This window comes from Rheinheimera sp. MM224, assembly GCF_947090785.1.
Classification (GTDB): Bacteria; Pseudomonadota; Gammaproteobacteria; order Enterobacterales; family Alteromonadaceae; genus Pararheinheimera.
Genome location: NZ_OX352320.1, coordinates 2655001 through 2885686 on the forward strand (window position 1 = coordinate 2655001; position 230686 = coordinate 2885686).

Below are 230686 nucleotides of genomic sequence, written 5' to 3' on the forward strand. Positions count from 1 at the left end.
ATCGTCGGTGGCCGAAACATTGTACTTACCGGAAAAAGACGCAGCATAACCGTTCGTGCTGTCATCAAGGGTTGCAGATTCAATAGAAAGCTGACGCGCCATCACAGCGAAAGCCAAAGAACCCCAGGACGCTGTATGGTTATATTTGACCACCACATCAGGAACCGAGTTATCGTCAGTGACAATACGGGCACCGCCCGCATTTGGTGTCACTGTCGTTTCAGGGTTCTCCAATGCGACTTGCCAACCACCATTGGTATAACGCACCTGAGCTTGGCGCACGAATATAGCACCGTCTGTGTTACCGATAAAATCAAGGCTATCAGGTAATGAAGCTACATCCATAAAAGTGGACCAGGTTTGACCCATCAGCCAGTTGTCATACGTCAAAAACGCATGGCGGATTTCTGGACTGTAACCATTGGTGACACGTTCATCACCATCAGGTGTTGCCATCATGTCAAACTCAATAGTCCCGTTTATCTTTTTGCCGTTGTCGAGTGCTGTCGCTGTCTTAAAGAAGAAGCGGGATTGACGGGCATGGGCATCAAAGGTCGCGGATTCGCCTTCACCACCAACAGGGGTAAGGCTTGGCACGTAAAAATCCCGACCAATACCTGTAGGGATCTGACCGTCTGAGGTATCAGTCCACATCGTATCCAGTTTTATATAACCACCGTAAGTCAATTCAGTATCACCAAAGGTGACTGCAGCCTGAGCCTGTCCGCATAGTCCTGCAACGGCTAAAGCCACTAAGCTGGCAAGAGGTTTTTTCGTCAGCATTGTTTTCTCCTGGTCCAAGTTAAAATGTTGTTATTGTCTGTACCACGACTCAACTTTGGTTCGCTTTTGGCAAAGCGACAATTAGCCTTTAGTCGCAGATTGTTTTTTATTCAGTGGTAACGCAGACGGCGATGGCTGGATTGGCTAGACTAAGGTCTAATGTTGTTAGCACCTTAAAAAAGGTAGAACAAACACAGCCATAACAGGTGGTAGTCGCTATTGGACTAAGCCATCGAGCCTACAAGACAGGGGAAAATTAAAAATGAGTCACGCCCAGCTTTATCCGGTACCAGAGCACACCAAAGCCAAAACTTTGGTGACCAACGAGCAGTATCTGGCGATGTATGAAGAGTCAGTGAAACAACCTGAACAGTTTTGGGCAGAGCATGGCAAGCGCATCAGCTGGTTTACACCTTTTACTAAGGTAAAAGATACCAGCTTTGATTTAGGTAATGTGCATGTGAACTGGTTTAGCGACGGCAGCTTAAACGCCAGTTATAACTGCCTGGATCGCCACTTACCAGCCAAAGCCAATCATGTGGCTTATTATTGGGAAGGTGATGAGCCTGGCGTACAGAAAGCTGTTACTTACCAGGAGCTCTACGACGAAGTTTGTCAGTTGGCCAATGCCATGCGCACTTTAGGAGTGGGCAAAGGCGATCGTGTGACTATCTACTTACCTATGATCCCAGCAGCTGTCGTTTCCTTGTTAGCCTGCGCCCGGATTGGTGCTATCCACTCAGTCGTATTTGCCGGCTTTTCACCAGATGCTTTAGGTAGTCGGATTCAGGATTGTGATTCCAAACTGGTGATCACTTCAGATCAGGCGGCACGTGGCAGTCGCCTCACTTATTTAAAAGACAACACCGATCAGGCATTAGCACATTTAGGTGATGCGAATCCGGCTAAGCATGTCATTGTGGTCAAACATGTGGGTGAGAGTATCGATTTCCACCAGGGGCGCGATCAGTGGTATCACGAGATTCTGGCGAAAGAGCCGAAACACTGTGAACCTGAAGTGATGAATGCTGAGGATCCCTTGTTTATCCTTTATACCTCGGGTTCAACCGGCAAACCTAAGGGTGTGTTGCATACCACTGGTGGCTATATGGTGTGGGCTTCGATGACACACCAGTATGTGTTTGACTATAAAGAAGGCGATGTTTACTGGTGTGCCGCTGACATTGGCTGGGTCACAGGCCACACTTATATAGTGTATGGCCCGTTGGCGAATGGCGCGACCAGTATTTTGTTTGAAGGCGTACCTACTTATCCAAACGTAAAACGTATTGCTCAGGTGGTTGATAAATACAAAGTGAATATTCTCTACACGGCTCCAACTGCTATCCGTGCATTAATGGCACATGGCACTGTGGCGGTCGATGGAGCTGATCTATCCTCGCTGACTTTGTTAGGCAGTGTAGGCGAACCAATTAACCCTGAAGCATGGAACTGGTATCACCAGAGTTATGGCAAAGGCAACTGCCCTATTGTGGATACCTGGTGGCAAACCGAAACAGGCGGTATTTTAATTACGCCTTTACCTGGTGCAACAGCTTTAAAACCCGGTTCGGCGACACGACCATTTTTTGGTGTAAAACCGGCTATCGTTACCAATGAAGGTGAACTGGTTGATGGCGTAGCCGAAGGTAACTTAGTGATCCTCGACAGTTGGCCAGGCCAAATGCGTTCTGTATTTGGTGATCATGAACGTTTTGAACAAACCTACTTCAGCACTTATAAAGGCATGTACTTTACCGGTGATGGCGCGAAACGTGATGAAGACGGTTATTACTGGCTGACAGGTCGTGTGGATGACGTACTGAATATTTCTGGCCACCGTTTAGGCACGGCTGAAATAGAAAGCTGTCTGGTAGCGCATGATGCGATTGCCGAAGCCGCGGTGGTGGGTTATCCGCACGATATTAAAGGTCAAGGCATCTATGTCTTTATTGCTCCTCGTGTGGGTGTAGAGCCAAGTGATGAGCTGACTAAAGCAGTGCGTGACTGGGTACGCCGTGAGATCTCCCCTATTGCTGCGCCGGATATTATTCAGTGGACACCCAGCTTACCTAAAACCCGTTCAGGTAAAATTATGCGTCGTATTCTGCGCAAAATTGCCGCCAATGAATACGATCAATTAGGAGATATTTCTACTCTGGCGGATCCGTCCGTTGTAGAGAACTTGATCCAAAACAGATTAAACCGCTAATCTGTTGACAATAAGTTGCTAATGTTTAATTAATAGCAACAACACTTTAGCTGAACCCAGCCTCTGTTTTTATAACAGAGGCTGGGTTAGGAGTTTATATGGCAAAGTTAATTGTCGCAGATGACCATCCACTGTTTCGAAACGCGCTGATCCATGCGATCAGTAATACCTTTGTCACCAAAGCAACTATAGAGACCGACAGCTTTGAGGCCACCTGTGAAGCCCTGCTGGAGCATCCTGATGCAGACTTATTGCTGCTGGATTTGCATATGCCTGGTAACTGTGGTTTTTTGGGGCTTATTCAATTGCGCAAGCAGTACCCAACACTTCCTATAGTAGTGATTTCTGCCAGTGATGATGTGGATGTGATTAAACGCGTTATGGCGTTTGGAGCATCCGCTTTTATTCCAAAATCAGCCCATCCGGCAGAAATTGGCAAAGCCTTAAGCGCAGTCATTGATGGAGAGCTTTGGGTACCGCCGGCCATCCGCAGCCAGGTAATGAATCAACATCAACACCAGCCGGATTTAGATCTCGCCAGCAAAGTGGCAGAATTGACTCCGCAGCAGTATAAAGTATTGTTCTATTTGACCGAAGGGTGGCTGAATAAACAAATCGCTTATGACTTACATATATCAGAAGCGACGGTAAAAGCTCATATCACGGCGATTTTCCGCAAATTGGGAGTGACCAACAGAACGCAGGTGGTGATCCAGGCTCAGCGTCTGCAACTGGAAGCTCCGGCTGACAAGACGCTGGTCGCACACTAATCAGAACAGCAGGCCTGATTACTCAGGCTTACTATTCTTATTTTGGGGCTGCTGGAACTCATCAATAAAGATTTGCCAGAACACTAAAAACAGCGCAGCCACCATAGGTCCTAACACAAAACCATTAATCCCCATCAGGGTAATGCCACCTAAAGTGGAAAACAGCACCAGATAATCCGGTAGTTTGGTATCACGCCCCACCAGTAGCGGCCGCAGTATATTGTCGGCCAAACCAATCACTAAAGCGCCATAAGCCACCAAAATAGTCGCAATCACCCAATCGCCAGTGGCATACCAATACAAGGACACTGGCAACCAGACTAATGCCGCGCCCACTGCAGGTAATAAGGATAAAAACGCCATCACTACGCCCCATAAAATTGGCGCAGGTAAGCCTAACAACCAGAAAATCAGACCACCTAAAGCCCCCTGCACTAATGCAACGACCAGATTACCTTTGACGGTTGCACGGGTGACTTCAGCAAATTTGGCAAAAAGTATACGTTCACGCTTATCGCCCAGAGGTAAAGCCTTGATCATTAACTCGACTAAACGCGGGCCTTCACGTAATAAGAAAAAAGTTAAATACAGCATCAGACATAAGCTCAGGATAAAGCCAAAGGTATTTTGTCCAATCGACAGAGCTTCTTTGGCTAATAAGCGACTGGCTTCAACAGCACCGGATGATAATTTTTCACGTAGTCCATCGGTTTGAATACCAAAACGGCCTAAAAACTCAGTGACAACAGGAAATGCTTGTCGTATTGCTTCGATAAAACCGTCCGGGTTAATTTCACCCTTTTCGATTTTGTCGTAAAAAGAAATCCCTTCCTGAATAAAGGCGGCACCAATGGCAAGCACGGGCAATATCACCATCAGTACACAGAGCAGCAAAGTTAATAAAGCCGCTCTATTGGGTTTATTACCAATACGGCGTTTAATTTTGATATGGACAGGATAAAAAATGACGGTGATGGCGCACGCCCAGAAAATAGAACCCCAAAAAGGTTCCAGTACAAAACCAAAAGCCAGGGTGACAATAATCAACATGGCTAAAAAAACCCGTTCTTCCAACTTGGCCAGCATTCAGCTCTCCTTTGCTAACAATTCACATATGTCAGGCATTTAACCACAGCAAAGCCGAAGCAGCCAGACTATGGGTTACAAACGCTGATTTTTTAAATGATTAATACCAGCTCGCAGCGCCGCAGGTTTAATGGGTTTAGCTAAGAACAACAAACCCGCCGCTTTGGCTTTCTGAGCTAAATCAGGTTCAGGGGCAGCAGAGACTAAAATGCCAGGCACATTACCCCAATACTGCTGTAACTGCTGATACAACTCTAATCCATTGAGCCCCTGCCCCAACTGATAATCCAGAATAAGCAGATCAGGTTTACTCATTGTTTCTGCTTGTTGCAGCAGTTGCTCCGCATACACATAACTTTTCACCTCACCCAATTGCCATTGTTCCAGTAATAGCCGAAGTGCGGCAAGATTAGAGTTATCATCATCGACACACAAAACCTGCCATTGCGGCAACGAAGAACTCTGACGTTCCAGCACTGCGCTTTGTTCCTCCACAGCTTGCTCTGCAGCCAAAGGCAAATACAAACTGAACACAGTACCTTTGCCCACAACAGAACGTACTTCAAGTTGGTGTCCGAGCAAACGAGCCATACGTTGTACGACTGCCAAACCTAATCCAACCCCTTGCTGACCACGGGCAGTGCTGTCCACCCGGTAAAAATCATCAAAAATACGCTTAAGCTCATGTTCCGCCACTCCAGGTCCTGTATCCCATACCTGCATTAGCAAGCGATCACCTCTCTTCCTACATGACACAAGCACCTGACCGGAAGGCGTGTATTTAATCGCATTGCTTAAAATATTCTGCACAATGCGCCGCAGATACGTGCCGTCAGTTTGCACTTGCCAATCACCAAAGTGAGTGCGCAGTCTGAGCTGTTTTTGCTCCGCCAACAGTCTGAACTCATCAGATAACGGCTGTAAAATAGCAGTGACAGATAACGCCTGAGTTTTCGGCTGCAAGCGGCCATCATCCAGACGGGCAATATCCAGCAAAGTGGCTATCAACTCTTCTGTGGCTTTGAGGGAATTATCCAATTGATGAATGATTTTTTGCTGATCAATAGCGGCATCGGCTCCCTGTAAAGCTGCAGTAAAAAGGCGGGCAGCATTCAGTGGCTGCAAAATATCGTGACTGGCAAGCGCTAAAAAGCGGGTTTTGGATACGTTGGCAGCTTCGGCCTCTGCCTTCGCCTGCAACAGTTGTAACTCGGTCGCACTGCGCCGTGCCACTTCTTCCACCAGCTCCTGATTCATTTCACTTATTCTGTGAGTCCGCTCCTGCACCCGCTGCTCCAGATGCTGTTTGGCTTCAGCAAGTTGCTGCACTGCGCGCACATGTTCTGTGATATCGGTAAAACTGGTAACAAAACCACCACCAGGAATAGGATTACCGCGCATTTCTATCACGGTGCCATCCGGCCTTACCCGTTGAAATACATGAGAGGTGCCGTTTTGCATATGAGTAATACGTTTGGCGACATGCTCTTCCGGAGCACCTTCGCCAAAAAGTCCACGCTCGGCATTAAAGCGCACAATATCAGCGACAGGGCGACCAATACGGATCATGCCATCAGGGTAATCAAACATTTGCAGGTACGCCTTGTTCCAGGCCACCAGTTTTAAATCACGGTCTACGACACTGACGCCCTGACTTAGGTGCTCCAGTGTCGAAAACAAAATTTTGCGGGAAAACTGGATAGCCTGAGTGGTATCGTCAAACAAGGTCACCACATCTTCCAACTCCAACTGCCGTCCTTCAGTTGCAGCGCTTACTACAGCCAAAGCAGAAGCTGCACCTATTACACCGGCAAGCTCGCGCTCAACAAAGGCAATAAGCTCCGGCCCTGCAATACTGTCCTGTAAGTCCAGATCGGGGAAACGGCGTTGAAACTCACTCATGGCTTCGTTACAGCGCTGTGCGCCAATAAAACGCTCCAACAACATGGTAATGTCAGTCCGACGCACCCGCCCCCGCCGCACAGGCGCTTCTTTATGTTCTAATGGCAAGGTGGGTTTAACAAAAGCTGCCGCTTGTAAGCGATCTTTTAAATTCACTTTGACCAACAGGGAAAACAGCAGATAACAGCTCAGATTCAGCCCCAAAGACCAGATCACACCATGGCTTAAGGTATCCAGTTCCACACCAAACAAAGAGGTAGGTTTGAGTGCTTCAATGCCAAATAAGCCTTGTTGCAACACTGTAGGCTCAAGCACACCTACAGCAGACAGCTGTGGCACCATCAGGCAGAAAAACCACAAGGTGAAGCCAACGGCAAGTCCTGCATAAACCCCAAAGGCGTTGCCGTGACGCCAATACAAGCCCCCCACTACAGCGGGAGCAAGCTGAATAGCCAAGGCAAAAGCCAAAAGACCTGTTTCTGCCAGTTCGTAGTTACGGGCAAATAATGCGTAATAGCCATAAGAGAGCAGCATGACCGTAATAATCATGGTGCGGCGTACCAGTAAAATCAGGCCACTGTAATCTTTGATGCGCTGACCATGACCGGGACGACGTAAAATAGCTGGCATCACCACGTCGTTACTGATCATGGTACTTAACGCCAGAGTCGAGATAATAATCATCGAGGTCGCTGCAGAAAAACCACCGATAAACACCAACACACTTAAGGTATGCCAACCGGATTTTTCCGGGATCAACAATACAAAACTATCCGCCAGATGCTCTTGCCCTGGAAATAAATGCATACCAGCCAAGGCGATAGGGATCACGACCAGCGTGACTAAAAATAAATAGCTGCTGTACCAGCGTTTGGCGTGACGTAAATGCCGGTGGTCCACGTTCTCAACAAAAGCCACATGAAACTGGCGGGGTAACAGAAAAATAGCACTCATCGCCAACACTGTTTTTACAGCAAAAGACAACCAGCTGTTATGGTCTGTGCTGTATTGCAAATGACTGGCATGCTCAACAAACTGACTGACGCCTATGTCTTCCGGTAACAGCAACCAATACGCCATCAAAGCCAGACAGAGCAGAGCAAATAACTTCACCACAGATTCAAAAGCTATAGCCACCATCACGCCGCGGTTTTGTTCCGTCAACTGAACTTTGCGGGTACCAAATAAAATGGCAAACACTGTCATTGCCATAGCGCTGAACCAGGCCGTGTCCTGCCACCAGGGCAAAGATTGGTCGGATAAATCATGCCCCAGCAGCACCTGATACGAACTGGCGACAGCTTTGAGCTGCAAAGCGATGTAAGGGATAACAACCACTAAACACAATAAAGCAGTGACTAAGGCGATATTTTTGCGTTTGCCATAGCGGGCACTGATAAAGTCGGTAATAGAAGCGACGTTTTGTTTTTTGGCGACATACAAAAGCTTAAACAAAAAGGGCTGTGCGAACAGAAACACCAGAATAGGGCCCAGATAAATCGGAATGTAATCCCAGCCCTGAGTGACTGCAGTGCCTACAGCCCCGTAGTAAGTCCAGGAGGTGCAATACACGGCCAAAGCCAGGCTATATAACAAACCACCATACTTTCGTAGTAGTTGATCACCGGCATGGCGTTCGCCCCAGTTGGCAATAAAAAACAGCAAACCTACATACAACAAGGCCAATAAGGCAACTATCCAGGCTGACAAAGCACACTCCCCTTTGATTTCTGTGCTTACTTTTGGCAGAAAGCGCCAGAAAGTCAATGCTATGACATTTAGGCTTCGACTAAAGTCGGGCTATCGCTTCCCGCACCTGCTGCTAGATTAAGCATGCAAGTCAACAGAATTTCTATAACAACCACAAAAAACAACAAGAGGAAGACAACGATGGCATTTCAAACAAATGAATTAGCCAAAGCCTACTGGCGGGAGAATATCTCGCTGATGCTCAAACTGCTGGCGGTCTGGTTTGCAGTATCCTTCGCAGCTGGGATTTTATTTGTAGACCAACTGAATATGGTGCAGTTTTTTGGCTTTAAGCTCGGATTCTGGTTCGCGCAGCAAGGCTCTATCTACACCTTCGTTCTGCTGATCTTTATTTACGTTATCAAGATGAATGCACTTGATCGTAAATACGACGTCCACGAAGATTAAGGGGTAGATGATGGATTTACAGACGTTAACCTACATTATTGTCGGTGCAACCTTTGCGTTGTACATCGGCATAGCCATTTGGGCCCGTGCTGGTTCAACACAAGAGTTCTACGTAGCTGGTGGCGGTGTATCGCCTTTAGCGAACGGTATGGCTACTGCTGCTGACTGGATGTCTGCCGCGTCATTTATTTCAATGGCCGGTTTAATTTCTTTTATGGGTTACGACGGTTCAGTTTATCTGATGGGCTGGACAGGCGGTTATGTGCTGCTGGCGTTATGTTTAGCCCCCTACCTGCGTAAGTTTGGTAAGTTTACTGTGCCAGACTTTATCGGGGATCGTTACTACTCCCAAACTGCACGTACCGTTGCGGTCATTTGCGCCATTTTAATCTCCTTCACTTATGTGGCAGGCCAGATGCGTGGTGTAGGTGTGGTGTTCTCTCGTTTCCTTGAAGTGGATATCACAACCGGCGTGATCATAGGTATGGCTGTGGTATTTTTCTACGCTGTATTAGGTGGTATGAAAGGTATTACCTACACTCAGGTGGCTCAATACTGCGTGTTGATTTTTGCTTATATGGTTCCGGCTGTCTTTATCTCTATCATGATCACTGGCCATGTGTTCCCGCAAACGGGTTTAGGCGCGACTTTGATGGATGGCTCAGGCATGCACTTGCTTGAACGACTGGACGGTCTCTCGGCTGAATTGGGTTTTGCAGCATACACAGAAGGAACTAAATCCACTGCTGACGTCTTTGCTATTACCGCCGCCTTAATGGTGGGTACAGCTGGCTTACCTCATGTTATTGTTCGTTTCTTCACTGTACCACGCGTAAAAGATGCCCGTATTTCAGCGGGTTGGGCTTTGATTTTTATCAGCATTTTGTACACAACTGCTCCAGCTATTGGTGCTTTTGCCCGCTACAACATGATTGACACCATCAATGGTCCGGACGCTCAGGGTACGTTAGTGGCAGAAGCTCCAACCTGGATTAAAAACTGGGAAAAAACCGGTTTGATTAAACACGAAGATAAAAACGGTGATGGTCGCATGTTCTACTCAGGTGATGAGCGCAACGAAATGACCATTGACCGTGACATCATGGTGTTAGCAAACCCGGAAATTGCTCAGTTACCAGATTGGGTCATTGCTTTGGTAGCAGCTGGAGGTATTGCCGCAGCTTTATCCACAGCAGCTGGCTTGTTGTTAGTGATCTCAACGTCGATTTCGCACGATTTACTTAAACGAAATCTGATGCCCAAAATTACTGATAAACAGGAATTGCTTGCTGCACGATTGGCAGCGGCAGTGGCCATCATAGTGGCGGGTTACTTAGGTATTAACCCACCAGGCTTTGTTGCGGAGGTGGTGGCTTTCGCCTTCGGCTTAGCAGCGGCGAGTTTCTTCCCTGCCATTATTCTTGGTATTTTCTACAAGAAAATGAATAAGGAAGGTGCTATCGCCGGTATGTTAGCTGGCGTGGTATTCACTGTGGGCTATATCCTGTACTTCAAGGGTATTTTTATCACCCCATTTGCTGAAAACAAACCTGAAAACTGGCTGTTTGGTATATCTCCTGAAGGCATTGGTGCTGTAGGTATGTTGGTCAACTTCGTAGTGGCCTACGCCGTCAGCAAATTCACTAAAGAAGTGCCGCAGGAAGTACAGGATATTGTTGAACAAATCCGCTTTCCTAAAGGCGCAGGTGAAGCTCAGTCTCACTAAGTTAGCGTAGAAAAAACAGACCTGACAAGGCGTGGCAACACGCCTTGTTTTTTGATAAAGCAGGAAGGTTGTATGCAGGTTCAGGAAGTTGTTTCTTTTTTGCAGCAAACGCCCCCTTTTGACGACTTAGCGCCTCACGTCCTTGAAACGTTGAGCAGGGATTTAACTGTGCTCTACCTTGCAGCAGGAGAAGAGCTACAACCTACACCCCAACTTCTGCTGATACGTTCAGGTTTATTTGCTTTACATACCGAACAGCAGCGCATCACCCATTTACAATGCGGTGATTTTTATGGCTATCAGTTACTGCTGACAGGCCTCGCCGACCCCGACAGTATTCGATGTGAAGAAGATGGGCTGGTGTATTTTTTACCTCAGCAAAGTTTTGATAAATTACGTCACCAGTACAAAAATTTTGATTTATTTTTCCAGCGCTTATTTAGTCGTCGCCTGCATCTGTATCAAAGCAGCCAACAACAAGCAACCTCGACTTTAAAAGTGGCTGATTTAGTCACCAGACGTACAGTCTCTATTGAATGCTCTAACACTGTGCAGCAAGCCGCCATGTTGATGACAGAGCAACGGGTTTCCTGCGTATTGATTGAAAAAGACGACAAACTAGTAGGCATTCTGACCGACCGCGACTTACGCAGCCGTGTGCTGGCAAAAAATTTGCCAGCATCCACTACAGTCTCACAGGTCATGACGAAAACACCTCAACGTATTGAAATCGATCGCTTTGCGTTTGAAGCCATTCAGCAGATGAGCCAACACAATATTCATCATTTACCCGTGGAAGAACAAGGCAAAGCGGTGGGAGTGCTCACCACCACAGATTTAATTCGTAGCCAGCAGGAACATCCGGTCTTTCTTATAAGCCACATTCATCGCCAGCATAAAGCCGAAGGTCTGGATGCCATCAGCCCACAAGTGCAGCAATTGGCGATACAACTGGCTGAGCAGCAAATCCCCTCTTATGAAGTGAGCAGCGTACTCACCAGCATTATGGATGCTTTAGCCCAAAGCTGGTTACAAATTGCAGAACAACAACTAGGCCCTGCCCCTTGTGTTTATAGCTGGTTGGTATTTGGATCTCAGGCCAGACGCGATATGTTACCCAGTGCCGATCAGGACAACGCCCTGTTGCTGGAAAAAGAGCCTGCTGGCGCAGTCGCAGATTACTTTTCAGCACTGTCAGATATTGTTTGTAAGGGGTTGGCATCCTCAGGCCAGGCGCTTTGTGACGGCCATATTATGGCGTCTAACCCAGAGCTGCGCTTAAGCCTGAAAGGCTGGTCGGGCCGTTTTGCTAAATGGCTGAATACTCCGGACCCGCAAGCGCTGTTAAACAGCAGTATCTTTTTCGATATGCGGCTTGTTCATGGCAGCAAAGGTTTGTTTAACGTGCTGCAGGAAGACGTGCTGGCACGCTGTAAAAATAACGAATTGTTTTTGTATCATCTGGCCAAAAACGCCACCGAGCGGCAACCTCCGCTTGGATTTTTTAAACACTTTTTGTTGGAGCAGGATGGTCGTCAGCGCAAAGGACTGGATTTAAAAAAGCGAGGTATTAGTCTCATCACAGATTTAGTCCGGGTCTATGCCTTATCTGCAGGTATCCATGCGGTCAATACCAGAGAGCGCCTGGCTATATTGCAGCAACAAGCCGTGCTGACTCAGCGCCAGCAACAGAACTTACAGGGTGCTTTTGATGTATTAGCAAACTTACGCTGGCAATTGCAGGCACAGGATATGAAACGGGGCCGGCATTTATCCAATTTACTGGACCCAACCCAACTGAGTTTGTTGCAACGCCATCAGTTAAAGGACGCTTTTGCTGTGATTAGCGACGAGCAACAAATTCTCAGACAACGTTTTTGCCGGGAACTTTAAATGTGGAACTGGCTGAAAAAACCAGTGTCAGTGCATCAGTTGGTGCTGGACTACGAAAAAGAACAGAGTGTTGATAAACAAAGTCTGGCTAGTAAAACCAATTATCTGGTGCTGGATTTTGAAACCACAGGATTGGATGCGAAAAAACATCATATTGTCAGCGCTGGTTGGGTAAAAATTTCTGACAGCAGAATTCATTTAAATTCGGCGCAGTACCTATTGGTAAAAAGCCCGGAGTCCGTGGGCCAAAGTGCTGTGATCCATGGTCTGCATAATAACGAAGTACAACAAGGGTTAGAGCTGGAGGATTTATTAAGCCTGTTGCTTAACGAGTTAAAAAGCTCTGTGCTGGTGTCGCATCATAGTGCACTTGAGCTTAACTTCTTAAAACAAAGCTGTCAGAACTGTTTTGGCCGATCTCCTGCGTTTAAAGCTGTCGACACTTTAAAACTTGAACTCTACAAAATGCAGCTCAAAGGTGGAGCCGTTGCGCAAAACTCATTGAGTTTGCCTGCGTGCCTGGCCCGTTACCAATTGCCTGAAGTGACCGCACATCATGCCTTATCCGATGCCTTTGCCTGTGCTCAGTTGTTGCTGGCACAACTAAAAACCAGAGGAGCTTCCTGTACTTTGGCTGAACTTTTTCAACAAAGCCGCTAATAAACCAGAAACTATGGCGCAAAGTTTTTTGCCTGAAGATGAAATTGAAAAAGCCAGTCTGAAGTGACTGGCTTGAAAGGTATTCTGGCTACAATGAATTCGTGGGTCAGAGCCAATTTGCTACGCAAATATGGATCTGACCCTGTGCCTTAAATTGCATTACCTGATAATACGCCAGGCTTAAAGCTATCGACACTGATAGAAGCAAAACGTAATTCGTTCATACGCGTCAGTTGCTTGGCTTCTTCTGCGTTAATCACATTCAGTTCCAGCGCTTTGGCAATCAACTGGTCCATAGGTATTTTACGTGGCAGAGTCGCTTGTTTTTGCGCAGCGTAAATCTTCTTCATCACAGGCTGAGCTTCATGCACTGCAATAAAAGCAGACTCCATTAAACCTGTTGGGTCTTCATCGCCTTCACCAATAAAACATAAGTGAGTTAAGCGGTCACGAATCACACCTGGTTTTAACAGCGCATCAGAAATGTCCTGAGTCACTGCATCGGCTGGCATTTTGTAGCCAATACCAAATGGGAATACCAGAGTTTTAAGCAAACGCGCGACCACAGCACTTGGGAAGTTCTGGAAGAAACCAGAAAATGCTTTACCAATTTCAAACAAGTTACGTTCGATGGAGTAACGTACGAAAGGTAAATCCGCCACCTGACGGCCATTGTCTTCATAAAACTTCAGCACGGCAGAAGCGATATACAAGTGGCTTAATACGTCGCCTAAACGGGCAGACAGCATTTCTTTACGTTTTAAATCGCCACCTAACATCAGCATAGAAAAGTCAGCGCTTAAGGCCAAAGCACGGCTCATGCGGCTTAACTGCTTGTAGTATTTTGCAGTCTCACCAGACACAGGGCTTGAATTAAAACGACCTAAAGTTAAACCCTGCCACAGTGCGCCAAAAGTATTGCCTAAAGCAAAACCTATGTGCTTCATCAGCAGGCTGTCGAATTGCTGTAAACCTTCTTCAGCATTTGGATTCGCCGCAGCTTCTAATTCCTGCAATACGTATGGGTGACAACGGGTTGCGCCTTGTCCAAAAATCATCAGGTTACGGGTTAAAATATTCGCGCCTTCTACCGTGATAGAAATAGGAATACCCATATAACCGTGCGCCAGATAGTTTTTAGGACCCACCTGAATAGCGCGACCTGAGTGAATATCAAAGGCGTCGTTTAACAAAGTACGGGACATTTCTGTCATATGGTACTTGGCAATAGCAGTCACTACAGAAGGGCTCAGGTTTAAGTCGATTGCACCGGCTGTCATGACACGCATAGCTTCTAAGCTGTAGGTATAAGCACCTATGCGGCCTAAGCTTTCCTGTACACCTTCAAACTTACCTATGGCCATACCAAACTGCTGACGCACATAAGAATAAGCGCCTGTCATCCGGGTAGCTAAATGGCCTGTGGCTGTTGCCAGAGCCGGCAGAGAAATACCACGGCCTGCTGATAAACACTCCACCAGCATACGCCAGCCACGACCTGCGTAGTCAGGACCACCGATAATCCAGTCAATAGGAATAAATACATCTTTACCGTAGGTGGTACCGTTCATAAAGGCCATATTCATTGGGAAATGACGATCGCCAATTTCAACACCTTCATGACTGGTTGGGATCAAGGCACAGGTGATACCCAGCTCAGTTTTTTCGCCTAATAAGTTTTCCGGGTCATACAGCTTAAAAGCCAGACCTAATACAGTAGCGACTGGGGCCAGCGTGATGTAACGCTTATCCCAGTTCAGGCGAATACCTAATACTTCCTGACCTTCAAACTGGCCTTTACAAATCACGCCCGTATCAGGAATACCACCGGCATCAGAGCCCGCTTCCGGGCCTGTTAAAGCAAAACATGGCACTTCTTTACCGGCGGCTAAACCTGGTAACCAGCGGTCTTTTTGTTCCTGTGTACCGTAGTGCATCAGAAGCTCGCCAGGGCCTAAAGAGTTAGGCACCATGACAGTCACAGCCGCAGTTAAGCTTCGCGTGGCAATGCGCGATACAATAGTCGAGTTGGCAATGGCAGAAAATTCACGGCCACCGTAGCTTTTTGGAATAATCATCGCAAAAAAGCCGTTGTCCTTGATGTATTGCCAGACTTCAGGTGGTAAATCGCGCTGTTCCTGCACAATTTTGTAGTCATCCAGCATCTTCAGCAGGGTGTCTACTTCATTGTCCATAAAAGCCTGTTCTTCGGCAGACAATTCAGCTTTTGGAATGGCATGCAGCTTTTTCCAATCTGGTTTGCCCTGAAACAAGTCACCATCCCACCAGACATCCCCTGCTTCCATAGCTTCACGCTCTGTATCTGACAGCGGGGGTAAAATTTTCTTAAAGATGCCAAACACAGGTTTGGTGATCAGGTTACGTCGAATGTCTGCTACACCGAGCACAACAATCAGCACAACCAACAGCAGGATCAGAATTGACATAATAAGGTCCTTGAGAGATTAGTGAGTTTGACTTGATAAAGTTAAAGGTGACGCAATGCCGGCGGCTAAATAAGGAATAAGCCTGTGGATCACGCCTTCTATTTCTACATTTTCGTTAAAATCTGCTGCCGCAATTTCTTGTAACGCCTGATTCGACGCCATGGTGAACACCACAGTGCCGAGTGAAAAATGCAGGCGCCAGAAGATTTCACTGGCTGGTAAATCAGGGCAAGCCTGCTGCACCAGCAATACAAACTTGTCCAGAGTGCGGCCATAATGATGGTTGAAGAACCAACGTAAATGCCCCTGCACATCGGTATAACCCCGCCCCAGTAACTGCAAAAACATCCGGGTGCCGTGATGCTGCACTTTATTCAGTTCCAGCAAAGGTTTAATAAAGACAGACAGCACTGCCGTTAAGTCGTTTTGTTTTTGACTAGCCAATAGCTGACTGAATTCCTGATCCAAACGCGGCATCAGCACCGACAAGTAACGCTGCAGTACCGACTGGATCAGCTCTTTTTTTGAACCAAAATGATAGTTCACCGCCGCCAGATTGACCTGAGCCATACTGGTGATTTGTCGCAATGAGGTATCAGCAAAACCAGTGGAAGCAAAAAGCTGCTCGGCTGCATCCAGAATTTTGTCCTGAGTTGTCGTTTTATTAACCATAGCCCTGACTAAATTAAAACACTTGTTTGAAATGTACGTTTGAAAAAAAACACTGTCAAGCAAGCAAGAGATAAAAAGGCTAATCTGGTCAGATGAGCGGCAAAATTCACATATAATTTACAATAAAAAGGCGAAATAGAGACAAACTTCGCCCGTTAAAGGTGCAAAACCCTGTAACTGGAAATTGCTTAAAAAAAGCGCTTGACATCAATAGCAGGATCAGACAATTTTGAGCCATACCAACACCACTCAATTTATAGGAGAGCAAAATGCAACGTTGTGCTGCAAACCCAAACAGCTACTACTGCTCTACCTATTACCTTTCCGAGTGGTTCAATAATTAGAACAACTTCTGCCTTAGCCAGAAGTGTGTTCTGTTTGTCCGTGTTTTACACCTACAACTAACACCACACTTATTTGCACGTTGACATCATCTTTCAGGCCTTGATCCGTCTGATTTTTGCTGCCGCTGCCTAATTTGCTGCGCTTCTCGCTTTGGCACGTCCTTTTTTATTCGAAAAAAACAGATTGCCATCAGGCAACACCAAAACCAGAGGAAGCACTATGTCACATCATAAAAAAATGAAGCTCAGTAAAGTAGGTATGGCCACACTGTTTGCCTTGTTTGGCACCCAGCAGGCTTATGCGCAACAACAGGCTGAAGCAACAGAGCAAAACGAAGCAACGATCGAAAAAATTGAAGTTACAGGTTCACGCCTTAAGGGTGTGGATATGGAAGGCGCTAACCCACTGCAGATCTTTAGCCGGGATGATTTAGCAAAAAAGGGCTACGACAGTGTCAGCGCTTTTTTACGTGATTTACCCCAGGCATCAAGTGCTGGTACTTTCACTGAAAATGGTGGCGTGGCAGGCAATGACGGCACACCAGCGGGCGCTGCTGGTGTCAGCTTACGAGGTTTAGGTTCAAGTTCTACCCTGGTTTTGGTTAATGGTCGCCGCGTTGCGGTAGATTCCTTTACCAACGGTTTTGACTCATTTGTGAACGTCAACGCCATTCCTATGTCTGCACTGGAACGGGTTGAAATTCTGACCGACGGTGCCTCTTCGGTTTACGGTTCAGACGCTATAGCTGGTGTAATCAACTTTATTTTGCGTAAAGACTATGAAGGCCATGAACTCACAGCCTCCTATGGTGATGACACGGCAAGCAGTGACTTTACCAAACACAACCTGACCTACACTGGAGGCTTTAGCACCGACAATAGCAATACCACAGTGGTCATCGACTACTTTGATAAAGATGCGCTCTTTAACACAGACCGTCCTATAGACGTTACTTTTACCTCCAGTACCCGCGTGACCATAGACGGCAGCGATTACGCCGAGCCTTGGTGTGGCACAGCAACCAGTAACAGTGGCACTCGCTGCCAGTACGACTATGTCAGCGAGCGTGCTATCCAACCAGACAGTAAAGCTGTAGGTGCAACACTTAATCACATCTACCGTTTAGGCAATGATCGTGAGTTTTTTGCCGAAGCTATGCTGCAACAAAACACAGGCTCAGCTTATGATTCAGCTGCGGCTTTTGATGTGCGTGTTGCTGGTGATGCCAGCTTTGTGCCGCAATGGGCCAGAGATGCAGATGCCGAAGATGGCGAAGTCAATCAAATCCGTATTCGTTCACGTTTTCCTGAGCGTCGTATTCAGGACTACGACAGCCAAAGTTATCGTTTGTTAGCTGGCTTACGCGGCGAGCTGGGGGATTGGTCATGGGAAACCGCTGCGACCTATGGCAAAACCGACAATGAAATTACCCATGTTTCAGGTTATATGGGCATTGATAAAGTAGCTGATGCTCTGGCAGATGGCAGCTTCAATCCATTTAACCTTGGCCGCGATAATCCAGACTCTGTGATTGCCGGTTTACGTGAAATAGCACCTCGTATTGGTGAGTCTGATGTGTACTCGGTAGATTTCAACTTCTCTGGTACCTTGTTTGAAGATATCAGCGCTGTATTTGGTGGTGAATTCCGGGGTGAAGAAATCTCCGACAGTCCGTCTGAAGTGGCAAAAAGTTATGGCATTTTTGGTTTAGGTGCCAGTGATGCAGCGGCGGACCGTACTCAATATGCACTGTACAACGAGTTTAATATCCCATTGACTGAGAAATTAGACGCCATAGCGGCTTTGCGTTACGACCACTACAGCGATTTTGGCGGTGATATCAATCCGAAATTGTCACTGCGTTATCGCGCAACTGAAGATCTTATTTTACGCACCTCATGGAGCACAGGTTTCCGCGCCCCTTCTCTGTCGCAATTAGGCGCTGGGACTTCATTAACGGCAAACTACATCGACTGTGGCGCTGATCAGCCATTTAATGCACTCTGTGGCGACTTTGGTGGCACAGCGGGCGAGCTGGAATTTGATCAGGAAACTTTGGGTAACAAAGGCCTGGATGCTGAAAGTTCAGAAGCCATCAATATTGGTGCCTCCTGGAATCTGACAGACGATTTACAATTCACCATCGATTACTGGAAATACACTCACGAAGACATTGTAGATGTCGATGCGAACACCACCTTACGCGCCTGTATCGCAGGCTCAGCACCGGTGGTCAGTGACGAAGCGGACTTAAATGGTGAGTTTGGTTGTGTGATTGATGGCGGCAACGATTTAGTTTTCCTGCGCACTGGCTTCTTTAATGTGGGTAGCCAGGAGACAGATGGTGTCGACTTTAAACTGAACTATAAACTGCTGACCCAAAACGCTGGTGAGTTTAAGTTTAACATTGCCGGTACCCGCACTTTATCTTATGAGCGTCAGGTCACAGCAGATAGCCCAGCTGAAGATTTGTTAGGAAAACTAAGTGGTGCGTCCGAAACAGCCCGTCCTGAATTTGTCGCAGATGCCGGCACTGAATGGCGTTTAGAAAATTGGAATGCGAGCTTAGGCGCACATTACATCAGCTCTTTAGGTGATGGTGACTTTAAATTTGATAACGACACTGTATCTTCATGGCTGACCTACAACGCCAGTCTGGGCTACGACATTACCGACGATCAAAGCCTGTTGCTGAGCATCCGTAACCTGACTGACAAGGAACCACCTTACGCCTCGTCTCCAACCAATGGTTACGCCAGCTCAGTACACGACTGGTTAGGCCGTCACTGGACTTTGCGTTACTCAATAAAGTTTTAAGTTTCCTTTCTCCTTTCACCTGGATGAAGTTGGGGCCTGCCTAATAGCATGGCCCCTTTTTTTAAGATTAAGTTCAGTTGTCGTTATTCACCACTATCACTGAGTTCAAATAAAAAACGAGACTAGGCTTTTTGGTAAGCTCTCCGTATAATGAGAATAATTCTTGTTAGAGTACTTATACAGTAGGTGAATTATGGCATTTCGTGTTGTTCTGGCGTTGATAGCATTACTGGCTTTTCCAGCTTTAGCTTCGGATAAATTGATCCAATACATTGAATATATTGGCGCTGATTACAGTGCAGCGGTGGTCGATGGCAAAATTGTAAGCTCCGCTGAATATGGCGAAATGCAGGAGTTTTCTTCTTTAATAGCGGAAGAAGTGACTACAGCACCACAAGAGTTACAGCAACAATCAGCTCAGTTAAAACAGCTGATTGCTGATAAAGCGGCAGAAAAAGACATTCAGGCCTTAACAGCGCTGATGCGCCAAAGCGTGATTGCTGCCATGCCTTCTATCCCTGTGCCTAAGCAAAGCCCGGATTTAAAACGCGGTGAAGCATTATTTGCCACCAACTGTGCAGCTTGTCATGGCGCAACAGCTATGGGCGATGGCCCAGCTGGCGCTCAGATGGACCCAGGCCCTACTAACTTCCATGAAGTAGAACGTTATCAGGCCCGCAGCGCTTATGGTTTATTTAATACTATTACCTTAGGTGTAGCGGATACAGGCATGGCTTCTTTTGCCCATTTAGATGAACAAAGCCGCTGGGATCTGGCGTTTTATGTCGGTCATATCGCAGGTAAAGGTCTGGAGACCAGCAAAGTGCCGGACGCCATGATCGAAAGCGGCGTAGTGAAAGATTTATTAACTGCTACACCAAAAGATTTGATCAAACTTTACCCTGACTTTGGTGCAGAGCTGATGAGTATGTTTCGAAGCAACCCGGAGCGTTTTTTCCAGGCCCAGAGTAAAGATCCGCTGATGATAGCTCAGCAAAAATTACAACTTTCTGCTGATTTGTATGCGCAAAATCCGCAAGCCGCTTATGATCAGGCTGTTTCTGCTTATCTTGATGGCTTTGAACTGGTAGAAAACCCATTAGGCACAGTCAATGTAGAACTGCGTGACCAAATCGAACATAGCATGATGGGCCTGCGTCAGTTACTGAAAGACCCAGCGCAAAAAGATGCTGTTGTTCCTCGTATCGCTGAAATTCAAAGCCTGTTAAAACAAGCTCAAACTGAACTGTCAGAAACCCAATTGAGTGGCACCAATGTGTTTTTAGCGGCGCTGCTGATTTTGTTACGTGAAGGTTTAGAAGCTTTACTTGTGGTGGCTGCTATTTATAGCGTGGCAGTAAAAACCGATAAACCCGCTTTGCGTCACACAGTACATATCGGCTGGATAGGTGCTTTGGCCTTAGGTGTTGTCACCTGGTTTGTTTCAAGTTTTGTGATTGATATCTCAGGCGCGTCCCGCGAGCTGACTGAAGGTTACACAGCACTGATTGCAGCCGCTATTTTGTTCTACATGGGTTTCTGGATGCACAGCAAAACCAGCGCTAAAGAATGGAGTAACTTTATCCAGAACAAAGTGCAAAACGCAGTATCAGGCGGCGCATATTTTGGTTTAGGTCTGGTGGTGTTTTTAGCGGTATACCGTGAAGCCTTTGAAACTATTCTGTTTTATCAGGCCTTGTGGTTACAGGGCGGTGAACAGGCACAGCAAAGTTTTGTTGCAGGTATAGCTGCAGCTCTGGTACTGCTGGCCATTTTAGGTGTGGCTGTATTTAAGTTTGCACTGAAATTACCACTGAAAACCTTCTTTGGCAGCACTGCTTTGCTTATGCTGGTTCTGGCCATCGTCATGGCAGGCAAAGGCATTGCTGCACTGCAGGAAGCTGGTACTTTATCGGTTAGTCAGTTGAACCTGCCAACCATCAGCTGGTTAGGTTTCTACCCTAATACTCAGGGTGTGATTCTACAGTCGGTTTTAGTGCTGATTGCTTTGGTTTATCTGGTTCGCAGCCGCAAAGGTTAAGTTGTGGGGTCAGAGTCTTGACTCTGACCCCTGCAGTTTCCAAAGCTTTAGGCAGTTTCGATCTGTGGGTCAGAGCCTAAGCTATGCCCCAACAATTGCCCCAGCAACTCGCAGTCTGTTTTTTGTTGCTCTGCATAATCAATACAAGCCTTTACCAGTTCATCTGTCGCTTTAGGTAAATACTTCACTACGGCTTGCTCAAAGCGGAATGAGCGTCTGTCGCCTCTGCTGTGGGATAAAGCCAAAGTACGGCCACAAGCCTCTGCATACTCTGCCAGCTCTTCACCTGGAGCTTTTTCAGCACAACATACATCTTCAGGATCAACATCCACGTTGGCGTGATGCAGTGAGCGCACCAGATAATGGGCACCATTCCAGTAATGTTCGTCCAATACCAGGTCCGGACGACGCTGCATTAATCGCTGACAGTCCACCGTTAAATGAGCGGCATTTAGACGGTTAATAGGGCTTAAATCCGGGAAAAAATACAAAGGTGCAGAATCCCTTTGTTGTTTGGCTTCAATCAGGTGACACAAAGCCAAATCTTCTTCTGAATGAATGTCTTTTGGACCTACTAACAAATAATAACGCTGCATATTTAAAGAGCCGGTTCCAGCGCCCTGGCGGGTGACGATATCCAAAATATCGTCACTGACATAAGGCCGGAAAGCAAACTCCACCTCCTTGTACAACTCTTCGCTTAAGCGACTGAATTTCACAGGGTCTTGTTTAAATGTCAGAGGACGCGCTGATAAATCAGCTACTTTGCCTAGCGTGCTTTTGCGTAAAAAGTCTTCGCCTTTGGCAGAGCGTTTAATGGCTTTTTTCAGCACAGGTTTTAATACATGGTTTTTCGGGAAATCATCCAGCACTGAATATCTAAGCTCTGGCTCTTCTAAAATAGCCTGACACTGAGCGGCATAAGCGCTTAAAAAACTGCGCACTGCAGTCACAGCATCTTTGGCTGTCACGACCTGTAACCCATCCAATGCGAGGCCTTCTTCATTAGCATAACGCTGTTGTTTTACACCCTGACAATAATCAGCTGCCAATAAAATACTGACCGCAAAACGGCTCCAGTCCCAAACCGCATGACCAACACAGGCATCGTCAAAGTCATTAGGTGCAAAAATCACTCTGTCACCGGACGAACCTTCTTCGGTAAAAAAGCCAAAGTTAGATAAATGACAATCCCCTATCACTGTCGTCAGCGGGATTTTTGTGGTGAGAAGTTCCGGCAACTTCAATACAGAGTGTTTGATATCAGCATAAAACAGCCCTGAACTCCCCCGTAAAAACCGGAATGGGTTCATCGCCATTTTCTGATGTTTAATAAGCAAAGGATCGATGCCTGGTGCTACTGCATCTGTACGTTTAAATTCCTGCTGTAACTGTTCACGACGTTGTTGCTCTGGCATAAGCTTTCCCTGAATGAATGCATTTCAAAGCATACTACGCCATAACAGCCTGCCGTCTGAAGCTGTTATGGTTTTATATTTGTAAGCAAAATTAAAGCTGCGCCATGCATTCCACTTCTACTTTGGCACCCAATGCCAGACCGCTGGCAGCAAAAGCGCTTCTTGCAGGTAAAGGCGCTTTAAAATACTGAATATACACTTTGTTAGCAGCAGGCCATTCTTTGATATCAGCTAGCATTAAAGTACATTTAAACACAGCATCAAAACCCAGCTTGTGCTCTTGTAATACAGATCCAATGTTCTGCATTGCTTGTTGCATCTGGCTTTCTATTGTCTGGCCATTGAGCGCCATAGTGCCTGGGAAATTGCCCAATTGACCTGACAAATACAACACACCGTTCACTACACGAGCGCTGCTGAAGGGTAAACGACTGTCATCACCACGATATACAAACTGACCATTTTTAATCACATGGCTGATTTGACGGCTATTGCTGATACTTTTTGTCGGATCAGCGGACAGGATCATCAGGTTAGCTTTTTTCCCTGCTTCTAAGCTGCCCACCTGATCTGCTATGCCAATAGCTTCTGCACCATGTAAAGTCGCGGCCTGAATAGCTTCCAGCGGAGTTAGCCCCGCTTGCTCAACCAGTAACTGCATTTCCTGGTGCACCATAGGGTAATCAAGCCCGGCTTTATCCGTTAAATAATCTGTGCCCGCTACAATTTTGATGCCTTGCTGATGCGCCAGTCGGGTTAACAACACACCATGCCGATAAATGGTGGCCGCATTCAGGTTACGTTGTTGTAACTGATGGAAAATAGTTAAGGTGGCATCCAGCATAGTGCCTTGTTGCTTCATTTGCGTCAGCAATGGCAGGTAATTAGCGCCGTCAAAGGAGGCTTTTTTCACTTCTTCGGACACAGGTAAATCTTTACGGCGCCAGTTTTCATAGGATGAAATGACAGTAGCGGCTAAATCAGGCGCATGCGAAATCACCTCAACTCCGGCTTGTACTGCATCTGCAGGTTTCGCAGGACCTACATAAGCATGAGCCCATACTCTTACGCCATGTTTTTTCGCTGCAGCGGAAAGCTTTGGCATTAAATCAGCTGGTACTTTGGCGTAAATTTTAATGCCGGTAGCACCAGTACCTATAGTACGAAGCATTAAGGCATCAAAGTCGGTCTGCGAATTCACCGAACGCATCCAGTCGGTATCGCCAGGGGTTTTGCCACGGGCAGAGGCCACAGTGCGTGGATCACTGAAAAATTCAGGCCCGCCAATAATCACCGAATAATAAATATCAGGCGACTGAATTAAATCCAGTTCGGCCTGACGTTTTAAACCCATCAACACCCGCACATCACCGCCCATATCCCGCACTGTGGTGACACCACCTCTTAACAAAGCACTAAGCCGTTGCTGTGTAACAGTGGCGTTGTCGCCTCCTTCAGGTTCAGTCGCATGATGCACATGAGCATCAATAAGCCCCGGCAGTACATACAGGCCTTTCATATCCAGCACTGTGCTGTCAGCCGGACGTTTTTGACTGCCCGTGTCATAGATGGCGCTAATGCGGTCACCATCAAGCGCAATAGTCTGACCCGCTTTAAGTTGTAAGTCTTTTACATCAACTAACGTGATATTTTCTAATAACACCGTCTGTGCTGATGCAGCACAGCTCAGGACAATAAAGAGTAGTGCGACAGGACGGGAGAGCTGAATTGCCATTTTTTCTCTTCTAAGTGACTGTTCTTATTTGGTTATCCTAGTTATACCTAAGCAACAGCAAAGCAACCAGCCAGATAGCGAGAGCCTGACGTTAAAAATCTGCATCTGAACGCATTTACTAACATTGCCACTATTACCTATACCGTAGTTCGCGACAGCTGGAAAAGGCCGAACAGCAGCACCGGCCTTTTTAAAGAAACAAGCTTACCTCTCCAGCACAATCCGATAACGGGCTTTGCCACTTTCCAAATGCGCTATAGCCTTGTTAATCTGGTCAAACTTAAACATTTCCACCACAGGCTGAATATTGTGTTGCACTGCAAAATCCAGCATCTTTTTGATAGTCGCCGGGCTGCCGACAGGAGAGCCTGAAACAGAACGTTGCGCCATAATTAAGCTGAATACGTTCAGATCCAAGGGTTCCAACGTAGCACCGACAAAATGCAACCGGCCTTTAGGTTTGAGGGTTGAAAGGTACAAATTCCAGTCTAATTTCACATTAACTGTCGTTAAAATAAAATCAAAACGCCCTGCAGCCGCAGCTATTTCGTCGGCATTTCTTGAATTAATACAATGATGAGCGCCTAACTCTTTCGCTTCAGCCGTTTTACTTTCGCTGGAGGTAAAAGCTGTGACTTCACAGCCAAAAGCACGTAAAAACTGCAGCGCTATATGACCCAAACCACCAATACCTATCACTGCCACTTTGTCAGTCGCTTTGACATCAAACTGCACCATAGGGTTAAACACAGTAATTCCACCACAAAATAAAGGCCCTGCGGTTTTTGCATCCATGCCTTCTGGCAATGCCACTACACTGGCCGCGTTAGCCCGCACTTTATCGGCGAAACCGCCGTGACGACCTACAATGGTACCTTCTGCTGTAGCGCATAAATTGTGATCGCCACTGCCACAACTGCTGCAGACCTGACAATAACCCGAATGCCAGCCAAGCCCGACCACCTGGCCTTTTTTCAGATGACTGACATCTGCACCTAGCGCGGCAATACGCCCCACTACTTCGTGACCTGCAACCAAAGGGTAAGCCGACATCCCCCAATCGTTATTAATCATGGATAAATCTGAGTGACACAGACCACAATAATCCACATCAATTTCCACATCCTGGCGGCCCAAGGGACCAGGCTCGAACTCGATCACCGACAAGGGTGAATGAGGTTTTAATGCTGCATAAGCTTTGATCATAAAATTATCTCCTGACTAATAAACGACCTATTGATGAACAACAGCTACGCCAAGAGTATTGGCGATGATCAACAAACTGGCAGGGAGATCCGCTATATTTTTCCGGCTTTTTAACAACTTTGCCTGGATCCGCGAACAGAGACAAAGATAAGCCCGTCTATTGAGTGTTTTTTATACAGCAAGGACTGTATCTTCCAGTCGATTCAGGTATAATCCGCGCACTTTTTTTCCGGCCCTTTTACTTTGCAGGATTTACATGACAGTCGAAACCTTTGACCCATCACAAACCACCACACTGGAAACTCCAGTGAAAAGCCTGACGGCTCAGGCGCAAGCCAATGGCTCTGGCGCAAAAATCGGGTTTGTAAGCTTAGGTTGTCCAAAAAACCTGGTGGACTCAGAGCGTATTCTGACGCAGTTAAAAACTGAAGGTTATCAAATAGTTCCAAGCTACGATGATGCGGCGTTAGTCATAGTAAACACCTGTGGTTTTATCGACAGCGCAGTGCAGGAATCCTTAGATACCATAGGCGAAGCTTTAGCTGAAAACGGCAAAGTCATAGTGACTGGCTGTTTAGGTGCGCGTGAAGACGAAATCCGCGAAGTGCATCCAAACGTGTTAGGCATCACTGGCCCACACTCTTATGAAAACGTGTTAAAGCAGGTGCATGAATTTGTGCCTAAGCCAAAATACGACCCTTTTATGCAATTAGTACCGGATCACGGCATTAAATTAACGCCTAAACATTACGCCTACTTAAAAATTTCTGAAGGCTGTAATCACCGCTGCACCTTCTGTATTATTCCTTCGATGCGTGGCGACTTAGTCAGCCGCCCTATTGGTGAAGTGCTGGATGAAGCGGCGCGTTTACAAAAAGCTGGCGTCAAAGAGCTGCTGATTATTTCTCAGGACACCAGCGCTTATGGTGTGGATGTAAAACACCGTACAGGCTTCTGGAATGGCCAGCCGGTGAAAACCTCAATGCAGTCTTTATGTGAAGCCTTAGCCGATTTAGGCATTTGGGTTCGCCTGCATTATGTTTATCCGTACCCTCATGTGGATGATGTGATCCCACTGATGGCACAAGGTAAGTTATTGCCATATCTGGATATTCCATTCCAGCATGCCAGCCCGCGTATTTTAAAACTGATGAAACGCCCTGGTCAGTCTGACCGTGTATTAGAGCGCATCAAAAAATGGCGTGACATCTGTCCTGAACTGACAATTCGTTCTACTTTTATTGTCGGTTTCCCTGGTGAAACAGAAGAAGAATTCCAGGAATTATTAAACTGGTTAGAAGAAGCTCAGTTAGACCGCGTTGGCTGCTTTAAATACAGCCCGGTCGAAGGCGCAAAAGCCAACGACTTGCCTGATCAAATTGCTGAAGAAATCAAAGAAGAGCGCTACCACCGTTTTATGGAAACTCAGCAGCGCATCAGCGCAGCACGTTTGCAGAGCAAAATTGGCCGTACGATCAAAGTCTTAATTGATGAAGTTGACGATGAAGGCGCCATTGGCCGCAGCTTCGCAGATGCTCCTGAAATTGACGGCGCAGTGTACTTAAACGGCGAAACCTCATTAAAACCGGGCGACCTGGTTGATGTGGTAGTGGAAGAAGCTGACGAATACGATTTATGGGGCAGCTTAGTCGAATAAGTGAGCTGAATAATAAGTGACAAGCTTTGCAAAAAAACGGCCGACAGGCCGTTTTTTTAATTTTCGTCAGGACAAATCTGAACCAAAGACTATACGATTACGCCCTTCGGCCTTTGCCTGATACAGGGCATCATCGGCATCTGCCAATAACTCTTTTAAATCTCTCAATGCACCAACACAACTGGCGCCGCCTACGCTGACGGTTAATTTCACAGGTCTGGCTTCAATTTCCCAGGCATGATGCGCAATACGTTCACATAAACGCTGGCCAATTAAACCGGCCTGCTCTGCACTGGTGTTTGGCATTAATACCGCAAACTCTTCACCGCCCAGCCGGCCTATTAAATCGGAAGTCCGTAACCCTACTTTGAGTAAATCAGCGACTTTTTTCAACGCCAGATCACCAATAGCATGACCCCATTTGTCGTTAATTTGTTTAAAGTGATCCAGGTCAATCATCAGCACAACTACACTGTGCTGCTGATGCCTGCTGTGCAATAAAGTCAGATTGGCTCTTTTTAAGAACTCACGACGGTTCAACAGCTGAGTTAAATCATCCAGTTCTGCCAAGCGCATCAATTGATTTTCAGTATGGGAAAACGACAGCAGTGGCAGCATAAAGCCTGTGCCAATGGTTAATAACACATGACCCAATAATACCCACTGCAAACTGGGCAAACTAAAAGCTCTGTAGTCTTCGCCTATTATCGGCAGAACTAACACCACCTGAAGCAGCATTAAAGCCGCATGCACAGCAAAAAATGTCTGTAATACAAAAACAGGAAATTTTGGTTTTAAACGGGCTTTTTTCAAAAGCACAATGGCATAAATAAAGATCACAGCAATGCTGAATGACGTTAATGCAGTAGAGGCATTGTTGACCTGGTGCAAGATACTCAAAGGCAAAACATACAGAGTTAATAACAACACAACCTGCTGCCTGGAACGCGCACTGAGCTGCCCTCGCAAAAATAGCACTAAACCAGTGACCACTAAAGCCGGAGAGACTAATAACAATAGATCCGCCAACAGGTAGGTGATCAGCGGCTGATCAATATAAGTTCTGGCACCTGCAGCGCCAGCCCCGGCCACAAAAACAAAACAGGCAATGGACCATAGCAGAAAACTTTTATCATGACGGCGCAGCAGATACACCATAGCGAGGTAGCAGCCAATCATCAGATTGACCACCAAGGTTAACAGCATCAGCGTGGGTAAATGCAGTTCAAATCCATGAAAATTAATGACTAAATACTCCGATATACCATGACTGCGGCAGTATAGCCCGTTGTGTTTCATATATACAAACAACTTGAACTGCCGTTTTATACCTTTTAACTCTGATTGCTCAATTGTATTTCTTCATCGATAGACAATAGTCTGGGCAGTGGCAGCACACCATCCAGCTCAATCAAACGTTCACTCAGCTGACTGACTCTTTGTGTCAGGCCAAAAATGATTTTGTCTTTGATAGCCGAGCGTACCCTGTCTGGCAATAGCTGAAAGCTATCGCTGTCTATTTTCATCAACACCATATCTGTTTCAGCTATCACTGTGGCGCTGCGTGGCTCGTTGCAAATAAAACCGACTTCACCGACAAACTGGCTAGGGACTAATTGTCCAATCTGATGATGCCGGTGATAAACCAGCGCCTGGCCAGATAAAATTATATAAAAAAACGGCTCGTATCCGCCCTCTTTAATCAATGCCTGGCCATGATTACATACCTCAAAAGCCTTTGGCATATGCAATATCAGCTCCCGGTCTGCAGGAGCCAAGTCTTTAAACAAAGGGATCCGGGCCAGAATTTCCATCAAGCGTAATTTGTTGCTATAACTCACGCATTACTCCTTCGGGTGATTACCTTCTTCAGCAACCAGATGCACTCCCTGATACCGCTTAGGCGCATCGCGGCTTTCCCGTTCAAGTTGACGCTGCAGCTCTTCCCTGCTTTGTTTAACTAATTGAATGTAGTTCTTTTCATCCTGCTGACGTATCAACTGCATTTTATCAATCAACTGGTAATTAGCGGCCCTGAAACGGTCAGCCAACTCTTTGGCTTCATACTGTCCCATACCCAGTTGAGTTAATACATCCCGGCCCTGACGTAATGATGCTTCAAATAATTCACGCTCTATATGCTGTACGCCCATCTGACGTAACTGATACAAGTGCGCCACATCTTTAGCCCGGGCCATCAGGGTTAAATGCGGGAAATGTTGTTTGGCGTTACTGACAATAGCGTTGATGGCCTGCACATCATCCACAGCAATCACCAGAATTTTAGCTTGCGCTGCACCAGCAGCCTCCAGCACATCCATCCGGCTGCCGTCACCGTAATAGACTTTAAAGCCGAATTTTGTCATGGTTTGAATGGTGTCAGAGTCATGATCTAATACCGTTGGTACTATGCCATTGGATAGCAGCAAGCGACCCAGGATCTGGCCGTAACGTCCAAAACCCGCAATAATCACCGGACTGTCAGTATTCTCTACGTCCGTGCTCTGCTCTGGCTGTTGTTTTTGCTGACGAGCCGACCAGGCATCCTGCAATTTCATCAACAAAGGCGATACGGCAATAGACAAAGCGATCAATAAGTTCAGCATAGCGCCTTCTGTTGCACTCAACAGTGCTCCGGCCGTCGCTAAAGCAGCCAATACAAAAGCAAACTCACTGCCCTGTCCAAGCAATACTGCGTAGCTGAAACGCTCAGGTGCTGCAATTTTTAAAGCACTGGCAACCCCATATAACAACAGTAGTTTTAAACCGGCAAAGAGTAGCAACAACAGGCTGATGAGCTGCCACTCTGTACTGAGTAGCTGCATATTAATACTGGCGCCTATGGTGATAAAAAATAGTCCTAAAAACAGCCCTTTAAAAGGTTCTAAGTCGGCCTCTAATTGATGACGAAACTCTGAGCTTGCCAATAATACGCCTGCAATAAAAGCCCCTAAACCTGCAGAAACACCAACCGCAGTCATCAGCTCCATCACACCTATCACCAACAATAAAGCCAGGCCTACAAACAACTCGCGGGAGCCGTGATGTGCCACCCAATGCAGTAAATAACCGATCAGATAACGGCCCGTTAAAACCACAGCCACTACAGCAGCCAGAGCTGGCAAGGCTTTAAACTCCGCCGTATCGGCCGAAGGAGCAATTAAACTGACACCAATCAATAACGGAATAGCGACCATATCCTGCAGCAATAAAGCGCCAAATACCGACTGGCCAGTATGAGTGCCCATTAAATTGCGATCCTTCATCAGCTGTATAGCCACAGCTGTGGATGAAAGCGCTAAAGCCAGGCCAATAAAGACCGATAAGGCATAAGACAGTCCCAATAAAAAAGTAGCGACGGCTATACCTAAAGCGCACACAAACACCTGCAAGGAGCCAAATAAAAATACTCTGTGGCGCATGGCCCAGAGCTTTTTCGCATCAAGTTCCAGCCCTATGCTAAATAACATCAGGACTACGCCCAGCTCAGCCAACAGCTTGATATCATCAGTATTGCTGGCAATAGCAAAACCCGCAGGCCCCAGGGCAATACCAGCCAATAAATAGCCCAGCACCACACCTAAACCAAAACGTTTAGCTAAAGGCACCACCAGCACCATAGCTGCCAGGTAAATCATCAGATAAGTTAATACATTAAGATGCATGACCGCTTCCTTGTTGTTCTGTAGCAACAGAAAGTTGCTCCAGCCCCTGACGAAACAGCTCAGCAGCCTGGGTGGCAATAATGCTATCGGTCAACTCAGGTAACATTAAAGGTTGCTGCCATTCCATACCGCAGGACAATGCCAATTGACGCAAAGGCGTAAACATCGTCTGCTGATAACAAGGGTCTAGTTCGTGATGACTAGCGACAGCATGAGTCACCAGCCAGAATTTTTTGCCCTTCAGTGACATCACAGATTGTGCCGAAGCATCTTTGCCATAAGCCCAGCCATACTGAAATACTTTATGCAGATACTGCACTAACAAAGCGGGCGGCAAGCCCCACTGCATAGGGTAATGCAAAATAATTGCGTTGCTGTGCATCAGCATCTTCTGCTCCAGCGCCACATCAATATAAAAATCTGGATACAGCTGATACAACTCACGAAGCTCCAGCCCAGGCCAATGCTGCACAGCATTGAGCATCAACTGTTCCAGCCGGGCATGGTGCGCATAAGGGTGAGCGTATAACAAACTAATCATAACGGGCTAATTATCCTTTAAAAGCAGTGACTACAGTGTTTATGAATGATGATGCGCTGGCAAGGGCGCAGTTAAAATAAAGCAGTCTTATCGCTTGTTTTGCTTTTTACTGCTTTTGACGCACTGGATAGAGTCTGCAAGCCGGTAGCCGTAGCATTGTTCAAGCTCAATGTGCGGATCAACGAGACACTTGCACACCTCTTTCTTCAGTCATATCTCGAACAAGCCTTGTGATTTGTCCAAATAAACTCCTTGCCTTTGTATAAATAATGCACTACAAAACAATCTTGCAGTGCAATATATACTTGTAGTACATAAATACTTGCTGTGCACATCGCATTTAAAAATAGGAGTACAGAGTGGAATCTTCAGAACAAAAATGGGATGTGCAGTTTCGCAAAGGCTCGCTGGAAATGGCGATTCTGGCGCTGTTACATCATGAACCACAGTATGGGCTGCAAATTCTGCACAAATTACATGAATTTGAAAGTCTGCAAATTACCGATGGCACCTTATACCCCTTACTTGACAGGCTAAAACGGGAAGGCGTGATTGATAGTTTTTGGCTGCAGGAAGGCGAAGACAGGCCGCGTAAATACTACAAATTGTCGGCTTTTGGCATAGACAAACTCAATGCCTTAAAAGCTCGCTGGCAACAATCCGTCGACGATATTTATGCCTTGTTTGAACAAAGTGGCTTGACGACAAAAACTCGCTGATCACAAAAACACACTGACAACACTGAAAGGAACACGCAATGGCACGAAGTGAATTAATACATAACTATCTGGCTGAACTTCAAATTTACCTGTCGCGAGTCAGTGAAGTGCAAGCACAGGAAGTGGTTCAGGAAATAGAAAGCCATATTTACGATACCCTGGCAATGCAACAAGGAGCAGAAGACTCCGCTGTAGAAGTTATTCTGGCTCGACTTGGCACAGCACGGGAACTGGCGGCTGGTTACATAGACCACATCACTATAGGCGTTGCACCGCCCAAAGGATTAAAACCACTGTCCCGAGTCAGAAAAGGCATCAGTAAAAGCCTTTATTATCTGATCTGCATCTTAGGCTACGGCAGTGGTGCCGCCCTGTTGCTGGTGGCACTACTTAAGTTGCTGCTGCCATCAAGTTTCGGAGTTTGGGTTGCAGAGCATGGCAATAGTCTGGTGATCGCTTTTAGCCAGCTTGAACCTCAGGCGAATGAAATACCCGCATTATGGCTTATCCCTGTGGCATCTCTCTGCGGTGCCGGCCTACTGTATCTGACCCGCCAAATCGCCCGCATCTTAAAAATGCATCTGTGAAACATCAACCACAAGGAGCTAGTGATGTCTCTTATTCTGACCAATTTAAAACATTTCGCAGTCACCTTTTTATTATTGCTGGTGACACTGGTCTGCTTTGGTTTATTTATAGGCGCTGATGCTCATTTGTTTGAAGACAAACTAGCCTATCAGCTTGATGGTGAAGTACATGTTTTTTATCAGGATAAGCAGACTGTTGCGCTCCGCATCAAAGGTGACAATGACAGTGGTTTTAGTGTTGAGCAGCAAGCTTTTTCTACGGTGGCTGACAACAGGATTGAGGTGCAGTTCCCAGAAGACAATAGCAGTTTTACTGTAGAGATTGCTGAAGATATCCAGACTCCAAATACCATTTATAACGACGGCGAGCCTATAGTTGCACTTTCGGATATCGAAAGTGGTTTTGCCACATTCCGTCAGTTTTTAGTCAGCCACGGCATTGCAGATAAGCAGCTAAACTGGACCTTTGGCAAAGGTCATCTGGTTTTAGTGGGTGATTTTGTCGATCGGGGCGCTTCTGCTACACAAGTGTTATGGGCTATCTATAAGCTAGAGCAATCCGCGAAGCAATCGGGCGGACAAGTGCATTTTGTGATAGGCAACCACGAAATCAAAAACCTGCAGGGTAATTTTCAATCAGCCAATGAAAAATACTTTTATATCGCAGGTATTCTTGGCAAACAGCAGTTTCAGTTATTTGATGATAATGCGCTTCTGGGCCGCTGGTTGGCAGCAAAAAACGTGCTGGAAATAATTAATGGTGTGGCTTTTGTGCATGGCGGGCTGCATCCTGATATCGCTAAGTATCAGTTATCGGTGGATGAAATCAATCAGATTGTACGCAAAGGCTACAGAACACTTTATTACACCCCCGTCACAGTCACTAAAGAATCGTTCCTGCAATCGAGCACCACAGGGCCGGCATGGTATAGGGGTTATTTTAAAGATGATTTATCACAGGCTGAGGTAGAACAAGGCTTAAAAGCCGTCCATGCCAACGCTGTTGTGGTGGGTCACACCTTACAAGGCGAAGTGAAAGCGCTGTACAACCATAAGGTGTTTGCCATCAATGTAAGGCACCCCAAAGATTATCTGACCAGTTTTCCACTGCGGGCCAGTGAAGGATTATTGATTAAAGACGGGCAATATTTCCGCTTGTCTGAAGATGGCAGCAGCGAAGCATTGTAAAAGATAAGTAGGATGCAATCGCCAAAGGCAATAATCAACGGTGCATAATTTTCGTTAAAAATGCCTAAACCAAGCCCATAAAAATTTCATAGTCATCCGGGCTTTTCATATAACCCGGTACTTTCTGACTGGAAATCCGCTGGCCGGTTAATGCGGTTTGCACCAGTAATTTGTTGTAAAAGCTGGCGTTTGAGTCAGCCAGATACTCAGCACTGTCGAACCAACGGGCCTGCAGAATTTCGCGGGGATCAGGTTTAGGTTCGGTTTCGTCCGCGGTTAAACGGCACACCATATACAAATTAGAAGCACCAAACTGGCCCTGATGATGATGGCGTAGCCCTAAAAAGCTATCAAAGTGCGCAGCAACACCGGTTTCTTCCAGCACTTCGCGAATGGCGGCGTCTACTAAGTGCTCCCTGGCATCGACCATACCCCCTGGTAACTTAAAATAACCAGGGCTGCGGCCTTCCAAAGGTTTTTCCTGTACCAGTAACACTTTTCCTGATGCGGATAACACCACAGCACCAACCCCAATGCTATGGGTTGCAGCAGATGGTAAATAGCTGTCGGCTTGCAGTTTTTTACTCAGCATTAATTTTTCAGCTGTGCAGTGATGAAAGGCAAAACCAAGTTCAACAGAGACAGAAATCAGCTCAGCACGGGAGGCAGGTAACTCCAGCCACACTAAAGAGTAATGATGGTGCCATGCCTCAACTGACGCAGCTAAACGTCCGGCAAACTCGGCTACCGTATCAGGTAGTTGTTCCGGGCCGATAAAACAGCCGTTGTATGGGTTTACTATCGCATCAAATAACTTCATTTGGGGAGACACTCTGCATATGCCCGGAAACAAGACGGGCGCCGATAAACGACGCCCCTACATTTAATCAGATAGACTTAGTGCGGGGACAAGCCCCGCCCCTACAGCGAACATGCGCGAACATTTTATCTGAACAATACTTTTTCTTTTTGGAACCAGCTGACACAAAAGGCCAGTAATGCGGTCGCTATCACCACTGTCGATCCAAAAATGGCCAGCAGCATACCCAGATCCATAGTACCTTTGATAAGCTCTTTAATTGCCAGCGCCACGTTAGCTACAGGCAACATGGCCATGGCCCAGGTCAGCTCTACACCTGGCATTAACGCCAGAATTAAAGGCATAAAAATAATCATGCTCAAAGGGCCAATGTAGTTTTGTGCTTCTTTAAAACTACGGGCATAAATAGAGAGTGACAGCAGCAAGGATGCAAAAATGGCGGACAATGGGATCAGCATCATCAGGATCAGTAACAGATCAGCCACACCTAAAGTGGACATGGTTTTAGCGACAATATCCACGCCCATTAAAGAGCCAATCACATAACCCCAACCACCAAAGCTGGTGACGGTAATCAGTGCAGAGGCTAATCCTGTGGTCAACACTGTCAGAAACTTACCTAACACAATAGAAGTTCTGCTGATCGGGCATATCAATAAGGTTTCTAAAGTGCCACGCTCTTTCTCACCGGCGCCAATATCAATAGCGGGGTAAGAACAGCCTGCTAAACATAAAGGGATCAGGATATAAGCAATTAAACCACCAATTTTTTCACCTAAATTTTCACGGCTTTCGGCGGTGTTTACTTTTTCCAGTTTCACTGGCTGCAATAATGCATCTACTTTTTCTGCGCTGACACCTAAGCTTTCAAGCTTAGCCAGTTGCAGTTTTTTGCTGTAATCCCGAAGCAACTGATTGAAGTATTTATCAATCATATCGAGCTGTGACGACATGTTGTAAATCACTGTCCATTGGCTTTGCGAAAGGTTGCCAGCATCAGCACTAAAGTCGTCGGCGATAATAATAGCCAAATCAAATTTATCATCACGAATAGCCTGCTTCAGTGCTTCAGGTTCGGTCAACTCAGACTCTACCTTTTTGAAATTCTTATGATAAAACAAAGCTTCTGTCAGCTCTGATGCTTTCTCTGCATTGATAATGACATAACGATGTTCTTCCGCTTCGGCTTTTTTGGCCACATTAGCCACCACCAATCCCATAATGCCAAACAGCACAGGGAAGACAATAATCGGCAGTAAAATGACAAAAAACATGGTTTTTTTATCACGGAGCAGTTCTGTCAGTTCCTTCAAATATACTTGCCACATTTAGTTGTACTCCTTGTTCTGTCCTGCCGGATTAATCACATTCATAAAGGACTGACGTAAATCACCATCCGCACTTAAGGCTTTAAAAGCATCAAAGCTGTCGGAAAACGCGCTAATGCCTTTGTCGATCACCACCACCCGATCACACAAAGAGGCCGCTTCATCCAAATGATGGGTAGAGAAAATAACAGGAGTACCCTGCTTCTTCAGCGAGCGGATAAAATCCAATACCGTTTGGGTGGTCATAATATCCAGACCAGTAGTAGGTTCATCTAAAATAACCACTTTAGGCGAATGCACCACAGCACGGGCTATAGCGGTTTTTTGCTTCATACCGCTGGACATGGCATCGGCTTTGCGGTTAGCAAAGTCGTGCATATTTAGCAAAGTGAATAACTCTTCAATACGCTGTTTTAAGGCTGTTTCGCTCATGCCGTGCAAACGGGCAAAATAAGCGATGTTTTCGTACGCAGTTAAACGGCCATATAAACCAGTGCTGCTGGATAAAAAACCGATTTTTTTCCGTGCCAGTACCGGCTGCTTTAGAACATCTACACCTTCAATCAGCACAGAACCTGAATCCGGCTGCAAAGCGGTAGATAAAATACGTAAGGTGGTGGTTTTACCTGCGCCATTGGGGCCTAATAAACCTAATACTTCGCCGGAGCCGCAATCAAAGCTGACATTGCGTACCGAATGGAAAGCTTCTTTGCTGTAACGCACATCTTGTTTTTCACTGTCCGACAACTTTTGACCACGACTAATGGCAAAAGATTTAGCCAGCGCTTCTATTTTTATCATGCCTTATTCCCTGCTGATGCTTCTGTTGCTTCGGATGAGTCAGGTTTATGTCGTTTTGGTCTGAAGTAGCTGGTATCGGCGTAAAAAGCCTCATCCTGCTCTTTGTACCAACCCGGAACCCCCAACAAAGGTAACGGACTAAGCTGTTGATTATCAAGTAGCAGTTCTGCTTGCACAAGTTGTTTTGCCAATAAATCATCAACAAAATTGTAACCTTTTATACCCTTGGGGAACTCGCTGTGTTCCGGCAATTCAATACACCATAATTTGCCGGTTAAGCCAATAAAGGGTCGGGTCGCCATTTCATAATTGGCATGACCAAAAATAATAGGGTTTAGCTCAGCCCAGAGTTTTTTGTGCTGATAAAAGGCTTGTGTCCATTGATGATCACGTAATAAATCCAGCATAAAACGCTGTGAAGGCCTTACGCAAAGCACCACCCCGCATTCGTCCAGTAAAGTAAGCTTATGCCGCACCTTAGTGCGATCTTTGCTGCCAAACTGCTGAATTTGCGCCATGTGTAACTGATTCATCAGCTGCTTACTTTTGGGGAATAAACACCAAATCAAAGCGCCAAATAAGTCATGCCAGTTGTTCAGACGCATCGGAATTTTCTGGCTTTGCGAAATAAAGTCTTCGTAATAACGACCATCATCGTCAAGCTTTGTGCTGTTTACAAAACTCCAGTCCTGCAATCTGGTGTGCTGATGCAACCATGCCGTCAACAGCTGTGGTGATGGGAAATCAGTCTGCTCTGCTAAAGGAAAAAAAGCGGCCAAAGCACTGAATATGCCGGGCTCAGAAAACAGCTCTGGTAACCATGCTGTCGGGGCTGTGAATCTGGAATTTACGCTATTTTTTTGCATGAATAAGAAAAAACCGTTGGTTGTAGTGAAAGCATACCTTGTCAATTACCTGTAAAAACCTCTTGCAATTTTCTTGTAAGCTGGCAAATTCAAGGGGTACGTTTAGACGTACATACTGCCAAAATTTTTTACCCGTCGTTCTTGACGCCGCAGCTTTGTTACCTGCGTTCGCTCGCCCCAATCACATAGGACAACTATGTTCATGGGGACTCGTTCGCTTGTCGCCGCTCTGCAACGCCAATTACTTAGGGTAAGAGCTTAAATAATTAATTAGAGGTTACTCATCATGTGTTCGATATTTGGGGTGCTTGACATCAAGACTGATGTTAAAGCCTTGCGCCAGCAGGCGCTACAGTTATCTAAATTATTACGTCATCGTGGACCAGACTGGTCAGGCGTATGGAACAACGACCATGCTATTTTAGTGCATGAACGTCTGGCTATCGTAGATACTGAAAATGGCGCCCAGCCCCTGATTAATCCAAATCGAAATCACATTCTGGCAGTGAATGGTGAGATTTATAATCACAAGAATTTAGAGAAAAACTTAACAGTGGACTATCAGTTCCAGACCAAATCGGACTGCGAAGTGATATTACCTTTGTACTTACAGCACGGCGTTGATTTTATCGATCAGCTGCAAGGTATGTTTGCCTTTATTCTGTACGACGCAGAGCAAAACCGTTACCTGATTGCCCGTGACCATATTGGCATTATTCCACTGTATTACGGTTACGACGAACATGGTCAGCTGTATGTGGCGTCTGAATTAAAAGCTCTGGTGCCTGTGTGTAAACAAATGCAGGAATTCCCGCCAGGCCATTACTTTGATAGCAAAGTGGGCAAACTGGTGCAGTATTATCAGCGTGACTGGCAAAGTTTTGATGCAGTCAAAGACAATCCGGCTGACTTAGGCGAATTACGCGCAGCACTTGAGCAAAGCGTAAAAAGCCATTTAATGTCAGACGTGCCTTATGGTGTGTTGTTATCCGGTGGTCTGGATTCGTCACTGATCTCCGCTATTACCCAGCAATTTGCCCGTAATCGCGTGGAAGATGACGGTCAGTCCGAAGCCTGGTGGCCTCGCCTGCACTCTTTTGCCGTAGGTTTACAAGGTTCACCTGATTTAGTAGCAGCGCGTAAAGTAGCGGACAGCATAGGCACAGTGCACCACGAAGTGTTGTTTACTGTGCAGGAAGGTTTAGATTCACTGCGTGACGTGATCTATTTCCTCGAAACCTATGATGTCACCACTATTCGTGCTTCAACCCCTATGTACTTAATGGCCCGTAAAATCAAAGCCATGGGTATTAAAATGGTGTTGTCAGGCGAAGGCTCAGATGAAATTTTTGGTGGTTATTTGTATTTCCACAAAGCGCCTAACGCCAAAGAATTCCATGAAGAAACTTTACGTAAGCTGGACAGGTTGCATATGTTTGACTGCAACCGCGCCAACAAAGCCATGTCGGCCTGGGGTATTGAAGCCCGCGTACCTTTCCTCGACAAGCACTTTATGGATGTCGCTATGCGCTTAAATCCTGAAGCGAAAATGTGTGGCAAAGGCAAAATGGAAAAACACATTTTGCGTCAGGCCTTTGATGGCTTGTTACCTCACGAAATTTTATGGCGCCAAAAAGAGCAGTTCTCAGACGGTGTAGGCTACAGCTGGATTGACAGTTTAAAAGCTCATGCTGAAAAAGAAGTGACGGATCAGCAAATGGCAACAGCGGCTTTCCGCTTCCCGGTCAACACTCCGGATAGCAAAGAAGCCTATTACTATAGGGTGATCTTTGAAGAGCATTTCCCACACACAGGCGCAATTTCCTGTGTACCAGGTGGTAAGTCGGTCGCTTGTTCTACTCCTGAAGCTTTGGCATGGGATGCGAAAATGGCACAAATGACAGACCCATCAGGGCGTGCTGTACGAGACGTCCACGAACAAGGTTATTAAAATACCCTGCGTTCTTGAAGCTGCAACTTTGTTGACCGCGTTCAGTCCATATTTGTTTTTCCAGGACGGGCGCGGATAAACAGTGCCCCTACACGTCGCCTCGTTGCAACATCAATGACTTTGGGTATTAACTTGAGTTCAAAACTGTAGGGGTGGGGCTTGTTCCCACCCGTCTTGTGATACCGCGATGTTACTCGAAAATACCACGGCACTGATGGAAGGGCCGGAACAAGCCACGGCCCTTCCACTTGAGTCCGTCTTAAGTTTAAGTACTGCTTTTCTATGGCTTTTCTTTTCATCCTCTGCTATTCCTCAATTGATTGTATTTTTTTTCGGCGAATAATGCGTTTTTATCGGGTTTCGCTAGCGAAATAGTCCGGTAGATCGTATGTTAGGCGCCATCTGAATATGCCCTGAATTATGGATCTAAGACTGTGATCAATTTATCCAAATCCCTGTTCACTTTGGTGGTACTTGCCAGCTTAAGTGGGGATCTGAATGCAGAAACGGCTCTGACAGGTCAATGGCTGACCGACTTAGAAAAACAAACTTTACTCGACCCACAAACCTCAGGTGTCACCTTCCGTAAAGGTGAGCTGGTGGTGGTGGGCGATCAAAGTGCGCATGAAACCAACAGGATGAAACTGTTCCGTATCGACCCGAATACAGCAGCAGCTATAACTCAGCCTATTCAAATTACTATTGCCGACAGCTTAAAAAACAGCTGCTTTTACAACTATTTAGCAGATAAGCCAGATTTGGAAGCTTTGACATGGGACAGATTGGACGACACCACTTTAATTACGGTGACCGAAGATGCGTCTGCTTATCAGCTAAGCAACGAGTGCGCTAAAAAGTTTAACCAGTCCAACTCTACAGCTTACCCGACTCTACTGTTAAAAATTCAGGTCGACAGTGCTTTAACCCGCGCTGAAATAGTGGCCGTGCGGCCCGTGCAATTTCCACTGGAAACCAAAGTAGGTAATTTCCCGAATGACGGCATTGAAGGTTTAGCTGTAGATGATCACCAGAACCTATATCTGGCGCTGGAGCAAGATATTGCCAATAAGCCTAAGCTATTTAAAACCCGTTTAACTCAGGATTTCTGGCTGCGCGATAACTTTGTCAAAGTGATAGACGCTAATCTGACCTTACCTGTACTGGATGACAACGATCACCCTATTAATGGCATTGAATTTTTACCCAGCCCTATTTTAGGCCACCCGGGTTATTTAGTGGCGGTGGCGCGTAATGATGACGAGTTATGGGTGTTCGATTTAACCAACCGTATTCCGCCTTATGTTCAAAAGCTGAGCTTTTATGTTAGTACAGACGACAGTGGCCTTTGCCCAGCCTATGACAAGTTGGTGCAAACAGCGCTGGAAGCCGTGACTATCAGCAACGGTACTGTGTATTTAATTAACGACCCTTGGAAGCAGCATTACGCTGATAATATTCAGTGTGGCACTCATACCGATAAATTTAAACGTATGTCACCGCTGCTGTTTAAAATGCCGGTTGACCCGCGTTGGTACACACCGTACCGGCCTAAAACTCAAACCGCCTTACCTTCGATCAGTGGTTTAGCGGCTTTGGATCAAAATCATTATCTGGCAGTGCAGGATAAAAAAATTCAGCGTCAGGGCGACCGCTTAACCTTAATTCAGGTCAATCAGGATCAGCAATTGACAGCCCAAAGCTTGTTTGTGACCAACTGGCCAGCCGGTCAGGCATCCAACGACTTAGAGGCCGTTTGCGCTTTACCTGGTCAGAATGGCGAGTTTTTAATGGCAGAAAGTGGTACCTGGCAAGGTTCTTTTGGCCGCCTGTTTCATATCAAAGTATTCCCAACCTATGCACAGGTACTGAATACTTTTGAGTTACCGGTCGAGCGCGACAGCAGCCCGGAGCAGGATGGCGATAACTTTGAAGGTTTGGCTTGTGTAAAAAAAGATGTGAACCGTTATCTGGTGATTTTAGGTGAACGTGGCACAGCCACAGCAGCCGGATTTTTACAATGGGGTGAACTGGACATGGCAGCAGCCAACATTCAGTGGAACGGCCAGAAAATTCAGGTGACAGGACCAACCGCACTTAAAAACCGCAATTACAACAGAGTGATAGCCGACTTACATCTGGAAGGCGATGTACTTTGGGCCAGCGCAGTGCTCGATAGCTCAGACAATGGCCCTTTCACCAGTGCAGTGTATCCGCTTGCGCTGGTGAACGTTGCGGCAAAACAACCCATCAGTTTAATGGCGGAGCGACCAGTGTTATGGCAAATCGATGGCTTTAAAGTAGAAGCTTTAGCCAGCCCAAGCCCATTGATCCCGGGTTCAGCCTTGATTATTGGCACAGACGATGAAAACTACCACGGCCAGTTCCGGCCCTTAGCGACTACAGAGCAAAGTCCATATGGCAACCCAAGCCCCAAACCAGCCACAACAAAATAACCCGCTGCACGGTTTTACCCTGCAGCAAATTCTGGAGTTACTGGTTGAACATCAAGGCGGCTTTGCTCCTTTAGCAAAGCAAATACCGCTAAAATGCTTCAGCTCCAACCCCAGCATCAAATCCAGCCTGACGTTTTTACGCAAAACGCCCTGGGCCAGAACGCAAGTGGAAGAGTTGTTTATCAAACTGAAGTTATACCAAAAAGGCTAGCCGCAAGGCTGGCTTTTTCGTTTCCGATGCTGATGCATTTATCTTTTACACACTTCACTGAGCAGGCTGAACCTGTAGCATTTTATATTTTCGAATAGAAAATTGTTGAAACCGCTACGTAGCGCCGTTAAGTTAAAAACTGTTATCAGAGCTAGATCTAACCTGATTATCAGCCTTATCTTCCGGATTTGGGCCGATAAATAGCTCAATGGAAAATACATGCATTTAGCAACCAGTGAATACATAGCAAAAAACCCTGTTGGTCAGTCCGTGCCTGTTGTGTTCAATCTTTACGCGCCGGAGCTTGATCCTTTGTCTGAACAGGGCGATTATCGCTGTAAAATTGAAATTCCGGCGATTTCATTCGAAAAGTATGCCTATGGTGTCGACTCGCTGCAGGCCTTATGTTTAGCGGTTGAAACCTTGAGGCTGACTATGAGTTCTTTGCAGTCCGATGGCTGGCGTTTTTATTTTCCACAGCATCAGGATCATCACTTTGATTTGCTGTCTGCATATTTTCCCAGATCAGACGTACAGCTATAATGCCTTACATATCAGTTGAGGCATAACAAAGGTCAAAACAAACTCCATCATTAAAGAGGACCAGCAGTTTGGAGATATACACCATAGAAATCACCCTTCCATTCAAAGCCAAAACGCCGTGGCGCCGCGTGATTGAAGTGGAAGACGACACGCCCTTTTTTGAATTGCACTATTTTATCCAGACCATGGTGAAGTTTGATAATGACCACTTGTACGAGTTTCATATTGCCAAAACTCCAGGCCGGAACACTCAGCGTATTGATGATGGCAAAATGCTGAACGAGGTATACCCGCTGGTCGGCAGTAAGGTGTTTTATCTATTTGATTTTGGTGATTGCTGGTTATTTCAATTTAAAAAATTACGCAAAAAAGCTGAAAAACAACCTCGGGTAAAATACCCAAGAGTGATTGAGTCTGAGGGCCGAAACCCAAGGCAGTACTAATTGACTAAATAACTAAATAAAAAAAGCCCGGCGAAGTTTATCCGCGCCGGGCTTTTTTTTATCCCTATTCGAATTACAAAGACTTCAGGAAAGTAAGCAGCGCTTCACGTTCGGCTGTAGGCAGGTTCACAAAGCGGTTTTTGATCACTTCAGCTTCGCCGCCGTGCCATAAAATAGCTTCGGTTAAGGTACGGGCGCGGCCATCATGTAAATACCCTGCCGGAACACCTCCAGCCACAAACTGGGTATAGCCTATGCCCCACAGCGCTGATGTTCTCCACATACTGCCGCTAGCCAGGCCTTCGGTGAAGTTATCAGCAAGGCCAGGCCCCATATCATGCAGCAATAGGTCGGTGTAAGGTTTAATGTTCTGATTACGCACTTCGTCAAACTCAGAGCGCTCGCTGGTTTTCACTTCACTGACGTGACACGCCACGCAGCGAATATCTTTAAAGACTTTTTCGCCAGCCGCTATTTTGGCAGGGTCAACATCCAGATAAGTCAAAGGTGACACCCCTTTAGGGAAACCACTGACCACGCTGCGCTGTGCGGGCACACCCAATAAATACAGGTATTGCGTCATAGCCGTGACAGCTTCATCTGGCAAACCAGGTTCTGCTGTGGCCGGATCGCAGTGTTGTGGGCCAGCCAGACAGTCCAGTTTAGGATAGACAGAAGAAGTCACCGCCATATCCAGCAGCGCAGCATTGGTCACCTGATGACGCAAGCTGACTTTGCCAGCTTTCCAGCCGTAGCGGCCTAACCGCACTTCTCCGGTTTGGGGATCATACGCATAGTTGGCAGTGCCCAACACACCGTCAGCATCTGGTGTGCTGCGGACTCTGGATAAAATAGTTTCATCAGAAATCGCTTCCAATAACCCCATACCAATCAATGGCTGCGCTTGACGTATAGAATGCACAGCAGGTTCTGGTCCCTCAAACGCAATAGTGGCTTTACGCAGCTCAACTTGTGTGCCGTCGGCAAGACTGACGTTACTGCTGACGAAATCAGAAACCCAGGCCGCGTTCCCCCAGTTTTGTATTGCTCCTGTTTCGATAGAGCGGGCATTCATTTGCAGTGCCTGACCATAAATCGGATGAGGCAGGTAATGGCCATTGGCGTCAGTACCTGTAGCTCCAACCCGCACAGCCATGGTATCCAGTTTCTGGTTACGCACAGTAGGTGCCACGCTGCGGCCATTATTGACATGACAGTTAAAACAGGATGACTGATTAAAACGCGGGCCTTGCAACTGACGGCCTGCGTCATTGCGATCATTGCCATCTTCGTTATGATCTCCTGACCATAAGTTGGTATGCAACCAACGGCGACCTTCCATAAAACGTTGCATATTCTGCATGCCTATCGTGTTATGCGGCTGCTGGAACATAAAGGTTGGGTTGTCGGCATAGTCAAAAGAAATAGAACCCAGCCCCCCTTGCAGCGTGCTTTCGGGCAAAGGTTCATTCATCAGACGCGGCTGCACACCGTACCAGGGCCTTAAGCCTTTGCCCATCACGTACGTCAGCTCGTTGGTATAATAACGGAAAGCCCCGTTGTCACCTATAGCATCCATGGCCTCACGGGTAGAGAAAAACGAGCCAGTAAACTCAATCACATCACCTTTTTTCAGCACACGGGAGTCCACATAACTACCATTAGGTGCCAAGACGCCATCAGCGTTGGCGGAAAGCGCTCTGTGCCCAGGATAACGGTCGAACACCACACTACAGCCGTCATTAGCGCCAATCACGCCGTTGTAACCGCTGTCAGGGCGTAATAAAACGCCATTGGCTGGTTTAGCCACTACAGGGCAGGCTGCACCTGGATCCTGATAAGTCGAGTCATCTAATAAATCCCCAGGGCTCATCCAGCCAAAACCTGTGACGCCTGGCTCATCAAAACGACGGACAAAAGAGTGCCCGCCGCCCTTTTGGGCTTGCTGATAATACTGATTCACTACAATACGGGGCTCAGTCACACCAGGGACATTGCTGTTATCAATAAACTCCACACCCCAGGTGCGGTTTTTAAAGTAGTTGGCGATAAAATTCAAATGTGCGCCAGGTCCCTTGTTTCTTGGTTTACCAGCGGCATCTACTGTGTCATTGACACCATAGCCAATTTCGTTCCAGTCTTCGCCCCGTTCACGGGCATGACGGGAGCGCCCCACCATCCCAAAACGGGTTACCAGTGTGCCATCAGCTAAGGTAAAGCGAACCATTTCAATTGGCTCAGCAGGTGCTGGTAATGGCGTACGTCCTGCTCCGCTTAAAGGGTAAGATAAAGCTGACGTGCTCAGTTCTGGCATCGAGTTTGAACTGTCAGGCGCTTTAAATTCGGCCTCAAACAAAGAATAACCATACTGAGTTTTACGGGTGATGCCCTGAATGCGCAGGTAGCGGGCGTTTATATCCAGATTAAAAAATTCCTCTGTCTTGCCTTGCGACGCGACTATATAGCGGAGCTGATACCAGTTCTGCGCATCATCTGATACGTAAACAGCATATTCATCAGCATGAGCATTTTCCCAATGCAGCGTCATCATCCCTATGGCCGTTTTCGCGCCAAAGTCAAACTGAAGCCAGGCATTGTCGGCATCGGTAATATCATCACCCCATGCACTTTCCCATCTACTGGTCAAGTCTCCGTCTATGGCTTTGGCTGCGGTATTATTTCCGTTCTCATCGCCGGAAGAACTGGCATTAGCGACTGAGATTGGCTGAGCAGCAGCTATTCTGAGAAAATTGTCCGGTATTCTTAAGGATGCAGGTGGCGGAGGTAACGAAGGAGCTCCCACTTTAGGCAGAGCAGCTGTTTTCACATCAGGCAGCCCCTCAAGCTCGGGCTCTGGCAACTCCTCTGTAGGCGGAGTCTCTTCAGGTGGAGGAGTCTCTTCAGGCGGTGGCACTTCTGTTGGCGGCGGAGTCTCCACAGGTGGTGTCACTACAGGAGGAGTCACTACGGGGGGGTACCTGAACCTGAGTCATCAGGCACTGTACTACTGTCACCGCCACCGCCGCATGCTGCAACGGATAATGCAAACAAAGGCACAATCAGCCAACGCTTTCGTTTTAACCTGTTTTCATCTGATTGAACAACAGAACAAGGACTCATACCAATAACTCCAAAATGACACAGTACAAAATTTCACCCCTTGAATAAGATAACAGAGTGAGGTCGCATTTAACCAAAGCGACTACAAGTCACCGGATCATGAGGCAATACCCGGTCTTTTTATGTAATTAATTGTACATTGCTCAACCTTGCGGCCTTTGCATCTTAACAGTTGAGTGAGGTTCAGGTGGTTTGGTCATACCACTGACAGGTAGCGGGACACGTTTTAAGCATCAAGTCTTCGAAAGACAGGAAGTACTGTAGTTTTTCCAGCATAAAAGGATGCCTTTACAGCATCCTTTTATTGTTTATAAAAAATAATCAGGCATTCATCACGCAGGCAAATCAAACCACAGGGCTCTGACAGGTTCAGATCCTGCTTTCGCTGTTAACTCTGTGAACTGAGTCAACTTGATACCATCCCCCGGATTTAACTGCTGACCAGCAATACTTAGCTCGCCGTTAATCAGATGCAGGTAGTATGCCCTGCCCGGCTTTACCGGCATCAGGTGCTGATCTGCCGCCACTAAAATCAGCTGCGACAAGCTGGCGTCCTGTCTGATGGTTAAGGTACCGTTGCGGCCATCTGGCGTAATCACTTCCGTCAAACCAGGCAATTGACCAAAGTCTTTTTGCTGATAACCTGGCGCGCCATTCAATTGATTTGGTTGGATCCAAATTTGTAAAAACTTCAGCCTCTCGCTAGTGCTGGCGTTGTATTCACTATGTGAAATACCTTTACCTGCGCTCATCAGCTGAAATTCGCCCGCTGGCAATATTTCTTCATTACCTGCTGAGTCTTTATGGGCGATTTTGCCTTCCAGTACATAGCTGATAATTTCCATATTTTTATGACTATGGGTAGGAAAACCAGCACCTGCTGATACTTCGTCGTCATTAATCACTCTAAGTTCTGAAAAACCCATCTGTTTTGGATTGTAGTAATCGCCAAAAGAGAAAGTATGTTGGCTTTTCAACCAACCAAAGTGAGCTCTGCCGCGTTCGGTCGAACGGATAATTTCAAACATTTTGTATTCCTTTTGTTCTTTAATATTCTTGAATAAACTCACTATAGAGACAAAAAGAGCAGGAGAAAAACGGATAAATCTGAAGGTTCAATTCAAAATTTATGAACATCAGTATTATCGATATTTAGCTATGGCGAAAAGTGATTTCTGTGGTTCAGACCGCAACAGCTTATTGATGCTATTCAACTAATTTTTACAATGCTAGAGTAGAACTTGTTAAATCCTATCATTGGAAGAAGGAAACCCCATGACCACCATTATTACCTTAGTGATTGCAGTCGTTATTTTGTTTTTTATCGTCAGTATCTACAATCAGCTGGTCAAGCTGAAAAATCGTTTCCAAAATGCGTTTGCTCAAATAGAAGTGCAGTTAAAACGCCGTTACGACTTAATACCTAATCTGGTGGAAACCGCCAAAGCTTATATGTCGCATGAGCGCGAAACATTGGAAGCCGTTATTGCAGCGCGTAACAGCGCTATGACTCAATTAACAGCCGCCGCTGCCCAGCCTGGTGATGCGGCGGCTATCAGCCAACTGGCCGGTGCTGAATCTGCGCTGCAAGGTGCCATGACTAAATTCAGTATGGTGATGGAAGCCTACCCTGATTTAAAAGCCAATCAGAACATGATGCAGCTGACGGAAGAGCTAACCAGCACTGAAAACAAAGTCGCCTTTGCACGTCAGGCTTTTAATGACGCAGTGACTGAATACAACAGCTACAAACAAAGTTTCCCTCCGGTGATTTTCGCGGGTTTCTTTGGTCATCAAAACGATGCCAAGCTGCTGGAATTTGCTGACAGCGCGGCTATCCAGGCTGCACCTAAAGTCAGTTTTTAAACTCTATGGCTACTAATTTTTTTACGGCTCAGGATCAGGCGCGCAGCAATACCAAATTGCTGGTTTTTCTGTTTGTTTTAGCCGTGATCACTCTGCTGGTGCTCACTAATCTGTTGGTGATGATCACCTTAGGTGTGATGGAGCCACAACAGTATCAGTTGTTATTAAGGCCGCAGGATCCGCTTTGGTTTGACGCCTTGCCATGGGAAATGATGGGTTGGGTCAGCTTGTTTGTATTTCTGATCATCGCTGCGGTGATCAGCATCAAACAGGCTGAATTAAGTCAGGGTGGCCAGGTGGTCGCCAAAGCGCTGGGAGGACGTCTGGTTGAATATCATCTCGCCGACGATAAACAGCGGCGTTTGCTGAATGTGGTCGAAGAAATGGCGATCGCAGCCGGAGTACCAGTACCGCCAGTTTATTTAACACCAGAATCTTCCATCAATGCGTTTGCCGCGGGTTATTCGCCGGCAGATGCAGTGATAGGTATCACTCAAGGTTGCCTGAACCTACTGGACCGGGATCAATTGCAAGGGGTCATAGCTCATGAGTTCAGTCATATTTTAAACGGTGATATGAGGCTGAATATTCGCCTGATAGCCTTGCTGCATGGCATAGAGTTTATTGGTCACGCCGGTTATTTTTTACTGCGCAGCAGTGGCCGCAGAAATGCAGTGATTGCCAGTAGTTCAAAATCTAAGGACAACGGCGGTGGCATTCTTGGTCTGGCGCTGGGGTTAATGGTCTTGGGTTATTTGGGGACTTTTTTTGGCAGCATCATTAAAGCAGCTGTCAGTCGCCAACGTGAATTTTTAGCCGACGCCAGCGCTGTGCAATTTACCCGTAATCCTGCAGGTATAGCAGGAGCGCTGAAAGCTATTGGAGGTGCGAGCTACGGCAGTAGGGTAAAAAACCCCAATGCTGATGAAATGAGTCACTTATTTTTTGGCGAAGCTATCAGTCGTTGGAGTAGTTTATTTGCCACACACCCGCCTTTACCTCTGCGGATCAAACGGCTGGACCCGGGTTGGAACGGGGTTTTTCCGACAGAAACACTATTAAAACAACAAAGCAGCGCTGAACCATCCGCTACGGCTAAAACAAGTCAACAAAAAACAGCTGCTGTACTGACCGCATTGCCGGCGTTTTTGCTGCACAGCAGCCGCCACGCCCCTTCTGCTCCCGCTTTGTGTTGTGCCTGCCTTATTCAGACTGAACATCTGGCCAAGCAATGGGCTATGGTCAAAGCTCTGGGCGACCATCAGCTGATGCAGAACGTTGATAAACTGTACGACGATGTCAGCCGTTTATCAGGCAAACAAAAACTGCAGTTACTACAAATTGCGGTACCGGGTTTAAAGCAGCTGTCAGAGGTGCAGTTTGTTGAATTTCAGCAGCTGTGTCAAAACCTGAGCCGTTGTGATGGCGAAGAGGATTTATTGGAGTGGGCCTTATTAAATTGGCTACAACACTGTGTAGGCAGTCAGTTTAATCCTTCGTTGTTGCATCGCCGGGATCAAAGTAGCAGTATTGATCAGGTGCAGCAGCCTGTACTGGCACTGCTGTCTTTGTGTGCACAACAAGCTACACATGAAGAATTACAGGAGCAATCCTGGAAAATTGGCTTAGAAGTGCTGGGGTTGCCCACTTCAACAGCTCGCCCCCTTGTCAGTTTTCAGCTGTTAAGCGAACAATTACCAGCCCTTATTCACAGTTCACCCAAAGTGAAACAGCAGCTATGGCAAATGCTGAAAATAGCGGTTCAAGCTGACGAACTGGTGAATGAACAGGAAGAGTTGTTATTGCATGCGCTGGTTTTGTTACTGGAACTCCCTGTCAGTCCAGAGGCGTGACGCTAACCAACCAGCTCACATAGCAACGAAACACAAAAGGCTGAACACTGCGCAGTCAGGAATTCTGACTGCGGATCAGCTGTTCAAAGTCTGCGGCTGGTAAAGGTTTGCTGCATAAATAACCCTGATAATAATCACAGCCTTGTAAAGATAAATAATCCAGCTGCGCCTGCTGCTCAACCCCTTCAGCCAAAGCCTTTAAGCCCAAAATATGCGCCATTGAAATAATAGCCGTGACTATGGCCTGGCTTTCGCTGTTATCTGCCACATCATCAACAAAGCTTTTATCTATTTTCAGCACATCCAGCTGATAACGCTGTAAATAAGCAAAAGACGAATAGCCTGTGCCAAAGTCATCAATGGCCAGATTTACCCCCATGTTGTGTAAATCAGACAATACCAGCTCAGCTTGTTGTTCCCGCGACATAATGGCACTTTCTGTCAGTTCCAGTTCCAGCAGCTCTGCCGGGAAACCTGTGTCTTTTAATATCTGCGCCGTTTGAGCACCAATATCACCATGACTGAACTGATGCGAAGACAAGTTCACAGCCAGTTTTAAATCAGGTAAAGCCGATTTACGCCACAAAGCGCCCTGACGGCAGGTTTCAGCCAGCACCCAGTCACCAATAGCGCCAATCAGCCCTGTGTCTTCAGCTATAGGAATAAAACGTCCCGGCGCTATCAAGCCCTCCACTGGATCGTTCCAACGCACCAGCGCTTCTGCGCCAACAATACGACCCGTTTTAATATCGATTTGTGGCTGGTAATACACTAAGAACTGGTTTTGCGCTAAAGCACCACGCAAGCGGGCCTCTAAATCAATACGCTGACGAGCATACAGAGTTAAATCATCCGAATAATAAGCAAAACGGCCACGGCCCTGCTCTTTGGCGCGGTACAAAGCGGCATCGGCATTACTCAGCAGCGTTTCGCCTTCAGTGCCATGATCAGGATAAATCGAAATACCAATACTGGCACCGATCCGAACCTCTGCATTGTTACTTAACAGCCAGGGTTGGCTCATATCATTGATCAGTTGAGTGGCAAAGCGGGCCGCGTCTTCACTTTGATGTAATTGCTCAAGCAAAATAATAAACTCATCACCGCCAAAACGCGCCACTGTATCAATATCTCTCAGGCGTTCTTTAAGCGAAGCGGCCACCAGTTTTAACAGCTCATCCCCGGCCGGATGACCAAAGCTATCGTTGATGTACTTAAAGCGGTCCAGATCCATCATCAGCACCGCAAACTGATGCTGATCCCGTTTTGCCAAATCCACTGCATTTTGTAAGCGAGAACTCATCAGTAAACGGTTGGGCAAATCGGTCAGTACATCATGGTGCGCCAGATATGCCAGTTCCTGTTCAGAGGCTTTTAACTGGGTAATATCTGCAAATACAGCCACATAGTGACTAATTTGTTGGCTGGCATCGAGAATGGTATTGATACTGAGCAGTTCTGGGTAAATTTCACCATTTTTGCGCCTGTTCCAGACTTCGCCTTGCCAATGCCCTTGCTCAGCCAGTTCCTGCCACATTTGAGTGTAAAAGGCCTGATCATGCCGCCCTGATGAAAACATAGCTGGCGTATTGCCTATAACTTCAGATTCTTCATAACCCAGCATATGCAATAACGACTGATTAACCTGAATAATACGGTTCGATGCATCCGTTACCATAATACCTTCACGGGTACTCTCAAATACTGCTGCAGCCTGCTGTAGTGAGGCTTCAAACTGCTGACGTTTCACTGCATTACCTAAAGCTGTTGCCAACATTTTTAGTGCATCCAGCTCCACCTGATTCCATTCACGACAGCTATGATGCTGCTCAACACCAAGTAAGCCCCACCAAACCCCATCAACCATCACTGGTATCAATGCGATAGCCTGGATGCGGAAACGTTTCAGCATAGGCTGCAACATACTGTCCATCTCATCAGCAAGACCGGCTACCATAGTGCCTTTAGCCAGATGCTGAATCGCCGGATACCAACGGGACACTTTATTATTTAATTCTTTAAAAGTGCGGATGTGTTCTTTTTGATCGCGTCGCCACTGGGTTAATAAAGACCCGGTGACCAGATCCTGCTGCATAGTGTTCTGATACAGATAAATAGCATCCACAGCTAAAGCACGGCTCACCGAAGGCATCATGCTGCGCAATAATTGCAGCCAGTCGCTGTGCTGTAAAAAACGCGCAGCCATATCCGCAAGGTTGGACATCACTAACGCACGTTGTTTCAACTCGCGGCGATATTCAACCTGAGCGCTGATATCATCTATGGTGACTAACACACCAGATAACTGCTCTTGTTCAAATAAAGGCTCTGTATTGAGTTTCAGCCAACGCTGAACCTCCCCTTGTTCAATGCCCATCACTACATCACGAATAGGCTGGGGCACTTCTGCACGCAGTACCTGATTACTTGGGTAAAGTTCGGCCGGATACTGTGAACCATCTTCATAAATGGTTTTCCAGTCTTCCACAGTGGGGACAAGACCACGCATCTCTTGCAGGCTGCGGTTGAGGATCTTCTCAGCAGCATGATTTGCGTCAACAATAGCGCCCGTTCTGTCATGTAGAATCAGGCCTTCGGACATGGTATTAAACAAGGTTTTCAGTTTATCGTTACTGGCTTCCTGCTCTAATCTGGCTTGTCTAAGTTCGGTAATATCGACCATGGCGCCAATGATTTGTTGCTTGCCATCTATCAAAGCAGGTAACAATCTCAGGTCGTCACGGATATAACGAATAATGCCTGACGCATCAAAAAACCGGTATTCGTGGCGGTAGTGTCCCTGTAATAGCGTCTGCTCTATCGCAGAACTCGCTAAAGCTTCATCCTCAGGGTGAACCCCGTTCTCCCACCAGTGTTCCAATAAAGATTGCTCAACACTGTACCCGAACAAACGTTCAATATTGCTGCTGACCCAACTGGTTCGGCAACTGGTGCCGTCCAGTTCAATACGATGTAGTACTGTTGAACTTGCCGATAAAATAGCGTCCAGTTGCTGTGAGTTTTGCAGCTGTTGTTGGTGACTGCGGTTTAAATCGGCATACAACTGACGCTTTTCTGTGACATCGTCAAAGGTTGCCAACAGCAGATCCGCCTGCCCTTCCTGACTAAATCGTTGCATCATTAATTTGATAGTTAACACTCGTCCTGAGCTATGACGCAGCTGGATATCAGACTCCACAGAGTTTTGTTCTTTAGAGACAAAGCTGGTGGCCATAAACTGTTCGGGACTTTGCGCCAGATCGCGCAACGACAGTGCAAGCAATTCCGACTCAGAGTACCCCAGCAAAGACTGCAGTTTTTTATTCACCCGGATAAAGGGTTGGTGTGTACGGGATAAAATAGCCATACCGGAAAAAGGCAACTCAAAAAAGGCCTGAACGGTTTTATCCTGCTCTGTTTGTTTGGCAGCTAAAGCAAGTTGGTGTGACTGAATAAGCTCTCGCCAGTAAAACAAAGCCCCCAGAACCAACATCATCAGTAAAGTGCCTGAGCTGACTGACAACCACAACAGCAAGGTATCCAAAGGCAGCAGCACTTCTGCCACATCGATTTTGCTGACCAGCATCCAATTGGTTTGTCGTATCGGCGTATAAGCACCCAATACTGGCTGTCCGCGATAATCCAGTGCTTCTGCTGTGGTAAATTGCCGCTGACGCAGAGCTTTAGCCGCAAGCAAAAGACCATCTATATCCGTATCGTAGAGCATGGCCTGCTGCGGGTGACGCAGCGGGTTTAAAAATACCACTTCCCGACTCTTACGCTGCACCAGCAAGACTTCGGCTGTAGGACTGGACACGGGCCAGTTCTGAATAGCAGGAAATAAATAGATACTGGTATCAACACTAAAAACCAACTGGTAAATTTTTTGGTCTATGGCGATTTGCAGATACCAGGTCAGTTGACAATATCTGTCTGTTCTTCCGTTGTCGCATTGTGTGGCAGGCTGCGACAGATGTTGGCCTCCAGCCAGGGCGTCAAACTTAAGCTGTGCCCCCAAGGCCAGATGTTGCTGGCCTTGGGAGTCGAATAGCAGGATTGAACTAAAGGAATGTTCAGCAATCATTGACGCCAGCCGGTTACGCACATCCGCCTGCTGAGTGATATCTCCAAGCTCGAGATACTGCTGTAATTTCTGCCGGAATGAACTGTCGCGGGATAAACCATTGATATCGTACTGCCGCTCAGCTAACCAGAGTTCCAGTTGCTGTTTTTTAATATCAGTGACAGTGCGCAAGTCAGCCATGGCTTCAGCTTTGAGCTGATTGCCGTGCACCCATTTGGTAATAAAAGCCATAGCAGGTATAGCCAGCAAAAAAGCCAGAATAAGCACAACCACCCGCAGCTGTTTGTAGCGCACCGTCACTTCGGAATCAAAAAACTGCTGTTTACGCCAGGTGGCAAGTAATAAGTAAATTAAACTTCCGCTGATACAAACAAAGGCAACACCTTTGGCTGTGCCTAATAAAGAGTTCGCTTCAGGATCAGGAACTGTTAAATGCAGCAAATGATCGGAGCCAAAAATCCATAACAACGCAAAACTGCAATACAGCAGTACGATACGACTTGCAGTCAAAGGGTAAGCTGGTTTAGCCATGTATATCCGTGCCAGTTTATTATTCTAATCATTTGAATTGAGTAACGTCTGTCTCTGCACTTTGGGTAAAGATTGGATGACCAAAAGTCTGGACTGATCGATTTGTCGTTTTATTTCCTGCTCTGGCACTGTGTTGTTCAGACGTACAGTATTCCAGTGCTTTTTGTTCATATGGTAACCAGGAATGATCGCAGGGAAAATATCACGCAATGCCAGCGCTTCGTCCGGATCACATTTTAAATTCAACCGGGCTTCTCCCTTGTCTGTGCCAAGGATAGCAAAGATTTTACCTTTTACTTTATAGACATAGAAATCAGGGCCAAAAGGAAAATCTTCTTCAGTCCCCATCAATTCAAGGCAGTAGTCACGTACATCAGAAAATTGCATACACTGAGTCCGGTTGGTGGCAATAAAACAGGGTTAAAAAACAGATAGAGAAACCCAAAGATGGAAAATAAGGAAGGCTGCGGATGCAGCCTTCTGCGACAGATTATTTGCTGGTGTGTAGTTTCATCCAGTCAAATACTTCGTTGTACCAACGCTCGGCATTACGAGGTTTTAAAATCCAGTGGTTTTCATCCGGGAAAATCACCAATTTGGATTCAATGCCTTTACGCTGCAGCGTAGTAAAAGCAGCTAAACCCTGAGCATAAGGCACACGGTAGTCTTTTAAGCCATGGATCACCAGCATAGGCGTTTTCCAGTTATCCACTAAAGCTGACGGATTAAACTTCTGATAATCGCCTTCTTTATTCCAGACCGGACCACCCATATCATGCTCAGGGAACCACAGTTCTTCAGTACTGCCATAAAAGCTTGGCATATCAAATAAACCTGCATGGTTGACTAAACATTTAAAACCTTCAGGCCAGTTACCGGCAATCCAGTTCATCATGTAACCGCCGTAGGATGCACCTAAAGCACAAGCGTTTTTGCCATCCAGCCATTTTTCTTTTTCAGTGATAAAAGCTAAGCCTTTTTGTAAATCAACCAATGGCTTACCACCCCAGTCACGGGCAATAGAGTCAGTAAAAGCCTGACCATAACCGGTAGAACCGTGGAAGTCGATCATCACCACACCATAACCCTGAGCTGCCCACAACTGTGCATTCCAGCGGTAGTTAAACATGTTACCAAAGCTGCCTTGCGGACCACCGTGCACAATAAAGGCAATAGGGTATTGTTTACCTTCTTTGTAATTCACAGGCTTCATCCAGTAGCCGTGCACTGTTTCGTCATTGGCGCCAGGGAAATTAAACTGGGCAAATTCAGCAAATTGAATATCAGCCAAAGCCTCTTTGTTGATTTGAGTTAAGGCCGTTGGCGCTCCTGTTTCAGCAGTGATCTGGTAAATATCAGTTGGCTTGTCCAGGCTGTGATTAGTAAAAATCAGTTTGTTGCCTGCCACATTTAAATCTCCGGCTGTGCCGTCAGCATAGACTTTGCTGATATCACCGAAACTGGTGTTAATGGAGAAAATACCGTGCTGCCCCGTGTCTTGCGCTGTGACATAGATGGTTCTGTTGTCAGCACCAAATTTATAGTCGCTGATGGATCTGTCCCACTCCGGCGACAACTCTTTACGCTGACCTGTCACCATATCCAGTAAAATCAAACCAAAACGATCAGCCTCATACACTGGCTTTTTCATAGCTAAATAGGCCATAAAGCGACCATCGCTGGAGAACGAAGGTTTGGCATCCCACGCCGCATTGTCACGGGTTAAGTTAATCTTTTCGCCACCTTTGACCGACACCTGAAAAATATCAAAGTTGGTATGCCAGGCCTGATCGACACCAGGGATTTTCGCGCTGAATACCAGGTTTTTACCGTCTGGCGTAAATGACACTTCTTTGATGCCAGCAATGTCGGTATTCCATTCAGGCAATAAGTCTTTGGCATCTGTGACTTTTTTACCTGCCAAGTCAGCAATATATAAATGACTTCTGAATTCATCCGCCCAGGTATCCCAGTGCCGCACCATCAACTGATCGTACACCATGGCACTGTCTTGTTGACCTGCTTTGACTTGTTTGGCTTCAACTGTGCAGGATAAAGTTTCGCAACCCGGTTTAGCTGCCATTTGCAGCACAATTTTGCTGTTGTCATCTGAGACTAAAAAACCATCCACATCTAAAGGTAAATCGGTGATTTGCTGAGATTCACCACCAGCGACGGGCAAACGCCAAACCTGAGAGTTACCTGAGCGTCCGGCGATAAAATACAAAGCACTGCTGTCCTTGCTCCAGGCTACAGCATGCTCTTTATCATCGTTAAAGGTTAAACGACTGACTTTATTGTTTTGTTGTAAATCTATTAAATACAAATCAGCGCTGGTGTCAGCAGGAGCAAGACCACCATTTTTTTGGCCATAGACCAGATAACGGCCATCAGGGGACACCACTACATCGTAGACTTTATTTAATTTATTTAGGTGTTCAATAGTGAGCGGGGTTTTGGCGACAGCAGCACCGCTTAACAAAGCTGCGGTGAGAAAGATCCAGGCTTTCATACATTCTCCCAGTAGAAAAACGCCCTGAGAACCAGGGCGTTGTTAATCATTTTTAGTTATTGGCAAGTTCAGCTATCTTCACTTTCCAAATAGCAGGTCCTTGTTTATGCACGTTATTTCCCTGACTGTCAACAGCCACAGTCACTGGCATGTCTTCTACGTCAAACTCGTAGATGGCTTCCATACCTAAATCGGCAAAGGCGACAACGCGGGACTTTTTGATAGCCTTGGATACTAAATAAGCAGCTCCACCGACCGCCATTAAATACACAGCTTTGTGCTCTTTAATGCTTTCAACGGTTTTGTCACCACGTTCAGACTTACCTATCATGCCAAGCAAACCAAATTTGCCTAACATCATGTCGGTGAATTTATCCATACGGGTTGCCGTTGTTGGACCTGCAGGGCCTACCACTTCAGTACCCACTGCATCCACAGGGCCTACGTAATAGATAAAGCGGTTTTTAAAGTCAACGCCTTCTGGCAAAGCTTCGCCTTTGGCCAGCATATCGGCAATACGTTTATGTGCAGCGTCGCGGCCTGTCAACATTTTGCCTGACAGCAACACAGTTTCACCTGCTTTCCACTCCAACACATCAGCAGGAGTGACAGTATCTAAATTCACACGGCGCACATTATTGCCAAGCTCCCATGTCACTTCCGGCCAGTCTTCCAGCTTCGGCGGTGTTAATACAGCTGGGCCTGACCCATCTAAGTGGAAATGCACGTGACGTGTGGCTGCACAGTTTGGGATCATCACCACTGGTTTTGATGCGGCATGCGTAGCTACAGATTTGATTTTTACATCAACAACTGTAGTTAAACCGCCTAAACCCTGGGCACCAATGCCTAGTTTGTTGACTTTGTCGTACAGCTCAACACGAAGTTTTTCATCGGCTGTTTCAGCGCCTTTTTCCAGCAGGTCCTGAATATCGACAGGCTCCATCAAAGCTTCTTTAGCCAGTACTGCTGCTTTTTCTGCAGTACCGCCAATGCCTATGCCCAACATGCCTGGCGGACACCAGCCAGCACCCATTTTAGGCAGAGTTTCCAGCACCCATTCAACTACTGAGTCAGATGGATTTAACATCACCATTTTGGTTTTGTTTTCAGAACCGCCGCCTTTGGCCGCGATAGCCACTTCGACATGGTGGCCTGTGATCATATCGATATGCACTACTGAAGGTGTGTTGTCCTGGGTATTTTTACGGGCACCTGCAGGATCTGCCACAATAGAGGCACGCAGCGGATTATGTGGGTTCAGGTAAGCACGGCGTGTACCTTCATCCACCATTTGCTGCACTGTCATATCGGTTTTATCCCATTTTACATCCATACCGATTTTAACAAAACAAGTGACAATACCAGTGTCCTGACAAATTGGGCGGTTGCCTTCAGCCGACATACGGGAGTTGATCAGAATTTGGGCTATGGCGTCTTTAGCGGCCTGATTTTGTTCTTTGTGATAGGCCTTTTCCAGGGCCTGGACAAAATCCAGCGGATGATAAAAAGAGATGTACTGCAACGCATCTTCGATGCTGTCGATAAAGTCTTGCTGGCGAATGACGGTCATAGAGTTTCTGCCCTTCCAAAATATTTAAATGTAAGCCCCTGTCTGTTCTGTATCCAGACAAGACGGCTTTTCCTGTGTTCAGGTTAACTAATGTCAGTTGGGCTGATATGATACAGCGCAACAGATCCAGCGGCTAGCCACTTACCGTATTTTTGCCGGAATTAGCCCGTTTTATGAGACGACTTATGTCACAGTTTTTGAAGTTAGATGCCAAAGCACCGCATCTGCTGGAGTATTTTTCTGCTCTGGCTTCCGAGCCTTGGGCCATGTTGCTCGACTCGGCAGCAAGCAACCACGTGAACAGTCGCTTTGATATTCTGGTGGCCCGCCCTGTCGCGACCCTGGTCTATCAGAAGGGTCAGTTAATCCAAACCGAACAAGGCCAAAGCCAGCTGCTGCAAATGGACCCTTTTGGCGCTTTGCAGCAACTGACCAGCCGTTATTTTCCGGATAAACCAGAGCGATCAGACAACCCTGATTTACCTTTTGTCGGTGGTGCTTTAGGTTATTTTGGCTATGACCTGGGTTGTGTGATTGAACCTGTGCCACAAGCCGCAGATACAGGAGCTTTGCTGCCTGATATGGCGGTTGGTATTTATTTATGGGCGCTGATTCTGGATAAACAACAACAGCAACTTTGGTATGTGGATTACCGCGGTGATGCAGCAAGCCACTGGGCACGAACATCCACACTTTTTACTGCAACAGCACAAAACAAAGCTTTTGAATTAACCTCTGACTGGCTAGCCAATATGGACAAGGCCAGTTACAGCAAAAAGTTTGATCAGGTGCAAAGTTATCTGCAAAGTGGTGACTGTTATCAGATTAATTTAGCCCAGCGTTTTGAAGCCAGTTACAGCGGTGATGAATGGCAGGCTTATTTAACTTTACGCAGTAAAAATGCCGCACCTTTTTCAGCCTTTTTACGTTTGCCACAAGGCGCCGTTTTAAGTTTGTCGCCGGAGCGTTTTTTACAACTCAAAGCAGGTCAGGTTGAAACCAAACCGATAAAAGGCACCAGACCGCGTTTTGCTGATGCGCTACTTGATAAGCAAAGTGCAGAAGAGCTGCAAGCAGCACCAAAAGACAGAGCAGAAAATGTGATGATTGTGGATTTACTGCGAAACGATTTGGGTAAACACTGTGTACCAGGCACGGTTAAAGTACCGGCTTTGTTTGCTATTGAGTCCTTTCCAGCCGTACATCATCTGGTCAGCACTATTACCGGCACCTTAAGCCCTAGTGCCGATGCCTGTGATTTATTGCGCGGCGCTTTCCCGGGCGGCTCTATCACAGGAGCACCTAAAGTACGGGCTATGCAGATTATTGCGGAATTAGAACCCAACAGCCGCTCTGTGTATTGTGGTGCTGTGGGTTACATCAACAGCAGTGGCGATATGGATACCAATATTGCTATCCGTACTTTGGTGATGGCGCAAGGCAAAGCCTTTTGCTGGGCTGGAGGAGGCATTGTGGCTGACTCAGAAGTGAATGCTGAATACGAAGAAACCTTTCATAAGGTGAATAAAATTTTGCCTTTACTGGGTCAGGTAAACCCTTCTGTATCGACGGACTAACAGCATGAACCGGCAGCAGTTTTTACAGCGTTTTTTCCTCCAGCCTGCGAAGCACTCTGTGTTATTGCAGATGGAAAAAAGTAAAGCTGCTGCTGTGTTATTAGTCATGCGGGAACACCTGGGTGAACTGCAATTATTGCTGACCAAACGCAGCTCTGATTTACGCCATCATCCGGGCCAAATCAGTTTCCCAGGCGGCAAAATTGAAGCGAATGAACAAAGCCAGCAAGCCGCTTTACGTGAAACCCACGAAGAAACCGGTATAGCGCCAGAGCTGCTGCAACTGATTGGACAATTGCCCAGTTATGCCACAGGCACAGGTTTTTTAATTCAGCCCTGGATTGCATTTTTAACAGAAGAAGTCGAGCTTCAATTGCAGTATTCCGAAGTAGAGTCGGCCTTTTGGCTGCCTTTGTCTTTTGTATTTGATCCACAAAATACCCATAGCGAACATTTTGCCATGCATGGCCAGTCGCATCTGGTGCACTTTATGCCCTATGGCCCTCACCTGATCTGGGGTGCAACAGCTGCTATCCTCTATTCGCTAAAACAGCAGCTGCATTATTAATTTCGTAAGGGCCTGCCCGTCTTGCTGTAATCAATTCGGCACACTACCGCTTACACATCTGCTGTAATAAGCACCGACCAGTTACCAGGTGAGTTACGAAATTGATTCGCTTCCGTTAGAATGGCGCCCAATTCTTATAACTAAAAGCAGAATCCGAATGATTATTAGCGCTTTTGATATGTTCAGTATTGGTATTGGCCCATCCAGTTCTCACACCGTAGGCCCAATGCGTGCTGCAAAAAAATTCTGTGAAAACCTGCAAGCCATGGGCTTGTTTGATCAAGTCACCAGTGTTAAAGCTGAACTCTTTGGTTCTTTAGGCCAAACCGGTATTGGTCACGGCACGGGTAAAGCGGTGATTTTAGGTTTGTCCGGTTTTTTACCAGAAAACATCGAACCCGATGCTATCCCTGGCCTGTTAAAAAAAGTCGATGAAACTCAGCATATTCTGCTTGATCAAAAGCATTCAGTCGCCTTTCCACGGGAAGGCGCTATCGTGTTTCATCGTCGCAAAACCTTAAAAGAACATTCCAACGGCATGGAGCTAATAGCTTATGCCGGTCATGAGGTTTTGTTCAGCGAGATTTATTTCTCTATAGGCGGCGGCTTTATCGTTAAGGCCGAAGACTTCGCCAAAGAAAAAGAAGCTGCCAGTCAGTTTGCCGCAGACAATCCGCCACCTTTCCCTTTTGAAAGTGGTGCAGAGCTGATGAAGCTGTGTAAAGAAAACGGTTTATCCATCGCAGGTTTAATGATGGAAAACGAAAAGGTGCTTCGCAGCGAACAACAAATTCAGGACGAGCTGGGTAAAATCTGGTCAACCATGTACGACTGTGTGCAACGGGGTATTCGTACCGAAGGTATTTTACCTGGTGGTTTAAAAGTAAAACGCCGTGCCCCTGCCCTGCATAAACGTTTAATGGCAGAAAAAAGCTCAGACCCATTACAAGTAATGGACTGGGTGAATTTATTTGCGTTGGCGGTGAATGAAGAAAACGCCGCCGGTGGCCGGGTAGTGACAGCTCCAACCAACGGTGCAGCCGGTATTATTCCTGCGGTCTTGATGTATTACGATAAATACATTCAGCCTGTCACACCGGATATCTACTGCCGTTACCTGTTAACAGCGGCTGCTATCGGTATTTTGTATAAAAAGAATGCTTCTATTTCAGGTGCTGAAGTAGGTTGTCAGGGCGAAGTGGGTGTGGCTTGTTCTATGGCTGCCGGCGCTTTAACCGAAATTTTAGGTGGCTCTGTTGATCATGTAGAAAACGCCGCTGAAATTGGTATGGAACACAACTTAGGATTAACTTGTGACCCTGTGGGTGGTTTAGTCCAGGTGCCTTGTATTGAACGTAATGCGATGGGCTCTATTAAAGCCATCAACGCTTCACGTCTGGCTTTACGCGGCACAGGCGAGCACAAGGTATCTCTGGATAAAGTGATAAAAACCATGTGGGATACAGGCCGTGATATGCAAAGTAAATACAAAGAAACGTCGCGCGGTGGGTTGGCAGTTAATATTATCGAGTGCTAATTCCCTCAATAAACTTAAAAACCGGCAATCGCCGGTTTTTTTAACCCTATATCATCTGTCGATTTGATCTCCAGCTTGTAGTTTTGAAATAGCTAATTCATCTATATACATTCCAGAAAGTTATTTTGGGGACTGCGACGGCTTAGCTATGGTGAACAAGACCAAAACGGGTTATTTTTTAGACACTTCATTGTCATCACTGCGCGATACACTAGAGTTTTATGTATTGACCAGCTAAATTCGGGAAGGAAGCAGCTATGAGTATTAGTAAGCAGTATTTAAAAACCAAACCTGTATGCAAAGTGACTTTTACTTTTGCAGGTCATCAATACCCACAAGCCCAAAGTGTTGCTTTGGCCGGAGACTTTAATAACTGGGATCCGCAAGCTGTGTTGATGAAAAAAACCAAAACAGGTGATTTCACTGCCAGCTTAAATCTGGATAAAGAAAAGCAGTATCAATTCAGATATGTGATAGATGGCCAAACCTGGCTCAATGATGATGAAGCGGATGCTTATGTGCCGACTCAGGTCAGCTACGACCAGAATTCAGTAGTGCAGCTGTAACTGGTCAATCTCATCAATGAGGGGGCAGAGTATCGAGTCTGCCCCCTTGATTTAGGATCAACGTTTTTCCAGCACCAGACAACCTACTGAGTAGCCTGCACCAAAAGAACATAAAATGGCTTTTTCGCCAGATTGAATGCCTTCTTTGTTTTTGTGAAATGCGATAACTGAACCGGCTGAAGCCGTATTGGCATAGGTATCCAATACCAGTGGAGCCTCTTCAGGTAAAGGATCGCGGCCTAGGATTTTCTTCGCAGCAAACAGGTTCATATTGATATTGGCCTGATGTAACCATAAACGTTTCAAATCATCAGGTTTAACAGCTAAACGCTGCATCTCATTTAAAATCACATCCGCCACTATCGGCAGTAATTCTTTAAATACCTTGCGGCCCTGCTGTTTAAAAAATGGCGCGTCCGGATCAGTTTCCGGATGACAATGTTCGGTGTAGCCGACATCACAACGGATATTATTAGAGAATTCAGTTTTTAAGCTCATGCCCAAAATACGGTAGGCATTGTCTGATGTGACTGTGTCTTCTGCTTCGATAATAGTGGCGGTGCAAACGTCACCAAATATAAAGTGGCTGTCGCGGTTGGTGTAATTCACTTGCGGCGAGGCAAATTCAGGATTGACCACCAACACTACTTTAGCCATACCACCACGAATCGCATTGACTGCATTGCTGATGGCAAAAGTAGCAGATGAACAAGCCACGTTCATATCAAAAGCATAACCTGCCGCACCTAAAGCCTGTTGCAGCTCAATAGACAAAGCAGGATAAGGCCGCTGCATATTGGATGCTGCACAAATAATCAGATCAATATCTGCTGCCGTTTTTCCAGCTTGCGCCATAGCTTCCTGTGCAGCCACTATAGCCATCTCGACCATTTCAGGGTGTTCGTCTTCGCCACGTTTAGGAAAAACAGGCATCATCACCGCTGGGTCTAAAATTCCTTCTTTGTGCAGTACATGACGGGATTTAATGCCTGAGGCTTTTTCAATAAACTCGCAGCTGGAATACTCCAACGCGACCAATTCGCCTGCTTCAATGTCGTCAGCATATTGCTCGTTAAACAAATCGACATACTGATTAAAACTGGCAACTAACTCTTCGTTGGTGACAGTTTCGGTGGGTGTAAACAGGCCTGAGCCACTGATCAGCACATTTTTCATTCAGAATACCTTTGTCATAAGTGCAACTTCTTTTAACGAGTTGCTGAATTGGTCGCTATTCTAGCTTAATAATCCCAATGCCTGCCGAGATTTTTTGTCGGATCAAGGCTGGTGGATCACGACCGTGCTGGCCACTTTATCTTGTATTGCCTGGCGGTTTGGGTCCCAGAGTATTTGTGCAAACCCAATGAGCCCGGTAGCAAAACCTGCACCATAACCGCCCTGACGGCTAAACGAAGCCCATAAGGTTAAAGGCTGATTATCCAGTTGCACCACCCGAATGCGGGTCAGCAGCTTGCCTATGGTCTGACCGTTATTCCAACTGATGTAAAAAGTAAAATAAACCATAGCCCAGCCATAGCCCAGGCCAAAGTCGGCCAGTATACCTTTCACCCATTTGATCAGGCTGTAATCGGAGTTTTTCAGTTTATCCAGCACTGAATACGATTCTTCTTTGACGGGTTCGGTCACAGCAGCCGCAACGACAGGTTGTGTAGCCACTACTTTTGGTTGTGCCACATACTTGTCCAATAACGCGCGTTTTTCAACACCTTTGAGCTCAGTTAACTCCAGTAATCCCTCCAACACATCTTTTTGCTGCTTCATGCTGACGCCAGAATTTTGCATCTCAAGTGCCAGCGTTTTAGTTTTCTCTTCAGCACAAATCGCATCGCATTCTTCGGTCGAAAGCTCTAAGGAGACTTGTGCCAGCACTGCCGCAGCCGTTGGCGTCAGATCCAGATCGGCAGCCGAGGTAGTCTCTTGCTCTTGCACCAGTTGTGGTGCCCAACTTAAAGTGCCCAGCATAGCTAAAGTTGCAAACACCATCAGCAGCAGATGATTTCTGTTTTGGGCTTTGTATCTGTTCCAGCATAAATACAACATAGTGGGTAAGACAAAAATCAGACTGGCAGACGCCAGACCACTGATAATTAAGCCGTCTATGCCCATTGCAATTCCACGACGTACAGGTTTAGCTAGCGGCTGACCTATCAGTTCGTCAGCGACAGCAAAAGCATGGGGTGTGACTATTTGCCGAACTTCTTTTTTTGTCAGCTGATGCCCTGTCTCGTCGACAAAAGTGTCAGGCGCTACTTCTCTGATATCCTGATGGTCCGGCTGTTCGTGCTGCATTAAATTTTCCGTAAATGCCTGATGAATAAACCACTTTAATCAGTTCGTCTGACCTTTTCAATGGCGCTTTGATAAATGCCGGATAGCGCCGCTTAAACCATCCAGCGTCATGCTATACATCTGGTTTTGCATCAGTTTCTGCAGTATTTCTATGGAGTGATAGTGACTCCACCAGGGGTGTGGTTGTGGGTTGAGCCAAACAGCATTTGGAAAATGCGCCAACAGACGTTTTAACCAGACTTCACCGGATTCAGGGTTAAAATGCTCGACACTGCCGCCCGGATAAGTAATTTCATAGGGGCCCATGGTGGCATCACCAACAAAAATCACTTTGTAGTCACTATGATAAGTCTGTAACAGTTGAGTGATAGACACCGCATCGGCACTACGTCTTTGATGAGTGCGCCACACCTGCTCGTAAGGGCAGTTATGAAAGTAAAAAAACTCCAGATGTTTAAATTCAGTGCGGGCCGCAGCAAATAGCTGCTCGCATTCATGAATATAGTCATCCATTGAGCCGCCTATATCAAAAAACATCAGCACTTTAACCGCATTATGCCGCTCCGCCTGAAACTTTAAATCCAGCCAGCCCGCTTGCTGAGCTGTGGCTTTAATAGTGCCATTTAAGTCAAGTTCAGTCGCTTGTCCGGTGCGGGCAAAACGCCGCAATTGCCGAAGCGCCAGCTGCATAGCTCTGTGATTAAGCTCTGCGTGTTGATCAAAGTCTTTAAAATCACGCTTGTCCCATACCTTAACCGCACGGCGCTGACCACTGCCCTGCTGACCCACTCTGATCCCTTCCGGGTGAAAACCATAAGCGCCAAAAGGTGACGAGCCGCCTGTGCCTATCCATTTATTACCGCCGGCGTGTTTTTCCTGCTGCTCTTTTAAACGCTGCTTAAATTGCTCCAGCAACTGCTCAAGCCCACCTAAAGAGGCCAGTTTAGCCTTGTCTTCTTCCGACAACTGACGAATAAGCCCTGGCAGCAGCCAGTGATCCGGAATCAATGAGGCTAAATCCAAACTTTCAACGCCGTCAAAATACTCTGCAAAAGCACGGTCAAATTTGTCGTATTGGCTTTCATCCTTCACCAGACACAAACGGGACAGCAGATAAAAATCATCCAGGCTTGCAAAAATCAGCTGGTACTGCAGCGCCTTGAGTAAATCCAGCAGCTCAGTAATGCTGGATTTCAGGCCGTATTTTCGCAAGGTTAAAAAGAACGATATCAGCATATCAACGGCCAGCGCGACGGGCCATAAAGGCCAGTTTTTCCAGCAAAGCGACATCTTGCTCGTTTTTCAGTAAGGCACCATACAAAGGCATCAAGCCACCCTGATGTTGTTTATCCTGTAACACTGACGGTGCTATTTGTTCGGCCAACAAGAGTTTTAACCAATCCAGTAACTCAGAAGTCGATGGCTTTTTCTTTAAAGCGTCCACAGCCCTTAAGTCAAAAAACACCTCCAGTGCAGCGGTCAGTAAGTCAGCCTGCAAAGTCGGGAAATGCGCCAAAACGATTTGAGTTAAAGTGTCTTTGTCCGGAAAACGTATGTAGTGGAAAAAACATCTACGAAGAAAAGCATCTGGCAGTTCCTTCTCGTTATTGGACGTGATCACCACTATAGGCCGCTGCTTTGCACTGATACGTTCACCTGTTTCGTACACATCAAAGGACATACGGTCAAGTTCATGCAACAAGTCATTTGGGAACTCAATATCGGCTTTGTCGATTTCATCAATCAACAACACAGGGCGTTTTTCTGCGGTAAAAGCAGTCCAGAGTTTGCCCGGTTTGATATAGTTGCTGATGTTGGCCACCCGCTCACTACCAAGCTGCCCATCACGTAAACGCGATACCGCATCGTATTCATACAAACCCTGCTGAGCTTTACTGGTGGATTTGATTTGCCAGTTAATCAAATCAGTGCCTAAACTTGCTGCCAGCTCTTCAGCTAAACGGGTTTTACCAGTACCAGGTTCACCTTTGATCAATAAAGGTTTTTCTAAGGTGACGGCGGCATTTACTGCCAAGGCCAGCTCTGGCGATAAAATATAGTGTTCTGTACTTTGAAAAATCATCTGTTATTACTTCTTTTTTTAGAGTGCAGGCTTAAGATGGGAATATCTTATATCAAATCTTTTCTTTCGTTTTAACAAGGCCCGAGTATTCTTATAACCATTCATCAAACCCTGAAGGTTTTTTATTATGTCAAAGATCTATGAAGATAACTCACTCTCTATTGGTAACACGCCGCTGGTGCGCTTAAAGCGCGTCACTTCAGGTGCCAATGTATTTGCCAAAATCGAATCCCGTAACCCAAGCTTCTCTGTGAAATGTCGTTTAGGCGCAGCTTTGATTTGGGATGCGGAGAAAAAAGGTCTGTTAGGCCCAGGTAAAGAAATTATCGAACCTACCTCTGGCAATACAGGTATTGCTTTAGCTTTTGTTGCCGCCAGCCGTGGTTATGCGTTAACTCTGACCATGCCTGCCACCATGAGTTTAGAGCGCCGTAAGTTGCTTAAAGCTCTGGGTGCCAACTTAGTGCTGACTGAAGGCGCAAAAGGCATGAAAGGCGCTATCGAAAAAGCCAAAGAAATTCTGGCGTCAGATCCTGAAAAATACGTGTTTTTACAGCAGTTTGAAAACCCGGCTAACCCACAAATTCACTTTGATACCACAGGCCCAGAGATCTGGAATGACACAGATGGCAAGGTTGATATCTTCGTGGCTGGTGTAGGCACAGGCGGTACTATTACCGGTGTCAGCCGTTATATAAAACACGAGAAAAAACACCCGCTGATCAGTGTGGCAGTAGAACCTGTGGATTCACCTGTGATTACTCAGGCGCTGGCTGGTCAGGAAATTAAACCTGGTCCACATAAAATTCAGGGCATAGGCGCTGGTTTTATTCCGGGCAACCTGGATTTATCCATCATTGATGCGGTAGAAACGGTCAGCAATGATGATGCCATTGCTATGGCGCACCGTCTGATGAAAGAAGAAGGTATTCTGGCTGGTATTTCTTCTGGTGCAGCCGTAGTTGCAGCGAAACGTTTAGCAGAGCTACCAGAAAATGCCGGTAAAAACATTGTGGTGATTATTCCAAGTTCAACAGAACGTTATTTATCCAGCGCACTGTTTGCAGACTTCTTCACCGAAAGCGAATTGCAAGCTTAACCTGCATTTTACTTAGCGGAAAAACGGCTCTATTGAGCCGTTTTTTTTCGTCTGATTTAACTTTAGCTATTCAGATAAGTTTTGGTATCAATCACTTGGGCATAAGCAAAACTTAAAGCAGCCATATAAGCGGCGTGAACCTGAGCAGCAGGTACTTTGACACCATTAAACTCTAAATCTAAAGTGGCGCAGGCGTCGTGTAATACAGTGCAGTCATAGTCAAAATCTTTACCTGCGCGAGTCATCGCATCGATACACATATGACTCATGGCGCCCACTATCACCAGCTTTTCTATTCCGGCTTTCTGCAGGATTTCAGCTAAATTGGTGTCTTTAAAGCTGTTGATTTGTTGCTTTAATACCACATCTTCTGAAGCGAGAGCCGCCACACTTTGATGAATTTGTGCACCTTCTGAGCCTGGGCGGAAAAAAGGCGCGTCATCTGACGCAAATTCGTGACGTACATGCACCACTAAATCCCCTTGCTGGCGAAACTTCTGCAGAACTAAAGCTGCATTGGCTGCGGCTTGCTCTGTACCCACCAGTGGCCATTTGGCATCTGGATAGCTGCTGTAATAATCGTTTTGGAAGTCAATTAACACTAATGCTGTTTTGCTCATGATATCTCTCCGTTTTTTCATTTAGTCAGGCTGTGGTTGATTTGAACTGCTTTGTTTGACGACAAACACAGTCTACGAAAAAACTTCTGCTAGACTGAATGTCTGAACCGACATATAGCAGGCACAAACTGACAAATGCGCACAGACATTCATATCGCTATTCTGAGCTACCCCGGAGCTATGTTAAGTGCCGTATTTGGTCTGAGTGAAATGCTCGGCATTTGCAATAGGATCTGTGCTGAACAAGGCAGGCCACAACATTTTGTATTACACCAACTGGCACCTGATGCCTTATTGACCGCCACCACGCCGTTTTATCAGGCTATTATTCTGCCGCCTTGTATTGAGGGGGATTATTATCTGAAGCCCGACGCTTTGGTGCTGCAGTGGTTAAAGCAGTCTCACAGCAACGGCAGCCTGCTCTGCTCCGCCTGTGCCGGTGCCTTTATTCTGGCGTCCACCGGCCTGATGCAACAAAGGCAAATGACCACCCACTGGGATTTGGCTGAGCTATTTAAAAAGCAACACCCCAAGGTGACACTACAGATTGAAAAAAATCTGATTAATGATGGAGATATCTTAAGTAGCGGCGGCTTGATGGCATGGGTTGATTTAGGGCTGGAACTGATAGGCCAGCTGGCTTCTCCTGCACTTATTCATCCGGTCGGCGCTTATCTGATTATTGATACAGCACGACGCGAACAACGTTATTACCAACGCTTTAGCCCACAGATGGATCATGGTGATAAACAAATCGTCAAACTACAGCAGCATTTGCAACAACACTATGCGCAAGCACTCAGCGCCAGTGCCATGGCGTCTTTTTGTTTTTTAACTGAACGCACTTTTTTACGACGTTTTGTTAAAGCTACAGGCTTTAAACCTTCACTTTACCTGCAACGACTGCGTATTCAAAAAGCCTGCGAATTATTGGAGCAGCCTTTAACCACTATAGGTCAAGTGCCGTTTCAGGTGGGTTATGAGGACGCCAGCGCCTTTCGTAAGGCTTTTCTGCACATTACTGGACTAAGCCCCAGCGCATTTCGCAGCCGCTTTAGTCGCAGCTAAATGCATTGTAATTCAATGTATTAGTGATGCTGTAAAGTTACAAGCAATTGTGCCCAATGCAGGGTTTTCTTTACTTTTAGCCGAAAAAAAATCACACTGTCGTCAGATTTGTTTTTAATGGACTGAGCTAATGCGAATTGGGCTAATGCAAAAATTTTTCGTGCTGATGTTTTCACTGCTGTTGTTGTCTTGCTCTGAAGATGCACCAAAAGTTAATGCGGATTTAGGTTCGCCCGAATTTGCTGCAGGTGAGTTTTTCCATTCGTTGTACACCACCAAAGATTTAGAACGAGCCAAAGCACTGAGCACGGAGTCGTATGCCCGCATTCTGGATGCCTACGGCAACACCCGTGGAGTGGTGCGTACTTTGTACAATATGAGTTTTGATGAAGTAAATATCAGCATTGACCGCACAGGTAAAAATCTGCGCGAACAATACGGTAATCATGCAGAGATCACCATGCTGTTTGAAGGCAAAAGCAACGGCAATAAGAAGATAGAGCTGCGTATTGTCAAAATGGTAAAAGAAGATGGCCGCTGGCTGGTGGAAGGGGTGAAGCCGAATCCTTATTCCAGAACTGAGGTTTGATCCCCTTTAGACATCAAGTCAGGCGAGAGACGGGCGACCATAAAGGTCGCCCCTACGTTTTTGCGTTGAGAGTTAACGTTTAAAAAACTGCTGAATTACCTGTTGGCAATCCGGCCCTTTCAGTAAACGGCTAAAATCAGCCAACTCCAAACCTATCGCCTGTTGCACTGCACTGCCACTTTTCATCAGTTTTTTACTGCTTTGCACAGCATCTGCCGGCAAAGCAGCCAGTTTTTTCGCCTTATTAAAAGCAAATTCAAGTAAATCTTCTTTCGCGACCAGTTGATTCACTATACCAATACGCCAGGCTTCATTGCCATCTATGGCTTCAGACAGCAATAACATACTGCTGGCACGCTGATGGCCAATTAATAGAGGCAACAACAAACTAGAACCTGCTTCAGGACATAATCCCAGCTGAGTAAAAGGCAGCTGAAAACGGCAATCAGCCGTGCTATACACCAAATCACAATGCAGCAGCACTGTAGTACCAATACCTATAGCCAGACCAGCCACTGCGGCCACTACAGGCTTTGGAAACTTCGCCATTTCATACAAAAACATCACTGTCGGATGAGAGTCATTGAGCTCACCACTTTGTAAAAAATCCGCTAAATCATTACCTGACGAAAAACATTCAGCAGAGCCTTGCAGCAATACGACTTTGACGTCGTCATTGTGTGATGCCTGCTGCAGTTGCTGCACTAACTGCTGGTACATCAGCTTGTTCAGTGCGTTTTTTTTATCAGCTCTGTTCAGAGTCAGAGTTAAAACCCCCTGCTCTGTCGATACTTCAATACTCATCTGTTGTCCTGATTCTTTTATACTAGTGGCCAGCTGCTATGCCTTCACGACGTGGGTCGGCAGCGCCTTCTAAGTGATCTTTTTTAATTTCAATGGCGTGAATGCCGCTATTTAAATCGGCTAATTTTGGCTGATAACCCAGTTCAAGCAAAGCCGGAACCAGTTGGCTTAGATTAGTATCTTGCTCCAACACCAGCCCATCATTTCTATGGGTAAAACGCGGCAAATTGGCCGCTTGTTGCACATCCATTTTCCAGTCGAGCACTGCAACTAAGTTTTGCGCCACGTAATTAATAATACGACTGCCACCAGGTGAGCCTGTGATATAGAGCAGCTTGCCCTGCTCGTCAAACACCATCATTGGCGCCATAGAGGAGCGTGGTCTTTTGTTGGCTTCGACTCTGTTGGCGACCCAATAGCCGTCAACTTTAGCCTGCAACGAAAAGTCCGTCAGTTGATTATTCAACAAATAGCCATTCACCAACAAACCGGAACCAAAGGCATTTTCAATACTGGTGGTCATGCTGACCGCATTGCCCTTGCTGTCCACCACAGATAAGTGACTGGTATTAGCAAATTCAATGGCGTTGCCTGATGCCAGAGGTTCAGCTCCTTGCGGCTCACCCGCTAGCGCTGGCGCACCTTCTGATGCGGTCAGCAAAGCAGCACGCTGTTTCAGATAATTTGCTGCCAATAAACCTTGTACCGGTACTTTGACAAAATCCGGGTCGGCGGCAAAACGTTCACGATCCGCAAAGGCCTGCTTTCCGGCCTGACTGATTAAATGTATCGCTTCGATAGAATTCGGTTTGAGCTTGGCCATCGGCTGATGCGCAAGCATACCCATCATTTGCAATACGGCTAAACCACCTGAGCTTGGTGGCGCCATACTGCAAATTTTAAACTGTCGGTATGGGATACAGAGCGGATCACGCTGTTTGGGTTTATAAGCAGTTAAATCAGCAAGGCTTATTTTGCCTGCGTTAATTGGAGCCTGTTGCACTGCAGCCACCAGAGCTTTGGCATTATCGCCCTGATAAAATGCCGAACTGCCCTCTTTAGCAATCTTTTTTAGTAAAGCGGCATAGTCTGGATTTTTTCGAACAAAACCCGTTTTAAGCCACTGGCCTTCAGTTTTAAAATACTCTGCACTGGAGGCAAATTTATCCAGACCAGGATTCCAGTTGGCCTTAAGTAAACCGGCTAAACGCGGCGAGACAACAAAACCCTGCTCTGCGATTTGTATAGCCGGTGCAAAAAGTTCTGGCCATGGCAATACGCCATGCTGCTGATGTGCCAGCTCCAGCGCTTTGATCACTCCAGGAACACCCACAGATTTGCCGCCAACAAAGGCATCACGCCAGCTCATCACCTGACCATTTTGCACAAATAAGTCTGGTCCTGCAGCAGATGGTGCCGTTTCACGACCATCAATGGAGCTTAAAGCAGCTTTCTGTTTATCCCAGTACAGCAAAAATAAACCACCACCTATGCCTGAGCTTTGTGGTTCCACCAGCCCCAGCACCAATTGCATCGTTATAGCTGCATCGACAGCACTGCCACCTTTGGCCAGAATTTGCTCACCTGCTTTCACCGCCAGAGGATTCGCAGCAGAAGCCATGTAATGTTTGGCAGTGGCAAGCTGTTTGTGTTCTATACCTGTGGTGGCTTCTGGATCGGTAATTGCGGCAAATAAAGTGGTGCTGCTCAGCAGCAACGCAGCGGTCAGGACCCGAAGTGTGAACTTTGTAATGATCATTATTTTTCCTACCTACAACAGACCTTCACCATACCTAGTCGGGCCAGTTGGATCAATGACTGATACAGCTTTTCACGTTAAATGCCTTGACCTGAAGCGACGAATGCTTTTGCATAGCAGCAATTTGATTCAGTTGGTGATGATGTTGATGAATTTTCGTACCTTTTCGTCTTTTCAGTGGAGCTTGCTGGTTTTTGTAGTAGTGCTGGTCATACTGCATTTTCTGCCTGAGAACCTTCGCTCAGTACTGGAATACAACAGAGCTCAACCAGAACAGATCTGGCGGGCTTTAACCGGCCATTTGCTGCACAGCAACCACTGGCATTTGGTAATGAATCTGGGCGCTTTGCTGTTGATGCTGATGTTGCATCAGTTGTATTACAGTGTTAAATCTTTTGCATTTCTGCTGCTGGCTGGCTGCATTGGCATCAGCCTGTTGTTGTTTTTATTCAGCCCTGATATTCATATTTATGTCGGTTTGTCCGGCTGGTTGCATTGTTTTATTACCGTTGGTGCTTTGCTTGATATCAAACATAAAATCCAGTCCGGCTGGCTTATTTTACTGGGTGTGATCGCCAAGGTGACCTACGAGCAGTGGCAAGGGCCAGATGCAGAGCTGGCCGCATTAATAGATGCCAACGTGGCGATAGACGCTCATTTGTATGGCGTCATTTGTGGTCTACTGCTCGGATTTGTGTTTGTGATTAGCGCAAAGCCTTTAGAAAATCAGGCTCAGCGCTAAAACTCATCAACTCACCACTTTGTGGATGGGTAAACTCTAATTCAGCAGCATGCAGCATTAAACGGCCGCTTTGCTGTTGTTGCTCTGAGTTTGCATAAAAAGGGTCGCCTAAAATGGCATGCCCTATACTTTGCATATGCAAACGTAGCTGATGTGAACGCCCTGTTACTGGTTCTAATTGCACCAAAGAGGCCTGATATTCGGGCAATAGTTTAAGCACCTTGTAATGCGTTACTGAAGCTTTGCCGTCCAGACTTATTTTATACAAAGGCCGGTTTTCAGTATCTGCTGCTATGGCTTTATCCACAGTACCTGCTGAAGGAGTCGGTACACCAGAGACCACAGCCTGATAAATTTTCTTCGTACCACGGCTTTGAAATTCTTTACTGATAGTCGACAGCGCTTTTTTACTCAGAGGCAACACCAGCAAACCCGAGGTATCGTAATCCAGCCGGTGTACCACAGCTGCAGAGGGAAACTCTTGTTGTACGCGATTTATCAGGCAGTCTTGATTCTCTGGATGGCGGCCTGGCACCGTCAGTAAATGCGCAGGTTTATTCACCACCAGCAGGAATTCGTCCTGATACACTAAAGTCCAGGCGTCTTTTGTGGCGGGTAAAATCGCCAAATCATCAATAGCAGTTTTCATGGCCTAAATAACTAGATACAAAGTTGGCGCTAGTATGCCAGAATTAGGGTTATAACTGCAGTAGCTATATCTGTACTAACCATTTGTATAAATAAGAGTAAGTGGATGCAAAGGCCTTTTGTGTATAACCCACCAGCAGATCCCTTGCTGGATATTTTGTATCTGGATAAAGACATTCTGGTGGTGAATAAACCCAGTGGTTTATTAACGAATCCTGGCCGCAGTGAAGATATGCAAGACTGCTTATTAAGTCGTGTACAGCAGCAATTTCCGTTAGCGCAGCTGGTGCATCGTCTGGATATGAGTACCTCAGGTTTAGTGGTATTTGCCCTTCGCCGTAAAGCAGAAGCTGCGTTAAAACAGCAGTTTGCCTCACGCTCTGTGAAAAAAATCTATCGTGCCCGTGTCTGGGGTCAGATTGCCGAACAAGGTATGGTCAGTGCACCGTTAATTGCCGACACGACTCAGCCTCCGTTGCAAAAAATCTGTCAGAAAACAGGCAAAACCGCTCTGACCTATTTCCAGCGTTTAAGTTTTGATGGTCAAAGTAGTTTAGTCGAGCTTAGGCCTGTGACAGGACGTTCGCATCAGTTGCGGGTGCATATGCAAAGTTTGGGGCATCCTATTCTGGGAGATGCCTTTTATGCCCATGATGAAGCTTATGCAGCAGCACCACGTTTATTGTTGCAAGCCTTGTGTTTAGAAGTTTACCAGCCCTACTCGTCGCAGTTACTGCGCTTTGAGCTTGAACCGGATTTTGATTAATTAAAAATGGGGTCAACTGACCCCATTTTCATTAGTATTTACTCTGTTATAACTCTTCTTCGAATAAGCGGAAGATACGTTTGTATTCATCCAACCAACTACTTGGTTGACGGAAACCATGTGGTTCAACCGGATAAATGGCCGTCTCGAAATTGGCATTTTCATGTTCAATTAAACGCTGCACCACCCGCACTGTATCCTGAAAGAAGACGTTGTCATCAACCATAGGCGCATTAATCAGCAACTTACCTTTTAAGCCTTCTGTAAAGTAAATAGGTGAGCTGCGACGATAGGCGATAGGATCAACATCAGGCGTATTCAGAATATTTGATGTATAGCCATGGTTGTAGTAAGCCCAGTCACCCACAGGACGCAGCGCAGCACCAGCCTGAAATAAATCGGGTTCAGTGAACAGTGCCATAAAGGTCATAAAACCACCGTAAGAACCACCATAAGTTCCTACCCGCTTTTCATCAACATGAGCATTGGCTACCAGGTATTTAACACCATCCACTAAATCCTGAGTCTCTGGAGTACCCATTTGGCGATAAATCGCTGTACGCCAATCACGGCCGTAGCCTTTTGATGCACGGTAATCCATATCCAGTACCACATAACCTTTTTGGATCAGCAGGTTATGGAACAGATACTCCCGGAAATAACCAGACCAGCCCAAATCACTGTTTTGCAGATAACCAGCACCGTGGTTAAAAATGACAGCGCGGCGTTTTTCACCTTGTTGATAATCTTTTGGTAAATACAACTTAGCAAATACCGGTTGTTTACCATGACTGGACGGCACAGCTATCACTTGAGGTGCCGCCAGATTTAATGCGGTCAGTTCTTTTGAAGCGGTATAAGTTAAGCGGGTCACTTTGGCTTTTGGCTTGTTGTCCATCAGGTACAATTCTGGAGGTGTCACAGAGTTTGACCAGGTCAGCAGCAGCTTATTTTCATCCGGAGATAACTGGTAATCAGCTGAGCCTTTTAAGGCTGTCATTTGCTCCAGTTGGCCTGAACTTAAAGCAACACGGTAAATTTCGTAAATACCAGGGTGGCTCATATTGCCTTTAAAATACAGGTACTGATCGTTTTTGCTTACATGTGGGTTGCTGACTTCAAAGGTACCTGCTGTTAGTTTTTTCGCCGTACCATTAACAGCTTTTACGTATAAATGTGCATAACCAGACTCTTCTGACAGATAATATAAGGTGTCTTTTTGGCTTAACCAGCCAAAGTCATTAAAGCTGTAGTTGATCCAGGCATCGTCATGTAAGCGGTGCTGACTGACCAGACGCTTTTTAGCAAAATCTACAGTAGCCAGCCAACGGTCTTTGTTGTCCCAGGCTTTGAGCATCACTGCAACCTGTGAACCTGAGTTATGCCATTGAATAGCAGACTGGTTCCAGCTCCAATCGTTGATCAACTCAATAGCGCGAGGTGCTTTTTTTGACTGATAGGTTTTGCCTTGAGCTTTGGCATTTTCAGCTTTTACGGCTGCCAATACATCTTCATCAAAACCTGGCAAAGTGTCGTATTTCAGCTCTGTCGCGTGTTGGGTTTTTACATCCACTAAAAACAGTTGTTGCGATTGAGGTTTTTGATCAGCGACACGACGACGGACTTCCTCAGCAGCTATGTTGCCAGAAGCTGTGATGTAGTTTGGCATAATGTCGGTTTTATCACGCCATTCGGTCTTATCAGCTACAGCGACCAGCAACATATCGCCTTTGGGTGACAAACTGGCTGAAGCTATACGCTTCGTTTTATCCAGATACACAGCAGGCGTTGCCACAGCAGGGTTTTGCGACGCCAGTAACTGTTGCTGTTCAAACTGCTCTGTTTTGTTTTTATGGGTCAGGGCGACAAACTCAATCAGTTTGTGTTGCTCCTGCGCCATATAGGTATTTGCCACTTTAGGGGCTGCAGGCTTATCCGCATTTTTTAAACTAACCAGTTCAGTCACAGCACCTGTATTCAAATCAAGTACCTGATAAGTCCAGTCAGAGCGGAACACCAGACGACCATCGGCTAAAAACTGTACTTCGTCATAACGGGTCGAGCTACGGGTCACTTGAGTTAACTTGCCCTGATGTTTAACAAAGACATTGCCTTCAAACAGATAAGCCAGCGATTTGCCATTCTGGCTATAGATTGTCTGTGCTGAACCCATTAAATGCCAGTCGGCCATAGGCACAGCTGTAGCAACAGCGCCCTGCTCTGTGCTTAAGCTATACCAGTCACGAATTTCTGAACCCTGACGTTTTTGCTGGAAATACAACTGACTATTGTTATCTGCCCAATAAGCACCTTCTGTCGGACGACCTAACCAATCCGGGTGCGCCATAATCTGCTCCATAGTAAATGGGGCATGGGCTGCATTTTCTGGGGCTTTCACACTGACTGGCGTGAGCTGATAGGTTTGGGGTTCAGCTGCAATAGCAGAACCGATAAAACTTGCCGCGACAAAGGCCGCTATGAACCATGGTTTTGTTTTCATTGATGTTCTTTTTTAGTGGTGGTTGTAGGCTCTTTATACAAAGAAATCAGCAAAAGACCAAGAGCGGTGATTACAGCTTAGGTTTAATGGTGGCTGGCAGGCGATAAGCGGGTAAGTAGTGGCAAAAAACAGCCTGCGAAATGACTTCGCAGGCTCTGTATCAATTAGGTTTTAGTTCAGTCTGAACCACCAGAACAGACCCGCAGCTAGTAAAACCAGCAACAGGATCAGCAGGCTGCCCCATGGCCGTTTTTTCTCAGCAAAAGGGTCAGCTAAACTGCGTTTCGCTCCTGCTGGCAGCCGCGCTAAACCAGTTAAAGCCGCACCAAAAGGCACGTTAATTTTCGCTCTGGTGTTGACAGCCCAGCCATTGGCATCAAGCAGCGGGCCAAGGTTACGTCGACGCAAAGTCAAAAATGCCATCAGCATTGAAGGTCCTGAAATCAGCAGCAACACTCCAACAACAACCAATGGAATTTGCCACCAGGCTAACGAAAAAAGTCCGGCCATCACAGCCGCCAACGCAGTACCAATAGCGCCTACAGCTAAACCTAAAGCAGCAAAAATACCAGCAAATTTAGCGATATCAAAACCAGCGGCGGCAGCTGTTGCTGCAGGAGTTGCAGCCGGAGCTGGCACAGTCACTGTAGTGACACCAGTGGTTGTTTTTGCTTCGATGTCTTTATCCCGTGACGCTGCGAACTTCTGCAACTGGGCTTCAATAAAAGCGGCCACTCTTTTATAGGGAGACCAGAAGGCCTGACCAATACTGACAGGCTGGACCACCACTTTGGTGACCATAGCGCGCCAGTCCCTGCCTTGTCGGTCGTAAAACACACCGTTTCTGCCTGGCACCATGAGTTCGTCCACATCACCAGCTGTCAGGGCGGCCACTATCTGTAGCGGGGCTTCGCCTTGTCGCTCACAGGTGCAGTACACCAGATAACAGCCACTAAAAGGTGCCATAGTGCCATGACGCGCCATATCAGAAACTTTGAGCACCAGCTCGCAGCTGCGCTGATCCAGATACAAGGTACCGATTTGAAAAATGGCTTTGTGTTTACGTTGGTAAAAATCACTTAACGACACAAAGTTACGCAGCAAAGTGACTAAATCGCGCTGATAGCGCACCAGACGTTCCACCGCATCGACATTATCGGCAAAAGTAGAGGCCGCAATGTCCTGAGCAATGAGCGCTTCCAGGCGTTCTTTACCATCACCTGCGACAATAGCCTGTAAACGCTCCAGCTCCAGTTGGTGCAGGTTGGTATCGGGTTTAGCCGCTTGCCACAAACGCCATGGTTCTAACTGTTCACAAATCTGCTGCCACTGCTCTGCAGTTAAATGCCCGGCTTTATGTTTGCCTTTTGCTCCCAATAAAGGCTCCAGCACGGTATGTTTAAACTCTGTAATAGCATCAGCCCAGGCTGGGTTGACCCCCTCCCCCAAAGGTAAGGACTGCCCTGTAGCAATAGCAGCTAAAGGTAAAGCTGCCACATCTGTATCGCTGCTGCTGATGGCTTTATTGCTGAGCAGGTCATACACAGCAACCGCAGGGTTGAGTGCATCGGTGGCCCGATTATCAAAAGCCGCCAACTGACAACGGACAAAAAAATCATCCACTTTGGCTTTCACAGCATCAAAAGCAGCAACAGCTTCAGCGGTTTTATCACCTAAAGGGCTAAACAGCGGATCATCAGAACCTCCGGCTGCATGCCACTCCACTACAGCTGCGGCCTGCTGATAAAAGGCTTCCAGGCTGTCGCTATGAATACCTTCACCACCACTGCGATCCGGTTGACCACCTTGAGTCTGAATAATTTCAGTGATCAGTTGTGCCAATTCAGTATCAGAGGTCAATTCAGCCATCACCACGCCATCACCATTAAAATGATGCGGAGAAAACAGCAGCGTCATATCAGCTAAATCGGCAACCTGTAGTGAGTCTGTTTCAGTTTTACCGGTAATTTCGAGCACACGAAGCGCAGCAGCTTTGAGGTTCGCACCTTCGGCATCCTGATCATGGATAGCGGCCAGTGGTAAACCCGGTGCTTGAAACATAATTTCCGCGTCTTGCAAACGCTCACAGCACCAGCGCACAGCGGCAAGAATTTCTGGCACGCGGATTTGACCATCTCCATCTGCATCTAATAAGGCTGCAGTTCGGTGATCAAATTCAAGGCCTGTGGTAGGACAGTTCAGCACTGTCCAGAGTTTTGGATCCAGTTCGTGTAAGTGCTGCAAGTCTGCTGCTGAATCCAAAGCGACTTGATCAAAACCGCCAGATCGGAAAAAACGCCATTTATGTTGAGACTGAATAGTTGCCAAAGCTTGCTCTCCCTGAGGCATAAGTTTTACCTAGCATACTTCAGAGGCACGGCAGATACCAAACCTTAAATAAATAAAGTCTTTAAATAACAGAAAGGTTTGAGAGAAATAGAGGCGACTATGAAATAACAGTAACTTTTCATGAGCCTAAAAGAACAAAATCGCCGGGAGCGATTTTTACTCGCACCATCCATGGCGCTCGCCTTCGGCAGCTAACGCTGTGCAAAACAGCTATCCTGCTGTTTTGTGAACATCAGAGCGCAGCGACGATGGCCCGGAGGGTGTTTTACATGGATGTAAAACATAAAAAGAGGCCACTTAAGAAAGTGGCCAAAGCTTGCAGGAAGGAGGATGCCTTCAGAGAAAAATGCGGGTTTTGCTATCAGGCAGCTACAGCTGGCGCTAATTCAGCGATACGGGCTTTTGCAGCTATTAAGGCTTTTTCTGCGCTTTCCGGGCCCATATTTAAGCCTTCAGCGTAGATAAAATTTAAATCTTTTAAACCAACGAAATTCAGGAAAGCACTGACAAACGGAGTTTGTGAGTCTGCTGACGTGCCCTGATACAAACCACCTCGGGTTGCGAAAATAAACACTGGTTTGTCTTGTAACAGACCTACAGGGCCTGTTTCAGTGTATTTAAAGGTAATACCAGCACGAGCCAAACGGTCGAAATAAGCTTTTAACTGGCTTGGTACACCGAAGTTGTACATAGGTACGCCAATAACAATAGCGTCAGCCTTCTGAATTTGGGCAATTGCGTCGTCTGATAAAGCAGCTAAAGCTTTCTGTTCGTCAGTACGGTCCGACTCTGGAGTCATCCAGGCGCCAATTTCTGTCATGGTTAAGTGAGCAAAGCTATCTTGTACCAGGTCAACAGTTTCAGTGGTAAAACCTGCTGGTAAAGAAGCTAAAAATTGTTGGCTTAACTGAGTCGATTGACCTTTGTCGCCGCTTAAAGAACTATTGATTACTAATACATGTGCCATGGTAATTTCTCCTGTCGAGTTAGTAATGACAGAATAACTATAATTTTTTAGATAATAAATTAGAATAAATCTGAGAAACCTTTCTATTTTTTAAACCAATCCAAATTCAAAACTACTGCGTAAATACAGTACCAGCGATAACAAAACAGACAGGATTGGAATAATGTTGGATCCAACATCAGTTCAAAGGCATGATGGCAGGAATTATCAAAGGCCCGATATTCAAGGATCTATGTCAGTTCAACCCCAAGACAATACGCAGTGGGAACAAGCTTTAACTTTTATTGCGGTAGATCGCGATAAACAAGCTTACTCGCAATTATTTAGTTATTTTGCACCACGTTTAAAAGCTTTTGGTCTGAAAATGTTTGGTAACGAGCAACAGGCCATGGAGATGGTCCAGGATACGATGTTGAATGTGTGGCAAAAAGCCAGGCTTTTTGACGCCAGCCGTGGCTGCGCATCCACCTGGATTTTCACCATAGCCCGTAACGTACGTTTTGATATGTTGCGTAAAAAACAAAGTCGTAAAGACGAATTAAGTGCAGACGATCTGTTTTTTGACGGTGATTACCCTGAGCAGGAAGGCACAGACAGCAACGAATGGGATTTGTGGTTACTGGCAGAAAAAGTAGCGCCCCATTTTGCCAAGCTGCCTCCGGCGCAACGTGACGTGATGGAAAAAGTGTATTTAGAAGAGAAATCGCACCAGGAAGTATCGGAAGAACTGTCTATCCCCTTAGGTACAGTAAAATCCCGTATTCGTTTGGCGCTAGACAGATTAAGAGAGGCCATTGATGATCCACGCAGTTAAACATCACCCGGCGCTGGAATTGCTGGAACAGTATATTGAAGCCAGTCTGGCCCCTGAATTAAGTCTGGCGATTGCTGCGCATCTGGATCTGTGCCCTCATTGTCAACGGATAAAAATGGATTTAGAAGCTGAAGCCGGAGCTGCTTTGGTGAGCTTACCTGAAGAGCAAAGCACTGAAACAGATTGGCAACAGATGCTGGATTTTATTACGGCTCAACCTGAAGTGGCAGCAAAAATGGCAAAACGCCAGCCTTTTGCTTTGCAAATTCAGAACAGCGAAATCTTATTGCCTGCCTCATTAAAACCGTTAGTGCAAAACAAGTTGAAGTGGTTCAATCTGGGTGGGATCAGTACAGCGAAGTTAGCAGGTGAAGATCAGCATAACGTGTCTTTGCTTTATATCCGTAAAGACAGTGAAGTACCGCAACACACGCACTTGGGTCTGGAAATCACCTTGGTCCTCAAAGGTAAGATCTATGATGAGGCAGGCTGTTATGGCGAAGGTGATTTATTGATTAATACGCCGGATCATACGCATACGCCACGCACCATGAGTGAAGATTGTTTGTGTTTGTCGGTTTTAACTGCACCATTGAAGTTTAAAAAAGGCTTAACCCGCTTATTAAACCCATTACAGCATCTGTTTTACTAAACAGCTGCTGACTGTAGGGGCGACCTTTAAGGTCGCCCTTCTCTCCGTCGAAGCTCATACGAAGGGTTGTCATGCTAAAAGCGCAACCCCGCCTTTGAGGTTAAACACCAGCTCAAACCCTGCCCTGTTCAGCACCTTTGCTGCCAATAAACTGCGGTTACCGGAACGGCAAACCAGTAACAGAGGTTGAGGCGTTGCTGTTTGCTGATCAGCAACCTGTTGCACCAGCGCAGACAAAGGCACTTCCTTACAAACTAAGTAAGGTAAATACACAGATAAAGCGCCAGCAGCTTGTTCATGAGGTTCACGTACATCCCAAATTTGTAAGTTTGGATGCTGTTGTATCAACGCGGCGATCTGATGTTTGTCAATCACAGCTGTCGCATCTGAGGCACAGACCTCCACTACACCACAAAAATGCCCTGCCTGCTGTTGCAGCCAGTCCGTCTGACGTTGTAATTCACTCAGCCATAGCTCTGGCGTATCTTCGGTGTTCAATACCTGCTGCAATGTCTGTTGTTCCTGCAGCATCAGATCCCAACGGGTGAAAAAACGCTGGGCATAGTCATGACTGGATAATAATAAAGTCTGAGGTGCAAGCTGCTTACTTAAGGCTCTTAAACTGCGGCGAAACTCTTGACTATCGCCACCAGGTAAATCGAGCCGGCCTGTGCCACCAGGTAAAATAAAATCGCCGACAAAAGCGAATTTTTGCTGTTGCTGCTGTTTGACCAGAATAGTCACAGCTTCAGGACTATGGCCAGGTGTGGCCAGAGTTTCCAACTGATAAGCCCCCATTTGTAAGCGGGTTTGCTGCAAAGGCCAACCCAGCACATCTGTATGCGCAGAGTCTATTAAATCAGACAATAAAGTCACCAACTCGGGTCGTGCTGAAGGATGATCCTGATGCCGATGGGTATCCAGAATAGCCCGGACTTTAAACTGGTGCCCCTGCACTAACTGCGCAATCCGGTTGGCCAGAGGCAACACTGCATCGATAATAACGACTTCCGACGTATCAGCAGATACCAGTAAATAACTGCATAAATCTTCATGTTTTAACTGCACTAAACCAGTCACAGGCTGAAGTTCTGTACTGCTGGCGTCACTTAATACCAGACAACAGGAGTTCACCACAGTTTTTAGTGCCAGAATAGCCTGACAAGCCCGCTGACACTCATCCACAGTCATCGCAGGGCCAAAGGACAACCGGATAGCGCCTTGACTGCGCCACAACGGCAAGCTCATCGCATTAAGCACAAAACTGGTCGGGATTTTAGAGCTGCAGGCCGAACCCGAGCTGACACGAATACCTGCAGCATCAAACAAATCCATAATGTCTTTGCTGGCAAAACCCGGTACAGAGAAGTTGATGGTGGTAGGTACTATATAAGGTTGATTGCTGTTCAAAACTAAATCAGGAAAAACCTGACGTAATGCGGATAGCAGCTGTTCCCGGTAATCCCATAGTTGTTGCTCAGACTGAAATACCGATCCTTCTTTTAATTTCAGTTGCCGGAAGATAGCCTGCAAAGCAGCAATGCCGGGTAAGTTCTCAGTGCCGGAACGTAAGCCACTCTCCTGCCCACCCCCTGCCAGTAATGGCTGATAAGGAGTCTCTTTACGTACATACAAAAAACCAATGCCTTTAGGGGCATAGAGCTTATGGCCACTAAAAGGTGCGTAGTCTATGGTCATTTGCTCAAGCTGCAATGGCATTTTGCCAAGCGCCTGTACGCAGTCCACCATCCACAGTACCTGCGGCGCGACGGTGCGAATAAGCTGCTGCAAAGCGGCTAAATCCTGCTTGACGCCAGTTTCATTATTCGCAGCCATAGTGCATATCAATAGGGTGTTGGGCAATTCTTTGCGAATAAAGTCAAAATCCAGCAGGCCATGTTGATCCACAGGAATAGCTTTAATAGTGGCGCCCAGCTGCAATACATGATTCCAGTGTTCCAGACTCTGAGGCACGGCTTTGTGTTCAGTAGCGCCGTACAACAAGCTAAAGGCTGGTCCGGTTTTTCCAGACAGACGGGCATGCAACAAAGCGGAGAAAATAGAACTCTGAATACCTTCAGTGGCACCAGAAGTAAAAACGATATCGCCAGAACCAGCACCAATTAACTGACGAGCCAATTGCCTGGTGGTTTCTAACTCGACTTTGGCTTTAATACCTGTGCTGTGACTACTGCTCGGATTGCCAAAACACTGCTGCATGGTGTGTTGCACAGCATCAGCTGCACAAGCCAAAACAACAGTAGTAGCATTATTATCCAGATAAATTTCTTGTGGTCGCACAGCAGGCTTTTGCATGGCTCGCCTCATATAACTAAAGGTTATATTATATATAGCAATATAATAACCAGCCGCAACCGCTGTGACAAGGCTATGCTTTGCTAAATGGCGGCGAATACAAAAACATCTGGAATGTTTTTGAACGGCTTGAGCAGGCTCTGCAGGAGTTTTTTGCATGGATGCAAAAAACAAAAACCGCCTTTCGGCGGTTTCAGATTATTCGATTAAATCTTTTGGAATTTGTGAGCGTAAGCCTGCCCAAATTTTTCCACTCTCTTTACCGTACTTACGTACTGCAAACACCACTTCGTCATGTTTACCGGCTTCAGCGTATTGCTTCAGCTGATGGTAATACTGACGAGCCAGTTCACGGGCTTCAGGCGATGAGAAATAAAAACGGGCAATTTTGTTATACAAGCCACGGAAGCCATTTAAAATCAGCACATAAATGCGGTTAGATGAATGCAGCGCCATTTCATGGTTCAGGTTGTAGTCAAAAGCTGCAAAAGCTTCGGCCGTGTCTGCTAAATCTTCGGCACCGGCAAAAGATGCGATCACCTGATCTTTATGAGTTTTGATGGCACCACGAATATAAATGGCGCTGATATTGGTGCGGGCAGATAACAGCTCATCCACCAGTTCTGGCATACGTTCTTCATCTAAACGCGCCAGCGTTTCCAGAATATTTAAACCTGAAGTTTCCCAGAAATTATTTACTTTGGTTGGTTTGCCATGCTGAATAGTCAGCCAGCCATCACGGGCCAGACGCTGCAATACTTCGCGTAAAGTCGTACGGGTGACCCCAATCAGCTCTGACAATTCACGCTCAGCCGGCAGAATGGAACCTGGGGCAAACTTGCCATTCCAGATAGATTCAACAATATATTCTTCAGCAAAACCAGCTGGGCTTTGTGCTTTAATTAAATTCATAGTCATGCGGAGGGGCCCGTTGTCATTATTATAATGTCAGATAAATGGCACTGATTGTACCAGAGACAAAGCAGTTAACAAGCTATGGATTAAAAATAGCTGTTCAGCGCGCTGTGGGTTGTCTTTCGACTGTTTTTGCCTTAGATTGACCGACTTATAGTTTTGTTTTATCAAACAAAGGGATCCGAATGTTATCCAGTCTGGCAAAATGGTCAAAACAACGATCGGCATGGCTCGTCTTAGCTCTGTCAGCCACGGTGTTGTTAGGTCTGGCGTTGTACTTTCAATATCAGATGAATTTACAGCCTTGCATGTTGTGTGTGTACGCCAGAGCGGCATTAACAGGTGTGATTTTAGCGGCCCTGATTGCGTTAATCTCTCCAACCAACGGTTTATTACGTTGGATAGCATTACTCACTTTTGGTGCGAGTTCTGTCTGGGGTTTTATGATCACCCAGGAACACATAGGGGTGGAGGAGCTGGTGCAATCCGGCGGCTTATATACCTGCAGTTTGTTTCCTGAGTTTCCACTGGGTTTGCCTTTAGATAAATGGTTCCCGGAAATTTTTAACCCAACAGGTATGTGTGGTGATGTAGCCTGGCGTTTTATGGATCTGTCCATGCCAGTCTGGACCAGGGTGATTTTTGTGGTTTACTGCTTGCTGGCACTGATGCTAATTTTCAGCCAGTTTAAGAAGAAAAAATACAACCCATACGACTAAAGAAAAAGGAGCCCACAGGCTCCTTTTTCTTTATAAAACGAGCTATTAACCAATGATAGCTAACAGTTCTACGTCAAACACTAAAGTGCTGAATGGAGCAATTTTGCCACCAGCGCCACGCTCACCGTAAGCCAGGTTGTGTGGGATAGTTAAACGTAACTTGGTGCCAACAGGCATCAGTTGCAGCGCTTCAGTCCAGCCGGCGATCACGCCAGAGACAGGAAATTCAGCAGGCTGACCACGGTCGTACGAGCTGTCAAACACAGTACCGTCAATTAAAGTGCCGTGGTAGTGCGTGCGCACTGTAGAAGCTTTGGTTGGCTTCTCGCCTTCACCTTGTACTAATACTTCGTACTGTAAACCAGAGGCAGTCACTGTCACGCCTGGTTTTTTCGCATTTTCAGCAAGGAAAGCATCACCAGCGCCAGCTAAAGCTTTGGCCTGTTCTTCCTGTTGTTCCTGCATACGCTGACTGATCACCTGGAATGCAGCACCAATTTGCTGTTCAGATACTTCTGGCTCGTCACCCTGGAAAGCAGCAGCTAAACCTGCGGCTACAGCCAGAATGTCTAAACCGTCAAACGGGTTGTCAGCCAGTTGCTGACCCATTTGCAGACCGATGCCATAACTGGCGTGTTGCTCTAAGCTGGTAAATTTAGTAGACATAAAGTTCACTTGTAGTTTGGCGCACGAAGCGCGTTGTAGAAGCGCAAATCAAATTCGGCTTCAGTTTCAATCTGATGCAACATCAGATCACGAAAGTTGTTGTAGCTGCTGCCATAAACCTAAAACTAAGTGTTGGTCCTGTTCAGTAAGCTCACCACCTGCAATGGCCAAATCCAGACTTTGCTGCACAGTGCCCGCAAGTTCAGCCCGCTCAAATTGCTGTTCAGTCAGTTCTAAACGGCCCACAGCTAAATCAAAATGGCCACGTAAATAACCACCGGCAAATAATTCATCATCACTGGCACGCTGCACCATATCATCTAAAAACTGGGCAACCTGCTGAATATAGGTCTGAACGTCCTGCATTTTTACTCCTCCAGACCTAGTCTGTACATCACATAATCGTTGTAACCGACCAGCACAGGGATCAGGCCCTGCAATTGCTGATCAAGGCTTGCATCACCGGTATCAGCTAATAAAGGCCGGCCTTCAAGCTGCTGTAATTTAGTTTTGGTCGCCACCAGACAAATATTAGCGCGACCCACTGTGCGAATAACAGCAGGGCTTAACTGCTGATTACCCCGGCCAAACACATGACCCTGCCCCCCTATTAAGGTGATCACCAGCTTGCTTGGATAATCCTGCACCAGCGCCAGCAATTCTGTGGCAGTGACATCGGACGCAATCAGTTTGCCATTTTCAACCACATCTACGCCTAATAAGGTATTAGGTAATTCCAGTTCTTTCATCACGGCAGCGACTGTGGAACCTGAGCCCATCACATAACGCACGTCATCGTCCATGGTGCTTACGATAAAAGCCGCTAAATCATCCAACACCAGATCTTCAGATTCTTTGCCACCGTTTTTTACGCTTTGAATATAACGGAGCTCGGCTGGGATACGCATTTCGCCAAAACGTTTGGCGCGCACTATGCCCTGACGAAAGGCTGTTTCGTCTATATCCATCACAGCAGCTTCGGTTAAGGTGACCAACTCGCCTTTGACTAACTGAGCTATAACTTTGCCTGCAGCCGATGGGCTGATAGCATAAACACCAGAGTGAATTTTACAACCTGCTGGCACACCAAGCACAGTAGAGCGTTCGCCGACCGCTGCACAGATATTGCGGGCTGTGCCATCTCCACCGGCAAATAACAATAAATCCACGCCCTGCTCTGCTATAACGGTAGCAGCTCGTTCTGTATCTTCTGCCGTGGTTTGAGCCGATCCTGGCGTGTAACAAATCTGAAAATGAAAGCCTAAAGATGCCAATAAATCAGCCCCCATAGCACCAGCGACCGTCAGGATCTGAAGCTGATCGTTCAGAGGTAACAGCTGCTCTAAGGCTAAAGCGGTTTTATTCTGCGCCTGAGGCACAGCCCCTAATGCCAGAGCTTGTTCCACTACGCCATCGCTGCCTTTAAGCGCAACAGCACCACCTACTCCGGCTACAGGATTGATAATTAAACCTAAACGAAACAGACTGGCCACAATACCCTCTATAGCGTAAAAAAAACGCCGCATTGTAGCCTTTTACCAAAGCGATGCCCAGCAGGAACTCTATGCAATGCTAGAGCTTTTGCTGCTGACGTAAAGTATTTGGCAGAGAAAAGGCCATTAAAGTGGCACCTAAAGCTGCGACTGCAGCGCTAACAAAAGTTAAAGTAGCGCCTGGTCCGTCAGCCCACAATAAACCAGCGCAATAAGCCCCTATAGCGCCTCCTCCGCCGTATACCACACCTGCATACAAAGCCTGCCCCCTACTACGCTGAGCTGGAGCAAAAAAACTCTGAATAAACTGCATAGCGCAGCTGTGCGCCAGGGCAAAACTGGCAGCATGGAATAACATACTAAAAGCCAGCCAGTACCAGTGCTCTGCTAAATAAGCCACAATCAACCAACGCAGTACTGTCAGGCCGTAGCAAAAGGTCAGCAAAACACGATAACTAAAACGGTTCAGCACTTTGCCTGCATAAAAAAACGCGATAATTTCCGCCAGTACAGCAAGCGCTATCATCAGGCCCGAGGTCACACCGCTGTAGCCTAGATCGCGGCAATACAAAATAAAGAAGCCATAAAAAGGCGCAAAACTAATTTGCATCAAAAAAGTCGCGGCCATAAAACGTAAAAACACCGGGTGCTTAAACAGGGTTCTAAAACGAATAGACTCCTGCCCTGCGGTATTTTTCATCGTAAAAGAGGGTAATAAAAATAAGGTACCGAGCAGCAATGCCAGAAAAACAGTCGCGCCCCAAGGCAAAAATTCGGAGCCAAAATATTGCAACAGCAAACCACCCAGCATAACAACCACTATGTAGCCCACGCTGCCAAAACTACGGACCCGGCCATATACGCTGCTGTCGTTATTCAGAAAATGAAAAGCACTAACTTCCAGCTGCGGCAAAATCGCAGTCCAGAATAAGCTGAATAGCCCCAGGCCCAACACCAGAGGCCAATAGCCAAAATCGACGTAACTGCTCAGCCAGCCAATGGATGCCAGCACAGCGCCAAAGCGCATGACGCTGATTGGATCGCCTTTACGCTCCACCACCATAGCCCAGAGGCTAGGGCCAATAATACGGCTGGTGGTGACTATCGCCAGCAACAAACCTATATCGTGAGAATTAAAACCGCGGCCATCGAGAAACATTGGCAGGTAAGGTACAAAAATGCCCAACACAGCAAAATACGCAAAGTAAGCAAGTCCCAGGGCTGGGGTGGTGGCAAGTTTCATTTGTGTTCCACTACAAAAATTAACAGCGCATTGGCCGCAGAGAAAAGCAAAACGCCGCATAAAGCGACGTTTGTATTCTACCTCAAAGCACTAAGGTTGCCTTGCTATATCTGGTGTCGTAACGACCACATCAGCATTTTGTGCTCTGTGGCGCAGGAAATGATCCATCAGCACTATCGCCAACATGGCTTCTGCAATAGGCACAGCACGAATACCGACACAAGGGTCGTGACGGCCTTTGGTGATCATCTCTGTTTCTTCACCGCTGGTGGTAATAGTTTTACCCGGAATGCTGATACTGGACGTAGGTTTTAACGCAATACTGACGTTAATATCCTGACCTGAAGTAATACCACCTAAAGTGCCTCCTGCATGGTTAGCACTGAAGCCGGCTAAGCTAAGCTCGTCACGATGCGTAGAACCACGTTGTTCGACCACAGCAAAACCATCACCAATTTCGACAGCTTTAACCGCATTGATACTCATCATGGCGTGAGCTATATCCGCATCAATGCGATCAAATACAGGCTCGCCCCAGCCCACAGGCACACCGGACGCGACAACATTAATACGGGCACCTACTGAATCACCGTCTTTTTTCAGTTGTCGCATGTACTCATCTAATTGTTCAAGCACATCGACATCAGGGCAGAAAAAGGCGTTTTGCTCGACCTGATCCCAATCCAGCTTTTGCGCTTTGATTGGACCAAGCTGCGCCAGATAACCACGGATTTCGATACCAAACTTAGCTTTTAAATACTGCTTGGCAATAGCCCCAGCGGCCACACGAACTGCAGTTTCACGGGCGGATGAACGGCCACCACCACGGTAATCACGAATACCAAATTTATGCCAGTAGGTGTAATCAGCATGACCTGGACGGAACAGGTCTTTAATCTCAGAATAATCCTGTGAACGCTGATCAGTATTCTCAATCAGCAACCCTATAGAGGCGCCTGTGCTATAGCCTTCAAACACACCGGATAAAATTTTGACGATGTCATCTTCGCGACGCGCTGTGGTGTAGCGTGAAGTGCCGGGTTTGCGTCTGTCCAGTTCAAGCTGAATTTGTTCCAGATCGAGCTTTAAGCCAGGCGGCAAACCATCCACTATGCCACCAATGGCCGGGCCATGGCTTTCACCAAAGGTGGTCACTTTAAATAGTTGGCCTATAGAATTACCCGACATCCTTCACCCCTGCATATCTTTGTATTTTCTGAAAATTAAGCTTCTAAACTATGTTTCTAACCTAGGCTTCCAAACTATCCTGGTGTTTCACTAAATCGGTTTTGCTGATGGCAAATACACCTAAACCACCACGTTCGAATTCCAGCCATTGCAATGGCAAATCCGGATACAGCTCTTGCAGTGCGACCATGCTGTTGCCTACTTCACAAATCAGCCAGCCACCGTCGTTTAAATGCTCTGCAGCTTCTGACAAAATACGGCGAGTCAGTTCCAGACCATCATGGCCAGAAGCTAAACCTAATTCCGGCTCGTGATGGTATTCATCCGGCAGGTCAGCCATATCTTCAGCATCCACATAAGGCGGATTGGTCACAATCAAATCGTAAGTCTGGCCTTTGATGGCGTTATAGCCATCGGACAACATAGGGAACACCTGATGCTCCAGCTCATGCTGCTCGATATTAAAAATCGCCACATCCAGCGCATCTTCGCTGATATCCAACGCATCCACTTCGGCATTTGGAAACTGTTTGGCGCAGGCAATAGCAATACAACCTGAGCCTGTGCACAAATCTAAAATACGTGCCGGTTCATGCTCTTTAAACCAAGGTTCAAAGCTTCGGCTGATCAGCTCGCCTATAGGAGAACGTGGCACTAACACCCGCTCATCCACATAAAAACTTAAGCCACAGAAAAAAGCTTGTTGAGTTAAATAAGCGGCCGGAATACGTTGTTCAATACGTTGTAGTAACAAATCGCAAAAGACTTTAGCTTCAGAGCTGGTCATCCGAAGCGGCAACAGGTTTTCAGTAATACGTGCCATATCCAGACTATGAGCAAGCAACAAGGCTGCTTCATCCCATGGATTGTCGGTACCGTGGCCAAAATAGATGTGGGCTTTATTAAACTGACTGACAGACCAGCGTAACCAGTCGTGGATGGAATGCAGCTCGCGGATGGCTTCGTCGATAATTTCCGCAGTCAGATGGCTGCTTTGATGCTCTGTCATTGTGTTTTACTCTAGTGATTGGTTAGACTTCGGGCATGCGAAAAAAAACACCAGTTCCAAATCTTCCAGAGGAAGAAAAGCAGCTGTTCCGGGATTCGGTGACAGGCGCACGCCCCTTGCAGCAGGACAAGATACCTTTTGCCCGCCAACCCGGCAAGGTAAGAATGGCCGCCACTTTAACAAATAGCAGTCCAGATAGCCATTTGTTTTACTTTTCAGACCAGTACGAAGGTTTTTTAAGCGATAGCAGTACTTTAGCCTTTGTGCAGACCGGTGACGACCCAACCTTAGCCAGGCAGCTGAAACGCGGCGAGTTTCGCCCTGCTGTTGTTTTGGATTTACATGGTTTAACGCAGCAACAAGCCAAAACCGAACTGGCGGGTTTATTGGCCTATTGTGAGCAGCAGCATTTTAACTGCGCTTGTGTCGTACATGGCAAAGGTTTGGGGATTCTGGCGAAACGAGTGCCAAACTGGCTGGTGCAACACCCTAATGTGCGGGCCTTTCATACGGCCCCAACAGAATGGGGCCGTGATGGTGCTTTATTGGTTTTGCTTAAGACACCGATTTAACAAGATGGATCAAGCTGGGACAGGCATATTCCAATAACACACCCTTGTGTTGATGGTAATCAATACAAGCCACACCAGCAGTATCAAAAATAGGGGTTTGACCACTGCGGGTAAAAGCTTCGACTAAAAAGCTGACCAGTGGCATGTGAGAAACCACTAAAATTTTGGCGTGCGGATTTTCAGCATAAAGCGTGTCGAGAAAATCGACGACCAGCTGCGCGTTTCCTTCAGGGATCAGATCCGTATTCAGTTCAACAGCTTGCGTTGACACTGCTTTTTGCACTAAAAGTGCGGCGGTTTGCTGAGTCCTGCGATAAGGGCTGGAGAAAATCTGATCAAATGCACTATAGTGGTGATGCAGCCACTCAGCCATTTGACTGACTTCGGCCTGACCTGCTGCTGTTAACTGTCGTTCACTGTCGCTCAAGTACTGCGGTTCAGCTTCACCGTGCCGCATAATAACCAAATTAACCATTGTTGCTACCAGTTACAACTTCGCGACGCTCGCGAAAAGAGTGCGCTATGATAATGAAAGTTAATGCCGACAGTAACTGCTAATAAAGCATAAAATTGCGTTACTATATTCCTAATCGCTATGATGAACCCTCGCATTCTGTATTTTCAGGGTTCCCGTCACGAGGCATAAATTGAAAAAAAGCCAGTTAATGCAAAGCCCTAACGATAAGCGTCAGTATCTGGCGCTGACTTTATTGAATGATCTGCCTGTGCTCTTAGTGCATCAACAGGATGCAGAAAAAAGTGCTGCAGCGCTGACTGTCAACGTCGGACACTTCGACGATCCTGCAGAACGCCAAGGTTTGGCGCACTTTCTTGAGCATATGCTGTTTTTAGGCACCGAAAAATATCCGGACGCCGGCGAGTACCAGCATTTTATCAATCATCATGGTGGCAGCCATAATGCATGGACAGGCACTGAGCACAGCAGTTTTTTCTTTGATATAGACACAGACTACTTCGAACAGGCTTTGGACAGATTTGCCGATATGTTCCGCGCGCCGCTGTTTCACGCCGATTACATAGAAAAAGAACGTCAGGCTATTGAAGCCGAGTTTTCATTAAAGCTTAAAGATGACAGCAGACGTATTTATCAGGTGCACAAAGAAACAGTTAATCCGGCCCACCCTTTTGCTAAATTTTCAGTGGGTAATTTGCTGACCTTGTGTGATACGCCGGAACAAAGCCTGCAACAAGCTGTGCAGCAGTTTTTTGACAGCCATTACGGCGCCAGGCGCATGACGTTATGTCTGGTATCCCCTCTGCCATTACAGCAAATGGAACAGCTGGTGCACCAGTATTTTGCTGCCTTGCCCAATCATGTCTGTGCTAAAGCGCCTTTGTCAGAACCTTTATATCTGGCAGAACATCAGGCTTTGCAACTGGATATAGCGCCCCACAAATTCAGTCAGCGTCTGGTCGCCAGTTTCGCATTACCCGACATCCAGCCCTGGTACAAATACAAGCTGATTTCTTTTTTGGCACATTTGTTGGGCGATGAAGGATTTGGTTCTCTGTTGGCGTATTTAAAAGACCAAGGTTGGGTTAACCAATTAAGTGCCGGTGGTGGTATAGACGGCAGTAACTACAAAGATTTCACTTTGTCTTTTGAACTGACAGAGCAAGGCGTTTTTGCCAAAGATCAGATTTTAGAAGCCATGTTTGGTCAGCTGCAATTACTGCGGCAATCACCCTTTCCGGAGCATTTGTTTCTGGAACGTCAGCGCTTAGTGCAATGGAGCTACTTATATCAGGAGCCCAGCACCGCCCTGCAGGGAGCCTGCGATTTATCGGTCAATATGCAGCATTACCCTGTCGATGATTATGTCTATGGTGACTATCGTATGGACTTGCCGCCTGAAGCTTTGTACCGCGAACTGCTGGAGCGTTTCCGTCCTGACAATATGAGGGTGATGTTTATTGCACCTGACATCCAGGCCAATCGTGAAGCTCGCTGGTATCAGACGCCTTATAGTGTGCAACCTTTGGAACAAAGCCAGATCGAGCATTACCTTCACGCTAAGGTGCCACCAGGCAACCATCTGCCACAAAGCAACCCTTATCTGGTGACAGAGCTGAAGTTGCTCTCTGATGCTGACCATATGGCCAAACCACAACTTCTGGTGCAAGAGTCAGGCTTTAAGTTGTGGTTTAAAGCAGACACCGATTTTAAAACGCCAAAAGGCCATATTTTTGTCCAATTGAATTTGCCTAACTGCATTGGATCTGTCAGCCAAATGGCATGTAGTCGTTTATGGCTGGAATTGTTTCAGGATCAGATCAACGAAAGTTTTTATGCCGCCACTACAGCAGGTTTAACCTACAATTTGCATGTGCAGCATAGTGGCATTAGCTTGCACAGCAGTGGTTTGGCAGGCAATCAGATTAAGTTAGTGGCTGATTTATTGGCTCAAATGGCGTTTTGTCAGTTTGATGAACAACGTTTTGATGAAATTAAACGTCAGTTAATCAGGCACTGGCAAAACCACAGCAAAAACAAACCCGTCTCCAAACTCTTTAGTCAGCTGTCGTCTTTATTACAGCCGTTAAACCCGGATATTGACCAACTTGCGGCAGCTTTGCAGCAACAGAGCTACAGCGATTTTATTCAGTTTCACCATCAGTTATTGCAACAAGTGCATCTGGATGCCTTTATGGTTGGCAATTGGCACGCCTCGGATGCAACTCAGTTAAGTCAGGCGTTAAAAGGTTGGCTTTCAGAGCAGAACCAAGGCGAAGCTTTACCCCGTCAGCGCTACAATACGCAGGGTATAGGCCCGGTCTGGGTTAAGGTTCCAGTTGAGCATAGTGATCAGGCACTGGTGATTTATTTGCCATCACGGCAAAAACAACCCGTGGATATGGCGCTTTTCATGCTGGCCAATCATTTACTCTCACCTGAGTATTTCCATGTACTGCGCACTGAACAGCAATTGGGTTATCTGGTAGGCACAGGCTATGTACCTATGAACCTGCTGCCTGGTATTGCCTTTTATATTCAAAGCCCTGCAGCCTCCTGCGCCGATTTGTATAAAGCCACTTTGGCTTTTTACAAAAACTTCCTGTCTGAGCTGGAAGAGCTGGATGAAGAAGAGTTTGTGCAGATGAAACAAGGTCTGGCGACCCAGATAAAAGAGCGCGACAGCAGCTTAGGTGCCAGAGCCAAGCGCTTGTGGCTGGCAATTGGCCAAGGTGATCATCAGTTTGATTTAAACGAGCAGATAGAAATAGCACTGGAACAATTAAGTCTGAAAGACTTTATCGCATTCTTCTACCAGTTACTGGCACCTGATTACGATGCCATTTTTCTGGCTACGGGCGATAAACCGGATCATAGCCATTTAACTGAGCAAAACCCATTCAATTTATTAGAGAAATTACCTTTATTAGCGGAATGGCTTTGACAGTGCGGATAACATTGGTTACCGTGAATTGATATCAATTAAAAAAGTCTGACTGTGCGCCTGACTCCTGTTTTATCGCTGCAATTAAGCCTTGTGATTCTTGCACCTTCGCCTGCCTATGCCGCAGGTTGGCAGCAATTGCAACCTTATGTGCTGACCGTCATCTCCGCCCTCTCTATAGTTGCGCTCGCATTAGCTCATCTGAGCATAGTGCGGATGCGACGTTACCAGTCCAAACTGGAGCAAAGTGAAGAGCGTTTACGTTTGTCCTTATGGGGCAGCGGCGATGAGTTATGGGACTGGGATATGCAAGCCGGTCAGTTGTATCGCTCCAGCTCCTGGCATCAACCTCTGGAGAAGCCGGGTGACAGTCAGCAGTTTCCGCCTAATCGTTCTGAAATCCATCCACAGGACGTAGAACGGGTGACCAGTTCGCTGCAACAGCACATGCACGGTATGACCCCTATATTTGAAGCCAGTTATCGCATTAAAGCAGCGAACGGCCAATGGGTCTGGGTATTGGATCGTGGCAAAGTGGTGCAGTTGAATGAACAAGGTCAGGCCATCCGCATGACCGGTACCTTAAAAAATATTCAGCAACTTAAAGAAACGGAAGAACGCTTAAGCTTATTCGCGCGTTGCCTGGATAATATCTCAGATGCAGTCATGGTCTGTGATACCCATTTCGCTTTATTAGAAGTCAACCCGGCCTTTGTCAGCATGACAGGTAGAAGCCGTGAATCTGCGCTGCATAGCGTGTTTGAACTTTTCCTCTACCCTGCCCGCTTTTTACACGAAATCCGGCAGTCCTTATTAGAGCAAGGTTATTGGGCTGGTGAAATTGAAGATAAAAGGCATAACGGTGAGCTGTATCAGGCCGAATTGAGTTTTGATGTGATTAAAGACGAACTGGGGCAAGTGCAGCAGTTTGTTGGTGTGATCTCCGATATCAGCGAGCGGAAAAAACGCGAAGCTGAACTTAACCGTCTGGCCGATACGGATACTTTAACTGGCTTGCCAAACAGGGCTCGTTTTTCCAGCCATTTAAGCCAGTTAGTACGAGAGCAGGTCGAACATGCACTTTTGGTGTTCGATTTAGATAACTTCAAAAAAATTAACGACTCGCTTGGGCATGAACTTGGCGACACCTTGTTATGTAAATTGTCTGAGCGTTTAAGTTTATTTACCCGCTTTAAAGCAAAACTCTACCGATTGGGCGGAGATGAATTTGCCGTAGTGCTGGAAAATACCAACGATATTCACAGCATCACCAGTCTGGCTAAAGACTTACTAAAACAAATTAACCTGCCATTTTTTATCGAGCAGCATGAGCTGGCAATCACCAGTAGTATTGGCATAGTGCTGTATCCGGAAGATGGTCACGACCCTCAGGCGCTGCTGCGTAATGCCGATACGGCGATGTATCATGCCAAACACGAAGGCGCCAACCGTTACCTGTTTTTTAATGACTCGATGAACAAGCTGGCGGTCAAACGTTTGCAGGTAGAAAACCTGATCCGTCATGGCTTAAAAGAAGATTATTTTACGGTGTTTTATCAGCCAAAGATGGACATAGTCACAGGTCAGCTGGTGGGTATGGAAGCCTTGGTACGTTTTATTACACCGAAAAAAGGCTTAATCAGCCCGGCCTCTTTTATTCCTGTAGCAGAAGAAACAGGCCAAATTCTTGAAATTGGTGAAGTGGTTCTGCAAAAAACCTGCGAAGACGTCAAACGCTGGATAGATATGGGCCTGTTTCATGGCCGTGTTGCTGTGAACTTATCAGCCAAGCAGTTTATGCTGCCGTTTTTGTGTGAGCAGATAGACGACATACTGCAACGCTCTGAACTGCCCTCTTATCATCTGGAGCTGGAAATCACCGAAGGCACAGTTATGCAATCGCCCACTTTGGCGATAGATACGATGAAGAAGCTTCGGGCTCGTGGTATTCATTTAGCCATGGATGACTTTGGTACCGGCTACTCGTCTTTAGCATACTTAAAGCAGTTTCCGCTCAATACACTGAAAATAGACAAAGCTTTTATCGACGATATGAACACAGCCCGTGGTCGCAATATGGTGGACACTATAGTCACCATAGCGCACAACCTGAACCTGACAGTGGTAGCGGAAGGGGTGGAGCAAGCTGAGCAGCTGCAACAGCTTAAACAGCTGCGCTGTGAGATTATTCAGGGCTATTTCTACAGTAAGCCTTTGTCGGCTCATGATTTTGGTTTGTTCTTAAAACAACAGAAACAACAGAAACCAAAACTGACTGCTGTGCCTGGTTAAAACGGCTTTGGTCTTCAGGCTGTACATCATTAATAACACAAAATAAAAAGAGGGTTAGTAAAGATCGAGTGCTAAGCACCGGATCTCTACTAACCCTCTTTTCAGAGTATTACTTTTTAATCTGCGTCGTTATCTACAAAAGAGAAGTCTTCACCACCATCTGCAATACGCTTCTTACCGAACACGGTATGGAATTTGCGTTTTTCCTGCAGACGTTGTTTGTACTTCACCCAGACCTTTTCATACTGGCTGGCTGCTTCCTGTTCGCCTTTGCAAACAGCGATAAAACGTTGTTCTTCTTCATTGACTGGCTGGCGTGAGCCTGCTTCCAGTTCCTGCATGGCGTTGCCATGTTTTTCCAGCAGATTACCCTCTGCCAGAGTAAAGCGCCCGGACCTGGTGAATCCCTTAGGGAAATTCTGGTCATCGAAAAAGCGACGATTAGCGACAAAACTTTGCTGCATCACTTTTTTCCTCTAATTTTGTTGTATCTACAGCTATCCGAATCAAACTGTGCGCAGTATGGTAAACAAAATCAGACTCGTCAAACAAAAATTTTGCTTTGTCAAAAGAAATGATTTTGTAATGCCGCAGAAGCCGCATTTTGTTCAGAAAACAATCGCAACTGGTTGACGAATAAACCTTTTAATCCGTCCAAATTGCAAATTTTGATACGTAATGAATATCAGACAGGATCAGTGTTAAAAGAAATTTGAAAAACGACCGAAGGCACGGCGTAATGTCAGTCTTTTATGATTATGAAACAGAGGAAGCACTAAAGGTCCTAAACATAAAGCCGCCAATGCCCAGCGTTTAGCAGCCATTCCGGCACGTAAGGCCGCAATATAGACACTGACACTGCTCAGACAAAAAAGACTCAGGATAAAAACCACACTGAACTCCCGCTTAGTAACTCTGCTTAAAAAACCGCCGCACTATACCAGACAGATAACCTCTTGACTGTGAAAAACACCGACAAATGCGACGAAAGTCTAAGTCATGGAGCTAAAAAAGAAAAAACGGCGCACATCACAAATCCAGCGCCGCTATTTTATAGCCTTAGACTTTTAGGCTTGAGCTTAAGGAGCAGGTGTTGCTGGTAACAGAGACAAAATAAAAGCGTATTCGTCGGCAATTTCAATCATGCGTGAGAAACGCCCGGATTTGCCACCATGGCCCGCTTCCATATTGGTGCGGAACAATAGAGGGTGCTGATCCGTTTTGATAGTACGCAGCTTAGCCACCCATTTTGCAGGTTCAAAATACTGCACTTGTGAGTCATGCAAGCCTGTAGTGACTAACATGGCTGGATAGGCCTGCTTTTTGAGCTGATCATAAGGTGAATAGGACAACATGTAGTCGTAATAGACTTTTTGTTTTGGATTGCCCCACTCGTCAAATTCATTGGTGGTCAGCGGAATAGACTCGTCCAGCATAGTAGTGACTACATCGACAAAAGGCACATGGGCCACTAAACCACGGTATTTCTCCGGGGCCATATTGGCAATAGCGCCCATCAATAAACCACCTGCACTGCCGCCCATCGCAAAAACTTTATCTTTCGCAGCGTATTTTTGTGCCACCAGATAATCAGTCACGTCGATAAAGTCGGTGAAGGTATTGACCTTTTTCAGCAACTTGCCGTTTTCATACCAGCTGCGGCCCATTTCCTGGCCACCGCGAATATGAGCTATAGCGTAGACAAAACCACGATCCACTAAAGACAAGACGGTGCTGCGAAAGGATGGTGAACTGGATATACCATAAGAGCCATAAGCGTATTGATACAAAGGCGCAGTGCCGTCTTTTTTCAGACCTTTTTTATACAACAGGCTGACCGGAATTTGAGTACCATCTTTGGCTGTGGCCCAGACCCGCTCTGTCTGGTAGTTGTTTTTATCAAAACCACCTAAGACTTCCTGTTGCTTCAATAAACGCTTTTCACCTGTTTTCATATGCATTTCATAGACGGAAGGTGGAGTCGTCAAGGAGGTATAGCTGTAACGCAACCACTGGCTGTTTTGCTCTGGATTATTGTCGGTTTTGGCCACATAAGCGGCTTCATCGGATTCTACATACACCACTTTGCTTAAATCAGACCATGGCATCAGACGCACTCTGTCCAGACCATTGCTGCGCTCGTTAATCACCAGATAGTCGGTAAATAGCTGGAAGGAATCAATAAAGACATCAGGGTTATGCGCCAACAACGGTTGCCAGCGACTACGATCACCAATTTTGTCATCATTGACCGTCATCAAACGATAGTTAGGCGCATCCCAGTCGGTCATAATCACCCAACGATTATCTATATGCTCCACTTCATATTTAAAATCGCGCTGACGTGGTGCTATAGCGGTAAATTTGCCTTTTTTATCGTCAGATTTCAGCACCAGCATTTCATTGGATACTGTGCTGCCAAGCCAAATCACTACGAACTTATCATCAGCACTGTTGCCCACGCCCATGTAAAAACTGCTGTCTTTTTCTTCATACAGCACTTCATCTTTCGCCACAGCCTGACCCAGGGTATGACGACGAACTTTGGTCCCTAATAAAGTTTGCGGGTCTTTTTCAATATAAAACAACTGACTGTTATCAGCCGACCAGGCGATAGAGGCTTCAGCGCCGGTAATGGTTGTGGCTAAGTCTTTGCCTGTGCGCAGGTCACGAACTTTGAGGTTGTAATTACGACGGCCAGTAGTGTCTTCTGCATAAGCCAGCAACTGCTGATTAGGACTAACCTGATAGTTGCCTATCTGATAGAAGTCTTTGCCCTCTGCCATGCTATTGACGTCCAGCATCACTTGCTCAGCACCACCTGCTTTGGGCTTACGCGCATAAATCGGGTACTCTTTGCCTTGCTCGTAGCGGGTATAGTAGGAATAGTCGCCTTTCACCACAGGCACTGTGCTGTCGTCTTGTTTGACCCGGCCAATAATTTCATCGGCCAGACTTTTACTCAAACTTTTGTATTGGTCGGCATACTGCTGGTAATACTGGTTTTCAGCGTTCAGGTAAGCCAATACATCGGGAGCCTGTCTTTTATCGTCCCGCAACCAATAATAGGGATCTTGCCTGTCGCCATTTTCTGACTTCACTACGTAAGGTTTTACTGGCGCTACAGGCGCTGATGCAGGCATCGCAGCCATAATGTGCAAACTGGTGAGCATAGCAACTCCATAACCAAGGATACGGACCGGATTGGGCATATTTTTCTCTCTTTATTGTGCATGGATTCGGTGGTTAAAAAACAACAAAACGTTAACACAACGAGGATTTCACAACCACAGCAGGAGCGTACTTATGCGACGAATAAGATGTAACAAAAAAAGACTGTGTCAGAACCTAAAATGAGAGAGGCAAAGAAAATAACAAAAAAGGCTTCTAACAGGTAGAAGCCTTTTTAAAGTCAAAACATAACTTAATAAAAAGTCGTGTTTTGTTCTGCTTTTTCCAGCAACAGCTTGCTTGGGGCAAAACGTGCGCCAAAACGGCTCTCAAAGCTGCGCAGATGCGCGATTAAAGTGGCGGCACCCATCTGATCGATATAACGGAACGGGCCGCCTAAGAACGGCGGGAAGCCTATACCGAAGATGGCGCCTATATCACCGTCACGGGCGCTGCTTATAATGCCTTCTTCTAAGCAGCGCACTGCCTCGTTCAGCATTTGCACCACGCAGCGCAGCGCTATTTGATCGCCGCTTAATTTAGCAGCTGGGTTTAAACCAAGCACGCTATAAACCGAAGCATCGACCTGCTTTTTGCCTTTGGCTTTGGCACCGTACAGGTAAAAACCTTTTTCGGTCTTACGGCCTTTACGGCCATCCGCCAGTAAGCGGTCAAATGCAGCTGGTGCAGTAAAACGCTCACCCAATTCATTCAGCAGAATAGGCGAAATTTTAGCGCCTACGTCTATACCCACTTCATCCAGCAAGGTAATAGGACCGACAGGGAAACCAAATTTCACCAGCGCTTTATCCAGCGCTTCAACTGGTTCGCCTTCGAGCAGTATATTGGCCGCTTCATTCATATAAAGCGCCAGAATACGGTTGACATAAAAACCTGCGCCGTCTTTCACGACTATAGGCGTTTTGCCTTGCTTACGGGCAAAAGCCACAGTAGTCGCAATAGTTTCAGCCGAGGTTTTGTCATGCGCTATCACTTCGACCAGTGGCATTTTATCCACAGGAGAGAAGTAATGCAGGCCAATGACATTTTCAGGGCGAGCCGCTTTGGCTGCGATCTGACCTATAGGCAATGAACTGGTATTGCTGGCAAAGACCGTATGTTCAGAGCAATTGGCTTCGATATCAGCGACCATCTGCTGTTTTAAATTTAAATCTTCAAATACAGCTTCGACTACTAAATCCACATCGTGGAATCCGCTGTAATCGGTCGTGCCTGTCAGCAAAGACATTTGTTTTTGCACTTCAGTCTTAGTGACAAAACGCTTACGCAGCTTTTTCTCTAGCAGGCTGTAGCTGTATTTCATCGCATTGGAAATACCCTGCTGACTAATGTCTTTAATCCGCACCGGCACACCCGCTTTAGTGGCTGTAACGTTGGCGATACCACCGCCCATCAAACCACCACCTAAAATGGCGGCTTTGCGCACTTTACGGGGTTGAACATCCCCTGCCCCAGTCTCTTTTTTCATCTGAGTAGTGGCAAAAAACAAGGACCGTAAAGCTTTGGACTCACTGGTCATGCAGAGCTCACCAAAAGCTTTAGCTTCCACATCCAGGCCTTTATTAAAACCACCATCCACACCAGCTTTAATGGCGTTGAGGATCTTCAGCGGCGCCGGATAATTGCCATGAGTTTTAGCTAAAGTTTGTTTTTCAGCCTGGCTAAATACAATAGCCCGGCCAAAAGGCGTTTTTTCCAGCACTTTACCAACAAAGTTCAGTTTGACTTCACGAGCTGCCGGTTTGCCTTGCTTTGCCAGTTGTAGCGCCAGTTGCACTGCGGCTTCGAGCAAAATACTTTTAGGTACAACGGCATCGACTAAACCGATTTTTTTCGCCTGAGCAGCACGCAACTGCTTACCGGTTAAAATCATATCCAAAGCTTTTTGAATACCAACCAGACGAGGCAAACGCTGAGTACCACCGCTACCTGGCAATAAACCTAACTGCACTTCAGGTAAACCCAATACAGTTTTGTTGTCTGTAGTCGCAACTCGGGCATGACAGGCTAAAGCCAGCTCTAAACCACCGCCTAAACAAGGGCCATGAATAGCTGCCACTAACGGAATAGATAAAGCTTCAAGCTGGTTAAACACTAGTTGGCCCATACGACCTATGTCTTCGGCTTGCTGAGCTGTAGTGCAGCCATCCAGCATAGAAATATCGGCACCTGCGATAAAAGAATCCGGCTTGCCACTGATAATAACTAAACCTTTGATGTCTTTATTGTTTTTAATTTCACTGAGCAAAGATTTAATCTCATCAGCAAAAGCAGCTTTGAGCACATTCATGCTCTCACCTGCCACATCCATGCTGATCACACCAATATGATCAGGGCGAATGCTTAGGCTAAAAGTCGGCTGGCTCATTATTCAGTCTCCACTATCATAGCTGCACCTAAACCACCGGCAGCGCAGGCTGTGGTTAAACCAATACCACCACCACGGCGTTTTAATTCATTTAACGTCTGGGTAATTAAACGGGTGCCGGTAGCAGCAAAAGGATGGCCGTAAGCTAAAGAGCCGCCAATGACGTTAAATTTCGCCATATCGATGTCACCTATGGCTTCAGAGCGACCCAGTTTTTGTTCAGCAAAAGTTTTGCTACCAAACATTTTCATATTGGCCAGCGCCTGAGCGGCAAAAGCTTCGTGCATTTCAATCAGGGTTAAGTCAGACAGCTTCAAACCGGCACGATCCAAAGCAATTGGCGTCGCATACGATGGGCCCATCAGCATATCTTCCCACACATCGATTGCGGCAAAAGCGTAACTGCGGATATAACCCAGCACTTCATAACCCATAGCTTTAGCACGGCTTTCAGTCATCATCAGTACAGCTGAAGCACCATCTGTTAGTGGAGTACTGGTGGCTGCTGTGACAGTACCAAACTGACGGTCGAATACTGGTTTTAACTTGCTGTACGATTCCAGTTTGGAATCCATACGAATATTGTTGTCGATTTCAAGGAAGGTTTTGTACGGCTCGATATGAGCGGCCATTACTTCATCTTTTAATAAACCATCTTTCCAGGCCTGCGCAGCTAAGCTATGTGACCGGTGCGCCAGCGCATCCTGGTCGGCACGGCTGATGCCATAGGTTTTGGCCATTTGTTCAGCGGTATCGCCCATCGACAAGCCAGTGCTGTATTCAGCCACTGCTGGAGGCACTGGCAACAAATCCTTTAAACCTAAACGGCGGAAAATTGCCAGTTTCTGACCAAAAGTTTTGGCTTTGTTTAAATCGACCAGAGCACGGCCTAATTTTTTGCTGACACCAATAGGCAATACTGAGCTTGAATCTGCACCACCGGCGATTGCGATTTCAGTGTGGCCTGCCATCATGCTTTCGGCCACACTGACCACAGACTGGAAGCTGGTGGCACAAGCACGGGTCACGCTAAAGGCATCGGTATGCACATTCATGCCAGTGCCCAGAACTATTTCACGGGCGATGTTTGGTGCTTCCGGCATTTGTACAACTTGACCAAAAACCAATTGATCTATTAACTTGGGCGACAATTCGCTACGGATCAGCAGTTCATTGACCACCAGCTTGCCCAGTTCCAGTGCTGAAATGCCATGGAATTCGGTCGCTTGTTTCGCAAATGGAGTACGCAGACCACGCACTATGGCGATACGGTCTCCCTGACGTGTGGTAAGTTGTATTGGCGCGGCCATAAAAGTCCTCTTTCTGTGTTTACCGTGACAGGTCTGACCTGTAGATAATTCGATTGTAACCAGAGATCAGGCAAATTAAAACACTTGTTTTAAAACGTCTTGAACCTTATATAAAAGCAAGTGGTCTTAGCCTAGCTTTTTTTAGAGCTAACTGCTTGGAAAATAAACAACAATAACTGACGACAATAACCTAAAAACAGTAGTGAGTATTATGGTAAAGGCATTCTCCGCGTTAAAAGACTATCTGGACGGTCAGGTCTTAGGTCAGCATGCGCTGACGGAAGGTATTTTGTTGGCTTTATTGGCCAATGGTCATTTGTTGGTGGAAGGCCCACCTGGTTTAGCCAAAACCAGAGCAGTGAACGCATTGGCACATGGGGTAGAAGGTCGTTTTCACCGCATTCAGTTTACACCCGACTTATTACCAGCCGATTTAACAGGCACAGATATCTACCGTCCTGAAACAGGTCAATTTGAATTTCAGGCAGGCCCTTTGTTCCACCATATTATTCTGGCGGACGAAATTAACCGCGCACCAGCTAAAGTGCAGTCGGCTTTGTTAGAAGCTATGGCGGAAAAACAAATCACTGTAGGCCGGAAAACTTATGCGTTGCCTGAGCTGTTTTTAGTGATGGCAACCCAAAATCCGCTGGAGCAGGAAGGCACTTATCCTTTACCAGAAGCACAGCTGGACAGATTTTTATTGCATCTGAAAGTGGATTATCCGGATGCAGCCACTGAACTGGCTATTTTGCGTTTAACCCGGGGCGAAGCTTTAGCTCATGAAAAAGCCAAATTAAGCCCTATCAGTCAGGCCGATATTTTTGCCGCCCGTCAGGACATTTTAAAATTGCACATGGCCGAAAGCCTCGAAAACTACATAGTGCAGCTGGTGATGGCGACCCGAAATGCCAAAGCCTACAGTGAACAACTGGCGAAATGGATAGCTTATGGTGCAAGTCCACGTGCCAGTATTGCATTGGAGCGTTGTGCCCGTGCTAAAGCCTGGTTAGAAGGCCGTGATTTTGTGACGCCGGATGATATTCAGGCGGTATTTTTTAATGTGTTACGTCATCGTCTGATCTTAACCTACGATGCCGAAGCTCAGGGTTTAAGCACAGACGATGTGCTCAGAGAGATTTTAAAACTGGTTCCGGTTGCCTGATGTGTCTTTGATGAATACCCAACTTCAGCTTGAACAACTGGCCACAGACGGTATCCATCTGGATTTACCGCAGCTGCTGGCCTATCAGCGTCATCATGCTTTGCTGGATTTAGCGCCCAAAATGGCGATTCAAAGTAAGTTGGCGGGCTCCTATCTGGCGCGCAGTAAAGGCCGTGGTATGGAGTTTGATGAAGTGCGGCATTACCAGAGCGGTGATGACGTGCGTACCATCGACTGGCGGGTCACAGCACGCACCGGCAAAGTACACACTAAGCTATTTCGCGAAGAAAAAGAACGTCCGGTTTTTATCCTGACTGATATGTCTGAGTCGATGCGGTTTGGTACAAAACTGCTGCTTAAGTCAGTACAGGCTGCGCATTTAGCCGCCTTATTGGCCTGGCATGTGCGTGAAACCGGCGACAAACTCGGTGGGCTGGTATTTAGTGAACAGCAATTGCTGGAGCTCAAACCTGCAGCACGTAGCCAGGCCGTATTACGCTATTTAAATGCGCTGATTAAAATTCAGCAAAATCAGGGGATGGCTGCAGAGTCTAACCTCAATCATGCTTTGGGTTTAATGCGTCGTTTAGCCCGTCCTGGCTCACTTCTTTTTGTGATCTCAGATTTTAGCGCGCTTGACGCACAAGGCTTGCGTCATTTACAGGCGATGCGCCAGCATAATGAAATTCGTTGTGTGCATATTACCGACCCTTTGGATTTGAAGCTGCCATTGTCTGCTTCTGGTTTAGCTGCGGTAACCGACGGTCAGGAGCTGAAAACACTCGACCTGGGATCTTCCGCGTTAAAACATAGTTATCAGCAGCAACAAAGCCAATGGCAACAGGCCTTGCAGTTGAACTTAAAAAAGCTTAACTGTCGCTATTTAGAGATAAGTGCAGCCTTGCCTTTGATTGAACAATTAAACAGGAGTTGGCCTGATGGCGAACACTGAACCCCAACTGGCTTTAGCTGATATTCAGGAACCAGTTTTGAACACCTTCTGGCCACCTGCACCAGGCTGGTGGTTACTTGCAGTACTGGTGATTTTATTGCTCGCCTACGGCTTTCGCTTTTTCTGGAAAAAATGGCAAAAAGCCTTACCTTTACGCCAGGCCAAAGCGGAATTGCGACTGATTAAAGCTCCAGACCAAAGCGCTGAACTGAATGAACTGCTAAAACGATTGCTGCATTGTTACAGCCCACGACATCCGGTTTTATCTGCGCCAGTGAGGCGATGGCAGGACTTTTTACAGCAGCAATTACCACAGCATTCATTGCCGGATTTACAAGCTGTGTTGTATAAACAGCAGCCTGATCAAGCTGACTTTGCCCTTTATCTGCAGTTTGCGACCCAATGGCTGAATAAAGTCTCTGCCAAACAGCTGGAGCAGCTTTGATGTTTGAATTTAGCTATCCCTGGCTGTTTATCCTGCTCCCTTTGCCATTGTTGCTGCGCCGTAAAACTCAGCAACAAGGCAGCCCTTTAACACACAAAGCCCTGATTAAAGCCAGCAGCCAGACTGATGGACTGACAAGTAAAGCGCCCCGCTCTGTCAAAACCCTAATAGCACTGCTGTGCTGGTGTTTTTTAGTGCTCGCAGCGACCCAACCTAAGTGGCTGGGAGAGACTGTGACCTTGCCACAACAAGGCCGGGATCTGATGTTAGCGCTGGATTTATCCGGTTCGATGGCGATCAGTGATATGCAGCATCAGGGTCAAAGCATAGACAGGCTGCAGGCGGTGAAGCTGGTCGTCAGCGACTTTATTCAGCAGCGTAAAGGCGATCGTATTGGCCTGATTTTATTTGGCGATGCAGCTTATCAGCAAACCCCTTTAACTTATGATTTAACCACCATTCAAACCATGCTGGATGAAGCAGTACGGGGCTTAGTCGGTGAACGTACCGCTATAGGCGAAGCCATAGGGCTAGCCGTTAAACGCTTAAACGCTTATGAAACCTCAAATAAAGTACTGATCCTATTGAGTGATGGCGCCAATACTGCTGGCGTTATTCAGCCGATGGAAGCCTTACAACTGGCCAAAGCCGCCGGAGTCAAAGTGTATACTGTAGGTGTTGGAGCCGAACAAATGGTGCAACAAAGCATTTTTGGCCGTCAGCTCATTAACCCTTCTCAGGATTTAGACGAAGTGCTGTTGACACGTATCGCAGAAGAAACCGGTGGCAAGTATTTCCGTGCCCGTGATTTAGCTGAACTGGCACAAATTTATAAGCTGCTGGATCAATTAGAGCCGATAGAACGCGATCAAATCAGCTACCGTCCTCAGCAAAGTCTTTTACACTGGCCTTTATTCGCTGCGTTGTTTTGTTCTGTGTTACTTGCCTTAGGCCAGATCAGATGGTCAGGGAGAAAAAAACATGTGGGCTGATTTTCATTGGTTAAGACCAGAGTATTTCTGGTTACTACTGCCAACGCTGCTGATTTGGGGTTTATTTGCCAAACTGCGCCAACCACAAAGCGCATGGCAACACTGGATAGCGCCACATCTGCAAAAGGAGTTATTAACTGTTCCAGCCAAACATCAGCAAAAACCTGTGTTGTGGCTGCTGTTGATCATCTGGTTGCTGAGTGTGATTGCTCTGGCAGGCCCCAGTTGGCAACGTTTACCCATGCCAGTGTTTCAACTTAAAAAAGCCACTGTGATTTTGATGGATATGTCGATGTCGATGCGCACCACAGACTTATCCCCAGACCGTTTTACTCAGGCCCGCTTTAAAGCGCTGGATTACATCAATGGTATTAAAGAAGGTGAACTGGCTTTAGTCAGCTTTGCTGGCGATGCTTTTGTCATATCCCCTTTAACTCAGGATCACAATAACGTGCGGCTGCTGTTGCCTGAACTCAGTCCTGATATTATGCCGGTGCAGGGTTCTAACCTTGAGGCCGCATTAGTGCTTGCCGATCAGCTGCTCAAACAAGGCGGTTATGTGCAGGGTGATGTGGTGCTTTTTACCGACGGCTTTGCTTCATCTGATTATCCCCGCCTGCGTGAGCTGATGGATAACTTTCCACACCGCTTGTCTGTGCTGGCTTTTGGTACTACCCAAGGTGCGCCAGTACGTTTAAGCAATGGCGAATTATTAAAAGACCATCAGGGTGCTATAGTGCTTCCCCGCGTCCCTCTGGCACAGCTGCAACAATTAGCAGAGTTGCGCTCAGGTGTTTTTGCCGTGGCAGGTTCAGAAGATACCGATATAGACGCCCTGCTCGCACTGAAACCATTAGATAAAAAAACCGACAGCGACGAGCAGCAAAAACTCTTTGGTGATCAATGGCAGGACAATGCAGTTTATCTGGTCTGGTTATTATTACCTTTCGCCTTGTGGCTGCATAAACGTGGTGCCCTGACAGTGTTCGTACTGGTACTTTTTATGCCAAAAGCCGAAGCCTTTGAATGGAGTGACCTCTGGCAGACCCAACAACAAAAAGCACAGCAGTCTTATCAGCAAGGGGATTACTCAAGCGCCTGGCAGAATTTTGAAGACCCGTTATGGAAAGGCAATGCTGCTTATAAAGCAGAAGATTATGCCGCAGCTGAACAGTCCTATCGCCAGTTGGATACCGCAGATTCGCTGTACAATCTGGGTAATAGTCTGGCGCAACAAAAAAAATATCAGGATGCGATAGAAGCCTATCAACAAGCTCTGGCTAAAAACCCGCAGCTTGATAAAGCTCAGCAAAACATCGATGCGGTGAAAAAGGCGCAGGAACAGCAACAGCAGCAACAACAGCAAAAAGGTGAAGGCGAACAACAGGGCGAGCAGCAAGGTGAGCAATCCGGTGACCAGTCTGGTGAGGAAGGTGAAGGCTCTGAATCAAAACAGCAGTCAAAAGAGCAATCCTCACAACAGTCATCAGAACAGCAGTCTGCTGAACAAGGCAATGATGCTGCGTCACAAAAAGATCAGCCGCCGGGCCAGACGCAGCAGCAAAAACAACAAGAACAACAACAAGCCGCTGAACAGGCAGAACAAAACAAAGATACAAAAGAATCGCAGCAGCAAAAGGCAATTTCCGAAGCCTGGCCTAATGCAAACGCTGAGCAAAGTCAGCAGCTGGATAATTTATTACGCAAAGTACAAGATGATCCCTCTTTGTTATTACGCCGCAAGATGGCGATTGAATATCAAAAACGTCGTTATGATCAACCACCAGCCGGAGTTGTCGAAGAATGGTAAAGCAGTGGTTATGCCTGTTTTTAATAGTGTCCAGCCCGGTCTGGGCTTTCACTGAATTAAAAGTATCGCTGGATAAGAATCCTTTGTTATTAGGTGAAACAGCTGTGCTGGAGTTGGTGGCCGATGATCAGGTCGCCCATCAACCTGATTTCTCGGTACTGGACAAAGATTTTATAGTGCAAGGCCCTTCTATGGGTCAGCAAATGCAAATCATCAACGGCCAGGCCAGCCGCACCACCAGTTGGCGTTTGCTACTTAAGGCTAAACAAAGCGGTACTTTTACTATTCCCGCCTTTGAAATTGAAGGGGTTAGTTCTTCCCCTATTGAAGTCGAAGTCGTCAAAGGCTCTGCCCAGACGCAAACCACGAATGACGCTCAGCTGTTTTTACAAAGTAGTCTGGATAGCACTCAACTTTATGTACAACAACTGGCCTATCTGGAAGTAAAAATCTTTTTTCAGGGCGATTTACAGCGAGGCTCGCTGAGTGAACCTAAAGTGGATGGTCTGAGCATTGAACAATTGGGGAAAGACAAAGAAGGCTCAGAACTGGTTAACGGTGAACGCTACCGCACTTTTAGCCGTCAATATCGGCTGATCCCGGAGCGTAGTGGCACTTTTGTGCTACCTGGTTCGACACTCAGCGGTGAAATGCTGGACAGAAACTCAGGCCGTTATGATTATTTTGCCCAGACCAAACCTGTTAATGCCCAAGCCAATGATTTAACTATTGAAGTCGCCGCCAAACCGGATAATTTCCCGGGTGACTGGCTGATCGCCGATTTAGTCAGCCTGAATGAAGAATGGAGCCCGGCCACCGATCAGCTCACTCAAGGTGAACCTGTCACCCGCACTATCACCATCACAGCGCTGGATGTGGCTGAACATCAGTTACCGGATTTAACTCTTGATACTCCTGATGGTGTAAAACTCTATAAAGAACAACCTCATGCTAAACAAGCAGAGCGTAATGGCACCCTGGTATCACAAAAAGTCTTTAGCATGGCAGTCGTAGCCAATAAAGCAGGTGAGCTGGTATTGCCGGAGGTGAAACTACCCTGGTGGAATAAAAAAACCAATTCAGTGCACTATGCGACCTTGCCGGAAAAACGTTTAACAGTGCAGATAAACCCTGAACTGCCGCAGCAAAGTGCTGCACCTGTGGTAGTGCCAACAAAGCAGGTACCTATGATTCAGGCGACAGAAACGAACCCATGGCAATGGAATTACACCAGCTCGGTAATCAGCCTGCTCTGGCTGAGCTCTGTTGTTTTGCTGCTTTGGTTCAGACCAACAAAAACAGTTGCCGTAAAGACTTCAATGCACAATTCCGGCTCAGCCAAAGCCAATCCTAAAAAGCTGCAGCAGGCTTGTCACAACAATGATGCGACAGCAGCACGGCAATGGCTGATGTTGTGGGCAGAACAACAATTCGGCCGCCCACCCGCTTCATTAACCGAATTAGCAAACTGGTGCAAAGATGCTGCTTTTGCTGAGCAATTACAGCTGCTAAACCAACAGCTCTATCAGAAAGAGCAGCAAAGCTGGCAAGGTAAAGCCTTGTGGATTTGCTGGTCAGAGTTATCAGTGGAGAAGGCAGCTTACAAATCTGCTTTGCCAGAACTGTACCCGGAATAAAAGTCAGCCGTGATTGGCAGCAGCACTTTGTTTGTCTGCCTTAAAAAACTGGCTGTTGTTTAACGCTATTGGTAGCATGCGCCAATTTATAACTACAACAATAACAGTGCGGGAGAACCACAGTGGCTACGGGAACCATTTTAGCTTTATCTCTTTATTTTATATCCATGTTAGCAATAGGCTTGTACGCCTATCGTCAGTCCAGTAGTAATTTGTCAGAGTATATGCTGGGAGGCCGTAAGTTAGGCCCTGCAGTCACAGCACTGTCGGCCGGCGCCTCTGATATGAGTGGCTGGTTACTGATGGGTGTGCCAGGCGCTATGTATGTTGCCGGTATTTCTCAAATCTGGATTGGCGTCGGTTTAGTGATTGGTGCTTATCTGAACTACCTGCTGCTGGCTCCACGTTTTAGGGTTTATACCGAATTAGCCAAAGATTCGATCACCCTGCCCGATTATCTGGAAAATCGTTTTGCTGATCCAACACGGCTTTTACGTCTGGTCTCGGCTGTCGTTATCGTCGTATTTTTCACCTTATACACCTCATCAGGCATGGTAGCCGGTGGTAAGTTGTTTGACGAAGTGTTTGGCCTGGATTATGAGTTTGGTCTGTTTCTGACTGCAGGCGTTGTGATTGCTTATACCCTGCTGGGTGGTTTTTTAGCGGTCAGCATGACAGATTTTGTGCAGGGCATGATTATGTTTATTGCGCTGGTGATGGTGCCTGTAGTGGCTTTTGGTGCTTTAGATCAGCCAACCCAACTTTTTGCAACCATAGAGCAGCTCAATCCAAAACATCTGGATTTATTCACGGGCACCAGTGTGCTGGGCATCATTTCATTACTGGCCTGGGGTCTGGGTTATTTTGGCCAGCCCCATATTATTGTGCGTTTTATGGCAATACGTTCAGTAGAAGATTTTAAAGCGGCACGTCGTATCGGCATGTCCTGGATGATCATCTCTATCGTAGGCGCCATGGCCATAGGTTTTGTCGGTATTGCCTATATTCAGCAAACCCAAATGCCACTGAAAGACCCTGAAACCATTTTTATTCTGCTGTCTCAGGTCTTGTTCCATCCATTCGTGGGTGGATTATTACTGGCTGCTATTCTGGCTGCTATTATGAGCACCATCTCTTCCCAATTGCTGGTCACGTCCAGCGCATTAACACAGGATTTCTACAAAACCTTCCTGCACAAAGCCGCCACGGATCAACAACAGGTATTGGTTGGCCGCGCTTCAGTCTTTGCAGTTGCCCTTGTCGCTATAGTACTGGCGCTTGACAGCAACAGTTCTATTCTGGGTTTAGTAGCAAATGCCTGGGCTGGTTTTGGTGCAGCTTTTGGTCCTGTGGTGCTGATGAGCTTGTATTGGAAACGCATGAATCACTGGGGCGCTTTGGCTGGTATCACAGCGGGTGCTTTGACTGTGCTGTTCTGGGCTTACAGCCCTTACCAAATTGATGGTAAGCAGCTCAATGATTTCCTGTATGCCATGATCCCTGGAGTTTTTGTCTCTGCCCTGTTAACCTGGCTGGTGAGTCTGGCGACCTCTGCTCCTACTGCAGATGTAAGCCACTTGTTTCAGCAAGTATCTGATAAGTTAGAAAATAACTAAGCAATCCAACTGCAGGCGACCTGTTGTTTGGGTCGCCTTGCAGTTTCCTTCTGCAATCTCTGAAAAAATCTGTAAGACCATAGTCTTTTCCCGCAGATCTTTGCTACATTGAAGCATGACTTCTGTTTAGCTGTTCAGGGACTTATGTACTTTTACACTGCACGCCAACCTATTCTGGATAAAGATAAAAACCTGTTTGCCTATGAATTGTTATTCAGGGATGGTGTGGAGAACGTATTTCCTGAAGTCGATAGCAACGAAGCCACCTCACGTATGATTGAAGGCAGCCAGCTCAATTTAGGGTTGGATGAGTTTTTGGGCGATAAGCCTGGCTTTATCAACTTTACGCTTGATTCTTTACTAAAAAAATATCCGTCGATGTTGCCCTGTGAGCAAGTAGTGATCGAAATTCTGGAAACGGTGCAGCCGGGCAAACGTTTATTAGCTGAGTGTGAATCGCTAAAAGCTCAGGGTTATATACTGGCGCTGGACGATTATATTCATCAACCGGTCTGGCGGCATTTTTACCCGCTTATCGACATTATTAAAATTGATTTTCGCGCCACCAGCCTCGATACCATGCTGCAAATTAAACAAGCTATTAAAGAATTTCCACACATCAAACTGCTGGCTGAAAAAGTAGAAACCAACGAAGAGTTTTTGCAAGCGCTGGATTTGGGCTTTGACTATTTTCAGGGTTATTTTTTCTCCCGCCCGGAGATGATGCAAAGCCGGGCTTTATCGCCTGCTCAAATGACATTAGCCGAATTATTGTATGAAACAGCCAAGACAGAGATGGATTTAAATACCATCACCTCTGTGTTTGAACGAGATGTGCATTTATCTTACAAGTTGCTTCGCTACACCAACTCAGCGGTATTTAAACGTCGCGCCGAAATCGCCACTATTAAACAAGCTATAGTGGTGTTGGGCCAGGCTGAGCTGAAACGTTTTTTGTCTGTACTTTTTACGGCTCAAATCAGCAGTGATAAACCTGCAGAGCTGATGCGACTGGCAATGACCAGAGCTCGTTTTGCTGAGGATATTGCCAGACTTGCAGGTTTTCCCGAGGTGTCCAAAGCCTTTTTGACCGGTATGATGTCGCTGATGGATGCGATACTGGATGAACCTATGAGTTCAGTGATGAGTAAATTGCCGCTGTCCAAAGACATTAAAGATGCGCTGATCGATGGTATAGGACCTATAGCTCAATTTCTGCAACTGATTAAATTTTACGAGCAGGCCGCATGGGATGATGCCAACGCACTGATCCAGTCGCTCAAACTCGACAGTAAATCTGTACCTGATGCTTATCATACGGCGGTGCAGTGGGCGAACGAACAAATGAAAGCGCTCGGCGATAACTGACGAGCGCGTATTTCTGCTTAAAAACTGACGTGTTCAGCTACTTTAGCCGCTAACTTGTCACCAATACCTTTGACTTCAGTCAGTTGTTTCTGGTCTTTGATTGGGCCATTGGCACTGATGTAATCTTTAATGGCCTGAGCTTTTTTTTCACCTATACCAGGTACTGCAACTAATTGCTCTATCGACGCCTGATTGATATTCAGTTTGGCTTTGTCCGCAACTTTAGCTGCGGCGGGAACGGACAGAGGGGCTTTCGCCAACTCTTGTGCTACGGTCAGATTAACTGCACAGGCCATACTGGCCACGACTGCTGCAACGAGTGCGATTTTCATCACAGTTCTCTCCTTTTAACAGTTTCTTGTCTTCTCACTGTGTGACTGAAGGTTGTTGTCAGTCACTACAATCCGGTAAACAAAGACAAAGAAACCACTTTGAGTTGCAACCTCGTCAATAAAGATAGTCAAAAGGCGATATTTTGCATCATTAAATTTACATTATTCAAACAAAATAATCCCTTCAGTAATTGAAGTTTCAGCGAGGCGACAAGGGATTGAGACACTGTGAGTACAGTAGTCCTATGTGAATGGACCGAAAGCTAGCAGTCAACAAAGCTGCGGCTTCAAGTACGACGGGTATTCAGCAGCAATTCAGACCTGGATCTTATACTTTCAACGTTTTGTCTGATGTTAAGGATTGCCGCAACTGACAGAGTGTTTTAGCATAACCCCACTTTGTTTCTGCATTGTTAAAAAGGAACCCCCATGCGTTTATTAGTTGTTGAAGACGAGAGTTTATTGGCGGAACAAATCCGTGAGCATTTAGTACAACAGCAATTTAGTGTGGACGTAGCCCATGATGGTGCTGACGGCTGGTTTAAGTTAAGTGAATATCCTTATGATTTGGCCATTATTGATATAGGCCTGCCAAAAATGGATGGGCTGAGCCTTATTCGTAAAGCTCGCCAGAATGACATTAAAACCCCGGTCATTGTATTAACGGCCCGCGGTAACTGGCAGGATAAAGTAGAAGGTTTAGATGCAGGTGCCGATGATTACCTGACCAAACCATTTCATACGGAAGAACTTTTGGCCCGTATTAACGCTTTGATACGCCGCGCCGCTGGCCAACCTGATCCTATGCTGCATTCTGGTCCGGTGAAACTGAACAGCAGAACTCAGCAGGTTTGGTTAGGCGAAGATGAAGTCAGTCTGACGGCTTATGAATACAAGGTATTGGAGTACTTTATGCACAACCCAAATAAAGTAATTTCTAAAACTGAGCTGACTGAACATATTTACGATCAGGACTTTGATTTAGACAGTAATGTCATCGAAGTATTTGTATTACGCCTGCGGAAAAAGCTCGACCCGGATGGTGAATTAAAACCTATAGAAACATTGCGTGGCCGTGGGTACCGTTTCACCATGGTTGTCAGCTAAATGCAGTTATCGCTCAAGGTTCGTCAGGGTATTATCAGCCTGTTTTTGCTGTTCTTTTTATTGCCCAGTTCATTTTTCGCTATAGAACAGGCCTTTTATACCCAGCTGTTGACCAGCACTGAGCAACGACTTGAAGTACATATGTACTCTATTTTGGCTGAAGTTCATCCGAATGATGGCAAGGTAGAGCTGAGTAATAATTTGCTGCCGCCGGATTTTTATCGCCCTGATTCAGGGCTAGCGGCTTTTATTACCAGCGAAAACGAATTGTTATGGCAATCGGACTCGTCGATTAACCAGCAATTTGATCCTCCTACTCACCAGATTTTACCGGCTTCTCATGAATTTGTGCTGATGGAGCAATACCAGCAAAAATACTGGGTATTGTCTTTTTCTGTGCTGTTTGACTTAGGCGACAACACCCTGCCTCTGACTATTCATGTGGTGCAAAATGACCAATTGCTGCAGGAGCCGCTGAAAACCTTCCGCAAAACCTTGAGCCAATGGTTTATCGGTATAGCACTAGTGCTTATCGGCTTAACTTTGCTGGCTTATTATTGGATCACTAAACCATTAACTTCATTGGATAAAGAAATTCATAAGCTTGAAAGTGGCCAGCAAGAACAACTGCTGCACGACTACCCTGCCGAGCTGAACAAAATCAAAGAAGATTTAAACCTTTTGCTGGCGAACCAGAACAGGCAAAAGCAACGTTATCGCCATCACTTAAGCGATTTGGCGCATGCGCTAAAAACCCCTATCGCTGTGCTGCGCACCTCTAAACTGTCCGAGCAACCTGAATTGCGTGAACAGCTGGACCGTATTACCGGCATGATAGAACATCAGTTAAAACGTGCCGCCAGCTCAGGGCAGGATTTGTGGCATAAACAAATTAAAGTCAAACCCCTGATTGATAAGCTGGAACAGGCTTTAAGCAAAATATATCGGGATAAAGACTGTTTGATAGAAATTCATTGTACGGATCAGGTGGTATTCCGTGGTGATGAAACAGATTTAATGGAGATACTGGGTAACCTACTCGACAACGCCTGCAAAGCCTGTAATCACAGGGTTAAAATAAGTGCCTTTGGCAAACCTTTGCAGCTGGATATTGAAGACGATGGCCCGGGCATTCCGCAAGATAAAAGGGAAGAATTGTTCCAACGGGGTACCCGACTGGACACCTACAAAGAAGGGCATGGGGTCGGACTTTCCATCGTATCCGAACTGGTCAAATCTTATTCAGGTGAGCTGCAGGTTTCGCAAAGCCCTTTAGGTGGAGCTCGTTTTGTTATTCGGTTTCCTGAGCCAGGTGTAAAATGATGAAATTACTGTTGTCGATGGCTTTGGTCAGTGCTTTTCCGCTTTATGCGCAGCAGGCTTGTGATCAAAACACACTAAACAGAGTGGATTATATGCAATGTCTGGATCAACAGTTGGAGCAGACCAGACGTGAGTTAACCACCTGGGAAAACAACCATCTGTTTAAACTGGAAGCGCAATCAACCAGCACAGGGCGTCAGGACGGCCTGAAGTTGTTTAATAAAGCCCGTCAAACCTTTAACTTGTACACAGAACAAGACTGCCGCTGGCAGTTTATTGGTCAATTACCGGATAACAATGCTGCAACCGCGTCATACAAACAATGCCAGTTGTACCACCTCAAGCAACGTATCGAGTTTTTAAAGCAAGTTCATACTAAACCGTAATACCTCACACAACCGTAGTAATGCACTTATACTTGGCTGTATTCAGTAGCTTATAGTTGTGGAGAACTTTGGATGAACATTTTAATAACAGGCGCTACGGGGCTGATTGGACGTGCGCTCGTAGCACAGTGGCAGGGCCAACATCAGTTACATATCCTTACCCGCTCATCCGTAAAAGCGAAAGAAATATTGGCGGTTGACGCCAATTATCAACACTCTCTTGATGATATAGATTTAAATCAAATAGATGCTGTGATCAATCTGGCAGGTGAACCTATAGCCGACAAACGCTGGAGTGAATCGCAAAAAGAAAAAATCTGCCAAAGCCGCTGGCGGATCACTGAAGCCCTGGCTGAGAAAATCCAGCAATGCACTACACCACCTAAAGTATTGATCAGCGGTTCTGCCATAGGGTTTTATGGCCGTCAGGGCAACACAGTCGTCACTGAAGAGCATAGTTCTTTTTATCCGGAGTTCAGCCATGATATTTGTGCCCGCTGGGAAAATCTGGCACAGCGAGCTGCCGGAGCGAATACAAGAGTCTGTTTACTGCGTACAGGCATAGTGCTAAGTGGCAAAGGCGGAGCCCTTGGCAAGATGCTGCCGTTGTTTAAATACGGCCTGGGTGGCCCTATTGGCGATGGTCAACAGTTTATGTCCTGGATCCATCTGGAAGACATGGTACGTCTGATTGATTTTTTACTGCAACGTGAGGACTTAAGTGGGCCTTTTAATGCCACGGCGCCCCGCCCTGTAAGTAATAAACAGTTCAGCCAGTTACTCGCAGAACGTTTTGGTAAAAAGGCACCTTTTACAGTGCCTGCCTTTGTATTACGTCTGGCTTTTGGTGAAATGGCCGACATTCTGCTGTTTGGTCAGAATGTACAGCCTAAACGTTTACTGGATAGTGGCTTTCAGTTTCACTACCCACAACTCAAAGATGCCTTAAACGCCCTTCAATTCTGAAGGGCGCGTCGTAATAAGGTGCTGCCCGACATCTTCAGTAATACCCTGACCTGCCATGCCCCCAACGCTGTGACTAAGCCCACACCTAATACCGGACCTAACCACCACAAGTTCCAGTGTGGGCTGTAAGGTAAATCAAAAAACTGCTGTTGTACTACAGCCAGTAAAATCTCAGCTAACAGAGTGGCAAAAAGACCAGCTAACCCCCCCAACGCAGCAAACTCATACAGCAGGGCCGCTTTTAAGAAAGACGACTTAGCCCCTAAGGTGCGAAGGATGGCCAGCTCCTGTTCTCTTTGTTCCAGCGTAGCCTGCACTTGCGCCACCAACACCAACACTGCAGATGCAAACACCAAAATCAGGATAAAAGTTAAGGCCACAGACACCTGACTGATAATGTCATTGACCTGCTTTAAGATGGTATCGACAGAAATCAGACTCACAGTCGGGAACTGCCGCACTATCTGGTTTAGCAACTCTTGCTCTGACATATCCAGATAAAAGGCTGTGATGTAGGTTGCAGGAAACCCTTGCATCAGATCAGGCGACAGCACCATATAAAAGTTGGGCTGCAAACTATTCCAGTCCACTTTACGAATGCTGCTGATTTTCGCTTCAAATAACTGACCGCCGACAGAAAACTGCAACATATCGCCAAGCTTCAATTCCAACCGTTCCGCCATTTGCGATTCGACCGACACTTCAGCTTTGGAATCAGCAGTAAACCACTGCCCACTTTCCAGCTTGTTATTGTCTGGCATCTGATTTAACCAGGTTAAGTTCAGCTCACGCCCAACGCCCTGACGCTGTTCAGGTTTCTCTTTGGTTGCTTCATCGGCAAAGTTTTCGCCGTTGACGGCCAGAACCCGGCCGCTGATCATCGGATAAAAATCTGTCAGGGTAAGCTGATGCTCTGCCGCCAGTTGTTGCAGCGACGTTTTATCCTGCTCCGTTAAATTCACCAGAAACTGATTCGGTGCCCCTTCAGGAACCTGCTGCTGCCATTGATCCAGCAGCTCAGAGCGTAAAAAATACAGCAACAGAGTTAAGAACAAAGCCAGACTAAAAGTGATCAGCTGAAAGGCATTGGGCCACAACCTGCGACGTAAATTCGCCAATGCCAGCCGGAGCGCACTGCTTTGCCCTGCAGCCATAGGTTTAGCAACCCGAACCAGCACAGCCGCAAAGCCCATCAGTAAAGCAGCAAATACCAGGCAGAGTACAAATAACCAGCTACTGATCCAGAGATCGCCACTAAAGAGCCACATCAATAACCAGATGGCCACTGAGCCGCTGATTAAATGCACCGGATCAAATTTCATCTGATCTGGTTTTTCCCGCAGCACATTCAAAGCCGGCACTGCAGCCAGGCGCCATAAAGGCCGGGCGGAAAATAACACTGCACAAATAGCAGCCGTCAGGACACCTAAACCTAAAGGACGGAAGCTGAACTCAGCCAGATACTCTGACATCCAGAACGCAACGCCCCATTGGCTTAACTGCACCAACAGCTGCCCAGCCACTAAACCAAAGCCTACGCTGAAGACCACCACAAACAACAAATGACTGCCATAAATCTTCCGGCTTAAAGTGGTGGTTGCCCCCAAAGCCTTCATCACAGCGACAGAGCGTGCATGGCGTTGGCTATAGCGATTCGCAGCTACTGCAGCGGCACAAGCGGCCAGTACTATACCGAGCAGACCTGATAACAATAAAAAGCGCTCAGATCTGTCCAGAGCGCCACCTATGGCCGACTCTCTGTCCATTTTCTGCCATCTGTCCTGTGGACCCAGCAGTCCTTTGCTTTGTGTCTCCAGCAATTCAAGATCTTGTTGGGAACCTGCAAACATTAGGCGGTAGCTGATCCGACTGCCGGGCTGAATAATTCCTGTAGCGGCCACATCATCCAAATGCATGAGCACCCGTGGCGAGCTGCCAAATACAGACAACGGCGCATCAGGCTCTGCCACAATAACCCCAGCGGCGGTAAATACTTTTTCACCAAGCTCCAGACTATCGCCCACTTTGATATTCAGCAGACTATAAAGACGACTTTCCAGATACAACTGATTCGGCTGCAACGATGCAAGCGCTTTTTCGTCGGCCAAGGAGGAGCTCAACTTTAACTCACCTCTTAACGGATAAGCTGCTGATACTGCTTTGACAGACACCAATTGCATCAAATCTTTGGCAAATAACATAGAGTTAAACTGAACCTGACGAGATGATTGCAGTTTAAGCTCGTCTGCCTGTTGTTGAACCTGCTCATTAAAGCCAACACTGGAACGCAGAATTTGATCGGCAGCGACAAAATTGGCGCTACGCTGATACAAAGCGGAACGCACAGATTCAGTGATGCCAGATAAGCTCACCACCGTTAGTACAGCTAAAAAGAGTGAAAAGGCTATCACCCATAACTCACCCCGGCTTAACTCACGCCAGAACAGCCTCCAGGCGATTTTACCCCACATGACGTTTGCCCTCTGTAGCTTGAGTCAAATCAGCCGTTAAGTGGCCTGCATGCATCTGAAATCTGAACTGGCAACGCTGCGCTAACTCATGATTGTGCGTCACCAAAACTAAGGTGGTGCCTTGCTGCTCGTTCAGTTCGAACAATAAATCTTCTATTTTTTCGCCTGTGGCACTATCCAGATTGGCTGAAGGCTCATCGGCAAACAACACAGCAGGTTTAGTGATAAAAGCTCTGGCTATCGCCACCCGTTGCTGTTCACCGCCGCTCATCTGATTAGGAAAAAAATCCGCCCTGTGACTCAGTCCAACCTGGGCCAGCAATTCAAGACCCCGCGCTCTTGCATCCGGCATACCTGCCAATTCAGCAGGTAAAGTGACATTCTCCAATGCAGTCAGGCTGGGTAACAATAAAAAGGACTGAAAGACAAAACCGACAGAACGGGCTCTTAACTCTGCTCTCTCATCTTCAGTGAGTTTGTGCAGCGGCTGACCCGCCAGATAGACTTCTCCGGAAGACGCCTGATCCAAACCAGCCAGTATGCCTAATAAAGTAGACTTGCCCGAGCCTGAAGCACCCACTATGGCAACTGTCGCGCCCTGATTGATAGTCAGATGGATATCTTGCAGTATGGTAAGCTCTGACTCAGTAAGCTGAACTGTTTTTACAACATCTTTTGCAACAATATGAGGTATAGGTGTTTTCATGATTCGATTGATCTACGTTATGCTTTTGGTCCTGTCGCTCACCGCAGCTGCGGTGCAGGCCAAAACGCTGTTAATTCTTGGCGATAGTCTGAGCGCCGGTTATGGGTTAAGCCAACAACAAAGTTGGGTGCATCTGCTTCAACAAAAACTCGACCAACAGGACAGTAGTTGGACACTGGTCAACGCCAGTATCAGCGGTGAAACCTCCGGTGGTGGTCTGGCACGCTTACCTGCCCTGCTCGAACAACACAAACCCGATTACGTGCTGATTGAACTGGGTGCCAACGATGGCCTGCGTGGTTTTCCTGTGCCCCAGCTTGAAAGCAATCTCAATGCAATGGTGACGCAAATAAAACAGCAACAAAGTAAAGCTGTGTTAATGCAAATACGTATTCCACCGAACTATGGCCCACGTTACACCAAATTATTCACTGATTTGTACCCTAAAATTTCAAAGGAGCAGCAAATACCGCTGTGGCCGTTCTTTATGGAGACCATAGCGTTAAAGCAACAGTGGATGCAAGCAGATGGGCTACACCCGAACCTGGAAGCACAACCTGTTATCGCAGATTTAATGCTACCTTTGGTGTCGAGTCTAGAATAAAGATGTAACCAAGTTTGAGGAATGTCAGGAAGCGGCTTTTAAGCCGCTTTTTTGTTTGGTTTTAACTGTAAAGATAAAATCTCAAAACGGCTGGAAAAGAAAATCAGAATGAAGACTTAACCATTAGGCTGAACCACAGAAATTTTAAAATGAAGGCATAAAGCGAAGAAATTTGTGAGGCTTAGAATTTTGGTGGAGCTAAGCGGGATCGAACCGCTGACCTCTTGCATGCCATGCAAGCGCTCTCCCAGCTGAGCTATAGCCCCACTTGCAGATGTAACGCTGAAGTGGCGTCCCTTAGGGGATTCGAACCCCTGTTACCGCCGTGAAAGGGCGGTGTCCTAGGCCTCTAGACGAAAGGGACACTGGATAGGTCTTCATATGATGCTGGCGTCCCTTAGGGGATTCGAACCCCTGTTACCGCCGTGAAAGGGCGGTGTCCTAGGCCTCTAGACGAAAGGGACAGGCGCATAAACATCACATTTTGTACTGACTAATTGGCGTCCCTTAGGGGATTCGAACCCCTGTTACCGCCGTGAAAGGGCGGTGTCCTAGGCCTCTAGACGAAAGGGACACTACAGTCAGTTTGTCAGATTTTGTTGGCGTCCCTTAGGGGATTCGAACCCCTGTTACCGCCGTGAAAGGGCGGTGTCCTAGGCCTCTAGACGAAAGGGACACTGGAACAAAATCTTTGGTGGAGCTAAGCGGGATCGAACCGCTGACCTCTTGCATGCCATGCAAGCGCTCTCCCAGCTGAGCTATAGCCCCACACCAATTGCAGAGGCTGCTAAGCAATCCCCTACAAGACGAGGCGAATTCTAGGGGCCGAGGCCAAAGGTGTCAACAGTTTTTTAGAAAGCCTTAACCGTTCGCATATTTTTTAAACTAAGTGACGATTGAAGCAGCAAATTACAGCAAAATAAATAACATAGCCGCCCTGCTCTGTTGGCAAATTGATTCAACTCCAGGATCTGGTATGACACCACACAGAGATAAAATGAGAACTAAAAGTAACGTGCAGGGAAAGCATACCCAAAGTAGTTGGAATTAAAAGGAGGCAGCCAATCTTGAAACCCGGGAGCATAGTAGACCTATGTACAATTGGATTGAAGCGAGAATGCTCGGGTTTTGCCACGCGGATACTTTCGAAATTACTGAGCAAAAGCGCGCAGTCAACAAAGCGGTAGCTTCAAGTACCAAGGGTATACAAAGAAAAAACCCTGCCGAAGCAGGGTTTTTTTACTATTAAAGACTCACGTTGTTTTTGCTAGCGCGCTCTTTAATGTAGCTCTCCCAGCTTGCAGCCTGACGGGCAAACTTAGGATCGCCTTTAACTTTCTGTACCGCCTGATATGCATCTTTGAACTTGTTCTGATAGAAATAAGCTTCTACCAGAGCCAAATACACTGGACCTTTGGCTTTTACACCAGCATCCAGCGCTTTGTTCAGAGCGACAACAGCAGCAGAGTATTTTTCAGCAAGGATCAGAGATGAACCCTGACGACGATAAGCATCACCATCATTGTCTAACTGAGCTGACTCACCGTAATACTGAGCGGCTTTATCCATTTCACGCGCAGCCTGGAATGAACTGGCCATACTGTTCAGCATAGTTTTATCTTTTTTGATTAAACCAGACTTAATATGTTTTTCCAGTGTCACGCCTGCTTTGTATGGAACGTTGGCGTTGGAGTACAGCTGAGATAATAACTTGAACTCATTTTCTGAATCCAGCATGCCTTGCATAGCTGCAACTTCAAGTGTTACCAAAGCTTTTTCGTATTGCTCTTCAATAGAGTAGAACTGAGCCAGATAAGTCCACCAGCGTTTTTCCGCAGGGAAAACCTTCACAGTGGTCTCTAACACTTCGATCGCTTTTTTGTTGTTTTTCAGCTCGTAATAAGCAGAAAACTTCAAGGTATAAGGACCGGCGTTTGGCTTAGCTTTATCTTGCAGAGCAATTGCCATATCAGCAGGCTCAATCACCTTCTGATACTGTTTTGTTTCCATGTAAGCGCTGGCTATACGCAGATATACGTTCGCATCTTTCTCACCAGTGAAATCTAACCACTGGTAATAAGTTTTGATCGATTCGTTGTACTGCTTATCGCTTAGCAACAAGTCGGCTAATAAACGGTAAGACGCAGCCTGATCAGAAAAACTTAATACATCAGGCTGAATTGCTTTACGCAGGAAGCCAATGGCCTTTTTCTCGTCTTTCGCGGCCCACATGTTGCCTAAAAAACGATTTAAATAAGCCATGTCAAACTCATTGTTTGACTCAACACCTTGCAATGCAGCAATAGCTTCAGTTACCTTTTCAGCACTGTAAAGCTCATACGCTTTACCTATAGCTTTACCAACTCTTTCGCCTACAGCTGTTGATTTGCGGTTTTTCCGCGCTTCAATTTTTGCAGGGTCCGGAGCAGCTACAGCGTACGAACTTAAAGTTGTAGCACCAAAGCTGGCAAGTACGATCAACGCAGAAGTAAGTGTATTAATTTTCTTCATAGTGTTAACCCCCAGCCTGATCTAAGGAGAAGTCCAGTTGAACCATAATACCTGGTTGCTGAACTGTCTTACCATCGACCACTTTCGGTGAATATTTCCAACGTTTCAGTGCGCGAATTGCTTCACGGTCAAATACACGTTTAGGTTCTGCTTCAACAACAGTCACGTCACCGACGCTACCATCTTCCAGAATAGTAAAGCGCATTTTCACCCAACCCTGCAGACCATCACGAGCAGCTTGTACCGGGTATTTAGGTTCAATACGAACTATTGGAGTGGCATCGCCATCACGCATCATTGCTGAAGACGGATCGCCTAAGCCTGAGCTCGCACCACCTACGTCAACAGACGGCAGGTTAAACCCTATAGAGCCACCTGTATCGGTAGACTCAGGTTCTGCAACCGGAGCTTTCGGAGGCTCTGGCGGCGGTGGTGGCGGCGGTGGCGGCACTCGAACACGAGTCTGAGCTTTTGACTCAGGCGGTGTCGAGTTAATTTCAATAACGATTTGATCCTTTTTAGCATTGGTGAACGTATCATCCCCACCTATAAGGAATGCCATCAACACATACAGGAAAAACGTTATTACCGCACCAACAACCAGTGATAGTAATAACCTTACCATATTACTTGTTCTCCGCAGCGATCGAAATCTTATCGATACCAGCCAGCTTGATTTGGTCCATTACTGAAACCACAATACCGTGCTTAGCTTCTTTATCTGCTTGAATGATAACGGTGTCAGTTGGCGATTCAGCTAACAGTTTCTCAACCGTTGCACCAACACGCTCAACGTCTACAGCACGTTTATCCATCCAAATCTCACCGTTTGCACGGATCGCAATAAAGATAGTGGCTGATGGCTTAGATTGAGCTTTCGCCGCTTTAGGACGGTTTACGTCAATACCAGCTTCTTTAACGAACGAAGTCGTTACGATAAAGAAGATCAGCATGATGAATACAACGTCCAACATTGGCGTTAAATCGATTGCTGCCTCTTCGGCTTCACGTCTAATTTTACGTGCCATAAATTACTCTCTATCAATGATGAGGCATGTTGTCAGCTAACTCATGAACTGCTGACTTCACCTTACCTTCCAATTTGGACGTTACAAATACACCTGATAAACATGCAACCATACCAGCCATAGTTGGAATTGTTGCCATTGAAATACCAGCTGCCATCAGTCTTGGGTTACCAGTACCTTGCACCGCCATAATTTCGAAAACGGCGATCATACCAGTCACAGTACCTAACAAACCGACCATCGGGCAGATCGCAACCAAAGTTTTGATTACATTGATCCGCTCATTCAGTTTGACAGATGCATCAGACACCCACGCATCACGAATTTTATGCGCATACCATGAGGTTGTATCAACCCGGGCATTCCAGTCTGCGATAATTTTACTACGCATCGCTGGATATTCCCGACTGATAAACCAGAAGCGCTCTATGATCAATACCCACATGATGAAGAGCACTAAGGCGACAATATAAAGTACATCGCCGCCGGTAGCGATAAAATCCCTGACAGATTCCCAAAGCTCTATCAGGCTATGCATTACGCTTTCTCCTTCTCCGCATGAGCAGCGATGATACCAGCGCTTTGCTCATCCAGGACATGCAGGATTGAGTTAGACTTCGTTTGTAACATTGAGTGGATAAACAGTAATGGCAGAGCACATAACAGACCTTGAACGGTTGTTACTAACGCCATTGAAATCTGACCAGCCATGATTTTCGGGTCACCAGTACCGTGTAAGGTAATAACCTGGAACGCACCGATCATACCAACAACTGTACCTAACAGACCTAATAAAGGACCTACAGCAGCGATTAACTTCAGGATACCGATACCTTTTTCGATAGCCGGAGTTTCGCGCATAATAGCTTCGTCCAGTTTCAGTTCTAAGTTTTCAACGTCAACGTTTTTGTTGTCATGGTAAACTTTCAGGATACGGCCCAGAGCGTTTTTCTCTGAAGGGTTAGACAGGTTTTTCAGCTGAGCATTTACACCTGAAGAGGCTGCAGTCAGAGCTAAGAAACGCAGTAAACCAATCAGTAAACCAATACCTAACAATACTGTGATTACGTAACCTACAGTACCACCTTGGTGGAATTGCTCTTCTAAAGTAGCTTCCTGAGTTTTCAGACGCAGTAAGTTACCACCAGTTGGGTCGATATAAACTGGCATCAGAGTACCGGCAGCTGCATCTTTAAACGCAGTTGCATCAGCAACAATGTAAGACTCAGGTTGTTTAACCAGAGGTTGCATTTCCTGAGTATCAGCGTTAAACACCAGGTAACCGATGTCTGAAATCAGGTTAAATGAACCAACACGAGTAACAGAAGCAGTAGCACCATTACCATCCAGACCAACTACGTTGCCTTCGAATTTAGATACTTTAGCAGACTCAGTCATTTCAGTTTGCAGAGCAACCCACAGTTCTTCCAGTTCATTGATAGTTGGAAGTTCTTTGGCTTCTGACAGTTTTTTCAGCAGTTCTTCACGGCCTTTAAACTGAGCACTGATGTTAGAAGTAGCGATACCGCCGATGGTTTCAGTTGCAGCACCACGAACGATACCGAACATTTCACCTAAAGTACCCTGAGCAGCAATTAATTCAGCTTCTTTCGCAGCTAATTTGCCTTCATTGTCAGCGAATTGCTGAGTTAAAGACTTACCACGGGATTCTTCAGCAGCAAATTCAGCTTTAGCTCTGTTTAACAGGGCTTGCTTGTCAGCGCGGTCAGATAAAAATTCCTGTTCGCGTTGCTGGTTGATTTTACCTTCAGCAGTACGTGATTTTTTAACTTGCTCTAACAATTGGTCAAGTTTGGCTGTATCGGCAGCAGCAGTTAAGCACACGCCTGCAGACATAGTTACAACAGCTGCAACTACTAAACCTTTAAAAACTTTCTTCATTTATGCTTACTCCGCTGCTAACACTGGAAGTTTTAACAATTCTGGGGCAGCTTGTTTACCCGCAACACGAATCGCTAACTTGGTAGATTCCAGGTATTCTTGACCCAGAGCTTCCCATTGACCTGTAGTTCTGTTGAACATCCAGGCTTGTTTTTCATCCAGAGATTGAGCCAGTAAGGCAACACGACCTACGTAAACGTAGTTCACAGTGATTTCGCTGCCATCAACAGCCAGTTTGTCTGTGTAAGTAACCAGCGCTGTACCTAAATCTTTTTCAACTTGGTAAGCTTCGATCACTAAACGGTACATTTCAGAAGTGTTTACTGCTGAATTACCTAAAACGCCACGTAAACGTTCGATACGAGCTAAACGGCCAGCCAAATCGATTGGCATATCCGCTTTGATAAAGGCTTCTAAAGTATCAACCATACGATACATCAGAGGAACGATACCTTGTTTAGTACCTTCGATAGTACCAATTTGCTTGTCAAAAGAAGACAGTGATGCGTTTTGATCGGCAACCAATTTAGCAACGTGGTCGTTGTAAACTTTTAAATTTTCAGTTTGTTCAACTAATTGACGGTACTCTGCCAATAATTCCTGACTTTGGTCAAAAATGTTGTTGATTTTTTCCTGAGATTGTACTGAAGCGCGGATATTTTGCTGACCCGCTTTCTGCAGTTCAACCAATGGATCTGCTGCTACTGAGGTGCTGGCCAATGCGAATGCTCCAAACAGAGCAGAAGCAACCAGACTCTTACGAATGTTATTGTTAGACATAGTTCCCAACCAATAATTGCTGATTAACGTAACCTGTTTTTGAAAGGCTATTTTTTGTAACAAAAGATAACCCGGTTAAAGGGTAAACCGCCCGCATCATTGCAGCAAACTCGCGGATTGTCAATATAACAACGACAGTCAACGATGACAGTTTTGTTGCAATTTACTTGCGATTTATACCCATTTTTTCTTAAGCAAAACAGAGGGCATTCCTCTATTAATAATCCATTAATTTTTTTGCTTATTTAATGTTCGGTGTTAATTTCCCCGACTCATACAACTTCACCATTTGCTCAAGAGAAATGGCTTTTATTTTTGATGCGTTGCCGGCAGTACCAAAAGCCAGATAACGATCCTTACAAATTTCAGTCATAGCTTTGACTGATTCCTGCAAATACTTACGGGGATCAAATTCCGCAGGGTTTTTCGCCATGTAACGGCGGATAGCTCCTGTCGAGGCTAAACGTAAGTCAGTATCTATATTGATCTTACGAACGCCATACTTAATCCCTTCCTGAATTTGTTCAACTGGCACACCATAAGTTTCAGGTATAGCTCCACCATACTCGTTGATGATAGCCAACCACTCTTGTGGCACAGAAGATGAACCGTGCATCACCAGATGGGTATCCGGGATACGGGCATGAATATCTTTAATGCGATCAATCGCCAGAATATCACCTGTAGGCGGGCGACTGAACTTATAGGCACCATGTGACGTACCGCAAGCTATAGCCAGCGCATCGACACCTGTCGCTTTGACAAACTGAGCCGCTTCTTCAGGATCAGTCAACATTTGGTCATGGCTTAGGATGCAATCTGCACCTATGCCATCTTCTTCACCTGCTGCGCCAGTTTCAAGCGAGCCTAAACAACCTAATTCGCCCTCTACTGAAACACCACAGGCATGCGCCATATCTACAACCCGACGCGTTATATCGGCATTGTAATCATAATCCATCGGTGTTTTACCATCAGTTCCTAAAGAACCATCCATCATCACCGAAGAAAAACCCAGCTGAATCGCCTGCTGACATATAGCGGCTGAGGTGCCATGGTCCTGATGCATCACCACTGGAATATGCGGGAATTCTTCCACGGCCGCCAGTATTAAATGACGCAAAAATGGAGCTCCGGCATATTTACGCGCACCTGCAGATGCCTGCACTATCACAGGACTGTCTGTTGCATCAGCGGCAAGCATGATGGCACGCATTTGTTCTAAGTTGTTGACGTTAAAAGCTGGTACTGCATAACCAAACTCAGCAGCGTGGTCCAACATTTGACGCATTGAAATCAGAGCCATGAGATCCTCTCTCTTTGTGTAGGGTAAGGGTTGTGTTTTAAAACCGCGGGCTCTGCTGTCACCTGAGGTGATCTTTAATTGCACAGAACCTACGGTCGTTCTCGTTTAGATTTTTGTAGTTATTTGTAATCTAACAGCTTTAGGCTGTGGTTTTGGCACGTTGTTCCAAAATTTCCACTGCTGGTAAGGTTTTACCTTCGAGGAATTCCAGAAATGCTCCGCCACCTGTAGAAATATAAGAAATTTTGTTAGCTAATTCATACTTATCAATAGCAGCTAAAGTATCGCCACCACCAGCTATAGAAAATGCCTGACTATCTGCAATGGCCAAAGCCAAAGCTTTGGTGCCTTGTTCAAATGAGGCAAATTCAAACACACCAACAGGGCCATTCCAGACAATAGTGCCGGCGTTTTTCAAAATGTCGACCAGAGCAGCACTGCTGTCAGGACCAATATCAAATACCATGTCGTCACTGCTGATGTCAGCAACAGACTTGGTGGCTGCCGGAGTGTCTTCAGCAAAAGCTTTGCCTGTCACTACATCTGTTGGCACAGGAATAGAACCACCGTTCGCTTTGGCTTGTGCCATTAAACGTTTCGCTTCTGGTATCAGGTCAATTTCAACCAGGGATTTACCGACTTGATAGCCCTGAGCCGCAATAAAGGTATTGGCGATACCACCACCGACAATCAACTGATCAACAATACCTGATAAAGACTCAAGCACTGTTAGCTTGGTCGATACTTTAGAGCCGCCTACAATAGCAACCAATGGGCGCTTCGGATTTTTAAGCGCTGCTGCTAATGCATCTAACTCGGCAGCCAACAAAGGACCAGCACATGCGATTGGCGCAAATTGTGCCACACCATGAGTAGTAGCCTGAGCTCGGTGTGCAGTACCAAAAGCGTCCATCACAAACACGTCACATAAAGCAGCAAGTTTTTTCGATAAGGTTTCGTCGTTTTTGCCTTCGCCTTTATTAAACCGCACGTTTTCAAACACAACCACTTCACCGGCATTCACTTCAACACCGTCCAGGTAGTCTTTAACCAGGCGCACAGGCACAGACAAAGCGGCATTTAAATAATCAACCACAGGCGCCATCGAAAACTCTTCAGCGTATACACCTTCATCAGGACGACCTAAGTGAGAACACACCATCACTTTGCCACCTTTTTTAAGCGCTAATTCAATAGTAGGAATAGCAGCTTTTAAACGTGCATCTGAGGTCACTTTTCCATTTTTAACAGGTACGTTTAAGTCTTCACGGATCAGTACCCGCTTCCCTGTTAAATCGACATCCGCCATCTTAATTACTGACATACCAGACTCCTGTGATTTGATTAATTTTATTCCCGTCGTACTTAAAGCTGCAGCTTTGTTGACTGCGCCATTTCGCCCCAGTCGCATAGGTTTACTATGCTTCTGGGGTCTTACTGGCTTGTCGCCGCCCTGCAACTCCAAGCTACTTGGGTATAAGTTCTAATTTAAATAAATTCAGACAAAACGCATCATAGCGCGGGTTGTGTCGATCATTCTGTTCGCAAAGCCCCATTCGTTGTCACACCAGACTAAACATTTCACTAAACGTTTGTGGCTGACCCGGGTTTGTGAGCCATCGACAATGCATGAATGCGCATCATGATTAAAATCGACGGACACCAGTGGCTCTTCGGTATAATCCAGAATACCAGCCAGCTCCCCTGCCCTTGCGCGCTGTAAGACCTGATTGATTTGAGTGACATCGACGTCCTGATGCAAAGTGACGCTTAAATCCATAGCCGTGACGTTCACTGTAGGCACACGTACAGCAATGGCTTCAAAACGACCAGCTAAATGCGGCATGATACGCTCAATACCGCGGGCTAACTTGGTATCGACCGGAATAATAGACTGACTGGCTGCCCGGGTACGGCGCAAATCAGTGTGATAGGCATCTATCACCTGCTGATCATTCATCGAGGCATGAATAGTAGTAATGGTGCCACTCTCTACACCAAAGTGCTGGTCCAGCACCTGGATCACCGGAACTATACAGTTGGTGGTGCAAGAACCCGCTGACACTACTGTCATCTCATCGGTCAGCAAATGCTGGTTAATGCCATAAATCACTGTGGCATCAATGTCTGCGTCTGCCGGGTGTGAAAACAATACTTTTTTTGCACCCGCATCTAAATGCAGCTGCGCATCGGCACGGCTATGAAACACACCGGTACATTCAAGCACTACATCGACTTCTAATTCGTGCCAGGGTAACTGGGCTGGATCGGCCTGACAGAACAGTGCTATAGCATCGCCATTGACCCGCAAACCTTCCGCAGTCAACTCAACCGGAAAACCAAAGCGACCATGCGAGGTATCGTATTTTAATAAGTGAGCTATACCTTTGGCGTCAGCCAACTCATTAATAGCGACCACCTTAACTTGCTCTGTTAAACCGCACTCGTACACGGCGCGCAGGATATTCCGACCTATACGGCCAAAGCCGTTAATTGCCACTTTAATGGTCATTGCTATTCAATTACCCGCTTCACACATTTACTGATTAAAAAAGAGGGGCCACAAGGCCCCTTTTCATTTTACGCTAATAACTCATTGGCCGCAGCAACCACAGCGGCAGTGGTAATTCCAAAGTGTTCAAACAGCTGTTCAGCCGGAGCCGATTCACCAAAGCTGTCCATGCCAATGATTTTACCTGTCAGGCCAACATATTTGTACCAGCTGTCTTTAATACCGGCTTCCACAGCAACACGTTTAGTCACTGCTGCAGGCAATACAGATTCACGGTACTGTGCACTTTGCGCTTCAAATACATCGGTGGAAGGCACTGACACAACGCGTACTTTGCGGCCAGCAGCGGTTAATTGATGATAAGCCTGTACTGCAAGCTCAACTTCAGAACCTGTGGCAATCAGAATAAGTTCTGGCGCGCCTACAGAATCCAGCAACACATAACCGCCTTTACGCACATCAGCCAATTGCTGCGCTGTACGAGACTGTTGTATCAGATTCTGCCGGGTGAAAATTAAAGTACTTGGGCCTTCGGTGCGTTCAATAGCGGCTTGCCATGCCACAGCCGATTCCACTGCATCACAAGGACGCCAGTTCATCAGATTCGGCGTAACACGCAGCGAAGCTAATTGCTCAACAGGCTGGTGAGTCGGGCCATCTTCACCCAAACCAATAGAATCGTGGGTGTAGACAAAAATAACACGCTGTTTCATCAGCGCAGCCATACGCACGGCATTGCGGGCATATTCCATAAACATCAGGAAAGTAGCGCCGTATGGGATAAAACCACCGTGCAGGGCAATACCATTCATCATGGCTGACATACCAAACTCACGCACGCCGTAATACAGGTAATTGCCGCTGGCGTCTTCTGCAGTGACACCTTTAGATCCAGACCAAATCGTCAGGTTGGAGCCGGCTAAATCGGCTGAACCACCTAATAACTCAGGCAATAAAGGACCAAAAGCATTTAAGCTGTTCTGAGAGGCTTTACGGGTTGCAATAGACTGCGGATTGTCCTGCAGATGCTGAATATAAGCAGCAGATTTTTCTGCCCAATCTGCCGGTAAATCACCTGCCATACGACGTTTAAATTCAGCGGCCAGTTCAGGGTAAGCTTTGGCATAAGCAGCGAAGCTGTCATTCCAGCTGTGCTGAGCAGATGAACCTTTGGTTTTGCCGTCCCACTCTTGATAGATGTCTTGTGGAATGACAAAAGGAGCATGCTCCCAGCCTAAGTATTCACGCGCTGCGGCAATTTCAGCATCACCTAAAGGTGCGCCGTGGCAGTCGTGTGAGCCGGATTTATTCGGTGAGCCGTAACCAATAATGGTTTTGCAGCAAATTAAAGTAGGTTTGTCTGTGACAGCCCGGCCTTGTTCAATAGCGGCCTTAATAGCAACTGCATCATGTCCGTCCACACCAGCAATCACATGCCAACCGTAGGCTTCAAAACGTGCAGGCGTATTGTCGGTGAACCAGCCTTCAACATGACCATCAATAGAAATACCGTTGTCATCCCAAAATGCGACGAGCTTGCCTAAACCCAAAGTACCAGCCAATGAACAGGCTTCATGCGATACGCCTTCCATTAAGCAGCCGTCACCTAAAAAAGCGTAGGTGTGATGATCTACAATGTCATGACCCGGTTTATTAAACTGAGCAGCTAACGCCTTCTCAGCAATAGCCATACCCACAGCATTGGTAATACCCTGACCTAAAGGACCAGTGGTGGTTTCAACGCCTGGCGCATAGCCATATTCAGGGTGACCAGGAGTACGGGAGTGCAACTGACGGAATTGTTTTAAATCTTCAATGCCTAAATCATAACCAGAGAGATGCAACAGAGAATACAACAGCATAGAGCCGTGGCCATTAGACAACACAAAGCGGTCGCGGTTGGCCCAGCTTGGGTCTTGTGGATTGTGAATTAAATAATCGCGCCACAATACTTCAGCAATATCTGCCATGCCCATAGGGGCGCCCGGGTGACCTGATTTCGCTTTTTGCACTGCATCCATGCTCAAAGCACGAATGGCGTTAGCGAGTTGTTTACGAGATGGCATCTTCTCTCCTGCTTGATTGACTTTATATGACTTTGATCCAAGGGGTGGGGTTACCCGTACTCTTGCACTGCTCTTTTTTGTCTTTACTGGAGTGGCGGCTAAGTGGGTGAACGCTGTTTTTACATGGATACTGCAAAGCTGGGCTTATTTTCACAGAGCATCAGCCAAATCGCAAATTTTAATCCACACCAAAGCAAAGTTTTAACTCCATTGGCCGATACATTTGCAAGCTTTAGCATTAAAGACGTCCGGGCGGCAGAAAGTTCTGGCAATGACTTGCACCTTTCACTAAAATAGCCGCCCCAAATTACAGCGCCCAGGCGCGATAACAACCAACATGTGGAATACGTAAATGGCACAACACATTTTTACCTCTGAATCTGTTTCTGAAGGACATCCGGATAAAATCGCTGACCAGATCTCTGACGCGGTATTGGATGCCATTTTAGAACAAGATCCAAAAGCCCGTGTTGCTTGCGAAACCTTCGTAAAAACTGGCATGGTGTTAGTAGGTGGTGAAATCACTACCTCAGCCTGGGTCGATATCGAAGAGTTAACACGCAGCACTATCCGTGACATTGGTTACGTGCATTCAGATATGGGTTTTGATGCCAATTCCTGTGCCGTGTTAAGCGCAATTGGTAAGCAATCACCTGATATCAATCAAGGTGTGGATAAAAAAGATCCAAGTGAACAAGGTGCAGGCGACCAGGGTTTAATGTTTGGTTATGCCAGCAACGAAACTGATGTGTTAATGCCAGCCCCTATCACTTACTCACACCGTTTAGTACAACAACAAGCCAAAGTACGTAAAGATGGCACCTTAAGCTGGTTACGTCCTGATGCTAAATCCCAGCTGAGCTTTGTCTACGAAAACGGCAAACCAGTGGGTATAGATGCAGTGGTTTTATCCACTCAGCACTGTGACACCATTTCTACAGCCGACCTGCGTGAAGCTGTGATGGAACACATTATCAAGCCTGTGTTACCTGCAGAATGGCTGAGCAACAAAACTAAGTATTTCATTAACCCTACTGGCCGTTTTGTTATTGGTGGTCCTATGGGTGACTGTGGTTTAACAGGCCGTAAAATTATCGTAGACAGCTACGGTGGTATGGCGCGTCACGGTGGTGGTGCTTTCTCTGGTAAAGATCCATCCAAAGTAGACCGCTCAGCTGCTTATGCCGCGCGTTATGTGGCAAAAAACATTGTCGCAGCTGGTTTAGCTGAGCGTTGTGAAATTCAGGTGTCTTACGCTATAGGCGTGGCAGAACCTACCTCTATCAGTGTTGAAACTTTTGGCACCAGCAAGTTGAGCGAAGATCAACTGATTGCACTCATCCGCCGTCATTTCGATTTACGCCCTTATGGTCTGATCCAGATGTTGCAGTTAGAACGTCCTATTTACCGCGCTACAGCAGCCTACGGTCACTTCGGTCGCAATGAATTCCCATGGGAAAACACCGACAAAGCTGAAATTCTGCGCTCTGAAGCAAAAATCTAAGCTTTTGTTTTAAAATATAGAAAAACGTAAAAGGAGAGCTTAGCTCTCCTTTTTTATTCGCTGCCATCCTTGGCGCTCCCCCTCTGGGCCAACGCTCCGCATTGTTAAAAATCGTTCCTGACGATTTTTTATTCGCCGCCATCCCTGGCGCTCTCCCTAAGGGCCAGCTAAAGCTGTTAAAAATCGTTCCTGACGATTTTTTTAATTTACGGTTTTATTAAAGCAGGATAAGGTAAAACGGATAAAAAACAGTCACAGCAGATGACCTGCAACTACAACACGGAGTATCCATGACGTCCAGTGCCGTAAAAACATCCTGGCTCAATCGTAGCCTCAATGCCATAGAACGAATCGGTAATAAACTGCCAGACCCTGCCATCTTATTTGCTTTGCTGATGTTTTTTGTCTGGGGATTGTCATGGGCATTATCAGGTATCACTTTCACTGATATTGACCCTCGTACCGGCCAGCCTTTTCAGGTAAAAAACTTATTGGAAGGTGCGGCTTTTGCTGATTTTATGGCAAAAATGGTCAGTACTTTTGTCAGTTTCCCACCGCTAGGTGTAGTGCTGGTCGCTATGTTAGGTTTAGGTGTGGCTGAATACACAGGTTTTATCAACGCAGGTTTGCGTAGAATCTTAGCTGTGACGTCAAAACATTTATTAACCCCAGTGCTGATTGCCGTAGGTATTTTAAGCCATGTTGCAGTGGACGCTGGTTACGTACTGGTTATTCCGTTAGGTGCCGTGATTTTTTATGCAGCAGGCCGTCACCCACTAGCTGGTATAGCAGCTGCATTTGCCGGTGTATCCGGTGGTTTTGCCGCGACTTTATTTGTCCCCTCCAGCTTGGATCCGTTACTGGCGGGTTTAACTCAGGCTTCGGCCCGTTTATCTGCCGATCCAGCAGCAGCCAGTCTGGTGATTAACCCATTAAACAATTACTACTTCACCACTGCCTCAGTGGTACTGATTGTGATCGTAGGCTGGGTGCTGACCGATAAATTTGTTGAGCCGCGTCTGCAGCAAACTAAAGTCGATGGTGACCCAGAGCAGTTGCCTTCCATGGAGCCATTAAATGATGCAGAACGTAAAGGCTTGCGTTACGCGCTGCTGTCTATGCTGATTGCAGCCGCTGTGTTAGTGGTTGCCGTCTGGCCGGAAAGCTCAGCCTGGCGCTCCAGTACAGGTGAGCTTACAGCAGCCTCGGCGCCTTTGATGCAGTCGATAGTCGGCCTTATTTTTGTATTTTTCCTGTTGCCCGGCATTGTCTACGGTTATGCCTCTGGCAAAGTAAAAAACCACAGAGACGTAGTGCAAGGCATGAGTAAAGCCATGAGTGGTATGGGTTATTACATCGTCATGGCATTTTTCTGCGCTCAGTTTATTTTTGCCTTTGGTCAGTCCAACTTAGGTGCTTTACTGGCGATTAAAGGAGCTAACTTCCTGCAACAAATGAATTTCCCTATGGCAGTGAACCTGATTGGCCTGGTGCTGCTGACGGCTACTGTCAATCTGGTGATAGGCTCTGCTTCAGCTAAATGGGCTCTGATTGGCGCAGTCTTAGTTCCAATGCTGATGCAATTGGGTGTATCGCCGGATTTAACTCAGGCTGCTTATCGGGTTGGTGATTCGTCCACCAATATCATCACGCCATTAATGCCCTATTTCCCGCTGATTGTGGTGTTTTGCCAGAAGTATGTGAAATCTACAGGTATAGGTACTTTAGTCGCGCTGATGTTGCCTTATTCAATCACCTTACTGATTTGCTGGACCAGCTTTTTAATCCTGTTCTGGATGCTGGGCTTCCCTTTAGGTATTGGCTCCAGCTACGTCTACCCTGCGCCTTAAACTGCCGTTTTTAATGGCTTGTGATGCAGAATCTTGCATCACAAGCCATACCCAGCCCCGCTTTTGCCTGCTACCATAGACACTTTCCAAAGTGCTTAAGAAGCTATTTTTATGCGTATTCCCAGAATTTATCAGCCTGGTGTGATTTCATTGCAGCAGGAATTTGCCCTGGCCGAAGACGGTGCCAACCATATAGGCCGTGTGTTACGGATGCAGGCGGGTGACGAGCTCTGTTTGTTTAACGGTGACGGCCAGAATTATCAGGCACTGATCACTGCGGTTGAAAAAAAACAGCTGTTGGTCAAAGCCATCAGCGCAGCCGATAACCCGGTCGAATCGCCCCTCAAACTGCATTTAGGTCAGGGTATTTCCCGTGGTGACCGCATGGATTTTGTTATTCAAAAAGCGGTTGAACTGGGCGTTACTGAAATCACCCCGCTTTTTACTGAGCGTTGTGGCGTAAAACTGGATGCAGAGCGTCTGGCTAAACGCACAGAACAATGGCAAAAAATTGCGATAGCCGCCTGTGAGCAGTCAGGTCGTAGTGTAGTGCCACTTGTGCATAGTGCTTTGCAGCTTCACAAATGGCTGGCGCAGGAAACAAAAGATTTAAAGTTGACCTTGGATCCATGGACTTCAGACTCCATTAAGACCATAACAGGTAGTCAGGCAATTCGTTTAGTCATAGGTCCTGAAGGGGGTTTTACTGACTCTGAAGTGGCCCAAACTAGAGAAGCAGGTTTTATGGCCGTTCGTTTAGGCCCGCGGGTATTACGTACAGAAACGGCGGCCTTAACCGCCATCAGCGCATTACAGTTACAATTTGGTGATCTGGCCTGAAGCAGATCCAAACAGGAGTGAAGATGATTAAATTAGGCATAGTGATGGACCCTATCGCGGACATCAATATCAAAAAAGACTCCAGTTTTGCCATGTTATTGCAAGCTCAGTCCCGTGGTTATCAGCTGCATTATATGGAAATGAGTGATCTGTACTTAATAGAAGGTCAGGCACGCGCCCGTACCCGTTTGTTGTCTGTGCAGCAAAATGGTGAACACTGGTATGATTTTGGTGGCGCACAGGACATCGCATTATCCGACTTAGACGTGATCTTAATGCGTAAAGATCCTCCTTTTGACACTGAATTTATTTACGCCACTTACATTTTAGAAAGAGCAGAAGACCAAGGCACACTGATTGTAAATAAACCACAGAGCCTGCGCGATGCAAACGAAAAGCTCTACACAGCCTGGTTTGCTGAACATACGCCAAAAACTCTGGTTACCCGCGATGCTGCACGCTTGAAAGCCTTTTACCAGCAAGAGCAGGACGTGATTTTAAAACCTCTGGATGGTATGGGCGGCGCCTCCATTTTTCGTTTAAAACCGGACGATGCCAATGTCAGTGTCATTATTGAAACCCTGACAGAACATGGTAGTCGTTATGCCATGGCACAACGCTTTATTCCTGAAATTAAAGACGGTGATAAACGTGTGCTGGTGGTGAACGGCGAACCTGTGCCTTATTGCTTAGCCCGTATTCCGGCCAGTGGTGAAACGCGCGGTAACTTAGCCGCAGGTGGCCGTGGTGAAGCTCGTCCTTTAACCGAAAGCGACTGGGCTATTGCCCGTGCTGTTGGCCCCACGCTGAAAGCAAAAGGCCTGATTTTTGTTGGCCTTGATATTATTGGTGACCGGCTGACTGAAATTAATGTCACAAGCCCAACCTGCATCCGCGAAATTGAAGCGGCCTTTCCGGTGAATATCACTGGCATGTTATTTGACCAGATTGAACTACTGTTAAAGCAGAATCAGTTGCCAAAGCAAAACTAAATCAGGTCCTAAGGCGGTTATATGGACAATTTCCAGAATCATTTATTGATTGCAATGCCGGGTCTTGACGACCCGATGTTTAAACGCAGTGTCACTTATATTTGTGAGCACAATGCGGAAGGTGCCATGGGCATTGTGATTAATCACCCCATGCCGGTTAAAGTGACCGAGCTGTTGAGCCAGTTGCAGATTGAACACGATATAGAAAGCCGTGCAGCTAAAGCTCATGTTTGTGCGGGCGGCCCTGTGCAAAGTGATAGGGGTTTTGTGTTGCACACGCCAAAAGATGGCTACACCAGCAGTATGCGACTGAACAACGACCTGATGGTCACCACCTCACGCGATATTTTAGAAAAACTGACGACAGAAGATGCACCGGAAAAGTTTATTCTGGCCTTAGGTTATGCAGGCTGGAGCGCTGGTCAACTGGAAAAAGAAATGGCAGAAAATAGCTGGCTGATGATCCCGGCCGACAACAACATTATTTTTGAAATGAGCCATGCCGAAAAATGGCAAGGCGCAGCACATGCCATGGGCATAGAAGTCTGGCAATTAAGCCCAGAAGCAGGTCACGCCTGATGAGTAGTAGCGTAACAGTCTTAGCTTTTGACTATGGTTTAAAAAGTATCGGTGTGGCTGTAGGTCAAAGCATGACTGGCACAGCCACTATGCTCAAAGCCTTAAAAGCTCAGGACGGTATTCCAAACTGGGATCTAATCGAAGCCTTAATCAAAGAATGGCAACCTAAGCTGTTGGTGGTAGGTTTACCTTTAAATATGGACGGCACAGAACAGCCTTTTACCGCTCGCGTACATAAGTTTGTCAATCGTCTGCATGGCCGTTATGGTCTGCAGGTGAAAACGCAGGATGAACGTTTAACCACGGTAGACGCCCGTTCACAGTTGTTTGCTGAAGGTGGCTTTAAAAAACTCAGCAAAGAGTTGGTCGATAGCCTTTCTGCCAAACTGATTTTAGAAAGCTGGTTTGAAAACGGCGGCGCTTATGGCGATTAAAACCGGCTTCTATCGCCACTACAAAGGCCCTTTGTATCAGGTGCTGTCACTGGTACGGCACAGCGAAACCGATGAAGAGCTGGTGTTATACCGCGCTTTATACGGTGACTTTGGCTTATGGGTGCGGCCACTGGAGATGTTTATCAGCAATGTTGAAGTTGCAGGTGAACTGGTCCCCCGCTTTAGTTTTGTTTCTGAACAAGCTCCTGCAGAATTGGGCGTTTTACCTGCATTACCCCCTCTACTCTGATCTGTCTGGGCTTGGAACACCTAAGTCGTCTATAGCACCTTAGCCCCGCACCAGGGGCTTTTTTGTTTTTTCTTACCGCCTTGATAAAACAAGCACTTGTGTCTAAGTTCAAAACATAGCATTTAAGGCGTACTGACATGGAATCAAGTTCTGAACTAAAAGCTCTGGCGCTGGATGCGCTTAGTCACACCCTGCCAACTGGTATTGCAGTGTTAGACAAATCCTTTCGTTATATCAGCATCAACTCTATTTTGGCCGAATTTAACGGTGTTGCGATAGAGCAGCATTTAGGTCGTACAGTGGCGCAAGTATTGCCCACTCTGGCCGAAACCATTATGCCGCTGCTGGAGCAAGTACGGGATACAGGCAAAGCTTTATTGAACTTCAGCGTGCCCGGAGATAACAGCAACAACGCCGAACAGTCGCAATGGTCTGGTTCCTATATTCCACTCTTCAATAACGAACAACAGTTTTGTGGCATAGCAGTGGTTGCGCTGAACAGCACTATGGATTGGTTTGTGCAGCAAACCCGTAAAGATGATTTAGATCGCTTGCGGAAAATTCTCGACAATATGTTTACTTTTGTTGGTATTTTGTCGCCGGACGGTACCTTACTGGACTCCAACAGCCCGCCATTAATGCTGGCTGGTTTAACTCTGGACCAGGTCCGTAATAAAAAATTCTGGGACTGCTTCTGGTGGCAACACGATACTGAATCGTCCAAACGTATAGAAAAAGCAGTGGAAGACGCCAGAGCCGGCATTATCAGCCGTTTTGATATTACAGCTCAGATGAAAGACGACGTCGTTATCATCGATTTTATGCTGGCTCCGGTTTATGACGATAATCAGCAGCTGAGTTTTCTGGTGCCCTCTGGCATTGAAATCACCAGTAGAAAACGCAGCGAGCAGGAATTGCAGGACAGCGAAACGCGGTTTCGCCGTGTGTTTGACAGCACTGCGGATGGGCTGGTCTCTATTGACTCTCAGGGATTTATTACGCTGGCCAATACCAGAGCCCTACAAATGTTTGGCTATGAAGCAGGCCAGCTCACAGGCCAACCTATAGAGATTTTGTTACCACAACGATACCAGCAGCATCACCCTAAATTACGTCAGGGCTTTATGCTCGCCCCTACCACCAGACCCATGGGGCAACACAGAGAATTGTATGCAAAACGCAAAGACAACTCTGAGTTTCCGGTAGAAATAGGCTTAACCTATCTTGAAGGCGATAAAAAAGCCGCTGTGCTCGCGACCATCACCGATGTATCGGCAGCAAAAGCGGCACAACAAAACCTGCAGGGCATTATTGATGAAAAAACAACCTTACTCGCTGAACGCACCTTATTACTCAACGAAGTTCACCACAGAGTGAAAAACAATCTGCAGATTGTCTCTAGCTTGCTAAGTTTACGGTCTCGCGGCGCAACGCCTGAATTAAAACAAGTGCTACTGGAGAGTCAGCTACGGGTTCGCACCATGGCACTGACTCACCAGTTACTTTACGAAAAACGTGATTTTTCTTCAGTACCTCTGGCTAATTATTTACGGCAACTTTGCCAGTTAGTCAGGCAAACCCTGACTAACGCCGACTTTATCCACTTTGATTTTGCAGAAATGGACGAACAGATAGTACTGGCGCTTGAACAGGCCATTCCTTGCGGATTATTAGCCACTGAAATACTGACCAACAGCATTAAACATGCCTTTCCAGACCACCAAAAAGGCAAAGTTACTCTGGCCTTAACGCAACGAGAAAACAAAATAACACTGGAAATAAGCGATAACGGCATAGGCTTGCCTGCAAGTATTGAATTAGGTCAGGGCAACTCTTTGGGCATGCAATTGATACCGGCCTTTATTTCGCAATTAGGCGCTCAGATCGAACTTAGCCGATATCAGGGCACCCTCTATTCCATTCATTTTTCATCAGCCAGGGAATAAGGTTATGCAGAGTAATATTCTGATTGTTGAGGACGAGTATGTCGTTTCCCTGGACTTAAAAAGTACTCTGGAAGACTTGGGGCACAGAGTGACTGGCACAGTAGCACGAGGTGAAGATGTGGTGGCAAGAGCTATGGAATATCCGCCGGATCTGGTGCTGATGGATATTCAACTGGCAGATAAAATGCGAGGTACTGAAGCCGCTGAACAGTTAAAAAAACAAATGGATGTGCCGGTTATTTTTCTGACCGCTTTCTGTGATGAAAATGTACTGGAGCAGGCCGAAAAGTCTTTTCCACACGGTTATCTGATCAAACCTTTTGACCGCCGTGAACTGGAGGCTAGCATTCGCATGGCGCTGATCAGACATCAGGCTGAATTGAAAGTCCGTCGCTCAGAGCAGCGGCTGCAACTGACATTGAGTGCAGCAAAAATGAGTCACTGGCAACTGGATTTATCCACAGACCAATTAGAAATAGACCGCAACTTTTACGACGAGCAACAGGCCTATGCCCCACAATCAGGAGGTTTTTTACAGTTAAAAGCTATGCTAGCTGGTGATGAACATCAACGCTTGTCGCGGCTTTTTGCCCGCAAACGGGACTTTAATGCAGTATTTATGTCAGCTCAGAGCAAGCCGCAGCGCTACATAGAATTGTTTGGGCATTTTCAGACCTCGCAGAATCAACACCTGATCAGCGGAATACTGCGAGATGTGACTCACAAACAAAAAGAAGAACTGCAACTCCGTCAGGCCAGTACTGTTTTTAAAACCACATCAGAAGCCATTTTAGTCTTGGACGAAGCAGGTAGAGTGCTATCGGTAAACCCGGCTTTTAGTCTGGTGACAGGTTACCGTGAAACCGAAGTGCAAGGTCTGCAACCGGATGATTTTTTATACCCTCAGCAACTGACATCTCCTGTTTCTATCCGATTACAGGAATTGAGTTCCAGTCACTGGAGCGGAGAAGTGGAGTGCAAGCGCAAAGATGGCTCACATTTTCCCGCCTGGCAGCACCTGTGTAAAGTGCGTTCACCAATGACCAAAGGCGCTATAAGCCATTATGTAGTGATGTTCTCTGATATCTCTGCGCTGCGCCGTGCCGAGGAAAATCTGGCCACACTAGCATTTAGCGATCATTTAACCGGGCTTGGCAATCGCGTCAAGCTTGAGAAAATGTTGAAAACAGAACTGGTCAGGGCCAACAGAAACCAAAGCATGTTAGGTATTTTGTATTTGGATTTAGATGGTTTTAAGCTGGTGAACGACACCTTGGGTCATCATGCTGGTGATTTATTACTGCAAGAAGTCGCCAAACGTATTTGCCAGCTCACCCGGGCCGGAGATGTGGCCACTCGTGTAGGAGGTGATGAGTTTGTACTGGTGGTACCCGATATTCATCATCCATCCGATTGCCTGCGTATCGCTGACAAAATATTGCATACCTTAGCTCAGGATATTTCATTGCAGGACAATATAGTGAATGTCTCTGCCAGCATAGGTATTGCCTGCTATCCGGACGACGCGACCAGCTATGAAGAACTGCTGAAATGCGCTGATTTGGCTATGTTTGCAGCCAAAGACGACGGCAGAAACAGATTCACTTTTTTTAACCCTTTGATGGCGGAAAAAACCAAACTTAGGGTTCAAATTGAAAAAGATTTGAAAACAGCCCTGTATAAAACCAGCGAGTTATTAATGTATTACCAGCCGATAGTGCGTATCCGGGATGAAGAGCTGAGAGGTTTTGAAGCACTGATCCGCTGGGCTCATCCCACTATGGGTTTCATCCCACCGGACCGTTTTATAAAAGTGGCTGAACAAAGCAGCTTGATTAACGAAGTTGGCGATTGGGTGCTGCAGCAAGTGTTTAAAGACATCGCAGGGCTAATACAGCGTTATGGTATGGATATTACTGTTTCTATCAATCTGTCGGTACGGCAGTTAGAAGATCAACTGCTGGCAGAGAAAATCAGACTGTTGGCAACCCGGTTCAGCATATCTTTGTCTTTGATTTATTTTGAAATTACCGAAACAGCCCTGAGTCAGAGCCAAAGTATGCTCTGCACGCTGGAGCAATTACGTGCTTTGGGTGCCCGTATCTCAGTGGACGATTTTGGCACAGGCTATTCATCCTTGAGTCGTCTGCGTGAATTGCCTATTGATTGCTTAAAAATTGACAGAGCCTTTGTTGCCAGTCTGGAACACGATCGCAGCAGCACGGAGATTGTCCGCGCCATCTGCGCTTTAGGCAAAGCCTTAGAGCTGACCATTATCGCCGAAGGGGTAGAAACCCCGGCGCAATATCAGATTTTAAAAGAGATAGGTTGTGACAAAGCACAGGGCTATTTGTTTGGCAGACCAGGGCCACTGAGTTAAATTTTTCGATTGGCCAAGACTCAAACAAACCTAAGTAACACAAGGCAAGGCTAGTCCTGCTAAGCACAGAGCGCTATACTCTCTATTAATCAATGCATTAATCGGACTTTTAGTGTGCGACTGACTCCCTATGAAATAAAAAGCATCAAGGCTTGCGTAAAAAAAGTCCTTGGGCCTGATGCAACAGTCAGTTTATTTGGCTCCCGAACCGACGATACAAAATCAGGAGGCGATATTGACCTTTTGGTGCAAAGTTTGTTTGCCATTGATAATCCGGCCATGACAGCAGCACGCATAGAGGCGGAGATCATTATGACTCTGGGCGACCAAAAAATAGATGTTCTACTTAAAGCTCCAAATCTTGCAATCCAGCCAATTCATCAGATTGCCGAACAGGGAATTTTGTTATGACGTTAAATCAGGATGAGCAACTGCGGTTGGCGTTTTTAATCCGCGTGATTAAAAAAGAACAACAGCATTTGCTGCAAACCGATGCCCGCCTTTTCATTACTCCACTAACAATACAGCAGTTAGCTGATCTGGAACAAAACATTAGTCTTGCGGAACAACTGGACGCCTTTGCAAGTCGTTTTGGCCGCTTGCAGGACAATGTAGGTGACAAGTTGTTACCTGCGGTATTAATTGCTTTAGGTGAAAAAAAAGGACCAGTCCTCGACAACTTGCATAAAGCCGAGCAATTTGGTTGGCTCAATTCATCCACCGACTGGATTGCTGCCCGTCAACTTCGTAATAAAATGGTACATGAATACATTGAAGATCCGGAACTGCTGGCCACTTCGTTTAATACAGCGCATCAATATATTCCGCTACTTCAAACCTTTGCTCAGCAATTAATTGAAGCTGTGGAATCTCGGGGACTTGCTTTTACTCAGGATAAGAAATAAATAGTTTAAAGTTAAGTTGGGGCAATAAATTGATGGAAGACAAATGCATTATAGACAGCATCAGTACTCTTCTGAGTTCGCTTAGCAACCTTTCAGCTAAATCACAGGATTTCACTTATTTTTTCAGGGGCCACAGCGACGAAACCTGGCCTTTAAAACCGTCCATTTACAGGGATCAAAAGTGGATATCAAATGAACACCGAATAGTGCGTGAAATGCTTATGCGCTGCCCTCAAGATTTCGCTGGCATGCCCAGTAGTTTTGAAAAATTGGTGAAGATGCAACACTATGATTTACCAACCCGACTGCTCGATGTGACTGAAAACCCTTTGATTGCGCTTTATTTCGCATGTTTAGGTGGGAGCGCTGATGGTGAGATTCTCTGTTTTAAAATCCCCAAAAAAGAAATCAAATACTATGACAGTGACACTGTAAGCCTGATCGCGAATCTTTCATGGCTAGACAAGAATTTTGAGATTGAAGATCAATATTCATCATCGCCTACGAGTTTTCATAATCCCAGAAATCCACATGCAGGTAAATTGCTTCAGACCATAAGACAAGAGAAACCTTCTTTTCTGCAACAGATTAACCCTAAAGATCTGAAGCAGGTTTTGTGCGTTAAACCAAAGATGGACAACCCAAGGGTCATCCGGCAAGACGGTTCGTTTTTCCTTTTTGGGATGAAAAAACTCAAAAATGAGCTTGCGGACATACCATCAGAATGGCAGTTTTATCCAAACGGCCAACCTTTGATAGTGAGAAATTCGAAAAAATCAGATTTATTAAATCAATTGAGCACTTTTGGAATATCAGGAGCAAAACTTTTCCCTGAAACCGATAAGGTTGCACAGTACTTAAAAAGCGACTTTGGTTTTACTGAAGAGACATTCGTCTCAAAAGAGCAAAAAATGGCGCGAGCCCCAAGAGCCGGTTGAAAAACGCCGAAAACCGGCAGGTACAAACCTGCCAGTTTAGTCATTCAACCCCATTAATCATTATCCGTTAAACCCGCCACTGTCACACCAGACAATAAACCTGAGCCTGTTGTGCCTTCCTGCAGTTTCATCATCAAGCGTAAATCGTTTGGTGAGTCGGCATAATGCAGCGCGTCGGCGTAGCTGATTTGAGCAGCTTTGTATAATTCGTACAACGCCTGATCAAAGGTTTGCATACCCAGCTCGCGGGATTTGCCCATCACAGCTTTAATTTCACCTATCTCGCCACGTTTAATCAGGTCGGCAATTAGTGGTGAATTTAACAGTACTTCAATAGCAGCCACCCGCTTTTTACCATCTGTAGTTGGTACCAGTTGTTGAGCAACTATGGCACGTAAATTTAGTGATAAATCAAACAACAGCTTGCCGTGTTTTTCTTTTGGCACCAAATGCATAATACGATCAATGGCCTGGTTGGCATTGTTGGCATGTAATGTAGCTATACATAAGTGACCGGTTTCAGCAAAAGACAGAGCATATTCCATGGTGTCCTGGCTGCGGATTTCGCCTATTAAAATCACATCAGGTGCCTGACGTAACGAGCTTTTCAGCGCCGCTTCAAAGGATTCGGTATCTATCCCCACTTCACGCTGAGTCACCAGGCTTTTTTGGTGATCGTGCACAAATTCAATCGGATCTTCGATAGTTAAAATATGACCACGGGCATTTTGGTTGCGATAGCCAAGTAATGCCGCAAGCGAGGTAGATTTACCCGCGCCTGTGCCGCCCACAAATAACACCAGCCCCCGTTTAGACATAATGATGTCTTTTAATACGGGCGGCAGGCCTAAATCGTCTGCTTTTGGAATAGTAGTAACGATACGGCGCACCACCATGCCAGCCTGATCCCGCTGCCAGAAGGCTGATACCCGAAAACGCCCGGCGTCATTGGCAATAGCGAAGTTACATTCTTTATCCTGCTGAAACTGGGCTTGTTGTTTTGGCGTCATAGCAGATAACACCAACGCCAGTGATTGCTCAGAGTCCAGCACTTGTTCGGCTATCGGCTGCATCTCGCCGTTAATTTTGGCGGATGCCGCAAGGCCAGCCGTAATAAATAAATCCGAAGCACCAGCAGCCACCATTTTGTGTAAATAATCAACCAAAGTCATAGCAACTACCCCATCCGGCCCATAGAGCCCATGCTGTTAAAGGAGTTTTTATCCTGGGCTTTAGCCAACGCATCTTTTTGATTAATGGTTCCTCGGTTTACAAGATTAATCAGGCATTGATCCATAGTTTGCATACCATGAGAGGCACCGGTTTGGATCACCGAATACATCTGGGCAATTTTATCTTCACGAATTAAGTTTCGAATGGCCGGAACCCCCAGCATAATTTCATGTGCTGCTACCCTGCCACCGCCATTTTTCTTCAACAACGTTTGTGAAATAACAGCTCTGAGCGACTCAGACAACATAGAACGCACCATGGCTTTTTCTTCACCCGGGAATACGTCAATAATCCTGTCTATGGTTTTTGGTGCCGAGGTGGTGTGCAAAGTGCCAAACACCAAATGACCCGTTTCAGCTGCTGTCATTGCCAGACGAATAGTTTCTAAATCCCGCAACTCGCCCACCAAAATTACATCAGGGTCTTCACGCAAGGCTGAGCGCAAGGCATTGCTGAAACTATGAGTATCACGGTGCACTTCACGCTGGTTAATTAAACTCAGCTTATTCTGGTGCACAAATTCAATAGGGTCTTCTATCGTCAGAATATGATGGTTTTTGGTGGTGTTGATGTAGTCAATCATCGCCGCCAAAGTAGTAGATTTACCTGAGCCTGTAGGACCAGTCACCAGCACCAGGCCACGAGGATTGTCAGAAATACTTCGAAATACTTCAGGTGCATTTAAATCTTCAAGACTTAATACATCACTTGGAATGGTACGAAATACAGCAGCAGCACCGCGGTTTTGCACAAACGCATTGACACGAAAACGCGCTAAACCCGGCACTTCAAAAGAAAAATCGGATTCGAGCTTTTCTTCGTATTCTTTACGCTGACGGTCATTCATAATGTCGTACACCAAAGAGTGCACTGCTTTATGGTCTAAAGCCGGAATATTTAAACGTCGCACATCCCCATCCACCCGGATAAGTGGCGGTACACCGGCCGATAAATGCAGATCCGAGGCTTTATGTTGCACACTAAAGGCGAGTAATTCGGTAATATCCATGGTGGAAAGCACTCCAAAGCAAGGGCTACAAACAGAGTTGATATGACAAACAACATAGCAGAAGCGTTGAAATCAGCCTACAACGCCATCACAGAATTTCAGACAAAACAGCAATTAAACCAACAAAGTCGCCTTATTGCGGTGAGTAAAACCAAACCTGCAGCCTCTGTCGCAACAGCCTATCAGGCAGGTCAACGCGCTTTTGGTGAGAACTATGTGCAGGAACTGGTCAGTAAAGCAACAGAACTGCATCAGCTTGACGGCATAGAGTGGCATTTTATTGGCCCTATTCAGTCGAATAAAACCAAAGACATAGCGCTTTATGCCGACTGGGTTCACAGCATTGACCGTTTAAAAATTGCTGAACGTTTATCAGCACAGCGCCCTTCGGATAAAACACCACTGCAGGTGCTGCTGCAGGTCAATATCAGCGGCGAAGAGTCCAAATCAGGCATAAACCCTGCTGATTTAATGAATTTAGCAACTCAAGTCGCCAAATTGCCACAACTTACACTCAAAGGCTTAATGGCTATTCCAGAGCCAGGCAAAGGCGCTGAAGCTTTTGCGCAAATGCAAAAGCTGTCACTGCAATTGCAACAACAACATCCTGATGCAAAAGAACTTTCCATGGGCATGTCAGATGACTGGCAAGACGCTCTGCGCTTTGGTTCTACTATGATAAGATTAGGCACGGCCATTTTCGGAGCCAGGGAAACAAATTCGCATGAATGAAAATATTGACAGTACGGTCGCATTTATTCAGGGAAATCATTTCGCATGAATGACAACACAGTCGCATTTATCGGCGCTGGCAATATGGCGCAGTGCATTATTGGCGGTATGATTAAGCAGGGTTATCCGGCTGAAAACATTATTGCCGCCAATCGTAATGCCGAAAAATTAAAGGTCTTGAAAAGCCAGTATAAGATTGAAACCACCACAGACAATATCGAAGCTGTGACTAAATCTGATGTCATAGTACTGGCGGTGAAACCACAGATGATGGCTGAAGTCTGTCAGCAACTGATAGAGCAAGCGCCAGAATGTCAGGAAAAACTGTTTATTTCAGTCGCAGCTGGTATTTCTGTCGAGCGTTTTGAACAGTTATTGGGCCAGGTACGTATTATCCGCGCTATGCCTAATACCCCGGCTTTGGTGGGTTTAGGCGTCACAGGTTTGTTTCCAAGCCGCTGCTCTGTGTACGAGCAATCTTTTACTGAAAAGTTGTTTGCAGGCACAGGCAAAACTGTCTGGCTGGAAAAAGAGCAGGATATCAACGCCATTATTGCCATCACTGGCAGTGCACCGGCCTATTTTTTCTATTTTATGCAGGCCATGCAACAAGTAGCGCAAGAACTGGGCTTTGATGAAACGCAGGCCAAAGCTATGGTGGTCCAAACAGCTTTAGGTGCAGCGACCATGGCTAATCAGTCAGAGCTATCTTTTGAAGCTTTGCGTGCTCAGGTGACGTCCAAAGGTGGCACCACTCACGAAGCTATTGAAACTTTTAGACAACATAATCTTGAAAGCATGGTCAAAGACGCCATGTATGCAGCGATACGCCGTGCTGAAGAAATGGCAAAAACTCTTTAAGGACTCATAATGACCGAAGCATTCTTTTTTCTGTTAAGCAGCCTAATTAAACTTTATTTGATGGTGGTGTTATTACGCATCTGGCTGCAAAGCGCCAAAGCTGATTTTTACAATCCGTTCAGTCAGTTTGTGGTGAAGGCGACTAATCCGGCCATTGTTCCGCTGCGCCGTTTTCTGCCAAGCATGGGCCCGATCGACACAGCCAGTTGGATCTTCGCTTTTGCTATTTGTGTACTGCATGTGGTGATAGTGCAATTGCTGCAATTAGGTCAGGTGCTTTATATCTATCTGCCGTTAAGTGCATTGGTATTGCTGATCACCGAAGCGCTGCAACTGGCATTCTGGATTTTAGTGATACGCGCTTTACTGAGCTGGTTCAGTCAGGGCCGTAATCCGGTAGAACTGGTGATGCACCAATTGACCGAACCTTTATTACGTCCGGTACGCAGAGTGATCCCTGTGATGGGTGGTTTGGATTTGTCTTTACTGGTGGTGCTTTTAGGTATCCAGTTTATCCAGATTTTATTGAGTAATATGTTACGTGGTTTCTAAATGTTAACCCGACTGGCCAATGGCGATGTCCTGCTTCAATTGCATGTGCAGCCAGGCGCCAGTCGTGATCAGTTTTTAGGCCTGCATGGCGATGCCATCAAGGTAGCGATTAAAGCACCTCCTGTTGATGGCAAAGCCAATGCGCATTTACAGCAGTTTCTGGCATTGTGTTTTGACGTTCCTAAACGTCAGGTACTGCTGGAAAAAGGCGAACTGAGCCGGCAGAAAAAATGGCGCATTGTCGCTCCCTGCTCTGTTCCCGATGCCTTACAACCTTATCTGGAGTCCTGATGAAATACTATCTGTTGGCAGCAAGCCTGATTCTGACCCTGTTTATAAACCCGGTTCAGGCTGAACAAAAAAAAGTGCTGGGGCCATGGGATGTGCATTACATCGCCTTTGACAGCACCATGCTGGATGCCAAAGTAGCGCAAAGTTACCAGTTGCAACGCAGTAAATACGAAGCAGTGCTGAATATCTCGGTTCTGAATAGCAAGGACCAAAAAGCACAACAAGTGCGGATTTCCGGCACAGCTACAGATCTAACTCAAAAGCAGATTGAGCTGACCTTTCGTGAAGTGAAAGAAGGTGACGCCATTTATTATCTGGCACAGGTGCCGGTGCACGACCAAAAACACCTAAACTTTAAACTGGATATCTGGCAAGGTACAGAAAACCAGAAGTTGGAGTTTTCTCAGGTCTTCTATACAGAATAATCCTCTTTTTACGGCTCAGTATCCCTGAGCCTTTTTGTTTCAAAGGTTTCTCTTATGCATAAACTTGTTTTAGCCACTGGCAATAAAGGCAAATTGGCCGAGTTATCTGCCCTTCTCGCACCTTTTGACTGGCAAGTGTTGCCGCAGTCCGATTTTCAGGTGCCGGACGCTATTGAAGATGGCTTAAGTTTTATTGAAAACGCGCTGATTAAAGCCCGCCATGCCAGCCGTTTAACCGGCTTACCCGCTGTTGCAGACGATTCAGGTTTAGCTGTGGATGCTTTAGGTGGCGCGCCTGGTATTTATTCAGCCCGTTATGCCGGTGAGCACGGCAATGATTTAAAAAACCTGCAGCAGTTGCTGGTGGATTTAAAAGATGTACCACAAGGCGTGCGTGCAGCACAGTTTCACTGTGTATTGGCTTTTGTCCGTCATGCGAACGACCCGGTTCCTGTGATAGCTCATGGTATCTGGCATGGCCAGATTGCTTTTGACGCTGCAGGTTCAGGTGGTTTTGGCTATGACCCGATATTTTTGCCTGATGATTCGAACGGTAGTGCAGCTGAATTAACCTCAGAGCAGAAAAAGCAGCTGAGCCACAGAGGCAAAGCCTTGCGCTTATTGGTGTCTTTATTAAAAGGTGAACAACTAAAAGGCGAACAAGGCTGATGAACCTTGCATCGACCATACAGCTGCAATTGCCGCCGCTGGCACTTTATATTCATATTCCCTGGTGTATTCAAAAATGCCCTTATTGCGACTTTAACTCGCATGCAGTCAAACAAGGCATTCCGGAGCAGGAATATATCAGCCATTTATTGGCTGATTTACGTCAGGACCTGGGTTACGTACAGGGTCGTGAAATCAGCTCGATTTTTATTGGCGGCGGTACGCCCAGCACTTTTACCGGTGAGGGTATTCAGGCCATTTTAGATGGCGTGCGTACGGAGCTTCAGCTGACAAGAGATTGCGAAATCACCATGGAAGCCAACCCTGGCACAGTGGAAGCAGCACGTTTTACCGCTTATGTGGCAGCAGGTGTCACACGTTTTTCTATTGGTGTGCAAAGTTTTCAGACAGAACAACTCAAAGCCTTAGGCCGTATTCATGATTGTGATGAAGCGATAAAAGCAGCACAGCTGGCCGCTACTTTGCCGCTTAAAAGCTTTAACCTGGATTTAATGCACGGCCTGCCCAATCAGGATGTCACAGGAGCTTTGGCAGATTTACAGCAAGCTATTGATTTAAAACCGCCGCATTTATCCTGGTATCAGTTGACCATTGAACCTAATACCGCCTTCGCGTCTCGCCCTCCTGTGTTGCCGGAAGATGAAGCCTTATGGGATATTCAGGAGCAAGGCCATCAGCTGTTACAACAGCATGGCTACACTCAGTACGAAATCTCAGCCTATAGCCAGCCTGGTCTGCAATGCAGACATAACCTGAACTACTGGCGTTATGGCGACTACTTAGGTATTGGCTGTGGTGCTCATGGCAAAATCACAGTGCCAGAGACAGGTAAAATTATCCGGCCGGTCAAAATCAAACACCCCAAAGGCTATATGGATATCAGCAAAGGTTATCTGGATGAAAGCACTGAAGTGCAGCCTGATGATCGTGCCTTTGAGTTTTTTATGAACCGCTTTCGTTTACTCGAAGCTTGTCCTAAACAGGATTTCAGCGCTTATACCGGCTTGCCCATCACATCTGTGGAAGATGCGCTTGCCAAAGCAAAACAACTGGGGTTAATTAACAGCACAGAAACACACTGGCAAATCAGCCCAAAAGGCGCCAGGTATCTGAACGATTTGCTAGCACTATTTATCGACTAACCATTCATAAAACAAAGGTCTATTTATGTATTTACGTTACTCAGCACTGGCGCTGGCGGTAAGCTTAGCAACAGTAGCAGGCTGTAAACCGGCCCCTACCCCTATCGATCAAAGCAAAATCATTGAAGCCACTGTGGTTCTGACTGAAAACCAAAAAGCAGACGCTCTGTTTGAAAGTATTTTCCAGCAATCAGTGGATAACAGCCCGGAAACCCAAACGGGTTTAGGTTTAAAAACCAATTACGACCAATGGGACGATTTATCTCAGGCACATCGTGATAAAGAGCTGGAGCAAACCAAACAGCAACTGGCTTTAGTACAGGCGCTGAATATGCAAAGCCTCGACAGCGGCCGTCAGTTGAGTGTGAAATTACTCACCGCAGCCTTGCAGGAAGAGTTGGACGACGCCAAGTGGGACTTGTACAGCTACCCTGTCAACCAAATGTATGGCACTCATTCCAATGTGCCATCGCTGCTGATTAACCAGCACAGCATTAGCAATGAAAGTGATGCCAAAGCCTATATTGGCCGTTTAAAAGGCGTAACTACCTACTTCAAACAGTTAGAGCAACTGCTGCAAGCCCGTGCTGATGCAGGTGTGTTACCACCGAAATTCGTCTTTGCTCATGTGATAGGAGCCAGCCGAAACATTATCAGCGGCGCACCTTTTGACGGTGGTAATGACAGCACCTTACTGGCAGATTTCCGTGGCAAAGTGCAGGAATTAAAGCTGGAACAAGCTGAAAAAGATTTGCTGATCAAAGAAGCTGAGCTGGCATTAGTCGGTAGTGTAAAACCAGCGTATGAAAACCTGATCAGTCTGCTTACCACACTGGAAGAAAAAGCTGGTACTGAAGATGGGGTATGGCGCTTTAAAGATGGCGCTGAGTTTTATGCCACCCGCTTAGCCCGTATTACCACAACCGACTACAGCGCTGAAAAAATTCACCAGTTGGGTTTATCTGAAGTGGCGCGTATTCATGATGAAATGAAAACCATCATGAAAAAAGTCGGCTTTAAAGGTGATTTACAACAGTTTTTTGCCTTTATGCGTGACGATCCACAGTTTTATTATCCAGATACAGCAGAAGGCAAGGCCGCTTATTTAGCCGAAGCTACCCGTATTATCGATACGATGAAATCGCGTCTGGACGAGCTGTTTATCGTCAAGCCTAAGGCCGATATGGTGGTCAAAGCGGTAGAGCCGTTCCGTGAGCAATCCGCTGGTAAAGCCTTTTACGAACAACCATCCATGGACGGCAGCCGCCCTGGTATTTATTACGCCAATCTGTACCGCATGAGTGGTATGCCGAAGTATCAGATGGAAGCTTTGGCTTATCATGAAGGTATTCCAGGCCACCATATGCAAATTGCCATAGCGCAGGAGCTGGACAATGTGCCTAAGTTCCGCAAGTTTGGTGGTTACACCGCTTATATCGAAGGTTGGGGTTTATACACTGAATTCCTGCCAAAAGAGATTGGCATGTATCAGGATCCCTACTCCGACTTCGGCCGTTTAGCCATGGAACTGTGGCGCGCTTGTCGTTTAGTGGTCGACACCGGTTTACATGATAAAAAATGGTCTCGCGAGCAAGCGATTCAATACCTGGTCGACAATACGCCAAACTCCAAAGGCGAAGCGGTCAACGCCATTGAACGTTACATCGTCATGCCTGGACAAGCCACGGCTTACACTGTTGGTATGTTGAAAATGCTGGAACTGCGCGAAAAAGCCAAAACAGCGCTGGGCGACAAGTTCGACATCCGCCAATTCCACGACGTAGTACTGAAAAACGGCGCTGTGCCATTGGATGTGCTGGAGCAGTTAGTGGATCAATATATTCAGTCGGCAAAAGCCAAGGCTTAAACGGACATTTTGCTAATGTTTTGTCTTTCTAAGGCGCCCCTGGTGGGCGCCTTTTTTATGCTGAAGGCCATCTGCTGAAATTCTCCCTGAAACGCTAAAAGTGACTGTTTCTTAAGCTCAGCTATGGATCAAATAAGGTAAAGCTATTAAACGGATTCGTAACAGGATAGCCGTTCCGTTATGCCGAAAATTTCTACACACTGTGCCTTATCCCATTATTGTGGCTTAAGGATACGCTTCAATGTTTACCGTTAAAACCTTCAGTACAAATAGAAAACCCTTAGCGCAGCTGTGTCTGGCTTTATCTTTTTCAGGGATCCTGGCCTGCGGCACGGCACAGGCAGAGACAGCACCTTCAAGCTTCGACAACCCTATTATTAAATACGATACCAAAAACCCAACCAATGAAGTGGGCGACTTGATCTACACAGCAGACCCGGCCGCTTTGGTACTTGATGACACTTTGTATCTGTATAGCACCCACGATGAGGCGGTACCGGATGGCAAAGATTATCGCATGTACGACTACAGGCTTTGGACCAGTAAAGACTTAGTCAACTGGCAAAACAAAGGTGCTGTATTTCGCTACTCAGACTTTCCGTGGGCCAGAGGAGATCAAAAAACCGGCAACGCTTACGCTCATCACGTGATCCACCGTAAAGATGCTTCGGGTAAGTCTAAATACTATTTTTATGCCGCAGTAGAAGGCGGACAAACCGAAGGGAAATTTGGCTTTTCTATTGGCGTGGCGGTATCGGATAACCCTGAAGGCCCTTTTAAAGACGCACGCGGTATGCCGATGATTTTGCTGGAAGATACAGCAAAGGATAAAGATCACACCTGGCGCAATATAGACCCGGCCGTATTTATTGATGATGACGGCAAAGCCTACCTGTATTGGGGTAACCAGCAGTTATGGTGGGTTGAGCTTGAAGCCGATTTAGTCCATCTGAAAGGCGAAAGCTACAGCCTGGATGCAGAAGGCAAGATGCAAAACCGCGATACCAGCAAGGTCAAAATTCATGCTGTCGATACCTTACCGAATTTCGAAGAAGGCCCTTATCTTTCAAAACATAACGGTATCTATTATTTGGTTTATGCGGCGGGTTTTCCGGAAAGCTTAGCCTATGCCACCAGCTCATCCGCCTCAGGCCCATGGAAATACCAGGGCATCATTATGGAACCTCTGCCTAACACCACCACTATCCACCCGGCTATGTTTGATTTTAAAGGCAACACCTATCTCGCTTATCACAGCGCTGACCTGCCGGGAGGAGGCAATTACCGGCGATCAGTCAGCCTCGACCGAGTGTATTTCAATAAAGACGGCACTATTAAACCTATAGTGAGAACCTCAAAGAAATAGCCCGAACCATCTGTTTATTCAGAAGATAAAAAAGGAAAGGAATGAGATGAAAGATTCAACTATAAATCGCAGCTCGTCAGGCTTGAATAAGTTTCGACAAGGCTTTCTGCTGGCAGCTTGTTTGTTCACAGCGCAGGCGGTTGCTCAATCAAACGACGTCATGACTCCCATCACATCGCCCGATCAGAGCAATGCGATAGAGCTTGGTACAGGTCCACTGCCTGATGCCAAGGCACAAGAATCCTGGCATTCGCAGTATGGCAGCAGATTTGCGCGTAACGTCACAGTAGCCACCCTGACCCCATTTCTGCCCGATGCAAAAATAGCCAGCGGCGCAGCTGTGATTGTGGCACCTGGTGGTGGTTTTCGCACTTTATCCATGGACAACGAAGGCTGGGATGTCGCCAAAGCTCTGGCGAAGCAAGGTGTTGCAGCTTTTGTGCTGAAATACAGATTAAATCAAACACCGGCCGATATGGCAGCCTTTGAGCAAGAAATGGTGCAGATGTTTTCCGGTACTGCCCGCCGCCCGCCCCGCCCTGATCCGGCCGAAATGGTGAAACGTCTGGCACCACAACTAGAAGATTCAAGCGCGGCCTTTGCCCTGATCCGCAAACGCGCCACCGAATGGAAAATCGATCCGGACCGTATTGGCATGATAGGTTTTTCCGCCGGCGCTATGCTGACTATGGCAACGACACTGGTAGGTAAAGACACTAAACCTGCTTTTATCGCCAATATCTACGGCCCTTTGGCTGAAGTGGCAGTTCCAGCCGATGCGCCACCACTCTTTGTTGCCCTTGCCGCAGATGATCCTTTTTTCGCTAATGGTGACTTTGGCCTGATTAAAAGCTGGCAGCTAGCCAAGAAGCCGGTCGAGTTTCACTTTTACGAGCAAGGGGGTCACGGCTTTGGTATGTATCCGAAAGACACCACTAGTACTGGCTGGTTTAGTGCCTTCAGTAGCTGGTTAAAGATGCACGACATGATGAAACCTAAAGCCTAAAAGCCAGGCGGCTAATCTGGCCGCCTCCTGTGCATTCACGAAATCGTTACTGTAGGGGCGTCCCTTGTCGGCGCCCGTTTTCAGATGATCTGCCGGGCTCCTCAATAAATCCGCATCACATGGGGCCGATGTAAAGCAAGCAATCAAGAGACATTCATAATGAGAACTATAAAAACCATACTTTTAGGCGGGCTATTTATTTTCACCCCTTTTTCTCACGCCGATTTTGTGGACGACTTTAATACTAAATCAGTAGCAGGCTGGCAAACCTCGACCGGAGATGGCGAGGCGCAGTTAAAATTTATACCCATGGATGGTTTTGCTCGTATGCAGGTCGATGCAACTCAGGATCAACACAATATCTATTGGACCATTATCAAACGCGATATTGCCCAGTCCCTGGATATGGAAAAGCTGAAAAGCCCAAACTACGAATTACGCGTGGAAGCTCGCGTACGCCCCAGCCATTCACCGCGGCGGGTCAACTTTATGATCAACACACAGCGCACCACGGATTATCACGAGCATTTACGTGAATATGATCTGGGCCAGACTGCGGACTGGCAAGTGATCAGTATGACGACGCGCAACCTGGATGCAGTCGCTGGTGATCAAGTGAATATACAACTTGGAGTCACAGATTGGGGGCCAGGCGAATATCACTTAGATGTAGATTATTTTCGCGCTGAAGTGGTTCCAGTGAAGAATGCAAAACCGGATCTAGGCGAGCCTCTTGTTTATCATCCTCCTATCCCTGCACTTAAAAGCTTCACACAGCATCTGAAGGTAAAGCACGATGCAACTATTAACTCCGCATTCCCTTTAGTGAATTTCAATAAGTGGACATCCGACAATACACGCGTTTTAACAGTGAGCGCAGGGCAATACCCACTGCTGCGCTGGGACTTACAAAGCCTTCGCGGCCAAAAAGCCAATGGCGCTGGCGTCTTGGAGCTAACCACCCAGTCGCTGCAAAAAGGGGGCGACTATAGAGGCGCTTTGGGTGAAGATTTTGGTATTGAGTTCGATAAAGTAAGGGTGTTTGAAGTTTTCGGCGGCGATGAAAACTGGCAACAAAATACTGTCACCTTCAACAGTTTTACTCAGGGCAAAGATCTGCAATCGACCATAAACGGCCAAATGATTTTTGATACAGAGGTTGCTCAAGCTCAGGGGAAAACCCTGGTGACTATCCCGCGCCCCGTATTGCAACGCCTGCTCGATGGCACCACACGCGGACTCTTGCTGCAGCCACTAGGAGCGCTTGAAGTGTCGTTCTACGACTCAGAGCACGGCGATGGCAATCAAGCCCCTACATTGCATTTCAGTAGCAGCGCGCAATAAAGAGCTGAGGCCCCCCATGAACCATTTTTTTAAACTGCTAGCCATACTGAAACTGCTGGCCCTCTGCGCTGTAATAGCGCTTGCAGGCTGTACAACGCCATCAGCTAACACAGCGGCACCCAATCAAATCCACACCTGGCAGATGCAGGAAATTGTGCTGCTTGCAGAAAAGTCTTACCCAAATTATTACACCGACGTCGATATCTGGGTGCAGTTGAAGGGACCAGGCTTTGATAAACGCGTCTATGGTTTCTGGGATGGCGAGAATCGTTTTGTGGTGCGCGTGGTGGCCACCACGCCAGGCGAATGGACATGGCATAGTGCGTCGAACCACGCTGATGACGCGGGTTTGAATGGCCACTCAGGTTCCTTCACCGCCATTGAATGGCCTGCTGCTGAAAAAAAACAGAACCCTAACCGGCAAGGTTTTGTCCGTGTCTCGCAAAATGGTCACGCCCTTGAATATGCCGATGGTACGCCCTTTTTTATGGTCGGTGACACCTGGCTGGCTGGCACAACCTGGCGCTTGCCGTTTCGAAATGCGCCCACCTCAGATGATTACCAACCAGGCCCAGGTATTGGTTTTGAAGATGCAGTGGCTTTTCGTAAGAAACAGGGTTTTAACTCCGTCAGTATGATTGCCGCTTTTCCCAATTGGGATGCAGATTTAAACCCCAGCACCCACGCTGATAAAAATGGCATTTACTTGCGAAATGCCTGGGAAAAATTCGGTTACGACGTGGCAAGCGGAAAAGGTACAGATGCTTCGGGTGGCGTCAGTTATTGGGGTTCATTTACCGCAAAAAGTATGCGCGATGAATACGGCCACCTGCCCTTTGCTCTGTCTGCAGAGCATAAAGGTGTGTCAGATTTTACCCGCATCAACCCGGATTATTTCAAAAGTCTCGATCGCAAAATGAATTATTTGTCGCAACAAGGCTTTGTGCCGCTGCTGGAAACTGTGCGGCGTGACGTAGGCCCTTCATGGCATGCCTATTTTAATTTCAATGAAACTTTTGCCCGTTACACGCAGTATTTAATTGCGCGTTATGGTGCCAACAATATCGTATTTAGCGGTATTCATTTAGATTGGATCCCAAAAGAGTTCAGCCTGAGCGCCGCACAATTTAATGAAGCCCTGACCTATCACTTGAAAAAATATGGCCCACCGCCCTTTAACCAACCTGTGACTGTGCTTATTGATCGCTCTACGTATGAAGCCTTTGGTCATGCTGAACAAGTGCCCTGGCTGACCATGCACAGCGTAGGTAACAAACCACGCGATCATCGCGTAAGTTCCGCATTGGAAACGCAATTTAAACTAACGCCAGCCTATCCGACTATTAATTTCGAACCCTATTATACCGGCTGGCTTCACGAGATTAACAAACCCGCAGGTGAAGAACCGCCGGCAAATTCTGCACGGGATAATTATTTTGCGCGCGCACAAATGTATGGCTCAGTGCTTTCGGGCGGCTTGTCTGGCCATGTGCACGGCACTGCAGCCTATGACCTCACCTCTACCGGTGAACCCGCAGATGCCAGGCCGCATATCTGGGATGCATTAAATTACAAATCCGCCAGCTATATGCAGCATCTGCAGGCCTTTATGCTGTCGGAAGGCCGCCGCTATCAGGATTTATTATTAGCCTCTGACGAGATTTTTCCACGTAAAGCACCGGGCAGCCCAGAGGATGGGCTCGATGGTTGGTCCTATATGATGCGCACAACGGAAAAAGATCTCGCGCTGCTTTATTTTGAAAATAGGGCAGCCCTGCCAAGCTTAAAAGGCTTCGTGCCAGGTAAAACCTATACCTTGAAATGGTTCGATCCAATCAATGGTCAATGGCAACAAAGGGTTTCGATGACTGCGAATAGTGAAGGCACCTTATCCATACCGGCCTTTCCGCAAGATAAACAAATCGCCAGCCGCGATTGGGCTGCAAAAATACTGTTAGATCAATAAGGGCTGTTGTTATTGATTTGATTCAGCGGGAAAAGCAAAGCTAAAGCGATGTCAGCTTTGCCTCCGTTGCTTTTGTCTACCTGTATCATCACTTTATGAAGCCGACAGTGCTTGTACATCTGGACGAATATACAGTGTTATTTGCTTTTACCAGAAAACAGGCACGCTTTGGACAAACCAACAGGCACATTTATCTGTTGCTGAAGAAGGAAAAACACTCTAATTTAGATACTTAGAGCGGACCAGACTAAAAATAACAGGCCAGATAAAAGTAATAATGTGCCAGCACGCTTTTGGTTGCAGTGATCAGTGGTTGATTGTAATTAATCAGTTTTTATCAATACGTTAAAGCTGGCGGGTCATCTGGTATAACCAGAGAAAGCGTGCTGGCACAATATACAAATGTTAGGTAATCATATGAATAAGTGTATATTTCTGGCCTTTTTATTAATTTCATTCGGCATTAATGCTGTTGAAATAAAGCCATTCCCCCGAGCGAAGATAACTGTTGAGCAATGGCAAGAATACTTTAATAAAGTAAGCAATGATTTTGGCGAAACAAAAAGAACTTATGAAGATCAGAATTTAGTCGTTTTCTCAAATGATGAATTGCGTGCAAATTTTGCTTTCACCACAAAAAATCATCCTGCGCATCCTGCTTGGGTGACCAGATATGTAACCCAGAGCAACGACTCGGTTAATATTGCTCAGATAGGCTACTTTGCGGGTGATGAAGCACCTTTCGCAAAGCTGTTTCAAGAGTATGCAAAACTAAACGACAGAGTTAAAGAAAACTTAGGGCTAGAAAATGGTACAAATTAAGAAAGACCCTAACAAGTTACTTAATTTCGTTCCGGCCACGAAAAGCATTGCCTCCACGGGACTGCCTACGGTGCGCTGCGGCAGCCCATTAGTAATGCGTTATGCAAAAGAAGTGAATCGGTGAAATTTTCTAAAGTAAAAAACAGATATATAAAATTGTTTAGCCTTTTTGTGCTGTCTTGCTTTCTGACGTGGTCAATCGGCAGGCCGCAGGTTGAAATGGCTCATAGAATTTCCTACTCCACTTGCAGCGGCATATCGCCCTCATCATCCTATGAATCCATAAGGAGTATGTTCGGTGATTTGGATGCTCTGAAGTATCCAAAAATTACGGATTATAGGTCGTCGGTAGTATTCCCATTTTTCGTATACAGTGATGGCGGTATTGGGTCTTGCAAATTCAAGGAAACGACGTTTTGGTTTTTAGGATTTGTTTTCCCCATTTACAGTACTTATTCATATGCTATTGATAACTAGCGTATTGCATAACAAGTTGCTTAATTTTGTTCCGGCCACAAATAGCGTGGCCGGAACTGGACTGCCTACGCTTCGCTACGGCAGCCAATTAGCAAAGTGTTATGTGCCATGGAGGTAGCTATTAAACCGAACGCAGATAGTTGGCACTTGATCATTAAAAGTGCAGCGTTTCCGATATTTCTAGTTCTATTAGCTGCATTAGCGGGCGTTCATATCGTCGAATTTGATACTTCAAAGTTTGAGTCATGGTTCGCTTGCTTTAGCTATACAGCGTTATTGCTTGCAACTTTAAGTGAAGTAAAAGAAAAACCGCAAAAGAAAAACTGGTTCATTAACCAAAACACTAAAACAGGGAAGCACACTTTTTCAGTTTGGTCTCTGCGTTGGTTAAAATTGTGGGTGTTTATTTCATTAGTTGTTTTTGTTTTTTTCGTTCTTGGGGCGATCGGCATAAATGGCACATAACAAACCACTGTAGTCACTCGCTGGCGCTCGTTGGGACACAAATATGCAGGCTCCCTTCGCTTCGCTCTGTATTGTAGCCTGCATGTTTGTGCCCCTAAGTGCGGCGTTATGTGTCATAGAGCATCGAATGGAAATTGAAGCTAAATTACAAAGTAAGCTTGAAAAGATTTTTCCTGAGCAAAGTGAAAGGGAGAAAGCTACAGAGGTTTTGGCTGAGTACGGAAAAGAAACCTACGAACAAGAACCTATTCGTGTCCGTTTGGCGATACTCAAGATGGCTGGCCCAAGTATTGAAAAATTGCATGAGTTTACTAGTGCTGCGAAAGGTGACTTTCGTGATGTTTTGTCATGGGCAGAGTATCCTCGGCAAAGTAAGCATTGGTCTGCAACTGGTGCAAAAAAAGAAAAGCTGGTAAGTGCCGACTTAAATGAGTACGAAACATGGTTAAACACATAACAAGCAAAGGCAGCATCGCCCTGCGGGCTGGACGCGCTAACGCGCGCCGCTGCTTTGGGCGTTATGTGGCGTGGAGATAAATTGAAAACCTCAAGAATCGTCAAATACACTTTCGTCATATTAGTAGCACTTACAGCATTAAGTACATTTACGAGTATGGTAATCGGCGTCGACAATTTAGCGGCTCTTTCGTTTGGCGAGTATTTTATATCTCAATTACTACCGCCATCTATGTTAGCAGTAGTCATGTATGCGCTCATGGCGAAACGAGACGTAACTAGAGCATGGAGCTATGCTGCCAGTGTATTTTTGTTTGGCTTTTTATTAGGCACTTTAATCCTTTCATTGCTAATGCAAGAACTGTATATCCCACCAACATGGTTCGTAGATCTGCCTTTGTCCATCGCCTCAGCTATTGCTGGGACTTTAGCCGGGATAAAGTGGGGTATAAAAAATGCAACTGCCACATAACAAGTTGCTTAATTTCGTTCCGGCCACAAAAAACGTGGCCTACGCTGCGCTGCGGCAGCCAATTAGCAAAGCATTATAAGCCTAACGAGCTACATTGATCTCTGAACCAGCAAACAGCATTTTAGTAATCATTATTTGCATAGTAGGCGCGTTGCACTTTGGCGGTATTCTTGCAACTTCCAAAAAATCGCCAGCCTTAACATGGATGAAAGCAAAACATCCTTATTTTCCAAAGATAATTGTCATAATGCTGGGATTAGTAGCAGTTACAAAAGTAGTTGGGTTGTTGTAGTGCATTATTTAAACACTCAGCATTGGGCTTATAACAAGGCCTGGCACGGCGACGTTTTTTTTGTTGCGGCTACGCCTTCACGACAAAGCCGCGCGTGATGGCGGCGTTAACTCTCTTTACTGCAAATCAGAAAGACTATTCCCACAAAAACCACCAAATCCCTATTAGGCCACTGTTTTATATCCACTTTAGTCAAATCCCTGCGGAGTACAGCTAAAGCTGTTCAACGCATTTCTTACGTTGGACTTTGGATAGCTTTAACCAAAAAACTCACACCTTGACCTGCTTTCTCATCGCCTGAGGCACCTGCCCCACTATGCGCAGAAAAGAGCGTCTCATTCTGTCTCTGTCACCAAAGCCTGTTTCGATGGCAATTACATCCAGCGGATGGTTGCTTTCTTCCATCATCAGTCTGGCCATTTCCACTCTGAGTTTCTCAATGGCTTTGGCTGGTGGCACACCGGTTTCTGCGGTAAAAATGCGGCTGAACTGCCGTGGGCTAATGTGTGCGGCCTCTGCCAAAGCCTCTACAGACAATTCAGACTTCAGGTTTTGTCTGGCAAAATTCAGTGCTTTTTGAATACGGTCAGAGCGGGGTTGCAAGTCAATCAAGGTGGAAAACTGCGATTGTCCTCCGGCTCTTTGATGATAAACCACCAGTTTTCTGGCAACACTTCTGGCGAGTTCAACGCCATGGTCGGCTTCAATCAATGCAATAGCTAAATCTATGGCTGCAGTCATACCAGCCGACGTCCAGACAGGCCCGTCGGACAGATAAATTTTGTCCTGTTCTACTTTTACTGCAGGATAATTTTGCTGCAATTTTTGCGCGTAAAACCAATGTGTGGTGGCTTTACGGCCATCAAGAATACCAGCCTGAGCCAATACAAAAGCAGCGGTGCAAGGTGCGGCTAAGCGTCGAACCCAGGTCAGAGAAGATTGCAGATATAGACAAACCGGCTCTGTGGCTTGATCAAGATCAGCACCAGCCCCAACAAATAAGGTATCAAACTTGTACTGATCCATGGCTTCTGTTGCCACTTCAAAGCCAATAGAAGAGCGGATTAACCCACCCTGCTCCGAAATTAATTTCAACCTGTAAGCGTCCTTTTGCAAGCCACGATTGGCCATCTCAAAAGCAGAAGCAATAGCCAAGCTCATGATCTGAAAGCCAGGAAATACCAATATACCTATGCTGTGCATCGTTTTGCTCCCAGTCAGCCATTACCGCCCGTCATAAAAAGACGTTTATACGACATTTAAGTCGTAATCGCAAAATTATATAGTGACACTAGCAAAGCAGGCAAAAGTGAGAGGAAGGAAAATGAGTACAGTGACCAAAAGCCGTAATCTGAAAAGCCGGGTTGTGTTTGCCTTTTTGATGTCGCTAATCACCACATCAGTAGTGGTCTTTGTCACAGTCTGGTCACAGCTGGGTTGGTCTGAGGCGTTTTTCCAGAAATGGCTTAGCATATTCTGCATCGACTATCCTGTGGTGGTAGTGATGGTTCTCTTTTTTGGCCCGAGGTTACAACAACGTTTTTTCATTTTTAAAGCGGGCTCACCACATCCCACCAAAGCCAGCCTGCTCCGTTTTGCTTTGGTGATGGCAAGTTTGACTGTGTCAGCCGCTTGTTTTGTTGGTTTGTTGCTTAATCTGGGCCTGAGCTCGCAACTATTCCATAACTTTATTCAGGTATTTCCTTTTGCTTACCTCACTGCTATTCCGTTTATTTTATTGCTGGCGCCAAGGCTGCAGGCTCGCGTGGATCTATGGCTGAATTAACTATCAGGCTTTCAACCAATAAAAATACGTCGGTTTGGTAAACGGATCCAAACCCGCTGTTGCGACTAAATTCCCATAAGGGTAATGCTACGCTGCACTAATTCAGCGCTCTCAAAACAGGCTAACATTTTCGCCAAAGGTTTTAATTCAGTGCAGCAGCCTACCCCAACAACCTCTGCTTCAGCGCTCTGGCATAAGTGCGGCTGACCTTCAGCACCTTTTGATTGTGCAATACGGCGTTGTATTCGGAGTTACAGAGCGGTTGTAGTTTTTCGATATAAGTCAGGTTCACTACAGTTGATTTATGAATGCGGACAAAGACGTCAGGTAAGCGCTCATCAATCAGGCTTTTTAGCCGGGCACGCATCACGTAAGTCTCAACTTTGGTATGCACACACATATAATCACCAGCGGCGTCAATCCAGATAATGTCCTGATAAGGGATCAACTGAATTGGATTACGTCCGTCCTGGATCACCAGTTTTTGCCTTTCTATACAATATTGCGGCTCAACGGCTTCTGTATTTTTATCTGCATAGCCCTCTGTTTTCTGCTCCTGCTCTTCTTTGCTTAGTTCGGCTACAGCAGCAAGCAGCTGTGCTTTGTCGGCTCTGTTGGTTGTTAATTCACTTACCCTGGTTATGGCTTCAGCTAAACGTTCACGTTTGACCGGTTTTAATAAGTAATCAAGGGCTCGCACTTCAAAGGCTTTTACCGCGTGTTGGTGAAAGGCGGTGACAAAAACTATGGCCGGGCAAAGTTCGGGTTGAAGTTGCCGGATCAGATCAAAACCGCTTTGCTCTGGCATTTCAATATCCAGAAAAATCAGATCAGGTGTCTGGACATTGATCAAAGTGATAGCTTCAGCGACGCTGTTCGCTTCCCCAATCACCCGAATTTGCGGAAATGCTTCCAGCCGCAATCGCAGGCCTTCAATGGCGGCAGGCTCGTCATCCACGATCAGCGTGTTTAATAGTCTTACACTGCTCACGTTTTTTGCCCGCCTGCTAATTCTTTTGGAATACAGATCTGGATCCAGGCCCCCTCTTCCTCTCTGTTGCCAAAACTAAAGGAGCTTTGATCAGGGTAAATCAGCGCTAAACGTTCTTCACAATTATGCAGGCCTATACCAGTAGATGGACCGGTAGAGCCAGCATCAGGTTGTTCTGTAAAACCGCTGCCGTTATCCAGCATTCGGATCTGTAACTGGCCGTTTTGCAGACTAAAGTGAACTGAAATGGCGTAGCTTTGTTGCGACATACGCATGCCATGTTTCAGCGCATTTTCTGCCAGCGGTTGCAGTAATAACGAAGGCACCAGATAGTGTTTGACCTCCTCATCAGCAACAATAGATAGATTCAGCTTGTTTCTGAACCGACACTGCTCCACATCAAAGTAGGTTTGTAAAATTTGTATTTCTTCCGCCACTGTCACTTTCGCCAACGGATCTGTGTACAGGCTGTAGCGCAGCAAATCACAGAGCTTTTCCAGCATAGACACTGCATGTTGATTGTCCTGCTTTAAAATTAAGGTGCAAATGGCATTAATGCTGTTAAACATAAAATGAGGATTCAACTGATAGCGCAGCATTTTTAACTGAGCTTCTTTGGCCAGATGAATAGCCTCTGCGGCTTTTTGCCGCTGTTCCATGGTTTCAAAAGTGGCTTTGGAGGCGTAATACAAGGCAGTCCAGGTCAATAAAATGGTTAATGAGGCTGAGTTCCAGGTGCCAAAATCAAACCAAGTCATGGCCTGCCAGATCTGGCCATAAAGCCATTGCAAGGTCAGCCATTTCCATTGTGTCCAGATCAGGCAACTCAACAGGAGCACCAGCAGATGCCACAAAATTTTTAAGCGGGTTTCCTGCACACTGATACGGCCATACCAGTGCCGCAGCAGCAGGGTTAGCATAAAACCAAAGCTGGTATCCAGCAGCAAATGAGGCAGGCCTACCTGCCAGGGTTCCTGACTGGGAATTTTAATCATCAGGGCTGTCAGCACAGCATACACAGCCCAGCCGCCCGCCTGACAAAGCCAGAACAATTTATTACGACTCAAAGATTGCAACACCACTCCATTCCAATTTAAAAGCAACAAAGAGTGGTGCCGCTACCTACACCACTCTTTGTTTTTAATTGTGATTAAACTAATTGGCACAACCTATCAGCACAAAGTCCTTAGCCGCCGCTTCCGTGCTCTTTTGTGCAGAAAGCACAATATCAGCCACAGCCAGGCTATGTTGGCCGCTTGAGCTAAACAACACAGCATCTGAAATCTCTTTCGCAGAGGAGACTGCAGCACAATCCAGGGCCAGTTCCACAGTATGCCATACACCTGGCTTTAAGTGCGCAAGTGGCTCTGTCAGTGACAACTGGCGCTGACAGGCACCTTGCTGATCACAAAGCACGGCAAGATTTAGTTCTGTTGGTACTTGCTGGTCAAAACGTATGCTAAAACGCAGTGCTTTGGCTGTGTTGTATTTGGATGCAGCAACCGGCTTGATATAACGCAGGCTGGCTGATGCCTTTGACGCAGCATTCCAGCGCAACTGACGTCCATCCTCCTGATAGGACAAGTTCACCGACTGCATAGCTAAACTTTTGCCATCTAAGCTGACACCAAAAGGTGTAGTAATCAAAGTAGCTGTGTTTTCTGAGCCCGCTGCGCTGGCGTCCGCTAACACCCAGGCCATATCTGCAGTTAAGTTGCGTAAAAACAGCGGCTGAATACCATCATCAGAACCTGCTGCTGTGGCAGCAGATACCTGCTCAGAGAATTGGCCCAGTTCTTTGTGGTCGGCGTAGGTTAAACCATAACCATAAGCAAACAGTGGGTCATAGTTGGTATCGCCTTTGTTCAATACAAACTGATGGTCAAAACGTGGCCAGGAAAAACTCAGTTTACCCTGAAAATCATAACGGGCTTTGCCCTGAGTATCAGCAAACAACACATCAGCCACGCCTTGTCCTTCTGAGCCAGGCAACCAGGCCACCACAAAGGCGTCCGATGCGTTCAGCTCTTTATTGGTCCACAGCGGCCGACCTGTTAAAAATACCGTCACCACTGGAATACCTTGTTGTTTTAGCTTTTTGATCAAGGCTAAATCGCGTTTGTCGCCATGCTGGTATTCCAGCTGCTGAATATCACCAAACCATTCGGCATAAGGGTTTTCACCTATAACCACTACTGCTACATCAGGTTTTTTGCTGTAGTTGCCATCCACCGCCAGCTCCACTTTGCCACCAGCGGCTTCTACCTGCTGACGTATGCCCTGATAAACAGAAGTGGCATTGGGAAAATCGGCATTGGTATTGTCTGTGCCCTGCCAGGACACGCTCCAGCCACCTGCTTGTTTCGCTATGTTATCTGCGCCATCACCAGCCACCAGCACCTGGCTTTTTGGTGATAATGGCAGTACTTTTTGGTTGTTTTTTAACAGCACCAAAGATTTTCGCACCGCTTCCCGTGCTAATTCTTTATGCTCCTGACTGTTAAATACAGCCATTTGAGCAGATTCAACCCGGCTGGACGGTTTACCACGCTCCAGCAGGCCCCAGCGAATTTTTGCCCGTAAAAAGCGGCGCACTGCATCATCAATCCGCGCTTGCGGAATAATGCCCTGCTCCACCTGACGAATGGTGTTGTGGTAAAAAGCTTCGAAGTGCTCAGGCACCATCAGCACGTCCACACCGGCATTAATAGCACCGGCACACTGCTCCAGATCGCAGCCTTCGACAAACTTATGGCCGTTCCAGTCAGTGACCACAAAACCATCAAAACCCATTTGGTTTTTCAGCACCTCGGTCAGCATGTATTTGTGACCATGCAAGCGCACACCATTCCAGCTGTTAAAAGACACCATCACAGACTGCACACCAGCCTGAATGGCCGTCATATAACCTGCCGCATGAATATCACGCAGGCCTTGTTCATCAATCAGGGTGTCACCGCGGTCTATGCCTTTTTCAGTGCCGCCGTCGCCAACAAAGTGTTTGGCGGTGGCGATACGGCCAAAACCCTGCAGAAAATCTTTGTTCAGAGTGCCCTGCAAACCTGACACCATCTGGCCAGCATAAGCTTTGACTATGGCAGGGTCTTCAGAATAACTCTCGTAAGTACGACCCCAACGGTCATCCCGCACCACAGCCACTGTAGGCGCAAAGCTCCATTCAATACCTGTGACCGCGACTTCTTTGGCGGTAGCCACACCTATACGGTGCACCAATTCCGGATCATGGGCAGCGCCCAAACCTATATTGTGTGGAAACAAGGTAGCGCCATAGACATTGCTATGGCCATGCATAGCGTCTGTGCCCCAAATAGTCGGAATACGGCTGCCATCTTGTTTCGCATCAACAGAGGCCTCATACATTTCGTCGGCGTATTTTAACCAGACTTCAGCCGTTGCTTGTTTTTGACCATAAGGCGCTGTATTGCCGCCATTCAGGTAAGAGCCGAAGCCATACTTGCGCATTTGCGCCAAAGACATATAACCAATTTCCGGCTGGATCATCTGCGCCACTTTTTGCTGCAGTGTCATGCGGGCCAGGATCTGGTCCAGCAGTTTTTCCATCTCTGGGTCACGCTTTAAGCCGGTATTGACATAAGGCCACTGCACTGTTTGCGGTAAAGCGGCAGCCTGGGCAGTTCTTACTTCGGCCTTGTTTCCTGCCTGAGTGTCAGCGGCTGTGGCTTGAGCCGCAGTTACCAGCGCTAAGCCCAGCAATGCCACTTTTTGCTTTTTGTGGAGGGTTTTAATAAGAGTTTTAGTGCTCTTGTTACTGATCATGAACATCTTCCTTCGCGTGGTCACAACGCCCCACCCGATCAGGTGTTTAGCGCCAGATAAAAAGAAACCGCTCAGTACGACGGAGCGGTTTCTGTACTAGTGGTTAAGCTTAGAAGTTAAAGCCTGCACGCACCCCGTAATACCTTGGCATATTAAAACTGCCTTTGGGGAAGCCCTTACCTGTGTTACTCCATTGCTGGACAGTTTCGTCCGTGGCGTTGCTGACAAAGAGTTCAGCAAACCAGACCTGGCCGACCGGCTCATATTTCAGTGAAGCGTTGGCTATGGTATGAGCGTCTCTGCGATCGTCTATATAACCTACAGCTTCGTCAGACACTGCAAAGTCCATATCGTCCAGATGTCTGTCGACGTTCCAAATGGTGTTGTAGGACTTATCTTTCCAACTCACATTAAACCAGCCGTGGATAAAACCGTAGCTGCCCAAATCAAAGCTATGGGTGTAGCTTAAGTTGGCAGTGTATTTCGGCACCATCGCCAGCTGATTGCCTTTAAGGTTAGTGGTCAGCATGTCGTTTTCAGGGTCAATAGACTCTTCATAAGACAAACCAAACAGATACTCAGGGTCGTAATCCCACTTGGTGATCCAATCTTCTGTAACGCGGGCATCGGTGTAGGTGACATAACCATTGATACGGCCTGCTGGATAAGGTTTCCAGTCAAATTCCAGCTCTAAACCTTTGATGGTCGAACCCGGTACGTTTTGAGTGTAGTAAGCCACTACCGGCATATTGCGGTAATCCAGCACAGGCTGACCGTTTTCATCCAGCACAGGGCTGCCATCCGGGTTTTCTACCGGAGCCAGACGTTCCACAGTGCCGACAGAACCCACTGAGGCATACTGCATATCTGTGTAGTCGGTATAGAAAAACACAGCTTGTAAGTTCAGCGAGTTATCTAACAAGCTGGTTTTTGTACCCAACTCATAAGTCACAACCTGCTCAGGATCAAACTGGGTTTCAATACGTTGTACCTGACCTGTTCTGTCATTAACCACTTCAAACACATCGCCTATACCACCAGCTTTAAAGCCTGAAGCTACATAACCATAGATCATGGTGTTTTCGCTGAAATCGTAGTCAAGGCCAAGACGGAAATCATTGTTTTTCCAACTGCCTTTGTTGTCATTGGCAAAAGACGATTTATAGATAGACGGATCTTCAAAGGCATTGGTCGGTAATTCTGATAATACAGTGCGGTTAAACCAACCCGGCGCACAACCATCGGCATTGGAACAACGCAGAGTGCGGCCGCCTTTGTCTTCTTTGGTTTCGTCACTGAAACGGTAACCCAGAGTCAGGTGCAGATCAGAAGTTAAGTTATACGTCGCCTGACCAAAAGCCGCCAAAGCGTCGGTAGAACGATCGGGTTGATCCCAAAACGCCTTATCATCCATAGGGTTGTCGTAATAACCCACTGTGGTGGTTTTTTCATGAAACAGGTTTACGCCTGCAATCCAGACTAAATCACCCAGCTCATCCGACTGCAGTTGCAGCTCTGTAGAGTAAGAACGTGCACCTGTGCCATCGAGGAAAAACATAGCGCCGTCCCAAACATCCAGGCCAGTCTCAATATCCTGAGCCGATTGGCGCTTCATATCTTCATAGCCTGCCAACCAGACCAGATCCAGCTCGTCGGTCAGTTCATAGTTTAAAGTGTTACGCAGATAGGTAATGTCCAATTCCAGTTTACCAGGCACGTTGACCACGGCTTGATAAGTGTTGTCGCTTGGTAAAAAATTAGAACAATCGCCCCCCATCTCGGTAGGTCTGCCGCGTAATTTGTCACAGTTGACCATGTCCACTGAACCGGCACTGTCATTTTTGTAATACTGAAAAACGGTGTGGTTGGAGAAATTACCTGCTGCAGGTTCCCATAAGGTGCTGACGCGAAATGAATGCTCATTGGCGTTGTTGTAAAAATCGCTTTTATCGGCCGCAGTTAAAGCCCGCACTTTTTGTGCTTCAGGATCTGTACCTGCCGCATCTATCCACCAGTTTTCGCGTTGGGTCAAGGTTTGGCCTATGCCCTGATAGGAGTTTTCAGAAATGACTTCTGCGTCCAGCACACCAGCTGGCAGATAACGGGTGTCATATTGGTTCGGGTCGAAGTAGCCTTCGACATAAGAATCACGCTTCAGACCTTTGCCGGAGAAACGCACGGCAAAATCATCTGATACCGCCAGGTTAAACATGCCACCCACACTTTTAGCATTAAATTTACCCATCTCGGTATTCAGGTTACCAAAAGTGCTGCTCATATCCGGCTTGGCCGTCAGTACGTTAATGCTGCCGACTGTAGAGTTACGGCCAAACAAAGTCCCTTGCGGACCACGCAAAGCTTCAACCCGCTCTACGTCATACATCAACGCCAGAGCGCCCTGCATACGTGGTGAATAAATACCGTCCAGGTGCACGCCTACAGCAGGGTCACCCAGTTCAGTAATGTTGGTGGAACGAATACCACGCATGGTAATAACCGGAGCCGCCTGCTCTGAGGAAACGGCGATGTCCAGACCCGGCACTAAATTGGCGATATCCACCACATTGTTAACGCCGCTTTGTTGCAGTTGGGCTGCACTCAGGGCTGAAATAGCCACCGGTGTTTCCATCAGTTTGGTTTTGCGTTTGGTGGCCGTGACTGAAATGACTTCCAGCTCGGTTTCATTGGCAGTGGCCTGTGCTGTAGTTTCTGTGGTGCTTTTGTTGACATCAGCTTGCTGTGCCACGGCGGAAAAAGCGCATGCCATCGCTATCGCAAGCGAAAGTGCGTTACGTTTATGCATTGTCTAACCCCTGTCTGTTGATACTTTTTTGTTTTATGTTTTTATGACGAACCAAACAGCCAGGTTTGCCATTGGTTTTACCTTAATGGCAGGCTAAACACAGAGATACAGAGATTCGACAAGGCGAGTTGGTCACACTACAACACGATTTAGGCTGGGTTGTTGTGGGCCTGAGTAGTGAAAAATAGTCTTTAAAATTGGTGTGGATAAAGGCGCGGTGCCGTTGGATGTTCTGGCGAAAGATCTGTAGGGGCGTCCCTCGTGGGCGCCCGCCTTTTGATGGATTATTTCTCAACTTATCGCGATGGCTGTGTTTGTTGTATTTGCCTCAGGCTTTAGTTGCAGCGTTATAGGCATAGTCCATGCAGACACAGCGTAAATACGTCCCTGTAGTCTCGCTTTTGAGGGTTTATGCTCCGAGCGTCGCCTCAAACTTCTGTTCTTAGCCATTAAAAACTATTGAAATAGAGGTACATCAGAGTTAGTTTGGGTTGGGTATCATTTAGCAAAAAAGCTGGGCGATGTTTAGCGTGCAACCCAGCTGCAATTGACTGGACTTTGATTGTCGTCGCACAAAAATCCAATGGAGGGAATGCTATTAGCCAGTTATATGTCAATCATCCAAGGTATGGGAACAGCCCCATTCCTTCTGAATATTCCTTTACTGATACAGAGATACGAAGTGGACACTGGCGATATTCCAGCCTGAAGTATTTTGCCAATACAGCCATCCCTGCCGTGATCAGTAAGCAGAACTTCGCCGTTTCCCCCAGGGCCGTTTACGTTGATATTGAAGAAAAATGCCAGATTTGCGGTTGTCTTTTTCTATTTTTTGCGTTGGAGCAAAAGTGGTGGTTTGAAGAACTGCAATTTTGGGTAGACTCGCATTGTACCCGCTGCATCCATTGCAGACGCGCGGACAGGGAAACCAGAGCCATGCAGAAACGCTATCAAAGACTCGTTCAGCAAAGCGAATTAACACAAGAGGAGTCAGAGCAGCTCAACGTCATTAGATCAGAGTTATACCAACGCGGCTATATTCGACATCTCAGCAAGCGCAGAGATGCTTGCTAACGGAGTGAAGTGACTATGAAAACATGGCTGATAGCTATACTTTTTGTTTTTGGCGCGCAGGCGCAGGACATTGCATGAAAGCAATCTGAACCTCAGATATGTGACACCCTTGTGCAGGATTTGCAAAAGGGAGTCCCACATCTGGTAGATGGGGTAAACACAGGCAAGACACTGCAAATAGCCAGGGAACAGATTAATTCCATAGAGCGAGTCGATGGCATTTTTAAAGTGTGGGCTCATAACTCTGGTTATTATCCTATCGAATACAAGTGCTTTGACGCTTTGCCTTGTTTGTTTATCTGGAACGGCACCAGCACAATTCATTAAATGAGTAACTATAAGCGAATTAACTATGTGTGACTGCCCGGAACTACCCACTTTGATTGACATAAGTAACAGGTAACGCGCAATACATACTGTGTTCATCACCTGTATTTAACAGGCATTCGTGCATAAGCAGATCACAATGGCAGCCATGCGGCATAACAAGCACGCTATATGTAGTGCTGATAACAAAAGGAATTGAACATGCGCTTATGCGGAAACTTAGTAAAACTGTGTTGGCAACTCGCCTTATTGCCAATCGCCAGTCTTTGGCTATCAGTCAATTTGTATGCCTCTGCAGCAGATTGCGATACGGTAGATAGCTGCTATCAACAGATTTTAATGCATGCTGACCGGGAACGGGGCATAGGCCAATATGCCAACGACACAGATCGCGCCATGATTGATCGGCTGGCCAGTTTTGGTGAACCTGCACTACCCCTATTATTTCAGTTACTGGCCGATAGTAACGAAGGTTTGGCCAGCCTGGCTGCAGAAGGACTCGCCAACAGACCCGCCCTTGATGCAACTTACTTACCTCAATTGCAGCAGGCCTATGCCAGAGGTGATGGCACACTAGTCCACGCTATTGCCAAAATCGAGCATCCAACTGTGGCCCCCATGCTCGTCGACGCTTACTTAACAGCAAGCTCAAGCCCATCAAACCAGGAAGCTGTTGCGCTAAAAACAGCCCAACGCCAGGCTGTCCCTTTACTATTAGCAGCGGCAGCTTGTCAGGCCGACTGTTCTGATAAAACCTTTTATTTGATTTCCCATGCAACCGAAACCTTTGCGCCAGAGCAGCAACAACTGATGATTGATGGCCTGCTGGATTTAGCAGGTAACCCTGCCCTGCCGCCACAGGTGCGAGAGGAGTCTGTTTCCACCATCGCAAGCCTGGTGAAAAAAGTCGATTACATACGCACACAACAAAGTCGTATTGTCAGTTTGTGCCAGGGTGCTAATGATTTGGCGCGCAGTTGCGACTTTGCATTAGTTGAACTTCAGGTAAAAGGCACCTGGAAAACACTGGTGAAGAAGTTAAATCAGGCAAAACAAAATCCGAGCTATGCATGGGGATTGCTTGATCAACTCAGTGCATTTGGTTTAGAGGCAAAAGCTGCCGCACCAGAGATAAAAGATTTATTAGCGTCCGACGATGATTATCTTCGAGCGTTGGCAGCCGAGACACTGCTTTCCATCAACCCCGAGTATGCTATTCCTGTGTTGCTGGAGGTTATGCGTCAACCCACTGATGCAAAACTCAGTTATTTGATTGCGCTACAACTCGGAGATTGGCCAACAGCGGAAGTAAAACAGGCGTTGGAACGCGTTGCCAGCAGCTATTGGTACCCCCCAGTGCGTGCAGCAGCACAAAAGTCACTACAAAAACTGGCAAAGTCAGCCAAAACAGCAGTGCAGCAAAACGCACGCAGCGGCCATAGATTTGACGATGAAGACTTGCTGGCTGTGATGTGTGAGCTAGCCCCCTTGCAAAAAATAACTGAACCCAGAAAACAAAAACTCTACCAGGAGCAAGATGAAAAGCAGCTCTCCGCACTTGCTTATTGGTTACCCAACTCGCAGTTTCAAAGCGATGCAGAAGCCAGTGAAGATGCGTCATTAGTGCTGCAGCAACTTGACAAGTGGCTACCGAATTCAAAGCGTATAGAGTATTTGCCTAACCTCGCTCTGCGTGTGGCGGACGGTTGGTTAACGGGCCGGCAAATGGGGGAATGGGGTGGCGAATTGATGTATATATCAGACTCTGGCACTAAGCAGCTTGTGGTCAGCGACAATATTGAAGATATTTATCAACTGGGCGAGCAGTGGATCGCCACAGCTGGCTTAGCGCATTTAAGCGGCGACTATGGCCGGATTTATCGACTAAAGCGGCTCAAAGCGAACTCAACTGCAAGCAACAACAGAGGATTCAGAGCGGATATCTGGCTGGAACTTCCCAGTGAGGTGAAAAGCTCCTGGTGGGTTGAAGGAGGTGAACTGCTGCTTAATACCAACAAAGGCAGTATGTTGCTGTCGGCGGATGGCAGCTTACGCATGGCGCCTTGTCGCGAGTTGAATTAATGGAAGAGCTTTTATCCTTAATAGCACGAGGCCTACTCTGGCTGACGGTAGATATTCTGTTTTTTAAAATATGCTACAGGGTCGGCTTTGTATTTTTCCGACTGATTACCGCAGGACGCTACCCGCGTTTCGAACCTGAAATCGACGAGGTGGTAACCGGAAACAACTGGGTTGCTTTTGTCGGCAGCCTGATTTTGGTTTTGGCACTGCTGCTGATTTGTTTTTGGTAAAAACACCACCTCAATTTTTAGCAACTACTCATGCGCAAAGCTGCTCAGATTTCCACCAAACGCTTTAATCTAAGTCCAAGATCCACAACAGCAATTGCATTCTTGTGGCCTTTTTGCTTATGCTGCCAAAAGTATTCAAAAGGCCAGCAGAATGATAGAACTTCACCAGTATTGTCCGGAGCAAAAACAATGGCAGATCAGCGATTTTCAGGCGCTGCATTACCCCTTATTATCCGACACTAAAATCTGGATCAATTTAACGGCCGCCAACCAGATGGAACAGCGACAGGTGCTGGAGTTTTTCCGCATTCATCCTGTGATTTCCGAGGATTTTTTACGTGAGCGCCATCCACCGAAAATGGAGTTCAGCGATAGCTTTAGCTTGTTGATTTTACGTGGTTTCTCTGGCCCTGATTTCAGTGATTACCCGGGCCATAGTCAGATTTCTGTGTTGTTTAACGATCAGGTGATTCTGGTGAAATACCATAGCCATCAGGACGACAGCAAAATTGATCTGCCGTTTTCTGCCATGGTTGGTATTGATAAGTTTAAAGACTGGATCAAAAAATATATCCACGCTGTGTCCGGTACTTATCTGGAAAAGCTGCTGCAGTTTGAAGATGAGTTAGGTGAGCTGGAAGACAGCATGCAAAGCAATGGTAACGATCAGAAAATGGCGCAAATTATGAAGTACCGCTCGGTATTTCGGAAAATTGACCGCAATCTGGCCTACCAAAAAGAAATGTTTTCTGACCTTTTATACGAAGAAGATGACAGCCATCCATTTAAACGTCATTTTGATTCGATAGAATTGCGCGATTTTTACGAGAAGTTTGAGCGCCTGCACAGTATGACGCGGATGTATTACGACCAACTGAGTGATTTGGTTGGCAGTTATATTTCTACTTCGTCGCATCAGATTAACGAAAAGATGAAAGTGCTGACGATGCTCAGTGCCGTCTTTATTCCACTGACTTTTATTGTTGGTGTTTATGGGATGAACTTTAAGTACATGCCCGAGCTGGACAACCCATCCGGCTACTATATTACCTGGGTCCTGATGCTTGGATTAGCAGTGGGCCTGTTGGCCTATTTCAAAATCCGCCGTTGGTGGTAAAGCTGTTGCCTGACAGCAAACAGCAGGAGCGGTTGAATGGTAGAAAATAACCAACTGGATATTGAAGAAATAGTCCGCGACAGTTTTGACGAAAACGAAACTGAACAGCTGGCGGAAAAACTGGACCAGTTGGAGCCGGAAGAAATTGCTATTGCCCTTGAGGCCATGCCTCTGGAGCAACGGGTTAGCACCTGGCTGACGCTGGAAAAAGAACAACAAATTGCCTCTCTGACCTACATGAGGGTCGACGCGCGTAGCAACATCTTTAAACAACTCGAAACAGCACAGCTGCATGAACTGGTTGAAGAAATTGATGTTGATGACCTGATTGAGCTGCTGGATGAATTACCGGACGCTATTTATCAGTACGCCTGCTCGCGCATGGATCAAAGCGAAAAACGCTGGCTGGATCAGGCGTTAACTTACGATGACGAACAATGTGGTCGTTATGCTGACCACGACGTGCTGATCCTAAGCAAAAACGCCAAAGTGCGGGATGCCGTGCGCTTATTTAAAAAGCTGACCGAAGATGCTGAATACCAGGAAGCCTTGTTTGTGGTTGACCGCACTGGTCGTTATGTCGGTTTATTACAAGGCATTCGTTTATTAGGCCAGCCGAATCATATGCCTGTGGTGGAGTTTATCGACGCAGAAGCACCTGTGGTACAAGGTGATATGGGGTTAGATGAAGGCTCAGATTTAGTAGCACGCTCTGGTTACAGTGCTTTGGCCGTTGTCGATAGCGAAGGCAAACTCTTAGGCCGTTTATCTATAGGTGAAGCACTGGAAAACGTGCGGCGCAGCCTTGAAGGCCAGTTTATGCACACGGCGGGTTTAGACGAAGAGGAAGACTTATTCGCCCCTATAGTCAACAGCGCCAAACGTCGCGCCTTGTGGCTGGGTATTAACTTATTAACGGCTTTTTTAGCGGCTTGGACCATAGGTTTATTTGAAGCCACTTTGCAGCAAGTGGTGGCTTTGGCTGTATTAATGCCTATTGTCGCCTCTATGGGCGGTATTGCCGGCAGCCAAACCCTTACTTTGATTATCCGAGGTTTAGCTTTGGGGCAAATTACGCCACAAACCTACTGGACCTTGATGCGCAAAGAGTTGAGCATAGGCGCTATTAACGGTGTGCTCTGGGCTTTGGTGATAGCAGGTATTACCTACTTGTGGTTTGGCGACTGGATAATCGCCTGCGTTATCAGCTTTGCCATAGTGATCAATATTTGTGTCGCCGCTTTTAGTGGTGTGGTGATCCCGGTCTGGCTGGAAAAAATGAAAATAGACCCTGCCCTGTCAGGTTCTGTGATACTAACCACTGTCACAGACGTGATAGGTTTTTTTGCCTTCCTCGGCTTAGGTTCGCTGTTTTTACTTTAGGGTTGTTTTGCTCTGATGTAAATTTTTTGATTTTTTACAGATACTTGCTGTCCAAACCACACTAGAATACTGCTAACAGATAAATTCAGGGTCTAGTGATGGTGTTGTTATGAAAATTGCGGTTTTATCGCGCAATAGTGAGTTGTATTCGACCCGCCGTCTGGTCGAAGCTGCAGAAGAACGGGGTCACCAGATTGAGGTGATAGACCCGCTGATGTGTTATATGAACATCAACAAAACAAAATCCGGCATTCACTACAAAGGTGAAGTGCTCGAGCAGTTTGATGCTGTGATCCCCCGTGTAGGCGCTTCCATTACCTTTTATGGCACTGCAGTACTGCGTCAGTTTGAAATGATGGGCGTCTACGCACTGAATGAATCCAGCGCCATCAGCCGTGCCCGCGATAAACTCTGCTCCCTGCAATTGTTAGCCCGCGAAGGCATAGGTTTGCCTATTACCGGTTTTGCCGATAAACCAGGCGATATCCCTGACTTAATTGAGATGGTCGGTGGCGCGCCACTGGTAATAAAACTGCTGGAAGGCACTCAGGGTATAGGCGTAGTGCTGGCAGAAACCCGCACTGCAGCAGAAAGCGTGATTGAAGCTTTTATGGGCCTCAATGCCAATATTCTGGTGCAGGAATACATCAAAGAAGCCAATGGTGCTGATATCCGCTGTTTTATTATCGGCAATAAAATTGTCGCTTCGATGAAACGCCAGGCCAAAGCCGGTGAATTCCGTTCGAACTTACACAGAGGTGGCACAGCTTCTCTTGTCAAACTCAGCGCCGATGAAAAACGCACTGCTCTGGCTGCCGCTAAGACCATGGGCTTGCATGTGGCTGGGGTCGATATTTTGCGCTCTAACCATGGCCCTGTGGTGATGGAAGTCAACAGCTCGCCAGGTTTGGAAGGCATTGAAGGTGCGACCGATATAGATGTGGCTGGCCGGATGATTGAATATCTGGAGAAAAATGTGCCTTTGCATCAGGCTCGCATGCAACAAAAAGCACAGCAAAAAAAGCTGGTAAAAAAGTAGATGTCGACAACAGAAGGCAAAACCATGCTAACGGAAAAACAACAGGCTTTTACTTTAGGTGGCACTGTGATCCAACCCGGCCAGCGTGCTGTGGTCGATATTCCTTTTGGCAAACTTTACACCCATACCGAGCTGAATATCGGCGCTCATGTAGTACATGGTAAAAGACCTGGACCTGTGTTGTTAATCACCTCGGCTTTGCATGGTGATGAAATTAATGGCGTGGAAATTTGCCGTCGTCTGCTGAAAATGCCCAAATTGAGTCAGCTTAGAGGCACTTTAGTGGTGGTGCCTATCGTCAATACCTATGGTTTTGTGCAGCAGTCGCGCTATTTACCCGACAGACGGGATTTAAACCGCAGTTTTCCCGGCAGTGAAAAAGGCTCACTAGGTAGCCGTATGGCTTATCAGTTTACCGAGCGTATTTTAAAACAATGCACTCATGTCATTGATTTGCATACTGGCGCTATTCATCGCAGCAACCTGCCTCAGGTGCGGGCCAGTGCAAAAGACAAAGTGGCTTTGCAAATGGCCGAAGTCTTTAACGCCCCTATAATTATCAAAGCAGCCAGCCGCGAAGGCACCATGCGCGGCACAGCCAACTCTTTAGGTATTCCTATTATTTTGTATGAAGCTGGTGAAGCTTTGCGGTTTGATGAGCAATCGATCAAAGTGGGTGTACACGGCATTATGAATGTGATGCAGGATTTGGGTATGTTCAGCCCCAGCAAAAAAATTGCAAAAACCGGTTCACTGTTCAGTAAAAAAAGTAGTTGGATCAGAGCAGAGCACGATGGCATAGCCCGTTATTACGTCGGCTTGGGTCAAACCGTACAACAAGGGGATGTGCTGGCGCATATCTACAGCCCCTACTCCGATTTTGAAGTGGCTGTCGAAGCCAGCTTTAATGGCATAGTGATAGGCCGTAATAACTTACCGCTGGTGAACGAGGGGGAAGCTTTGTTCCATATCGCCGAAGTCAGTTCATTGGATGAAGCAGAAAAAACCCTGGACGCCATTACAGACGAAGTAGACGCCGCTATGCCTTCGATATTAGGGGTGGTGTAAGATTTTCGGGTCAGAGTAAAATTAGTTTGTGCTTAATTTTACTCTGACCCGAATTAGCTGTGTTACGCCTGCGGGGCTGAAGGCGCTATACCTACAGTAGCTATACGTTGCCCCACCATTTCACGCACATAAAGGGTCACTTCACCAAAATCTTTGCTGGCGCCCAGCACAGGCTCACCAGCTAAAGTCTGACGTAATACTTCATCCAACGACAAAGCGCCATCGGCAGAGAGCTCTATACCGTAGGAGTGCCGCAAGTCTTCCACTTTGGTGTAGCCTTTTAACTTCAGCTCACCTGCTGGCAAATCATGATGGCTGGCCTCTGCTACACCAGAGCAGACCAAATCGACAAACTCCCGCACATCAGGTTTCATCACAATAAATAAATGATCGCCTGCATGCAGGAAGGTTGAACCGCGCGGTGGGATCACATCATTGCCTCTGGTGATCATCGCCACCACAGTACCGTCTGGCAAAGCCATTTGAGACAGTCGACGATTTGACGCGCGCGAACTATCGCCCAGCTGATACTCGACAATATCAGCATCCACATCACCTAAAGCCGTAATTTCTAAGGTAGCAGCCGGGGTTGCCGGAGGCGGTTCAGTCAGACCTAAAGCCCGTGCAACCCAGGGTAAAGTTGAACCCTGCACTGTCGCTGAAATTAACACTACGAAAAACACCACACTAAAAATCAGCTCTGCGCCAGGCAAACCATAAATAAGCGGATAAATAGCCAGAATAATAGGCACTGAACCCCGTAAACCGACCCAGGACACTAAGGTCATTTCCCTTGCATTAAAGCCAAATAGTTTCAGCACCGGGACCACAGATAAAGGCCGGGCGACAAAAGTCAGTACGACCGCAATCAATAGCCCTTCTAACCATACATCCAGCAAAGTGGAAGGATTAATTAATAAGCCTAAAACCAGGAACATCACAATTTGACCTAACCAGGCCAAACCATCGTGGAACAGGAAGGTACTGCGCTGAAAAACAAAACGGCTATTGCCGATGACAACACCTGCAACAAAAATAGCAAGGAAACCACTGCCTCCAAGATTCGCCGCTACGCCAAAAGCTAACAAACCAAAAGCTGCCACCATCACAGGATACAAACCAGAAGTCGTCAGATGAATACGGTTAATAATACGCACCGATAACCAGCCGCCCGCTAAACCAACGACTGAGCCTATGCCCATTTGTTTGATAAACAACATCAGCAGACCAGTGCCTGGCTCCAGGCTATTCACCATCACTTCTAACAAACCCACCGTCAGGAAAATAGCCATCGGATCGTTAGTCGCACTTTCTACTTCCAGTATGGATTTAAGTCGTGGATTAATATGGATACCTGCATTACGCAGTAATGAAAATACGGCTGCAGCATCAGTAGAACCCACAATGGCACCTATCAGTAAGCCATAAAGTAACGAAACATTCAGAATATAAGCAGCGGCAGCACCTGTGATCATGGCCGTCACTAACACACCCACAGTTGCCAGTACAGAAGCAGGTTTCCATACCTGTTTAATAGAGTTAATTGGAGTTTGCAGACCACCATCAAACAGAATAATGGCCAAAGCTAAAGAGCCCAGCGCGTGAGCAATCTGCGCATTATCAAAGGCAATACCGCCTGGGCCATCTTCGCCTGCCAGCATACCCACCATAAGAAACAGCACTAGCACAGGCAAGCCTAACCTGGCCGATAACTTACTGGAAACAATGCCAAAGACAATCAGAATCGCGGCTAATAAAATAATTTGGTCAATCACAAACATGAATAGGTTTCTCATCATTAACGCCACAGGCCAAACCCACGGCAGAACTTCATTTCGCAGCGTCCATACCCTTACTATTTTGGAGGGTACAGTCTGCATGACACAGAGCCTGAACTAATTCTGCTGAAAAGGAGGTGCTCTGGCAGAAAAATACAGGGTGGTGATGGTATGCACTTCGGCCAACACAAACTGACATACCAGAAAAACAGCAGAAACAAAGTTGGCCTGATGCAATTGCACTATAGCTTTGTCGTTGTCACCCGTTAAATCAACATGCTTTACAGGCTGAGCTGCAGAGGTCAGTTGTGACAAGCCATGTACAGGCGAGCTTTGAGGCAAATCAACCCAATTATGGGCTGCAGAAAACTGCGCTGCCGGCAGCAACGAACCTAAGTAAAAAAACAGTGCAATAAAACTTAAGTGCTTCATTTTCAATAGCCTGAAAGCATAAGAAGCGGCACCTCTTCGTCTGACAACCGGGGATACATAGAACACTTTATTGAGTCTATCGATAATACCATCGGATGGAAATCAGATAACGACTAAATTAACTAAAAGATGTTGTTTTACATCAGGCTGCGCTCTATTGCTGCTAAAGCAATAGAAAATGTATCTGAAGCACAACACCTTAAATCATAAAAACAACCTTTGCTCAGTCAAATGGCTTTGAATATCGGTATTTCTGCACTTGCCTCAAATGCACTGAAAACTTGTGCCAGGCACAGCTAATAGTCCTTAAAAGGTTGGCTTTGATCGCATATCCATTTCAGCCTCTTGTCCTTTGCTGCTTTTTTGTGCTGTGATGTTTTGGCAACACCTAACCATCAATAACAATAAAAAGGATTTCTGAATGCGCCTGCTCTCTCTTGCTTGCTTTATCAGCTCAGCGTTCATTAGCACCAGCAGTTTTTCCGCACCCAAAGACTTGGCTGGGGCTATTAACACCGATTACCAACAGCACCTTGAACCGCTGTTTAAGCATTTCCACCAAAACCCTGAACTGTCCTTTATGGAGTTTAAAACGGCTGAACGTTTGGCCAAAGAGCTCAAAGCGGCCGGTTTTGAAGTGACTACTGGTGTAGGAAAAACAGGTGTAGTCGCCATATTGAAAAACGGCAAAGGTCCTTTAGTGATGATGCGTGCTGATATGGACGCCTTGCCGGTAGAGGAAAAAAGTGGTTTGCCTTACGCATCCAAAGTAAAAAGCAAAGACTGGAACGGCAATGAAGTGTCTGTGATGCATGCCTGTGGTCATGATATGCATGTCACCAGCTTAATAGGCACAGCACGCCAAATGGTCAAAATCAAAGATCAATGGCAAGGCACTTTGATGCTGGTCGGCCAACCGGCTGAAGAGTATGTTGGTGGTGCACAGAGTATGCGCGACGATAAAATATGGGAGCGTTTTGGCACGCCGGATTACGCTATGGCGTTGCATGTGTCCAGCGAAATTGAAGCCGGCAAAATTGTTGCAGTGGAAGGCTCGCCCTATTCTGGCGTGGATTCAGTGGATATCCATATTCATGGTGTAGGCGCTCATGGTGCCAGCCCCCATCGCGGCAAAGATCCGATAGTGTTAGGTTCACAAATTGTGCTGGCACTACAAACTATTGTCAGTCGCGAAATAGCGCCCAAAGAGCCCAGTGTCATTACCGTTGGATCTTTTCACTCAGGCTCGAAGCACAATATCATTCCCGACTCAGCGCACTTACAGCTGACTGTACGGAACGATACCTTAGAGACCCGTGAGCAATTGATTAGCGCCATTAAAAGAGTGGCCACTAATATGGGCCGCGTAGCGGGTTTACCTGAAGATAAATTACCGGAAGTGACTGTCGACCCGCAAACCACTCCGCCTACTGTCAATGATATTCCACTGACACAACGTTTAAAGCAGCGCTGGGTCAGTCATTTTGGTGCTGATATCCTGGATCAGAATTACAAACGCTTGGGTATGGGCGCTGAAGATTATCCATTTTTAATTATGAACCCGACCATTCAGAGTGTGTATTTCCAGATCGGTGGCACACCCAAAGCAGATTTTGAGCGGGAAAAACAAGGCGGCGCGCCAGTGCCAAGCCATCACAGCCCTTTATTTAAAATTGCACCAGAGCCGGCTATTAAAGCTGGTGTAGAGGCCACAGTAGTTGCCTTACTGGACTTGATGCCAAAACACTAGTCAGCCAGCAGCTATACCGGGACAACGGCTTGCCGCAGACAGGCCTTTTTGTAAGATAAACTTACAATTGAATTTCGACTCTGATGCTAAATCAGGTTAGTCTGGTACCAGTATCATCAGCCAGATTGTTAGCACCTGATGATACTTCATAATCAATAACTAAAAGGAAAACGCAAAGTGCGCCATTCATTATTAGCTCTTAGCATTGCCGCATTACTGGCAGGCTGTAATCCAGCACAAGACACCAAAACAACCACCAGCGCAGCAGCAGTCGAACCTGTTACCGCTGCAGAAACCAAAGCGGCTTTATCTGAATCAGAGCGCTTAAATCAGTGGTTTGAAACCAAATACGAAGAGCAGCTGCAAATGAGCCCGCTGCAAATGACCTTCTTAGGTCGTAAAGATAAACAAGATCAAATTGACGACGTGACAGAAGAAGCTGAAGACAAGCAATTGGCCTGGGCTGCAGCTTCTGTTGAAGAGTTAAAATCTCAATTTGATTACAACAAGTTAGACACTGAAGCCAAAACCTCATACGACTTATGGATTTACCAATACGAGCAAAGCCGTGACGCTGCAGCATTTCGTGTAAACACTTATGTATTTAACCAGATGCAGGGTGTGCACGCCTTGTTGCCACAAGTGCTGATGAACTTCCATAAAGTAGACGAAGTGGTTGATATGGAAGCCTACGTCAAACGTATTGGTGGCATTGCCAAAGCCATTGCTGACTTACAGCAACGCGCTGCCAAATATGCTGAAGCAGGTGTACGCCCACCCCGTTTTGCGTACGAAGGTGTATTGGAACAGGTGAATAATCTGCTGAACGGCGCGCCTTTTAAAGAAAGCGATAAAGACGCTCCTTTATGGGCTGATGCCAAAGCCAAAGTGGAAGCGCTGAAAAAAGCCGACAAACTGGATGACAAAAAAGCTGAACAGTTACTGGCCGATGCAAAATCTGCCTTAACTACTCAGTTCCAGCCTTCTTATGAAGCTTTATCTGCCTTTTTAACCAGCGAACTGGATAAAACTCAGGTGAATGTGACAGGTGTATCGACTCAGCCGAATGGCGTGGCGTATTACAACCATCGCTTAGCTCAGTCGACTACAACCAACTTAACTGCTGACGAAATTCACCAGATTGGTTTAAATGAAGTCGACCGCCTGACCAAAGAAATGATCGCGATCAAAGATAAAGTGGGCTTTAAAGGCTCGTTAAAAGAGTTTTTCACCTTTATCAAAACTGACGCTCAGTTCTTCTACCCGGATACAGATGAAGGCCGCCAGGGATACATCAAAGACTCGGAAGCTTATTTAGCCTTTATCGAGAAAAAGCTGCCTGAATATTTTGGCATTCTGCCAAAAGCGCCTTTAGTGGTAAAACGGGTTGAAGCTTTCCGTGAACAACCAGGTGCGGCTCAGCATTACTACCCTGGTACCCCTGATGGTAAACGCCCAGGCATTTATTACGCGCATTTATCAGATATGAAACAAATGCCAAAAAATGAAATGGAAGCCATTGCCTATCACGAAGGTAGCCCTGGTCACCATATGCAAATTTCTATTGCACAGGAACTGACCTCAGTGCCAACCTTCCGTACTCAGGCTGGTTTTACCGCCTACATCGAAGGCTGGGGTTTGTATTCTGAATTACTGGCTAAAGAAATGGGTGCTTACCAGAGTGACTACTCTGACTTCGGCCGTTTAATCACAGAAATGTGGCGTGCCGTACGTTTAGTGGTCGATACAGGTATGCACAGCAAAGGCTGGACTGAACAACAAGGTATTGAGTACTTCAAAGAGAAAACACCTGTTGCTGAAGGCGCAGTCACTTCAGAAGTACGTCGTTATTTAGTATGGCCAGGCCAGGCCACAGCCTACAAAATTGGTATGTTAAAAATTCTGGAAATCCGTGCTAAAGCCAAAGAGCAGTTAGGCGACAAGTTCGATATCCGTGGTTTCCACGACACCGTCTTAGGCGGTGGTGCATTGCCATTGCAAGTGCTGGAAAAACGCGTACAGAACTGGGTAGACAGCGTAAAAGCTGCTTAATCCCGCTCTGAAGCTCTAAGAATGGCCCTTGATTGGGCCATTTTTTATTCCCATAACACCCGATCTGAGTTGAGCTTATTTTTAGCTACCTCGCTCCCTCCCCTTTAACACAGCACAGTTACAAAGTTTGCTTGCCACATACCGCCCCAAAATGTTAACTTTTAGATTACATTCATTTTATTTACAGGGACGAGAATAATGCGCAGAACTTTATTAGCCACCACCATACTCTTAAGCGGCTTGGCACAGGCCGATATGCTGGATGGATTAAAGCTGTATGACCAAAAAGACTATGCCAAAGCGCAAACTGAATTCAGCGCTTTAGTACCTCTGGGCAACGAACTGGCAGCTTTTAATCTGGCGGTAATGCACTATAAAGGCCAGGGTGTTCCTGTTGATTTGGTCAAAGCTCAGGCCTATTTCCAATTGGCTGCCGAATTGGGTGATAGCAGAGCAGCAGGATTGGCAAGTTCTGTCTCAACTAAACTTACAGCCACAGAACAACAGCAGGCAACAGAGCAATTTCACTCCTTACTAAGTAAAGTGCAAATCAGAGATCTGATTGACGGTGAGTTTGATCAGCCAGATATGCCAGAGGTAATAAGCCGCAAAGCACCTGCTTATCCGGAAGATGCCATCCGCAGCAGAGCCTTTGGTTACAACGTAATGAAATTTCTTATCGATGAAAAAGGTAATGTCACAACTGTCGAAGTACTGGGTTCTTTTCCATCAAAGACCTTCGACAAAGCATCCATCAGAGCTATTAAATCCTGGAAATATGCAGCTACAGGTAAAAAGAACTCAGGTAAAGTCATGATGCATTACAGCACTGGGCCACTGCGAAAAGAGCAAGTCACCCAATTTATGCAAGAGCACAAGTTAATGGACTACGCTGTTGCCGGCTCACCACAACACCAATTCCTGCTTGGTACTCTGCTGGATATGGTAGCCACCAACTCGAGTTACAATGTAAAGGTCGACAAAACTCTGCCTCTGGATCCAGCGGCTGAATTACCCAAAGAGTTTTTCAAAGAATTATCAGGTAACAGTGTCACTATTGATGGTTTTTTTGGTAGCGCAGAGGTAAAAACAGACGCCGATGGTAAAATTATTGATGTGCTGAAAGCCGATAAACTGAGCAAAAAGCAAGCAACAGCAGTACTGCTGGGTAAGGAGCTGGATGAAGACGCCAGTAACGGTCATTTCAGTCTTTGGGCAGACCCGGGTAGAAAAGTGACAGTTCAAGCCATTGCCAGCATCTCTGAGCTGCATAGTGGATCCTATTGGTGGACCATGGCAGCCAAAAACGGCAATTTAGATGCGCAGCGTCAATTGGCTATGATGTCTGAGACCTGGGAAAACTACCTGTTGCAAGCCAATGATCCGCAGGTACAAGCCTGGAATGGAGTAAGAAAAATACTGCAAGGCGACAAAGTAGAAGGCCAATTGCTGCTGGATAAAGCCATAGCTCAAAACTATCAGGTCGCAGCTGAGCTTAAAGCTGCACTTTAAGCTCACTCAATAATGCACTATGAAGCCCACTTTGTGTGGGCTTTCATTTTTTTAACGATCAGACTTCTTTTCTAAAGCGGCATGCATATCTTCCAGACGGATACCTCTGGTATCAATGCCGTGACGTTGCAGTAAAAAGGCCGCAATCACCAGCGCAGTCATAATCACCAAACCAGATAATGCCATTTGATCAAATAACCCCATCACTCCGAGTAAAGCACCCAAAATGCCACCAAACTTTGAACTGGCGGCCACTATGCCAGAGCCTGTGCCACGCAAATGCACTGGGTATATCTCAGCTGCATAAGGAATAAGCATTGCAATCACACCGCTGGAGCTGACCAGCAGCAAGGCGATAGAAACAGAAAGTAAGGTCACAGAACGGCTGTCGAGCCAGTCAAAAATACAGAAACTCAGTAAAGACAAAGCGGTCAGCAGAATAAACAGTAGCAAGGTTTTGATACTACTCCAGCTGTGGTAAAGCCAGATCACTAAAGCCACACCAGGCAAAGCGAAAAAGGCTGATTTGGTAATAATAGCGCTGGCCTGCCCTGCCAGACCCATTTCACCTAAGTTGGTAGGCAGCCATAACATAAAGCCAAAATTAACCAAACCCCAGGCCACACCAGCCGCCACTAAACCTATAGTAATGCCGGCATAGTGTCCTTGTAACAACTGCTTAAATCCTGCGTTTTGCAAAGCAGGCTCTTCTTCTACCACTATGCTGCTTTGATCCTGAGCCTGTACACCGCTAAAACGCTGCAGCACCAGACGAGCTTCACTGGTTAAACCTTTGCTGGCCAGATAACGTGGCGATTCCGGAATATAACGGTTTAAAAAAATCACCAACAAGCCTGTAGGCAACCCCAGCATCCATAAAATACGCCAGCTAAACATGGGTTCCAACAACGCAGCTGAGCCTGACGCTACCAGGTAACCGGCAGCAGTACCAAAACCACCTAAAGCGACCAGTAACCAGCCTCTGTGTGCCGCTGGAATAGTTTCAGCCATCAGGGTAAATGTAATAGGCAATAGGCCCCCTGCTGACAACCCCATTAAAAAGCACATCACCAGATTCCACTCAAAAGATGGCATAGCACCACAAATCGCTGTGCCGATAAACATCAGTGCCGACAATAAAATAGCGGCTCTGCGACCAAATAAATCAGCCATCATGCCCCAGACCACAGAGCCTATGGTGGTCCCTGTTAACGCCACCAGCGCCAGCACTCCAGCTTCTTTCGAGCTTATGCCATATTCAGCTTTTAAGCCTGGCATCACAAAACCTAAAGTGGCGGGCTTCATCACATCCACTATCACAGCCGCCATCAGCACCATGACCAAAGTCCAGTGCTCTTTATTCAGTGGCAACTGATCGGCCACATGAAAATGTAATCTGCTGTTGTCGGTGCTGCGCAGCTGGTCCAGCCGTGGCATCATGCCATACATGGCGAGCAACAAGCCCAGCGGAATAAGCCCCATGCCAATCAGCATATTGCTGTCCATCGGCATCCCCACCATTTGATAGTTCATATGAGAGGCATGCATAAACATTGGCACATGCGCCAGCACTCCCAAGGTGATGCCAAGACAACCCAGCCAGAAGGCTAATGGATGGTAAAAATTTAATCCCTGTGATTTCATCAAACTCGTCTCTGTGATTGGCCCCTTCTGAGGCACTTTTTGTTAGCGCAGAGCATACTGGGCCAGCCTGCTTTGCTGCAACAGCTATTTTTAGTAAAAGCTGTTGATTAGAAAACAAAAATTAGCGCTGTTTTGGCTACGAAATTCAGCTACCATAAATCTTCGTTCTGTCAGCCTTACACAAGACTGTATGGGCTTTCCTGTACCCCGCTCTATTGAGGATTGTATGCGCCGTTTGTCTGTTGCCTTGCTTTGTTTATTCAGTGGTTTCGCTGTGGCCAAACCCGGTGAACTGGTATTTTCCAGCGACTTTGAACAGGACGCCCATCAGTGGAATATTCTCGCCGGTTGCCAGCGCAGCTCTGAAATGGCCCGTACTGGTACAAGCGCATTATTTTGTCAGGATGGCAGCAGCTCTTTAGTCAGCCGTTATCCGGTGTCCGAACTGGGTTTGCTGGAGTTTTGGGTCAAACCTCAGTCGGCATTTGCCAGTTACCGCATTAATATTTTAACCTCATCTTCTATCTCTTTGGATGCACAGTGGCAACAGGTTGGCCTGATTGAAGCGCCTGCCGGCACTGAAGCCTATATGGCACATCGTGTTTCTATTGACGATCCGGGCCGTAAATATCTGCGTTTAGATATCGAAACCTTGCACGGTGGTGTAGCGCTGGATGATGTGGTTCTGGACAGAATATTACTGGATACAGCTTTGCAGAAAAACGAGCAAAAAATTATCAGCGGTATTTTAGATAAGCTGCAAACCAATAAAAACTACGAGCTGCAAAGCGAATCCTTCCGCACTATCGGCAAAAACTATGCGGCGCAGCTGGAAAGCCAGCGCCAGTATCTGGAATATGCCAACGCTATTTATTCGACCATCACCTTTGCACTGGCAAGTTCAGAGCGCAATAAAATGTCGAACCCTATGGCCTATTCGTCTTTCCGTACTATTTTGGCTGACACTAAAAGAGTGGCTTCGCCTTTGCAACAAGCCAGATTGAATTCAATGGTAAAACCTTTTGGTGACTTAACGACTGCCACTTTAACAGTGGTCAGCGGTGGTTTGTATGCTGCTTTTGCTGAACCTTTTAAGTCATTTCTGGCGACAGCTTTTGATAAATCCAATTATGAAAATGCTGATTTAAACCGCAAGGACCGTAAGTTTGCCGAGGAAAACGGCTTAAAAATTTACGAGCAGGCTGAGAAGTTTTTAAACGAGCTGGAACGTGAACTGGTACAAGTGTCGGCTTTGGAAAATGATTTGCAAAGCATGCTGAAAATGGTGGAAGTATTTCGTAAAGATTTAGACAAACACCTGCGTGATTATATTCAGCACGCCGGTCTTGCCCGCACTCAGGAAAATTACAGTCGGGTGATGAGTAAAGAAGAATCTATTCGTGCGCTGGTCATTAACGAAGTAGGTGAAAACGTTACTAATAAAGCGCAGGGTTATCTGGCCGCCAATGACACGACTCAGCTGATCCAATACATGTTGAAGACCTCAGAGCAGCTAGAAGGCATGCAGGAATTTAAAGAGCGTTTTAACCAAATCACCTCGTCGGCTATTACCTTCTACGACAGATTCGAGCGCTCAGTCGCACCGGATCAAAACCCCTTCACCGATGCCAAAGATAAAGCGGCGTGGGAGCAGCATGCCCTAAAAGCCCGCAGTTATATCAAGCAATCAAAAGAAGCTTTTGCTAAAGCATATATGTAAAGGTCTTTGATATTGAAGGGATTTAAACCAGCCAAAAGCGAGAAGCTTTGGCTGGTTTGAGGATATCAGACAACAGAGAATTACTTAGCGATGCGCGGCTTAGCTTTAGGTTTGGCCTTTGGCTTCACTTTATTTGTACTGTCCAAATCAATAGAGGTTTCGCTGGCTTTGTTAGAACGGCCTGACAAGACTTTACGTGAAATACTTTTTAACAGCGACTCACGGTTGCTCACTTCAAAGCCTGGCGTGACTATACGTTTGACCGTGCTGCCAATCAGCTTTTGAATACGCTCTAAGGTTTGCTCTTCTTCACGACTGACAAATGAAATCGCATTGCCTGTAGCGCCTGCACGACCGGTACGACCGATACGGTGTACATAATCTTCCGGCAAATACGGCAGGTTAAAGTTAACGACATAATCCAGGCCTTGAATATCCAGACCACGGGCAGCCACTTCAGTCGCAATCAATACCTGTAACTTAGCAGATTTGAAATCAGCGATAGCACGACGTCGTGCGCCCTGGCTTTTATCACCATGACAGACTGCCGCATCAATTTTTCTCATTTGCAAGCCAGCTAATAAGCGGTCAGCCTGCTCTTTAGTACTGGTGAATACCAACACCTGAAACCAGTTTTTTTCCGCCAGCAGCTGTTCAAATAATTCGATTTTGCGACTTTCTTCAACCGGATACACCACATGGTTGACGGTATCAGCCGTACTGTTCGTTTTCGCCACACGGATTTGCTGGTGGTTTTTCAGAATTTTATGCGACAGTTCATTCACAGCTGGTGAAGTTGTGGCCGAGAACAACATGGTTTGGCGTGTAGTTGCCGTCATTTGCATTAACTTCGTTACATCTGTAACAAAGCCCATGTCGAGCATACGGTCTGCTTCGTCCAGCACCACAAATTCAACATCACTTAAGATCACATTGCCCAGAGCCATATGCTCTATCAAACGGCCTGGCGTGCTGATCAGGATATCCACACCAGCTTTTAATTTATTGGCCTGACCGCCCATTTTCACGCCACCATAAAGTGCCGTTACACTGACAGGCACAAACTGCGCGTATGCAGCAATGGATTCAGCAATTTGCTCTGCTAACTCGCGGGTTGGAGTCAGGATCAAAGCGCGTGGGCGCTGCGCTACTGTATCTTTTGGTTTATCCAGCATGCGTTGCAGCACAGGAATAGCAAAAGCAGCAGTTTTGCCTGTGCCTGTTTGCGCTGTAACTTGTAAATCTTTACCGCGACGCGCAGGCACTATGGCCTGTTCTTGTACCGGGGTCATATCACTGTAGCCACATTCTACAAGGGCGCGGAGTAGATCCGGGGCTAAATCTAAAGATGAAAATTGCATAAGAGTTCCTCTGTAGAATAGCTACAGTAAAAAATGAGGGCAGAATATACAGTATTTTAGCGGTAGAAGAGACAATTCTTTGTCATTGAATGAATTTTACGCAGTTTTTCTGTAATTTTAGGCGCCTGAATCAGGTCGCTTTGGGTTAAAAAGTGAAATGCTCATCTGCTGCGACAAGCATCCTGAGTATTAACCTTCGTCAGATTCGTCGATGTCAAAGCCAAGTTCACGTGGCTTATGTTTGCAGGCTCTGGCAAGAATTTCTACATAGAAGCTCTCCAGCTCTTGTGCCACAGCAGCATCGATATGTTTGTTGATTTCAGAGGTAAAAATCTTTTCTGCAACATCTACTGACGCACCAAAGCGACAGTCAAAAGTCCAGTAATCCGTACCAGCAGGCAGAGTTTTACGACGCTCTCTGTTCAGGTATTTTTTAATATCATACTTAATGGAGTCCACCAAACGAGCAGGTTGCAGCTTAGGGTGGGTTAAAGCAATTGTCTTTTTCATCAAAATTCCTACAGATATACACAAGTAAAAGCTGAATAAGCTTTTGACTGCGCATTCTACATGGATGAGCACAAGACTGCTATTTTCTGGCAAAATTTAACAGCCAGAGCTTAAGTTACAATACTGAAGCCCTTGTCAGCGATTCGGATCTGCTTCCCCAAGATGAGTCATCTTAGGTTCTCACCTAACTTCTCGATTCAGACAGTATGACCCTGGCTTTACGTTGCCCCCATTTTTCTATGTACTTGTGGGTGAAAGAAGAGATGAAAACAACCAGAGCTAACACACAAAAAACCAGAATAATGTTAGGCAGCTGATAGCCGGTCGTAACAAACCGGACATCGTCCACCATTGGAGCCAGCTGTAGCCCTGTGATTTTTTGCATCACCATAGCCAGAGACACAAGGACAAAAATGACTGCGGCATGTGTCATATAGATGGAGTACGACAACTCCCCTAATCTGGTAAACACCGATCGCTTCAACACAGAAGAGATAACCCCCCCTCAAATGAATAGATAAATACAGTGGCACAAAACAGGAAGGTTGAGATCAGTGATCGGTACTCCATGTTGGATGCGACTATATAAACAACCAGAACCAGCAGCAGTGCCTCCAGTAAAGAAGCAACCAGGTAATTGAATTTTAAATAGTTTAAACGCGAGTAAAGGTAATAAGTGACCCCTCCGGCGAAGAAGCACGACAATCCTCTCTGCACATCAAGCACAGGGAAAATAGCCTCTTTCGCAATAAGCCACAACATGACAAAGCTTATAAAAGTCCAGGCTAAGATCTTATAACTCTTAAACAGCAACAGAGTCGCGAAGAAAATAAAATAGATGTAATACTCAATGCTGATACTCCAGGATGGAGAATTAAAAGACCAGGGATCCGTTAGCGAAGACCAGGCATGAACAAGAAAAAAATTAGGCAGTATCTCTGAAGGAGCCCCTAAGCCTGTAAAAGGAGCACTGTTGAATAAAAGCCCTCCCCACTCATAAGCCGCTAATTTGCCAAACTCAAAAAGGATAAACACCACTAACATCACAATATGCAGAGGGAATAATCTGAAGCTTCGAAGTACAGCGAATTGCTTAAAGGATAAATGGTTACTGAATGCGTAACTATGACTCAACACAAAGCCACTTAATACAAAAAAGAACTCCACCAGGAGCCCGCTACCACGAAAGAAATCTGCCTCAGTAAATGTACTGACGACATGCAGATGAAATACCACCACAGATAAGGCACATAAGCCTCTGAAACTGTCTAACACTAAAAATCTTTGTGTCATGTTACGCCGCCCAACATTTGATAAATAATGAGGTTCCAAAGCTATAACGACCACAAAAACGCGGATAACTTCTGCCGATCCGCAAAGCAAATTTTTGAGGAAGAGTACTAAAGCCCACGGGTTTAAAACTACTCAGGTCAAAGACATGCCCACTATCCATAACACGTTTTGGTTAATAAGTCTGCACGCTGGCGCTCAATTCGAAACATTATTCTGATGACCTGGCATGGTTTAACCTGATGGAATGGCGGATTAACAGACGGATAGAGGCAGAACAGCGGTGCTAAAGAGAACTCATGTTTTGGGAAACAAAGACTGAAGCGCCTGATGGCGCTTTGTTTGAAATTTTAAGCTGACACAAGTCATAGAGCCGCACTCGCGGATAAAAAACAAACTGTCCTAATTCCAGCTGTCCTACTTCCAGTATTCGATAACTTTTGCGACTTTACCCTCACGAAATTCAAATACAGCCAGATGGTTCTTTACCACACCTTTGTGTACTTCCTGCCGCTCTACTGCAATGGCGTTATAACCCGGAATTTGGTTGATAATACGATAGCGCGGTTCGGTCTTATCATATTTCCCCATAGCTAATAGCCGCATCGTATTGGCATACAGCTCGTCTTTGCTGTAATTACCGCCATAAGCATCGTGGCGGTAAACAAAATCATCGCTATAAAGTGCAAAAAGCTTATCCACATCGGCTTGGGCAGAACCTTGTAACATCACTTGATTTTGTGCAGCAGTTATCTCAACGACCTTAGCTTTTAACTCATCTGCAGATAACACCACTGGCTCTGCAGCTTCGGTACCCGCAATCACTAAAAAACAAAAACCTATAAAGCCTGATTTTTTCATACCCCCTCCTTGTCGTTAAGATAACTACAACCTGTTTTGGGTGTTTTCCATGCGCTACCGGGGTCAGCGGTGGAGAATTTGGGATAAGGATTATTTAGGCCTGTCCAATCTGAGTTTTTTAGCGGGCACATGACCTGCGATAAAAGATGAGGCGCCAGCTGCTGTTAGCTAAGGTCCCTGAATACAGAGTGGCAGTTGTTGTAAATAAAGCAGGTGCATCCAATCATAAAAATAACTGATGCACCTGTAGTTAAGCTGCCTGACTTAAGACAGCTGTCAGCCTTTGTTTTAGTGGCTGACTCTTAGTTTCAGTGCGCGCATTTCATCATGGCATTCCTGCATGGTCGCCATAGATTGCAGCAATGCAGCTTCATACTGAGGCGGCTGGTTATCTTTCAGCGCAATACGCAGTTCTTCAAGCGTCTTGTCTTCAACTTCTTCTAACTGGCTAATGTAAGTATGCTCTGTATCCGAAGAAATAGCGCTGATAACTTTGGTGTAGACTTTTCTGACTTCAACAGAAAAAGCCGAGCCTTCTTCGCGCTTACCGTCTTCCTGCACGGCAAAAGGCTGCAAACGCTCTTTGACCATTCGACGGGCATTAAGCATACGATCGAAAAACTGTGCCAATCTTTGGTCGCGGACCTGCTCTTTTGCGTCAGTGTAAAACTCAATGCCACTGTTTAACACCTGGATAATATCGGATGCATGATTCACTCTAGCTGTATTTAACTGTGCCATAGTAAGGTTCTCCTTGATAAGTAAAAGGGTATCGGTGACCTGATGGTCTACCGGGATGAACTCGTCCGGGCAACAGGACAACTTAACAGGTGCAGATTGCAGGCCAGACTGCTAAACAAGCAGGGAATCTGCGAAAAAAATAATTTTAAGTTTTTGAATTTATTTGATTTAGCAGCTTACCAATAAAAGCAACCTAACACTGAACAGCCTTGTTTCGTCGTATTTCCAGCGGAATTAATTTCATACTTTGATACACCTACAGGTAACTTTTACCTCTATGGTGTTTGTACAATTTTCGTGGTGCACGAACAAATGACTGAAGCAGATCATGATTCTGGCCAGCCTTAACTTAGGGATTAATGACCCACGGCCTTAGAAAACACCTGCATAATTACAACCCCGGCGATAATCAGGCCTATACCGATAAGCGCAGGTAGATCGAGTTTCTGGCCGAATAAAAACCAGGAGATGGTGGTGATTAATACTATGCCAACACCAGACCATACGGCGTAGGCAATGCCTATAGGGATCACTTTTAAGGTGAGCGACAGAAAGTAAAAAGCGATGGCGAACCCAACCACGACAGCGACTGAGGGCCAGAATTTGGTGAAGCCTTCGCTGGCCTTCAGAGAAGAAGTGGCAATGGTTTCAGCTACTATGGCTGTTGCTAAAAATAACCAGTGTTTCATGAAGATGCCTTTTCTTGAGACTTTTCAGGGGTGAAGCAGTTTATTTCATCGTCACTACATCATAGACCTGCAATTGTGGCACTCGTTGTTGTAGCTGGGTTTCAATTTGATCGAGCTCGGTTAGTCGCTGGCAAAATAATACGGATTTTTGTTCCAGCTCGTCGGCTTTTAAATCCAAGCCGGTATTAATTTTGGCCAGTAGTTCATCAGCAGGTTGCCAGTTCTGACTTTCAGAACGTTCAAAGTCATCTTCACTTTGGCGCAACGCATCGCGTAAAGCGTCCCAGACAGCGCCAACAGTGTATTTAGCCAGATCTTTTAATTGTGTTTTCAATTCACCATGTAAAAAGGCATCCAGCTCGTTCAGACTTTGGGGCGCCAGATAAAAATGTTCACCACTTCGAACAAAACGTGACGTCAGCTGATAGGTGGTTTCTCGGATCAGTGCTTGCCACTCCTCTTGCTGCGCCGTGCTGCCAATACCCACAAGCATGTTTTCAATCGCAGTTAACCCCAGCTCGACACTATCCACTGCTATGGTGACCAACTCTGGCACAAATTTACGCAGCCCCTGCGCATACTGGCCCACCAGCTCTTGTTCTGCCGGATTTAAAGTGATCCATTCGCCGCGAATAAATAAGTCCTGATCCTGATTAATCTGAAATACAGTACGGTTAGTGCTTTGAATACGAATTTGTTCAGGGGAAATTAAAATACCGTGGCGAAATGCCATATTGCACTCAGCCGTAAAGCCTTGCCAGCTAAAGAACATCAATAACAGGATCAAAACACGATGCAAAATATCAACTCTCTTTAAAGGGGATTGGTAAAGCAAATTAGGCTAGCTTAGGTGAAAAAGGCAGGGAGATCATTAGGAAGTAACGCATTGCTGTGGTCTTTCATCGAAAAGACCACAGCACGAGCCATTTTACTCGTCGCTAAACCGCACTAAGCGTACGTATAAGCGAATAATCTTTTCCTTGGAATTATTTTTTCCACTATACATCGCGATAGCCCAACCTCGATCAGGCTGATTTACGACTGTAGTACCGGTCCACATATTCTCACTATTACTAGCCGGGAAAACTGTCAGATTAATAGCAGGGTCAACACAGCTGCGCTCCACCAGCGTCAACACTTCTTTGGCATTAGGTAAACGCCAGGTGCTGTAGCCTGCCAGGGTGCTACGTTTTGCCTCAGTTAAAGCTTCAGGCCAGTCCAGTTGCTGTGCTGTGCCGGTACAAGTTCTGCTTGAGCTGTCCCAACTTTGCCCTACCAGACAACGGGACCACATCAGCTTAGTGGTAGTATCCAGCACTGTACCGTCAGCATTTAATTGAAAACTGGCAATAGGTTTAGTGGTCGTGATATCGCTGTAACACACCTGCGCTGCTTGAACGGGTCCTACCACCATCAGTAAGAACATAAAATACTTTGACATAAAATCCCCTTATGGCGAGCGCACTAAACGCACATAACCCAACTGATTTTGCTGCTTCGGCAAGGTATTGTCATTGCCATTGCGGATATCAAACACCCAGGCAGAAATACCACCACCACCCTCTGCGCTGGTTTGAGTTGTCCAGTAAAACATATTGTTCTGCACCGTGTGATCAGGTTCAAAACGGAAAAATGCCGGATCTAACAAGTGATTCTCACCAATACGACTAAAATCAGCGATAGACATTAGCTCTTCCAAAGTAGGTAAACGCCAGTTTGCACCGCCGCAGTAGGCTGTTTCATTCACTTCTTCGACATACACTTCGATGCCACAATTCTCGGTGCTTGGACAGGTACTTGAAGCAGGCGCAGGCACACCAGCTTCGTCACCATTACCCGCATTGGTATTAACAAAACTGTATCTGTTATTCGCTGCTCTTAAGGTACTGGCCGGAGGAGGTGTAATCAAAGGTTCCTTTAATTCCCAAATCAAACCTGTGACATTGTCACGTATGCAGGAGAACTCATTGGCGGTGTCTGCCAGTTCATCACCAAATTGGTCAAGCTTGGTAAAATCAAAGGCCTTTTCACCTTTGCCTATTTTACGTAAATACTGCACAACACTATCACGGCCGCCGTCTGCATCTTGGCGCGGATAGTCTTCGTCACCACAGGGGATCACACCAGAAATGTCATAACAGTTCACCACACCTGTATCAGGTAAATCTCCAAGTACGGCGTTACTTACAGTGACCAGCATAGTATCGGTCGCTGTCTGATTGTTGCTGTCAGTAGCTATTAATTGCAATTCCAACTGACTGGTACCTGAGATGTCTGGCGCAATAAAAGAAGCCTGACAAGAGGTGGGATTGACCAGCACCAACGTCTGGCCTTTTAACTGACTCCAACGACAACTAAAGCTACCAGTCACTGTGCGTGTCCCGCTACCGTCTAACTGCACTTCAGCAAATTCCCGTACCTGCTGATCGGCTCCTGCATCAGCAATGATCTGTTGCGTGCTGGCACGGATCGGCACTGTGATACTGCCTTGAGCCGTTAAACCTTCATCATCGGTTATAGTCAGTGCCAGCTCGACATCGGTCTGAGTGGCCACTAACGGAGCAACAAAACTGACCGCTACAGTATTGATGCCTGTCAGTGTTACTGCAGGTCCTGACGTCTGGCTCCACAGATAAGTGGCAATACTGCCATCTGCATCCAAATCATAAGAAGAAGCTGCACTTATGCTGACGGTTAATCCCTGGGCCACAGGCAATATAGACGGCTGGGTAATTTGTAAAACAGCAACAGGCCCCTGATTTTCAGCATTAACCAACACCTGAACTTCGTCTGTTAAGTTTTGACCTCCAGGCGTTGTATAGGTCACCTGAAACACTAAAATGCTATCAGCCTTTACCGCGGGCGCGATAAGAGTTACAGATGCAGTACTGGCTGGAATACCTTCCACTGCAACGCCGGATAACTGACGCCAGGAAAAATTACCGCCTGCAGGATCGCCCAAAGCATTCAGTATAAAACTGTCCGTTTCATTCACGGTTTGATCTATCCCTGCATTGACGCTGGCAGTAGAACCACCAGAATCATCACCACCTCCGCCGCCACATCCAGTGAGAAATACACTAAGCAAAAGTAAAAGAAACCATTGTTGTGTTCGTATCATTGTATTTATTCCACCGCATGATGTTATGGAACTGCCGATCAGCACCAGTAACAGCAAAAATTTGACGTTAGAAGTAACCCAGAAAAGCAAAGCAAAAGGCAGGCCAGTTTTGTGGAAATAAGCAACAGAGGTTGCTTGAAAAAGCGAGGCGCTTACAGAGCCTCTACCACTACACCTTGTTCAGATAATCGAATACGGGAAGCACCGTACTCCTTTTTAGTTCTCAATACTTCATTACCAAAGCTGGTTTCCACTCCAGCAAAAAGTTGCTGGGTGACTTCGATACAAACTGACAACAACAGCTGGCGTCTTTGCTCCTCCAGTTGCTTGATATCCGCTATAAAAGCAGAAGCAATGCTGCGGTGTTCTTCAAACTCTTCGACCATAGCGGCCATTTGCTCCTGCACTGCAGGCGATTTATCCATTTGTTTAAGCTGCTCAACATGTTGCTTTACCAATTCCATTTCGGCTTTTAAACCAACTAAACTGGTACGTAAAACATTTTGTTTTTCAATCAGCGGATCCATCTGCTTGTTCAGTACAATTTGCAGCAAACTGCCTGACGGCGCGCCAAGATTGCCGCAGCGTAAACCATTTCCCAGGTAATAACGGCCACCGACAATTTTGCCATTGGCTTTTTCTTCGGTACCGGCTAATACAGAATCGGCTTCTACCTGACAGTGTAATAACTGCTTGGAGACAGTCAAACGACCTTCACATTTGATACTGGCATATTGTGCCAGAGTGCACTGCACATGGCCTTTTGCCCGCACTTGTGTACTTAATTCAGTACTTTCACCAACCTCACTGACCTGATGGCCGATAATGGCCCCACCTATAGTGACATCACCACCGGATTCGATCAGATCACCTTCAAATATGCCCTTTACAAATACATTACCGCCAGCAATGATTTTCATTGCTTCATTCACATCACCATTAATGACTACTGCACCTTTAAAAATGATGTGACCTGAACCAGCGTCGACTTTATTGATGACAAATACTTCATCAACAGCGACACAAGCATCTAACAAGCGTGGCATGCCATCTTTGCTGGCAACCAGCAGATCCGGATTATCAGCAGAAACAGCAGAGCCCTCAGCTGCCCCCCATGGTAATTGCTGGCCATCCAGCGCAGACAAACGAGTGCCTGTCACCGTCATGCCCTCTTTGCCTTTGGTCGGAGGATGGCGGCGCATCAAAACTTCACCGGTTTTCACCGAAGCAATGGCACCAAAATCACGTAAGTCAACTTTGCCTTCAGAACGGGCTACAGGTTGTTTACTGCGAGTGGACATATCACGAATAAGGAGCTCAAACACTGAGTCACGACCAGGGGTGGGCAATTTGCCTACAGCGATTTCAGCTTTAGTTTTGCTTCCAGGCTCAGCGCGGCTGGCCTGTGCCACTAGTTGAAGGATTTGTTCTTTCTGAAAACCAAAAACAATTCCCGCTTCTTGTCCGGCTTTTACTGCTTCGTTGGCAGAAATTGGGTTGCCACCATAAGCAGCGGTAATCTCAGCGGTCGCCAGCATAGCGTCACTGCTAATCTCAATCTTAAGTTGAGCATGAATACGTTCGGCGACTTTGTATTTCAGCACATGGCCTTCGGCCTGCAGCTGCTGCTTGATTTTTTGTTGGACTTGCTGGTATTCCAGCAACAGATTTTTGATTTGGTCTTGTAGTAACAGACAACGGCCATAACCTGCTTGCTGTAATTGCTCTTTGAGTAAGTCAGCCGTCAGATTAGTCTGAGTCACAGGCATATGAATAAAGACTAAATCGTCTTTGAGGCTAAACTGACACGCTAATACATTTACTGTCACAAGCAATTACCACTTTTAAAGCAAGCCGCCACTACAACATTTTCATCAAGCAAAGGAACAATGTTCCTTAAATCAGGATTTGTACCTAATCACCTGATTAAATATAGTTCTCTTGGTGGATCCGGATAAATAAATCTGTTCCCACTTTGCTGTAATCTACTTTGTACTCTTTGTTATTTAAAGCCTGAACAAATAACAGTGTTTTGTTTTCACTGAACACATCGGAGCTAGCGATATCTACTAATTCCAGATAACGGGCTTTCGCATCCGCTTTGCTCGAAGGTACTTCTTCAGTAAATATTTTCACACCATGACGAGTAGCAACAATCACCGGATCACCAGTATCATTCACAATGACTAAATCCACTTTTTTTTGTTTGTGGATCAAGGTGTTACGTCCACTGACTAAAAATGCTTTTTCGTAATTATTCATAACTGAAATACCGTTTTTAATTTTATTTTATTGCGTCATTATGATACAGACGCACATCAAGTGTCTAGGTGACTGTATTGTCTAAACATTGTAACCGGATTTGATTCACTTTGCGGCAAAAATCAGCAGGTTCGGAACCTATAGCACTCATCGGAATAAACAGATCAAAGCCGGTTAATTGCCGCAATAATTGCATGCGACGGGCAAACATTGCAATAGCGCCTTTATAACTGCGTGTAGTCCCCCTGTATTCACCTACCTCAACCATCAATTCTGTAGGGCAAGTACCGCCAGGACAATTGCTGCCAAGCGCTGCAATCAAAAGATGACGTTGCTCTACCATAATGTGAACTGCTAAGCGGGGCTGAAGTTGGTTAAGAAACTCATCATAGTGACGAAGCTTTACTCCAATGTATGCCATTTCTCTACCCGCCAGTTCAGGCACTGAAATAAAAGAGAAGCCAGGCCAGGGGATGCACCAGCGTCCTTTGTGGTGCACATAGGAAAAACCTTGTTGATCCAGCTCTATTACATAAAGAGGCTCTGTTAATTTCGCATAACCCGCTATCAATCCCAGCACACAACAAATCAGCAATAATACCCAGGCTGAGCTGTGCAACAGATCAGGGATCAGCAGCAACAATAACAGCCATAGTAACAAGCCGCCACTACTGAGTAACAGAGTTTTGACCCCACCTCTGGCTGTAGCCGCTCTATATTGCAATTTATCCATCAGTCCATATACCAAAAGTAAAATATAGCCATCAGCACAACCCAGATAATGTAAAAGCGCATATTCTGACAAAACTCACACTTTTGTTCCGACATTCACTACTCCGATACGACCAACACCTGAGTCATTGCGATAACCCGTACACTGTTTTGGCTATTATTCCCTACAATAAAGCCCATTATTTTAAGAGTACCAGACTGGAGTTACCGTGGCGCAAAAAAATTCGAACCTGATATGGGTGTTGTTAGTTGGCCTCTCTGTATTTGTTATCTATCTTTTCCTTCAAAATCAGTCACCTGAAGAAGAACAAAAAGCAGCGGGTTCAGCCACATTAGTCAGCACCCAAATTGTCAGCCATTCAGCTTTAAAGCGTCAGGTTACAACTCTGGGTACTGCTCTTGCCAATGAATCAGTACAAATTGTCAGCAATGCCAGCGACTATTTAATCGAATTACATATCAATGAAGGTAAAACTGTTGAAAAAGGCCAGTTGATTGCTCAGTTAAACGATGTGGAAGAACGTGCTCGTGTTGCTGAGTTATCTGCATCTCTGGTCGATCAAAAACGCCAGTTGGAACGGGTGAAAAACCTGGCGAAAACTCAGGCCACTGCTCAGTCTTTACTGGATGAGCAACAAACCCGCGTGAACACCACTCAGGCCCAGTTGGATGCTGTAAAAGCACGTTTGAATGAAATGACAATCAGAGCACCATTTAGTGGCGTTTTGGGTTTACGTCAGGTCAGTGAAGGCGCTTATTTGACTGCAGGTACTGTGCTGACAACGCTCGATGATTTAAACAAAATCAGACTGGAATTCAGCGTGGCCGAATATTATCTGGCTCAGTTAAAGCCGGGCATGACAGTAAACGCCAGCAACGTGGCTTACCCTGGAAAAGTATTTCACGGCCAGATTAAAGCCATAGATACCCGCTTAGACCCTGTCACCCGATCCGTGAAAGTGCACGCACTGATGCCTAATGATGGCATGGAATTACGCCCTGGTATGCTGCTGAATGTCAGCGTAACGCTGGCGGAAGTACAAGCCTTGCAAGTGTCTGAAAAAGCCATAGTACCGCTGCAAAACAAGCAGTATGTTTTTGTGGTGAATAAAGATAACAGCGTGACACAAACCGAAGTTCAGCTGGGACAACGTATGCCGGGTCTGGTGGAAATTGTTTCAGGTTTAAACCCTGGCGATCAAGTGGTGATTGAAGGCACCACCAAAATCCGCTCTGGTTCTATGGTCACACCTACTGTTACAAAAGTGGGGCAATAAGCATGTGGTTATCTGATGTTTCGGTCAAAAGGCCGGTCTTTGCCACTGTAGTGAATTTGATTTTACTGATTTTTGGTATTGTCTGTTTCACCATGCTACCGCTGCGGGAATTCCCGGATATTGATGCACCAATAGTCACCATCAGTACGGACTATCCGGGCGCTTCGGCTGAAATCGTTGAAACCAAAATCACTCAGCCTATTGAGGATATGATTTCAGGCGTGGAGGGTATCAAAAATATCAACTCCAATAGCCGTGATGGCCGCTCAAACGTTACCATTGAATTTAATATCAGCCGTGACATAGACGCTGCAGCAAACGATGTGCGTGAGCGTGTCTCCCGTATTCTGGATAACCTGCCGGATCAGGCCTACCCGCCAGAAGTGTTTAAAGCCGACGGCGACGACGACACTATTGCCTGGTTTGTGCTGAACAGCGAAACCATGACCAACCTCGAATTATCTGACTATGCAGACCGTTATATAGTCGAGCGTTTCTCCGTGGTCGACGGTGTGGCCCGTATTCAGATTGGTGGGGAGCGCCGTTATGCCATGCGCTTGTGGCTGGACAAAGACGCTATGGCCGCCCGTGGTGTCACAGTGCAGGATATTGAAACTGTATTGCGCGCAGAAAACGTGGAGCTGCCGGCTGGTAATATCAAATCTGAAGATCGTAACTTTACCGTTCGGGTTGTTCGTACCTACAAAACTCAGCAGGACTTCAGCCGATTAGCCATTAAACGGGGTGAAGATAATTACCTGGTACGCTTAGGTGAAGTAGCACAAGTAATTTTAAGTTCGGAAGATGAAGAAAACGAGTTCCGTGGTGATGGTAAAAACCTGTTAGGCATAGGCATTATCAAGCAGTCCAAAGCCAACACGCTGGACGTGGTACAAAATGCCCGGGTTGAAATGGAGAAAATTAAAGCCAGTTTACCAGCAGGCACCACCATAGAACCGGGTTACGACTCGTCACTTTTTATCGCTGAATCCATCAAAGAGGTGTACAACACTTTAGGTATTGCCATGGGTATGGTGGTACTGGTGATTTTCCTGTTCCTCGGTAATTTGCGCGCTACTTTTATTCCAGCCATCACAGTGCCTGTGGCTTTAGTGGCGGCTGTAACTGTGCTCTACGCCCTGGATTTCTCTATTAACTTACTGACCTTACTGGCCATGGTTTTAGCCATAGGTTTAGTCGTAGACGACTCGATAGTGGTACTGGAAAACATTTACCGGCGTATTGAAAATGGCGAACATCCTCTACTGGCGTCATACCGTGGTACCCGCGAAGTAGGTTTTGCTGTTATTGCTACCACCTTGGTATTGATTGCGGTCTTTGTGCCACTGGTCTTTATGCAGGGTGAATTGGGCAAGCTCTTTACAGAATTTGCTTTAGCTGTAGCAGCTGCTGTGGCCTTTTCTGCCATTACTGCTTTGACCCTCTCCCCTATGCTGGCTAGTAAGTTACTGACGCATAAAAAACGTGAATCCCGATTCAGTGCCGCCATGCACAAAGGTTTTGCCAAACTGGAAGTGGGCTACAGTAATCAGCTGAATTCCGTGATAGCGCGCCGCTGGCCCACTATGGCCGTGTTGGTGATGAGTTTTGTGGCGACCCTGTTGCTATTGAAGTTAATCCCTTCTGAGCTGGCACCACAGGAAGACAGAGGCACCTTTTTTGTCAATATGAGTGGCGCTGAAGGCGCAAGTTACGCCAACAACAGCCGTAATATGCGTTTAATCGAAGATTTACTAATGCCCTACTACGAAAAAGGTGAGTTTAACCGCTTGCTGATCCGGGTACCTGGTTGGGGCAATTCAGGTGGCGTCGCCATAGTCGGCACCGAAAACTGGAATAATGGTAAAAGACGTACCTCAGAGCTGATGCAGGAAGTCAGTGGCAAACTCAACGAGTTACCTGACGTCAAAGCCTTCACCTTTATGCGCAGCGGCTTAGGCGGCGGTCGTGGTGGTGGTCGTCCTGTGCAATTTGTTATTCAGGGTAATACCTATCAGGAACTGGTGCAGTGGCGCGATATAGTGCTGGCAAAAGCGGCAGAAAATCCACAATTACAAATGCTGGATCACGACTACAAAGAAACTGTGCCTCAGGTACTGGTGGAAATTAACAGTGAACGGGCCGCCGATTTAGGTATTTCTGTGGGCGCTGTAGGTCAGGCTCTGGAAGCTATGTTGGGTGGCCGCAGGGTCACGACTTTCCTCGACAGGGGCAAAGAATACGACGTGATACTCGAAGGTGAAGATAAAGATTTTGCCAAACCTGGCAGTATCAGCAATGTGTATGTGCGGGCAAAAGAGTCAGGCAAACTGATCCCTCTGGATAACCTGGTGGTGCTCAAAGAAGAAGCGACCACATCCAGCTTAAACCGCTACAACAGAATGCGCAGTATCACCATTACCGCTAACCTGGCTCCGGGCTACAGCTTAGGCGAAGCACTGGAGTTTTTAGAAACAACGGTGAAAGACAATATCGAAGGCACTGTAGGTATCGACTATAAAGGCGAGTCACTGCTGTTTAAAGAAAGCGGTGAGTCAACAGTACTGATCTTTGCTTTGGCTTTGCTGATCACCTTCTTGGTTTTGGCCGCACAATTTGAAAGTTTTGTGCATCCTTTTGTCATTATGCTGACAGTACCACTGGGTCTGGTCGGTGCTTTGGCGGGTTTGTATTTAGCAGGAATGACGCTGAATATATACAGCCAGATAGGTTTGGTGATGCTAATAGGTTTGGTGGCGAAAAACGGTATTTTAATAGTCGAATTTGCCAACCAGCTGCGTGACGCCGGAGTAGAGTTTGAAGAAGCCATTAAACGCGCTTCCACCCTACGTTTGCGCCCTATAGTCATGACAGCCTTCACCACAGTATTCAGCGCTATTCCGCTGATTGTTACTACTGGCCCAGGCTCTGAAAGCCGTATGGTCATTGGTATGGTGATCTTCGCTGGTGTGGGTGTTGCCACCCTGTTGACCATTTATGTGGTACCTGTGGCTTATATGGTATTGGCCCGCAATACAGGCTCACCACAAGCCATTAGTAAACAACTGGAACAGCTGGATAAAGAGGCTCCGGAAAAATCGCCGGAACACTAAATTTTTATACAACAGCAGATAAGACCTCGCTTTATGCGGGGTGTTTTTTTGCTCTTTGAGTCGTCCCCCTTCTGGTTTCAAAGCTCATCTTGTTTTGGATCTGGTTTATTGCGACAAAAATCAGCTACCTTAGCTCTTGTGCTTGCCTAAGGGAATAAAAGCAAATGGACCATTGGCTTATTTTTTGTGCGCTTTTTCCGCTACTCAGTGTGCTGCTGTTTTTAGTGGTATTGCGCTGGCCTGCCCGCAAGGCAATGCCACTTTGCCTTGCGGGCACAGTGATCTTAAGTGCCATGGTTTGGTCTGTATCAAGCATACAGATAGCGGCAGCTGTCGCTGAAGGGCTAGTGATCGCCGCCACTGTGCTGTGGGTGGTGTTTGGTGCTTTGCTGCTGTTAAACCTGTTGGAAAATAACGGCAGCTTTTTAATGATCCGCCGTGGTTTTGCCAGTATCTCCAGCGATCATCGTATTCAGTTATTGTTTGTTGGCTGGTTACTGGTGGCTTTTTTAGAAGGTGCAGCTGGTTTTGGTACTCCGGCCGCTATAGCTGCACCTCTGCTGATTGCATTGGGGTTCAGACCTTTAGCTGCTGTGGTTTTAACCTTAATAGCCGATTCAGTGCCTGTCTCTTTTGGTGCTATTGGCACTCCTGTGCTGGTAGGTCTGACCAACGGATTGCCAGGTGTTTCGCCAGAGCTGATAGAGCAAAGCGCTCTGACCGCAGCCAGTATTGATCTGTTGTGTGCCAGCTTAATCCCAGTGCTGATGTGCCTACTATTGTGCCGATATTTTAGTGATACTCCAGGCTGGCGCTCTGGTTTGGCTATTGCACCGCTGGCCTTTTTATCAGGTCTTTGTTATAGCCTGCCCGCTTATCTGGTAGCGCGTTATCTGGGTCCTGAATTTCCGTCTTTGTTAGGTGCTTTGGCAGGCTTGGTGCTGCTGACCTTGCTGGTGCGTTTTGGTATAGCCGTGCCTGCGACTCTATGGCGCTGTGACAACGAAACGGATAAAACCTCAACAGAGGATAAAGCTGCGCCACAACCCTTAGCTTTATTCAAAGCCTGGGGCGCTTATCTGTTGCTTGCGGCTTTATTAGTGATAAGCCGACTTGAATTTTTACCTTTTAAAGCTGCTTTGCAAGCCGTGCAATTCAATTGGTCAGAGATTTTTGGCTCCACCTTATCCACCTCAGTTCAGCCTTTGTATTTACCCGGTACTTTGTTTGTGTTGACCGTACTCTTGTTATTGCCATGGCAAACCAAACGTCGCCAACTGATGCGTATAGCGACGACTGAAAGCTTAAGCAGGATCTGGCCTGCTGCTATTACGCTTGCCAGCGCAGTGCCTATGGTACGGTTGTTTTTGCATTCGGATCTGAACAGTGCAGATTTGCCAGCTATGCCGATGTATCTGGCCGCTATGGCCACTGCGCATCTGGCGGATATCTGGTTGTGGTGTGCGCCGTGGGTGGGTGCCTTAGGGTCATTTATCGCAGGTTCTGCAACCTTTTCCAACCTGATGTTTGCCAGTATGCAACAACAACTGGCGACGGATTCAGGCCTGCCCTTGCACCTGGTATTAGCATTACAAATGCTGGGAGCCAACGCAGGCAATATGCTTTGTGTAGTAAACGTGGTAGCTGCAGCTTCAGTAGTGAAACTAACAGGGCAGGAAGGACAGATTATGCGTTTTACCTTAGTTCCTATGGCACTGTATTGCCTGCTGGCAAGCGTAGTGGCGGTTTTACTCTACGGCGTTACAAGGTAGTCGAAGGGGTCAGCACATCCGTGGTTTTTCGCTGATAATGCTGTACTGTTTTTTCTATAACCCCCTGGTCATACAACTTCTGCCAGGCTTTTTGCAATTTGACTAACATAGCTTTGGATAAGGTTTTTTTACTGAAACCAAAATAGACAGGACTTTTATACACCAGCACTAAAGGCTGGTAATTTTTGGCATTTTTATACTGATGTGTTTGCCAGTAATACAGTACGGATTCATCCTCCAAAATTGCGTTGACCCTGCCCGCTTCCAGCAAGGCCAGCTTGTCCTGAATACTGCTGATACTGACCAATTGCCTGGCAAAAAAAGGATTTTGTTTTAACAGCTCAAACTCTTCGCCGTAATAAGCCCCATTAAGCTCAGCGATACGGCCCAGATCAACATCATGAGATAAATCTTTTAAAGCCGATACTTCAGGTAACTTATCCGGATTGCCTATCAACCAAATGGACTCAACATGATGAGGACCAATAAAAGCAAAATCGCTTTTCCGTGCTTCGCTGTACGACAAATGACTGACCAAATCCAATTCACCGGATTTGATTTGCGCTAAAGAGCGCAGCCAGGGACTGTTGATAAACTGCAGCTCGCAGCCAACCTCCTTTGCCAACAGCTGCAACAGCTCGACACTTTGTCCCTGCCAGCTTTGATCTTTTAAGATCAGATGAGGTGGAAAGTCGACTTCCGCAGCCATACGCAGTACACAAGACTGTGTTACACCACAGTACAACAACGCTACAGCAGCTAATCCAGACAACAACCTTTTTCGCATCAACGAACCTATGAGTCAGATCACACAAATCTACTATTGCACGGCATTATTTGCTTTACCAGATGTGGTCATCCTGCTTCGGCAAATATCTTCCGCTATGACTTGTTTCCATCTTGCATTCGTTTTATTGTCGCTTATGTAAACATCTGGTTTTATTCGTTAAATTAAAGATAGGGAATCATCGGCGTGAATAAAAAAATGCTGTTGTTATCTGCTGCTTTTTGCAGCTTGGTAGTGAGCACCACAGCTTTGGCTGCGGAAAAAGGCAAAATAGGTCTGGCATTGGATATTGCAGTCGAAGGTGGCTTTTTTAACCCCACTTTATCCAGCGTTAAAGTAAAAAAACTTGTACCAGGTGGTGCCGCAGAAAAAGCCGGGCTATTGGTAGGTGATCAAATTTTGAAAATAGCTGACTGCGCCATTCCGGGATGTCCTGCCGATGATGCCAAAGATTTAATGAAAAGAAATAAGGGTGAGTCTGTCAGCTTTTTAATTAAACAAGCAGATGGTACACAACTGACCAAAACAGTGGTTGCTGAATAAGCCTCTACTCCTCACTTTAAAAGACATCCAGACCGCCGGACATTTCTGCTGACGTCCGGCGCCCTGCTCTGCTACACTGCGCTGGTTTTGTTGAAGGTGTTCTGCATAGCATTTAGCCATTGCAATGAACTTGAAAGGGAAACAGGTGTAAATCCTGTACTGTACCCGCAACTGTAAGCCGCTCTAAACTGAGTATGGCAAGTCAGATGTCCTGCCTTTACAAACCTCAGGCGTTGCAACCTTTTGCAACACACAGTGCGGGCTTACACTGTGCCGGAACTCTGCGTTTTTTTGCAGTATGTCCTGGTCCCTGCCCGTTTTTTAATGGAGCGTTTTAGTGGGCCACACCCCGGTTGTCGAATTTTTGCAGGTACAGTTGCAGATCAATCAGCAGCAGATTTTAACTGGGCTGAATTTTGCCATTGAGCCAGGCCAGTTTGTGGCTTTGCTTGGCCCGAATGGTGCCGGAAAAACCAGCTTATTACGACTGCTGCAAAAAGAATATCAGCCAAGCTCCGGTCAAATTAAATTGCAAGGCCACCCCCTTTCCAGCTTTAGCCAGTCTGAACTTGCTGCCAAGGTCGCTTTAGTCAGTCAGTTATCCGGTCCCTTATTTGATTTAACAGTAGCCGATGTGGCGCTGATGGGGCTAATTCCTCATAAAGCTTTATGGCAAACCAATACAGAGCAGGACCTGCAGCAACTCAAGCTAAGTCTGGAATTGGTAGGTTTAGCGAATAAAGAACGTCATTCTTTTGCCCATTTATCCGGCGGTGAACAACAACGGGTGTTATTGGCCCGTGCCGTGATGCAAAAACCTTTGTTGTTATTGCTCGATGAGCCGACCAACCATCTGGATTTGTATTACCAGCATCAGGTGCTACGCATTGCCAAAGCGCTGAATATTACGGTGATCGCCAGTATTCATGATTTAAATCTGGCGTCACGTTACTGCGACCGCTTATTGCTGCTTAATCAAGGCCAATTGGTCGCAGACGGCACTGCAGAACAAGTGCTGACGCAGGAGTTGCTTACAGAAGTGTTCCGTATTCCTTGTTTAATAGATCAAAACCCTTTTGGCGATTGTCCCCGCGTCAGTTTTGGCTACAAGGACGAAGTATGAGTAAGGTGTTATTAGCAGCTTTGCCTGTGCCACTGCGTCTTTTACTAGCTATGGTATTGCTGGTAACGGTATGCCTGTTGGCATTAAGCACCGGATCAGTACCTATCCCGGTTGCCGGATTATTTGGCCTGGCACCACTGGATGAAATGCAGTCGACTGTGCTGTGGCAACTGCGGTTTCCACGTTTATTATTGTCTTTACTGGCAGGTTCAGGTTTAGCCCTTTGTGGTGCTTTATTACAAAACGCCAGCCGCAATCCTCTGGCCGATCCTTATTTATTTGGCATAGTTTCAGGCGCCGCTTTAGGTGCAACCATAGCCACTATAGTAGTTCCGCAGTGGCAACTGCTCACGCCGCTATTCGCCTTTTTTGGTGCTTTGCTGGCTGTGTTTCTGGTGCTGATTATTGGTGCCAGCAGTCGCTGGCAGAGGCTGGAAAGCCTGTTGCTTTGTGGCGTAGCCGTCAGCTTTATGCTCAGTGCTATCACCACGACCTTATTGTATTTATCTGAACCTTTTGCCGCCAACCGCGTGATGTTCTGGCTGATGGGCAGTTTAAGTCAGGCCAGCCTGACTCATGTCGCTTTGATAAGCCCGCTGGTGTTTATCACTTTGCTGTTGGGTTTACTGTATCGCCGCCAGTTAGATGCTTTGGTATTAAGTGATGAAAGTGCCCGTAGTTTAGGCGTTAATGTACAACCTTTGCGTTTAGTTATTTTGCTGCTTTGTGCTGCGGTCAGCGCTGCTATTGTCGCCTGTTGTGGCGGCATTGCTTTTGTGGGCCTGATGATCCCCCATCTGGTGCGCTCCTTATTTGGTTTATCCAGCGTGGCCTTGTTGCTGGGGTCTGTCTGGCTGGGCGCTGTGTTTTTAGCTGGGGTGGATACCTTATCCCGCAGCGTATTGCCAGACCAGGAATTACCTATAGGGGTAGTCACTTCAGCCATAGGCAGCCTGTTCTTTTTATCCATGTTATTTAAATACCGTCGCGGTTAAATGCTGATGAAAACGGAGTCGCTTGTTATGTTATTTGAAATACCTGCTTTAGATAAAACTGCGACGCCAGCCATACAGCAGCGTATTAATTTAAAAACTAAACCAGCTGGTGCTTTGGGAGTACTGGAGACGCTGGCGTTGCAACTGGCGCTGATCCAGAACCCAGGTAAAAACCAAGGCCCTTTATCACTAAATAAACCAGTGCTACTGATTTTTGCCGCAGATCATGGCATCAATAGCCATGGCGTCAGCATAGCGCCAAGCGCAGTGACCCAGCAGATGGTATTGAATTTTTTAGCGGGCGGTGCTGCTGCCAACTGCTTCTGCCGTGCCAATGACATTGAGCTTTTTGTGGTCGATGCCGGCATGCTTCTGCCACTGCCGGATGCAGCTGGCTTAATTCAACAATCTTTAGGATGTGGCACCGCAGATTTCAGCCAGGGCCCTGCCATGAGCACGGCACAGGTCGAAGCAGGTCTGGCTTTGGGTCGTCATGCCGCACGCCAACATATTTTTGCAGGCTGTGATTTACTGCTGTTGGGAGAAATGGGCATAGCCAATACCAGCAGTGCTGCAGCTTTACTCGCAGCTGCGACTGATTTGCCAATTGAAACTTGTGTTGGTCGTGGTACTGGCATTAGCGATGCTCAATTTGAATTAAAACTGTCGTTGATTCAGCAGGCTTTACAGCGGCCTTATGCGAAAGATCCGCTGTCCATCCTGGCTGAATTTGGTGGCTTTGAAATAGTCCAGCTATGCGGCGCAATCTTAGCTGCAGTGGCTTTGCAAAAACCTGTACTAATAGACGGCTTTATTGTCTCAGTGGCGGCTTTATTGGCCTGTCAGATAGCCCCGAATTGCCGTGACTACTTAATTTTTGCGCATCAGGGTGCTGAAGCTGGTCATAAGGCGGTGTTAAAGGCTTTGGATGCCACTGTGTTATTGGATTTAGGTTTACGTTTAGGCGAAGGCACAGGTGCAGCTTTGGCTGTACCACTGCTCAAAGCCGCCGTTAGTTTTTATAACGATATGGCAAGTTTTGCTGATGCTGGCGTAACTCAAGTAGTGGAAGCCGGAGCACCACAGTGACAGACGCTCTGCCGAAATGGCCACTTAAACAATGGCAACTGTTTTGTCTGGCTTTGTCATTTTTCAGCCGTATTCCTGTGCCTGCATCGACCCCCTACAGTCCGGAACTGTTGAATCAAAGCAGCCGTTATTTAAGTCTGGTGGGCTTGTTATTGGGTGCCCTGCAAGCTTTGGTGCTGCTTGCCGCGGCTCAACTACTGCCCTTTTCCATCGCTGTGTTGTTAGCTTTAATGGCTGGCCTGGTACTAACCGGTGCTTTTCATGAAGATGGTCTGGCCGATACCGCTGACGGTTTAGGTGGCGGTTTAAGCCTTGAGCGCAAGCTGGAGATTATGAAAGACAGCAGAGTTGGCACTTATGGTCTGGTTGCGCTGTTATCGGTTTTTTTGATCAAGTGGCAAAGCCTGCAAGCCTTAGAGGCACAAGCTATTTGGGCTTTCGTACTGGTGGCTGGATTGTCGCGCGCTACTGCACTCAGCCTGACTTTTGTCTTGCCTTATCAGCAGTTGGATTCGTTGAGTAAAACCAAACCTATAGCCACCTCACTACAAAAACGGGCATTGCTGTGGATCTGGCTTTTTGTATTACCGCTTTTGTATTTTGTCCCTGTGCCTTTAGCTTTGTGCCTTCTTGCCACTCTGGCCTTAAGTTTTACCCTGCTGTTTTTTTATTACCGCAGTCAGCTACAAGGGTACACAGGCGATTTATTGGGCGCAGCGCAGCAAGTCACTGAACTGGGGTTATATCTGGTGTGGTTGATCTGGTGGAGACAGCAGTAATGAATAAAACTCTGATTTTAGGTGGCGCCCGTAGTGGCAAATCCAGTCTGGCAGAAACTCTCGCCAAAACATCAGAGCAGGTCACTTACATAGCCACAGCCACTGCTTTTGATACCGAAATGACAAAACGGATAACACTGCACCAGCAGCAAAGACCCAAAGACTGGCGTTTAATCGAATGCCCATTATTGCTCTGTGAAGCCTTAACGCAGCTCTCTGGTTCAGGTCAGACCCTATTAGTCGACTGCTTAACTTTGTGGCTGAATAATCAGCTGTATCACTATCCAGAGCAGGATTTTGCCTTAGCGCGCCAAAGGTTAGCTGACGCTGTTTGTCAGTTTGAGGGAAAACTTATACTGGTCAGTAATGAGGTTGGTATGGGGCTGGTACCTATGGGCGAACTGAATCGTGTGTTTGTCGACCAACAAGGCTGGCTGAACCAACAACTGGCCAGGGTTTGCGATGAGGTGATTTTTGTTGCAGCCGGCTTACCGCTTTATTTAAAGCGAGGCATTGATGCAACAGATTGATTTAGTGCGCCATGGCCCTGTGGCTGGCCCTGCTGCATTATACGGCTGGACTGATGTGATGTTACAGCAATCATCCCCGGCCTGTCTGTCGTGGCTGTCTACCCAGTCTTATCAGCATGTACTGACATCACCTTTACAACGTTGCCGCCAAAGTGCAGAAACACAGGCACAACGCCTGCAACTGGAGCTTGTGATAGAGCCGGATTTAAAAGAAATGAATTTTGGCCTGTGGGATGGTGTGCCTTTTGACGAGCAAAGCCGCTGCTGGCCAGAGCAACAACAATTCTGGCAACAGCCTTTTGCGATCACGCCACCTGAAGGCGAATCTTTAACTGATTTTCAACAACGGGTTTTACACGCTTTTGAATTACACAGCAGCTCCCAATACGAGCAGCAATACGAGCAGCAGCACCAGCAGGCTTTATGGTTAGTGCATGGCGGTGTGATCCGTCTGCTGCTGGCGTCCTTATTAAACATCGACTTACAACAAAGCAGCTGGCTGCAGCAGATGTCCATTGCCTATGGCAGCGTCAGCCGGATCAGCCGTTATAACAAACAAAGCCCATGGCAAATCCACTGCATTGGCAGCGCTGGTTTTTAAATTTTTCCCAAGAGAACTCAAATGACTGAACAAAAAACAGATGTAAAACAGCAAAACCATAAAAAACGTCAACAAAAGCTTAAAGAGCAAGTTGATAGCCGTATTGCCGCCGCCAGCACTGACAAAGCTTTATTGTTGGTGATCACTGGCAATGGCAAAGGTAAATCCACAGCAGGTTTTGGTACTGTGGCCCGTGCTGTAGGTCACGGTTTAAAAGCTGCTGTGGTGCAGTTTATTAAAGGCACATGGGACTGCGGTGAGCGCAATTTATTACAACAACATGGCGTTGAGTTTGCCGTGATGAACACAGGTTTTACCTGGGATACTCAGGACAGAGAGGCCGATATTGCCGCAGCAGAACTGGTATGGGCTAAAGCCGAACAGTTTCTGCAGGACGACAGCATTCAACTGGTGCTGCTGGATGAACTGACTTATATGGTCAGTTACCACTACATAGATTTAGACAGAGTTGTGAATGCACTCAATAACAGACCCTCCACCCAACATGTGGTGATCACAGGCCGTGCCGCTCATCGGACTTTAATTGAGATGGCCGACACTGTCAGCGAAGTACAGTCGATCAAACATGCATTCGACTCCGGGATACAAGTGCAAAAAGGAGTAGATTGGTAATGTATGTGCTACGTATTGCCTGTGTGCTCCGTATTGTACTGTGCTGCTGCGCATTATTTGCAGTCAAAGTACAAGCCGAACCAGCTCAGCGTATTGTTGCGCTTTCTCCTCATTTGGTCGAGCAGCTGTATAGCATTGGTGTAGGCGACAAAATTGTCGGCACTACAGACCACGCGGATTATCCAGGTGCTGCGAAAAACATTCCTCGGGTGGGCAACTACGCTCAATTGCAGGTCGAAAAAATTCTGGCGTTAAAACCGGATCTGGTTTTGGCCTGGACAGACGGCAACCCGCCTGCAGATGTAAATAAGCTGCGCCAGTTTGGCCTGCATGTAGTGGATTCTAACCCGCTGCAACTGACTGATATTGCCAAAGAATTGCGTATCTTAGGCCAGCTGACTGGCGCTGTGGATGCAGCAGAACAGCAAGCCCTGTTGATGGAACAAGGCCTGGCCGAGCTACGCCAGACCTACAGTACTAAAGAGAAAGTCGTCGTATTTTATGAGCTGTGGCAACAACCCCTTTCCACAGTGGCACAAAAAGCCTGGCCACAGCAGCAACTGGAGCTTTGTGGGGCCTCAAACCCTTTTGCCACTGCCATAGGAGATTACCCACAGGTCAGTTTGGAGCATGTAGTCGCAAGCCAGCCTCAACTGATTATTCAGCCAGTGTCGGTGAATGAACCACGAGCTTTACTGGACTGGAGCCGATGGGCAGCTATTCCAGCCGTTAAATATCAACAGTTTAGCCAACCCGACTCCGACCTTGTACACCGCACCACCAGCAGAATGCTGCAAGGCGTACGGCAACTTTGCGCCGACATCGACAAAACGCGGCAATTTTTTGCCAAAAAGTCCTAAAGTTATTAAAAGCACTGCCGATAGCCTGATTAGTCAGAACTATACTGAACCTCACAAAGGCCCAAAGGGAGTGTGTTATGTCATCTGTTAATGGAGTCGGCTCGTCCAATGCTTCAGCCCAGGCGCAAGCCAACAAAACGACTGAAACAAGCGAAACGACTGAAGAAAAGAAGCTTTCCGGCTACGCATCCTCTCAGCTGAACAAGCAAAAGCTGAACGCCACTATTATGGAAAACCAGCTGAAACTGAGTACAGGTGATGACGATAACTCCATGAGATTATTGTATAAAACTGCGCTTGAAGGCATTAACAGTGAGCTGGAAGCTGAGTTTGGCCCTAACGCGGCTGAAAAAATTAAAAACAGCGGTGTAGACACATCACCACAAGCCACTGCCGATCGTATTGTTGGTTTTGCCACAGCTTTCTATCAAAAGTTTTCTGAACAAAACCCGGATATGCCAGAAGAAGAACGCCTGGATAAATTCCTGTCCCTGGTTGGCGGTGGCGTAGATAAAGGTTTTGAAGATGCCCGCGGTATTCTGGATGGTTTGGGTGTGCTGGAAGGTAAAGTTTCAGACGATATAGACAGCACCTACTCCTTAATTCAGGAAGGCTTCGCTAAATTCCGTGAAATGATTTTAAACCCGGATAAAACCGTCGAAGATCAGGATATTACTGAATCAGTTGCCGCCAATACCGGCAGCGAACTGCGGTTTTCGGTGAAAGTGTAAGTGAATTCTGCTGTTGTTATGACTCCTGACGTGCTGGTTTCATTTAAGCCTTGAAACCAGCTGTTTTTTAAACTGGCCTTACCTTTTTAAGGCCAGTTCTTTTGTTCTGCAAGCCCGGCCCAAGCGAATCATTTACTGACTGCTAAAACCTGTTTTAATTAACAGCGCAGGGCTTTGTTTAGTGCCCTCTTCACTGAGCCAAATCTGTTTGTCCTGATCAATACAAAGGCCCTCGACCTGACCTGTGGTAGGTAGCGCTTTGGTTTCCAGTAAAAGCAGGTCTTTATCATAACGGGCGATTTGTGGCTGAAAACCAGCATTGCTTAAATAGGCCCAAATCGCTTTGCGTGGATCCGGGTAGCCCACCAGCCACCACTCTTGTTTGCTTTGCTCAAAAACCGCATCTGTGATCAGAAAGCCTGGATTAGCAAAAGGTATAGCGTTGCCAAGCTGTTGCTGTTTTAACTTAGGATCCAGCTTATAGCGTGTTGGTATCTGACTATTCCAGCTTTTACTGATCAGCCACAAAGCATCCTGATGGTACACCAGAGCCTCAAAATCAAGATCATGTTGATAAGGCTGGCGTTTTTCGTCTGGTGGCAGAATGATTTCCAGCCGCTCCGGGGTATAAGGTTGTTTTAAACCAGACCAATTCAGCGGCACTTTATAAATAAACAAAGCCTTTTTGTAACCCGCATTATTGCCGGTATCCGCCAGATACAAAAATTCACCATCAGAGCTAATGGCTTCCCAATCACTGTTTCTGAACGATAAGTGCAGTTGATGCTTAATATCGCCATTGCGGTCAAACCGATACAGCACTGGCTTGCCGCCTGAATCATTGAAGCTGATAAAGTCTTGCTCAAGACAAAGTAAACCTGAGGTTTCCAGCAGTTGCGAAGGCAATGCAACCACAGATTGCCTCGCAGCTGGCACAGGCTGACTGACGCTGCACCCACTTAACAACAATAATATTGCTGCAACTCCTGACAACACACTATATCTGACTGGATGCTCCACACACACTCCCATTAGTGATCGACAGGCTATTGAATTGCAGCATAAAACACTTGTCATTCCAGTGCTATAGTCGATAGTAATCAAACTACTTTGCATGAAAAACAAAAAGGACTGACAGGTGAGTAAAGAGTTGAAGGTCTATGTAGTGGACGATGACGAATCCTTGCGCTACGCACTTGAAGGCTTATTAAATTCAATGGGTTATCAAACGCAAAGTTTTGGTGATGTGGCTGAGTTTTTATTGCAGTACAAAGCTGGATCCAAAGGTTGCCTGATTTTAGATGTGCGCCTGCCAGGTTTAAGTGGTTTGAGCTTTCAGGCGAAATTACAGGATTATGGCATTCAACTGCCCGTGATCCTGATGACAGGCCATGGTGATATTCCTATGTCGGTTCGGGCTATGAAAGCCGGGGCCGTGGATTTTTTAACCAAACCTTTTCGTGATCAGGACATGCTGGACGCTGTGGCTACGGCCATGGAACGTATTCATGATCAGCAACATGCAGAAAAAAGCAGCGAAGGCGTGCGCACTTGCTTTGAGAGTTTAACCAGCAGAGAGAAGCAGGTGATGACCTTGGTATGTCAGGGTAAGATGAATAAACAAATCGCCTGGGAGCTGCAACTAAGTGAAGTTACTATCAAAATTCACCGTGGCTCTGCCATGCGCAAAATGCAGGCAAAAACTCTGGCAGATTTAGTCAAAATGGCTGAAGCCTTACATTTAAGTTAGGAGCGCTGATGAAGCAGCACGATATGGAAATCCTCAACCTTATTCAGCTCAGTGTTTTAGTCTTTAGCGCTGAGGGGATCATTACCGGCTGGAACAAAGCCGCTGAGCTACTGTATGGCTGGAGCGCAAAACAGGCACTGGGGCAAAATCTATGTCAGTTGCTGCGCTGCAACGGTTCATCCGATATTGCATCTGTACTTGGCTCGTTGCAGTCCAGCACCCAGCAGCTTCAGGTGCAACGCTTCAGTGCCAGTGGCGAGTTAAAGCTGATTAATATCAGTTGGTCTTGCCGTTACGACGATGCGGGTCAATTGCTGGAAATTATTGAATCTGGCCGCGATGTCACGCAAAGCCAGCAAGTTCAGGATGAATTACGACAAAGCGAGCTGCGGTACCGCACTATGTTCGATTCAATGTCAGTGGGTTGTTTTGAGATTGATACCAGTGCGCTCAATCAGATCTTTATCCAGTTACGGGCTCTGGGCGTTACTGATTTAGTGCTGCACGCACAACAAAACCCGGATTTTTTAGCCCAAGCCATGCAGGCATCCACAGTCGTTAAAGTCAATGCTGAGGCGATGCGAATTTTTAAAGCCAGCCAGCCTGAGCAGCTGCTTGGCCCTGTAATACACTACTGGAACAAGGACAACAGCGACACCTTCTGCAACAGCATTAACGCAGGTTATCAGCGCCACTCTAAATATGAAGCTGAAACTTTTATGCTGGTACTTGATGGCTCCAGGGTCGATGTGCATTTTTCCATGTTCGCCTCCCCTGCCTTACGTGACTCAGGCACTGTATTTATCTCTCTGGTGGATATCACTCAACGTAAACAGGCCGAACGCGAACTGATGAAAAGTGAGTTTAAATTCAGAACTTTATTTGAAGCCTCCGCTATTTCCTTTCAGCAGCTCGACGTCAGTCGCCAGACTCAATTATTCAGAGCTTTAAAAGCTCAGGGCGTCACCGACTTAAAAGCTTATATAGATGAGCATCCTGAATTTGTGCAACAGGCGATGGATGCGGTCTGGATAGCGGAAGCCAACCCCTACACTCTGACCTTGTACGGCGCTAAAACCAAAGCCGAAATTTTAGGCCCTGTCACACCTTATTGGATCCCTGGCCAATGCGATACCTTCAGACGCAGCATTGAAGCCGGTTACAGAGGCGAAACCGGTTATCAGGCCGAAACCAAAATCCGCCGGCTGGATGGCAAAGTGATCGATATTTTATTTGCATCAGCTTCTACTGCAACCTTAAGAGAATTAGGCCTGGTGGTACTGACTATAGTGGATATTACAGACTGGGTGGCTGACCGTAATCAGCGTGATAATTTTCGTGATGAATTAGCCCATGCCGCCCGGGTTTCAATGCTTGGCGAATTGACCGCCTCCATTGCCCATGAAGTCAATCAACCACTGGCCGCTATAGCGACCAATGGCGAAACCGGCTTACGTTGGCTGAACCGACAAGAGCCGGACTTAAACAAAGCTCAGGATTTAATGCAGCGCATGGTCAATGACGCCTATAGGGCAGCCGATATCATCAGCCGCATTCGCGCTATGGCCAGCCATACGAAAGTGGAGCAACAACTAATTGATTTAAATGCCTGTGTGGAAGAGTCAGTGCTGTTTTTACAATACGAACTTCGTAGTCAGCGTATTCAACTGGAACTGGATCTGGCATCGGGTTTACCGCCGCTGTTGGCAGACCGTACTCAGCTGCAACAGGTGGTTATTAATATTCTGGTCAATGCAATGCAGGCTTTATCCGGCAAAACCAGTAACCAGTCAAAAACAATGCCCCTAATTCATCTTCAAAGTGTCTGGCTTAATCAAAATCATCTGCAATTGCAAATCAGTGATAATGGCCCGGGTATCATGCCTGAACATTTACCTCATATTTTCGACAGCTTTTTTACCACGAAAAGTGCGGGTATGGGCATGGGGTTACTGATTTGCCGCTCTATCATTGAAGCCCTTGGCGGTACTATTGAAGCCAAAAACAATGAAAACGGCGCTGGCGCCTGTTTTGTATTGTTACTGCCACTCAATTAAAGCCTGAGCAGTTAGGGCCATACCTAAGTATGAGCCAAATCACCCCGATGGACTAATGCCTTGGCAGCTCAATGCTCCTATCTTATGCAATGACCGCCTTGTCTTCAGACAAGCCTTATTGACTAAAACAGGACAACCCAAATGACAACAGCTCTTATAACAGGTGCCTCCTCCGGGATAGGCGCAACCTATGCCGATCGCTTAGCTAAACGTGGTTACGATTTAATTCTGGTGGCACGTAATGCCGAACGATTGGCCGCTTTAGCGGACAAACTCAGCTCCACCTATCAGGTCAAGGTAGAATGTCTGCCTGCCGATTTAAGTTCAGCTGAAGGCTGGCGTGTGACTGTAGCCCGTATCTATAAAGACACTAAGCTATCAATGCTGATCAACTGCGCAGGTATAGGCCCTGAAGGCGCAGTATTACAATCAAACGAAAGCGAGCTGGAAACCATGATCCAGCTTAATGTGATGGGCTTACATCAACTGACTTTAGCAGCAGCTAAGGTATTTTCAGCCCGTGGTCAGGGCACTATCGTCAATATTGCCTCTGTCGTGGCTTTATTGCCGGAGAAATTTAACGCCGTATACAGCGCCACTAAAGCCTTTGTGCTGGCATTAACACAGGGACTGCATTCTGAGCTGGCTCCGGTTGGCGTAAAAATTCAGGCCGTGTTGCCGGGACTCACCCGCACAGAAATATTTGAACGGGCAGGTTTTGATATTAATCACCTGGACCCGAGCATGATTATGGAAGCTGGAGATATGGTCGATGCGTCACTGGCAGGCTTGGATCAAGGCGAGCTGGTGACTATTCCGTCTTTGCCCGATGTGGCCGACTGGCAAGCTTTTTTACAAGCCCGGTACGCTTTGGCTCCCCACTTATCTCTGCAACATCCAGCGAAACGTTACACTGAATAATGCTGTGACAAAGCCTAAAAAAACCCGGGGAAATCCCCGGGGTTCAGCATCAATGCCAGATGGCGCTTGATTTAAAAGGGTCACCCTGCTGCATTCAGACCAACTCGGCATCCAGCGTGATTTCTGCATTTAATACTTTGGATACAGGGCAATTCAGTTTGGCAAGGGTTGCCAGTTCGTTAAAAGTGGCTTCGTCAATGCCCGGAATAGCAGCTTTCAGAGTTAAGGCAATCGAAGGGATCACAAAAGCATCACCTTGTTGCTCCAGCGCAACGACGGCCTGAGTATCCAGCTGAGCCGGTGTAAAACCAGCCTTGGATAAAATCAGTGTAAAAGCCATAGTAAAACAGGACGCATGAGCAGCCCCGATCAGTTCTTCCGGATTACTGCCTGGTGTGCCTTCAAAACGACTGGCAAAGCCATAAGGGTAAGCGGATAAAGCACCGGTTTGAGTGGATATTTCGCCACGACCTTCTTTTAAGCCACCAGTCCAGCGCACTGAGGCGCTACGTTTAATTTTCATCATGGTCTCCTTGGTTTTCAGTGACCGATCAGACCACAGTGCAAGCGATAAAACGCACAAAGACCGGCATGGGTAGAGCAAAGTCAGAGTAAATTCTGACCATTAGGTTCAGGCTTTAGGTAATAAAGTCAGTAATTGGACCGTATCTACTATCAAATGAGCAAAAGCAGGCCCATTGATATGATGAGCTGCATGCATAGCTTCAGCCGACATAGCTGCAGTCGCATCTTTCACTAAGGTAACGTGATAACCCAGTTCTGCCGCAAAACGAGCCGTTGATTCAATACAGGTGTTGGCAATTAAACCTATGATAATCACCTGACTAATGCCTTTTTGTTTTAGCAAAAAATCAAGATCGGTATTAGCAAAACCACTGCTACCCCAATGTTCTTTCACTACGATATCGCCTGGCTGAGGCGAAAAATCGGAAAACCATTCGCCACCCCAACTGTCTTTAGCAAAAACTTGTATAGCGGAGGCACCAAGCTGATAAGGCGAGGCGTTTTTCCAATGGGTAAAATCGTCAGGTTCAGCTCTGTGATGCGGCACGATAAAAACCTGCATGCCAGCTTTACGCACTGCGTCAGAAATTGCTTTTAAATGCTGGTGTAAAGAAACCGAACGGGCCACCACTTCGACTAAAGGCCACAGCTTGCCACCTTCGGCTAAAAAGTCATTATAGGGGTCAACAAAAAGTAAAGCTGTGTGCGCTTTACTATATCCGGGGTCAACTGGGGTAGATGCACTCATCACTGGCTCCTTAGCTTTAGCATAAAATTACCAGCTGAGTATTAAGCAAAGTTGACGGAGCGCCTATTGTCTCTTTGGGTAAGGCTCTTATACGGAAGTATTAAACGAAGGGAAAGCAGGCTAAGCGAACACTCAGCCTGGAAGAGTAAAGAACTAACGGCAGCAGTACAAAGCCAGAGCTTTTTGTACGTCTAAAATAGATCCGTCTTTATTAAAGGTTTTAGTAATGGGGGTGTCGGTGCTACTCAGCCAGATATGCAAATCAGATTCCAGATCAAAATGGCCTTTGGTTTCCGCACTAAAACGCACAATGGAACGGTAAGGCACCGACATAAACTCTTTTTTAGAACCTGTTAAACCTTGTTTATCCACCAGTATTAAACGTCTGTCGGTAAAGACAATCAGGTCACGAATTACTTTATAGGCTTGTTGCAGCTTTTCGTCAGGCAATAAAATCTGGCTGAATTCTGCTTCAACATCGGCCAAATCAATTTGCCCGGCGTTACCTAATAAACCACTAAAAAGTCCCATTTTTAATCCTTGTTAAAGCACTTTATGAAAACCTGTATACCTGAGCTTATCTCTGCCTTATGCCAACAGCAAGAGTTAAAAGCCCAGAACCCGGCCATCCCAATTCAGCAACAAACCACTTTGCTCCGCCTGAAGCTGTTGTGCAACTTCTGCCAGATGCTCTGCGGTCTGAGTCGGACTTTGTAGTTGCCCTGCTGGCAAATTGCGCTGAAAAGGTGCTGACAAAGCGGAATCTGTAGTCCCAGGGTGTAGCGTCACCAAGGCTGCCGTTTTGTTACTGCGCCTAAGTTCGATGCTGGCGGTTTTAATCCATTGATTCAGCGCCGCTTTGGCAGAACGGTAGCTATACCAGCCGCCTAACTGGTTATCGCTGATACTGCCCACTTTGGCACTCAATTGCAGATATCGAATGCCAGAGGTTTTGATGAGATAAGGCCAGAGGCCTTGCAGGTAAAAGACCGGAACTTCCAGATTCAACAACAGAGTTTTGCGAAGCAATGTGCCAGAGCTTTGACTTAAACTTTTTTCTGGCGAGAGTTTAGGCTCGCTATCCTGATGCAACCAGCCAATACAATTAAAAATCAACCCAACCTGATGCTGTTGTACTGCTTCGATAACAGAACTGAAAAAGTTCTGATGCGAAACCCAATCCGCTGTTTCAGCACTATCAGGCGCTTTGATCACCTGAAGCTTTGGATCACTAAAATCTGCAGTGGTGCGGGATAACCAAATCACAGTCTGGCCTTGCTGCAAATAATGTTTTGCCAAGGCACCGCCAATCGAACTACTGGCACCAATAATAAGCACTGCGCTCATGGAGTCTCCTGCTGCGATTTATTCTGTTCAATCAAGGCGTTCGCCAAATTTAATCCGGCCAGATAAGCGTTCTCGACCCGACCACCGTAACTCCAGTCGCCGCCAGCCCACAATTGCTGCTCTGGCAGAGCTATTAAACCTGGTGCTGCGACCTGATCCTTTTGGCTGGCATAAAGCCAGCGGTGCGCTACCAATGGGGTGATTTCTTGTTGTATATTCAGCTCTTGCCGCAAAATTGCGATAGCTTCCGCAAACCAAAATTCTGTGGACTGCTGCAGATGCAATGCGCTGAATGAAGCATTAAAATGCAGGATATAACAGGGATTCCGACCAGTTTTATGCTGTTGATGACTGATAAATCTTAATTTAGGATGCTGACAAAAAATGGCGTCCTGTGCAGCGGCTCCCTGAGTTTGTAACGCAACAGCCCAGCACGGCTCCAGTATATCGGCTGCTGTATCAAACAGCGCTGGCAACAAACTTTGAGCCAACAACTGCTTCGCCTGAGCTGGAGGTAAAGTGAGCAATACGGCAGCGAAACCTGTGTAACTTAAGCCTTCGTCATTAAACAAAGTCCAGCTTTGCCACTGATAATCAAGCTTTTGAATACGGCAGCTGTTCACCTGCGTTATGCCATGCAGTAAAGCAGTCACTGGACTTTGCATCGAAGGCACACCTACAAAACGCGCTTGTTCGTCTTCTGATGCTTTAAGTGATATAAAACCTTCGTCATTCGATAAAAGTGCTGTTTTACAAGGCCAGATTTCTGCCCTCCCTGCATCAAGCCACACCTTAACTTGCTGCTTAAACACATCACTTCGGGCCGTAAAATACTGAGCGCCCATATCCAGATAACCCTGATCTGTTCTTTTGCTGCTCATGCGACCACCAGCCGCACGGCCTTTGTCAAAGACTGTCACCTGATAACCTTGTTGAGTCAAAGTCGCGGCTGCTGTTGCGCCACAGAGCCCAGCTCCCAGTACTGCTATTTTTTTCATCGCTGCTTTTCTTTTGAACTGATAGATCAATTACGCTGTATCATAAGCTTAAGATCAACAACGGAGAAAACCCCATGAGTCAGACTGAACTAGCAACCTTTGGCGCAGGCTGCTTTTGGTGTATTGAATCAGCCTTAAATCAGCTGCAAGGCGTGAAAAAAGCGGTCAGTGGTTATATGGGAGGCCAGACACTGAACCCGGATTACCGTCAGGTTTGTACTGGCACCAGTGGCCATGCTGAAGTGGTTCAGGTCGAGTTCGATCCAGCGCAAGTTAGTTTTGAGCAGCTGCTGCAGGTATTATTTTTTTTACATGACCCAACTCAGCTCAACCGCCAAGGCAACGATATAGGCACTCAGTATCGCTCTGCTGTGTTTTACCACTCAGAACAACAACGTGAGCAGGCTCTTACTTCGATTAAAGCGGCAGGGCCTTTATTTGACGCGCCTATAGTGACAGAAGTTACTGCTGCCAGTACCTTTTATCCGGCGGAGGATTATCATCAGGGTTATTATTTGCAAAACACCAACCAACCTTATTGCCAGTTTTTGATCACCCCCAAGCTGGCTAAATTTCGCCAGACCTTTGTGAGTTTACTGAAGGCTTAATCTGAAGTAAAAAGGGTAAAGCCAAAACTTTACCCTTTAATTTAAAGCCTGGTACTAAAAATCAGGTGTCCAGTTTAAACGTAATGACCATTCAGCGCCTGCCGTGGCATAACCTGGCAAGTACAGATAATCTTTGTTGGTCAGATTGTCCGCTTTAGCCGCAATTTGTAACTCGCTGCTTAACTCGTAACTGACACCAGCGCCCCATAAGGTGTATCCACCGAGTTGCGGTGCCGCAAAATCACCTGTCTGGAAATCACTCTGGTAATCAGAGGTGACGAATACACGCCAATCCTGCCACTGATAAGCACCTTGCCAATGCACTGTGTGCTTGGAACGTTTAATCAGAGGCGCATCTGTAGCTTCATCTTTGGCATCTGTGTAGCTGTAAGCCACTTGCTGATGCAACTGTTGCCAGTTATGACTAACACTCAACTCAGCGCCTTTGATTTTAGCTTCGCCGACGTTTTGTGGAACCCAATTGCCATCAGCTGCCGGAGCCCACTGGATCAGGTTATTGACGTTCTGTTGATAAATGGAGCTTTCAATCTGCAAATCACCGGCACGGTAACGTAAACCCAGCTCATCTGAAGTTGCAGTTTCAGGTGCTAAATCGGCATTGCCGCTAAAAGGGTAATACAGGTCGTTAAAGCTTGGCGCTTTAAAAGCACTGCTACGACTGGCACGAACCAAAAGTTCATTTGTTAACTGATAGCCTAACCCCAGTTCATAGGTGTTGGAATGACCATATTGGCTTTGTTTATCATGACGAC

Annotated in this window: 193 protein-coding genes, 6 tRNA genes and 1 riboswitch (2 of these 200 running past the window's edge); of the genes, 104 read left to right on the forward strand and 95 right to left on the reverse strand. The window is 46.5% G+C overall.

Annotated features, from left to right (window positions below):
• Positions 1-783: the 5' portion of a DcaP family trimeric outer membrane transporter gene (locus OM978_RS12525; RefSeq protein ID WP_264342539.1), read on the reverse strand. 375 nt of this gene lie to the left of the window's left edge; 783 of the gene's 1158 nt are visible here — the first part of the coding sequence; the start codon lies at positions 781-783; the stop codon falls past the left edge of the window.
• Between the two features lie 262 nt (positions 784-1045).
• Here OM978_RS12525 and acs point away from each other — a divergent pair, with 262 nt between their 5' ends.
• Together acs and OM978_RS12535 are read left to right on the forward strand one after the other, a co-directional pair.
• Complete coding sequence (acs, locus tag OM978_RS12530; RefSeq protein WP_264342540.1) at positions 1046-2995, forward strand: acetate--CoA ligase; 1950 nt, start codon at positions 1046-1048, stop codon at positions 2993-2995.
• Between the two features lie 98 nt (positions 2996-3093).
• Entirely contained in the window at positions 3094-3765 is a 672-nt protein-coding gene (locus OM978_RS12535; RefSeq protein WP_233009702.1) for a response regulator transcription factor, read from the forward strand.
• A gap of 18 nt (positions 3766-3783) precedes the next feature.
• Here the strand turns inward: OM978_RS12535 and OM978_RS12540 are convergent, their stop codons facing one another.
• Together OM978_RS12540 and OM978_RS12545 are read right to left on the reverse strand one after the other, a co-directional pair.
• Positions 3784-4851 (reverse strand): AI-2E family transporter, encoded by a 1068-nt coding sequence (locus OM978_RS12540; protein WP_264342541.1) that lies wholly within the window; start codon positions 4849-4851, stop codon positions 3784-3786.
• 75 nt (positions 4852-4926) lie between these two features.
• Positions 4927-8463, reverse strand: a complete 3537-nt coding sequence (locus OM978_RS12545; protein ID WP_264342542.1) for a PAS-domain containing protein — start codon at positions 8461-8463, stop codon at positions 4927-4929.
• A gap of 180 nt (positions 8464-8643) precedes the next feature.
• Here OM978_RS12545 and OM978_RS12550 point away from each other — a divergent pair, with 180 nt between their 5' ends.
• The 4 genes from OM978_RS12550 to OM978_RS12565 all read left to right on the forward strand — a co-directional run bounded on the left by OM978_RS12550 (position 8644) and on the right by OM978_RS12565 (position 13189).
• Complete coding sequence (locus OM978_RS12550) at positions 8644-8910, forward strand: DUF4212 domain-containing protein (RefSeq protein ID WP_233009705.1); 267 nt, start codon at positions 8644-8646, stop codon at positions 8908-8910.
• A gap of 10 nt (positions 8911-8920) precedes the next feature.
• On the forward strand, positions 8921-10636 hold the full coding sequence (locus tag OM978_RS12555) for a sodium:solute symporter family protein (protein WP_264346944.1): 1716 nt from the start codon (positions 8921-8923) through the stop codon (positions 10634-10636).
• Positions 10637-10708: 72 nt separating this feature from the next.
• Positions 10709-12529, forward strand: a complete 1821-nt coding sequence (locus OM978_RS12560) for a putative nucleotidyltransferase substrate binding domain-containing protein (RefSeq protein ID WP_264342543.1) — start codon at positions 10709-10711, stop codon at positions 12527-12529.
• Positions 12530-13189, forward strand: a complete 660-nt coding sequence (locus OM978_RS12565; RefSeq protein ID WP_264342544.1) for a 3'-5' exonuclease — start codon at positions 12530-12532, stop codon at positions 13187-13189. It begins immediately after the preceding gene.
• A gap of 149 nt (positions 13190-13338) precedes the next feature.
• Here OM978_RS12565 and OM978_RS12570 read toward each other — a convergent pair whose 3' ends face one another.
• Both OM978_RS12570 and OM978_RS12575 read right to left on the reverse strand, forming a co-directional pair.
• Complete coding sequence (locus OM978_RS12570) at positions 13339-15636, reverse strand: acyl-CoA dehydrogenase (protein ID WP_264342545.1); 2298 nt, start codon at positions 15634-15636, stop codon at positions 13339-13341.
• Positions 15637-15654: 18 nt separating this feature from the next.
• A complete protein-coding gene (locus tag OM978_RS12575; RefSeq protein ID WP_264342546.1) occupies positions 15655-16308 on the reverse strand; it encodes a TetR/AcrR family transcriptional regulator in 654 nt (217 codons plus the stop codon).
• Between the two features lie 564 nt (positions 16309-16872).
• Between OM978_RS12575 and OM978_RS12580 the strand changes: the two genes are divergently transcribed.
• Both OM978_RS12580 and OM978_RS12585 read left to right on the forward strand, forming a co-directional pair.
• A complete protein-coding gene (locus tag OM978_RS12580; protein WP_264342547.1) occupies positions 16873-19470 on the forward strand; it encodes a TonB-dependent receptor plug domain-containing protein in 2598 nt (865 codons plus the stop codon).
• A 193-nt stretch (positions 19471-19663) separates the two neighbouring features.
• Positions 19664-21511 carry a cytochrome c/FTR1 family iron permease gene (locus OM978_RS12585; RefSeq protein WP_264342548.1) on the forward strand — a complete coding sequence of 616 codons (1848 nt, stop codon included), beginning with the start codon at positions 19664-19666 and terminating at the stop codon, positions 21509-21511.
• Positions 21512-21558: 47 nt separating this feature from the next.
• Here the strand turns inward: OM978_RS12585 and OM978_RS12590 are convergent, their stop codons facing one another.
• From OM978_RS12590 to ahr, 3 genes are all read right to left on the reverse strand, one after another.
• The gene (locus OM978_RS12590; protein ID WP_264342549.1) at positions 21559-22929 is read right to left on the reverse strand and encodes a DUF2252 domain-containing protein; all 1371 of its coding nucleotides are present in this window, start codon (positions 22927-22929) and stop codon (positions 21559-21561) included.
• A 91-nt stretch (positions 22930-23020) separates the two neighbouring features.
• Positions 23021-24664 (reverse strand): amidohydrolase family protein, encoded by a 1644-nt coding sequence (locus OM978_RS12595; RefSeq protein WP_264342550.1) that lies wholly within the window; start codon positions 24662-24664, stop codon positions 23021-23023.
• Between the two features lie 204 nt (positions 24665-24868).
• Positions 24869-25870, reverse strand: a complete 1002-nt coding sequence (gene ahr, locus OM978_RS12600) for an NADPH-dependent aldehyde reductase Ahr (RefSeq protein ID WP_264342551.1) — start codon at positions 25868-25870, stop codon at positions 24869-24871.
• A gap of 256 nt (positions 25871-26126) precedes the next feature.
• On the opposite strand from ahr, the gene rimO reads away from it, so the two are divergent.
• Entirely contained in the window at positions 26127-27527 is a 1401-nt protein-coding gene (rimO, locus tag OM978_RS12605) for a 30S ribosomal protein S12 methylthiotransferase RimO (protein ID WP_264342552.1), read from the forward strand.
• Between the two features lie 66 nt (positions 27528-27593).
• On the opposite strand, the gene OM978_RS12610 is transcribed toward rimO, so the two are convergent.
• The 4 genes from OM978_RS12610 to OM978_RS12625 are packed head-to-tail and all read right to left on the reverse strand — an operon-like array spanning position 27594 to position 31733.
• Positions 27594-28826: a GGDEF domain-containing protein gene (locus tag OM978_RS12610; RefSeq protein WP_264342553.1), complete on the reverse strand. Its 1233-nt coding sequence runs from the start codon at positions 28824-28826 to the stop codon at positions 27594-27596.
• Between the two features lie 35 nt (positions 28827-28861).
• Positions 28862-29368 carry a cyclic nucleotide-binding domain-containing protein gene (locus OM978_RS12615; protein ID WP_264342554.1) on the reverse strand — a complete coding sequence of 169 codons (507 nt, stop codon included), beginning with the start codon at positions 29366-29368 and terminating at the stop codon, positions 28862-28864.
• Positions 29369-29371: 3 nt separating this feature from the next.
• Positions 29372-31192 carry a monovalent cation:proton antiporter-2 (CPA2) family protein gene (locus tag OM978_RS12620; RefSeq protein WP_264342555.1) on the reverse strand — a complete coding sequence of 607 codons (1821 nt, stop codon included), beginning with the start codon at positions 31190-31192 and terminating at the stop codon, positions 29372-29374.
• Entirely contained in the window at positions 31182-31733 is a 552-nt protein-coding gene (locus OM978_RS12625) for an NAD(P)H-dependent oxidoreductase (RefSeq protein ID WP_264342556.1), read from the reverse strand. The genes OM978_RS12620 and OM978_RS12625 overlap by 11 nt, the downstream gene beginning before the upstream one ends.
• Positions 31734-32092: 359 nt before the next feature.
• Here OM978_RS12625 and OM978_RS12630 point away from each other — a divergent pair, with 359 nt between their 5' ends.
• From OM978_RS12630 to OM978_RS12640, 3 genes are read left to right on the forward strand one after another with little or no spacing between them, the layout of a single operon-like run.
• The gene (locus OM978_RS12630) at positions 32093-32452 is read left to right on the forward strand and encodes a PadR family transcriptional regulator (protein WP_264342557.1); all 360 of its coding nucleotides are present in this window, start codon (positions 32093-32095) and stop codon (positions 32450-32452) included.
• A gap of 38 nt (positions 32453-32490) precedes the next feature.
• A complete protein-coding gene (locus OM978_RS12635) occupies positions 32491-33039 on the forward strand; it encodes an HAAS signaling domain-containing protein (RefSeq protein WP_264342558.1) in 549 nt (182 codons plus the stop codon).
• A gap of 24 nt (positions 33040-33063) precedes the next feature.
• A complete protein-coding gene (locus OM978_RS12640; protein WP_264342559.1) occupies positions 33064-34227 on the forward strand; it encodes a metallophosphoesterase in 1164 nt (387 codons plus the stop codon).
• Between the two features lie 64 nt (positions 34228-34291).
• On the opposite strand, the gene OM978_RS12645 is transcribed toward OM978_RS12640, so the two are convergent.
• The 4 genes from OM978_RS12645 to OM978_RS12660 all read right to left on the reverse strand — a co-directional run bounded on the left by OM978_RS12645 (position 34292) and on the right by OM978_RS12660 (position 38042).
• Positions 34292-35047, reverse strand: a complete 756-nt coding sequence (locus OM978_RS12645) for an NUDIX hydrolase (protein WP_264342560.1) — start codon at positions 35045-35047, stop codon at positions 34292-34294.
• Between the two features lie 125 nt (positions 35048-35172).
• Entirely contained in the window at positions 35173-36375 is a 1203-nt protein-coding gene (locus OM978_RS12650; protein WP_264342561.1) for an ABC transporter permease, read from the reverse strand.
• Positions 36376-37176 (reverse strand): ATP-binding cassette domain-containing protein, encoded by an 801-nt coding sequence (locus tag OM978_RS12655; protein ID WP_264342562.1) that lies wholly within the window; start codon positions 37174-37176, stop codon positions 36376-36378.
• A complete protein-coding gene (locus tag OM978_RS12660) occupies positions 37173-38042 on the reverse strand; it encodes a DUF3025 domain-containing protein (protein WP_264342563.1) in 870 nt (289 codons plus the stop codon). Before OM978_RS12660 ends, OM978_RS12655 begins: the two co-directional genes overlap by 4 nt.
• A 286-nt stretch (positions 38043-38328) precedes the next feature.
• On the opposite strand from OM978_RS12660, the gene asnB reads away from it, so the two are divergent.
• The 5 genes from asnB (at position 38329) to OM978_RS12685 (ending at position 43643) form a co-directional block, all read left to right on the forward strand.
• The gene (gene asnB / locus OM978_RS12665; protein ID WP_264342564.1) at positions 38329-39993 is read left to right on the forward strand and encodes an asparagine synthase B; all 1665 of its coding nucleotides are present in this window, start codon (positions 38329-38331) and stop codon (positions 39991-39993) included.
• A 434-nt stretch (positions 39994-40427) separates the two neighbouring features.
• A complete protein-coding gene (locus OM978_RS12670) occupies positions 40428-42446 on the forward strand; it encodes a hypothetical protein (RefSeq protein WP_264342565.1) in 2019 nt (672 codons plus the stop codon).
• Positions 42409-42657 (forward strand): VF530 family protein, encoded by a 249-nt coding sequence (locus OM978_RS12675; RefSeq protein ID WP_264342566.1) that lies wholly within the window; start codon positions 42409-42411, stop codon positions 42655-42657. Before OM978_RS12670 ends, OM978_RS12675 begins: the two co-directional genes overlap by 38 nt.
• Positions 42658-42876: 219 nt before the next feature.
• Positions 42877-43200, forward strand: coding sequence for a DUF6968 family protein (locus OM978_RS12680; protein ID WP_264342567.1), 324 nt, complete (start codon positions 42877-42879; stop codon positions 43198-43200).
• 68 nt (positions 43201-43268) lie between these two features.
• The gene (locus OM978_RS12685) at positions 43269-43643 is read left to right on the forward strand and encodes a plasmid pRiA4b ORF-3 family protein (RefSeq protein ID WP_264342568.1); all 375 of its coding nucleotides are present in this window, start codon (positions 43269-43271) and stop codon (positions 43641-43643) included.
• A gap of 73 nt (positions 43644-43716) precedes the next feature.
• On the opposite strand, the gene OM978_RS12690 is transcribed toward OM978_RS12685, so the two are convergent.
• On the reverse strand, positions 43717-46608 hold the full coding sequence (locus OM978_RS12690; RefSeq protein WP_264342569.1) for a di-heme oxidoredictase family protein: 2892 nt from the start codon (positions 46606-46608) through the stop codon (positions 43717-43719).
• A 487-nt stretch (positions 46609-47095) separates the two neighbouring features.
• Entirely contained in the window at positions 47096-47791 is a 696-nt protein-coding gene (locus OM978_RS12695) for a pirin family protein (RefSeq protein ID WP_264342570.1), read from the reverse strand.
• A 247-nt stretch (positions 47792-48038) separates the two neighbouring features.
• Here OM978_RS12695 and OM978_RS12700 point away from each other — a divergent pair, with 247 nt between their 5' ends.
• Together OM978_RS12700 and OM978_RS12705 are read left to right on the forward strand one after the other, a co-directional pair.
• The gene (locus tag OM978_RS12700) at positions 48039-48629 is read left to right on the forward strand and encodes a LemA family protein (RefSeq protein ID WP_264342571.1); all 591 of its coding nucleotides are present in this window, start codon (positions 48039-48041) and stop codon (positions 48627-48629) included.
• 5 nt (positions 48630-48634) lie between these two features.
• On the forward strand, positions 48635-50482 hold the full coding sequence (locus OM978_RS12705; RefSeq protein WP_264342572.1) for a M48 family metallopeptidase: 1848 nt from the start codon (positions 48635-48637) through the stop codon (positions 50480-50482).
• A 55-nt stretch (positions 50483-50537) separates the two neighbouring features.
• Here OM978_RS12705 and OM978_RS12710 read toward each other — a convergent pair whose 3' ends face one another.
• The 4 genes from OM978_RS12710 to OM978_RS12725 all read right to left on the reverse strand — a co-directional run bounded on the left by OM978_RS12710 (position 50538) and on the right by OM978_RS12725 (position 59182).
• Complete coding sequence (locus OM978_RS12710; RefSeq protein WP_264342573.1) at positions 50538-55097, reverse strand: EAL domain-containing protein; 4560 nt, start codon at positions 55095-55097, stop codon at positions 50538-50540.
• Positions 55098-55121: 24 nt separating this feature from the next.
• On the reverse strand, positions 55122-55484 hold the full coding sequence (locus tag OM978_RS12715; RefSeq protein ID WP_264342574.1) for an MmcQ/YjbR family DNA-binding protein: 363 nt from the start codon (positions 55482-55484) through the stop codon (positions 55122-55124).
• Between the two features lie 103 nt (positions 55485-55587).
• Positions 55588-57609, reverse strand: a complete 2022-nt coding sequence (locus OM978_RS12720; RefSeq protein ID WP_264342575.1) for an alpha/beta hydrolase family protein — start codon at positions 57607-57609, stop codon at positions 55588-55590.
• A 52-nt stretch (positions 57610-57661) separates the two neighbouring features.
• The gene (locus tag OM978_RS12725) at positions 57662-59182 is read right to left on the reverse strand and encodes a fumarate hydratase (protein WP_264342576.1); all 1521 of its coding nucleotides are present in this window, start codon (positions 59180-59182) and stop codon (positions 57662-57664) included.
• Between the two features lie 185 nt (positions 59183-59367).
• On the opposite strand from OM978_RS12725, the gene pabB reads away from it, so the two are divergent.
• The 4 genes from pabB (at position 59368) to OM978_RS12745 (ending at position 63430) form a co-directional block, all read left to right on the forward strand.
• Positions 59368-60759 (forward strand): aminodeoxychorismate synthase component I, encoded by a 1392-nt coding sequence (gene pabB, locus OM978_RS12730; protein WP_264342577.1) that lies wholly within the window; start codon positions 59368-59370, stop codon positions 60757-60759.
• Positions 60760-60763: 4 nt separating this feature from the next.
• Positions 60764-61327 (forward strand): CoA pyrophosphatase, encoded by a 564-nt coding sequence (locus OM978_RS12735; RefSeq protein WP_264342578.1) that lies wholly within the window; start codon positions 60764-60766, stop codon positions 61325-61327.
• 157 nt (positions 61328-61484) lie between these two features.
• Entirely contained in the window at positions 61485-62864 is a 1380-nt protein-coding gene (locus OM978_RS12740) for an L-serine ammonia-lyase (RefSeq protein ID WP_319633871.1), read from the forward strand.
• A gap of 257 nt (positions 62865-63121) precedes the next feature.
• A complete protein-coding gene (locus OM978_RS12745; protein WP_264342579.1) occupies positions 63122-63430 on the forward strand; it encodes an isoamylase early set domain-containing protein in 309 nt (102 codons plus the stop codon).
• Positions 63431-63487: 57 nt separating this feature from the next.
• Here the strand turns inward: OM978_RS12745 and OM978_RS12750 are convergent, their stop codons facing one another.
• From OM978_RS12750 to OM978_RS12765, 4 genes are all read right to left on the reverse strand, one after another.
• Positions 63488-64606 (reverse strand): beta-ketoacyl-ACP synthase III, encoded by a 1119-nt coding sequence (locus tag OM978_RS12750; protein WP_264342580.1) that lies wholly within the window; start codon positions 64604-64606, stop codon positions 63488-63490.
• Positions 64607-64708: 102 nt separating this feature from the next.
• Positions 64709-65740, reverse strand: a complete 1032-nt coding sequence (locus OM978_RS12755; protein ID WP_264342581.1) for an RDD family protein — start codon at positions 65738-65740, stop codon at positions 64709-64711.
• A gap of 57 nt (positions 65741-65797) precedes the next feature.
• Positions 65798-66976, reverse strand: coding sequence for a vWA domain-containing protein (locus OM978_RS12760; RefSeq protein ID WP_264342582.1), 1179 nt, complete (start codon positions 66974-66976; stop codon positions 65798-65800).
• Position 66977: 1 nt separating this feature from the next.
• Positions 66978-67823: an AAA family ATPase gene (locus tag OM978_RS12765; RefSeq protein WP_233009750.1), complete on the reverse strand. Its 846-nt coding sequence runs from the start codon at positions 67821-67823 to the stop codon at positions 66978-66980.
• A 127-nt stretch (positions 67824-67950) separates the two neighbouring features.
• Here OM978_RS12765 and cysK point away from each other — a divergent pair, with 127 nt between their 5' ends.
• A complete protein-coding gene (gene cysK / locus OM978_RS12770) occupies positions 67951-68922 on the forward strand; it encodes a cysteine synthase A (protein ID WP_264342583.1) in 972 nt (323 codons plus the stop codon).
• Between the two features lie 62 nt (positions 68923-68984).
• Here the strand turns inward: cysK and OM978_RS12775 are convergent, their stop codons facing one another.
• Positions 68985-69542 (reverse strand): cysteine hydrolase family protein, encoded by a 558-nt coding sequence (locus OM978_RS12775; RefSeq protein ID WP_264342584.1) that lies wholly within the window; start codon positions 69540-69542, stop codon positions 68985-68987.
• Between the two features lie 135 nt (positions 69543-69677).
• On the opposite strand from OM978_RS12775, the gene OM978_RS12780 reads away from it, so the two are divergent.
• Positions 69678-70610, forward strand: a complete 933-nt coding sequence (locus tag OM978_RS12780; RefSeq protein WP_264342585.1) for a GlxA family transcriptional regulator — start codon at positions 69678-69680, stop codon at positions 70608-70610.
• A gap of 145 nt (positions 70611-70755) precedes the next feature.
• Entirely contained in the window at positions 70756-71199 is a 444-nt protein-coding gene (locus tag OM978_RS12785) for a hypothetical protein (protein WP_264342586.1), read from the forward strand.
• Positions 71200-71271: 72 nt separating this feature from the next.
• Here the strand turns inward: OM978_RS12785 and OM978_RS12790 are convergent, their stop codons facing one another.
• Together OM978_RS12790 and ggt are read right to left on the reverse strand one after the other, a co-directional pair.
• A complete protein-coding gene (locus tag OM978_RS12790; RefSeq protein WP_264342587.1) occupies positions 71272-72003 on the reverse strand; it encodes an enoyl-CoA hydratase in 732 nt (243 codons plus the stop codon).
• Positions 72004-72025: 22 nt separating this feature from the next.
• On the reverse strand, positions 72026-73762 hold the full coding sequence (gene ggt / locus OM978_RS12795) for a gamma-glutamyltransferase (RefSeq protein ID WP_264342588.1): 1737 nt from the start codon (positions 73760-73762) through the stop codon (positions 72026-72028).
• Positions 73763-73865: 103 nt separating this feature from the next.
• Between ggt and rrtA the strand changes: the two genes are divergently transcribed.
• Entirely contained in the window at positions 73866-74504 is a 639-nt protein-coding gene (gene rrtA, locus OM978_RS12800; RefSeq protein WP_264342589.1) for a rhombosortase, read from the forward strand.
• Here rrtA and OM978_RS12805 read toward each other — a convergent pair.
• On the reverse strand, positions 74467-75153 hold the full coding sequence (locus tag OM978_RS12805; RefSeq protein ID WP_264342590.1) for an RluA family pseudouridine synthase: 687 nt from the start codon (positions 75151-75153) through the stop codon (positions 74467-74469). The two genes, rrtA and OM978_RS12805, sit on opposite strands and share 38 nt — an antisense overlap.
• 105 nt (positions 75154-75258) lie before the next feature.
• Here OM978_RS12805 and OM978_RS12810 point away from each other — a divergent pair, with 105 nt between their 5' ends.
• Positions 75259-75918, forward strand: a complete 660-nt coding sequence (locus OM978_RS12810; protein ID WP_264342591.1) for an RluA family pseudouridine synthase — start codon at positions 75259-75261, stop codon at positions 75916-75918.
• A 46-nt stretch (positions 75919-75964) separates the two neighbouring features.
• On the opposite strand, the gene OM978_RS12815 is transcribed toward OM978_RS12810, so the two are convergent.
• The 3 genes from OM978_RS12815 to OM978_RS12825 all read right to left on the reverse strand — a co-directional run bounded on the left by OM978_RS12815 (position 75965) and on the right by OM978_RS12825 (position 81734).
• On the reverse strand, positions 75965-78418 hold the full coding sequence (locus OM978_RS12815; RefSeq protein WP_264342592.1) for a S9 family peptidase: 2454 nt from the start codon (positions 78416-78418) through the stop codon (positions 75965-75967).
• Between the two features lie 171 nt (positions 78419-78589).
• Positions 78590-80767, reverse strand: a complete 2178-nt coding sequence (locus OM978_RS12820) for a hypothetical protein (RefSeq protein ID WP_264342593.1) — start codon at positions 80765-80767, stop codon at positions 78590-78592.
• A gap of 361 nt (positions 80768-81128) precedes the next feature.
• A complete protein-coding gene (locus OM978_RS12825; RefSeq protein WP_264342594.1) occupies positions 81129-81734 on the reverse strand; it encodes an FMN-dependent NADH-azoreductase in 606 nt (201 codons plus the stop codon).
• Between the two features lie 232 nt (positions 81735-81966).
• On the opposite strand from OM978_RS12825, the gene OM978_RS12830 reads away from it, so the two are divergent.
• Both OM978_RS12830 and OM978_RS12835 read left to right on the forward strand, forming a co-directional pair.
• Positions 81967-82548 carry a sigma-70 family RNA polymerase sigma factor gene (locus OM978_RS12830; RefSeq protein WP_264342595.1) on the forward strand — a complete coding sequence of 194 codons (582 nt, stop codon included), beginning with the start codon at positions 81967-81969 and terminating at the stop codon, positions 82546-82548.
• Positions 82532-83200 carry a ChrR family anti-sigma-E factor gene (locus tag OM978_RS12835; RefSeq protein ID WP_264342596.1) on the forward strand — a complete coding sequence of 223 codons (669 nt, stop codon included), beginning with the start codon at positions 82532-82534 and terminating at the stop codon, positions 83198-83200. The genes OM978_RS12830 and OM978_RS12835 overlap by 17 nt, the downstream gene beginning before the upstream one ends.
• Before the next feature lie 69 nt (positions 83201-83269).
• Here the strand turns inward: OM978_RS12835 and OM978_RS12840 are convergent, their stop codons facing one another.
• Positions 83270-85516 (reverse strand): aminotransferase class V-fold PLP-dependent enzyme, encoded by a 2247-nt coding sequence (locus OM978_RS12840; RefSeq protein ID WP_264342597.1) that lies wholly within the window; start codon positions 85514-85516, stop codon positions 83270-83272.
• A gap of 198 nt (positions 85517-85714) precedes the next feature.
• A complete protein-coding gene (fadR, locus tag OM978_RS12845; RefSeq protein ID WP_264342598.1) occupies positions 85715-86434 on the reverse strand; it encodes a fatty acid metabolism transcriptional regulator FadR in 720 nt (239 codons plus the stop codon).
• Between the two features lie 182 nt (positions 86435-86616).
• On the opposite strand from fadR, the gene dsbB reads away from it, so the two are divergent.
• Entirely contained in the window at positions 86617-87150 is a 534-nt protein-coding gene (gene dsbB / locus OM978_RS12850) for a disulfide bond formation protein DsbB (RefSeq protein ID WP_264342599.1), read from the forward strand.
• A 45-nt stretch (positions 87151-87195) separates the two neighbouring features.
• Here the strand turns inward: dsbB and OM978_RS12855 are convergent, their stop codons facing one another.
• From OM978_RS12855 to prmB, 6 genes are all read right to left on the reverse strand, one after another.
• A complete protein-coding gene (locus OM978_RS12855) occupies positions 87196-87816 on the reverse strand; it encodes an FKBP-type peptidyl-prolyl cis-trans isomerase (protein WP_264342600.1) in 621 nt (206 codons plus the stop codon).
• Positions 87817-87903: 87 nt separating this feature from the next.
• Positions 87904-88182, reverse strand: coding sequence for a YfcL family protein (locus tag OM978_RS12860; protein WP_264342601.1), 279 nt, complete (start codon positions 88180-88182; stop codon positions 87904-87906).
• A 2-nt stretch (positions 88183-88184) separates the two neighbouring features.
• A complete protein-coding gene (locus OM978_RS12865; RefSeq protein ID WP_264342602.1) occupies positions 88185-89342 on the reverse strand; it encodes an ATP-NAD kinase family protein in 1158 nt (385 codons plus the stop codon).
• A 46-nt stretch (positions 89343-89388) separates the two neighbouring features.
• Entirely contained in the window at positions 89389-90552 is a 1164-nt protein-coding gene (locus OM978_RS12870) for an MFS transporter (protein ID WP_264342603.1), read from the reverse strand.
• A gap of 90 nt (positions 90553-90642) precedes the next feature.
• Positions 90643-91740 carry a chorismate synthase gene (aroC, locus tag OM978_RS12875; RefSeq protein ID WP_264342604.1) on the reverse strand — a complete coding sequence of 366 codons (1098 nt, stop codon included), beginning with the start codon at positions 91738-91740 and terminating at the stop codon, positions 90643-90645.
• A gap of 61 nt (positions 91741-91801) precedes the next feature.
• The gene (prmB, locus tag OM978_RS12880) at positions 91802-92749 is read right to left on the reverse strand and encodes a 50S ribosomal protein L3 N(5)-glutamine methyltransferase (protein ID WP_264342605.1); all 948 of its coding nucleotides are present in this window, start codon (positions 92747-92749) and stop codon (positions 91802-91804) included.
• A gap of 35 nt (positions 92750-92784) precedes the next feature.
• Here prmB and smrB point away from each other — a divergent pair, with 35 nt between their 5' ends.
• Positions 92785-93321, forward strand: a complete 537-nt coding sequence (gene smrB / locus OM978_RS12885) for an endonuclease SmrB (protein ID WP_264342606.1) — start codon at positions 92785-92787, stop codon at positions 93319-93321.
• Here the strand turns inward: smrB and sixA are convergent.
• Complete coding sequence (sixA, locus tag OM978_RS12890) at positions 93305-93796, reverse strand: phosphohistidine phosphatase SixA (protein ID WP_264342607.1); 492 nt, start codon at positions 93794-93796, stop codon at positions 93305-93307. The genes smrB and sixA overlap by 17 nt on opposite strands.
• 190 nt (positions 93797-93986) lie before the next feature.
• Between sixA and OM978_RS12895 the strand changes: the two genes are divergently transcribed.
• Both OM978_RS12895 and OM978_RS12900 read left to right on the forward strand, forming a co-directional pair.
• On the forward strand, positions 93987-96740 hold the full coding sequence (locus OM978_RS12895) for an insulinase family protein (protein WP_264342608.1): 2754 nt from the start codon (positions 93987-93989) through the stop codon (positions 96738-96740).
• A 54-nt stretch (positions 96741-96794) separates the two neighbouring features.
• Positions 96795-99032 carry a putative bifunctional diguanylate cyclase/phosphodiesterase gene (locus tag OM978_RS12900; protein WP_264342609.1) on the forward strand — a complete coding sequence of 746 codons (2238 nt, stop codon included), beginning with the start codon at positions 96795-96797 and terminating at the stop codon, positions 99030-99032.
• A 116-nt stretch (positions 99033-99148) separates the two neighbouring features.
• Here the strand turns inward: OM978_RS12900 and maoP are convergent, their stop codons facing one another.
• The 4 genes from maoP to fadI all read right to left on the reverse strand — a co-directional run bounded on the left by maoP (position 99149) and on the right by fadI (position 105902).
• A complete protein-coding gene (gene maoP / locus OM978_RS12905; RefSeq protein ID WP_264342610.1) occupies positions 99149-99496 on the reverse strand; it encodes a DUF413 domain-containing protein in 348 nt (115 codons plus the stop codon).
• A 615-nt stretch (positions 99497-100111) separates the two neighbouring features.
• Positions 100112-102244, reverse strand: coding sequence for a S9 family peptidase (locus OM978_RS12910; protein WP_264342611.1), 2133 nt, complete (start codon positions 102242-102244; stop codon positions 100112-100114).
• A 212-nt stretch (positions 102245-102456) separates the two neighbouring features.
• The gene (gene fadJ / locus OM978_RS12915; RefSeq protein WP_264342612.1) at positions 102457-104592 is read right to left on the reverse strand and encodes a fatty acid oxidation complex subunit alpha FadJ; all 2136 of its coding nucleotides are present in this window, start codon (positions 104590-104592) and stop codon (positions 102457-102459) included.
• A complete protein-coding gene (gene fadI, locus OM978_RS12920; protein ID WP_264342613.1) occupies positions 104592-105902 on the reverse strand; it encodes an acetyl-CoA C-acyltransferase FadI in 1311 nt (436 codons plus the stop codon). Before fadI ends, fadJ begins: the two co-directional genes overlap by 1 nt.
• Before the next feature lie 211 nt (positions 105903-106113).
• Between fadI and OM978_RS12925 the strand changes: the two genes are divergently transcribed.
• The 8 genes from OM978_RS12925 (at position 106114) to OM978_RS12960 (ending at position 115887) form a co-directional block, all read left to right on the forward strand.
• On the forward strand, positions 106114-107067 hold the full coding sequence (locus tag OM978_RS12925; protein WP_233009783.1) for an AAA family ATPase: 954 nt from the start codon (positions 106114-106116) through the stop codon (positions 107065-107067).
• A 10-nt stretch (positions 107068-107077) separates the two neighbouring features.
• Positions 107078-108019: a DUF58 domain-containing protein gene (locus OM978_RS12930; RefSeq protein WP_264342614.1), complete on the forward strand. Its 942-nt coding sequence runs from the start codon at positions 107078-107080 to the stop codon at positions 108017-108019.
• Positions 108006-108464 carry a DUF4381 domain-containing protein gene (locus tag OM978_RS12935; RefSeq protein WP_264342615.1) on the forward strand — a complete coding sequence of 153 codons (459 nt, stop codon included), beginning with the start codon at positions 108006-108008 and terminating at the stop codon, positions 108462-108464. Before OM978_RS12930 ends, OM978_RS12935 begins: the two co-directional genes overlap by 14 nt.
• Positions 108464-109456: a vWA domain-containing protein gene (locus OM978_RS12940; RefSeq protein ID WP_264342616.1), complete on the forward strand. Its 993-nt coding sequence runs from the start codon at positions 108464-108466 to the stop codon at positions 109454-109456. The genes OM978_RS12935 and OM978_RS12940 overlap by 1 nt, the downstream gene beginning before the upstream one ends.
• Positions 109446-111266 (forward strand): VWA domain-containing protein, encoded by a 1821-nt coding sequence (locus OM978_RS12945; RefSeq protein WP_264342617.1) that lies wholly within the window; start codon positions 109446-109448, stop codon positions 111264-111266. Before OM978_RS12940 ends, OM978_RS12945 begins: the two co-directional genes overlap by 11 nt.
• Entirely contained in the window at positions 111260-112903 is a 1644-nt protein-coding gene (locus tag OM978_RS12950) for a BatD family protein (RefSeq protein WP_264342618.1), read from the forward strand. Before OM978_RS12945 ends, OM978_RS12950 begins: the two co-directional genes overlap by 7 nt.
• 167 nt (positions 112904-113070) lie before the next feature.
• Positions 113071-114519 carry a sodium/proline symporter PutP gene (putP, locus tag OM978_RS12955; RefSeq protein ID WP_413691231.1) on the forward strand — a complete coding sequence of 483 codons (1449 nt, stop codon included), beginning with the start codon at positions 113071-113073 and terminating at the stop codon, positions 114517-114519.
• Positions 114520-114663: 144 nt separating this feature from the next.
• Entirely contained in the window at positions 114664-115887 is a 1224-nt protein-coding gene (locus tag OM978_RS12960) for an EAL and HDOD domain-containing protein (RefSeq protein ID WP_264342620.1), read from the forward strand.
• Positions 115888-115904: 17 nt separating this feature from the next.
• Here OM978_RS12960 and OM978_RS12965 read toward each other — a convergent pair whose 3' ends face one another.
• Entirely contained in the window at positions 115905-116219 is a 315-nt protein-coding gene (locus tag OM978_RS12965; protein ID WP_233009791.1) for a ComEA family DNA-binding protein, read from the reverse strand.
• 429 nt (positions 116220-116648) lie between these two features.
• Here OM978_RS12965 and OM978_RS12970 point away from each other — a divergent pair, with 429 nt between their 5' ends.
• The 4 genes from OM978_RS12970 (at position 116649) to OM978_RS12985 (ending at position 120001) form a co-directional block, all read left to right on the forward strand.
• Entirely contained in the window at positions 116649-117326 is a 678-nt protein-coding gene (locus OM978_RS12970) for a response regulator transcription factor (protein ID WP_233009792.1), read from the forward strand.
• Positions 117327-118649, forward strand: a complete 1323-nt coding sequence (locus OM978_RS12975) for an ATP-binding protein (protein ID WP_264342621.1) — start codon at positions 117327-117329, stop codon at positions 118647-118649.
• On the forward strand, positions 118646-119035 hold the full coding sequence (locus OM978_RS12980) for a hypothetical protein (RefSeq protein WP_264342622.1): 390 nt from the start codon (positions 118646-118648) through the stop codon (positions 119033-119035). Before OM978_RS12975 ends, OM978_RS12980 begins: the two co-directional genes overlap by 4 nt.
• Positions 119036-119107: 72 nt before the next feature.
• The gene (locus tag OM978_RS12985; protein ID WP_264342623.1) at positions 119108-120001 is read left to right on the forward strand and encodes a TIGR01777 family oxidoreductase; all 894 of its coding nucleotides are present in this window, start codon (positions 119108-119110) and stop codon (positions 119999-120001) included.
• Here OM978_RS12985 and OM978_RS12990 read toward each other — a convergent pair.
• Positions 119992-122472 carry an ABC transporter permease gene (locus OM978_RS12990; RefSeq protein ID WP_264342624.1) on the reverse strand — a complete coding sequence of 827 codons (2481 nt, stop codon included), beginning with the start codon at positions 122470-122472 and terminating at the stop codon, positions 119992-119994. The genes OM978_RS12985 and OM978_RS12990 overlap by 10 nt on opposite strands.
• A complete protein-coding gene (locus tag OM978_RS12995; protein ID WP_264342625.1) occupies positions 122462-123178 on the reverse strand; it encodes an ABC transporter ATP-binding protein in 717 nt (238 codons plus the stop codon). The genes OM978_RS12990 and OM978_RS12995 overlap by 11 nt, the downstream gene beginning before the upstream one ends.
• Before the next feature lie 19 nt (positions 123179-123197).
• Between OM978_RS12995 and OM978_RS13000 the strand changes: the two genes are divergently transcribed.
• On the forward strand, positions 123198-123782 hold the full coding sequence (locus tag OM978_RS13000) for an arylesterase (protein ID WP_264342626.1): 585 nt from the start codon (positions 123198-123200) through the stop codon (positions 123780-123782).
• A 190-nt stretch (positions 123783-123972) separates the two neighbouring features.
• Here OM978_RS13000 and OM978_RS13005 read toward each other — a convergent pair.
• The 16 genes from OM978_RS13005 to tkt all read right to left on the reverse strand — a co-directional run bounded on the left by OM978_RS13005 (position 123973) and on the right by tkt (position 135887).
• Positions 123973-124048 (reverse strand) — tRNA-Ala (locus tag OM978_RS13005).
• Between the two features lie 22 nt (positions 124049-124070).
• Positions 124071-124146 (reverse strand) — tRNA-Glu (locus tag OM978_RS13010).
• 24 nt (positions 124147-124170) lie between these two features.
• Positions 124171-124246: transfer RNA gene (locus OM978_RS13015), tRNA-Glu, on the reverse strand.
• 34 nt (positions 124247-124280) lie between these two features.
• Positions 124281-124356, reverse strand: a tRNA-Glu gene (locus tag OM978_RS13020).
• Positions 124357-124382: 26 nt separating this feature from the next.
• Positions 124383-124458, reverse strand: a tRNA-Glu gene (locus OM978_RS13025).
• A gap of 16 nt (positions 124459-124474) precedes the next feature.
• Positions 124475-124550, reverse strand: a tRNA-Ala gene (locus OM978_RS13030).
• Between the two features lie 477 nt (positions 124551-125027).
• Complete coding sequence (locus OM978_RS13035; RefSeq protein WP_264342627.1) at positions 125028-126293, reverse strand: tetratricopeptide repeat protein; 1266 nt, start codon at positions 126291-126293, stop codon at positions 125028-125030.
• Positions 126294-126297: 4 nt separating this feature from the next.
• A complete protein-coding gene (locus tag OM978_RS13040) occupies positions 126298-126918 on the reverse strand; it encodes an energy transducer TonB (RefSeq protein ID WP_264342628.1) in 621 nt (206 codons plus the stop codon).
• 1 nt (position 126919) lies between these two features.
• Positions 126920-127321 carry an ExbD/TolR family protein gene (locus OM978_RS13045; protein WP_264342629.1) on the reverse strand — a complete coding sequence of 134 codons (402 nt, stop codon included), beginning with the start codon at positions 127319-127321 and terminating at the stop codon, positions 126920-126922.
• Positions 127322-127334: 13 nt separating this feature from the next.
• Positions 127335-127859: a MotA/TolQ/ExbB proton channel family protein gene (locus OM978_RS13050; RefSeq protein WP_264342630.1), complete on the reverse strand. Its 525-nt coding sequence runs from the start codon at positions 127857-127859 to the stop codon at positions 127335-127337.
• The gene (locus tag OM978_RS13055) at positions 127859-129223 is read right to left on the reverse strand and encodes a MotA/TolQ/ExbB proton channel family protein (protein ID WP_264342631.1); all 1365 of its coding nucleotides are present in this window, start codon (positions 129221-129223) and stop codon (positions 127859-127861) included. Before OM978_RS13055 ends, OM978_RS13050 begins: the two co-directional genes overlap by 1 nt.
• 6 nt (positions 129224-129229) lie before the next feature.
• Positions 129230-130003 (reverse strand): DUF3450 domain-containing protein, encoded by a 774-nt coding sequence (locus OM978_RS13060; protein WP_264342632.1) that lies wholly within the window; start codon positions 130001-130003, stop codon positions 129230-129232.
• 241 nt (positions 130004-130244) lie between these two features.
• Positions 130245-131309, reverse strand: coding sequence for a class II fructose-bisphosphate aldolase (gene fba / locus OM978_RS13065; protein WP_264342633.1), 1065 nt, complete (start codon positions 131307-131309; stop codon positions 130245-130247).
• 139 nt (positions 131310-131448) lie between these two features.
• Positions 131449-132633 carry a phosphoglycerate kinase gene (locus OM978_RS13070; RefSeq protein ID WP_264342634.1) on the reverse strand — a complete coding sequence of 395 codons (1185 nt, stop codon included), beginning with the start codon at positions 132631-132633 and terminating at the stop codon, positions 131449-131451.
• Between the two features lie 174 nt (positions 132634-132807).
• The gene (gene epd / locus OM978_RS13075; RefSeq protein ID WP_264342635.1) at positions 132808-133821 is read right to left on the reverse strand and encodes an erythrose-4-phosphate dehydrogenase; all 1014 of its coding nucleotides are present in this window, start codon (positions 133819-133821) and stop codon (positions 132808-132810) included.
• A 68-nt stretch (positions 133822-133889) separates the two neighbouring features.
• Entirely contained in the window at positions 133890-135887 is a 1998-nt protein-coding gene (gene tkt / locus OM978_RS13080) for a transketolase (protein WP_264342636.1), read from the reverse strand.
• 352 nt (positions 135888-136239) lie between these two features.
• Between tkt and metK the strand changes: the two genes are divergently transcribed.
• The 12 genes from metK to OM978_RS13140 all read left to right on the forward strand — a co-directional run bounded on the left by metK (position 136240) and on the right by OM978_RS13140 (position 148505).
• A complete protein-coding gene (gene metK / locus OM978_RS13085) occupies positions 136240-137391 on the forward strand; it encodes a methionine adenosyltransferase (protein ID WP_264342637.1) in 1152 nt (383 codons plus the stop codon).
• A gap of 290 nt (positions 137392-137681) precedes the next feature.
• Positions 137682-139241, forward strand: a complete 1560-nt coding sequence (locus OM978_RS13090) for an AbgT family transporter (protein WP_264342638.1) — start codon at positions 137682-137684, stop codon at positions 139239-139241.
• A 111-nt stretch (positions 139242-139352) separates the two neighbouring features.
• Complete coding sequence (gene rsmE / locus OM978_RS13095) at positions 139353-140081, forward strand: 16S rRNA (uracil(1498)-N(3))-methyltransferase (protein WP_264342639.1); 729 nt, start codon at positions 139353-139355, stop codon at positions 140079-140081.
• A 23-nt stretch (positions 140082-140104) separates the two neighbouring features.
• The gene (gshB, locus tag OM978_RS13100; RefSeq protein ID WP_264342640.1) at positions 140105-141073 is read left to right on the forward strand and encodes a glutathione synthase; all 969 of its coding nucleotides are present in this window, start codon (positions 140105-140107) and stop codon (positions 141071-141073) included.
• A 21-nt stretch (positions 141074-141094) separates the two neighbouring features.
• On the forward strand, positions 141095-141652 hold the full coding sequence (locus OM978_RS13105) for a YqgE/AlgH family protein (protein WP_264342641.1): 558 nt from the start codon (positions 141095-141097) through the stop codon (positions 141650-141652).
• A complete protein-coding gene (gene ruvX / locus OM978_RS13110; RefSeq protein WP_233078279.1) occupies positions 141652-142086 on the forward strand; it encodes a Holliday junction resolvase RuvX in 435 nt (144 codons plus the stop codon). The genes OM978_RS13105 and ruvX overlap by 1 nt, the downstream gene beginning before the upstream one ends.
• On the forward strand, positions 142076-142336 hold the full coding sequence (locus OM978_RS13115) for a DUF1653 domain-containing protein (RefSeq protein ID WP_264342642.1): 261 nt from the start codon (positions 142076-142078) through the stop codon (positions 142334-142336). Before ruvX ends, OM978_RS13115 begins: the two co-directional genes overlap by 11 nt.
• Positions 142337-142473: 137 nt before the next feature.
• On the forward strand, positions 142474-144282 hold the full coding sequence (locus OM978_RS13120) for a PAS domain-containing sensor histidine kinase (protein WP_264342643.1): 1809 nt from the start codon (positions 142474-142476) through the stop codon (positions 144280-144282).
• Positions 144283-144286: 4 nt separating this feature from the next.
• Positions 144287-146662, forward strand: coding sequence for an EAL domain-containing protein (locus OM978_RS13125; protein WP_264342644.1), 2376 nt, complete (start codon positions 144287-144289; stop codon positions 146660-146662).
• A gap of 114 nt (positions 146663-146776) precedes the next feature.
• A complete protein-coding gene (locus OM978_RS13130) occupies positions 146777-147073 on the forward strand; it encodes a nucleotidyltransferase domain-containing protein (protein ID WP_264342645.1) in 297 nt (98 codons plus the stop codon).
• Positions 147070-147567 (forward strand): hypothetical protein, encoded by a 498-nt coding sequence (locus tag OM978_RS13135; protein WP_264342646.1) that lies wholly within the window; start codon positions 147070-147072, stop codon positions 147565-147567. Before OM978_RS13130 ends, OM978_RS13135 begins: the two co-directional genes overlap by 4 nt.
• Before the next feature lie 32 nt (positions 147568-147599).
• Positions 147600-148505, forward strand: a complete 906-nt coding sequence (locus tag OM978_RS13140) for an FRG domain-containing protein (protein ID WP_264346946.1) — start codon at positions 147600-147602, stop codon at positions 148503-148505.
• Positions 148506-148558: 53 nt separating this feature from the next.
• On the opposite strand, the gene OM978_RS13145 is transcribed toward OM978_RS13140, so the two are convergent.
• Positions 148559-149677 carry a PilT/PilU family type 4a pilus ATPase gene (locus tag OM978_RS13145; protein ID WP_264342647.1) on the reverse strand — a complete coding sequence of 373 codons (1119 nt, stop codon included), beginning with the start codon at positions 149675-149677 and terminating at the stop codon, positions 148559-148561.
• A 5-nt stretch (positions 149678-149682) separates the two neighbouring features.
• Positions 149683-150747, reverse strand: coding sequence for a type IV pilus twitching motility protein PilT (locus OM978_RS13150; RefSeq protein ID WP_264342648.1), 1065 nt, complete (start codon positions 150745-150747; stop codon positions 149683-149685).
• Between the two features lie 42 nt (positions 150748-150789).
• On the opposite strand from OM978_RS13150, the gene OM978_RS13155 reads away from it, so the two are divergent.
• The 16 genes from OM978_RS13155 (at position 150790) to OM978_RS13230 (ending at position 165681) form a co-directional block, all read left to right on the forward strand.
• Positions 150790-151479 (forward strand): YggS family pyridoxal phosphate-dependent enzyme, encoded by a 690-nt coding sequence (locus OM978_RS13155; protein WP_264342649.1) that lies wholly within the window; start codon positions 150790-150792, stop codon positions 151477-151479.
• Between the two features lie 45 nt (positions 151480-151524).
• The gene (gene proC, locus OM978_RS13160) at positions 151525-152340 is read left to right on the forward strand and encodes a pyrroline-5-carboxylate reductase (protein ID WP_264342650.1); all 816 of its coding nucleotides are present in this window, start codon (positions 151525-151527) and stop codon (positions 152338-152340) included.
• Between the two features lie 9 nt (positions 152341-152349).
• A complete protein-coding gene (locus OM978_RS13165; protein ID WP_264342651.1) occupies positions 152350-152892 on the forward strand; it encodes a YggT family protein in 543 nt (180 codons plus the stop codon).
• The gene (locus OM978_RS13170; RefSeq protein WP_233009822.1) at positions 152893-153183 is read left to right on the forward strand and encodes a DUF167 family protein; all 291 of its coding nucleotides are present in this window, start codon (positions 152893-152895) and stop codon (positions 153181-153183) included.
• Positions 153183-153608, forward strand: a complete 426-nt coding sequence (locus OM978_RS13175) for a DUF4426 domain-containing protein (RefSeq protein WP_264342652.1) — start codon at positions 153183-153185, stop codon at positions 153606-153608. Before OM978_RS13170 ends, OM978_RS13175 begins: the two co-directional genes overlap by 1 nt.
• 54 nt (positions 153609-153662) lie before the next feature.
• Positions 153663-154277, forward strand: a complete 615-nt coding sequence (rdgB, locus tag OM978_RS13180; RefSeq protein WP_264342653.1) for an RdgB/HAM1 family non-canonical purine NTP pyrophosphatase — start codon at positions 153663-153665, stop codon at positions 154275-154277.
• On the forward strand, positions 154277-155440 hold the full coding sequence (hemW, locus tag OM978_RS13185; protein ID WP_264342654.1) for a radical SAM family heme chaperone HemW: 1164 nt from the start codon (positions 154277-154279) through the stop codon (positions 155438-155440). Before rdgB ends, hemW begins: the two co-directional genes overlap by 1 nt.
• A gap of 25 nt (positions 155441-155465) precedes the next feature.
• Entirely contained in the window at positions 155466-157307 is a 1842-nt protein-coding gene (locus OM978_RS13190) for a DUF885 domain-containing protein (protein ID WP_264342655.1), read from the forward strand.
• A gap of 241 nt (positions 157308-157548) precedes the next feature.
• Entirely contained in the window at positions 157549-158673 is a 1125-nt protein-coding gene (locus OM978_RS13195; protein ID WP_264342656.1) for a glycoside hydrolase family 43 protein, read from the forward strand.
• Between the two features lie 46 nt (positions 158674-158719).
• Complete coding sequence (locus tag OM978_RS13200; protein WP_264342657.1) at positions 158720-159679, forward strand: alpha/beta hydrolase; 960 nt, start codon at positions 158720-158722, stop codon at positions 159677-159679.
• 159 nt (positions 159680-159838) lie between these two features.
• Positions 159839-161023 carry a hypothetical protein gene (locus tag OM978_RS13205; RefSeq protein WP_264342658.1) on the forward strand — a complete coding sequence of 395 codons (1185 nt, stop codon included), beginning with the start codon at positions 159839-159841 and terminating at the stop codon, positions 161021-161023.
• Positions 161024-161039: 16 nt separating this feature from the next.
• Positions 161040-162989, forward strand: coding sequence for a DUF5060 domain-containing protein (locus OM978_RS13210; RefSeq protein ID WP_264342659.1), 1950 nt, complete (start codon positions 161040-161042; stop codon positions 162987-162989).
• 417 nt (positions 162990-163406) lie between these two features.
• On the forward strand, positions 163407-163811 hold the full coding sequence (locus OM978_RS13215) for a hypothetical protein (RefSeq protein ID WP_264342660.1): 405 nt from the start codon (positions 163407-163409) through the stop codon (positions 163809-163811).
• 585 nt (positions 163812-164396) lie between these two features.
• Positions 164397-164753: a hypothetical protein gene (locus tag OM978_RS13220; RefSeq protein ID WP_264342661.1), complete on the forward strand. Its 357-nt coding sequence runs from the start codon at positions 164397-164399 to the stop codon at positions 164751-164753.
• A 127-nt stretch (positions 164754-164880) separates the two neighbouring features.
• Entirely contained in the window at positions 164881-165210 is a 330-nt protein-coding gene (locus tag OM978_RS13225; RefSeq protein ID WP_264342662.1) for a hypothetical protein, read from the forward strand.
• An 81-nt stretch (positions 165211-165291) separates the two neighbouring features.
• Positions 165292-165681: a hypothetical protein gene (locus OM978_RS13230; protein ID WP_264342663.1), complete on the forward strand. Its 390-nt coding sequence runs from the start codon at positions 165292-165294 to the stop codon at positions 165679-165681.
• Between the two features lie 562 nt (positions 165682-166243).
• Here the strand turns inward: OM978_RS13230 and OM978_RS13235 are convergent.
• Complete coding sequence (locus OM978_RS13235; protein ID WP_264342664.1) at positions 166244-167176, reverse strand: GlxA family transcriptional regulator; 933 nt, start codon at positions 167174-167176, stop codon at positions 166244-166246.
• A gap of 121 nt (positions 167177-167297) precedes the next feature.
• Between OM978_RS13235 and OM978_RS13240 the strand changes: the two genes are divergently transcribed.
• Positions 167298-167759, forward strand: coding sequence for a DUF2798 domain-containing protein (locus tag OM978_RS13240; RefSeq protein ID WP_264342665.1), 462 nt, complete (start codon positions 167298-167300; stop codon positions 167757-167759).
• Positions 167760-167919: 160 nt separating this feature from the next.
• On the opposite strand, the gene OM978_RS13245 is transcribed toward OM978_RS13240, so the two are convergent.
• The 4 genes from OM978_RS13245 to OM978_RS13260 all read right to left on the reverse strand — a co-directional run bounded on the left by OM978_RS13245 (position 167920) and on the right by OM978_RS13260 (position 175351).
• A complete protein-coding gene (locus tag OM978_RS13245; RefSeq protein WP_264342666.1) occupies positions 167920-168750 on the reverse strand; it encodes a LytR/AlgR family response regulator transcription factor in 831 nt (276 codons plus the stop codon).
• Positions 168747-169829, reverse strand: coding sequence for a sensor histidine kinase (locus tag OM978_RS13250; protein ID WP_264342667.1), 1083 nt, complete (start codon positions 169827-169829; stop codon positions 168747-168749). The genes OM978_RS13245 and OM978_RS13250 overlap by 4 nt, the downstream gene beginning before the upstream one ends.
• A 76-nt stretch (positions 169830-169905) precedes the next feature.
• Positions 169906-172548, reverse strand: coding sequence for a glycoside hydrolase family 3 protein (locus tag OM978_RS13255; protein ID WP_264342668.1), 2643 nt, complete (start codon positions 172546-172548; stop codon positions 169906-169908).
• 109 nt (positions 172549-172657) lie between these two features.
• Positions 172658-175351, reverse strand: coding sequence for a TonB-dependent receptor (locus OM978_RS13260; RefSeq protein ID WP_264342669.1), 2694 nt, complete (start codon positions 175349-175351; stop codon positions 172658-172660).
• Between the two features lie 486 nt (positions 175352-175837).
• Here OM978_RS13260 and OM978_RS13265 point away from each other — a divergent pair, with 486 nt between their 5' ends.
• The 7 genes from OM978_RS13265 (at position 175838) to OM978_RS13295 (ending at position 183671) form a co-directional block, all read left to right on the forward strand.
• Entirely contained in the window at positions 175838-176425 is a 588-nt protein-coding gene (locus tag OM978_RS13265) for a zinc-ribbon domain-containing protein (protein WP_264342670.1), read from the forward strand.
• 528 nt (positions 176426-176953) lie between these two features.
• A complete protein-coding gene (locus OM978_RS13270) occupies positions 176954-178834 on the forward strand; it encodes a HEAT repeat domain-containing protein (protein WP_264342671.1) in 1881 nt (626 codons plus the stop codon).
• Complete coding sequence (locus tag OM978_RS13275; RefSeq protein ID WP_264342672.1) at positions 178834-179064, forward strand: hypothetical protein; 231 nt, start codon at positions 178834-178836, stop codon at positions 179062-179064. Before OM978_RS13270 ends, OM978_RS13275 begins: the two co-directional genes overlap by 1 nt.
• 151 nt (positions 179065-179215) lie before the next feature.
• Complete coding sequence (locus tag OM978_RS13280; protein WP_264342673.1) at positions 179216-180181, forward strand: magnesium transporter CorA family protein; 966 nt, start codon at positions 179216-179218, stop codon at positions 180179-180181.
• Positions 180182-180217: 36 nt separating this feature from the next.
• On the forward strand, positions 180218-181564 hold the full coding sequence (mgtE, locus tag OM978_RS13285) for a magnesium transporter (protein ID WP_264342674.1): 1347 nt from the start codon (positions 180218-180220) through the stop codon (positions 181562-181564).
• A gap of 109 nt (positions 181565-181673) precedes the next feature.
• Entirely contained in the window at positions 181674-182603 is a 930-nt protein-coding gene (gene rimK / locus OM978_RS13290) for a 30S ribosomal protein S6--L-glutamate ligase (RefSeq protein ID WP_264342675.1), read from the forward strand.
• Complete coding sequence (locus OM978_RS13295; protein WP_319633872.1) at positions 182604-183671, forward strand: succinylglutamate desuccinylase/aspartoacylase family protein; 1068 nt, start codon at positions 182604-182606, stop codon at positions 183669-183671.
• Positions 183672-183733: 62 nt separating this feature from the next.
• Here the strand turns inward: OM978_RS13295 and OM978_RS13300 are convergent, their stop codons facing one another.
• Together OM978_RS13300 and OM978_RS13305 are read right to left on the reverse strand one after the other, a co-directional pair.
• Positions 183734-185452, reverse strand: a complete 1719-nt coding sequence (locus OM978_RS13300) for a potassium/proton antiporter (RefSeq protein WP_264342676.1) — start codon at positions 185450-185452, stop codon at positions 183734-183736.
• A 114-nt stretch (positions 185453-185566) separates the two neighbouring features.
• On the reverse strand, positions 185567-185881 hold the full coding sequence (locus OM978_RS13305) for a hypothetical protein (RefSeq protein WP_264342677.1): 315 nt from the start codon (positions 185879-185881) through the stop codon (positions 185567-185569).
• A gap of 421 nt (positions 185882-186302) precedes the next feature.
• Here OM978_RS13305 and OM978_RS13310 point away from each other — a divergent pair, with 421 nt between their 5' ends.
• The 3 genes from OM978_RS13310 to OM978_RS13320 all read left to right on the forward strand — a co-directional run bounded on the left by OM978_RS13310 (position 186303) and on the right by OM978_RS13320 (position 191195).
• The gene (locus OM978_RS13310) at positions 186303-187631 is read left to right on the forward strand and encodes an amidohydrolase (protein WP_264342678.1); all 1329 of its coding nucleotides are present in this window, start codon (positions 186303-186305) and stop codon (positions 187629-187631) included.
• Between the two features lie 177 nt (positions 187632-187808).
• Positions 187809-189683, forward strand: coding sequence for a DUF885 domain-containing protein (locus OM978_RS13315; RefSeq protein ID WP_264342679.1), 1875 nt, complete (start codon positions 187809-187811; stop codon positions 189681-189683).
• Positions 189684-189881: 198 nt separating this feature from the next.
• Positions 189882-191195, forward strand: a complete 1314-nt coding sequence (locus tag OM978_RS13320) for a TonB family protein (RefSeq protein WP_264342680.1) — start codon at positions 189882-189884, stop codon at positions 191193-191195.
• Positions 191196-191246: 51 nt separating this feature from the next.
• Here OM978_RS13320 and OM978_RS13325 read toward each other — a convergent pair whose 3' ends face one another.
• Positions 191247-192839, reverse strand: coding sequence for an MFS transporter (locus OM978_RS13325; protein WP_264342681.1), 1593 nt, complete (start codon positions 192837-192839; stop codon positions 191247-191249).
• Between the two features lie 226 nt (positions 192840-193065).
• Between OM978_RS13325 and OM978_RS13330 the strand changes: the two genes are divergently transcribed.
• Positions 193066-194559, forward strand: coding sequence for a hypothetical protein (locus OM978_RS13330; RefSeq protein WP_264342682.1), 1494 nt, complete (start codon positions 193066-193068; stop codon positions 194557-194559).
• 80 nt (positions 194560-194639) lie between these two features.
• Here the strand turns inward: OM978_RS13330 and OM978_RS13335 are convergent, their stop codons facing one another.
• The 12 genes from OM978_RS13335 to OM978_RS13390 form a co-directional block, all read right to left on the reverse strand.
• Complete coding sequence (locus OM978_RS13335) at positions 194640-195920, reverse strand: DEAD/DEAH box helicase (protein WP_264342683.1); 1281 nt, start codon at positions 195918-195920, stop codon at positions 194640-194642.
• 189 nt (positions 195921-196109) lie between these two features.
• On the reverse strand, positions 196110-196430 hold the full coding sequence (locus tag OM978_RS13340; protein WP_264342684.1) for a DUF6172 family protein: 321 nt from the start codon (positions 196428-196430) through the stop codon (positions 196110-196112).
• Positions 196431-196910: 480 nt separating this feature from the next.
• Complete coding sequence (locus tag OM978_RS13345; RefSeq protein ID WP_413691232.1) at positions 196911-197723, reverse strand: acyltransferase family protein; 813 nt, start codon at positions 197721-197723, stop codon at positions 196911-196913.
• A gap of 414 nt (positions 197724-198137) precedes the next feature.
• Positions 198138-198581 (reverse strand): hypothetical protein, encoded by a 444-nt coding sequence (locus OM978_RS13350; protein ID WP_264342686.1) that lies wholly within the window; start codon positions 198579-198581, stop codon positions 198138-198140.
• A gap of 288 nt (positions 198582-198869) precedes the next feature.
• Complete coding sequence (locus OM978_RS13355) at positions 198870-199322, reverse strand: PA2169 family four-helix-bundle protein (protein WP_264342687.1); 453 nt, start codon at positions 199320-199322, stop codon at positions 198870-198872.
• Between the two features lie 356 nt (positions 199323-199678).
• Positions 199679-200011 carry a DMT family transporter gene (locus OM978_RS13360; RefSeq protein ID WP_264342688.1) on the reverse strand — a complete coding sequence of 111 codons (333 nt, stop codon included), beginning with the start codon at positions 200009-200011 and terminating at the stop codon, positions 199679-199681.
• A gap of 40 nt (positions 200012-200051) precedes the next feature.
• The gene (locus tag OM978_RS13365) at positions 200052-200810 is read right to left on the reverse strand and encodes a YggN family protein (RefSeq protein ID WP_264342689.1); all 759 of its coding nucleotides are present in this window, start codon (positions 200808-200810) and stop codon (positions 200052-200054) included.
• Between the two features lie 129 nt (positions 200811-200939).
• Positions 200940-201452, reverse strand: coding sequence for a DUF1566 domain-containing protein (locus OM978_RS13370; RefSeq protein WP_264342690.1), 513 nt, complete (start codon positions 201450-201452; stop codon positions 200940-200942).
• A 9-nt stretch (positions 201453-201461) separates the two neighbouring features.
• On the reverse strand, positions 201462-203132 hold the full coding sequence (locus tag OM978_RS13375) for a DUF1566 domain-containing protein (protein WP_264342691.1): 1671 nt from the start codon (positions 203130-203132) through the stop codon (positions 201462-201464).
• 152 nt (positions 203133-203284) lie between these two features.
• On the reverse strand, positions 203285-204961 hold the full coding sequence (locus tag OM978_RS13380; protein ID WP_264342692.1) for a DUF342 domain-containing protein: 1677 nt from the start codon (positions 204959-204961) through the stop codon (positions 203285-203287).
• Between the two features lie 97 nt (positions 204962-205058).
• The gene (locus OM978_RS13385) at positions 205059-205394 is read right to left on the reverse strand and encodes a hypothetical protein (protein WP_053423581.1); all 336 of its coding nucleotides are present in this window, start codon (positions 205392-205394) and stop codon (positions 205059-205061) included.
• 64 nt (positions 205395-205458) lie between these two features.
• Positions 205459-206127: a DUF2982 domain-containing protein gene (locus tag OM978_RS13390; RefSeq protein WP_264342693.1), complete on the reverse strand. Its 669-nt coding sequence runs from the start codon at positions 206125-206127 to the stop codon at positions 205459-205461.
• A gap of 208 nt (positions 206128-206335) precedes the next feature.
• Here OM978_RS13390 and OM978_RS13395 point away from each other — a divergent pair, with 208 nt between their 5' ends.
• The 3 genes from OM978_RS13395 (at position 206336) to OM978_RS13405 (ending at position 212288) form a co-directional block, all read left to right on the forward strand.
• Complete coding sequence (locus OM978_RS13395) at positions 206336-207403, forward strand: efflux RND transporter periplasmic adaptor subunit (RefSeq protein ID WP_264342694.1); 1068 nt, start codon at positions 206336-206338, stop codon at positions 207401-207403.
• 2 nt (positions 207404-207405) lie between these two features.
• The gene (locus OM978_RS13400) at positions 207406-210516 is read left to right on the forward strand and encodes an efflux RND transporter permease subunit (RefSeq protein WP_264342695.1); all 3111 of its coding nucleotides are present in this window, start codon (positions 207406-207408) and stop codon (positions 210514-210516) included.
• Between the two features lie 164 nt (positions 210517-210680).
• The gene (locus tag OM978_RS13405) at positions 210681-212288 is read left to right on the forward strand and encodes an L-lactate permease (protein ID WP_264342696.1); all 1608 of its coding nucleotides are present in this window, start codon (positions 210681-210683) and stop codon (positions 212286-212288) included.
• Here the strand turns inward: OM978_RS13405 and OM978_RS13410 are convergent.
• Positions 212278-213075 carry a substrate-binding periplasmic protein gene (locus OM978_RS13410; protein WP_264342697.1) on the reverse strand — a complete coding sequence of 266 codons (798 nt, stop codon included), beginning with the start codon at positions 213073-213075 and terminating at the stop codon, positions 212278-212280. The two genes, OM978_RS13405 and OM978_RS13410, sit on opposite strands and share 11 nt — an antisense overlap.
• 186 nt (positions 213076-213261) lie before the next feature.
• Between OM978_RS13410 and OM978_RS13415 the strand changes: the two genes are divergently transcribed.
• The 10 genes from OM978_RS13415 (at position 213262) to OM978_RS13460 (ending at position 220959) form a co-directional block, all read left to right on the forward strand.
• Positions 213262-213618 carry a PDZ domain-containing protein gene (locus OM978_RS13415; RefSeq protein WP_264342698.1) on the forward strand — a complete coding sequence of 119 codons (357 nt, stop codon included), beginning with the start codon at positions 213262-213264 and terminating at the stop codon, positions 213616-213618.
• Between the two features lie 77 nt (positions 213619-213695).
• Positions 213696-213852: riboswitch (cobalamin riboswitch) on the forward strand.
• A gap of 103 nt (positions 213853-213955) precedes the next feature.
• The gene (locus OM978_RS13420; protein ID WP_264342699.1) at positions 213956-214741 is read left to right on the forward strand and encodes an ABC transporter ATP-binding protein; all 786 of its coding nucleotides are present in this window, start codon (positions 213956-213958) and stop codon (positions 214739-214741) included.
• Entirely contained in the window at positions 214738-215736 is a 999-nt protein-coding gene (locus OM978_RS13425; protein WP_264342700.1) for a FecCD family ABC transporter permease, read from the forward strand. Before OM978_RS13420 ends, OM978_RS13425 begins: the two co-directional genes overlap by 4 nt.
• A gap of 27 nt (positions 215737-215763) precedes the next feature.
• Positions 215764-216825, forward strand: a complete 1062-nt coding sequence (cobT, locus tag OM978_RS13430) for a nicotinate-nucleotide--dimethylbenzimidazole phosphoribosyltransferase (RefSeq protein ID WP_264342701.1) — start codon at positions 215764-215766, stop codon at positions 216823-216825.
• Positions 216822-217604, forward strand: a complete 783-nt coding sequence (locus tag OM978_RS13435; protein WP_264342702.1) for an adenosylcobinamide-GDP ribazoletransferase — start codon at positions 216822-216824, stop codon at positions 217602-217604. The genes cobT and OM978_RS13435 overlap by 4 nt, the downstream gene beginning before the upstream one ends.
• On the forward strand, positions 217604-218134 hold the full coding sequence (gene cobU / locus OM978_RS13440; protein ID WP_264342703.1) for a bifunctional adenosylcobinamide kinase/adenosylcobinamide-phosphate guanylyltransferase: 531 nt from the start codon (positions 217604-217606) through the stop codon (positions 218132-218134). Before OM978_RS13435 ends, cobU begins: the two co-directional genes overlap by 1 nt.
• Positions 218121-218735 (forward strand): histidine phosphatase family protein, encoded by a 615-nt coding sequence (locus OM978_RS13445; RefSeq protein WP_264342704.1) that lies wholly within the window; start codon positions 218121-218123, stop codon positions 218733-218735. Before cobU ends, OM978_RS13445 begins: the two co-directional genes overlap by 14 nt.
• A gap of 21 nt (positions 218736-218756) precedes the next feature.
• On the forward strand, positions 218757-219368 hold the full coding sequence (cobO, locus tag OM978_RS13450) for a cob(I)yrinic acid a,c-diamide adenosyltransferase (RefSeq protein WP_264342705.1): 612 nt from the start codon (positions 218757-218759) through the stop codon (positions 219366-219368).
• On the forward strand, positions 219368-220228 hold the full coding sequence (locus OM978_RS13455) for a cobalamin-binding protein (protein WP_264342706.1): 861 nt from the start codon (positions 219368-219370) through the stop codon (positions 220226-220228). Before cobO ends, OM978_RS13455 begins: the two co-directional genes overlap by 1 nt.
• Positions 220229-220305: 77 nt before the next feature.
• Positions 220306-220959 (forward strand): DUF5610 domain-containing protein, encoded by a 654-nt coding sequence (locus OM978_RS13460; protein WP_233010217.1) that lies wholly within the window; start codon positions 220306-220308, stop codon positions 220957-220959.
• Positions 220960-221091: 132 nt separating this feature from the next.
• Here OM978_RS13460 and OM978_RS13465 read toward each other — a convergent pair whose 3' ends face one another.
• Entirely contained in the window at positions 221092-221928 is an 837-nt protein-coding gene (locus tag OM978_RS13465; RefSeq protein ID WP_264342707.1) for a hypothetical protein, read from the reverse strand.
• Positions 221929-222097: 169 nt separating this feature from the next.
• Here OM978_RS13465 and OM978_RS13470 point away from each other — a divergent pair, with 169 nt between their 5' ends.
• The 3 genes from OM978_RS13470 (at position 222098) to OM978_RS13480 (ending at position 225687) form a co-directional block, all read left to right on the forward strand.
• Entirely contained in the window at positions 222098-222709 is a 612-nt protein-coding gene (locus OM978_RS13470) for a response regulator transcription factor (RefSeq protein ID WP_264342708.1), read from the forward strand.
• 8 nt (positions 222710-222717) lie between these two features.
• Positions 222718-224766 carry a PAS domain-containing sensor histidine kinase gene (locus OM978_RS13475; RefSeq protein ID WP_264342709.1) on the forward strand — a complete coding sequence of 683 codons (2049 nt, stop codon included), beginning with the start codon at positions 222718-222720 and terminating at the stop codon, positions 224764-224766.
• Positions 224767-224907: 141 nt separating this feature from the next.
• Complete coding sequence (locus OM978_RS13480; protein WP_264342710.1) at positions 224908-225687, forward strand: SDR family NAD(P)-dependent oxidoreductase; 780 nt, start codon at positions 224908-224910, stop codon at positions 225685-225687.
• Positions 225688-225781: 94 nt separating this feature from the next.
• On the opposite strand, the gene OM978_RS13485 is transcribed toward OM978_RS13480, so the two are convergent.
• The 5 genes from OM978_RS13485 to OM978_RS13505 form a co-directional block, all read right to left on the reverse strand.
• The gene (locus OM978_RS13485) at positions 225782-226213 is read right to left on the reverse strand and encodes an OsmC family protein (protein ID WP_264342711.1); all 432 of its coding nucleotides are present in this window, start codon (positions 226211-226213) and stop codon (positions 225782-225784) included.
• A gap of 105 nt (positions 226214-226318) precedes the next feature.
• On the reverse strand, positions 226319-226960 hold the full coding sequence (locus tag OM978_RS13490) for an isochorismatase family cysteine hydrolase (protein WP_264342712.1): 642 nt from the start codon (positions 226958-226960) through the stop codon (positions 226319-226321).
• 153 nt (positions 226961-227113) lie between these two features.
• A complete protein-coding gene (locus OM978_RS13495) occupies positions 227114-227491 on the reverse strand; it encodes a PH domain-containing protein (protein ID WP_233010210.1) in 378 nt (125 codons plus the stop codon).
• 75 nt (positions 227492-227566) lie between these two features.
• The gene (locus OM978_RS13500; protein ID WP_264342713.1) at positions 227567-228307 is read right to left on the reverse strand and encodes an SDR family NAD(P)-dependent oxidoreductase; all 741 of its coding nucleotides are present in this window, start codon (positions 228305-228307) and stop codon (positions 227567-227569) included.
• Positions 228304-229305, reverse strand: a complete 1002-nt coding sequence (locus OM978_RS13505) for an NAD(P)/FAD-dependent oxidoreductase (protein WP_264342714.1) — start codon at positions 229303-229305, stop codon at positions 228304-228306. Before OM978_RS13505 ends, OM978_RS13500 begins: the two co-directional genes overlap by 4 nt.
• Before the next feature lie 74 nt (positions 229306-229379).
• Between OM978_RS13505 and msrA the strand changes: the two genes are divergently transcribed.
• Positions 229380-229913 (forward strand): peptide-methionine (S)-S-oxide reductase MsrA, encoded by a 534-nt coding sequence (msrA, locus tag OM978_RS13510; RefSeq protein ID WP_264342715.1) that lies wholly within the window; start codon positions 229380-229382, stop codon positions 229911-229913.
• Positions 229914-229967: 54 nt separating this feature from the next.
• On the opposite strand, the gene OM978_RS13515 is transcribed toward msrA, so the two are convergent.
• A protein-coding gene (locus OM978_RS13515) for a TonB-dependent receptor domain-containing protein (RefSeq protein ID WP_264342716.1) crosses the window boundary here: on the reverse strand, positions 229968-230686 show its end. 1099 nt of this gene lie beyond the right edge of the window; only the last 719 of its 1818 coding nucleotides appear in the window; its start codon lies beyond the right edge, outside the window; it ends in the stop codon at positions 229968-229970.

Excerpts from the sequence above, each read along its gene's own strand:
- acs (WP_264342540.1), top strand. The coding sequence starts at position 1,046 with ATGAGTCACGCCCAGCTTTATCCGGTACCAGAGCACACCAAAGCCAAA.
- OM978_RS12535 (WP_233009702.1), top strand. The coding sequence starts at position 3,094 with ATGGCAAAGTTAATTGTCGCAGATGACCATCCACTGTTTCGAAACGCG.
- OM978_RS12540 (WP_264342541.1), bottom strand. The coding sequence starts at position 4,851 with ATGCTGGCCAAGTTGGAAGAACGGGTTTTTTTAGCCATGTTGATTATT.
- OM978_RS12550 (WP_233009705.1), top strand. The coding sequence starts at position 8,644 with ATGGCATTTCAAACAAATGAATTAGCCAAAGCCTACTGGCGGGAGAAT.
- OM978_RS12555 (WP_264346944.1), top strand. The coding sequence starts at position 8,921 with ATGGATTTACAGACGTTAACCTACATTATTGTCGGTGCAACCTTTGCG.
- OM978_RS12560 (WP_264342543.1), top strand. The coding sequence starts at position 10,709 with ATGCAGGTTCAGGAAGTTGTTTCTTTTTTGCAGCAAACGCCCCCTTTT.
- OM978_RS12565 (WP_264342544.1), top strand. The coding sequence starts at position 12,530 with ATGTGGAACTGGCTGAAAAAACCAGTGTCAGTGCATCAGTTGGTGCTG.
- OM978_RS12570 (WP_264342545.1), bottom strand. The coding sequence starts at position 15,636 with ATGTCAATTCTGATCCTGCTGTTGGTTGTGCTGATTGTTGTGCTCGGT.
- OM978_RS12575 (WP_264342546.1), bottom strand. The coding sequence starts at position 16,308 with ATGGTTAATAAAACGACAACTCAGGACAAAATTCTGGATGCAGCCGAG.
- OM978_RS12580 (WP_264342547.1), top strand. The coding sequence starts at position 16,873 with ATGTCACATCATAAAAAAATGAAGCTCAGTAAAGTAGGTATGGCCACA.
- OM978_RS12585 (WP_264342548.1), top strand. The coding sequence starts at position 19,664 with ATGGCATTTCGTGTTGTTCTGGCGTTGATAGCATTACTGGCTTTTCCA.
- OM978_RS12590 (WP_264342549.1), bottom strand. The coding sequence starts at position 22,929 with ATGCCAGAGCAACAACGTCGTGAACAGTTACAGCAGGAATTTAAACGT.
- OM978_RS12595 (WP_264342550.1), bottom strand. The coding sequence starts at position 24,664 with ATGGCAATTCAGCTCTCCCGTCCTGTCGCACTACTCTTTATTGTCCTG.
- ahr (WP_264342551.1), bottom strand. The coding sequence starts at position 25,870 with ATGATCAAAGCTTATGCAGCATTAAAACCTCATTCACCCTTGTCGGTG.
- rimO (WP_264342552.1), top strand. The coding sequence starts at position 26,127 with ATGACAGTCGAAACCTTTGACCCATCACAAACCACCACACTGGAAACT.
- OM978_RS12610 (WP_264342553.1), bottom strand. The coding sequence starts at position 28,826 with ATGAAACACAACGGGCTATACTGCCGCAGTCATGGTATATCGGAGTAT.
- OM978_RS12620 (WP_264342555.1), bottom strand. The coding sequence starts at position 31,192 with ATGCATCTTAATGTATTAACTTATCTGATGATTTACCTGGCAGCTATG.
- OM978_RS12625 (WP_264342556.1), bottom strand. The coding sequence starts at position 31,733 with ATGATTAGTTTGTTATACGCTCACCCTTATGCGCACCATGCCCGGCTG.
- OM978_RS12635 (WP_264342558.1), top strand. The coding sequence starts at position 32,491 with ATGGCACGAAGTGAATTAATACATAACTATCTGGCTGAACTTCAAATT.
- OM978_RS12640 (WP_264342559.1), top strand. The coding sequence starts at position 33,064 with ATGTCTCTTATTCTGACCAATTTAAAACATTTCGCAGTCACCTTTTTA.
- OM978_RS12645 (WP_264342560.1), bottom strand. The coding sequence starts at position 35,047 with ATGAAGTTATTTGATGCGATAGTAAACCCATACAACGGCTGTTTTATC.
- OM978_RS12650 (WP_264342561.1), bottom strand. The coding sequence starts at position 36,375 with ATGTGGCAAGTATATTTGAAGGAACTGACAGAACTGCTCCGTGATAAA.
- OM978_RS12655 (WP_264342562.1), bottom strand. The coding sequence starts at position 37,176 with ATGATAAAAATAGAAGCGCTGGCTAAATCTTTTGCCATTAGTCGTGGT.
- OM978_RS12660 (WP_264342563.1), bottom strand. The coding sequence starts at position 38,042 with ATGCAAAAAAATAGCGTAAATTCCAGATTCACAGCCCCGACAGCATGG.
- asnB (WP_264342564.1), top strand. The coding sequence starts at position 38,329 with ATGTGTTCGATATTTGGGGTGCTTGACATCAAGACTGATGTTAAAGCC.
- OM978_RS12675 (WP_264342566.1), top strand. The coding sequence starts at position 42,409 with ATGGCAACCCAAGCCCCAAACCAGCCACAACAAAATAACCCGCTGCAC.
- OM978_RS12680 (WP_264342567.1), top strand. The coding sequence starts at position 42,877 with ATGCATTTAGCAACCAGTGAATACATAGCAAAAAACCCTGTTGGTCAG.
- OM978_RS12695 (WP_264342570.1), bottom strand. The coding sequence starts at position 47,791 with ATGTTTGAAATTATCCGTTCGACCGAACGCGGCAGAGCTCACTTTGGT.
- OM978_RS12700 (WP_264342571.1), top strand. The coding sequence starts at position 48,039 with ATGACCACCATTATTACCTTAGTGATTGCAGTCGTTATTTTGTTTTTT.
- OM978_RS12705 (WP_264342572.1), top strand. The coding sequence starts at position 48,635 with ATGGCTACTAATTTTTTTACGGCTCAGGATCAGGCGCGCAGCAATACC.
- OM978_RS12710 (WP_264342573.1), bottom strand. The coding sequence starts at position 55,097 with ATGGCTAAACCAGCTTACCCTTTGACTGCAAGTCGTATCGTACTGCTG.
- OM978_RS12715 (WP_264342574.1), bottom strand. The coding sequence starts at position 55,484 with ATGCAATTTTCTGATGTACGTGACTACTGCCTTGAATTGATGGGGACT.
- OM978_RS12720 (WP_264342575.1), bottom strand. The coding sequence starts at position 57,609 with ATGAAAGCCTGGATCTTTCTCACCGCAGCTTTGTTAAGCGGTGCTGCT.
- OM978_RS12725 (WP_264342576.1), bottom strand. The coding sequence starts at position 59,182 with ATGACCGTCATTCGCCAGCAAGACTTTATCGACAGCATCGAAGATGCG.
- pabB (WP_264342577.1), top strand. The coding sequence starts at position 59,368 with ATGTCACAGTTTTTGAAGTTAGATGCCAAAGCACCGCATCTGCTGGAG.
- OM978_RS12735 (WP_264342578.1), top strand. The coding sequence starts at position 60,764 with ATGAACCGGCAGCAGTTTTTACAGCGTTTTTTCCTCCAGCCTGCGAAG.
- OM978_RS12740 (WP_319633871.1), top strand. The coding sequence starts at position 61,485 with ATGATTATTAGCGCTTTTGATATGTTCAGTATTGGTATTGGCCCATCC.
- OM978_RS12745 (WP_264342579.1), top strand. The coding sequence starts at position 63,122 with ATGAGTATTAGTAAGCAGTATTTAAAAACCAAACCTGTATGCAAAGTG.
- OM978_RS12750 (WP_264342580.1), bottom strand. The coding sequence starts at position 64,606 with ATGAAAAATGTGCTGATCAGTGGCTCAGGCCTGTTTACACCCACCGAA.
- OM978_RS12755 (WP_264342581.1), bottom strand. The coding sequence starts at position 65,740 with ATGCAGCACGAACAGCCGGACCATCAGGATATCAGAGAAGTAGCGCCT.
- OM978_RS12760 (WP_264342582.1), bottom strand. The coding sequence starts at position 66,976 with ATGCTGATATCGTTCTTTTTAACCTTGCGAAAATACGGCCTGAAATCC.
- OM978_RS12765 (WP_233009750.1), bottom strand. The coding sequence starts at position 67,823 with ATGATTTTTCAAAGTACAGAACACTATATTTTATCGCCAGAGCTGGCC.
- cysK (WP_264342583.1), top strand. The coding sequence starts at position 67,951 with ATGTCAAAGATCTATGAAGATAACTCACTCTCTATTGGTAACACGCCG.
- OM978_RS12775 (WP_264342584.1), bottom strand. The coding sequence starts at position 69,542 with ATGAGCAAAACAGCATTAGTGTTAATTGACTTCCAAAACGATTATTAC.
- OM978_RS12780 (WP_264342585.1), top strand. The coding sequence starts at position 69,678 with ATGCGCACAGACATTCATATCGCTATTCTGAGCTACCCCGGAGCTATG.
- OM978_RS12785 (WP_264342586.1), top strand. The coding sequence starts at position 70,756 with ATGCAAAAATTTTTCGTGCTGATGTTTTCACTGCTGTTGTTGTCTTGC.
- OM978_RS12790 (WP_264342587.1), bottom strand. The coding sequence starts at position 72,003 with ATGAGTATTGAAGTATCGACAGAGCAGGGGGTTTTAACTCTGACTCTG.
- ggt (WP_264342588.1), bottom strand. The coding sequence starts at position 73,762 with ATGATCATTACAAAGTTCACACTTCGGGTCCTGACCGCTGCGTTGCTG.
- rrtA (WP_264342589.1), top strand. The coding sequence starts at position 73,866 with ATGCTTTTGCATAGCAGCAATTTGATTCAGTTGGTGATGATGTTGATG.
- OM978_RS12805 (WP_264342590.1), bottom strand. The coding sequence starts at position 75,153 with ATGAAAACTGCTATTGATGATTTGGCGATTTTACCCGCCACAAAAGAC.
- OM978_RS12810 (WP_264342591.1), top strand. The coding sequence starts at position 75,259 with ATGCAAAGGCCTTTTGTGTATAACCCACCAGCAGATCCCTTGCTGGAT.
- OM978_RS12815 (WP_264342592.1), bottom strand. The coding sequence starts at position 78,418 with ATGAAAACAAAACCATGGTTCATAGCGGCCTTTGTCGCGGCAAGTTTT.
- OM978_RS12820 (WP_264342593.1), bottom strand. The coding sequence starts at position 80,767 with ATGCCTCAGGGAGAGCAAGCTTTGGCAACTATTCAGTCTCAACATAAA.
- OM978_RS12825 (WP_264342594.1), bottom strand. The coding sequence starts at position 81,734 with ATGGCACATGTATTAGTAATCAATAGTTCTTTAAGCGGCGACAAAGGT.
- OM978_RS12830 (WP_264342595.1), top strand. The coding sequence starts at position 81,967 with ATGTCAGTTCAACCCCAAGACAATACGCAGTGGGAACAAGCTTTAACT.
- OM978_RS12835 (WP_264342596.1), top strand. The coding sequence starts at position 82,532 with ATGATCCACGCAGTTAAACATCACCCGGCGCTGGAATTGCTGGAACAG.
- OM978_RS12840 (WP_264342597.1), bottom strand. The coding sequence starts at position 85,516 with ATGCAAAAGCCTGCTGTGCGACCACAAGAAATTTATCTGGATAATAAT.
- fadR (WP_264342598.1), bottom strand. The coding sequence starts at position 86,434 with ATGACTATGAATTTAATTAAAGCACAAAGCCCAGCTGGTTTTGCTGAA.
- dsbB (WP_264342599.1), top strand. The coding sequence starts at position 86,617 with ATGTTATCCAGTCTGGCAAAATGGTCAAAACAACGATCGGCATGGCTC.
- OM978_RS12855 (WP_264342600.1), bottom strand. The coding sequence starts at position 87,816 with ATGTCTACTAAATTTACCAGCTTAGAGCAACACGCCAGTTATGGCATC.
- OM978_RS12860 (WP_264342601.1), bottom strand. The coding sequence starts at position 88,182 with ATGCAGGACGTTCAGACCTATATTCAGCAGGTTGCCCAGTTTTTAGAT.
- OM978_RS12865 (WP_264342602.1), bottom strand. The coding sequence starts at position 89,342 with ATGCGGCGTTTTTTTTACGCTATAGAGGGTATTGTGGCCAGTCTGTTT.
- OM978_RS12870 (WP_264342603.1), bottom strand. The coding sequence starts at position 90,552 with ATGAAACTTGCCACCACCCCAGCCCTGGGACTTGCTTACTTTGCGTAT.
- aroC (WP_264342604.1), bottom strand. The coding sequence starts at position 91,740 with ATGTCGGGTAATTCTATAGGCCAACTATTTAAAGTGACCACCTTTGGT.
- prmB (WP_264342605.1), bottom strand. The coding sequence starts at position 92,749 with ATGACAGAGCATCAAAGCAGCCATCTGACTGCGGAAATTATCGACGAA.
- smrB (WP_264342606.1), top strand. The coding sequence starts at position 92,785 with ATGCGAAAAAAAACACCAGTTCCAAATCTTCCAGAGGAAGAAAAGCAG.
- sixA (WP_264342607.1), bottom strand. The coding sequence starts at position 93,796 with ATGGTTAATTTGGTTATTATGCGGCACGGTGAAGCTGAACCGCAGTAC.
- OM978_RS12895 (WP_264342608.1), top strand. The coding sequence starts at position 93,987 with ATGCAAAGCCCTAACGATAAGCGTCAGTATCTGGCGCTGACTTTATTG.
- maoP (WP_264342610.1), bottom strand. The coding sequence starts at position 99,496 with ATGCAGCAAAGTTTTGTCGCTAATCGTCGCTTTTTCGATGACCAGAAT.
- OM978_RS12910 (WP_264342611.1), bottom strand. The coding sequence starts at position 102,244 with ATGCCCAATCCGGTCCGTATCCTTGGTTATGGAGTTGCTATGCTCACC.
- fadJ (WP_264342612.1), bottom strand. The coding sequence starts at position 104,592 with ATGAGCCAGCCGACTTTTAGCCTAAGCATTCGCCCTGATCATATTGGT.
- fadI (WP_264342613.1), bottom strand. The coding sequence starts at position 105,902 with ATGGCCGCGCCAATACAACTTACCACACGTCAGGGAGACCGTATCGCC.
- OM978_RS12925 (WP_233009783.1), top strand. The coding sequence starts at position 106,114 with ATGGTAAAGGCATTCTCCGCGTTAAAAGACTATCTGGACGGTCAGGTC.
- OM978_RS12930 (WP_264342614.1), top strand. The coding sequence starts at position 107,078 with ATGAATACCCAACTTCAGCTTGAACAACTGGCCACAGACGGTATCCAT.
- OM978_RS12935 (WP_264342615.1), top strand. The coding sequence starts at position 108,006 with ATGGCGAACACTGAACCCCAACTGGCTTTAGCTGATATTCAGGAACCA.
- OM978_RS12940 (WP_264342616.1), top strand. The coding sequence starts at position 108,464 with ATGTTTGAATTTAGCTATCCCTGGCTGTTTATCCTGCTCCCTTTGCCA.
- OM978_RS12945 (WP_264342617.1), top strand. The coding sequence starts at position 109,446 with ATGTGGGCTGATTTTCATTGGTTAAGACCAGAGTATTTCTGGTTACTA.
- OM978_RS12950 (WP_264342618.1), top strand. The coding sequence starts at position 111,260 with ATGGTAAAGCAGTGGTTATGCCTGTTTTTAATAGTGTCCAGCCCGGTC.
- putP (WP_413691231.1), top strand. The coding sequence starts at position 113,071 with ATGTTAGCAATAGGCTTGTACGCCTATCGTCAGTCCAGTAGTAATTTG.
- OM978_RS12960 (WP_264342620.1), top strand. The coding sequence starts at position 114,664 with ATGTACTTTTACACTGCACGCCAACCTATTCTGGATAAAGATAAAAAC.
- OM978_RS12965 (WP_233009791.1), bottom strand. The coding sequence starts at position 116,219 with ATGAAAATCGCACTCGTTGCAGCAGTCGTGGCCAGTATGGCCTGTGCA.
- OM978_RS12970 (WP_233009792.1), top strand. The coding sequence starts at position 116,649 with ATGCGTTTATTAGTTGTTGAAGACGAGAGTTTATTGGCGGAACAAATC.
- OM978_RS12975 (WP_264342621.1), top strand. The coding sequence starts at position 117,327 with ATGCAGTTATCGCTCAAGGTTCGTCAGGGTATTATCAGCCTGTTTTTG.
- OM978_RS12980 (WP_264342622.1), top strand. The coding sequence starts at position 118,646 with ATGATGAAATTACTGTTGTCGATGGCTTTGGTCAGTGCTTTTCCGCTT.
- OM978_RS12985 (WP_264342623.1), top strand. The coding sequence starts at position 119,108 with ATGAACATTTTAATAACAGGCGCTACGGGGCTGATTGGACGTGCGCTC.
- OM978_RS12990 (WP_264342624.1), bottom strand. The coding sequence starts at position 122,472 with ATGTGGGGTAAAATCGCCTGGAGGCTGTTCTGGCGTGAGTTAAGCCGG.
- OM978_RS12995 (WP_264342625.1), bottom strand. The coding sequence starts at position 123,178 with ATGAAAACACCTATACCTCATATTGTTGCAAAAGATGTTGTAAAAACA.
- OM978_RS13000 (WP_264342626.1), top strand. The coding sequence starts at position 123,198 with ATGCTTTTGGTCCTGTCGCTCACCGCAGCTGCGGTGCAGGCCAAAACG.
- OM978_RS13035 (WP_264342627.1), bottom strand. The coding sequence starts at position 126,293 with ATGAAGAAAATTAATACACTTACTTCTGCGTTGATCGTACTTGCCAGC.
- OM978_RS13040 (WP_264342628.1), bottom strand. The coding sequence starts at position 126,918 with ATGGTAAGGTTATTACTATCACTGGTTGTTGGTGCGGTAATAACGTTT.
- OM978_RS13045 (WP_264342629.1), bottom strand. The coding sequence starts at position 127,321 with ATGGCACGTAAAATTAGACGTGAAGCCGAAGAGGCAGCAATCGATTTA.
- OM978_RS13050 (WP_264342630.1), bottom strand. The coding sequence starts at position 127,859 with ATGCATAGCCTGATAGAGCTTTGGGAATCTGTCAGGGATTTTATCGCT.
- OM978_RS13055 (WP_264342631.1), bottom strand. The coding sequence starts at position 129,223 with ATGAAGAAAGTTTTTAAAGGTTTAGTAGTTGCAGCTGTTGTAACTATG.
- OM978_RS13060 (WP_264342632.1), bottom strand. The coding sequence starts at position 130,003 with ATGTCTAACAATAACATTCGTAAGAGTCTGGTTGCTTCTGCTCTGTTT.
- fba (WP_264342633.1), bottom strand. The coding sequence starts at position 131,309 with ATGGCTCTGATTTCAATGCGTCAAATGTTGGACCACGCTGCTGAGTTT.
- OM978_RS13070 (WP_264342634.1), bottom strand. The coding sequence starts at position 132,633 with ATGTCAGTAATTAAGATGGCGGATGTCGATTTAACAGGGAAGCGGGTA.
- epd (WP_264342635.1), bottom strand. The coding sequence starts at position 133,821 with ATGACCATTAAAGTGGCAATTAACGGCTTTGGCCGTATAGGTCGGAAT.
- tkt (WP_264342636.1), bottom strand. The coding sequence starts at position 135,887 with ATGCCATCTCGTAAACAACTCGCTAACGCCATTCGTGCTTTGAGCATG.
- metK (WP_264342637.1), top strand. The coding sequence starts at position 136,240 with ATGGCACAACACATTTTTACCTCTGAATCTGTTTCTGAAGGACATCCG.
- OM978_RS13090 (WP_264342638.1), top strand. The coding sequence starts at position 137,682 with ATGACGTCCAGTGCCGTAAAAACATCCTGGCTCAATCGTAGCCTCAAT.
- rsmE (WP_264342639.1), top strand. The coding sequence starts at position 139,353 with ATGCGTATTCCCAGAATTTATCAGCCTGGTGTGATTTCATTGCAGCAG.
- gshB (WP_264342640.1), top strand. The coding sequence starts at position 140,105 with ATGATTAAATTAGGCATAGTGATGGACCCTATCGCGGACATCAATATC.
- OM978_RS13105 (WP_264342641.1), top strand. The coding sequence starts at position 141,095 with ATGGACAATTTCCAGAATCATTTATTGATTGCAATGCCGGGTCTTGAC.
- ruvX (WP_233078279.1), top strand. The coding sequence starts at position 141,652 with ATGAGTAGTAGCGTAACAGTCTTAGCTTTTGACTATGGTTTAAAAAGT.
- OM978_RS13115 (WP_264342642.1), top strand. The coding sequence starts at position 142,076 with ATGGCGATTAAAACCGGCTTCTATCGCCACTACAAAGGCCCTTTGTAT.
- OM978_RS13120 (WP_264342643.1), top strand. The coding sequence starts at position 142,474 with ATGGAATCAAGTTCTGAACTAAAAGCTCTGGCGCTGGATGCGCTTAGT.
- OM978_RS13125 (WP_264342644.1), top strand. The coding sequence starts at position 144,287 with ATGCAGAGTAATATTCTGATTGTTGAGGACGAGTATGTCGTTTCCCTG.
- OM978_RS13135 (WP_264342646.1), top strand. The coding sequence starts at position 147,070 with ATGACGTTAAATCAGGATGAGCAACTGCGGTTGGCGTTTTTAATCCGC.
- OM978_RS13140 (WP_264346946.1), top strand. The coding sequence starts at position 147,600 with ATGGAAGACAAATGCATTATAGACAGCATCAGTACTCTTCTGAGTTCG.
- OM978_RS13145 (WP_264342647.1), bottom strand. The coding sequence starts at position 149,677 with ATGACTTTGGTTGATTATTTACACAAAATGGTGGCTGCTGGTGCTTCG.
- OM978_RS13150 (WP_264342648.1), bottom strand. The coding sequence starts at position 150,747 with ATGGATATTACCGAATTACTCGCCTTTAGTGTGCAACATAAAGCCTCG.
- OM978_RS13155 (WP_264342649.1), top strand. The coding sequence starts at position 150,790 with ATGACAAACAACATAGCAGAAGCGTTGAAATCAGCCTACAACGCCATC.
- proC (WP_264342650.1), top strand. The coding sequence starts at position 151,525 with ATGAATGACAACACAGTCGCATTTATCGGCGCTGGCAATATGGCGCAG.
- OM978_RS13165 (WP_264342651.1), top strand. The coding sequence starts at position 152,350 with ATGACCGAAGCATTCTTTTTTCTGTTAAGCAGCCTAATTAAACTTTAT.
- OM978_RS13170 (WP_233009822.1), top strand. The coding sequence starts at position 152,893 with ATGTTAACCCGACTGGCCAATGGCGATGTCCTGCTTCAATTGCATGTG.
- OM978_RS13175 (WP_264342652.1), top strand. The coding sequence starts at position 153,183 with ATGAAATACTATCTGTTGGCAGCAAGCCTGATTCTGACCCTGTTTATA.
- rdgB (WP_264342653.1), top strand. The coding sequence starts at position 153,663 with ATGCATAAACTTGTTTTAGCCACTGGCAATAAAGGCAAATTGGCCGAG.
- hemW (WP_264342654.1), top strand. The coding sequence starts at position 154,277 with ATGAACCTTGCATCGACCATACAGCTGCAATTGCCGCCGCTGGCACTT.
- OM978_RS13190 (WP_264342655.1), top strand. The coding sequence starts at position 155,466 with ATGTATTTACGTTACTCAGCACTGGCGCTGGCGGTAAGCTTAGCAACA.
- OM978_RS13195 (WP_264342656.1), top strand. The coding sequence starts at position 157,549 with ATGTTTACCGTTAAAACCTTCAGTACAAATAGAAAACCCTTAGCGCAG.
- OM978_RS13200 (WP_264342657.1), top strand. The coding sequence starts at position 158,720 with ATGAAAGATTCAACTATAAATCGCAGCTCGTCAGGCTTGAATAAGTTT.
- OM978_RS13205 (WP_264342658.1), top strand. The coding sequence starts at position 159,839 with ATGAGAACTATAAAAACCATACTTTTAGGCGGGCTATTTATTTTCACC.
- OM978_RS13210 (WP_264342659.1), top strand. The coding sequence starts at position 161,040 with ATGAACCATTTTTTTAAACTGCTAGCCATACTGAAACTGCTGGCCCTC.
- OM978_RS13215 (WP_264342660.1), top strand. The coding sequence starts at position 163,407 with ATGAATAAGTGTATATTTCTGGCCTTTTTATTAATTTCATTCGGCATT.
- OM978_RS13220 (WP_264342661.1), top strand. The coding sequence starts at position 164,397 with ATGGAGGTAGCTATTAAACCGAACGCAGATAGTTGGCACTTGATCATT.
- OM978_RS13225 (WP_264342662.1), top strand. The coding sequence starts at position 164,881 with ATGGAAATTGAAGCTAAATTACAAAGTAAGCTTGAAAAGATTTTTCCT.
- OM978_RS13235 (WP_264342664.1), bottom strand. The coding sequence starts at position 167,176 with ATGCACAGCATAGGTATATTGGTATTTCCTGGCTTTCAGATCATGAGC.
- OM978_RS13240 (WP_264342665.1), top strand. The coding sequence starts at position 167,298 with ATGAGTACAGTGACCAAAAGCCGTAATCTGAAAAGCCGGGTTGTGTTT.
- OM978_RS13255 (WP_264342668.1), bottom strand. The coding sequence starts at position 172,548 with ATGATCAGTAACAAGAGCACTAAAACTCTTATTAAAACCCTCCACAAA.
- OM978_RS13260 (WP_264342669.1), bottom strand. The coding sequence starts at position 175,351 with ATGCATAAACGTAACGCACTTTCGCTTGCGATAGCGATGGCATGCGCT.
- OM978_RS13270 (WP_264342671.1), top strand. The coding sequence starts at position 176,954 with ATGCGCTTATGCGGAAACTTAGTAAAACTGTGTTGGCAACTCGCCTTA.
- OM978_RS13275 (WP_264342672.1), top strand. The coding sequence starts at position 178,834 with ATGGAAGAGCTTTTATCCTTAATAGCACGAGGCCTACTCTGGCTGACG.
- OM978_RS13280 (WP_264342673.1), top strand. The coding sequence starts at position 179,216 with ATGATAGAACTTCACCAGTATTGTCCGGAGCAAAAACAATGGCAGATC.
- mgtE (WP_264342674.1), top strand. The coding sequence starts at position 180,218 with ATGGTAGAAAATAACCAACTGGATATTGAAGAAATAGTCCGCGACAGT.
- rimK (WP_264342675.1), top strand. The coding sequence starts at position 181,674 with ATGAAAATTGCGGTTTTATCGCGCAATAGTGAGTTGTATTCGACCCGC.
- OM978_RS13295 (WP_319633872.1), top strand. The coding sequence starts at position 182,604 with ATGTCGACAACAGAAGGCAAAACCATGCTAACGGAAAAACAACAGGCT.
- OM978_RS13300 (WP_264342676.1), bottom strand. The coding sequence starts at position 185,452 with ATGTTTGTGATTGACCAAATTATTTTATTAGCCGCGATTCTGATTGTC.
- OM978_RS13305 (WP_264342677.1), bottom strand. The coding sequence starts at position 185,881 with ATGAAGCACTTAAGTTTTATTGCACTGTTTTTTTACTTAGGTTCGTTG.
- OM978_RS13310 (WP_264342678.1), top strand. The coding sequence starts at position 186,303 with ATGCGCCTGCTCTCTCTTGCTTGCTTTATCAGCTCAGCGTTCATTAGC.
- OM978_RS13320 (WP_264342680.1), top strand. The coding sequence starts at position 189,882 with ATGCGCAGAACTTTATTAGCCACCACCATACTCTTAAGCGGCTTGGCA.
- OM978_RS13325 (WP_264342681.1), bottom strand. The coding sequence starts at position 192,839 with ATGAAATCACAGGGATTAAATTTTTACCATCCATTAGCCTTCTGGCTG.
- OM978_RS13330 (WP_264342682.1), top strand. The coding sequence starts at position 193,066 with ATGCGCCGTTTGTCTGTTGCCTTGCTTTGTTTATTCAGTGGTTTCGCT.
- OM978_RS13335 (WP_264342683.1), bottom strand. The coding sequence starts at position 195,920 with ATGCAATTTTCATCTTTAGATTTAGCCCCGGATCTACTCCGCGCCCTT.
- OM978_RS13340 (WP_264342684.1), bottom strand. The coding sequence starts at position 196,430 with ATGAAAAAGACAATTGCTTTAACCCACCCTAAGCTGCAACCTGCTCGT.
- OM978_RS13345 (WP_413691232.1), bottom strand. The coding sequence starts at position 197,723 with ATGACACAAAGATTTTTAGTGTTAGACAGTTTCAGAGGCTTATGTGCC.
- OM978_RS13350 (WP_264342686.1), bottom strand. The coding sequence starts at position 198,581 with ATGAAAAAATCAGGCTTTATAGGTTTTTGTTTTTTAGTGATTGCGGGT.
- OM978_RS13355 (WP_264342687.1), bottom strand. The coding sequence starts at position 199,322 with ATGGCACAGTTAAATACAGCTAGAGTGAATCATGCATCCGATATTATC.
- OM978_RS13360 (WP_264342688.1), bottom strand. The coding sequence starts at position 200,011 with ATGAAACACTGGTTATTTTTAGCAACAGCCATAGTAGCTGAAACCATT.
- OM978_RS13370 (WP_264342690.1), bottom strand. The coding sequence starts at position 201,452 with ATGTCAAAGTATTTTATGTTCTTACTGATGGTGGTAGGACCCGTTCAA.
- OM978_RS13375 (WP_264342691.1), bottom strand. The coding sequence starts at position 203,132 with ATGATACGAACACAACAATGGTTTCTTTTACTTTTGCTTAGTGTATTT.
- OM978_RS13385 (WP_053423581.1), bottom strand. The coding sequence starts at position 205,394 with ATGAATAATTACGAAAAAGCATTTTTAGTCAGTGGACGTAACACCTTG.
- OM978_RS13390 (WP_264342693.1), bottom strand. The coding sequence starts at position 206,127 with ATGGATAAATTGCAATATAGAGCGGCTACAGCCAGAGGTGGGGTCAAA.
- OM978_RS13400 (WP_264342695.1), top strand. The coding sequence starts at position 207,406 with ATGTGGTTATCTGATGTTTCGGTCAAAAGGCCGGTCTTTGCCACTGTA.
- OM978_RS13405 (WP_264342696.1), top strand. The coding sequence starts at position 210,681 with ATGGACCATTGGCTTATTTTTTGTGCGCTTTTTCCGCTACTCAGTGTG.
- OM978_RS13410 (WP_264342697.1), bottom strand. The coding sequence starts at position 213,075 with ATGCGAAAAAGGTTGTTGTCTGGATTAGCTGCTGTAGCGTTGTTGTAC.
- OM978_RS13425 (WP_264342700.1), top strand. The coding sequence starts at position 214,738 with ATGAGTAAGGTGTTATTAGCAGCTTTGCCTGTGCCACTGCGTCTTTTA.
- cobT (WP_264342701.1), top strand. The coding sequence starts at position 215,764 with ATGTTATTTGAAATACCTGCTTTAGATAAAACTGCGACGCCAGCCATA.
- cobU (WP_264342703.1), top strand. The coding sequence starts at position 217,604 with ATGAATAAAACTCTGATTTTAGGTGGCGCCCGTAGTGGCAAATCCAGT.
- OM978_RS13445 (WP_264342704.1), top strand. The coding sequence starts at position 218,121 with ATGCAACAGATTGATTTAGTGCGCCATGGCCCTGTGGCTGGCCCTGCT.
- cobO (WP_264342705.1), top strand. The coding sequence starts at position 218,757 with ATGACTGAACAAAAAACAGATGTAAAACAGCAAAACCATAAAAAACGT.
- OM978_RS13455 (WP_264342706.1), top strand. The coding sequence starts at position 219,368 with ATGTATGTGCTACGTATTGCCTGTGTGCTCCGTATTGTACTGTGCTGC.
- OM978_RS13460 (WP_233010217.1), top strand. The coding sequence starts at position 220,306 with ATGTCATCTGTTAATGGAGTCGGCTCGTCCAATGCTTCAGCCCAGGCG.
- OM978_RS13475 (WP_264342709.1), top strand. The coding sequence starts at position 222,718 with ATGAAGCAGCACGATATGGAAATCCTCAACCTTATTCAGCTCAGTGTT.
- OM978_RS13480 (WP_264342710.1), top strand. The coding sequence starts at position 224,908 with ATGACAACAGCTCTTATAACAGGTGCCTCCTCCGGGATAGGCGCAACC.
- OM978_RS13485 (WP_264342711.1), bottom strand. The coding sequence starts at position 226,213 with ATGATGAAAATTAAACGTAGCGCCTCAGTGCGCTGGACTGGTGGCTTA.
- OM978_RS13490 (WP_264342712.1), bottom strand. The coding sequence starts at position 226,960 with ATGAGTGCATCTACCCCAGTTGACCCCGGATATAGTAAAGCGCACACA.
- OM978_RS13495 (WP_233010210.1), bottom strand. The coding sequence starts at position 227,491 with ATGGGACTTTTTAGTGGTTTATTAGGTAACGCCGGGCAAATTGATTTG.
- OM978_RS13500 (WP_264342713.1), bottom strand. The coding sequence starts at position 228,307 with ATGAGCGCAGTGCTTATTATTGGTGCCAGTAGTTCGATTGGCGGTGCC.
- OM978_RS13505 (WP_264342714.1), bottom strand. The coding sequence starts at position 229,305 with ATGAAAAAAATAGCAGTACTGGGAGCTGGGCTCTGTGGCGCAACAGCA.
- msrA (WP_264342715.1), top strand. The coding sequence starts at position 229,380 with ATGAGTCAGACTGAACTAGCAACCTTTGGCGCAGGCTGCTTTTGGTGT.